Source organism: Rhizobium sp. LC145, assembly GCF_001005825.1.
In the GTDB taxonomy this organism is placed as follows: domain Bacteria; phylum Pseudomonadota; class Alphaproteobacteria; order Rhizobiales; family Rhizobiaceae; genus Neorhizobium.
Map to the genome: position 1 here is coordinate 55,901 of NZ_LBHV01000001.1, position 222,824 is coordinate 278,724.

Sequence of the window (222,824 nt, forward strand, 5' to 3'; positions counted from 1 at the left end):
TATCGCGGCCACTCCATGTCCGACCCGGCGAAGTATCGCTCCAAGGATGAAGTGCAGAAGATGCGCTCGGAAAACGATCCCATCGAGAAGGTCAAGAACCGCTTGATCGAAAACGGCTGGGCCAGCGAGGACGAGCTGAAGACGATCGACAAGGATATCCGCGACATCGTTTCGGACTCCGCCGATTTCGCACAGAACGATCCGGAGCCGGATGTATCCGAGCTCTATACCGACATTCTGCTTTGATCGCGGGGAGGGAACTATAATGCCGATCGATATTCTTATGCCCGCCCTTTCCCCGACCATGGAGGAAGGCACACTCAGCAAATGGCTGAAGAACGAGGGTGACAAGGTCACCTCCGGCGACGTGATCGCCGAAATCGAGACCGACAAGGCGACCATGGAAGTGGAAGCCGTGGACGAAGGCGTGATCGGCAAGCTGCTGGTTCCGGCCGGCACCGAGAACGTCAAGGTCAACACCAAGATCGCCGTTCTGCTCGCCGAGGGCGAGAGCGCCGACAGCATCGATGTCGCTGCCGAGGCTCCCAAGCCGGAGGCTCCCGCCGTTCCGCAGGAGGAAAAGCCGACCGAGACCGGCTCAGCCGCCGCTCCGGTGCCAGCTCAGCCGAAGGTCGAGACCGCCTCCGATCCGGATATCCCGGCCGGCACCGAGATGGTGACGATGACCGTGCGCGAAGCGTTGCGCGACGCCATGGCGGAAGAAATGCGCCGCGACGAAGACGTCTTCATCATGGGTGAGGAAGTCGCCGAATACCAGGGCGCCTACAAGATCACTCAAGGCCTGCTGCAGGAATTCGGCCCGCGCCGCGTCGTCGACACGCCGATCACCGAGCACGGCTTTGCCGGCGTCGGCGTTGGTGCGGCCATGGCCGGCCTGAAGCCGATCGTCGAATTCATGACCTTCAACTTCGCCATGCAGGCGATCGACCAGATCGTCAACTCCGCCGCCAAGACGCTCTACATGTCCGGCGGCCAGATGGGCGCTCCGATCGTGTTCCGCGGCCCGAACGGTGCTGCTGCCCGCGTCGGCGCCCAGCACAGCCAGGATTACGGCGCCTGGTACAGCCACATCCCCGGCCTCAAGGTCGTCCAGCCCTATACGGCGGCCGATGCGAAGGGTCTTCTGAAGGCTGCCATCCGCGATCCGAACCCGGTCATCTTCCTGGAAAACGAAATCCTCTACGGTCACTCCTTCGAGGTGCCGAAGCTCGATGATTTCGTGCTGCCGATCGGCAAGGCCCGTATCCACAAGCAGGGTAAGGACGCCACGGTTGTTTCCTGGGGCATCGGCATGACCTATGCCACCAAGGCGGTCGACGAGCTTTCCAAGGAAGGCATCGATGTCGAGCTGATCGATCTGCGCACCCTGCGTCCGATGGACCTGCCGACCGTCATCGAGTCGGTCAAGAAGACCGGCCGCCTCGTCACCGTCGAGGAAGGCTTCCCGCAGTCGTCGGTCGGCACCGAAATCGCCACCCGCGTCATGCAGCAGGCATTCGACTATCTCGATGCGCCGATCCTGACGATCGCCGGCAAGGACGTTCCGATGCCCTATGCCGCGAACCTCGAGAAGCTGGCGCTGCCGAATGTCGGCGAAGTCGTCCAGGCAGTCAAAACCGTCTGCTACAAGTAAGGGGAGGGTATCGCGATGCCCATAAACATCACCATGCCCGCCCTTTCGCCGACGATGGAGGAGGGCAATCTTTCCAAGTGGCTGGTCAAGGAAGGCGACAAGGTTGCCCCTGGCGACGTGATCGCCGAGATCGAGACCGACAAGGCGACCATGGAAGTGGAAGCCGTCGATGAGGGCACGGTCGCCAAGCTCGTCGTTCCGGCCGGCACGGAAGCGGTCAAGGTCAACGCCTTGATCGCCATCCTCGCTGCCGAGGGCGAGGATGTGAAGGCGGCGGCTGCCGGCGGCGGCGACGCCCCGAAGGCCGAAGCCAAGGCGGAAGCCGCGCCTGCTCCGAAGGCGGAAGCCGCACCGGCGGAAAAAACCTCTGAGACCCCGAAGACGCCGGTGACGGATGCCGCTCCGGCGCCGTCCACGCCTGCGCCGACCGCCGATGGCAAGCGCGTCTTCTCTTCGCCGCTCGCGCGCCGTCTGGCGAAGGAAGCCGGCCTGGAGCTTTCCGCCGTCACCGGCTCCGGCCCGCACGGCCGCGTCGTAAAGGCGGATGTCGAGAAGGCCGTCGCCTCCGGCACCGGCAAGGCTGCTCCGGCCGCCGCCCAGGCTGGCGCTCCGGCGCTTGCAAAGGGCCCGTCGGACGATGCCGTCCTCAAGCTCTTCGCGGAAGGCTCCTACGAGCTCCTGCCGCATGACGGCATGCGCAAGACGATCGCCTCACGCCTTACCGAGTCGAGCCAGACCGTTCCGTCCTACTTCATCTCGATGGATTGCGAGATCGACGCGCTTTTGAAGCTGCGCGCCGAGATCAACAAGTCCGCGCCGGTGAAGAAGACGGAGAAGGGCGAAGTTCCGGCCTTCAAGCTCTCGGTCAACGACTTCATCATCAAGGCGATGGCGCTCGCCCTTCGTGACGTCCCGATGGCGAACGCCTCCTGGACCTCGACCGCGCGCGTTCTGCACAAGCACGCGGATGTCGGCGTCGCCGTGGCGATCCCGGACGGGCTGATCACGCCGATCGTCCGCAAGGCCGAAGAGAAGGCGCTGTCGGTCATCTCCAACGAGGTGAAGGATCTTGCAAAGCGCGCCCGCGACAAGAAGCTGAAGCCGGAGGAATACCAGGGCGGCACGACGTCTGTGTCCAACCTCGGCATGTTCGGCGTCTCCAACTTCACCTCGATCATCAACCTGCCGCAGGCATCGATCGTCTCGATCGGCGCGGGCATCGAGAAGCCGGTCGTGAAGGACGGCGAGATCAAGGTGGGCACGGTGATGACGGCGACCTTCGCCTTCGACCACCGCGTCATCGACGGCGCGCTCGGCGCGGAACTCGCGTCCGCCTTCAAGCGCTACATCGAAAACCCGATGGCCATGCTGGTGTAGTCCAGCCTTTCCCTCCCCCTTGCGGGGAGGGTGTCCGCAAGGGAGGGGAATCCGAGGTGCGTCCATGAAAACCGTTCTCTGCTATGGCGATTCGCTAACCTGGGGCACGGATGCCGAGACCGGCGGCCGACATGCTTTCGAAGACCGCTGGCCGAGCGTGCTGCAGGCGGCACTCGGCCCTTCCGTCAATGTGATCGCCGAGGGGCTTGGCGGCCGTACCACCGCCTATGACGACCAGTTGGGCGATTGCGACCGCAACGGTGCGCGATTGCTGCCGACCGTGCTTCATACCCACGGCCCGCTCGAGCTCGTCGTCATCATGCTCGGCACCAATGACATGAAGCCGATCATCCATGGCACGGCCATAGGCGCGCGCCAGGGCGTGAAGAAGCTCGTCAGCCTCATCCGCTTTCACGATTGGGCGCGCGAATGCGAGCCGCCCGAGATCCTCGTCGTATCGCCGCCGCCGCTTTGCGAGACGGCGAACCCGTTGACCGGCGCCCTGTACAGGGGCGCCATCGAGCAGTCCCGGATGCTCGCCTCGCTCTATCGCGATCTCGCGGATGAATTGGGCTGCGGATTCTTCGATGCCGGATCGGTCGCGAGCGCCACGCCCGTCGATGGCGTGCATCTCGATGCGGAAAACACCCGCGCCATCGGGCGGGGCCTCGAGCCCATCGCCCGGATGATGCTGGGGCTTTAAACACGTTCCTGATGAGGCAGGCCGCGTGATCCGCTGGCCGCCCCCAAGGAAAGCACAAGGAAAAGGCAGGAAGAGAATGGCTCAATCCTACGACCTCATCGTCATCGGCTCCGGCCCCGGCGGTTATATCGCCGCCATCCGCGCCGCCCAGCTCGGGATGAAAGTCGCCGTCGTCGAGCGCGAGCATCTCGCCGGCATCTGCTCCAACTGGGGCTGCATCCCGACCAAGGCGCTGTTGCGTTCGGCCGAAATCTTCCACTATGCCCAGCATCCGGGCGATTACGGCGTGAAGATCGAGGGAACCGTGACGCCGGACCTGAAGGCGATCGTCGATCGCTCGCGCGGCATCGCGCATCGGATGAACAACGGCGTCGGCTTCCTCTTCAAGAAGAACAAGATCGACATCATCTGGGGCGAGGCGAAGATCACCAAGCCGGGTGAAGTCCTCGTTTCCAAACCCACCAAGAAGCTGGTCGAGCCGATGGGGCCGGTACCGAAGAACACGCTCGGCGAAGGCACGTACACCGCCAAGCACATCATCGTCGCCACCGGCGCGCGTCCGCGCGCGCTGCCCGGCATCGAGCCGGACGGCAAGCTGATCTGGACCTATTTCGAGGCAATGAAGCCGGAGGAAATGCCGAAGTCGCTGCTGGTCATGGGATCGGGCGCGATCGGCATCGAGTTCGCCTCCTTCTACCGCACGCTCGGAGTCGACGTGACCGTCGTCGAGGTCATGAAGACCGTCATGCCGGTGGAAGACGTGGAAATCTCTGCGCTTGCCAAGAAGCAGTTCGAGAAGCAGGGCATGAAGATCCATCTGGAGGCCAAGGTCACCAAGGTGGACAAGGCCGCCAACTCCATCACCGCGCATGTCGAGATGAAGGACGGCAAGGTCGAGAAGATCACCGCCGACCGGATGATCTCTGCCGTCGGCGTGCAGGCCAATATCGAAAACCTGGGGCTCGAGGCAGTCGGTGTGAAGACCGATCGCGGCTTCATCGTCATAGACGGCTACGGCAAGACCAACGTGCCCGGCATCTACGCGATCGGCGACGTCGCCGGTCCGCCGATGCTGGCCCACAAGGCCGAGCACGAGGCTGTCATCTGCGTGGAGAAGATCGCCGGCGTTCCGAACGTCCACCCGATGGACAAGCTGAAGATCCCCGGCTGCACCTATTGCCATCCGCAGGTCGCCTCCGTCGGCCTCACCGAAGCCAAGGCCAAGGAGCAGGGCCGCGATATCCGCGTCGGCCGCTTCCCCTTCGTCGGCAACGGCAAGGCGATCGCGCTCGGCGAGGATCAGGGCATGGTCAAGACGATCTTCGACAAGAAGACGGGCGAGCTCCTGGGCGCGCATATGGTCGGAGCGGAAGTCACCGAGCTCATCCAGGGCTTCGTGGTCGCCATGAACCTCGAGACGACCGAGGAAGAGCTGATGCACACGATCTTCCCGCATCCGACGATTTCCGAAACCATGAAGGAAAGCGTGCTCGACGCCTATGGCAGGGCATTGAACGTCTGATAATACCCTCGGGGCTCGCGCCATTGTTCCAGGCCGCGTGCCCCACCATATGAAGGGTTCCGAACGAACAGGAGAAGCGGATGGAAGGTGTTGGTTTGATTGCCACGGTGGTCATCGGCGGCATAGCGGGCTGGATTGCCGGCAAGCTGATGGATATACGTTTCGGCGTCTTCATGAACATCGTCATCGGCATTCTCGGCGCGCTGCTCGCCAATGCCATTTTCGATCGCTTCGGCATCCATGTCGCCAGCGGATGGCTGGGTTACCTGGTGCAGGGTTTCGTGGGTTCGTGCATTTTGCTATTTCTGGCCAAGATCGTCCGGCGTTGACGAATACCGCACGTAAGGCGGGTTGAAGGCAGGTTTTAATGGTCACCATTCTCGACAGGATCGGCACAGGCGAGGAAAAGCGCATCCGCCACCCGGAAAAGGCGCATCGCCCGGATACCGAGGTGCTGCGCAAGCCCGAGTGGATCCGCGTCAAGGCTCCGGTGTCCAAGGGCTATATGGAAACGCGCGATCTCGTGCGCTCCCATAAGCTCGTGACGGTCTGCGAGGAGGCGGGCTGCCCCAATATCGGCGAGTGCTGGGACAAGAAGCACGCCACCTTCATGATCATGGGCGAGATCTGCACCCGCGCCTGCGCCTTCTGCAACGTCGCGACCGGCAAGCCCAACGCGCTCGACATGGACGAGCCGGAAAACGTCGCCAAGGCCGTCAAGCAGATGGGCCTGTCGCACGTCGTCATCACCTCGGTCGACCGCGACGACCTGGATGACGGCGGCGCCGAGCATTTCGAGAAGGTGATCTTCGCGATCCGCGCCGCTTCGCCGACGACGACGATCGAAATCCTGACGCCGGACTTCCTGAAAAAGCCCGGTGCGCTGGAGCGTGTCGTCGCCGCCAAGCCGGACGTCTTCAACCATAATCTGGAGACCGTTCCGGGGAATTATCTGACTGTTCGCCCCGGCGCCCGCTATTTTCACTCCGTCCGCCTATTGCAGCGGGTGAAGGAGCTGGACCCGACGATGTTCACGAAGTCCGGCATCATGGTGGGCTTGGGCGAAGAGCGCAACGAAGTGCTGCAGCTCATGGACGACCTCAGGACCGCCGACGTCGATTTCCTGACGATCGGCCAATATCTCCAGCCGACCCGCAAGCATCACAAGGTGGAAGCGTTCGTAACGCCGGAGGAATTCAAGTCCTACGAGACGGTGGCCTACACCAAGGGCTTCCTGATGGTCTCCTCCAGCCCGCTCACCCGTTCGTCGCACCACGCCGGCGACGACTTTGCCCGGTTGAGGGCCGCGCGGGAAAAGAAGCTGCTCGCAGCCGCGGAATAGAGCGAAGCTCCCCCAAACTTCCCGATGCCGTAGCGCCGCCGATCCTCACTCGGCGGCCTGCGGCTTCTCTTTCTTGTCCTGCTTGTCTTGGCCGCGCTTTCTATCGCGCAGCGTGAAGCGGTTGCCGCGCGCTTCGGCCTTGGCCATCTCTATCAGATAGGCCAGCATCGGCATCTGGTTCATGTCTGCGAGCTGCTTTGCTGATTCGAGCAGCTTTATCATCTGGGAGAAGTCGTCCATCGGTCTTGTCTTTCGGATGCTTTGGTATGCTGGCTGCAACGCCCCTCATGTCTTGACTGCGCTCGAGGATCATAGCAAACGGTTTGCTCTTCACCGTCTTCTGATTGAATCCCGGCAGACTTATGGTTCGTTATATAATCGATCGCGGCGAAGCTGTAAGCCTTCTTGGAAGGTCGAGCCGCATACTTGTGATCGGTTGCTCCGGAAGCGGCAAGAGCACTTTTTCGCACAAGCTCGCGGGCCTGCTCTCGCTTCCCTACATTTCCATGGACCGCGAAATCTTCTGGCTGCCGGGCTGGCAAGTGCGGCCGCGGGCCGAAGCGATGGAGTTGATCCGCAAGGCGGTGGCCGAGGATCGCTGGATCATGGACGGCACGAGCCCCGGTTCTTTGCCGCTCCGCCTGCCGCGCGCCGAACTGGTGATCTGGATGCGCCCGCCGCGCCTCGTCTCCCTCTTCGGGGTGATCTTCCGCTGGGTTCGCTATTGGCGGAAGACGCGGCCGGAGATGGCGGAAGGCTGTCCCGAAAAGATCGACCGGGAATTCCTGCGTTACGTCTGGAATTTCGAGAAGACCGAGGTGCCCGAGATCGAGGAGATGCTGGAGCTCCACGGTCGCCATCTTTGCGTGCATGTGGTGAAATCCTACCGTCACGCCGATAGATTACTGGAGCTGCTCGTCCGCAGGACCTGATTCGGAGCCGGGATATGGATGAAACGCCGCGATCCGCCGTCGATTATGCCAGTGATGAGACAGCCGCCGTGCTGATCCGGCGGGCGAACCGCATCCTGGTGGTCGGTTCTTCGGGCGGCGGCAAATCGACGCTCTCCCGGAAGATCGCCGCTCGATTCGATCTCCCCTATGTTTCGATGGACCGCGAGTTTTTCTGGCTGCCGGGATGGGTTGCGCGTGATCGCGCCGAGCAGAGGAGCATGATTGCCGCCCGCGTGACTGAGGATCGCTGGATCATGGACGGCAGCAATCCTTCCAGTTTCGATATCCGGCTGCCGCGAACCGATATCGTCATCTGGGTGAGGTTGCCCCGGCTGCTTTGCCTTTGGGGGATTTTCAGCAGGAGCATTCGCACCTTTGGGCGCACACGGCCTGACATGGCTCCCGGCTGCCCGGAGAAACTGCCCGACCGCGAGTTCGTCAGCTACGTCTGGAACTTCGAGGAGCGACATGCGCCGATCTTCATTCGAAACTTCGAGCGATACGGGCGAGGCGTCCCGGTTCTGGTGTTGAAATCGCGCCGCCAGATGCGCCATCTGCTTGATCTTCTCGATAGGGAAGCTTAACTCCCGTCTATGCCCAAGTTCGAAGTCCACCGCCACGTCAAGCAGCATACGCCGGAGCAGATGTACGCTCTGGTCGCCGATATCGAGAGATATCCGGAATTCCTGCCGCTCTGCGAGGCGCTCACGGTCCGTTCCCGCAAGGAGCGGGACGAGAAGACGCTGCTCGTCGCGGATATGACGGTCGGCTACAAGGCGATCCGGGAAACCTTCACCACCCAGGTCCTGCTCAACCCAGCCGAGCGGATCATTGATGTCAAATATATCGAAGGACCGTTCAAATACCTCGACAACCGCTGGCGCTTCGAGCCGGTGGCGGACGGCTGCAAGGTGCATTTCTTCATCGATTACGAGTTCAAGAGCATGATCCTCGGCGCGCTGATGGGCTCGATGTTCGACCGCGCCTTCCGCATGTTCGCCGAAGCCTTCGAGACGAGGGCGGACAAGATCTACGCCTGATCCCTTATCTTCCGGCAGCTTCAACCAGCATGTCCAGCGCCGTTCTCACGGTCGCGAGCCGCACCTGGTCGCGGCCGATATCGCCGTAACGCATCTGGCGGTGGATGAGCTTTCCCGCTCGAGTTTTTGCGGCGAGGTGGACGAGGCCGACCGGCTTTTCCGCCGATCCGCCGCCGGGGCCGGCAATGCCGGTGACCGCAACCGCCACCGAAGCGCGCGACCGGTAAAGCGCTCCATGAACCATCTGCAGCGCGGTTTCCTTCGACACGGCTCCGAAAGCGGCAAGCGTGCCTTCTGTCACTCCGAGCATGTCGGTCTTGGCCTGGTTGGTGTAGGTCACGAAGCCGCGGTCGACCACGGCGGACGAGCCGGAAATCTCAGTCAAGGCGCCTGCGATCAGTCCGCCGGTGCAGGATTCCGCTGTGGTGATCATCAGTTTGCGTGCCGAAAAATCGGCGATGATGCGCCCCGCCTGTTCCTCGATATCGGCGGGAAAGAGGCTCACCGGCTCTCTCCGCGGTAGACGACCGTCGCAGTCGCAATCGCGGCGATGCCTTCGCGGCGGCCGACGAAGCCGATCTTTTCGTTGGTCGTCGCCTTGACCGAGCAGCGGTCGAGCGAGATGCCGAGGATCGCGGCGAGGTTTTCACGCATGGCCTGCCTGTGCGGGCCGATCTTGGGCGCTTCGGCGATCAGCGAAACATCTGCGTTCATGATCGTTCCGCCGTGCTCGCGCACGATCTTCGCCGCATGTTCCAGGAAGATCTTTGAAGGCGCGCCCTTCCACTGCATGTCGGAGGGAGGGAAGTGGTCGCCGATATCGCCGGCGCCGCAGGTGGCGAGCAGCGCGTCGGTCAGTGCATGCAGCGCGACATCCGCATCGGAGTGCCCCTTGAGCGTCTGGTCGTGCGGAATGAACACGCCGCAGAGCGTCACGCCGTCGCCGGGCTCCAGTTGATGCACGTCGTAGCCGTTGCCGGTGCGCACATCTGGAAGCGCCCGGCGGGAAAGCTTTTCGTCAGCCAAATCGATGTCCCGTTTGAGGGTGAGCTTGATGTTGTCGGGCGAGCCCTCCACCATCCGGACCGCAAGTCCCGCCCATTCGGCGATGGAGGCGTCGTCGGTGAAATCGCCGCGCCGCAGGGCTGCAGCCTTCTCGTGAGCCGCCCGAATCGATGCCAGGTGAAAGCCCTGAGGCGTCTGCGCCGAATAGAGCCCGGCGCGCGGCACGGTCTCATGCACGAGGCCCTCGGCGCTGCCGCGCTTGAGGGTATCGGTCACCGGCATGAGCGGCAGCGCGCCGTCCTCTCCGGCCGCGAGCGCATCCGCCACCCGGTCGAGCAGCGCATGGTCGCAGAAGGGGCGGGCGGCATCATGAATCATCACATGGGTGGCATCGGTGCCGGAAAGCACCCGCAAACCTTCGAAGACGGAACGCTGGCGCGTATCGCCGCCGGCAGTGGTGACGACGCGCTCGACATTCGCTATCCCCGCGGTCGCGGCGGCGAACAGTCCGTCGTCGTCGGGATGGGTGACGACGACCACCGGCCCACTCCGTGGCCAGGAAAGGAAGCATTCGAGCGTGCGGGCGATCACCGGCCGGCCGCCGATCGGACGATACTGCTTCGGCCCTTCTTCGGGCGCACCGGCCCGCTCGCCGCGGCCGGCCGCGACGATAACGATGCCGATTGTCATGGATTTGTCGCTCACGCGGCTTAACCCGTTCTCGTCCTCAGGGAATTGACAGGCGAGAACTATAGACTCAAAAGGCCGTTTTCCAGCAGGGCGCACAAAAATATCGCAATCAGGGAATTGCTCTTGGCAAACGCCTGCAAGCTGAATAAAAATAGTGCAGAAATTCTATGTGCCCGAAAGATCATCATTTGCTTTTTCAAGATCTCGCCAAGCCTTTCCGGATTGGACCGGTCGCCATCCGCAACCGTGTCGTGCTGGCCCCGATGTCCGGCGTCACCGATCTGCCCTTCAGACAGCTTGCCTGGCGCTTCGGGGCAGGGCTCGTCGTGACCGAGATGGTCGCGAGCCGCGAGCTCGTACTGAACCGCGGCGAATCCTGGGCGCGGCTGAAAAATGCCGGTATGACGCCGCACATGGTGCAGCTCGCCGGACGCGAGGCGCAATGGATGGCCGAGGCCGCCAGGATCGCCGTCGATAACGGTGCCGATATCGTCGATATCAACATGGGGTGCCCGGCGAAGAAGGTGACGGGCGGCTATTCCGGCTCCGCGCTGATGCGCGATCCCGACCATGCGCTTTCGTTGATCGAAGCGACGGTGAAGGCCGTGAACGTGCCGGTGACGCTCAAGATGCGGCTCGGCTGGGACGAAAACTCCATCAACGCGCCGGAGATCGCGCGGCGCGCCGAGGAGGCGGGTATCCAGCTCGTCACCATTCACGGCCGCACCCGCATGCAGTTCTATGAAGGCCGCGCTGACTGGGATGCCATCCGCCTCGTCCGCGATGCGGTTTCCATTCCGCTTGTCGCCAATGGGGACGTGGAAACGCCGGCGGATGCCGAGGATATTCTGAGGCGCTCCGGCGCAGATGCGGTCATGGTCGGGCGCGGCGCGCAGGGCCGGCCCTGGCATGTCGGCGTCCTTGCCGGCCACCTGGGCCCGGACCGTGAAGGGATTGCCGCGCTCGCTGCGGAACATTACGAAATGATGCTCGAATTCTACGGCCGCGAAGCCGGCCTTCGCCATGCGCGCAAACATCTCGGCTGGTATCTGGACCGCTTCGCTCCGGACCTGCCGGTCGATGAGAAAGCGGCGATCATGGTGTCGAAAGAGCCCGCCGAGGTGACCCGGCGCATGGTCTCGGCGCTGAGCCAGACGGCTGATCTTGCCCGCAGGGAGGCCGCATGACGAAGTCGTCCGTCCAGGCGGACGGCCTTGCCATGGCCGTCCTCAATTCCGTGCAGAATCCGGTCATTCTGGTGGATGCCGCGGGCCGGGTCGCTTTCGCCAACTGGGAGGCGGAGGCCTTTTTCGGCGCCAGCGCCCCGCATCTGGCCAAGCAGAAGATTTCCACCTTCATTCCCTTCGGCAGCCCGCTTCTGGCGCTGATCGACCAGGTGCGCGAGCGCAAGGCGCCGGTCAACGAATATCGCGTCGATCTGTCATCGCCACGGCTTGGCCAGGAAAAACTGGTCGATCTCTACGTCGCGCCGGTCGTCAGCGAACCCGGATCGGTCGTGGTGGTCTTCCAGGAGCGCTCGATGGCCGACAAGATCGACCGGCAGCTCACCCATCGCGCCGCCGCGCGTTCGGTCACGGGGCTGGCTTCGATGCTGGCGCACGAGATCAAGAACCCGCTTTCGGGCATTCGCGGCGCCGCGCAACTGCTGGAAACCTCGGTGGCCGACGAGGACCGTGCGCTGACGCGGCTCATCTGCGACGAGACCGACCGCATCGTCTCGCTGGTGGACCGGATGGAGGTGTTTTCCGACGAGCGCCCGGTGGATCGGGTGCCGCTCAACATCCATTCCGTGCTCGATCACGTGAAGGCGGTCGCCAAGGCGGGCTTTGCGCGCGACATCAAGATTTCCGAGCTTTACGATCCGTCGTTGCCGCCGGTCTACGCCAACCGGGACCAGCTCGTGCAGGTATTCCTGAACCTCATCAAGAATGCCGCGGAAGCGGTCGGGGATCAGCAGGACGGCGAAATCATGCTGACGACGGCTTACAGGCCGGGCATCCGCCTTTCGGTTGCGGGTACGCGCGAAAAGATTTCCCTGCCGCTCGAATTCTGCGTCATCGACAACGGACCGGGCGTCCCGCCAGACCTGTTGCCGCATTTGTTCGATCCCTTCATCACCACCAAGACCAACGGTTCCGGCCTCGGGCTCGCGCTCGTGGCCAAGATCATCGGCGGGCATGGCGGCATTGTCGAATGCGACAGCCAGGCCCGCCGCACCATCTTCCGCGTTCTGATGCCCATGCATAGGGAAGACAGCCTCGAAGGCCGACCCCTGAACACCACAGGAACTGCTATATGACTGCCACGATCCTTGTCGCCGACGACGACGCGGCCATCCGCACCGTACTGAACCAGGCGCTGACCCGCGCCGGCTATGACGTGCGGATCACGTCCAATGCCGCCACCCTCTGGCGGTGGATTTCCGCGGGCGAGGGCGATCTGGTGGTGACCGATGTGGTGATGCCGGACGAGAACGCCTTCGATCTCTTGCCGCGCATCAAGAAGTCGCGGCCGGAATTGCCGGTTCTGGTCATGAGCGCGCAGAACACCTTCATGACCGCCATCAAGGCATCGGAGAAGGGGGCTTACGACTATCTCCCGAAGCCTTTCGATCTGACGGAGCTGATCGCCATCATCGGGCGGGCGCTCGCTGAGCCGAAGCGCAAGCCGGCGCGGCTGGATGACGAGATGCAGGACGGCATGCCGCTCGTCGGCCGTTCCGCCGCCATGCAGGAAATCTACCGCGTGCTGGCGCGCCTCATGCAGACCGACCTGACGCTGATGATCACCGGTGAATCGGGCACCGGCAAGGAACTCGTCGCCCGCGCCCTGCACGATTACGGCAAGCGCCGGAACGGGCCGTTCGTCGCCATCAACATGGCGGCAATTCCGCGTGACCTCATCGAATCGGAACTCTTCGGTCACGAGAAGGGCGCCTTCACCGGCGCGCAGAACCGTTCGACCGGCCGTTTCGAGCAGGCCGAGGGCGGCACGCTCTTCCTCGACGAAATCGGCGACATGCCGATGGATGCCCAGACGCGCCTTCTTCGCGTCCTGCAGCAGGGCGAATACACGACCGTCGGCGGACGCACGCCGATCCGCACCGATGTGCGCATCGTCGCCGCCACCAACAAGGACCTGAAGCAGCTCATAAATCAGGGTCTGTTCCGCGAAGACCTCTATTACCGGCTGAACGTCGTGCCGCTGCGGCTGCCGCCGCTTCGCGACCGTGCCGAGGACATTGGCGATCTCGTCCGCCACTTCATCCAGATGGGTGAGAAGGAAGGCCTGGATCCCAAGCGTTTCGATATCGAGGCGCTCGACCTGATGAAGTCCTATGCCTGGCCCGGCAATGTCCGCGAACTCGAAAACCTCGTGCGCCGCCTCATGGCGCTCTATCCCCAGGATGTGATCGGCCGCGAGATCATCGAGGCGGAATTGCGTGCGGACGTGCCGGACAGCCCGATCGACAAGATGGGCGCCCGCTCGGGCTCGCTCACCATCGCCCAGGCGGTGGAGGAAAACATGCGGACCTATTTCGCGGGCTTCGGCGATAACCTGCCGCCTCCGGGCCTCTACGACCGCGTGCTGACGGAAATGGAATACCCGCTGATTCTCGCGGCGCTCACCGCAACCCGCGGTAACCAGATCAAGGCGGCCGATCTCCTCGGCCTCAATCGCAATACGTTGAGGAAAAAGATCCGCGAACTCGGCGTATCGGTCTACCGCAGCTCCCGCGCGAGCTGAGCTCCGCTTGACACCTGCTCGGAATTCGTTGCATTTTCGCCACAATGCGTTGCTTAAAGGTCACGCATGGCGGACTTGGAATTTCCGGTGGCGGCAGACCGGCGACTTCCTCGAACGGCGTTCGTTTCACCCGATGAAATGATTCCGCGAGGAACGGGGAGATCGGAGTTTATTCAATGACGCAGCGTGCGACCGCGCCGATGGCTGACGAGGAGCCGTCAGGGGCCGTACAGGACCGGAGAGCCTCCTTCGCTCTGCCGGGGCTTCTGCTTGGCGGCGGCGCGCTCATCTGCGCGATGCTCACGCTCTTCGTGCTGCTCGGGCTCACCCCGATCGCGCCCACCACGAATGTGGTGATCGCTTCCGCCGTCCTCAATTCCTTCTTCATCCTGGGGCTGATGTACCTGATCGGCCGCGAGGTCTCGCGTCTCGTGAAGGCACGGGCCAAGGGGCGGGCGGCCGCACGCCTTCACGTGCGCATCGTCGTCCTGTTCTCCATCGTCGCCATCACGCCGGCCGTGCTGGTCGCGATCTTCGCGAGCCTTACGCTCAATGTCGGTCTCGACCGCTGGTTTTCGCTGCGAACCCAGGCGATCGTCCGCTCGTCGCTGGATGTGGCGCGCGCCTACCAGCTCGAGAATGCGAGCTACCTTCAGGGGCAGACAGCCTCCATGGGCAACGACCTGGAACGCAACAGGGCGATGTTCTATCTCGACCGTACCGGCTTCATCGAGCTGATGACCCGCCAGGCGCGCGGGCGCGGAATGCTCGGGGCCTTCCTCGTGCGTGACGACGGGCAGGCGGTCGCGCAGGCCGATATCAAGACGGAGCGGCCGCTTCCGGCGATCCCTCAGGATGCGCTGCAAAGTGCCGCCAAGGGCCAGCCGACGCTCATCCCGCCCGGCGTCACCAATCTCGTCGGCGCGGTCATCAAGCTCGACGGAATTTCCGGCACGCTTCTTTATACGATCCGGGCCGTCGATCCGAAGGTGATGTCGGCGATGCGGCTCATGGAGGAGAACACGGTCGAGTACCAGGCCATGCAGGCCGGCCGGACCTCGCTGCAGCTCGCCTTCGCGGTGCTCTATCTCGGTTTTGCGCTGATCGTGCTTCTTGCCGCGATCTGGGCCGCCATCGCGGTCGCCGACCGGATCGTCCGGCCGATCCGCCTGCTGATCAGCGCGGCCGACAGCGTGGCGACCGGCAATCTGGACGTGGTGGTGCCGGTGCGCGCCGCCGATGGCGACGTCGGGAACCTCTCGCGCACCTTCAACAAGATGATTTCGGAAATCCGCGGCCAGCACGACGAAATCCTCGAGGCCAAGGACGAGGTGGACGATCGCCGCCGCTTCATCGAGGCGGTGCTTTCGGGCGTGACCGCCGCCGTGATCGGCGTGGAGGACGATCGCCGTATCACCATCGCCAACCCTTCGGCGGAGGAATTCCTCGGCCTGCCGGCCGATAAGCTGGTGGGCGAGCGGTTGCAGGACGTCGCGCCCGAGATCGACCAGGTCCTGACGGAAGCGGCGGCGCGCGCCCGCGGCGAATTCAGCAAGCAGGTGAATTTGATGCGCGGCGGCAAGGAGCGGACGCTTTCCGTGCAGGTGACGCGCGAGGAGCAGCGCTCGCCGAACGATTCCTACGTCATCACCCTCGACGACATCACCGATCTCGTCATCGCCCAGCGCTCCACCGCCTGGGCGGACGTGGCGCGCCGCATCGCGCACGAGATCAAGAACCCGCTGACGCCGATCCAGCTTTCCGCCGAACGTCTGAAGCGGCGCTACGGCAAGCAGATCGACGAGAGCGACCGTGCCGTCTTCGACCAGTGCACCGATACGATCGTGCGTCAGGTGGGCGATATCGGCCGCATGGTCGATGAATTTTCCTCCTTTGCCCGCATGCCCAAGCCCGCCAAGGAGGAGGCCGACCTCAGGGATATCCTGCGGGACGCGGTCTTCCTGAGGGAGATGGGAACCACCCATATCGACTTCTTCAAGGATCTCGGCGAGGAGCCGCTGATCGGCATGTTCGATGCACGCATGCTCGGCCAGGCTTTCGGCAATCTGGTGAAGAACGCGGTAGAGGCGATCGAGGCGGTTCCCAGCGATCAGGAGCGCGACGGGCGCAAGGTGCTCGCGCGCGCCCGCTTCGATCACAACCGCGATCTTTTCGTGGTCGATGTCGTCGACAACGGCAGCGGCCTTCCGACCGAGAACCGGCACCGGATCCTGGAACCCTATATGACCATGCGCGAGAAGGGCACGGGCCTCGGGCTCGCGATCGTCAAGAAGATCATCGAGGAACATGGCGGGCAGCTCGAACTGCACGATGCGCCCGCCGATTTCGATCATGGCCGCGGGGCCATGATCAGGGTGCTGCTGCCGCATGTCGCGCATGCGGCCGCGCCCGGAACCGACAATAACAAGGAAGTGGCATATGGCGTCTGATATTCTGGTCGTGGATGACGAGGCGGATATCCGCGAGATCGTTTCCGGCATTCTGTCCGACGAAGGGCACGAAACGCGCACCGCCTACGACAGCGACAGCGCGCTTGCCGCCATTTCGGACCGTGCGCCGCGGCTCGTATTCCTGGATATCTGGATGCAGGGCTCCAAGCTCGACGGTCTGGCCTTGCTGGACGAGATCAAGAGCCGCCATCCGGAAATGCCGGTGGTGATGATCTCCGGTCACGGCAATATCGAGACCGCCGTTTCGGCGATCAAGCGCGGCGCCTTCGATTTCATCGAGAAGCCGTTCAAGGCGGACCGGCTGATCCTGATCGCCGAGCGGGCGCTGGAAAATTCCAAGCTCAAGCGCGAGGTCAGCGAGCTCAAGAAGCGCGCCGGCGATGCGGCGGAGCTCGTCGGCACGTCGGTCGCCGTCTCGCAGCTTCGCCAGACGATCGACAAGGTTGCGCCCACCAACAGCCGCATCATGATTTTCGGGCCGTCCGGAGCCGGCAAGGAGCTCGTCGCCCGGATGATCCACAAGAAGTCTTCCCGCGCAGGCGGTCCCTTCGTGGCGCTGAATGCTGCCACCATCACCCCGGACCGGATGGAGGTCGCGCTGTTCGGCACGGAAGGCGCTCCCGGCCAGCCGCGCAAGATCGGCGCGCTGGAGGAGGCCCATCGCGGCATTCTCTATCTCGACGAAGTGGGCGAAATGCCGCGCGAGACCCAGAACAAGATCCTGCGGGTGCTGGTCGACCAGCAGTTCGAGCGTGTCGGCGGTTCCAAGCGCGTGAAGGTGGACGTGCGCATCATCTCGTCGACCGCCTACAATCTGGAGAGCCTGATCGCCGAGGGCTCCTTCCGCGAGGACCTCTATCATCGGCTCGCTGTGGTGCCGGTCAAGGTGCCGGCGCTCGCCGAGCGGCGGGAGGACATTCCCTTCCTCATCGACATGTTCATGCGCCAGATTTCCGAGCAGGCGGGCATCCGTCCGCGCAAGATCGGCGAGGATGCGCTTGCCGTTCTGCAGGCGCATGACTGGCCGGGCAATATCCGCCAGCTGCGCAACAATATCGAGCGGCTGATGATTCTCGCCCGCTCGGATGGTCCCGATACCGCCATTTCCGCCGACATGCTGCCCACCGATCTCGGCGACATGCTGCCCAAGGTTTCCGCCAAGGGGGATTATCACATCATGACGCTGCCGCTTCGCGAGGCGCGCGAGATGTTCGAGCGCGATTATCTCATCGCCCAGATCAACCGGTTCGGCGGCAATATCTCCCGCACGGCCGAATTCGTCGGCATGGAGCGCTCCGCGCTGCATCGCAAACTGAAATCGCTTGGCGTATAAGGGCCCGTATCCTTGAGTCCTCCGGGCGGCGTCATCCGATGAAAGTCCAGTCATGAAAGTCATAATTTGCGGAGCGGGGCAGGTGGGCTACGGCATCGCCGAGCGCCTGTCGCAGGAGGACAACGACGTTTCGGTGATCGACACCGAGGCTTCGCTGATCAACGTGATCACCGAGACGCTGGATGTGCGCGGCTATGTGGGCCATGGCGCGCATCCGGACGTGCTTGCCAAGGCGGGCGCGGAAGACGCCGACATGATCATCGCGGTCACGCTGCACGACGAAGTCAATATCGTCGCCTGCGAGGTGGCGCATGCGCTTTTCAGCGTGCCGACCAAGATCGCCCGCATTCGCGCGCAGAACTATCTGCAGCCGGAATATGCCGATCTCTTCAGCCGCCAGAACATGGCGATCGACGTCACGATCTCGCCGGAGATCGAGGTCGGCAAGATGGTGCTCAGGCGCATCTCCTTTCCGGGTGCCACCGATGTCGTGCGGTTCGCGGACGACCGTATCTCGATGGTGGCGATCGAATGCATGGAGGATTGCCCGGTCGTCAACACGCCGCTCCAGCAGCTTTCGCAGCTCTTTCCGGATCTGATGGCGACCGTGGTGGGCATCTATCGCAACGGCCGCGTGCTCATCCCCCGCTCCGCCGATCAGCTCCAGGTGGGCGATCTTGCCTATGTGATCGCCCAGCGAGAGCATGTGCGGCGCACGCTCGGCCTCTTCGGGCATGAGGAGCAGGAGGCCGGCCGCATCATCATCGCCGGCGGCGGCAATATCGGCTATTACGTCGCCCGCACGATCGAGGAGCACCAGCCGCGCACGCGCATCAAGATCATTGAGAGCAATCGTGAGCGCGCGCTTGCGATCTCGGAGCAGTTGCGCAACACGATCGTGCTGCACGGTTCGGCCCTCGACCAGCATATCCTCGCCCAGGCGGATATTCAGGAAGCCGACCTGATGGTGACGCTGACCAACAGCGACCAGATCAACATCCTCTCGGCGGTCATGGCCAAGGCCAATGGCTGCAAGTCGAACTTGGTGCTGATCAACAGTTCCTCCCTCAACAAGGTGACGGATTCGCTCGGCATAGACGCGCAGATCAATCCGCGCGCCGTCACGATCTCGCGCGTTCTCCAGCATGTCCGCAAGGGGCGCATCCGCTCCGTCTATTCGGTGCAGCAGGGCACGGGCGAGGTGATAGAGGCCGAGGCGCTGGAAACCTCTCCGCTCGTCGGAAGGCCGTTCCGCGAACTCGATCTGCCCGACGGCATCCGCATCGGCGCGATCTACCGGGGCGGCGAGGTGCTCCGCCCGAGCGGCGATACGAAGATCAAATCGCGCGACCGGGTCGTCCTCTTCGCCGTTCCCGAGGCCGTTCGCGATGTCGAGCAGCTGTTTCGCGTTTCCATCCAATATTTCTGACAGATTTCGAGCAAGGAAAGTCCATGTCGAGGATTGCGTATGTCAACGGCCGGTATGTGCAGCATTCGGAAGCTGCCGTGCATGTGGAGGATCGCGGTTTCCAGTTCGCCGATGGCGTCTACGAGGTCTGCGAGGTCCGCAACGGCTTCATCGTCGACCTGACGCGGCATCTCGATCGCCTCGACCGCTCCCTGCGCGAACTGCGCATGGCGTCGCCCATGGGCCGTGCGGCGCTCACCTTCGTCCTCCGCGAGGTTCTGAGGCGCAACCGGGTGAGGAACGGCATCTTCTATCTGCAGGTAACCCGCGGGGTTGCGCGGCGCGACCATTATTTCCCCGCCGAGACGACCCCGCCGACGCTGACGATCACCGCCAAGAGCACCGATCCTTCGGTCGCCGCCCGCAAATATGCGACCGGCATCAAGGTCATCACGGTTCCGGAGAACCGCTGGGATCGGGTCGACATCAAGACCGTCGGCTTGCTGCCGAACGTGCTCGCCAAGCAGCAGGCGAAGGATGCCGGCGCGCAGGACGCCATCTTTATCGATGCCGCGGGCATCGTGATGGAGGGCGCTTCCTCCAATGTCTGGATCGTCGATGCCGATGGCGTTCTGGTCACAAGGCCGGCCGAACACGGCATTCTCAAGGGAATCACCCGCACCACGGCCATGGACGTGGCCGATAAGCTCGGGCTGCGATATGTCGAGCGGGAGTTCTCCGTCGAGGAGATGATGTCGGCGCGCGAAGTGTTCTTCACCTCCGCGACGGGCATTTGCGTTCCCATCGTCGAAGTGGATGGCAGACCCATCGCGAACGGCCATCCGGGGGGCGTTTCCCAGGGCATCCGCGACGCCTTTTTCGAAGTTGCGGAGAAGACAGCGATTTGATAACCAAGGCATCCGGGGGGAAGGGGAAGCACGAGGCATTCCCACCCGTCTCTAAAAGCGTGATCACTCCCGGTCCTCGTCGGCCGGCAAAAAAGAAAGAAGCGGCGCTATGGCGGAACGTTCTCAGAACCTGCAGGATTTATTTCTCAATACAGTTCGCAAGCAGAAGATCTCTCTCACGATTTTCCTGATCAACGGCGTAAAGCTGACCGGTGTCGTAACCTCTTTCGACAATTTCTGTGTCCTTCTTCGCCGTGACGGCCATTCTCAGCTGGTGTATAAGCATGCGATTTCGACCATCATGCCGGGCCAGCCCCTGCAGATGTTCGAAACCGAAGAGAACGCGGCTTAAGGACAGGTAGAGATAGTCATTCGCGATACCTCGAACGATTCGATGATCCCGGAGACCAAGCGTCACCGGGACGACATGCGTGCGGCCGTCGTCGTGCCTGTCCTGAAACAGGGCAAGCCGCGGGCCGGGCAGGGGGATGCCATGCCCGCTCCCCAGCGCTCCAACGAGGCGCGTCTGGAAGAGGCGGTTGGGCTTGCCAAGGCGATCGATCTGACGATCACCGAGGGCATGATCGTGTCGGTCGGCCAGCCGCGTCCGGCAACCCTCATCGGCACCGGCAAGATCGAAGAGATCAAGGCGCTGCTCGACGAGCATGATGCCGGTCTCGTCATCGTCGATCATCCGCTGACGCCGGTGCAGCAGCGCAATCTCGAAAAGGAATGGAACGCCAAGGTCATCGACCGGACGGGCCTCATCCTCGAAATCTTCGGCCGCCGGGCTTCCACCAAGGAAGGCACGCTGCAGGTCGATCTCGCCCATCTCAACTACCAGAAGGGCCGGCTCGTGCGGAGCTGGACTCACCTCGAACGCCAGCGCGGCGGCGCGGGCTTCATGGGCGGCCCCGGCGAAACACAGATCGAGGCCGACCGCCGGCTCCTGCAGGACCGAATCGTTCGCCTCGAGCGCGAGCTGGAGCAGGTCGTTCGCACCCGCCAGCTCCATCGCGCCAAGCGCCGCAAGGTGCCGCACCCGATCGTGGCGCTGGTGGGCTACACGAACGCCGGAAAATCGACTCTCTTCAACCGCATCACCGGCGCGGGGGTGCTTGCCGAGGACATGCTCTTCGCTACGCTCGACCCGACGCTGCGCCGCATGAAGCTGCCGCATGGGCGGACCGTCATCCTGTCCGATACGGTCGGCTTCATCTCGGACCTGCCGACGCATCTCGTCGCCGCCTTCCGCGCGACGCTCGAAGAGGTGCTGGAGGCGGACCTCATCCTGCATGTGCGCGATATGTCCGATCCGGACAATGCCGCCCAGGCGGGCGACGTGCTTCGCATTCTCGCCGATCTCGGCATCGGCGAAAAGGAAGGAGCCGAGCGCATCATCGAGGTGTGGAACAAGGTCGACAAGCTCGATCCCGAAACCCACGAGGCGATCACGGAAAAGGCCGGTGCCCGAGAGAACGTGATGGCGGTTTCCGCCATTTCGGGCGAGGGCATCGACGCGTTGATGCAGGAGATCGCCAGGCGGCTTTCGGGCGTGCTGACCGAGACCACGATCACCATTCCGGCGGACAAGCTTTCCCTGGTTTCCTGGATCTACAGCGACGCCGTGGTGGACGATCGCCAGGATAACGAGGACGGTTCGGTGACGCTCGACGTCCGGCTGACCGAGCGCCAGGCCGCGGAACTGGAGCGCCGGCTCGGCAACGGCCCCAAACCCGCCAAGGAAGACTGGGAGCGCTAGGACTTCCGTCCGCGCCGCGGCTGGCATCAATGGCCGGAGCCGTCTGCCGTGCCGCGTCATGATATTGCCGGTTTTTTGCAGTGCAAAATGAAGCGTTGACGACGGCCGGGAATTTTGCAGTATCGTTGCGGGGCCGGCAATTATGGTATTCGCATGGTACAAAATCAGCCGCGTGAAGAAACCGGAACGCATCTTGCCTATCTGGATGGCTGGCGCGGTATAGCGGTACTCTTCGTAATATTAGGCCATTTCTGGCTGGACGAATTCAAGCCTGGTATTAGTACATTCGGCGTCGATCTGTTCTTCGTTTTATCGGGGCGATTGATGTCGGAAATACTGTTCGTGAAGCGAGCAGAATTGCCTACTTTCTTCTTCAGGCGTTTTTCGCGAATTTACCCGGCTCTCCTTGCGTTTGTAGTCATCACCACGCTTTTCTTTCAGGGTACGGAGTTGTCGCACGGTCCCGTGGCGGCGCTGCTTGCTTTGACGTTCACGATCAACTACGCGATGATCTATACCCATACGGTGGCATTGTTTGATCACCTATGGTCGCTCTGCGTCGAGGAGCATGCCTATATTCTCCTGGCGGGAATCGCGTTTCTACACCGCCGCTGGTTGTTTCCGGTCGGCGCCCTGGTGGTCGCGCTCGGCGCTGCGGCAATGCTGAACGGCATCGTCCGGACGGAACTCGGCGCGAGTGTCCTCTACACCCATTGGCGCAGCGACGTGTCGGTCGCGGGCATATTCATGGCCGGCGGCCTTTGGCTGATTCTCCGCGGGCGCCGAAGCCCGTGGTGGCTGTCCCCGGCGGCGCTGCTGGTCGCGGTGGTGGCGAAGATGCTGCCCGATCACACCCTCTCGTTCGGCCTGTCGACATCCATGCTTGCGCTTTCGATCACCACGATCGACAGCGCCGCGCCGGTTTTCAAGAAGTTCCTGTCGACCAGGGTGCTCACCTATGCGGGGCTGTGGTCGTATTCGCTCTATCTCTGGCAGCAGCCGTTCTACAAGCTTTACCGGGCCGACACGGCTCCGACGCTTCTGCTGCTCCTGGCTGGCGTCCTGGCCGCATTGACGAGTTTCTACCTTGTCGAGAAACCCACAAGAAGGGCGCTCAACCGCTTCTTCGAGAACCATCTGCAGAGGCGCATCACCGGAGAGCGGACGGTATAGGTTGCTGTCCTTGCCGCGAGCCCATAAACGCGCACGGCTGAGATGGGTGGACAAACGACACTCGGCTTTGAGGGAACAATTACCAGAAGCTGCCGTTACGGGACGAAGCCGGGCTCCGCAAAATAGCCGCTGACGGAGGTGCGCATGCCGACCCTTCCCTATGCAATTGTCGAAGCCCCGTCTACGCTGGGCTTGGCGACGGACGGTGTGGAGCGCTTGTCCGGCCAGCTCCTGGATCTCGGTCTTGCGGAGCGTATCCATGCGCGCCGCGCCGAGCGACTGGCGGTGCCTCCGAAGGACCCTAAGCCCGATCCCGAGACCGGCGTCCTGAATGCCGGGGCAATTGCGGCGTGGTCGCCCAAGCTCGCCGACGCCGTGGAAGCGGTGCTTGACGCTCGCGAGTTTCCGGTGGTGCTGGGCGGCGATTGCACGATCCTGCTGGGCTCGATGCTCGCGTTTCGACGGCGCGGCCGCCACGGCCTGTTCTTCATCGACGGCAACGCCGATTTCTTCCAGCCCGAGGCGGAACCCAATGGCGAGGGTGCCTCGATGGACCTCGCCTTCGTGACCGGCCACGGCCCGTCGCTCTTGACCGACATCGAAGGCCGCGCTCCTCTGGTCCGCCCCGAAGACGCCGTCGCGTTCGCGTATCGCGATCACAAGGATCAGGAGGAGTACGGAAGCCAGCCGCTCCCCGAAGAGCTCAAGGCGCTCGACCTTCTCGCCGTGCGCGCGATGGGCATCGAGGCCGCCGCGCGCGAAGCGGTCGACCACCTGACGCGTGAGGAGCTGGACGGCTTCTTCATCCATCTCGACGCAGACTGCCTCGACGACGCCATCATGCCGGCTGTCGATTTCCGCGTGCCGGGCGGGTTGTCGTGGGACGAGCTCAGGGCCGCGCTTCGGGTTGCCCTGGCGAGCGGCAAGGCAGTCGGCATCGAGATCACTATCTACAATCCGCGCCTTGATGAGGACGGCAGCGCCGGGCGCGGCCTGGCCGATCTACTCGCCGCAGCGCTCGGAACTGCAGCGCGCTGAACACGGCGAACTAGTAGAGCAGCGGGATCAGCCGGTATCGCACCTTCTCGCAATAGGCTGCGTATCCCGCCAGATTCAGGCGCAGGTGTTTCTCCTCGTCCAGCAGCCGGGCCACCAGTCCGCCGACGATGAAAAGCACCGGCAGCAGTCCCCAGTACGATCCGAGAGCAAGCGGCGTGCCGGCGAAGAGGAGTAGTGCTGCGCTGTACATCGGGTGCCGCACGATGCCGTAGAGGCCGTCGGAAACGACGGTCTGCCCGGCCTGCACGCCAACGGTCGCCGCCGCATAGGAATTCTGCCGGAAGACGATCAGGCAGCCGATGAAACCTAGCGCCGTGAAGATATTGCCGAGGATGACGATCGCCGTCGGCACCGACGACCAGGAAAACCGGTAGTCCAGGCAGGACACCAGGTAGAGCGCTATCATGACGACGCTGTTGAAGGCCTGAATGCGTTTCTGCGCCGGTTCGGTTTCCGCCGTCGGCCCCGATCTCATCCGCCTTGCGGCCAGCGCGGGATCGTAGGTCACCACATACCAGCCGGTGACAGCGATCCAGAACGTGAAGTTTGCGAGATAGAGCCAGCCTTGCCAATAGTTCAGCGTTCCGGCCGTGACGAATATCAGGATGGCGAGAAAGACGATGAAAAGCACTGTCGCCCGCGCCGTGCGGGCGCCCAGCCGAGCGCTATCTTCCTGCATGCCATTCTCCCGATCCGGATCGATCAAAAATAGATATCGTCGGGTTCCGGCAAGGCAAGCGCCAGCGGGAATGCTCAGCCGATCTGCCGCTCGATCGCCTTGGCCGCCTGCCAGAGCTCTTCCATGCGCTCCAGCGTGGCGGCCTCCAATGTCTCATTCGATTGTTGAAGAGACGTTTCTATATAGTTGAAACGCCGCCGGAACTTCGTATTCGTGCTGCGGAGAGCTTCTTCCGGATCGGCCTTCACATGCCGGCCGATATTGACGAGTGCGAAGATGAGATCGCCGAGTTCGTCGGCCACCTTGTCCTGGCTGCCGCTGTGCAGCGCCTCGCGAAGTTCGCCGATCTCCTCCTCGATCTTGTCGAGAATGGGTTCCGCCTCCGACCAGTCGAACCCCACCTTGGCGGCCCGTTGCTGGAGCTTCACCGCCTCGGTCAGCGCCGGCTGGCTGCGGTGGACGCTGCCGAGAAAGCCCGCATTGAAATCCTCCGTCACCCTCGGGCTTGACCCGAGGGCACGCTTGGCCCGCCTTTCGGCGCGCTCGCGCTTTTCCTCGGCCTTCACCGCATCCCACTGCACCTTCACCGCGTCCGGGGTCGCGGCATCCGAAACCGCGAAGACATGCGGATGCCGGCGGATCATCTTCCTGGTGATCGCCTCGACGACGTTTCCGAAGGAAAACTCTCCCGCCTCCTCGGCCATGCGGGCGTGGAACACGACCTGCAGCAGAAGATCGCCCAATTCCTCGCAGAGATCGTCCATGTCGTTGCGCTCGATCGCGTCGGCGACCTCATAGGCTTCCTCGATCGTATAGGGCTTGATCGTCGAGAAATTCTGCTCGAGATCCCAGGGGCAGCCGGTGCCCGGCGTGCGGAGCGCCGCCATGATCTCGATCAGCCGCGAAATATCCTTGGATGCTTCCATGATCGTGTCCTGATCTCAGGCGAGAGGGATTTTGTTATCGTCCTTGCCGGACTGATAAATGCCGGAAAGTCCGTCATAGGCCGCTCTGATGCGCGCCACCTGCGTCTTCAGCTCCGTGCGCCGCGGCTCGCTTTCGGCCTCGACGAGGTAGGCAAGCGCATAAGAATGCCAGAACGCGTTCGTGCGCCGATAGCCGCCGGGCTCCAGGCCGAAGACTTCCTTTAATATCTTGAGGTCGTGGGGGATCGCGAAGGCATCGCGCGAATCCTCATGGCTGAAGAAATAGTAGAAATTGTCGAAACCGGCCCAGGTGATCGCCGACATGCACATCGTGCAGGGCTCGTGGGTCGAAAGGAAGATCAGATCCTTGGTCGGGATGCCGGGAGTCGTTTCGTGGAACCGCTTGAGGGCATGGACTTCGCCGTGCCAGAGCGGGTTTTCGAGTTCGTTGTTGGTCTCGGCGATCACCAGCGAAAGGTCGGATTTCTTAAGGATCGCGGCGCCGAAAACCTTGTTGCCGGCGGCGACGCCCCGATGGGTCAAAGGCAGGATATCGTGCTCGATCACGTCGAGCAGGCGGGCGGCAATCGTCATCGATGTTCAGCTTCCGGATTGTGCGTTGCAGTCTAGGCGGACGAGGTTGATGGCGGAAGGCGAAAATTGCGATTCCCCCATAAACCCCGGTGGAAAGGGCCAGATTTCCGCCATGCGGTGGCTTTTACTCCAGATCGCGCGCTTGCGAGAAGGAAAATGCTGTAGGTGCAATCTCTTGGCATATCCGTTTCTTCATCTTGCAGCCGTCTTCAGGGTAGGGTGCGCGCATGGATCAGGATGTCCGCATGTTCAACAAATCCGAGCGCCTTTCGGTCTTTCCCGCCTTCTTCCGCGTCAGCGGCAAGAGGGTTTCCGTGTTCGGGAATGGCGACGAAGCCTTTGCGAAGGTCCGGCTTCTGTTGAACACGGATGCGAAGATCGTCGCCTATGCATCTGATCCGGAAGCGGATTATGCCGTTTTCCTGTCAGGGCAGGGTATCGAGATCGTCGCGGCCGAATTCTCTCCCGAACAGGTGGAAAATGCCGCTCTCGTGTTCGCCGCGACCGGCGATGCGGCCCTCGATCGCGACATCGTTCTTGCCGCCCGGGCGAGGAAAATTCCCGCAAATGCCGTCGACCAGCCGGAATTTTGCGATTTCTACACGCCGGCACTGGTGAACCGTGCGCCGGTGGCGGTCGCCATCGGCACCGAGGGTGCCGGACCGGTTCTCGCGCAGATGATCCGCGCCCGCATCGATCAGATGCTGTCGCCCTCTCTCGGCCGGCTTGCAGGCCTTGCCGCCGAATATCGCGACGCAGCCGAGCGGCTGGTGCCGCGTGGCGTCTCGCGCCGCATCTTCTGGCGCCGCTTCTTCTCCGGCGATGTCGCAGGCGCAGTGGATGCGAACGATCTGGCCGGTGCTCGCCGCTCGGCCAATGCGCTGCTTTCGGGTTCCGGCCGCGCCGAAGGCCATGTCTGGCTGGTGGGCGCGGGTCCTGGCGCGGAAGACCTGCTGACGCTGCGCGCCCAGCGCGTTTTGATGGAGGCCGATGCGATCGTCTATGACGCGCTCGTGCCGCAGGCGATCGTCGATATGGGCCGCCGCGACGCGGAACGCCTTTCCGTCGGCAAGCGCAAGAACTGCCATTCGAAGTCCCAGGATGAGATCAACCGGCTGCTGGTCGAGCTTGGCCGCCAGGGCAAGCGCGTCGTTCGCCTGAAATCCGGCGATCCGCTGGTTTATGGCCGCGCCGGCGAGGAAATGGCGGCTTTGCGCGAGGCGGGCGTCACCTACGAGATCGTGCCGGGCATTACTTCGGCCTTCGCCGCCGCCGCCGATTTCGACCTGCCGCTGACGCTGCGCGGTGTCGCTTCGTCGTTGATCTTCACCACCGGCCATGACCTTGCCGGCGACGTCCTGCCGGATTGGGCGAGCCTTGCCGTTTCCGGCGCGACGATTGCCGTCTATATGGGGCGCACGGTCGCCGCCTCCGTCGCCGAGCGGCTGATGGGAGCCGGGCTTGCGCCTGAAACGACCGTTGCGGTGGTCGAGAATGCCAGCCGCGCCGACCGGCGGCTTTTCCATGGCGTTCTGCGGGAGCTGCCCGATCTCGAGGCGCGGGAGGATCTCTCCGGCCCGGTAATGGTGATTATCGGCGAGGCTGTCGCCGGTGCGAATTTCGAGAAGTCCGAGCCGCTTTCGGCATTCAAGGCCGAACATGCGAAGGCTCGCGAGGAAGTGGGAATGAGAGGATGACCGACAAGGTTCTGACCGCCAACCGCCTGTCCGACGGCATCGCCGTCTGGCTCGATGCGAACGGCCAGTGGACGGAGAAGCTGCAGGACGCACTGATTGCGCGCCATCCGGAGGCCATCGCCTCCCTGGAAGCGATCGGCAAGCGCGATTTCGCCGCCAATCGCGTCGTGGATGTGAACGTCATCGAGGTGCAGGAAGCCGGCGGGCAGATCTGGCCGCTTCGCCTGCGCGAGCGCATTCGGGCCCAGGGCCCGACCATGGAATATGCCGCCGGCTTCCGCCCCGCCGATCCGGCATTCATCGCAGTCTGAGGAAATCATGTACCGTTACGACGAATTCGACCACGCTTTTGTAACGAGCCGCGTGGAGCAGTTCCGCGATCAGGTGGCGCGCCGCCTTTCCGGCGAGCTGGAGGAAGATGCCTTCAAGCCTCTGCGCCTGATGAACGGGGTCTATCTTCAACTGCACGCCTATATGCTGCGCGTCGCGATACCCTATGGCACGCTGAACGCGAAGCAGATGCGGATGCTGGCGCATATCGCGCGCAAATACGACCGCGGCTATGGCCATTTCACCACCCGCCAGAACATCCAGTACAATTGGCCGAAGCTTTCCGATACGCCGGATATCCTGGCCGAGCTTGCGACCGTCGAGATGCACGCACTGCAGACATCCGGCAACTGCATTCGCAACGTCACCGCCGACCATTTCGCCGGTGCTGCGGCCGATGAGGTCGCCGATCCGCGTCCCTATGCGGAAATCCTGCGCCAGTGGTCCTCCGTCCACCCGGAATTTTCCTTCCTGCCGCGCAAGTTCAAGATCGCCGTCACCGGTGCGGAGCGCGACCGCGCCGCGATCCAGGTGCATGACATCGGCCTGCATCTGAAGAAGAACGAGGCCGGCGAACTCGGTTTTGCCGTCTATGTGGGCGGCGGGCAGGGGCGTACGCCGCTTGTTGCCAAGAAGATCCGCGATTTTCTGCCGGAAGAGGATCTGCTTTCCTACATCACCGCCATCATGCGCGTGTACAATCTTTATGGCCGGCGCGACAACAAGTACAAGGCGCGCATCAAGATCCTCGTGCACGAGACCGGCGTCGAAGAGCTGACCCGCCAGGTCGAGGAGGAATTCGTCCATCTGCAGGGCACCGAACTCAAGCTGCCGGAAGCCGATGTCCAGGCGATCGGCGCCTATTTCGCGCCTCCGGCGCTGGCCGATCGCGCCGAAGGCTGGGCGCAGCTCGCCGGCTGGAAGAAGACCGACGAGGCTTTTGCCCGCTGGGTGAGCCAGAACGTGCAGCCGCACAAGCATCCCGACTACGGCATGGTGACGATTTCGCTCAAGCCCATCGGCGGCATTCCGGGCGATGCCACGCATGAGCAGATGGATGCGATCGCCGATATCGCCGAGGAATATGCTTTCGACGAAATCCGCATCAGCCACGAGCAGAACGTCATCCTGCCGCATGTGGCGCTTGCCGATCTCGAGCCGGTCTATCGCGCGCTGGTGGCGCAGGGGCTGGCGACCGCCAATGCCGGGCTCATCACCGATATCATCGCCTGTCCTGGGCTCGACTACTGCGCGCTGGCGAACGCCCGTTCGATCCCCGTCGCGCAGGAAATCTCCACCCGCTTCGGTTCGCCGGAGCGGCAGGCAGAGATCGGCGAGCTGAAGATCAAGATTTCCGGCTGCATCAATGCCTGCGGCCACCATCATGTCGGCCATATCGGCCTCTTGGGTGTCGAGAAGAAGGGGGCCGAGCTCTACCAGATCACGCTCGGCGGTTCCGGCGACGAGAATACCTCGATCGGCGAGATCATCGGCCGCGGCTTCGAGCCCGAGCGGGTGACGGACGCGATCGAGACCATCGTCGACACCTATCTCAGCCTTCGCCTCTCGAAGGATGAGATCTTTCTCGATGCCTATCGCCGCGTCGGGCCGCAGCCTTTCAAGGACGCGCTCTATGGCGATGCCAAGGCGGAGGCGGCATGATGACGAAGATATGGAGAGAAACCGGCTTCGTCGAAAACGATCCCTGGGTGATCGAAACCGAGGAGCTGAAGGCGACGGAAGAGCAGAAAGTGCTGCTGCCGCTCGATGAGCTGATCGCCAGGGCAGAGGAAAGCAACGATGTCGGGCTCGGCGTGCTGGTCAAGCCCGCCGACGACGTGCGCAAGCTCGAACCCTATCTCTATCGCCTCGAGATCGTCGCGGTGGCCTTCCCCGCCTTCAACGACGGCCGGGCGTTCAGCCATGCCTCGCTGCTGCGCGAGCGGCTCGGCTATCGCAACGAGCTTCGCGCGGTCGGTGATGTGCTGATTGACCAGATCCCGCTGATGCTGCGGGTGGGGATAGACAGCTTCGCCGTGAAGAACGAAACCGCGCTGAAGCGGCTGGAAGAGGGCCGCCTGCCGGGGATCGCCGTCCACTATCAGCCTACGGCGCGGCCAGCCGAAGGCCAGCAGGCCTATAGCTGGCGGCGAAAGGCCGCGGCTGCCGGTTAAACTGGGCTGGCCTCTTCAAAAACCGGAGAATGAGGCACATATTTTGCGCGAGGCGGCGACAAAGGCATTGTGATGCCTTCAAAAGCGGCCTCGCATGGTATAATTCGCTTGTCGCGAACCCAAAAAGACCAAGACGGACCAGGCATGAACGCTCCAGCAAAGAATGAAGATTTCGTAGCGGCGAAGATCCCGGACGGCGTCTATGCCGAGACGGTGCTTGACGTCGAGCATTACACCGAGCACCTGTTCCGCTTCCGGATGACCCGACCCGACGCATTCCGCTTCCGTTCGGGCGAGTTCGCGATGATCGGCCTGATGGTCGGCGAAAAGCCGATCTACCGCGCCTATTCGGTGGCAAGCCCCGCCTGGGACGAGGAGCTGGAATTCTTCTCGATCAAGGTGCCGGACGGGCCGCTGACCTCGCATCTCCAGAAGATCAAGGCGGGCGACACGGTTCTGATGCGCAAGAAGCCGACCGGCACGCTGGTGCTCGATGCGCTGACCCCCGGCAAGCGTCTCTACATGTTTTCGACCGGCACCGGGATCGCGCCGTTTGCAAGCCTCATCCGCGATCCGGAAACCTACGAAAAATTCGACGAGGTGATCCTCACCCATACCTGCCGCGAAGTGGCGGAGCTGAAATACGGCTTCGACCTGATGGAAGAGATCCGGAACCACGAGTTCCTGTCCGAAATCGTCGGCGACAAGCTCAAGCATTATCCGACCGTGACCCGCGAGGATTATCCCTTCCAGGGCCGCATCACGGACCTGATCGAAAACGGCAAGCTCTTCACCGATCTCGGCGTTCCGCCGCTCGATCCGGCGATCGACCGCGGCATGATCTGCGGTTCTTCGGCCATGCTGAAGGACACCAAGGAACTGCTTGAAAAGGCCGGCCTTAACGAAGGCGCCAACAACAAGCCGGGCGAATTCGTCATCGAGCGGGCATTTGTGGGGTGAGGTCCGGTCGGCGTAGCCGACGAAACGATCCAGTGAATCGTTTCGAGGACCGAACGCCCTGAGCCAAAGCGAAGGGCCGGGGCAGCGACGGCGAAGCCCGAGCAATCGATCCAGTGACGTTTCGAAAGCGGTCCTGTAAACAGGATCAAAAGAGGGGCTTCGTTCGTGCCGGAAACAACCAGTCTGCTTGCTTTTGCTTTGATTGCACTGGGCATGGTGCTGACACCCGGCCCGAACATGGTCTATCTGATTTCAAGGTCCATTTGCCAGGGCCGCACAGCGGGGCTGATATCCCTGGGCGGCGTTGCCCTTGGCTTCGTTTTCTACATGATGTGCGCCGCATTCGGGATTACCGCGATCGTCATGGCTGTTCCCTATGCCTATGATGCGCTGCGGTTCGCAGGTGCGCTTTACCTGCTTTATCTGGCATGGCAGGCGGTGAAGCCGGGTGGGAGGTCTCCCTTTCAGGTGAGGGATCTGCCGAAAGACAGCCCCGGTAAGCTTTTCCTGATGGGATTTCTAACCAATCTGCTCAATCCCAAGATAGCGGTCATGTATCTCTCGTTGCTGCCGCAATTCATAAGCCCGGATCATGGCAGCGTGCTGACCCAATCGCTGGTCCTCGGTTTGACGCAGATCTCCATAAGCGTCATCGTCAACACGATGATCGCGATTGCGGCTGGAACGATTGCGGTCTTCCTCGCCAATCGCCCGACATGGCTCGTCATCCAACGATGGCTGATGGGGACGGTTTTGGCGGGCCTTGCCGTGCGAATGGCGACGGAAGCGCGTCGCTGACAAGTCGCAGGGGCGGGGACGTTCCCCGATAAGCCGTTCAATTATATCAGCGACTTAAAGAAATTTTTGCCTCCCTTCATCCCCGTTCTCCGAACCTGTGCCTACAATCTCCCCGTTCCGTCACGGATACACCGGGAGGCGTCCCGGCGAGGCGGAACCGGCGCGGGTCATGAGGGCAAGACGCAAAACCTCATGATCCGGGTTCGCGGAAAATGGTCTCCCTCCGGCGACACGGGGAGAGATGACGGGTTTCGGACCGGCCCATCATCTCTTGATGCCCGAAAAAGCGCGCCGGGCGTGCCTGTGCGGCACACATGGTGGCGACAGTGAATGGGTGGCGAGAGGGTTCGGCCTAAAAACGGCAAGTTCTTCGCCTTAATGTCCCTTGCGCGGCCACGGCAGAGAGATCGAAGTCGCGGGCATAAACCGCCGAACGGGGCGCTGAGAGGTGTCACCTAAACTAAAACTTACGAGGCAGCTTTCAGCTCCCCGTCCGATCCTAATCCAAACCACGACGGCATGCCGGGCGTGGCCAGGGCGTATGAGAAGGCGAAACGCCTCCTCCGTCATCCCTGTTCTCGGACTTGATCCGAGGATCAGTCACAGGGATCCAGCAGCGCCGCGTCCGCGGCGCGGAAGAGTCTTTTCACGCGAAGGACTTCGCGTGGCTGGATCCCGGCTCAGGGCCGGGATGACGAAGAGACCGTGGAGCCAAGGGAGGAATCCGCGCTTGGAAGGAGCAGTCCTGGAGAATGCGCTATTCGTTGATATCCGGCTCGACAAGCTTCGCCAGGTTTCGCAGCGATTCCTGCCAGCCGAGATAGCAGGCTTCGGCGGGAATGAGGTCGGGCACGCCGGCCTGCGTGATATCGATCTCGGTTCCGACCGAAACCTTCTTCAGGATGACGGTTACCTGCATTTCGCCCGGCAGGTTGGGATCGTCGAACCTGTCCGTATAGCGCACCCGCTCGCCCGGTACGAGTTCCAGGTATTCGCCACCGAACGAGTGGCTATTGCCGGTCGTGAAATTGCGGAAGGACATTTTGAACTTGCCGCCTTCCGTTCCCTCGAACTGGTGAACGGTGCAGGTGAAGCCGTTCGGCGGAAGCCATTTGGCAAGTGCGTCAGCCTCGATGAAGGCGCGATAGACCTTTTCCGGGCTGGTTGCGAGGACGCGATGCAGACGAATAGTGCTTGGCATGGTCGTGATCCTTCTGAATTGATGGAGCGTACGACACTAGGACGAACCGAAGTTCGCCGATCCGACAGGGCCGGAAAAAATTTCAGGTGCGCCCTAGCCGAAAAACCAGGAGATCCCGCCGCCGATGACGACGAAGACGACGATCAGGCCGACGATACGGCCGGTGCCGGCGATCGAATCCGTGTCGAAGAACTTGTTCCAGAGCGAACTACCGTTCGATTGCTCATCCATCGGGCCATCCTTTCTTTTTTATCTTCTGACGGTGCCGCACTCACCCTCCCCTTGAGGGGGAGGGTCGGCACGCAGTGCCGGGGTGGGGTGAACAGAACCGGACATCACCCCCACCCATTGCTACGCGATGACCTCCCCCCTCAAGGGGGAGGTGGGAGAAGGTTACTACTCGGCCGCCTCGGCGTAGCTTTCCATCGGCGGGCAGGTGCACACCAGGTTGCGGTCGCCGTAGACGTTGTCGACGCGGTTGACCGGCGACCAGTATTTGTCCACCCGGAAGGCGCCGGGCGGATAGCAGGCCTGCTCGCGGCTGTAGGGACGATCCCATTCGCCGACAAGGTCTTCCACCGTGTGGGGCGCGTTCTTGAGCGGGTTGTTCACCTTGTCCATCCGGCCTTCCTCGATGTCACGGGCTTCCTCGCGGATCGCCAGCATGGCATCGCAGAATCGGTCGAGTTCGGCCTTGGTCTCGCTCTCGGTCGGCTCGATCATCAGCGTGCCGGCCACCGGCCAGCTCATGGTGGGCGCATGGAAGCCGCAGTCGATCAGGCGCTTGGCCACATCGTCCACCGAGACGCCGGCCGATGCGTTGAGCGGGCGCGTGTCGATGATGCACTCATGCGCGACGCGGCCGGATTCGGACTTGTAGAGCACGTCATAGGCGCCCTTCAGCCGGGCGGCGATATAGTTGGCGTTAAGGATCGCCACCTTGGTCGCCTGCGTCAGCCCTTCGCCGCCCATCATCAGGCAGTAGGACCAGGAGATCGGCAGGATCGAGGGCGAGCCGAACGGAGCCGCCGAGACCGCGCCTTCACGGCCGTCCGCTTCCGGGTGACCCGGCAGATAGGGCGCCAGATGCGCCTTAACGCCGATCGGCCCCATGCCGGGACCGCCGCCGCCATGCGGAATGCAGAATGTCTTGTGGAGGTTCAGGTGGCTGACGTCGGAACCGATGTCGCCGGGGCGGGCAAGGCCGACCATGGCGTTCATGTTGGCGCCGTCGAGATAGACCTGACCGCCTTGGCTGTGGGTGATCTCGCAGATCTCCTTGACCGTTTCCTCGAACACTCCGTGCGTGGAGGGATAGGTGATCATGCAGCACGAGAGGTTTTCCGCATATTGCTCTGCTTTTGCTCGGAAATCCTCAAGATCGACATCGCCGTTCTCGCGCGCCTTGACCGGCACGACCTTCATGCCGACCATCTGCGCGGAGGCGGGGTTGGTGCCATGCGCGGAGGTGGGGATGAGGCAGACGTCGCGATGCGTGTCGCCGTTCGCGATGTGGAAATTGCGGATGGTGAGCAGGCCCGCATATTCCCCTTGCGCGCCGGAATTCGGCTGCATGGAGAAGGCGTCGTAGCCGGTGATCTGGCAGAGTTTTTGGGAAAGATCGTCGATCATCTCCCTGTAGCCGAGGGCCTGATCGGCGGGCACGAAGGGATGGATGTCGGAAAATTCCGGCCAGGTGATCGGCAGCATTTCCGCCGTCGCGTTCAGCTTCATGGTGCAGGAGCCGAGCGGGATCATCGCCCGGTCGAGCGCCAGATCGCGGTCCGAGAGCCGGCGGATATAGCGGGTCATCTCGCTTTCCGCGCGGTTCATATGGAAGATCGGGTGCGTCATGTATTCCGACTTGCGCAGAAGCGCGATCGGCAGGCGGTATTCCGGCTCGAAATCCGAGACCTTGAAATTGCCGCCGAAGGCACGCCAGACGGCTTCCAGCGTCGCGGGGCGGGTGCGCTCGTCGAGCGACATGCCGATTTTCGTATTCCCGACCTTGCGCAGGTTGACGCCTTCGGCGACGGCGGCGCGCAGGATGAGGCCCTGCATATGCCCCACCTCGACCGTGAGGGTGTCGAAGAACGTGTCGGGCTCGATGACATAGCCGAGCTTTTCGAGGCCCTTGGCCATCAGCACGGCCTTTTTGTGGACCTGCTGGGCGATTGCCTTCAACCCGTCGGGACCGTGGAAGACGCCGTACATGGAGGCCATAACGGCGAGCAACACCTGGGCGGTGCAGATGTTCGACGTCGCCTTTTCGCGGCGGATGTGCTGCTCGCGGGTCTGCAGCGACAGGCGGTAGGCGCGGTTGCCGCGGGCATCGACCGACACGCCGACAAGCCGGCCGGGCATGGCGCGCTTGTGCGCATCCTTGACCGCCATATAGGCCGCGTGCGGGCCGCCGTAACCGACCGGCACTCCGAAGCGCTGCGAGGAGCCGATGGCGATGTCGGCGCCCATCTCGCCTGGGGATTTGAGCAGCGTCAGCGCCAGCGGGTCGGCAGCGACGGCTGCGACCGCGCCAGTCTGGTGCAGGCGGGCGATCAGGCCCGAGAAATCATGCACATGGCCGTGGGTGCCGGGATACTGGAAGATCGCGCCGAAGACGTCGACCGGGTCGAGGTCGGTCATCGGGTCGCCGACGATCACGGTCCAGCCGAGCGGGGCGGCGCGCGTCTCGATCAGCGCGATGGTCTGCGGATGGCAGGCGCTATCCACGAAGAAGGCGGTCGCCTTCGACTTCGCCTGGCGCTGGCAGAGCGCCATGGCTTCGGCGGCCGCGGTCGCCTCGTCCAGCAGCGAGGCATTGGCGACGTCGAGGCCCGTCAGGTCACAGATCATCGTCTGGAAATTGAGGAGAGCTTCGAGCCGGCCTTGCGAAATTTCCGGCTGATAGGGCGTATAGGCCGTGTACCAGGCGGGGTTTTCCAGGATGTTGCGCTGGATGACCGGCGGCGTGATGGTGCCGTAATAGCCTTGGCCGATCAGCGAGACGAGCGCCTGGTTCTTGTTGGCGGTCTCGCGCAGCTTGTCGAGCGCTTCCCGCTCGGTGAGCGCCGCACCCCAGGTGAGCGGCACCTGCTGGCGGATCGAGGAGGGCACAGTGGCATCGATGAGCGCATCGAGCGAGGGATAGCCGATCACCTTCAGCATCTCGGCCATTTCGGACGGCGAGGGGCCGATATGCCGCCGATTGGCGAAATCGTACGGCTGGTAATCGGTGAAGTGGAAATCGGTGCTATCGGTCATCCGATCAGTTCCTTGTAGGCGGATTCATCAAGCAAAGCATCGGCATCGCTGACGTTCTTCAGCTTGAGCTTGAAGAACCAGGCAGCACCCTGCGGGTCCGAATTGACAAGCGACGGATCGTCGACGATCGCCTGATTGATCTCGGTGACTTCGCCATCCAGCGGACAATAGACGTCGGAAGCAGCCTTCACGCTCTCGACGGTCGCGGCATTGCCGTCCTTGGTAAGCTCCGCGCCCACTTCCGGCAGCTCCACGAAGACGAGGTCGCCGAGCTGTTCGGCGGCGTGGCTCGTGATGCCGACGGTGGCGATATCGCCCTCGAGCTTCAGCCATTCGTGTTCGGCGGTGAATTTCAGCATGGTTCTCTCTCCGGAGCTTTTTTCAGCGTTTGTAGGTTGGGGTAATGAAGGGAAGAGCCGCGACGGCGACAGGCAGATATCTGCCGCGCACCTCGGCGAAAACCTGGGTGCCGGCTTCAGCGAAATCGGTCGGCACGTAGCCCATGGCGACCGGGCCTTCGACCGAGGGGCCGAATGTGCCGGACGTGACTTCGCCGATCTCCCGGCGGCCTTCCGCATCGGCGTAAAGCTTGGCATGCGACCGGACCGGTGCCTTGCCCTCGGGCTTCAGCCCTACACGGCGGCGCGAGGTGCCGTTCGTGAGTTCATCCAGAATACGGCCCGCTCCCGGGAAACCGCCGGAGCGAGCACCGCCGTTGCGGCGGGCCTTCTGGATCGCCCATTCGAGCGCAGCTTCGATCGGAGAGGTATCGGTGTCGATATCGTTGCCATAGAGACAAAGGCCGGCCTCGAGGCGCAGCGAGTCACGCGCGCCGAGCCCGATCGGCATGCAGTGCGGGTCTTCGAGCAGAGCCTTGGCGATCTGTTCGGCGCTTTCGGCGGGAACTGAGATCTCGAAACCGTCTTCTCCGGAATATCCGGAGCGGGAGATGATGCAGGGAACATCGTGAAGGCTGGCGTCGCAGACATCCATGAATTTCATGTCGGTGACATCCGGCCAGAATTCGGCGAGCACTGCTTCTGCGCGCGGTCCCTGGAGGGCAAGAAGCGCGCGATCCTCGAGCGGCGTCACGTCGCAGCCGGAAAGATGCGCCTTCATGTGCGCAATATCGGCTTCCTTGCAAGCGGCGTTGACGACGACGAGCAGATGGTCGCCGCGATTGGTAATCATCAGATCGTCGAGAATGCCGCCGTTCTCATCGGTGAAGAAACCGTAGCGCTGACGGCCTTCCTTGAGGCCGAGGATATCGACCGGAACGAGGCTTTCGAGGGCGAGCGCGGCATCCTCATAGGCGCCGGATCTCGCTTTGACGATCACCTGACCCATGTGGGAGACGTCGAACAGGCCGGAGGCGGCGCGGGTTTGAAGGTGCTCCTTCAGCACGCCTGCCGGATATTGCACCGGCATGTCATAGCCTGCGAACGGCACCATTTTCGCACCGAGCGAAACATGCAGCGCGTGCAGCGGCGTTTTCTTGAGAGCGGTATGATCGCTGGTCTTGTCGTCCAAGGGACGCCTCCAGGTTTGGCGCCCAATATCGAACGGCGCGCCGGCTCAGTTTCAGGCGCGGTGAAGCGCCGGTTTCGAGCCCCCTCTGTCCTTTTCGCCTGAGATTGTTATCCCTTCGGCGAGCCTTCCTTGCGGAGGCTTCTCTCCAGAGTCCTGTCGGTTGCCTGCTGGTCCTTTTGCCTGAGAGTTTCCGGGGCGGTTGCTCCTTCGGCACCGCATCGAAGCGGCTTCTCCCAGCGGGCTGGCCGTCATTATCGGCGAGGGTATCCGCTTGGCAAGAGCCAAATGTCGCTGTCAGCAAGATTTTCGTCGCGTCACTTCAATGCATGGGAAGAGAGGACGCGACAATTCATCTTTTGCTCTTGCCCCGGAACTGCGATATCGGAGCATGGTCAAACAGGTGAGGGCATGACGGGTGGAATGAAGACAGCGGCGAAGCTTTTGCGCATCCTCTGCGCAGCGGTGCTGCTGTCGCTCGGATTTGCCCATCAGCCGGTCATCGCCGCCGCGCCGCTTGCTTCCTTTGACGAGGCCGATCGGCTGCCGGACGGCACTTTCGCGGAAATCTGCACCGAAGGCGGCCACGACAAGCTTCCGGCGGCAAGGCCTGTCTGCGAGGTCTGCCTGCTCACCGGCTCGATCATCTTGCCGCAGCCGAGCGACGAAGCCTGGCTTACGAGGAGCCAGGCGTTCCTTTTCAGCCCGCTGACGGGCGAGGCGCAGGTCCTTGGGCGAAGGCCGCTGCTGCGGCCGAAATCCCGCGCGCCACCGCCGGCAGCCTGATCGCTTTTACCCGAATGCATCAAATCATTCCCGGATCGATGGCCGAGATGCGCCATTGCCGGAAAAGGACATCCGATGAAGACCATCAACATGATCGCCCTGACGGGCATTTTCGCCGCCGCCGGCATTGCCGAGGCTCAGGCGCACGCAACCTTCACCCAGTCATCCGCGACCGAGGAAAGCTATGTCGTAGCGGCGCTGCAGGTGCCGCACGGCTGCGACGGCAAGGCGACGACCGAGGTGCAGATCAAGCTGCCGGAAGGTTTCGTTCTCGCCAAGCCGCAGCCGAAGCCCGGCTGGGAACTGGAGATCATCTCCGGCGACTACGCGAAGGCCTATGACGACCATGGTGACAAGGTGACGTCCGGTCCGGTGGAAATCCGCTGGAAGAACGGCGACCTGCCGGATGCCTACTACGATACCTTCGTCGTTCGCGGCAAAATCTCGGGCGTTGCGGTCGGCACCGCGCTTGCCTTCCCGACGGTTCAGCTCTGCGGAACGGATGGCCGGGTCGCATGGGATGAGGTTGCCGCAGCAGGGATCAATCCGCATTCGCTGAAAAGCCCGGCGCCGGTGATCGAAGTCGCGGCAAAGGCGGAAGAGGGGCACGGCGAACATGCCGGCCACGGAGATCACGCCGCGGCTCCCCCGGCTCATGGGGAGGCGGTGAAAATCGGAAACCTCGAAGTGACGGGCGCCTTCACCAAGGCGATGCTGCCCGGCCAGCCGGTCGGCGGCGGCTATTTCACCGTGAAGAACAACGGAGGCGAGGATGACGTGCTGGTCTCCGCATCCTCTTCCATCGCTGGCGCCGTCGAGCTGCACGAGATGGAAATGCAGGGGCAGGTGATGAAGATGCGCAAGCTGGAAACGGGCATTCCCGTTCCGGCCGGCAAGACGGTGGAGCTCACCCCTGGCGGCCTGCACTTGATGTTCATGAAGGTGAAGGAGCCGTTCAAGCAGGGCGCGAGCGTGCCGGTGACGCTGACATTCGAAAAGGCCGGCAGCGTCGACCTCGTGTTGCCGGTGGAAGCGGCCGGACCCGGCGGGCACCAGCATAACTGATCGGAACAGGGCCGCTCGATCGCGGCCCTTTTCATATTCAGCCCAAGAGCGTGTTGTTTAACGCAACAGCTTGAGGCTGCCGGTCAGCGACTTCACCCATTTCGCCGGACCGGCGATGCCGAGGCCGTCTATGGTTTCCTGCGTCAGGTCGCGATCCGGGAACGCGGCCTCGTATTCCCTATAGTCGTGAAGCGAACGGGCGAAAGCCGGAAAGGCGACCACCGATTGCCGCTCGGCGTGGTCGATCGCCTTCAGCATGATCGAGCGGATCGTATCCGTATCGGCCTGGAGGATGGGAACGGGGCGGTTCGAGCTGATATCGATGGCGCGGCCATCGCGATCCGCCAGCTGCCGGGCGGCGAGAAGCGGCAGCTTCGCCCCGAGGCCGATGGAGACGGCGCCGACCGTGTTTGCGAGGAAGCCGAGGGAAAGGGCAGGGTTCACGATAATCGCGAGGCGGATGTCGTCGTTCATGGCAATCTGGATATCTTCCGTGAGGGTTGGACCGCGAAATTACAGCCGATCTCCGGGGCGATCCTGCCTTTTGATTTTCCCTTTGCCTCAATTTTGGTAGCTTCTACCGAAAATCACGGCACTTGAGGTGAAGAATTGTGGAAAATGAGCTTGAGCCGGTAGACCTGCGAATCCTCGAAGCCCTGCAGGAGGACGGCCGCCTGACCAACCAGGCGCTTTCGGAAAGGGTCGGCCTTTCGACCTCGCCGAGCTGGAGACGGGTGCGCCAGCTTGAGGAAAACGGCGTGATACAGGGCTATCGCGCCGTGCTCGACCGGCGCGCGGTAGGGCTCGGCGTGCTGGCCTTCATCCGCGTGAAGATCGACAGCCACAGCGCCGAGGAGGCAGAATCCTTCGCGGCGGAGGTCATCGGTCTGGAAGAGGTGGTGGCCTGCTACAGTATCGCGGGGGACGCGGATTTCCTGCTGCAGGTAGTGGCGCCCGACCTCGACCACTATGCGGATTTCGCGATGTCGACGCTGCGTCGGCTTCCGCGCATCAAGGAAATGCAGACGACCTTCGTTCTCAAGGAGATCAAGCGGTTCGACGGGCTGCCGCTTCGTTTCGCCGGCGAGCGATAGCGGGGTTCAGAAATCCAGCTCGCGATAGGCGGCTTCGGCCTGGCGCAATGTCGTCTGCTGCTGCGGCTGGCGGCCGGAACTCAGGACGTCGATGGAGACAGCGGCCGGAGGAACGAGGCCGGGGGCTGCGGGGTCGCTGACGTTTTCGGCCCGGCGTATGTTGCGATCGGCATCGGCCTTGGTGTCGGCAACCTGATCCTTCACCGACACGCGCCGGGCATGCCGCAGCGTTTCCGCCGCATAGGCAGCCGTATTGGCCGAAACACTCACCACCAGCGTCATAGTAACCCTCTCTCCATTCGGGAGAAGGTAAGCCGCCGCGGTTTGTTCACCGCTTAACCGAAAAGCCGGCATTTTACCGATTTCACCTTTTTTCTTTTTGGCTTACATGGGTTCCATGAACCACATTCTGCTCGTTGCCCTCGGCGGGGCCATCGGTTCCGTCTGCCGCTATCTCGTCGGCCTCTGGACGCTCCGGCACCTGGGAGCGGCATTTCCGTGGGGGACGCTCGCCGTCAATGTGATCGGCTCCTTCATGATCGGCCTCCTGGCGGAAATCATCGTGCGCAGGTTCAGTGCCTCGCCGGAAATGCGGCTTCTGCTGATCACCGGTTTCCTCGGCGGGTTCACGACGTTTTCGGCCTTCTCGCTGGACATTGTGGCGCTCTTCGAGCGGGGCGCGATGCTGGTCGGTGCGGCCTATATCGGCGCGAGCATCGTCGTTTCGCTGGGCGCCGTCTTCGCCGGACTGGCGCTCGGGCGGGTAATGTTCTAAGGACCCACGAACCTTTTAAATAACGAAAGAGCTTTGATGTCAGGCATCGAGCATATCCGCGTCGGGGCGGACGAGGGAGGCATGCGCCTGGACCGCTGGTTCAAGGTGCATTATCCCGGCCTCGGCTTCGGCGCATTGCAGAAATTGCTGCGGTCCGGCCAGGTGCGTGTCGACGGCGGCCGCGTGAAGAGCGATGCCCGCGTGCAGCCCGGACAGATGGTACGCATTCCGCCGATGGACGTGGATGCCAAGAAGGCCGGACCGATCGCAGGCAAGGACCTGAAGCACGCCGGCGACTATGAGCTGTTGCAGCGCATGGTGCTGCACGAGGACGACAAGGTGATCGTTCTCAACAAGCCGGCCGGGCTTGCCGTTCAGGGCGGCTCGGGCGTGACGCGTCATATCGACCAGATGCTCGACGCCTGGATAAGCCCGAAGGGCGAGAAGCCGCGCCTCGTCCACCGGCTCGACCGCGATACATCCGGCGTGCTGGTGATCGCCCGCACGCGCGGCGCGGCGCAGAAGCTGACGGCCGCCTTCCGCGAGCGCGACACCAAGAAGACCTATTGGTCGCTGGTGAAGGGCGTGCCGCGCAAGCACGAGGACAAGATTTCCACCTGGTTGGTGAAGGAACAGACGCCGGACGGCGACCGCATGCGCATCGCCAAGCATGGCGAAGACGGCGCCGATCACGCGGTGTCCTACTATCGCGTACTGGAGACGGCGGCGCAGACGCTCGCCTGGCTGGAAATGGAACCCTATACAGGGCGTACCCACCAGCTTCGCGTCCATGCGCTGCATATCGGTCATCCGATCATCGGCGATCCGAAATATTTCGACGACGACCACAACTGGCCCTTCCCGGGGGGCATCCAGAAGCGGCTGCACCTTCATGCCCGCCACATCGACATTCCGCATCCGAATGGCGGGCGGCTGAGGGTCACGGCGCCGCTGCCGCCGCATATGGTTCAGAGCTGGAACCTTTTGGGGTTCGACATGGAAAACGGTTTGAGAGACGACGACCGATGAAATTGGTGCTTTTCGATTGCGACGGCACGCTGGTCGACAGCGCCGGGCTGATCCATGAAACCATGCGCCGCACCTTTGCGCAGTTCGGCAAACCCGAGCCGAAGGTTGAAACCACGAAGGCGATCATCGGGCTCACCCTCGACATTGCGATCGCCCGTATGCAGGGCAAGGAGCATGTCGACGACGAAGCGGTCGAGATGACGGCCTATTACAAATCGCTGTTCTCCGTCGTGCGGCAGGACCTCGATTTTCGCGAGCCCTTGTTTCCCGGCATCCGCGAGGTCATCGATGCGATCGGCCCGCGCGAGGACCTGCTGATCGGCGCGGTTACCGGCAAATCGCGGCGCGGGCTGAATCTCATCATGGAGACCCACGGCTTCGACAAATATTTCGTGGTGGGCCGGACGGCGGACGACTGCCCCTCCAAGCCGCACCCCGCAATGGTGACGGAATGCTGCGACGAGACCGGCATGAAGCCGGCCGATACTCTTGTCATCGGCGACGCGATCTACGATATGCAGATGGCGAAGGCTGCGGGCGCGACCGCGATCGGCGTGGCCTGGGGCTATGCCTCGGTCGAGGAATTGAGGCAGGCCGGCGCCGACGCGATCGTCCATCATCCGAGCGAGCTGCTGAGCCATATCGGCCTGGAATATTCTCATGCGTGACATCTTTCCCGATCCTTCCGAGGTGCTGAGCCATGCCGACCCGACGCGGCGGGCGCAGATCCAGATGCAGAAGCCGTTGCCGAAACGCTTCTACAAGGACGTGACGGTGGTGGAAGGCGAGGAGGGCCATGCGGTCCATCTCGACGGACGCGCCGTCAAGACCCCGGCAAAGAAGCCGCTTGCGGTGCCGACCGCGGCGCTCGGCGAACTGCTGCGCGAAGAGTGGGCGGCTCAAGCCGACGTGATCGACCCCGCCACCATGCCGGTGACGCGGCTCGTCAATACGGCGATCGATGGCGTGGCGGCCGACCCCCAAGCCGTTTTCGAGGACATTCTGCGCTTCTCCGCAAGCGATATGCTCTGCTACCGGGCCGAAGGGCCGGAGAACCTCGTCGCCCGGCAGAGCGAGCAATGGGACCCGATCATCGACTGGGCGGCGAACGAGCGCGGCGCGCGCTTCATCCTGATCGAGGGCATCATGCCGCAGGAGCAGCCGAAAGAGGCGATCGCTGCCCTGGCGGTGACGCTCGGGAAATACGATACGCCGATCGAACTTGCCAGCCTGCACACGGTGACGACGCTCACGGGGTCCGCTCTGCTTGCGCTTGCCTTTGCCGAGGGCCGCATCACGGCCGAAGAGGCCTGGACCCTCGCGCATCTCGACGAGGACTGGACCAACGAGCACTGGGGCATCGATGCGGAAGCCGAGCATCGCCGCGCCAAGCGGCACGAGGAGATGCAGGCGGCGGTGAAGGTGTTCGCCGCGCTGAAAGCTGCCGCTTAATTCTTCTCTAACCCCGATCTGGGAACATTCGGAAAAGCCGTTTCTGCGGATTTCCGATGTACCGTCGTCTATTTCGTCATTTTCTCGTCCTGTCCTGCGTTCTGCCGCTGATGTCGTTCCGGATGGAACAGGCGGGCATGCCGCCGGAAAACCTGCTCTATGACGTGCGCAGCGCGATCGTGACGGCGCAGGCGGATGTCTCCCGCCAACTGGTGGCGGAAACCGACCGGCTGGTGGACCAGGCGATCCACGCGACCGTGAGGCAGGTTTCGCTGCCGCGCGCCATCCTGGCCGTCCGGATCGACCGAACCGCCTATGTGCCGCTCGTCATCGGAGGCCGGCACGAGGCGAGGGTGAGGGTGGAGGCGATCGCGGTCGGCAATGGAGAACCGATTGCCGACGGCGGTTTCAAGGTATCCGCCTTCGCGCTCGACCGGGCGAATGGCGACGAGATTCTGGCGGAAAGGATTGCGCGGCGCATCGCGGCGGAATTCCGGCTGAGGGAGCAGGGACGAACGACGCTCGCGACGGCTCTGTTTCCGTGAGGACTATCCCAATCGCTCCGCGTGCCAGCGGAGATGGTCGTCCATGAAAGTCGAGATGAAATAGTAGGAGTGGTCGTAGCGCTCGTGCATTCTGAGCGTCAGGCGGATATCCGTTCCCTTGACCGCGTCTTCGAACAGCCAGGGACGCAGGCCGGTTTCGAGAAATCCGTCGGCCTTGCCCTGATCGATCAGGAATTCCGGGAAGCGGGCGCCGTCCTCGACGAGCGCGCAAGCATCGTATTGCCGCCATGTGGCCTTATCCGGCCCCAGATATTTTTCGAAGGCGGGCGCCGACCAGTCGGCGGTGGAGGGCTGAACGATCGGCGCGAAGGCGGAGCAGCTCTTGAAGCGCTCGGGATTTTTCAGCGCGACGGTCATGGCGCCATGACCGCCCATGGAGTGGCCGAAGATGCCTTGTCGCTCCATGTCGATGCGGAAATGCTGACTGACGAGCGCCGGTAGCTCTTCCGCGACGTAAGCGTACATCCGGTAGTTTTCCGCCCAGGGCTTTTCCGTGGCGTCGAGATAGAATCCGGCGCCCTTGCCCATCTGCCAATTGGTGAGTTCGTCGGGCACGTCGTTGCCGCGCGGGCTGGTATCCGGGCAGACGATGATGAGGCCGAGTTCGGCCGCTAGCCGGCGATACTCGCCTTTTTCCATGACATTGGCATGGGTGCAGGTGAGGCCCGAGAGATACCACAGAACCGGGCAGGGCTCGTTGATTGCCTTGGGCGGCACGAAGACGGCAAAGGTCATCTCGCAATTGCAGGCTTCGGAATCATGCGCGAACACGCCCTGCATTCCGCCGAAGGCGGTGGTTTGCGAAATTATCTTCATCGGAAGTTCCCTTGCATATCAGCCCGCCAGCGCGACGACGGCGTTGACCGAGGCGGCGACGAGCACGGTGTTGAAGAAGAAGGATACGACCGCATGCACCAGGTTGATACGGCGCATGGCGGTGGTCGTGATCACGACATCGGAAGTCTGGGCGGTCATTCCGATGACGAAGGCGAAATAGAGGAATTCCCAGCCGCTGGGATCGGCTGTTCTGGGAAAGGTCAGGCCGCCGCGCTTGCCCTTACCCCCGCGCTCAGCCTCGACGGCCGGTTCCGGGCGCCAATAGAGATGGGCGTAGTGCATCGCGAACATGATGTGGATGGTGAGCCAGCCGAGCGCCACCGAAACGAAGGCGATCACGATCTCGACAGGGCCGGCGGGGAGTTGGCGATTGAGGACGCTGAAAAGGGAAATGATGGCAGCGACGACCGCCAGAAGGGTGACGGCGAGGATGACGGGGGCGGGCTCGTCATCACGCTCGGCGCGCCGCCTGAGGAGTGCCGGCGTGAGCCGGGGAATGCGCTCCGCCATCAGCCCGAGATAGATCAGGAAGAAGACGACCACCGTCACGCCGGGAGCGAGCCTCGGCGCGTAGAAAAGCAGAAAGGGCAGGCAGACGAGCGCAACGACGGTGCCGGCATAGAAAGGGCCGTGCCGCTGATGCCTCAATCTTTGCCACAGCGAGGTCATCGTCGAGACTCCTCAGGCGCCCGATTTGGCGCGACGGCAAAGCCTGTCCAGGGTTTCGAGAAATTTGGACCGGTCGCGGGCGGTGAAGGCGGCATTGTAGCCCTTGCTCTCGCCGGTCTCGCGCAGATGCGCGCCGAGATCCCGCATGGCGGAGGCCATCCCGATATTCGTGTCGTCAAAAACACGGCCGCTGGGACCCGTGACGAGCGCGCCCTTGGCGACGCAGCGGACCGCCAGAGGCACATCCGCCGTGACGACGACATCGCCTGTGTCCGCACGCTCGGCAATCCAGTCATCGGCGGCGTCGAAGCCGGCGGAAACGATGACATTGTGTACCATCGGATCGCGGGAGGGTCGCAGGCCGGAATTGGCGACGAACGTCACTTCAAGACCATGACGTTCGGCCACTTTCAGGATTTCCGGCTTGACCGGGCAGGCATCGGCATCGACATAGATCATTCCACTATCCTTCAGGCGCGCATCACTTCAATGCCGCGTATGACACATGCCAGGCATGTTCAAGGCGATCGCGGCTCTAGAGATTATGTCGCAAGCATGAAGGGAGGGGAAATCACTCAGGCGAGGGCCACCGTCTGGTCGTCGGTCGTCGCGCCGGGAGCGTTGGCTTTGATGGATTCGATGGCGGAGACGGCGGAAGACTTGGCCGAATAGCCCTCGGACGAGAACATGATCTGGCCGTTCGGAGCCTTAAAGCGGAAACGGAACTCGCCGGCCTTATCCTTGTAGATTTCGAACTTGTACATCTGGGATGCCCCCGTTTGTTGGAACAATGGGATGATAGATGCGCTCGCCGGAATTGCAAGCACCGCGCAAAACCCCGCCAGAGAGCGGGTTTTCGCGCGATCCGGAGCGTCGGTGGACCACTCCGGACGGCGAATCACAAGAACCTCAGTAAACCACGACGCTTCGGATGCTTTCGCCAGAATGCATCAGCTCGAAGCCCTTGTTGATGTCCTCGAGCGGCATGGTGTGGGTGATCATCGGATCGATCTCGATCTTGCCCTCCATGTACCAGTCGACGATCTTCGGCACGTCGGTGCGGCCGCGCGCGCCGCCGAAGGCCGTACCCATCCAGGTACGTCCGGTGACGAGCTGGAAAGGACGCGTGGAGATTTCCTGGCCGGCGCCGGCAACGCCGATGACGACCGACTTGCCCCAGCCGCGATGCGAGCTTTCAAGCGCCTGGCGCATGACCTTGGTGTTTCCGGTGCAGTCGAACGTGTAGTCGGCGCCGCCGATCTGGTCCGCGCCGCGCTTCGTCATGTTGACGAGATAGGGCACGATGTCGTCGCCGACTTCCTTCGGGTTGACGAAGTGCGTCATGCCGAAGCGCTCGCCCCAGGCCTTCTTGTCGTTGTTCAGATCGACGCCGATGATCATGTCGGCGCCGGCAAGGCGAAGGCCCTGGATGACGTTCAAACCGATGCCGCCCAGTCCGAAGACGATGGCCGTCGCGCCGATTTCTACCTTGGCGGTGTTGATGACCGCACCGATGCCGGTGGTGACGCCGCAGCCGATATAGCAGACCTTGTCGAAGGGTGCGTCCGGGTTGATCTTGGCAACCGCGATCTCCGGCAGAACCGTGTAGTTGGCGAAGGTCGAACAGCCCATGTAATGGTGGATCTTGTCCTTGCCGATCGAGAAGCGCGAGGTGCCGTCCGGCATCAGGCCCTGGCCCTGGGTGGAGCGGATGGCGGTGCACAGATTGGTCTTGCGCGACAGACAGGAGGGGCATTCCCGGCATTCCGGCGTATAGAGTGGAATGACATGATCGCCCTTCTTCACCGAGGTGACGCCCGGACCGACATCGACGACGATGCCGGCGCCCTCATGGCCGAGGATCGCGGGAAAGAGGCCTTCCGGATCGGCGCCCGAAAGCGTGAAATCATCCGTATGGCAGAGGCCGGTCGCCTTCACCTCGATCAGCACCTCGCCGGCCTTCGGGCCTTCGAGCTTGACGGTCATGACTTCGAGCGGTTTTCCTGCCTGAACGGCGACGGCGGCGCGGACATCCATGGTCTATCTACCTCATCTTTCGAATCCGGGGCGGACTTTGACATGGGGAGGCGGCGCGCCTCAAGCCGGAACCGACGATCAGGTGTCGCAAAACGACAGGCGCTGCGGTGAAATCGGCAAGTTGGACCGTGGAAACGAGCGCGATTAAAGCGGGACTACGGTCCGCATCAGGCGATTGCCGGCTCTTTTGTTTTCAGACGCTCTCGCCAGATGATGAAGAGGCCGGAGGCGACGATGATGGCGATGCCGATCCATTTCGACAGGGTCGGGAAATCGCCGAACAACGCGTAGCCGAGCACGGTGGCGGAGATGATCTCGAAATACTGGAAGGGCGCCAGCAGCGAGAGGGGCGCCAGGCGAAAGGCGCGCACGACCAGCAGATGCATGTAGCCGGATATCGAGCCGAGCAGGACCAGCAGGAAGAGACCGAGCGCGGAGGCGGGGAGGGACGGCTCGAATTCCGCGCCGCCGAGGCTGTGGCCCAATCCAAGGCCTGCCGCCATGAACAGCGTTCCGCCGATGCCGGCCATGATCTGCATGGTGAGCGGCGAATCGGCCTCGCCGATGGCGCGGTTGAGGAAGAGATAGAGCGTATAGAGGAAGGCGCAGGCGACCGGCAGCAGCGCCGTCCAGCCGAAGATCGCATAGCTCGGCTGGATGACGATCATCGCTCCGCCGAAGCCGACTATGATGGCGAGCCAGCGGCGCCAGCCCACCTTGTCGCCGAGGAAGAGCGCCGACATCATGGTGAGCATGAAGGGCTCGACGAAATAGATCGCGAAGACATCCGCAAGCGGCATGTATTTGACCGCCGCGAAGAACATCAGGCTCGCGGATGCGTGAAGCGCGCCGCGCAGCAGGTTCATCCAGGGACGCCGGGCGCGGAAGATCGATGCGCCGACGAAGAACATCAGCGGCAGCATGCAGACGAGCTGGAAGAAGAAGCGGTAGAAGGTGACCTGGCCCGGCGACATGCCCTCGAAGGTCGCCATGTACTTGGCGATGGCATCCATGAGCGGCAGGACGGCCATGCAGGTGGCCATGATGGCCATGCCCTTCAGGGGATTTTCAAGGGTAGGGGCGGGTTGCATATGGCGCGCTTTCCGGGAACGCGCCTTTCAAATCACAGCCGCCGGCCATCTTCAAGCGGAAGCATTCTCGATGACGCTCTCGCCGAAAACTTCCTCGAATGCCTCGCGCAGCCGCATGTCGACATCCGCCATCATCACCGGCAGGCCGAGATCGACCAGGCTCGTCACACCATAGGCACTGATGCCGCAGGGCACGATGCCGGAGAAATGCGAAAGATCCGGGTCCACATTGAGGGAGAGGCCGTGGAAGCTCACCCAGCGGCGAAGCCGGATGCCGAGCGCCGCGATCTTGTCCTCCGCCATGGAACCATCGGGTAGAAGGGGCTTCTCCGGCCGTCGCACCCAGACGCCGACGCGGTCCTCGCGGCGCTCGCCGCGGACATTCATCATGTCGAGGGTGCGAATCACGAGCTCTTCCAGCGCAGCCACATAGGCGCGGACATCCTGGCGGCGGCGTTTCAGGTCCAGCATCACATAGGCGACCCGCTGGCCGGGGCCGTGATAGGTGTATTCGCCGCCGCGCCCGGTGGCAAAGACCGGGAATCGGTCGGGCTCTATGAGGTCGGTGGCGTCGGCGCTGGTGCCGGCGGTATAGAGCGGCGGGTGCTCGAGAAGCCAGACGAGTTCGTCCGCCTTGCCGTCGGCGATGGCGGCCACTTCCCGCTCCATTTCGGCGACCGCCTGCTCATAAGGAACGAGTCCTTCGGAAATGCGCCAGCGCACCGGCGGAGAACCGGGGGCGGGGTGCATGGAAATCTGAAGATCGGTGCGCGTCAGCATGGGATTTCTTCTGGCAAAAACGAAGGATGGCGGCAAGAGGCGCGGTGAAAGCCCTGTTCCATATAGGTATTCCACAGTCCGATTTTTATCCTTCAAAAATGTGTCATGGCGCACTTGTGCACCCGGAATCCTTTTGCTACATGCTCGCTCGCCGACGCAAATCGGCACCTACCACGATGCGGTCGTGGCGGAATTGGTAGACGCGCAGCGTTGAGGTCGCTGTGGGGCAACCCGTGGAAGTTCGAGTCTTCTCGACCGCACCAAAAACAAGAACCCGCTTCGGCGGGTTTTTTGTTGCCCGCTTTTCAAGACCTTTCGGGAAAACGAAAAGGCGACCGATACGTGCCCGTATCGATCGCCTCGAGGGTTGCTGATTTTCACGTCGTTTCAGAAGCCGGTCGCGTGCGGCAGCCAGGTGGAGAGTGCCGGGATGAAGGTTATCGCCAGCAGGATGACCAGATAGGCCAGCAGGAACGGCGTCATCTCCCGCGTGATCTCGCTGACCCTGATCTTCACCACGGATGATACCACGAAGAGGAGCGCGCCGACCGGCGGGGTGATGAGCCCGACCGTCAGGTTGAGGATGACGATCATCGCGAACTGGATCGGATCGATTCCGAGCTGGAAGGAGATCGGGGCCAGGATTGGCACGAGAATCATCACGCCCGGCAGCGGGTCCATGAACATGCCGAAGATCAACAGCAGCAGGTTGACCGCCAGCAGGAAGGCGATCGGGCTCAAATTCCAGCCGATGATGACATCCGCCAGGAATTGCGGCACGCCCTCGATGATGAGCACCCAGGCGAAGGCGCGCGCGGATGCGAGGATCAGCAGGATGCCGACGGTGACCATGGCCGAGCGGAAGATGATCTCCGGCAGGTCCTTCACCTTCAGCGAGCGATAGATGAACATGCCGCAGAAGAGCGCGTAGAAAACTGCGATGACCGAGGCTTCCGTGGGCGTGAACCAGCCCATGCGGATGCCGCCGACGACGATGACGATGAGCGCCATGGCGGGGACGGCGTAGAGCGTGTTCAAGACCATTTCCCGCGCCGTCGGGCGGATATCCATGGAGCGGTAGTCGCGCTTGCGGGAGATGTAGAAATTCACCGCGCACATGGCGAGCGAGATGAGGAGGCCCGGCACGACGCCGGCGATGAAGAGCGAGCCGACCGATACGCGGCTGTCCTGCAGGGCGTAGATGATCATGGTGATGGAGGGCGGGATGATCGGGTCCACCACCGCGACGGCGGCAGCGAGCGCCGAGGCATAGCGCTTCTCGTAGCCGCTCTTCTCCATCATGCGGATGGTCATGGCGCCGGGGCCCGCGGCTGCGGCGAGCGCCGAGCCGGAAATGCCGGCAAAGAGCGTGGTCGAGATGATGCTGGCATAGCCGAGGCCGCCGCGGGCGCGGCCGACGAACTGCGCGGCAAGCCGCAGCAGGTGATGCGTCAGCGCGCCGCCGGTCATCAGCTCGGCGGCGAGGATGAAGAAGGGCACGGCGAGCAGCGGAAAGCTGTCGACGCCGGTGAACATCTCCTTGATCACGACGATCTGCGGATAATTGCTGCCGAGGATGACGGCAAGCCAGGTGGAGATCGCCAGCGTGAAGGCGACCGGAACGCCGAGCGCCAAGAGAATGAAGAAGGAGACGAAGAGAATGATGATCATGGACGAAAACTTCGAAAGGCGGCGACCGGCGCCGCGCTGCAATTTGCCGTGAAGCCTATGCGGCGACCGGCGGAGTGTCGCTGTCGCCCTGCAAGCCGCTCATGCCGCCTGCCAGATAGGTTCTGAGCACGAAGAGGAAATGGACGATCAGCAGCCCGAACCCGATCGGCATGGCGAGATAGATGTAGCCGAAGGGAATGCGCGTGGAGGGCGTCGTCTGGAACATGGTGCGCTCCACATAGGTCTTGCCGACCCAGATCATCATCACGAAGAAGGCGAGCATGATGGCGGCCACGACGAGGCGGAGCAGCCGGGCCTTCCTGTCGCCGAGGGCCGCCTGCAGATTGTCGATGGCGACGAGCCCGCCATGCCTCAGCGTGATGCCGGCGCCGATGAAGGTGAGCCAGATCATGAGATGGCGCGAGACCTCATCCGACCAGGTGATGGAGTGGTTGGTGAGATAACGCAGGATGACGTTGAGGAAGACGAGGATCGCCATCGCGCTCAGGATGGCGATGAGCGCCCATCGATTTGCCTCGACGAAAATGCGTTCGATCTTCTGCATGTCAAATTCCCCCGAGCGCGGCAGCGCCGAAAACGGAAAGCACCCCGCAACGCTGCGGGGTGCCTGAACCGCTCTAAATCGGATTACTTGGTCGCGACGATCGAGTCGACCAGGTCCTTGCCGTAGGTTTCGTAATAGCCGTCATAGGCGGCCTGGATGGCCTTCTGGAACTCGGCCTTCTGAGCGTCGCTGAGCTCGTTCACCTGCATGCCGTTCTGCTTCGCGGTCGCGATGCCGTTCTTCTCCGACTGGTCCACGAAGGCGCGCATGGCTTCCTTGCCCTTGGTGGCGCCATCGGTGAAGAGCTTCTTGTCCTCGTCCGAAAGGCTATCCCAGAAGGTCGGGGAAACGATCAGCATGGCCGGCGAATAGACGTGACCGGAAACCGTGAGGTACTTCTGGACTTCCCAGAGCTTCGCCGAAACGATGACCGAAAGCGGGTTTTCCTGGCCGTCGATGGCGCCCTGCTGCAGGGCGGGGATGACTTCCGGCCAGGACATGGGCGTGGGTGCGGCGCCCGCCGTCTCGAAGGCGGCGATATGAACCGGGTTTTCCATGGTCCGGATCTTGAGGCCCGCGAGGTCTTCCGGCTTTTCGATCGGCTGGCGATTGTTGGTGATGTGGCGGAAGCCCTGCTCGCCCCAGGCAAGCGCGATCAACTGCCGATCCTGGAACTTCGCCAGGATTTCCTGGCCGACCGGGCCGTCGAGCACTGTGCGGGCATGGGTGAGATCGCGGAACAGGAAGGGGATGTCGGTGACGCCGATTTCCGGAACGAAGTTCGAAAGCGCGCCGGAGGAGACAACGACCGCCTGCACGCCGGTTCCGAGCTGCAGGCCTTCGATGACTTCACGCTCGCCGCCTTGGGCGGAGGAGGGGAAATGGGTGAACTTGAACCGGCCACCGCTGGTTTCCGTCACATATTTGTCCCAGGCATCGGCGGCCGCGCCATAGTGGGAATCGCGGGCAAGAGCGTAGGCGATCTTGACCTCGGTGGATTGGGCGAATGCGCCGCCCGTCCAGGCGGTTGCGGCGACGACACCTGCGATAGCCAGGCGACCGAAGAGCGAATTCATAATATATGTACCTCCCTGAAGCGCAGACCTTGATCGGAATGCTTATTGAATTTCGGGTGCCTCTCCATCCGCGAAAATTCAAATCCGGTCAAGTTCCGGCAAGCTTATGATAAGAAGGTGCCGCTTTTTATTGGATTATGTCGCGGCCGAGCCCCGCTTTATGCGGATCATGAGGAAGAAATGAGCGAGATCAAGATCAAGACGCGACCGGTCGGAGCCACGGCGACGCTGGGGCGCACGGGCCGCCCGCAGGTGACGACGGAGACCGGCGGTTCGCTGGAAATCGTCACCGGCGCGAGTGATCCGGGTTTCAACCCGCTCGACCTTCTCTATTCCTCGCTTGCGGGATGCCTGGTGCTGAGCGCCCGGATCGCGGCGAGCCGGCTCGGCATCCTCAACCGCTTCGACGAGGCGCGGGCGCATGTGACGGGAGAAAAGGCGGGCGAGGAGCCCTCGCGCGTAGCGCGCTTCGCCGCTCATATGGAGATCAAGGGCGATTTCACCGAATTGGAAAAGCAGGAGATCGCCCACATGGCGGAGGATATCTGCACCGTCAGCAATACGCTGCGCGGATCGCCTGAGATCACGCTGCAGGTGGGCTGACGAGCGAGGTCAGTCCTCATCTGGAATATGGCTGTCGATGCCGGCAAGCCGCAGATTGTTGACGACGCGGCGGACACCGGCGATGCCCTGGATGTGCCGGCCGATCCTGCGGGAGGTCTCGGCCTCGTCCACCACGCCTTCGAGGGTTACGACGCCCTTTTCCACATGCACGTCGATGGAGGCCATGTCGATCACGCCGAGATTGTCGATCGCATCACTGACACGCTCCTCGAGGTCGTCGGACTCTTCGAGGCCTTCGGTGCCGGGAAAAATACTATCGGCCTGACGTTCCTCCAGCCCATCGAAATCGGCCTCGTCCACGCGATAGCCGCGGTTGCGCTCCCTGTCGAAATTGGCGGAAGGCTGGCCGTAAGGAGCATTGTCGACCGGGCGCTTGCCGGCGCCGGCGGCATCGTCATAGGGCCATCCCTCGTCGATGTTCCGGTCGTCGTAATCGCGAAAATCCTCTTCGCGGGAGATATCGTCAGCGTTTTTCTTGGCCGGCATAACTGCCTCCTGTCATTTCCAATCCTGGGTCAGACGCAAGCGTCGAACTCGGACCGAACCCGGGGCCGGCGCACTCGCTCGCGCGCCGGCTTTCATCGAGATCAATGGCTTGTCGCGGATGGATCGCCATCCTTCCTGCCTGTCAATTTCAGATGGCTTTCGACGTCATGCACTCCATCCACGGCTTCCGCGCACAACACCGCCTTGCGGGCTGAAAACACGGTATCAACAGAACCTTCGAGTATGACCTTGGTTCCCTCGGCACGCGGGCGGATTTCGGAGGCGTCGACGTCGGGCAGGCTCGCCAGCCGCGCGGCGACGTCGTCCTCGAGCTGGGCCTCGGTCTTGTCTGTGGTCGCAGTCATGATCGTAGCTCCTCCTGGTCGAGACAGGAGAACGAGCGACGGCGCGTTTGGTTCTACCGGCTCTTTTCCCATTTGCGGACGAGCCGGTCGCGCTTGAGCCTGGAAAGCCGCTTCAGCCAGAATATCCCGTCGAGCTGATCGATCTCGTGCTGCATGCAGATGGCGTGAAAGCCTTCAAGCTCTTCCTCATGCCGTACTCCATCCATATCCTGATAGCGGAGGCGGACTTTTCGCGGGCGCTCGATCTCGTCGGTCGCTCCGGGCATGGAGACGCTGCCTTCGACATGCCGCATGGTTTCGCTCGAGACGGCGAGGATTTCCGGGTTGACGTAGAAGAGCGGGCCTTGTTCGCGCGAGAGTTCGAGGACCACGAGCCGGACATGTTCGCCGACATGGGCGGCGGTGATGCCGACGCCGGGAGCTGCCCGCATGGTCTCCAAAAGATCGAAGGCGAGCGTGCGCAGCCGCTCGTCGAAGCTCCGCACCGGTTCACAGCGGACAGAGAGGCCGGGATCGGGATATCTGAGGATGGTCAAAAGGGCCATGAAAGCTTCCGTGGAAGGATGTCGTGCACTCAGATAAGGCCGAAATTTCCATTGCTCAACCTTCTCCGGGAGGCGGGGGTGGACCGGCGGAAGCAATTGGTCTAGCAGGGGAAGTGCTCGGGACGGGCAGAGTTCCCCGGCAAAGCGCTATCCGGTTGTTGACAATGAGCTTTCCGCCGCCATCCTCCTGGCGTCGGGCAAAGCAGGCGAGGGCGGCAGATGAGCAATATCGGCGAAGACGACCGCGTCCGCGTCCATGCCGGGGAGGCCGGCGAGGACATCTATGCCGAGGACGGCTCGATCCGCAGCGATTTCCTCGCCATGGTCGGCGCGGCGATCGCCGATCGCGACGTTCTTTTTCTGCGCCAGCACGTGGCCCGACTGCATGAATCGGAGCTCGGCGATCTGCTGGAGGCGATCCAGCCGGATCAGCGCCTCGCACTCGTCAGACTGCTCGGAGACGACTTCGACCTTACCGCGCTCACCGAGGTGGACGAGGCGATCCGCCTCGAAATCGTCGAGCAGATGCCGAACGCGCAGATCGCGGCCGCGATCGGCGATCTCGATTCGGACGACGCCGTCTATATTCTGGAAGACCTCGATCACGAGGACCGGGAGGAGATCCTAGCGCAACTGCCCTTCACCGAACGGGTGCGGTTGCGCCGGGCGCTCGATTATCCTGAGCAATCCGCCGGCCGGCGCATGCGCTCGGAATTCGTCGCCGTGCCGCCGTTCTGGACTGTCGGCCAGACGATCGACTACACGCGCGAGGACGCGGACCTGCCGGAAAGCTTCACGGAAATCTTCGTGATCGATCCGACCTTCAAGCTGCTCGGAGTGGTCGATCTCGACCGGATTCTCCGTACCAAGCGGCAGGTGCGCATCGAAAGCATCATGCGCGAGACGAACCATCCGATCCCGGCCGAAATGGACCAAGAAGAGGCAGCGCAACTCTTCGAGCAATACGACCTTCTCTCCGCGGCGGTGGTGGACGACAACGGCCGCCTGGTCGGCGTGCTCACCATCGACGACGTGGTGGACGTGATCCAGGAGGAGGCCGAAGAGGACATCATGCGCCTCGGCGGCGTAGGCGACGAGGAGCTTTCCGACACGGTCACCGAAATCTCGCGCTCGCGCGTGCCGTGGCTGCTCATCAATCTGGTGACAGCCTTCATCTCCGCCTCGGTCATCTCGCTTTTCGAAGCGACGATCGAAGAGGTGGTGGCGCTTGCTATCCTGATGCCGATCGTCGCCGGCATGGGCGGCAATGCCGGCTCGCAGACGATGACAGTGACGGTGCGGGCGCTTGCGACCCGCAATCTCGACATCCACAACGCCTGGCGCGTGGCCCGCCGCGAGGCGGGCGTGGGGCTGATCAACGGGGTGGTGATCGGCTGCCTGGTCGGCCTGGTGGCCGGGTTCTGGTTCCAGGATGTGCATATCGGCGGGCTGATCGCGACGGCGATGCTCATCAACATGTTCGCCGCCGCCATGGCCGGGATAATGATCCCGCTGCTTCTCGACCGCGCCGGTGCCGACCCCGCCGTCTCATCGGCGGTCTTCGTGACGGCGATCACCGATACGACGGGTTTCTTCTCGTTCCTCGGGCTGGCGACCTGGTGGTTCCTTTCGACTTAGAGCGGTCGGTAAGCCGCAAATTGACTGTTACGTAAAAGTCAATTAATTTGGCGGTTTAAGCAGGGAACGATCGTGGACAAATATTACAGCATTACGGAACTGACGCGGGAATTTGGGGTATCGACCCGCACGCTGCGCTTCTACGAGGACGAAGGGCTGATCCATCCGGAGCGCCGCGGCCGGACGCGTCTTTTCCGTGCCGCTGATCGCCGGTTGATCCAGGAGATCCTGCGTGGCCGCCGTATCGGCTTCACGATCGCCGAGATCCGCGAGATCATCCAGGTCTACAAGGAGCCGCCGGGCGAAATGGGCCAACTCAAGCTCCTGATGAAGCGCGTCGACGAGAAGCGCGACGAACTTCGCCAGAAGCGCAAGGATATCGAGGATACCCTTGCCGAACTCGACCATGTCGAGGAAGCCTGCCTGACGCGGCTCGCCGAGATCGGCGTCGGCACCTGACCTTCCGCTTATTCCCTTATCTTATCGGGCCTGGGTAGCGCATTCCTGGGCGATGGTCAGTACCCGCTCATCGGTGTTCGGATCGATCGTGCCCGTCTGGACAGGCTGCATGAGCGATTGCTCGATCAGCCGGTCTGCGGTGCAGCCGCAGAAACGCTGGCAGAGGCCGGCGTCGTTCGTCTGGCCGAGGCAGCCCGCCTCGCAGCTTCGCACGTAGCTCTGCCGTGGATCGGGCGCCGCCGCCGGGTGAACCATCGAAAAGAGATAAACGAGGGCGATCAGCACCGGCTGATGCACCAGATAGATGATGAGGCTGTGACGCCCGGCCTTCGAGAGCAGGTTCGATTGCGTCTGGAAGGCCGCAAGACGGGGCAGCCAGTTTCCCGATCGGGCGAAACGCGCCACGGCAATGCCGGCGAGCAGCGCCGCAACCCATGGAAAGAGCGGCACGTAATCGTTCGAGCGCGGCGGTGTTTCGGCAAATCCCAGCCAGCTCAGATATCGCGGATCGAGGGCGGCTGATTTCATCAGGCCCGGCATGTAGTTGTCGGCGACCATGGCCGCGACGATCAGCACCACCGCCGCGGCGGTGACGGCCGGAGGAAGCCTCAGGAAGGCGAGGCCGACCAGGCTGGACACTGCGATATTGTGCAGGATGCCGAAATATATCCATTCGTCCGGCACGACGAAAAGCGTCGCGACGCTGATGGCGAGCGCCGCGCCCGCAACGATCGCAAAGCGCTTCCAGAAGGATTGCCAGCGGATTTGCGGAAAATGCGCCAGCACGAGGCTGACGCCGGCCAGAAAGAGGAAGGAGCTGGCAATCGTCCGCGCATAGAGGCGCCAAAGCCCCTGGGTTGCCGTTCCGGGTTCCAGATAGCCGAAAAATTCCAGGTCCCAGGTGAAATGGTAGGAGGCCATGGCGACCAGCGCCAGGCCACGAAGCGTATCGATCAACCTGATGCGGGGAAGGGTGCCGGGCGTGTTGTGGCTCTCAGCAAGGGTCACGGAAGCTCTTCCTCATCTGGTTCAGGCTTTTTCATCGCGATCGAGAAGCGCCAGCCGGGCATCCGAAAAGAACTGGCGGCGGGTGAGCACGAAGATCACGAAAGCGGTCGTCGCCATGAAAACATAGGGGCCGGCGAACCAGCCGAGATAGCCGATCGACAGGAAGATCGTCCGGAGCCCCGAGTTGAAATGCCCGGCCGCGATGATGTTCATGCGGATCACCTGATCGGCGGCACGCTCGGCGGCGATGCGATCGGCATGGGTTTCATGCGTCATCGGCAATGCGCCGAACAGGATGGTGCAGTAGTTGAACAGCCGATAGGACCAGCCGAACTTGAAGAAGGCGTAGCCGAACATCATGGCGAGGCCGCCAACCTTGAGTTCGAAGGCCGTGCGCCCGCCATAGGGAACGAAGGCAAGCTCGCGGAAGACCGCCTCCACCTGTTCGGTTGCCCCGAGCAGGGCGAAGCAGCCGCCGAGCGCGAAGATGGACGTCGAGGCGAAGAAGGCGGTGCCGTTCTGAAGACCCGCCAGGATCTGAGTGTCGATCATCTTCAGGTCGCGCTTGAGCGAATTGTAGATCCAAGCGCGGCGACGTTCGGTCATGGCGCGATTGAGGCTCGCACGCGGAAGAAAGCGCGCGCCGCCACCGGCCGTGAACCAGGAATAGGCGCTCCAGAGGAGTGCGAAAAAGGCTAGAGCGGTGTAATCTGCAGTCGTCATGACGTGAGTCGTCGTCCTCGGCTGTAGGCCCAAGCTATGCTTCACTTCGCCGAGACCGGCAAGTCCTCAGTGCCGTTAACCACTGGGATGAAATTGCGGCGGTGGAAGACGGTGGCAGGAGGAGGAAAATGCCCGGATTTTCGGGATTGTTATGCGTGGGGTGCGCATCTGATCTGTGTAATCGCCGTGTTTCCGCCGCTTTTCGCAGTTGCGAGACGAGCGGCGCTTTAATATAGGGTTAGCCATTGCGGCCGTTCGACGGCCGCAGCGCTATTCGCAATACGACTGGAGTGATCATGGAAGACACCGCTCAGAAATCCTGCTGGGGCGTTACTTTGAAAGCGCTCGCGGGATTTGCCGGGGTTCTGGCGCTCGCCTACCTTTTCGGCACGATCTGATTTGTGATCCGATTTTCGTTTTCATGAGAACGGCGTGGTATTCGTACCGCGCCGTTCTTATTTTATGGACATGAGTATGTCGCTCTGATGAAACCGGATGTCGGGCGATTGCCACGGTATCCGCGCCATGTGGCGTAGCCTTCATCATCGCTATCCGGGAGCTGTTGCTTCATGTTTCTGTCCGTATTCGACGTTTTCAAGATCGGCATCGGCCCTTCGAGCTCCCATACAATGGGACCGATGTCGGCCGCGAACCGCTTTCTGGCGCTGATCCTTACGGACGACTGGCCGCGGCCGGCCGGTGCGCAGGTGGCCGCGATCAAAGCCAGCCTGCACGGCTCGCTCGCCTATACGGGCATAGGCCACGGAACGGGCAGGGCGGTGATCCTGGGCCTGATGGGCGAGGAACCGCATAGTGTCGATCCCGACCGGATGGACGAGATCATTGCCGAGGTGGAGCGGACCGGACGCGTGACGCCGCCTGGCCATCCGCCTTACGAATTCCAGCCGAAGACCGACCTGATCTTCGACAAGAAGCAGCCGCTTCCGGGGCACGCCAACGGAATGAGCTTTTCGGCCTATGACCGGAACGGCCGGCTCCTGCTCAAGCGCATCTATTATTCCATCGGCGGCGGTTTCGTGGTGACCGATACGGAACTGGAGGCGCTGCGAAATTCCAAGAAGGCTTCGAGCGACGCGCGCGTTCCCTATCCTTTCTCGACCGCCAGTCAGATGCTCGACATGGCCCAGCGTTCGGGCCTGACGATCGCCCAGATGAAGCGGGCCAACGAGGAGACCCGCATGAGTTCGAGCGAACTCGACGGCGGGCTCGACGGCATTTGGGAGGCAATGAACGGCTGCATCGAGCGCGGGCTGAAGGTCGACGGCATCATGCCCGGCGGTTTGAAGGTGAAGCGGCGGGCGAGGGCGATCCACGACAAGCTGAAGGAGGAGTGGCGCAGCAACCGGCTGAACCCGGTTCTCGCCAACGATTGGCTGAGCGTCTATGCCATGGCGGTCAACGAGGAGAATGCCAGCGGCGGACGCGTGGTCACCGCGCCGACCAACGGGGCGGCGGGCGTCATTCCGGCCACGGCCCGCTATTTCCTGCATTTCCATGAGGATGCGACGGCGGAGGATATCCGCAATTTCCTGCTGACGGCAGCGGCCGTCGGCGGCATCATCAAGCACAATGCCTCGATTTCAGGCGCCGAGGTCGGCTGCCAGGGCGAGGTTGGATCGGCGGCCGCCATGGCCGCGGCGGGGCTCGCAGCCGTCATGGGCGGCTCCCCGGAGCAGATCGAGAACGCCGCGGAAATCGCGCTCGAACATCATCTCGGCATGACCTGCGACCCGATCGCCGGGCTCGTGCAGGTGCCCTGCATCGAGCGGAACGCGCTCGGCGCGGTCAAGGCGGTAACGGCCGCCTCGCTCGCCATCAAGGGCGACGGAACGCATTTCGTGCCGCTCGACGCCTGTATCGAGACCATGCGCCAGACCGGCAACGACATGAGCGAGAAGTACAAGGAGACTTCGACCGGCGGGCTTGCCGTCAATGTCGTCGAATGTTGACGCTACCCCTGAAAGGCTCTGGTCGTGTGGAGCATCTCGATGAGAGGCTTGACCTGAAAGCCGGATAGGTTTTGAACCGAGCCATGGCTCTTCATCTGATCAAACTCTGCGTCGGGGCGGACTCGCTCCAGGATCTCCGGGACTGGGTTGCGGAAAAATCGATGCGCGCCATGGCGGCGGGGCTCGAACCGCACAGCATTCATACCACGCGCATGGTGCCGAAACGGATGGAGGAATTGCTTGGCGGCGGTTCGCTCTACTGGGTCATCAAGGGACAGGTGCTGGCGCGGCAGAACCTTCTCGACATTCGCACCTTTACCGGCGGCGACGGCATCCAACGCTGCGAACTGATCCTCGGGCCGGAGGTCATCGAGACCGCGCCCCAGCCCCGAAGGCCGTTCCAGGGCTGGCGTTACCTGAAAGACGAGGAAGCGCCGCGCGATCTCGGAAAATTGGGGGAAGGCGTGGCCGCTCTTCCCGAAGAGCTTCGGCGCGAACTCGCCGAACTCGGACTTCTCTAAAGGGAGGGGCTTCCGCTCTTCCTGGAACTTACCCGGTTCAGCGGAGCTTCAGCCGAACCGGCGACCGGCCGGACCTGAACGAAACATGCAGATGAATTGTCGCGTCCGGCTGTGACTGACGCCAGGCGCGGGCGCCATGGCCGAGAAGAAGGGCCACCAGATCGCGGGTCTTTTCGCGCGGCCGGTTTAGGCCAAGCCCTGCGAGCCGCATCGCGGCTTCGTGGAGCGGGTGAAGGGCAGCGCCCCTCGCGCGGCTCTTCAACTGGATCAGATCGCCATCGAAACTTGCGCTGTTCTCATTCGTACCCATCAGGAAACCTCGTTACACCATACTTCTTCGAGATTTCAGCGCGCCGGCGGGCCGGCGCAGCCATTGTCGAGGCTGGGAGCCAATCGCTATCACTGCAGCGATGCCCAGCAGTTGACGCCCTTCTTCTTCAGGGCATTGCAGGTACTGACCGCCGTCTTCTGGTCATCGAAGCCGCCGAAGCGAGCGCGATAGAGCTGAGAGCCGTTGCTGTTGACGGCGACCGTGAAGGGCTTGGCGGAACGCAGTGCCTTTCCGCCCTTGTCCTGCGCGGACTGCAGAAGATTTTTAGCCGCCTTCTCACTCTCGGAGACGCCGACCTGGATCACCCAGCCGGTGACATCGACTTGCGGAATGCGGCTTCCGGTCGAAGCGGTGATGACTTCATCGACGGAGGATTCGTCACCCTCGGCCGAAGCCTCTTCCGGCATGTATTCCGGGGCGGGAGCCGGGGTCGGAACGGCGGCGGCGCCGGCCATCGCGACGTTGATGGCTTCGTTGATGACCCGTTTCTGGGCAGGTTCCGAAGCATAGGCGGTCGCGGCGGGCTGCTCGCTGTAACGGGTCTGCGGAACGGGGCCGCTGTTCGGCAGGTCGAGCGCAGCCATGCGGCGGGCCGGGGAGACGGGCTCCGGCGCGGCCTGGGCGATCAGAGCGCCGCTGCCGCCGCGGGAAGCCTTGGGCAGGTAGCCGGCGACGAGCTTGCGCATCTGGGCGTCGCGGGCGGCGCTGGAGCGTCCGCCGAGAACGACTGCAACGATCAGCCGGCCGTCGACCTTTACCGAGGTGGCGAGGTTGCTGCCGGCGGCGCGGGTATAGCCGGTCTTGATGCCATCGACGCCTTCAACATTGCCGAGAAGGCGATTGTGGTTACCGATCGTCTGCTTGCCGAACTGGAAGCTGCGCGTGGAGAAATAGCCGTAATACTGCGGGAAGTGCTGGCGAAGCGCCATTCCGAGCCGGGCCTGATCGCGCGCTGTCGTCATCTGTGCCGTATTGGGCAGGCCGTGGGCGTTGCGATAGGTGGTGCGCGTCATGCCGAGCGCGCGAGCCTTGTTGTTCATCAACTGCGCGAAACGGCCCTCGGAACCGCCGAGATATTCGCCGAGCGCGGTAGCGATGTCATTGGCGGAGCGGGTGACGAGCGCCTTGATGGCCTGCTCGACCGTCACGGAGCCTCCGGCGCGAACGCCGAGCTTGGACGGCGGTTCGGCGGCGGCCTTGGCGGAGACGGGAACCTTGGAGTCGAGGCTGATGCGACCGGCTTCCAGTGCCTCGAACGTGAGGTAGAGGGTCATCATCTTGGTGAGCGACGCCGGATAGCGCAGGCCATCGGGATCCTCGCCGTAAAGCACCTTTCCGGTGTTGGCGTCCACGACTATGCCCGCATATTTCGGGGCTGCCTCCGCTGTGCCGGCAAATATCGACAATGCCAGAACCAGCGTAAGAAAATAGCCAATGAACCGGTCCGGAACTCTTGCGCCATCCTTTGGAAAGGAGGCGGTGAACATCTTATTCGACACTGCCGCACTCATCGTTTTGTATTGTTTGCATCGTCCGGACGCTCCCCAGTCGCGGCCGCTTGGGCCAATCTAGGAGAACAGCGTTACCAAGAGGTTTATGATGAATGGCAGGTTTCCGGATTATGCTGAGTTTTAGTTAATTTCGCCCATTCGTCCCGTCTGGCCCGTCAACCAGCCGCGTTTCGACAAAAGCGGTAATCGCGGCATCAATGTGGTCCCAGTCGTTCAAAATCGCGCTGGAGAAGCGATAAAGCACGGTAAGATCGCTTCCGAGATGGATGTCGCGCTGGCAATCGCCGCTGGTCGGTGCCTGTCCTTCGGCGGGGAGCAGGCAGCGGACCACGTAATCGGGCCTGCCCGGACGCGGCGCCGTGAAGATCACTTCGTCGCCGTAGCCGCTATCGGTACGCAGGCGGTGCATCGTCAGCCCGTGGGCGGTCTGTTGCGGTTCTTCCTTGGCGAAAAGCTGCGAGTAAATGGGAACGAGCCGGCCGGACATGTCCGCTGACATGGTGCTCTGCGACAGCTGCAGGAAAATCAGCGAGCCGGGTCGTGTAAGATCATCAAAATGCAGGCGTTTTTCGCCGCTGTAACCCTCCAGTTCGGGCCAGGTGAGGTAGAGGTCGACGCGCTCGGCCGCGCCGCCATGGCGTTGATCGCGGAAGCGGATGGTGTTGGCGGAAAGGCGCAGATCGTCCTGGCCGATGCGGATCAGGAAGGTCTCGGTGCTGTCAGTATGACCGGCAAGCGCCATGCGCTGCCCATACCATCGGCCGGCAAGGCTGATGCCCGCCGTCAGGACCGCGAGCGCGGCGACGATTGCGGTCAGCCGATACAGGAAGCGGTTGGAAATCAGCGGGGCTTCGTCTTCGGCGGCCGAGCCGGAGCCTGCCATGGATGCCTCCAGTTCGAAGGGGCTTCAATGGCGGCAGCTTTGCTTGGTTATGGTTAACGACGGGTAAATGGGCGGCGCCCAGCCATGGGCGCTGACGTGTCAATCCGGGAAGGATGTGTCAAGGGAAGTTGATACTGGGCAGGTACAGTTCGACCTGTTCGCGCGTTCTCTGGTCGAGAGGCTCGATATGCTCGACCCAGAATTTCTCCGCCTCGGGCGGGTCTTCTTCCCATTTGCGGATCGTGATGACGTTGTCGTCGGCCTTCAATTTGCGGCGGCCGCCGAGCCGCAGGTATTCCTCCGCCAGTTTTCGTGTCTCGGTCATTTCGTTCATGGCTCGCCTCCTGCCGCGTCCCGTCATTCCAACGCGAGCGGCGTCACAAAGTTTCAGACTGGCGCAATCGCGGGCATTGACAGAGAACGCCTGCAAAGGAATTATCGCTCAGATGTCAGACCAATTTGAGTGACCATGACCAGGATCGTCATCGCTCCGCTTCCTCCGATGGACCGCGCCCGCCAGGTGGCCGATGCGCTTGCCGAATATGTGGAGGGCGCGGACCTGAAGGCCGGCGACAGGCTGCCGGCGGAGCGCGAATTGATGACGGCGCTGGGTGTCGGGCGTTCCACGATCCGCGAGGTCATGAGGCATTTTCAGGCGCTCGGGGTCATCGAGGCCCGCAAGGGAAGCGGCACTTATCTGTTGAGGCCGATTTCCAGGCGCACGGTGCATATGCCGCTCTCGCTCGAAACCGCGAATCTCCGCGATGCGCTTCTGCTAACTCTGCAGGTGAGGCGAGGGCTCGAATGCGAAGCGAGCATGGTGGCTGCCCGCATGCGCAGCGAGGCGGATCTGACGGTCATCGAGGCGCGGCTCGAGGATATGGAGCGGGCGCATCACGCCCACGGCGCCGCGGGGCCGGAAGACCTCGCATTCCATCTCGCGGTCTATGACGCGACCCACAATCCCCTGTTCCGGCAATTGCTGGAGCAGATGCGGGAAACCTTCGAGCGCTTCTGGAGCCACCCGTTCGAGCGGTTCGATTTCGCCCGACGCTCCTTTCCCTTTCACCGCACGCTTTTCAACGCGATCGTCGCGCAGGACCCGGAAGCCGCGCGGACCGAGACACTGAACATCCTCGAAATCGTCGAGGAAGATATCAAGGAAATGTCCAGATGACTGACGGTTCCGCACCGTTCGACCTCGCTTCGCTCATCGTCGCTCATGACGAGGGCAATGCTTATGATGCCGTCGTTCCGCCAATCGCCCAGACCTCGCTTTTCACCTTCAAGGATTACGACGACATGCTTTCCTCCTACCGGGGAGAGAAGGTGCGGCCGATCTATACGCGCGGCCTCAACCCGACGGTGCGCATGTTCGAGGAAATGCTGGCGAAGCTCGAAGGGGCGGAAGACGCGCTCGGCTTTGCGAGCGGCATGGCGGCGATCTCCTCCGCCGTTCTGAGCTTCGTGGAGCCGGGCGACCGGATCGTGGCGGTCAAGCACGTTTACCCCGATGCGTTCCGGCTGTTCGGCACGATTCTCAAGCGCATGAAGATCGAGGTGACCTATGTCGACGGGCGCGACGAGGAGGCCGTCGCCAAGGCGCTGCCGGGCGCGAAGGTCTTCTACATGGAAAGCCCGACGAGCTGGGTCATGGAAGCGCATGACGTCGGGGCGCTCGCAGGGCTGGCGAGAAAGCATGGCGTGGTGTCGATGATCGACAACAGCTGGGCAAGCCCGTTCTTCCAGCGGCCGATCACGCTCGGCGTCGATCTCGTCATCCATTCCGCCTCGAAATATCTCGGCGGCCACAGCGATGTCGTCGCCGGTGTCGTGGCCGGCTCGAAGGAGATGATCGGCCAGCTGAAATCGGAAGCCTATCCCTATCTCGGCGGCAAGCTTTCGCCCTTCGATGCCTGGCTGCTCATTCGCGGCCTGCGCACGCTGCCGCTGCGCATGAAGGCGCATGAGGCCGCGGGGCTCACCATAGCACGCCGGTTGCAGGAGCTGGATGTGGTGGAACAGGTCTGCCATCCGGGCCTCGCAAACCGGCTGCCGGCGGGGCTCAACGGGACGTCCGGTCTGTTTTCCTTCGTCTTCCGGGAGGGCGTCGATATCCGCCCCTTCGCCGACCACCTCAAGCTTTTCAAGCTCGGCGTGAGCTGGGGCGGCCACGAGAGCCTGATCGTGCCGGGGGAGGTGGTGCTTCAGCAGAAGGCGCAGCCCAATTCCGCGCATGCCTTCGGCATCAGTCCGCGGTCCGTACGCCTCCATGTGGGTCTCGAGGGAACCGAGGTCCTGTGGAGCGATATCGAGGAGGCGATCGCCGCCGCCTCATAGGCATCAGCATCAATAACAACTGGGAGAACGACAATGAAAACACTGATAGCAACGGCATTTCTGACCACTCTCATGGCCGGCAGCGTGCTTGCCGACACGACGCTGAAGCTGGTGGAGGTCATCACCAGCCCGGAGCGGACGGAGACCCTGAAATCGATCGTCGGCAAGTTCGAGACCGAAAATCCCGGCACGAAAGTGGAGATCATCTCGCTTCCCTGGAACGAGGCGTTCCAGAAGTTCGCGACCATGGTTTCCGCCGGCGACACGCCTGACGTAATGGAAATGCCCGATACCTGGCTGTCGCTCTATGCCAATAACGGCATGCTGGAGAGCCTCGAACCCTATCTGGAGAAGTGGGAGCACACGAAGGAACTGACGCCGCGGGCGCTGGAACTCGGCCGCGATGTCAAGGACACCGCCTATATGCTGCCCTATGGCTTCTATCTGCGCGCGATGTTCTACAACAAGAAGCTTCTGGCGGAGGCAGGCGTCGCGGCGCCGCCGAAGACCATGGACGAATTCACGAAGGCATCGGAAGCGATATCGAAGCTGCCCGGCAAATACGGCTACTGCATGCGCGGCGGTCCCGGCGGCCTCAACGGCTGGATGATCTTTGCTGCCTCCATGGCCGGCGACAACAAGTATTTCACCGAGGACGGCACCTCCACGATGAGCAGCGAAGGCTGGGCTAAGGGCATCGAGTGGATGGTGGACCTTTATAGACAAGGCTACGCGCCGAAGGACAGCGTCAACTGGGGATTCAACGAGGTCGTCGCCGGCTTCTATTCTGGCACTTGCGCCTTCCTGGATCAGGACCCGGATGCGCTGATCGCCGTTGCCGAGCGCATGAACAAGGACGATTTCGGCGTCGTGCCGCTGCCCAAGGGACCTGACGGCAAGTCCTTCCCGACCATTGGCTATGCCGGCTGGTCGATGTTCTCGACCAGCGAGAATAAGGATCTCTCCTGGAAGCTGATCGCGACGTTGGAAGGCAAGGAAGGCAATATCGAGTGGAACAAGAAGATCGGCGCTCTGCCGGCCTATACTTCCGCCGAGCAGGACCCGTTCTATGCCGGAGATCAGTTCAAGGGCTGGTTCGAGGAGCTTGCCGATCCGAACACCGTGCCGACGGTAATGCCGACCTATCTCGAGGAGTTCGCCTTCTTCAAGGATTCGCTCGCCATCAAGAGTTCGCAGCAGGCGCTTCTGGGCGATATTACGCCGAAAGAGCTCGCCGACCAATGGGCCGACTACCTGACGAAGGCGCAGCAGAAGTTTTTGGCGAAGAAGTAGCGACGGGGGCTCTTCCAGCTTTTGCCGTCGCGCGTCTGCCCCTCACCCTAACCCTCTCCCTCTCCCCGTAACGACGGGGAGAGGGGACTTGCTACGCTTGACGTCGGCAAGGAGCGGATGAGGGGCGGCGCTTCGATCGGCCGAAAATTCATGCAACATGATGGAAATCGCATCCAGATGCCCCCTGCCGACACGTTCGATATGCGCCGCGACCGCCGGCCCTGGCTGCGCCGCCTCGCCGATGCTTCGGAGCCCTATCTCTACAGCGCGCCTTCGCTGATCCTCATCATCGGGGTCATGCTGGTGCCGCTGGTCGTGGGTGTTTCCTACGCCTTCCGCGACATCCAGCTTCTCAACCCGTTTTCCGGCGGCTTCGTGGGGCTTGAGCATTTCCGCGAGCTTTCCAGGGACACGGCCTTCTACGGCGCCCTGAGGAACACGCTTTGGTGGACGGGCGCTTCGGTTTTCCTGCAATTCATCTTCGGGCTGATCCTCGCGCTTCTGCTCGACAAGCCGTTCTGGGGCCGGGGGCTCGTTCAGGCGCTCGTCTTTCTTCCCTGGGCGGTGCCCTCGTTCCTGGCGGGGCTGAACTGGGCCTGGCTCTTCAATCCGGTGATCGGTCCTCTGCCGCACTGGTTCTTCGGCCTCGGGCTGATATCAGAACCGGGCAACCTGCTGTCCGACCCGCAATATGCCATGTGGGGGCCGATCATCGCCAATGTCTGGTGGGGCATTCCCTTCTTCGCGATTACCCTTCTGGCGGCGCTGCAGGCCATTCCCCGCGATCTCTACGAGGCCGCATCGATCGACGGCGCCAACTGGTTCCAGCGCTTCCTTTCGATCACGCTGCCGTTCCTTGCGCCGACGATCGCCATCACCATTCTCTTGCGGACCGTGTGGATATCCAACTTCGCGGACCTGATCGTCGTCATGACCGGCGGCGGGCCGGCAGACCGCACCCAGATCGTCGCGAGCTACATCTTCACCCAGGCGTTCCGGGCGCTCGATTTCGGCTATGCGTCCGCCATCGCGCTGGTGCTGCTCGTGCTGCTGCTCGCCTATTCGATGCTGATCATCCTGCTGCGGCAGACGCTGTTGAACAAGGATTGAGACCATGAAGCGATCCGTCCTCCCGACCATCGCGCATAGGCTGGCGATCCTCTGCTACATCGCCTTCGCGCTCTTCCCGCTCTTCTGGCTTCTCAAGGTTTCGGTGACGCCGAACGATCTGCTCTATTCGGAGGGCGTGCGGCTCTGGCCCACGCGCACCACCTTTGAACATTACGCGTTCGTCCTGCGGCACAGCGCCTTCCCGACCTTCTTCAAGAACAGCCTGATCGTTTCCGCCTCCACGGCGATCGCCGTGACGATCTGCGCCTCGCTTTCGGGATACGCGCTCTCGCGCTTCAGTTTCCGGGCGAAATACTGGATCGTCGCGCTGATGCTGCTGACGCAGATGTTCCCGCTGGTCATGCTGGTCGCGCCGATCTTCAAGATCCTCTCGCCGCTGGGGCTGACCAACAGCCTGACGGGTCTCATCGTCGTCTATACCGCCTTCAACGTGCCCTTCGCGACCTTCCTCATGCAATCCTTCTTCGACGGCATTCCGAAGGATCTGGAAGAGGCGGCGATGATCGACGGAGCGACCAAGTTCACGGCGTTCAGGCAGATCATTCTGCCGCTGACATTGCCAGGGATCGCTGCGACACTCGGTTTCGTGTTCACGGCCGCCTGGAGCGAACTCCTCTTCGCTCTGATGCTCATCAACGGCAACGATGCGGCGACTTTCCCGGTCGGCCTTCTCACTTTCGTCTCGAAGTTCTCCGTCGATTTCGGGCAGATGATGGCGGCCGGCATATTGGCGCTCATTCCGGCGGCGCTCTTTTTCCTTCTCATTCAGCGGTATCTCGTCCAGGGCCTCACGGCCGGTGCGGTCAAGGGGTAGTCACATGGCGTCCATTCAGATCGAGAATCTTGAAAAGTCCTACGGCCACGTCTCCGTGCTGCATGGCATCGACCTCGATATCCGCGACGGCGAGTTCATCGTGCTGGTGGGGCCGTCGGGCTGCGGGAAATCCACCCTGCTGAGGATGATCGCCGGCCTGGAGAATGTCAGCGCCGGAGAGATCCGCATCGCCGGCGGCCGGGTCAACGAGCTGCATCCGAAGGACCGGGATATCGCGATGGTGTTCCAGTCCTACGCGCTCTATCCGCATATGAGCGTCGCCGGCAACATGAGCTACAGCCTGCGTTTGCGGAAGGCGGCGAAGGAGAAGATCGAGCAGGCGGTCGGGGGAGCTGCCGCCAAGCTGGGACTGGAACCGCTTCTGGAGCGTCGGCCGAAGGCGCTATCGGGAGGGCAGCGCCAGCGTGTCGCGATGGGACGCGCGATCGTGCGCCAGCCCAAGGCCTTCCTGTTCGACGAGCCGCTCTCCAATCTCGATGCCCGGCTGCGCGAGCAGATGCGGGCGGAAATCAAGAAAATGCACGCCGATCTGAAGGCGACCTCGATCTACGTGACCCACGACCAGATCGAGGCCATGACGTTGGCGGACCGGATCGTCGCCATGCATGGCGGGATCGTGCAACAAGTCGGGAGCCCGCTCGAACTCTACGACAGGCCGGCCAATCTCTTCGTTGCCGGCTTCATCGGCTCGCCGGGAATGAACTTCCTCGATGTGTCCCATGCGGACGGGGCGGTGACGCTGAAGGACGGAACGCGCATTCCGCTCGAGGCTTCCTTGAAGGCGGAGAGCGAGGCGGGCCTGACGCTCGGCATCCGCCCGGAGCATGTCGCGATCTCGACCGACGGCGCCGGCATGGAAGCCCATGTGGAGCTGGTGGAGCCGACCGGGTTCGGCATCATCCTGCATCTTTCCCTGCATGGACTGCCGTTCAAGGTCTTCACCCTCGACCGCGAGGCGATGCAGGCCGGGCCGGAGGTTTTCGTCAGGTTCCCGCCGCAGCATCTGCATCTGTTCGGCGCTGACGGAAACCGTATCGGGTGATCCTCAGCCCTAGATGATTACTGCCCGACGCTGCCGACGGCGGTTGCGCGGCCATCCTGGAGCTTGACCCAACGGGCCGGATCATTCGAGGCCTGGCGCTTCAGATAGGTGTATTCGGTATCCGACCAGAGCAGAACCTTGTTGCGCATGTTGTCGAGCACGTAATCGCCGCGGTCGGTGCGGACGGTCAGCACCGCATGCCCTTCGCCGTTCGGCTGAAGCACGACGGTGATCAGCAGGTCGGACGGATCGAAGCCCTTCTTGATGAGCATCTTGCGCTTGAGCAGGACGAAATCCTCGCAATCGCCGACGGTGCGCGGATAGGCCCAGCGTTCCTCGACGCCATAGATTTCCTGGTCGGTCATCGGCTGGATCGAAGTGTTGACGGTATAGTTGATGTCGAGCAGCGCGCGCCACTTCTCTTCGGTCAGCCGCATCGGGCCGGCATCCTCATAGCTGGTGTCGCATTCGCTCGTGTAGGTCTGGCAGAACTCGTAATGACCGATCGGCGGGCTGGCTTCGCCGATGACGCGCATCGTGCCGACCGGCGCCGCGAAGGACGAAGATGCGCTTACGAAAGCGATGAGAGCGGCAACAAATCCGAGCTTCAGTGCCTTGCGATCGGTCATTTTCTTGTCTCCCCGTTCATGGGAAGACAATCGCAGGCAGGGTTTGAGCGAGCGCAAAATATAGTAGTAGAATCAAATCCTTATTTGAATCGAAGTTTCATAAAATTTGAATCGATCGGGTTGCGAACTGGAAAGGAATTCAAAATGGGCCCGGATGGCAGTCGGCAATTGGTGACACTGATCCGGCACGAGTGCCCTCGCTATCGCTTTGTATTCACGGGATTTTCTTCTGCTTTCGTGAGATGCGCTCGCGCGGCGGCGGCTCGTTGCGAACGCAACGGCAAGGGCGTGGGAGACCTCGAAATGGGGGCTTCATGCGGCCGCAAACCGGTTTCGGGAGAGGAAAAACCCCGAAAAAAAGTTTCGAAAAGGCACAAAAAATTTTGCTGGAGCCGTTTCGGGACAGTCAGACAGCAGTTCGACTGCCTCTAATGGAGACAGTCTATCGTCGAGCAATAGGGGGAAAAGGGGGCGCCGCGATCAGGCGGCGATCGTTCCTCAGAGGAACTGGGTGAGGGATTCGCGCGGCTGGATCGAATTGAACTCGACCGCCACGCCTTCCAGGAAATGGCGCACCACACGGCCGCGCATATTGCCGAGCTGGACCGGGGTGCCGATCGCCGGGCGGATGTCGATGTCGATCGCCGCGCCGGAAAGCGAAAGGTCCATGATGCGGCAGGAATAGCGGCGGCCGTCATCCAGCAGAAGTTCGGCCCGGCTGTTGCGGGGCGTCAGGCGATCGTGGCGGCGATCCTCAGGCAGGCCGAGCTCATGCTTGTTGGCGATCCAAGTGAGCTGGGCAGCGAGCTTCTCGCGCTTGCGCTCCGTCGCCGTGATCGACATGACGAAGCCGTTGCCCGACAGGCTCAGCACGCTGCCTTCCAGCCGGCCGATGTGATCGAGATAGGCGATCACCCGTTCGTTGACGGCGGGCCGCGCTTCGCAGGCGAAGGCGACGTCTCCCGGCGACATATCGATAACGCTGCAGGGAAATTCCTCATGATTGGAAAGCATCAACCGGCCGGCAATGTTTACGACCACCCGCTGGAACGCCCGCTGGTTCGGCATGTGGTGCGAGGGAGCGTTCTGGGCCGGCTGAAACGAATACATTCGAGAAGACTTTTCCATTCGCAACTATAACAAACTTCATACCGCGGCGCGGTTAACAGAAGGTTTTGCGGACGTGTTTCAAGTCGTTCCGTTGTCGAGCAGGCGTGTTGAAAGAAAACGCAGGAGCGCTCGGGCAGGCCCCGGATCATCGGTTGAGGATGACGCGGGCTCCCGATCTGCTTCGAGAAAATTCCAACCCTGAAGCGAGAGTCCTGAAAGCGGGCGCGTGACGGGAGGAGCAGGCGAGGCCTGCGGCAGGAACGAGCCCAACAGGCGGTCGGCCGTTTCGCCGGAACGGAGCGGCAGCAACAGGACCTCGAACCCGATTGCAGTCTCGCCGTTTCGTGTCCGGCCATCGAGGATCGCGGGCTGCTCAAGGCGCATGACATCGCGTGCGATCTCGGCCGGATCGGGGTCCCCATCCCACAAGCCGGAAAAGGCAGCGCCGCGGAGTTCGCGGCCGAAGATTTCGCAAATGCGCGTTCCGGCAAGACGGAACTCCGGCGCGCCTTCGGCACCAGGCGTCAGGATGAACAGATAGGGCAGAAGGCGGCGCAGTGCCGTGGGATCGATCTCGCTCCTCAGGGGAGCAGAACGATCGCCCTTGATGCGGAGCCAGTAATCGTAAACCTTCCGGGTTGCCTCATTGCGCATGCTTCTGCCTGTCTCGTTTCGAACCAGATCGCGGGGCGAACCGTGTCCTTTGCCGCTCGCGGAGCGAAATCCATGCCATCTGCGGCATGTGATGGTTAACCGGCGATTGCCGATGCCGGAACATACCCCGCTTCCGGAGATTTCGGCGGGCGCCGGATAGCGCCGCCGGCGCTTCCCTTTCGTCGGTGGGTCCTATATGGCTGGCGAAGTTGACGAGAAAGGGACGGAATGAGCGACAGGCCGGACATGGCCGAGGAGCCGCATGAGGAGCATGCTCCCGAGCGCGAATCGGTTCCGATATTCAACCTGCCGCGCAGCCTTGTGGTGACGATAGCGGTGCTTGCGGCGCTCTATGTCATCGAAGCCTTTTTCCTCAGCGAGGACGCCCGCACCTTTTTGCTGTTCCAGCTGGCTTTCACGCCGCTTCGCTACGTCTATCCGCTGGCCGAACAGGGGTTCCAGTGGCTCTGGACGCCGGTGACCTATTCGCTGCTGCACGGTGGCGTCGAGCACCTGGTTTTCAACGTGCTGTGGCTGACGGCCTTCGGGGCGCCCGTGGTGCGCCGCATCGGGACCTTGCGCTACATTCTCTTCTGGATGTTTTCAGCCGCCGCCGCGGCCTTCTTCCACGCCATGCTGCATTGGGGCGACCAGACGCTGCTGATCGGCGCGTCTGGCGTGGTCTCGGCGCTGATGGGCGCTGCCTGCCGCTTCGCTTTTCCAGAACGCGGCGGCTATGACCGCACCCATGGTCATCTCTATCCGCGCCAATCGATTCTCGGTGCCTTCCGCAACCGAACCGTCGTCTTCTTCACGGGGATCTGGTTCCTCGGCAATATTCTGATCGCGGCAGGGCTGCCGCTCGTGGGCGGGGACATGGGCGAGATTGCCTGGGATGCCCATATCGGCGGCTTTCTCTTCGGTTTTCTTCTCTTCGCGTTCTTCGATCCACTTCCGCAAGGCCGCCTTCCGATCACGGAACCTTGATCTCCTTCATGGAGCGATCTAGATTCCACAAAGGCGAGCGCGCTTCCTGAGGAGTGGAAACGGCTCTACCTGCAGATGCGCTAGGAGGGAACCATGTCGATTACCGTCAAGAACATGCTCGATGCCAAGGGCCGAAACGTGGTTACCGTGGGGCCGGACAAGACGCTGCAGGAGGTCGCGGAAATCCTGAACCAGAACCGCATCGGTGCGGTGGTCGTTGTCGGATCCTCGGGAAACATCACCGGCATCTTCACCGAACGCGACCTTGTCCGGGCAATCGCCGGCAAGGGGCCGACCGTGCTGCAGCAGCCCGTCAAATCGGCGATGACGGCTACCGTTCTGCGCTGTCGGGAGGATTTTACCGTCAATCAGCTCATGGAGATGATGACCGGCAAGCGCTTCCGGCATGTGCCGGTGGAAGACGGCGGCAAGCTGGTCGGCATCATTTCGATCGGCGACGTGGTGAAGTCGCGCATTCAGGAAATCGAATTCGAGGCCGAGCAGATCAAGGCCTATATCGCGGGCTAATCCACTAGCGCGCGAACACTTCCTGCATACGCTGGAGCGCGGCGATCTGCGTCATCGTTTCGGCGTAGCCGCGGTCGATCGCCTCGCCGGCGCGATGGAACTCCGAAAGCCCGACGTCGGCAAGGCGCGGATGCAGCGCCAGATCCGGCGGATCGCCGGCAAGACGCGCACGCGAAATCCGTTCCTGGATGATGTTGAAGGCCTGCACCATCACGCCGGTCATTCCCACCCGGGATTCGTCCCTGTCCCTGCGGCCGTTATCAAGCGGCTGGACGCTGGCGCTATGCTTGACTACCGCCGAGCGGCCGAAGATTTCGTAGTTGAGATTGACGCCGACCACGAGCGGCTGCTCGTAGGCGCGGCAGACCGAACTCGGCACCGGATTGACGAGCGCGCCATCGACGAGCGTGCGGTTGTTACAGCGAACGGGTTCGAATATGCCGGGAAGGGCGTAGGAAGCGCGTAGCGCCGTAATCAGGTTGCCGCTGGTGATCCAGACTTCGTGGCCGCTATTCAGTTCGGTCGCGACCGCCACGAACGGACGGTCGAGGTCCTCTATCGAAATGCCTTCCAGATGTTCCTGCATGCGCTTGGTGAGCCGCATGCCGCCGAGCAGCCCGCCACCGCCGAAGGTGAGATCGAGCAGGCCGGCGATGCGTCGCATGGTGAGCGAGCGGGCGAAGGCCTCGAGTTCGTCCAGCTTACCGGCGAGATAGCAGCCGCCGACGAGCGCGCCGATCGAAGTGCCGGCGATCATGCCGACCTCGATGCCGGCCTCGTCCAGCGCCCGCAGGACGCCGATATGCGCCCAGCCGCGCGCCGCGCCGCCACCGAGCGCCAAGGCGAGCTTGGCTTTTCTGGGTGCTTGCTGAGCAGGGGGAGGGGTGGCTTCCAGAATCGGGGTTCCGCTCGTATCGGCTGCGGCCGCGCGCGGATCTTGGCGATTCCAACTCCAGTTCAGCATAGACTATACCACCCTTGAGGCTGAACGATCCCAGCCTCCCGATTAATCCATCGAGAGGTTTCGAAATCGTTTAACGTGCGCCGGCGTGGCAGAAAACGAGGCAGTTGTTAATTGGTTCCCCCGCCGCCATAGACGCTCTCCGGATCAAAATGGCGCTGATCGTCGGTGATTTCAAGCGTGGCGCGGCCATCCTTTTCCTGCACGACACGGTAGAAACAGGAGCGCCGACCGGTGTGGCAGGTTGCATCGTGCCCGGCGACCGAGACCTTCAGCCAGACGGCATCCTGGTCGCAATCGGTCCTGATCTCGTGGACGGTCTGGAGGTTTCCAGAGGATTCCCCCTTCTTCCAGATCTTTCGGCGCGAGCGGCTGTAATAATGGGCAATGCCGGTCTCGATGGTGAGCGCGAGCGCTTCCGCGTTCATATGCGCGACCATCAGAAGTTCGCCATCGCCTGCGTCCGTCACGACGGCGGTCACCAGCCCGCCAGCATCGAAGAGGGGCGTGAAGGGGCCAGCGGCCTCGCGCTCGGCCTTGTCGGCCGAGGGCTGTTCAAAGGTGAGCGGCATCTAAAAAATCCTGGATCAACGGCCCCGAATGAGGCTCAGGAAACGGGCCTGGTCGGCTGCATTTCCCTTGAACTCACCGGTGAAGGTGGTGGTCAGCGTATCCGAGCCCTGCTTTTCGACGCCGCGCATTTCCATGCACATATGCTTGGCTTCGAGCATCACGGCGACGCCGCGCGGCTTCAATACGTCCTGAATGACGTTGGCGATCTGCGCCGTCATGTTTTCCTGGGTTTGCAGGCGACGGGCGAAGATATCCACCACGCGGGCGATCTTCGAAAGACCGAGGACACGCCCGTTCGGCAGATAGGCGACATGCGCCTTGCCGATGATCGGCAGCATGTGGTGTTCGCAATGGGAGTGGAAGGGGATATCCCGCACCAGAACGATATCGTCGTAGCCGGAAACCTCTTCGAACGTGCGGCCCAGCACCTCTTCCGGCGACTGCTCGTATCCGCCGAACAGTTCCATATAGGCAGTGGCGACGCGCTTCGGCGTATCCAGCAGCCCCTCGCGCATCGGGTCGTCACCAGCCCAGCGGAGCAATACGCGCACCGCTTCTTCCGCCTCCTGCTGGGTCGGGCGGGCCTGGGTCTGGCTCGAGGCCGGGAAGTTCTTCACAATTGCATCCATTTAATGTCTCCTGATGCGGTTCAAGGCCGCACCCGAATGGCTCGTGACCTGAGGGCGGAATTTCACGCCGGAGGTCCACTCTTTAACGATCCGGCTGCTATCTGATCTCTGGCGGCCGGTTTTACAAGGCATCCTATCCCGATTTCGTGAGGAAAACGGCCAAAACATCCTTTCTTGATGATCGGGATGCGACATCACATATAATAGAACGAGCTTGCTAATCCTAGCCCGCGGGCGTTGACGCTTTGTTCGACGCGCGGCGCAGGACCCTAAGGCTTTTCCAACGGGCACGGAATATGGACGACATATACAACAGCAAGATCCTCGAATTCGCCGGCAACATCACCCGTTCGGGAACGCTGCCGGATGCGGATGCCGTTTCGGAAAAGCACTCCAAGCTCTGCGGCTCCAAGGTGCGTATCTACCTGAATATGCGTGACGGCACGGTGACGGACTTCGCCCACGAAGTGCGAGCCTGCGCGCTCGGGCAGGCTTCCTCCTCCATCATGGCCCGTCAGGTGATCGGCGCCACGGCCGACGAGCTTCGCAAGGCGCGGCAAGACATGCTCGCCATGCTGAAGGAAGACGGCGAAGGCCCCGAAGGACGCTTCGAGGACATGCGCTATCTGAGGCCAGTGAAGGACTACAAGGCCCGCCACGCCTCGACGATGCTGACCTTCGATGCGGTGGTCGACGCAATCGACCAGATCGAGGCGAAAGCCCGCGCCGAAGCCGTGTAAGCCAATGTGCGGCGCCTCCGAGCACAATCATACCGGAACTGCACACTCTCGAAACTGGGCAGGCCCCTTTCGGAAAACGCCGGGCCGCCTCTTCGGGACGGGGCTGATCCGGTTCTACCAGCTCACGTTGTCGGGTTTCATCGGCAATTCCTGCCGGCATATCCCGACCTGTTCCGAATACGGCTACGAAGCGATCGCCCGGCACGGGCTATGGTCGGGCGGATGGCTGACGCTATTCCGCGTCGCGCGATGCGGACCGGGCGGTACGTCCGGCCTCGATCCGGTTCCGGAAGCTCTCGCCACGCATCAGCGCTGGTGGACGCCGTGGCGCTACTGGCGCGTTTCGAGCAGGAAGGGTTGAAGCATGACCGTTCCGATGGAGTACAGGCAGGCCTCGCGTGATTTCGATGCTTTCCTGATCGAGGCCAGGGATGGCGCCATGCTTCAGACGACCAATCAAACCTATACGATGATCGACGCCGTGTTCACGACTTTCCGTAGCCGGCTTTCGATCCGCGATGCGCTTGCCTTCGCCGATGTGCTGCCGCCGGTGCTCCGGGCACTCTTCGTTTCCAACTGGGATGTCGATCAGCCCTTGCGGCCATTCGAGGACCGGGCGACCCTGACAAGGGAGGTGAAGGCGTTTCGCGGCGATCACAATGTCTCGCCGGACGATTCCATCGCCGTCGTCGCGTCGGTCCTTCGACGGCATGTGGGCGAAGTCGCTTTCGATCGGGCTCTGGCAAAACTGCCGGCGGAAGCCGCAACCTTCTGGCGGACGTGAAGCGATGATCTACGTGGCGCTGCTCCACAGCATCGTGCTTGGCGGTGGCAAGCGGGTGATCATGGCCGAGCTTCGCGCCATGGCGGAGGGGCTCGGTTTTCGGAACTGCCGCACATTGGTATCGACCGGCAATCTGGTCTTCGAGGCGGAGGACTCTCCGGCCGGTGATATCGAACGGGTGTTGGAGGAGGCGTTCGAACAGCGCTTCGGCAAGCATGTCGGCATTATCGTGCGATCCGGCGCCGATTGGTTGAAGCTCGCGGCGAAAAACCCATTCCTGAGCGGGAACGGTGCGGATGTCTGCCTCCGGGTAATGCGGGCGCCGCTCGACGGGAATGCTGTCGGATTGCTGGAGAAATACCGGGATCGGGAGAAGATCGCGATCATCGATGGTGATCTCTGGATCGATTTCGGCGGCAAGCCGAGCGAGAGCCGGCTTCTTTCCGTCATGACCACGAAAAGGCTTGGCATCGGGACGGTTCGCAACGCCAATACGGTCAATGGCATTGCCGAAATGCTGCGGTAGATGGCCGTTCGCCTTTACTAGAGCGCGAAAAATCTTTATCAGCCACGCCTGCGCCGCCGGAAGGCGAAAGCGCATTCGTTCCAACACCACCCGCATTCGTTGGCGGGACTGGACAGGAGAAATACATGTCCCAATCCGTTTCCCTTACATTTCCCGATGGCTCGGTCCGCGCGTTCGACGCGGGAACGACCGGCCGTGACGTCGCTGAATCCATTTCCAAGTCGCTTGCCAAGAAGGCGGTCGCCGTTGCGATCGACGGCACGCTGCGCGATCTTGCCGATCCGATCATCGACGGCCGTATCGAAATCATCACCCGTGCCGATCCGCGCGCGCTGGAACTGATCCGCCACGACGCCGCGCATGTGATGGCCGAGGCCGTGCAGGAACTATGGCCCTCGACCCAGGTTACCATCGGCCCGGTGATCGAGAACGGATTCTATTACGATTTCGCCCGCGATACGCCCTTCACGCCGGAAGATCTGCCGAAGATCGAGGCGAAGATGAAGGAGATCATCGCGCGCAACCAGCCGTTCACCAAGGAAGTCTGGCCGCGCAACAAGGCCCGGCAGGTCTTCAAGGACAAGGGCGAGACCTACAAGGTCGAGCTGGTCGATGCGATTCCCGAGGACCAGGACGTCAAGATCTACTATCAGGGCGACTGGTTCGACCTCTGCCGCGGGCCGCACATGGCCTCCACGGGGCAGGTCGGCACCGCCTTCAAGCTGATGAAGGTGGCCGGTGCCTATTGGCGCGGCGACTCGAACAATCCCATGCTGACGCGCATCTACGGCACGGCCTGGGCCACGCAGGAAGAACTCGACCAGTACTTGCACGTGCTGGCGGAGGCGGAAAAGCGCGATCACCGCAAGCTCGGCCGGGAAATGGATCTCTACCATTTCCAGGAAGAGGGGCCGGGCGTCGTCTTCTGGCACGGCAAGGGCTGGCGGATGTTCCAGACGCTGGTTTCCTATATGCGCCGCCGGCTTGCCGGCACCTATGAGGAAGTCAACGCGCCGCAGGTGCTGGATACGTCGCTTTGGGAGACCTCCGGTCACTGGGGCTGGTACCAGGAGAACATGTTCGCGGTGAAATCGGCCTATGCGCTGACCAATCCGGACGATCCGGACGCGGACGACCGCGTCTTCGCCCTGAAGCCTATGAACTGCCCGGGCCATGTCCAGATCTTCAAGCATGGTCTCAAGTCTTACCGAGAACTGCCTATCCGTCTTGCGGAATTCGGTCTCGTGCATCGTTATGAGCCCTCGGGCGCCCTGCATGGCCTCATGCGCGTTCGCGGCTTCACGCAGGACGACGCGCATGTCTTCTGCACGGACGAGCAGATGGCCGCCGAATGCCTCAGGATCAACGAGCTGATCCTTTCGGTCTACAAGGATTTCGGCTTCGAGGAGATCACCATCAAGCTCTCCACGCGGCCGGAAAAACGTGTCGGTTCGGACGAACTCTGGGATCGCGCCGAAAGCGTGATGACGGACGTGCTGAACACCATTCAGCGGCAGTCGAACGATATCAAGACCGGCATTCTGCCGGGCGAGGGCGCATTCTACGGCCCGAAGTTCGAATATACGCTGAAGGATGCGCTCGGTCGCGAATGGCAGTGCGGCACGACGCAGGTGGATTTCAACCTGCCGGAACGCTTCGGCGCCTTCTATATCGATCATAACTCGGAGAAGCAGCAGCCGGTGATGATCCACCGCGCTATCTGCGGTTCGATGGAGCGCTTCCTCGGCATCCTGATCGAGAACTATGCGGGCCACATGCCGCTCTGGATCGCGCCGGTTCAGGCTGTCGTCGCCACGATCACCTCGGATGCGGACGACTACGGCCGTGAGGTGGCGGAAGCCCTTCGCGAGGCGGGAATGATCATCGAGACCGATTTCCGCAACGAGAAGATCAACTACAAGATCCGCGAGCACTCGGTCAGCAAGGTGCCGGTCATCATCGTCTGCGGCAGACAGGAGGCCGAGCAGCGTTCGGTCAACATCCGCCGCCTCGGCTCCCAGGCGCAGACTTCTATGAAGCTGGACGATGCGATCGCATCGCTGGCGGAGGAGGCGACCCCTCCGGATCTTCGCCGCCGCGCCGAAGCGCGCAAGGCGGCCGCTGCCTGATCGATAACCGGCGGCATCTGTAACGCAGGTGCCGTCGCCCAAAATGATGCTGAAATGAAAAAAGCGCCTGTTTCGGGCGCTTTTTTTTCGGCGTCCCAAACCGGGACCGTTATTCCTGGGATACCTGCTGACCGTCCTTGACGCCCGCCAATTGCGGATCGTAGCGCATCAGCACCTCGATATCCTTGTTCTCGCCGGATTTTACCGTGAATTCGCGCTGGTAGATCTTGTCCTTGTTGCGGGCGACGGCGGTATATTCGCCCTCCGCAAGCACCATTGTGGAGAAGGCGCTGACGCTTTCGCTGACCACGTCGCCCGAGCCCGTAAGGACGGACCAGGCCGTATCCGCGATCGCCTCGCCGCCGGGCTGCGAGACGAGCTTCAATGTGATTTCCGCCGCCTTATGCTGCAGCACCGCCTGGGTGAGCTTGCCGGCCTCCACTTGGATATCGGCGCGCACGACGGCGTTGATGTCGCCATATTCGGACACCACGTGATAGGTGCCGGCGTTGAGCCGGACGATCGTATTCGGCTTCACGTCGGCCATGACGAGGCCGCGCTCGCCATCTTCCCGCACTTCCGACGAATAGACCGAAAAGCTGAGCTTGTTCGAGGGTATGGGCGCATCGGAACCCGCCACCGCATTCAGCACGAAGCCGCCCGCATCGAGGACGAGAACCTGCTTTTCCATATCGCCTTCGGCCGGTACGGCGAGCTTCTTCGTGACGCCCGCCCGCCCGAAGGCGACGTTGACGAAATAATTGCCGGGTAGGAGTTGGAAATCGGCCGAGCCGCCTTCGGAACTCGCAACCAGGGGAAGCTTGCCGTCTTCGCCCGGAATGGGGCTGAAGACGCGCCAGGAAAGCCCTTCCTGCATGGCCGCGCCATCCGATGTGAGCCTTGCTTCCATCGTCACATCGCGCGAAGTCATGGCGTTCGGGTTGCCGGGCGTTGCGGAGAAGGCGTTGAGTTTCGGCATTTTCGCAGTGCTGTCGAGTTGCTTGAAACTCTTGAAGGCATCCTGGGCAAGACCGCCGAACGCCGGACCGAGCACGAGTGCACTCGCGAGAACCCAGCGTACCGCGATGGAAATGCCCGTCATATTTCTGTACCGATTGACTCTTGAATACCGAATGCGCCACTTGAAGACCAATGACAAGGCAATTTCAAGACCTTCCCACCGCATAAGCCTCCATGGACGCTCCTCAGATGCAAAATGACGTAAAACTGATCGATTACCTGCGCCAGCGCCATTCCACGCCTGTTGCCCAAATCAAGGACCCCGGCCCCTCGGGCGTTCAGATCGAAGCGATTCTTTCCCTGGCGTCACGCGTGCCCGATCATGGAAAGCTGGCGCCCTGGCGCTTCATCGTCTATCGGCGCGCTATCCGGGAGGAGTTCGGAGCGGAGTTCCTGCGTCTGGCTCTTGAGAATGACCCGGATCTTGGCGAAGCCGCCAGGGAGGCCGAGCGCACCCGCTTCCTGCGTGCGCCTGTCGTCATCGGCGTCGTCAGCAAGGCGGCTCCGCACGTGAAGATCCCGGAATGGGAGCAGGTCCTCTCCGCCGGCGCAGTATGCCTCAACATGCTGATGGCGGCCGAGGCGCATGGCTATGTCGCCAACTGGCGCACGGAATGGATCGCCTACGATGCCCGCGCGCTCGAACTCCTGGGCGTCGCTCCGGACGAGAAGGTGGCGGGCTTCATTCATATCGGCTCCAGCGATTTTCCGGTGCCGGATCGCCCGCGTCCCGAACTCTCCCAGATCGTCACCTATGCGGGCGAGGGCGGAGCCTGATGTTCTACACCACGGATACCAATGCCCACGGCCTCAAGCACGATCCGCTGAAGGCGATCGTCGCGCCGCGGCCGATAGGCTGGATCGGCACGAAGGGCAGGGACGGCTCCTTCAACCTCTCTCCCTATTCCTTCTTCAACCTCGTCTCCGAGCGACCGCGGCTGGTGATGTTCTCTTCCAGCGGCCGCAAGCACAGCTTGAAGAATGCGGAAGAGACCGGAGTTTTCACCGCGAGCCTCGCAAGCCGGCATCTGGCGGAGCAGATGAATGCCTCGTCGGCGGCAGTGGAATATGGCGTCAACGAGTTCGATCTGACCAAGCTGACGCCGAAAATGGGGGAGGTCGTGGATGCCCCCTATGTCGCGGACGCCTATGCGGTGCTCGAATGCAAGGTCACGGAGATCATCCAGCCGAAGACGATCGACGGTGGGCATGCCGATTCCCACATGGTGTTTGGCCAGATCCTCGGAATCCACATTCACGACGAGGTCATCCGCGACGGCCGGCTCGACATGGGCCTCATACGGCCGGTCGCGCGCATGGGCTATCTCGATTTTTCCGATGGCGGCGCGGAGGTGTTCGAGATGGTCCGTCCTTCGGTTCCCTAACGGTTAACGGGTATGGTGAACCAATAATAAACCATTTGCCGATAGCGTTAACCGCAGCCGGTCGGGTTCGACATGGCTCCGGTATCCGAGGCTGATGGTGATCGTACAGGCATTTTTTCGCTGGACTGCAACGGCAAGGGCAAGCGAGAGGGCGAAAGCCGCCGGTGCGCTCGGCCGGGCCTATCTCAGCGCCACGCTCGGTCGCGAAGAACAGCGCGCAGCAGCACTTGCGATGACCTATTTGCTCGACGACCCTTCGCCGCACGTGCGCCTTGCGCTTGCCGAGGCGCTGGCGGGCTCGCCGGAGGCACCGCGCGCCATCATTCTCGCTCTTGCCGAAGATCAGCCGGAAATCTCCTGCACCGTCATCGCCTGCTCTCCGGTGATCACCGAAGCCGATCTCATCGATCTCGCAGGCCGCGGCGACGGGTTGATCCGAGGGTTCATCGCGGCCCGTCCGCAGCTTTCACGGGGTGCGGCGGCTGCCATCGTGGAGATCGGCGAAGAGAATGATGTGACAATCCTCCTGGAGAACGAAAGCGCGGCGATCGGCCGCCAGTCGCTGAGGCGGATTGCCGAACGCTTCGGCCATAGCGCCGATATCCGGAGCCTGCTGCTGGACAGGGAATACCTGCCGGCCGATGCCCGGCACCTGCTGGTCCACCACGTCACCACCGCCTTGACGGGCTCGGACCTAGTGCGCGCCACAATGGCCGCCGCGAGGATCGAGCATGTGAGCCGCGAAGCGGGTAACGCGGCGGCGGTGGTGATTGCCGGGGGCGTTCCGCATGAGGAAATTCCCGACTTCGTGGAGCATCTGCGGGGCGCCGGCCTCCTGACCCCGGCCTTCCTGATCCATGCGCTCTGCGCCGGAAAGGTCGATTTCTTCGCCGGGGCCGTGGCTAATCTTTCAGGCCTCGAAGACCGGCGGGTGCGCGCCATCCTCGCGACCGGCCGGATGCACGCGGTGAGGGCGCTTCTCGAATCGGCGGGATTGGACCGGGATATCGCCCTCGTTTTCGTGGAGGCGATCCTTCTGCGGCGGCGGGGAGAAGTCGCGGAAACGCCGGGAAGCATTTCGGCGCTGCTGTTGGAGAGATTTCAACGGCCGGGAATGCCGGCATCCCCCGTTTCGGAGCTTCTCGACATGGTGGAGAAGCTGCAGAGGGCCGAGATGCGATCGACCGCCCGTTCCTATGCGGACGATGCTTGCCTGGCCGCTTGAGAATTCACAGCCAAGTTAATGTTTTAACGCGTTTTTAGGTGGCTCTTCTATCGCTCGAACTTGCGGGCTACCCAGGAATAGCTGCCCTCGATCAGCCGCACAGGCTTGTGCATCAGCGTGCGCACGCCTTCCGTGGTGGGAAGAACATTGCGAACGCGCTGGATGGCGCGAACAGCAAGGCTGTTTTCGCCTTGCGGGGTTACCTTGACCGGCTCTTCCGGCGTTTTCGCCGGGCCGGGAAGCGCCGTGGCGATTTCGGTATCCTCGGGTTTCTGGCAAACCGCGATGATGACCGGATAGGGGGCGTTGGCGTAGGTGACGAGATGTTTTTCCGCGACCGAGTCGCAAAGCTCGATCGTCGGCCATTTCTGCTCGGCGGTCGCGATGTAATGGCAGTCGACCCCGGTGTCGTCGCAGCCCAGAATGGTCATCACGATGATGGCGGCGTTCATGTTCGTCCTCGATTCTCTCACGCTCTTTGTGGAGACGAATCGTGACCCGAGAAAGGCGCCTTTCCGGATGGCTGCTCTTCATGTAACGCTGGGCTCAATCCGTTACAGCCAAGGGCATGCAATGACCGTCACGATCGACATCGAACCGCCTCGCCAACCCGAAATATTGCGGTTGCTGGAACTCTCGGACGCCTATGCCGCCTCGCTCTATCCGGCGGAGAGCAATCATCTGGTGGATGTGTCGACGCTGGAGAAAGACACGGTTTCGTTCCTGGTCGCGCGGAAGGACGGCTCGATCGTCGGGTGCTGCGCGCTGGTGGAGGCGGCGGACGGCACGGCGGAGATCAAGCGGATGTTCGTGGACCCGGAAGCGCGCGGGCTGAAGATCGGCAAGCTGCTGATGGATGCGCTCATCGAGCGCGGCAGGGAGCTTTCGCTTTCGGCGATCCGGCTGGAGACGGGCATCCACCAGCCGGAGGCGATCGGCCTCTATCGCCGCTACGGCTTCGTGGAAATCGAGCCCTTCGGAGCTTATAAGCCCGATCCGCTCAGCCTCTTCATGGAGAGGAGACTTTCCTGATAACCGGCACATCTGCCGGAGGAGGGGGAGGCGTTTCGGAGCCCGTGGCAAGATCGGCTCCCTCTATCTCGCCGGTATCGGCAAGCTTTATCTCGCGTATCCATTCGCGCCAGATGGAGACGATGAGCGCCATCAGGACCGGGCCGATGAAAAGGCCGAGGAAGCCCATGGTCTTCACGCCGCCGACCAGGCCGAAGAAGGTCGGCAGGAAGGGCAGCTTGATCGGGCCGCCCACAAGCCTCGGGCGCACCGTCTTATCGACGATGAAAAGCTCCACCGTGCCCCAGATGAAAAGCGCCACGCCGGCGAAATAGGAGCCGCTTGCGACGAGATAGATCGACACCAGCGTGAAGGAAAGCGGCGCGCCGCCGGGAATGAGCGCCATGATGCCGGTCAGCACGCCGAGGGTGACGGGCGAGGGGACGCCGGCGATCCAGTAGGCGATGCCGAGCACGATGCCTTCGCCGATGGCGATCAGGGTCATGCCCGTGACGGTGGAGCTGATGGTGGCCGGTACGACGCGGGACATGCGTTCCCAGCGGTTCGGCAGGATGCGCTCGCCGAGAAGATCGATCTGACGCGTGAAGGCCGCGCCGTCGCGATAGACGAAGAAAAGCGCGATCAGCATGAAGAGCAGGCTGAGCAGCAGATGGAATGCACCACCGCCCGCCGCCACCACGGCACGGTAGATATTGCCGATATTGGCGCCGCTGACGAGCTGTATCAGTTCTCCGAATGCGCCGGGAGTACCGATATAGTGGCGCCATTGCTCGCCGAGCCATGCGCCTGCCCAGGGAAGCCCGAGCATCCATTCCGGCGGCGGCGCGCCGACGCGGTTGGCCTCCACCGCCCAGCCGATCCATTCGCGGAGTTCGCCGATAGCATAGGAGACCGCGATCCCGATCGGTACGATCAGGAAGGTCAGGATGAAGAGGATGGCCAGCGACGCGCCAATCGTCGTGTTGCCGCCTATGCGGCGCAGTAGCTCACGATAGAGCGGCCAGCTCGCGAAGCCGATGACGAGGGCTGCCAGAACCGGCACGACGAAGCCGTGGAAGAAATAGATGCCGGCGATGACGACCAGCACAAGGAGCCAGCGCGCCGCCGAGATCGGCGGAATGAGGGCGATCCTGCTCGGGGCCACCGGCCCGAGCCAGCGAGGCCCTTTCGGCTGCTTGTTATCGTCAACTACGCTCACGGTTCGTTCCTGCTCCCTGTGACCGCCGGCATGTGGGCTGCCGAGGTCAATCGTACAAGTGTAGCCCCAATGGGTTTAAAATGAAGCTTACTTATAGGGCGTAGCCGGTAGATGCGATAGAAATATGAACAAAAGCGGACCGGACACTTTCGCGCACCCGGTCCGACGCGGCTTGCACTTTTCCAAGCCGGTCAAATATCGAGATTTTCCGCAAAGGCGGCGCGCTCCTGAATGAAGCGGAAACGGGCATCGGCCTTCGTGCCCATGAGATTGTCGACCGCCTCGCGGGTGCCTTCGAAATCCACGTCGTCGATCTCGACGCGCAGCAGCGTGCGCTTTTCGGGATCCATGGTGGTTTCCTTCAACTGCGAGGCCATCATCTCGCCGAGACCCTTGAAACGGCCGATCTCGACCTTCTTGCCTTTGAAGACGGTTTCCATCAGCTCGGTGCGGTGGGCATCGTCGCGGGCATAGACGGTCTTGCCGCCCTGGCGCAGGACATAGAGCGGCGGCACGGCCAGGTAGAGGTGGTTGCCGCGGATCAGCTCCGGCATCTCCTGATAGAAGAAGGTGATGAGCAGCGAGGCGATATGGGCGCCGTCGACGTCGGCGTCGGTCATGATGATGACGCGCTCGTAGCGGAGATCCTCCTCGCGGTATTTCGAGCGCGTGCCGCAGCCGAGCGCCTGAATGAGATCGGCGATCTGCTGATTGGCGGACAGCTTTTCGCGGCTGGCACTGCCGACGTTGAGGATCTTGCCGCGCAGCGGCAGGATGGCCTGATTGGCGCGGTTGCGGCCCTGCTTGGCCGAGCCGCCTGCCGAGTCACCCTCGACGATGAAGAGTTCTGCACCCTCCGCCGTGTTCTGCGAGCAATCGGCAAGCTTGCCGGGAAGGCGCAGCTTGCGCACCGCGCTCTTGCGGTTGACTTCCTTTTCCTTGCGCCGGCGCAGGCGCTCTTCGGCGCGCTCGATGACCCAGTCGAGCAGCTTGGCCGCTTCACCCGGATTGCCGGCGAGATAATGGTCGAAGGGATCGCGAAGCGCGTTCTCGACGATGCGCTGCGCCTCGACGGTTGCGAGCTTGTCCTTGGTCTGGCCGACGAATTCCGGCTCGCGGATGAAGACGGAGAGCATGCCGACGGCCGAGATCATCACGTCGTCGGTGGTGATTTCCCTGGCGCGCTTGTTCTGCGTCAGCTCGGCATAGTTCTTCAGGCCTTTTGTGAGCGCGATGCGAAGCCCTGCCTCGTGCGTGCCGCCTTCCGGTGTGGGAATCGTGTTGCAGTAGGAATGGAGTTGCGGGTCGCCGCCATACCAGGTGATCGCCCATTCCAGCGCGCCGTGGCCGCCGGTCTTCTCCGTCCGGCCGGCGAAGATTTCGCGCGTGACGGTGAATTCCTTGCCGAGCGTCGCGGAAAGATAATCCTTCAGGCCGCCGGGGAAGTGGAAGACAGCCTTTTCCGGAATTTCTCCGCCAGCGGGCACGACGCCGGGATCGCAGCTCCAGCGGATTTCGACGCCGCCGAAGAGATAGGCCTTGGAGCGGGCCATGCGGAAAATGCGGCCGGCATCGAATTTCGCATGATCGCCGAAAATCTGCGGATCGGGATGGAAGCGCACCTTCGTGCCGCGGCGGTTCTGCACGTCGCCGAGATGCTCCAGGCCGCCCTGAGGCGCCCCACGGGAGAAGCGCTGACGGTAGAGCTTGCGGTTGCGGGCGACCTCGACTTCCAGGAAATCGGAAAGCGCGTTGACCACCGAGACGCCGACACCGTGCAGGCCGCCGGAGGTCTCGTAGGCCTTGCCGTCGAACTTGCCGCCGGCATGCAGCTTGGTCATGATGACTTCGAGGGTGGACTTGCCCGGCACCTGCGGATGGTTTTCGACGGGAATGCCGCGGCCGTTGTCCGTGACGGTCAGGAAGCCTTCGGCGTCGAGATGCACTTCGATGAAATCGGCATGACCGGCGACCGCTTCGTCCATCGAATTGTCGATGACTTCCGCGAACAGGTGGTGCAGCGCCTTCTCGTCCGTGCCGCCGATATACATGCCGGGACGCATGCGGACAGGCTCGAGACCTTCGAGCACGCGGATAGAGGAAGCGCCGTAATCGTCACCGGTGCCTACCGGGGCAGGGCGCGGCGAAACGGGCTCCGGCGCGCGCGCCGAAGGTGCCGGCTCGAGGTCAACGGGCTTTGCAGCGGCTACGGGAAGTTCCGCAAAAAGGTCGTTATTGTCATCCATCGGCTGCGTCGATACTACCTGTCGGGGTGCGGAGGAAGAGGCCATACCCATCTCATGCTGTTTCGAATCACCTGCGATTGTGCCAGAAACCCGGCTTTTTCGCGATGCCGCAGGGAAACGGTTTTCCGTGACCAATGCGGCCGTGCATCGGTAATGGCAAGCAGCCAAGCCTCGAACAAGCGGTGAGAAGGCGCCATGTCCACAGTTCATTTCATCCGCGGCGCGATTTTCGCTGGCTTTGCGATATTGGCGGCAAGTCCCGCCGGTGCGCAGCAAGGGCCGATCAAGCCATTCAAGGACGAACTCTTCTCGCGCCAGACCGTTCTGGAAAGCAGGGACGGCGGCGCATACGAGGTGATCGACTACCAGGAAATGCGCGATATCAACGGGCGCGACCAGGTGCCGGAGCGCCGGGTGAAAAGCGCCTATGTCTCGACCGCGGTGAGACGCCAGCAGCAGGACAAGACGCTCGATCTCGGCGGCCGGCGTATCGATGTCACCAGGGTGGGACAGGAGAAGGGCGCTGCCTTCACGGTGATCTTCATCCATGGGCGGGGCGGCGACCGGCGTCTCGGTGTCAACGACTATTCCTTCGGCGGCAATTTCAACCGGCTGAAGAACCTGACCGCCGGCAATGGCGGCACCTATTATTCACCGAGCGTCACCTCCTTCGACGACAAGGGTATCAAGGATATCGCGGCGCTTGTCCGCTATTCCTTCGAGCAATCTGGCGGGCGGCCGGTGATCCTTGCCTGCGCGTCGATGGGCGGCATGATCTGCTCCGGCATCAGCCGTGATGCGGGGGCGGCGCGCCATCTTGCGGGAATGGTGCTGCTCGGCGGTCCTCCGGATGGCGACTACTCGGCCACTCCGGCCGCAAAGCTCCGCCTGCCGGTCTATTTCGCCCATGGCAGCGCCGACAGCGTCTATCCGGCCAAGCAGCAGGAGGCGATCTTCGGGCGGCTCCAGGCGGGCGGCTATCCCGCTCGCTTCACCCTTTTCGAAACCGGCACTCACGGCACGCCCATCCGGATGACGGACTGGCGAAAAGTGCTCAACTTCCTGCTGACGGCACGCTAGGAGGCCGAAAAATCTCCATTCATGGCGGAATCTGCCTCCCTTTGCGGACGTCCTGTCATTTTTCATGGATTTTCCGGGAGACCTGTCTAAAACCTTCCGGGAAGTTTTGGATCGGCCGTTCCCGGCGGCCGCTGGAAGGGGATATCTCGATCGATGACGCCTGATGTGCGCCCGCTGGTGGCGGGAAACTGGAAGATGAACGGCACGCGTGCCTCACTGGATCAGATCAAGGCAATTGCCGAGGGCGTTTCGAGGAGTGGGCTTCCCGACAAGATAGACGCGCTGATCTGCCCGCCGGCGACGCTGCTTTACGTCTCCACCGCGCTTGCGACCGACAGTCCGCTGATGATCGGCGCGCAGGATTGCCACCAGGAGGTTTCCGGTGCGCATACGGGCGATGTTTCGGCGGAAATGATCGCCGATTGCTTCGGAACCCATGTGATCGTCGGGCATTCCGAGCGCCGCAGCGATCACGCCGAGACGGATCATCTCATCTGCGCCAAGGCGAAGGCCGCCCATGCCGCAGAGCTTACCGCCATCATATGCATCGGAGAAACCGCGGGAGAGCGGGACGCCGGCCAGACCCTCGATATCCTGAAGCGCCAGCTCGCCGGGTCCGTTCCGGACGAAGCGACGGCGGAGAACACCGTGATCGCCTACGAGCCGGTATGGGCGATCGGCACCGGCGTCACGCCGACCGCGGCGGATGTGGAGAAGGCGCATGCCTTCATGCGCGCCGAACTCGTGAAGCGTTTCGGCGGCGAGGGGAAGAAGATGCGCATCCTCTATGGCGGCTCGGTAAAGCCGGGCAACGCCGGAGAATTGATGGGCATTGCCAATGTCGACGGCGCGCTGATCGGCGGCGCGAGCTTGAAAGCCTCGGATTTCCTCGCCATCTACGCTGCCTATGAGGGGCTTACAGTGTAATCCTTCGAAAACGTCCGGAAGGGCTTGGAATGCGCGCCGGCCTCATGTAAAGAGCCGCCAACCTCTTATTGTTGCCTCCTTCGGGGAGGCATGGATTGTATCATGCAGACCGTTCTTATCGTCATCCATCTCATGATCGTGCTTGCGCTCGTCGGCGTCGTGCTGATCCAGCGCTCGGAAGGCGGCGGGCTCGGCGTCGGCGGCGGCTCCGGCTTCATGTCGGCCCGCGGCACGGCCAATGCGCTGACCCGCACCACCGCCATCCTCGCGACGCTTTTCTTCATCACGTCGCTGACGCTCGGCATTCTGGCGCGGTACGAATCCCGGCCGACCGATATTCTCGACCGGATTCCGGCAACGCAGGGCTCCGGCAACGGCATCCTCGATTCGCTCGGCCCGGCACCGACGCAGCAGACGCCCGCACCGGCCGGCAATGGCGTACCCTCCGATTCCGGCGCGGCCGCTCCGGCTCCTGCCGCACCGAACGCGGCGGCGCCCGCAGCGCCCGCCAACGGTGCCGCACCGGCAGAGCCCGCTCCCGCGGCTCCGACGGGTGTACCGACCGGCCAGTAAGGCTGGGGTCAAAGCTTCAATCTCCGGCAGGCCAAAAGCCTGCCGGTTTTCTTTTGTGAAGATTCCACAACCGTTTTTCGTCAAACGGACGATTTGGGCTGGCGGAATCACTAATGAAAAGGTATCCGATGACTCCCATGGCGCGATATGTATTCATCACTGGCGGCGTGGTTTCCTCCCTCGGAAAAGGAATTGCGGCCGCGGCTCTCGGAGCGTTGTTGCAGGCCCGTGGTTATCGGGTGCGGCTTCGCAAGCTCGACCCCTATCTGAACGTGGACCCGGGCACCATGAGCCCGACCCAGCACGGCGAGGTCTTCGTTACCGACGACGGTGCGGAAACCGACCTCGATCTCGGTCATTACGAACGCTTCACCGGCCGTTCGGCCACCAAGACCGACAACATCACCACTGGCCGCATCTACAAGAACATCATCGACAAGGAACGCCGCGGCGACTATCTCGGCGCGACCGTGCAGGTGATCCCGCACGTCACCAACGAGATCAAGGACTTCGTCACCGAGGGCAATGAGGACTACGATTTCGTGATCTGCGAAATCGGCGGCACGGTGGGCGATATCGAGGCCATGCCTTTCCTCGAAGCGATCCGCCAGCTCGGAAACGATCTGCCGCGCGGCAGCGCCGTCTATCTTCATCTGACGCTGATGCCCTATATTCCGGCTGCGGGTGAGCTCAAGACAAAGCCGACCCAGCATTCGGTCAAGGAACTGCAGGCGCTCGGCATCGCGCCGGACATCCTGCTTGTGCGCGCCGACCGGGAAATTCCGGAAGCCGAGCGCCGCAAGCTCTCGCTTTTCTGCAACGTGCGTCCTTCCGCCGTCATCCAGGCGCTCGACGTCGCCAATATCTACGACGTGCCCATGGCCTACCACAAGGAAGGGCTGGATTCGGAAGTGCTGGCGGCCTTCGGCATCGAGCCGGCGCCCAAGCCGCGCCTCGATCCCTGGGAAGAGGTCTGCAACCGTATCCACACGCCGGAAGGCGAGGTGACAATCGCCATCGTCGGCAAATATACCGGCCTCAAGGATGCCTATAAGTCGCTGATCGAGGCGCTGCATCACGGCGGCATCGCCAACCACGTCAAGGTCAAGCTCGAGTGGATCGAGTCGGAGGTCTTCGAGAAGGAGGACCCGGCGCCTTACCTGGAAAAGGTCCACGGCATTCTCGTGCCGGGCGGCTTCGGCGAGCGCGGCGCGCAGGGCAAGATCAACGCGGCGCGCTTCGCCCGCGAGCGGAACGTGCCCTATTTCGGCATCTGCTTCGGCATGCAAATGGCGGTGCTGGAAGCGGCCCGCAATCTTGCCGGCATCGAACAGGCATCCTCGACGGAATTCGGCAAGACCCCGGAACCGGTCGTCGGCCTGATGACGGAATGGGTGAAGGGCAACGAGCTGGAGAAGCGCTCGGCCTCCGGCGATCTCGGCGGCACGATGCGTCTCGGCGCCTATAAGGCGGCGCTGAAGAAGGACACCAAGATCGCCGACATCTACGGTTCGACCGATATTTCCGAGCGCCATCGCCACCGCTACGAGGTGAACATCGACTACATGCAGCGTCTGGAGAGCTGCGGTCTGGTCTTCTCGGGCATGTCGCCGGACGGCCTCCTGCCGGAGACGATCGAGTATCCGGACCATCCGTGGTTCATCGGCGTGCAGTATCATCCGGAACTGAAGAGCCGCCCGCTCGATCCGCATCCGCTCTTTGCAAGCTTTATCGAAGCGGCGCTGGAGCAGAGCCGCCTCGTCTAAGACATTAAAAAACCCGGCCAAGGCCGGGTTTTTCTTTCAAGCAGCCGCCTGCGGCAAGGGGCCGACATAGACGGACCGGGGCCGGATCAGCCTGCCTTCGAGCGCCTGTTCGCGGGCATGGGCGATCCAGCCGACCGTACGGCCGATGGCGAACACGCCGGTAAAGGCCTCGCGCGGAAAGCCGAGTGCCTCCAGGAGCAGAGCCGTGTAGAACTCCACGTTGACGTCGAGCGGCCGGTCCGGCTTTCTCTCCTTGAGGGTCGCAAGCGCCGCCTGTTCGACGGCTTCTGCGAGCCGAATGCGGTCCCGATCGACCTGGCCGGTGGCAACGAGCGGCTTCAACGCATCCTTCAACGCATCGGCACGCGGATCGCGCACACGGTAGATGCGATGGCCGAAACCCATCAATCGCTCGCCGCGATCGAGTGCCTCGCCAAGCCAGGTCTCGGCATGTGCTTCGCTGCCCACGTCATCCAGCATATCGAGGACCGGGCCCGGCGCGCCGCCGTGCAGCGGACCCTTGAGCGCGCTGACGGCCGCGAGAACCGAGGACGTGAGGCCCGCCTTGGTGGAGGCGATCACGCGGGAGGCGAAGGTCGAGGCATTGAGCCCATGGTCGGAGATCGTCACCAGATAGGCATCGAGCGCCGCCACCTGTTCCTTGCTCGGCAGCGCGCCGTTCAGCATAGCGAGGATATCGGCCGACTGCGACAACGACGGGTTTGGCGCGATCGGGGTTTCACCCTTCCGGAGCCGCAGCACGGCGGGCAGGAACACGGCCGGCGCCGCCAGGAGACGCAATGCGGTCTCGAAATCCTCGCCATCGGCGAGCCGGGCAGTCAGCGCGCGCATGGCATCCACCGGCGGCAGCTTTTCCAGCATGGCGTCCATGGCCTGGACATTCGCGAAGACCTCGGCGCGGGCCCGGCCGAGCTGCACCTTCAGCTCCGAGACAGAGATCGGGCGATCGAAAAAGCCGTCCAGCAGCAGCGCGGCCGTGTCCTCATAGGTCGCGTGCGTCACGAGATGATCGAGCGATACGCCGCGGATGATCAGGCGGCCCGCTTCGCCATCCACGTCCGAGAGCCGAGTTTCGGCGGCAATGACGTCTTCAAGTCCGTTGTTCATGGTGTTTCTCCTTTACGGAAGGGATGATCGAACCTACAAGCATTGACGTCAATCTTGATGTAAATGATCAATATGAATACGCTCTGGATCACCGCCGAAGAGGCACTTGCGCTGCTGCGAACCAAACCGCAGACGCTCTATGCCAATGTCAGCCGAGGGCGCATCCGCGCCAAACCCGATCCGGCGGAGCCGCGCCGCAGCCTCTATCTGGTCGATGACGTGAAGCGGCTGGCGGAACGCCATGCGGGGCGACGAAAATCATCGGCCGTTGCCGCTGAGGCGATTCGCTGGGGCGATCCGGTTCTGCCGACGACGATTTCCTCCATTGCCAACGAGCGGCTTTCCTATCGCGGCAAGAACGCCGTCGAACTTTCGGCGCATGCAAGCCTCGAGGAGGTGGCGGCTCTTCTCTGGGAGGCGGCGGAGGTGCGCGTGGAAGCGGGCATGGCGGAAGGGGAAGCCTCACGCATGGAAGCCGCCTTCGGCAGGCTCGCGGCACGCGTGATGACCGATCTGCCGGCGCTCAGGCGCAAACCCTTCGTCCTGCGGGCGGAGGCGGCAGATGTATTGTCGAGCGTTGCCGCCGCACTTGCGCCCTGGCCGGAACCTCTGCCTCTGCATGAACGACTGGCGTATGGCTGGCAGAGGCCCGAGGCGGCCGAGCCGATCCGCAAGGCGCTTGTGCTCTTAGCCGAGCACGAACTCAACGTCTCTGCCTTCGCAGCCCGCGTGACGGCTTCCTCGGGAGCTGCCCTTTCGGCTGCAACGCTTTCGGGCCTTGCGACGCTCACGGGGCCGCGGCATGGCGGCGCCTGGATCAGCGTGACGGTGCTGATGGAAAAGGCCGCTTCCGTCGGCGTTCGGGAGGCAATACGCGGGACGCTTTCTTCCGAGGGTGTCGTCAGAGCCTTCGGTCACCGGCTCTATCCGCACGGCGATCCGCGCGCCAAGGCGTTGATGGCGAGTTTCGAGGCGCCGCCGCTTTACGCGGCGCTGGCGGAAGCCGGAGAAGAACTGCTGGGCGAGCCGGTCAACATCGATTTCGCGCTGGCGACGCTCGCCGATACGTTCAAGCTTCCGGATGATGCACCGCTCGTCATCTTCGCGCTTGCGCGTACAGTCGGATGGCTTGCGCATGCGATAGAGCAGGTGGAGAGCGGTCAGATGATACGGCCGCGGGCCCGCTATGCCAGCCCTGTCGCCGAGGAAGGACTATAAGCGCGTCCCGCAGACCGGATCAGGGCCGTATCAACAAGATAGGGCAGGGCGATCCGGCCGGCAGTTCCGGGGCATGCGGAGGGCGGATGATGAGCGCATCGGAATGGGCGAAGATCTTCATCATCGATGAATCCTGCTTTCGGAAGGGCTCGACCATGAGGTTGCCGTCACGATCGCTCGTGAGCCTGGAGCGCAGATAATCCTGCCGCTGGTCGTTGGCCGAAAGTGCGGCGGCGGTGATGGCCTGGGCCTCGCGCCGGCGTTTCGGCAGACGGGCAAGTTTTCGAAGCAGCGGCTCGAGGAAGAGTATTCCGGTGACGAGGCTCGCGACCGGATTGCCGGGAAGGCCAAGCACCTGCATTTCCCCGAGCCTGCCGACCATCAGCGGCTTGCCGGGGCGCATGGCGATGCGCCAGAAATCCAGCGCCATGCCGGCATCCTTCAACGTTGCCTGCACGAGATCGTGGTCGCCGACGGAAGCCCCGCCGAGCGTGACCAGCGCATCGACCCCAGCGGCGCGCGCCTGCCGGATCGCCTCGGCAATCGCCTCCTGCCGGTCCGGCACGATGCCGAGATCGAGCACCTCGCCGCCGTTGTCGCGCACCAGGGCCGCAATGCCGAAGGTGTTGGAGGCGATGATCTGCGCCTCGCCGGGCTCGCCTCCGGGCTGGATCAGCTCGTCGCCGGTGGCAAGAAGCGCGATCCTGGGACGGCGGAAGACGGGAAGGCTCGCATGGTTCATGGCGGCGGCAACCGTCAGATGCGAGAAGTCGAGGAGCGTGCCTGCCGGCAGAACGGTTTCGCCTTCGGTGAAATCCTGACCGCGGGGGCGGACATGGCGTCCCTTGACGACTTGGATCTTCGCGCGGATGCGGTCTCCGTCGAGCTTTTCGGCATCCTCCTGGATGAGGATGGAATCGGCGCCTTCCGGCACCGGCGCGCCGGTGAAGATGCGCACGGCCTCTCCCTTGCCGACGCTGCCAGCAAAGGTGTGACCCGCGGCGGCGGTGCCGATGACGGTCAGTTCAGCGCCGGGATGCGGAGCATCCTCTGACCGGAGCGCATAGCCGTCCATGGCGGAGGCATCGAAAGGCGGCTGGGTAAGGCGGGCGAGCACGTCTTCGGCAAGCACGCGGCCGTTCGCCTCGGAAAGCGGCACTAGCTCGGTTCCGGTAATGGGTCCGGCATTATCGAGCAAGCGGTTCCTTGCTTCCGAAACAGGCACCAGCGCCATGGCTCAATCCTCCTCGCGGCGATAGCTGCCCGACTTTCCGCCGGTCTTTTCCAGGAGGCGGATACCGCCGATCTCCATGCCTTTGTCGGCGGCCTTGGCCATGTCATAGATCGTAAGGCAAGCCACCGAAACGGCGGTCAGCGCCTCCATCTCGACGCCGGTCTTGCCGGTGAGTTTGGCGGTCGCGGTCACCCGCAGGCCCGGCAAGGTCTCGTCCTCCGTGATTTCCACCGACACTTTGGTCAGCATCAGCGGATGGCAGAGGGGAATGAGATCGGAGGTCTTCTTGGCGGCCATGATGCCGGCAAGACGCGCCGTGCCGATCACATCGCCCTTCTTCGCATTGCCCTCCCGGATGAGCTTCAGCGTGTCCGGCTGCATACGCACATATCCCTCGGCGGTCGCCGAGCGGCTGGTCTCGGCCTTGTCGCCGACATCGACCATATGCGCCTCGCCGGAAGCGCCGATATGGGTGAGGCGTGGCGCTTGCGCCATCACTCGGCCGCCACGTTCGCCGCTTCGCCGGTCAGAAGCGTGCGTGTCGCGGCAGCGACGTCTTCCTTGCGCATCAGGCTTTCCCCGACGAGGAAGGTGGTGATGCTGGATTTTTCGAGGCGACGGCAATCGTCATGGGTGAAGATGCCGCTTTCGCCGACCAGGAGGCGGTCAGACGGAACCATGGCGGCGAGCTTCTCGCTGGTTTCGAGGCTGACTTCGAAAGTGCGCAGATTGCGGTTGTTGATGCCGATCAGCGGCGAGGAGAGCTTCAAAGCCCGTTCCATCTCTTCCGCATCGTGGACCTCGACAAGCACATCCATGCCGAGTTCGAAAGCCTCGTCCTGCAATTCCTTCGCCTCGTCGTCTGTCAGCGAAGCCATGATGAGCAGGATGCAATCCGCACCCCAGGCGCGGGCTTCATGCACCTGGTAGGTGTCGAACATGAAATCCTTGCGAAGCGCGGGCAGCGAGCACGCATTTCGGGCCGCCGTCAGGAATTCCGGCGCGCCCTGGAAACTCGGCGCATCGGTGAGCACCGAAAGGCAGGCAGCGCCGCCAGCCTCATAGGCAACGGCAAGCGCAGGCGGATCGAAATCCGGGCGGATCAGGCCCTTGGAGGGGCTCGCCTTCTTGATCTCGGCGATCAGCCCGAAGATGCTAGCCTGCTGCCTGGCCTTCAATGCCTCGTAGAAGCCGCGCACAGGCGTCTGATCGGCGGCGCGCGCCTTGAGCTCGGCCAGAGGCACGCGCGATTTCGCCGCTGCGATTTCCTCGCGCTTGTAGGTCTCGATCTTTTTCAGGATATCGGTCATGACGGTCTCAATCCTCGTCATTGGAGACGGCGACCAAACGGTCGAGTGCGGCCGCGGCGTTGCCGCCGTCGAGCGACTGCGTGGCGAGCCTCATGCCGTCCATGATCGTCTCCGCCTTGCCTGCAACGATCAGCGCGGCTGCGGCGTTGCAGAGCGAAATATCGCGATAGGCATTTTTCGCACCGGAAAGCACCTTGCGCAAGGCGGCCGCGTTGGCAACGCCATCGCCACCCTTCAGGTCGGCAAGGGTGGCGGGAGCGACGCCGAAATCGGCGGGCGTCAGGTCGAAGCTGCGGATCTTGCCGTCTTCGAGCGCGACGACATTGGTGGTGCCGGTGGTGGTGATCTCGTCCATGCCGTCGCCATAGACGACCCAGATCGTCTCGGAACCCAGATCGCGGAGCACTTCGGCGATCGGCTGCAGCCAGCGGGGGGAGAAGACGCCGAGAAGCTGGCGTTTCGCACCGGCCGGATTGGAGAGCGGGCCGAGGATGTTGAAGATCGTGCGGGTGCCGAGTTCGACGCGGCTCGGGCCGACATGGCGCATGGCCGAGTGGTGCTGCGAGGCGAACATGAAACCTATCCCGGCTTCGCGGATGCAGCGGGCGATGCGGGCGGGGCCGATTTCAAGATTGACGCCGAGGGCCGAAAGCGCGTCGGCTGCGCCGGATTTCGAGCTCAGCGCCCGGTTGCCGTGTTTTGCGACCGGGACGCCGCAGCCGGCGACGATCAGCGAGGCGAGGGTGGAGATGTTATAGGTTCCCGTGCCGTCGCCCCCGGTGCCGACGATATCGACGGCCTCGGGGGAAGCCTCGACCGCCAGCATCTTGGACCGCATGGTGGCGACCGCGCCGGCGATCTCGTCGACGGTTTCTCCGCGCACCCGGAGCGCCATCAGGAAACCACCGATCTGCGAGGGTGTCGCTTCACCCGACATGAGGATGTCGAAGGCCTCGCGAGCCTCCTCTCGGGTGAGGCTTTCGCCGTTGGCGACCTTGGCGATGAGGGGCTTCAATTCCGGCATCCGTTCCGCCCCTTACCGGATCATCTGGGTCGCCTGGTCGGCGGCAGCCTGGTTGATCGTTACGCCATAGTCGCTCTGAAGGCGGTTGACCATCTGGTCCAGCATGTCGTCGCCGGCGGATTCGGCGATCCGGTCGAGTTGCGGGTCGCTGGAAAGCGCGTCGGTCGGCGCCTGCTCGCTGCTGGTCACCGTCAGGAGAAGACGGCTTTCGCCATCGGCCGCAAGCGCCGTACCGGTCGCGCCGACCGGTCCCGAAAAGGCTGCGGCGATCGCTTCGTTGCCGAAGATCGCATCTTCGGCATTGCGGCGCACACCTTGCTTCGTCTCGACGGAAAGGCCGAGTTCGCCGGCGATCGCGGCAAGCGTTTCGCCCTTGTCCAGCCGGCCCTTGAGTTCGTTGGCGCGTGCCGTCAGTGCCTGGCGCTGCTGTTCAGCGGTCCAATCCGCGACGACGCGTTCGCGCACCTCGGAAAGGGTACGGTCGCGCTCGGGGATGACTTCGCGAACCTCGAACCACAGATAGCCGTCGTTGCCGAAGTTGACCGGCAGGGCGTCTGCGCCCGGTTCGGTGCGGAAGACGTCCTGCAGGAGATTGGCAACGGCGGGAAGGCCTTCGATCTTCTCACCCTGGTCGCCATTGCCGGAGGCGTCGGCCGTTACCGTGGCGGCCTTCAGATTGAGTTCCTTCGCCGCTTCCTCGAGTGTCGAACCGGCGGCCCGAAGTTCTTCGAAACGGTCATGGGCATTGGCCACTTCCTGCGAGGCGGCGGCGATCGCCAATTGCTGGCGAACCTCTTCCTTCACCTCGTCGAAGCTCTTGGTCGTTTCCGGCCGGATGTTAGTGACACGCAGGATAACTGAACCGAAAGCGCCCTGGACGGCCGGGGTGGTGCCACCCTCGGTGTTCACCGCGAAGGCCGCGTCGGCGATCGACTGGTCCGGCATCTTCTCCTTGCTGAACTCGCCGAGCATCACGTCGGCGGAGGTCTTGCCCTGATCGGCTACGAGTTGGTCGAAGGTGGCGGTGCCGTCCTTGAGCTGGGTGGCGGCGGCATCGGCCATTTCCTTGTTCGGGAATATGAGCTGCTCGATGGTGCGCGCGCCGTGCGTGGTGAAGCTGTCCTTGCGGCGCTCGTATTCGGCGCGCACCTCGTCGTCGGAAATGGAAGACGGGACGGCAATATCGGCCGGCTGCAGCGTCACGTAGGTGAAGGTGCGGAATTCCGGCGCGCGATAGCGGTTCTTGGCACCTTCGAACCAGGCGTTCAGCACGTCGTCGGCCGGAGCCTTGACCGGATCGATATTGGCGTTGGAGAGCAGGACATATTCGACGGTGCGGCTTTCGTCACGATACTGCTTCAACGCGTCGACAAGCACCTGCGGCGGCTTGAAGCCGTCCGACACCGCCTCGACGATCTGGCTGCGCACGGCGACCTTGCTGCGCTCGGTGATGTAGTCGTCTTCCCTGAGGCCGGCATTGCGCAGCCGCGTGGTGAAGAGATTGCGGTCGAACTGGCCGTTCGTGGCATGGAAGGCGGGGTCTTCGGCAATCAGCGTCGCGAGACGATCGTGCGACATGCCGAGGTTCATGTCGTCGGCGAGCTGGTCGAGCGCGGCGCCTGCCGCAAGCTGCGCGAACACCTGGCTTTCGAGGCCGAAGGCGCGTGCCTGCTCGGGCGTGAGCTGGGTGCCGAACTGGCGGCTGAGGCCGGCAATCTGGCGCTGGTAGGCGAGGGCGAATTCCTGCATGGAAATCTCCTGATCGCCCACCGACAGAACGGTGTTTGAGCCGTTCGTCAACATCGACGTTGAAACGCCCCATATGCCGAAGGAGAGGACCAGCAGCAGAAGCAGCGCCTTCGCAACCCAGGATCGGGCCGCGTTTCTGAGGGAATCAAGCATCGATCAACATACCTTGCACAACAAATCAGCCGCTCCACAGGCGGTTTGAAGGAATGTCTCTAGAACAATCCGGGGCGGAATTGAAGGCGTGGTGGAGGAAAACTAAAAGTGAAGCTCAGCCGCGTCGGGCGGCCCGCGGCCGAGCCGTTTCGGGAGCGGCGCCGAGGCGGTCGGCGAGAGAGGCGGCATCGGCCGGTGCGCGCACCTTGGCGTCGTTGTCGAAATAGACGTAAACATCGCGTCCGCCGGCACGGGGAGGAGAGGCGGGCATGACGCGCTCGGCTTCCTTCGGATCTCGCCCCTTGACCCAGCCGCGGATCAGATGTGCCCAGTTGTCGAGCGCCTTGTCGTCATAGCCGCTGACATAGAGCTGCTCCGATCCATGCAGGCGGCAGTAGACGAAATCGGCCGTCAAATCCATCAGCAGCGGCCATTCGACGGTATCCGCCACCACGAGACCGGCGCGGTAATGCCGCAGCAGTCCCATGAATTCCTCCGAGCGGAAGCTGTCGTTGCGGATCTCCAGCGCATGGCGAAGCGGGCGCTTTTCATCGGTCTCGACATAGGCGCGGTCGTCGAGCCGCGAATCGTGCTTCCTGGCGAGCGCGGCCGCCTTTTCGGTATCGGCCGGCAGCAGTTTCAGAAAAGTCTCGAAACGCTCCCGGTCGAACTTCATTCGCGGCGGAAACTGCCAGAGGATAGGTCCGAGCTTCCTGCCGAGCCGCAGCGGACCCGAGGCGAAGAAATTGGCAAGCGGCGTCTCGATCTCCTTCAGGCGCCGCATATGGGTGATGTAGCGCGATCCCTTGACGGCAAAGACGAAATCCTCGGGCGTCGCGTCATACCAGGCGGCGAAGCTCTTCGGGCGCTGCAGGCCATAAAAGGTGCCGTTGATCTCGATCGAGCGGAAATGCTCCGCCGCATAGGAAAGCTCCTGCTTCTGCGGCAGGCCTTCCGGATAGAACACGCCACGCCAGGGCTTGTAGGTCCAGCCGGATATGCCGATGCGGATTTCGCCGGTCTTCTTCATCGCGCCACCTCGTGTTCCGCCGATATCCGAACGTCACGAAGTGGCCAGAGTTCCGACGGCGGCTATTTGGTGAAGATGAAGAAGGCGCCGAGCGCGATAAAGGCAAAGCCGACGATCTGTTTCCAGTGGACGGGCTCGCCAAGATAGAAGACCGAAAACAGCACGAAGACGGAAAGGGTAATGACTTCCTGGATGGTCTTGAGCTGCGCTGCGTTGAAATACCCATAGCCGATGCGGTTGGCGGGTACCTGGAAGCAGTATTCGAAAAAGGCGATTCCCCAGCTCACGAGGACCACCGCATAGAGCGCCTCGGTCTTGAACTTGAGGTGGCCGTACCAGGCGAATGTCATGAATATGTTTGAAAGCAGCAGCAAGCCGATGGTCAGGAAGGGAACGCCGGTGGTGGGCATGGGGGAATCCGTGAAAGGCGGGAGGAATTGCGTATCGCAACCATGTTCCTGCAGCAAATACAAGCGGCGGATTTGGGGCGCGGAAGGTGATCAATGACGGGAACTCGTCCGAGGTGAGCCCACATGCCGGGAATGGACCGCCTTGCAACGGGAGCGGAGAGGGCAGGCTGTGCAAACCGGATTGTGCAGGTGGCAGATCTTCTGGCCGTGAACCTTGATCATGATGTGCAGGTTCATGAAGTCCTCGGCGGTCCAATCCTCCATGGCTGCCACCACTATTTCGGTTGCCGCCCAGGCGGTGCTTTTGGGACCGATAATGCCGAAACGCTCGAACACCCTCAGGACATGCGTATCCGCCACGAAGAGCTCGGCATTCAGATTACTGAAGTTCAATGTTGCAGCCGCAACCTTCGGCCCGACACCATCGAGGGACTCGAGCCATGCCATCGCGTGGTTTCTTGAAAACCTCTCCAGGAAGGAAAGGTCGAAATCCGGATGTTCCGCCGCAATCGCCCGGAGAGCCTTCTGAAGGTGGCCCGCCTTGTCGCCGGCGAACCGGACTTCGCAGATCAGGTCATGAATATCCTCGACCGAAGCGGCCAGGAGATCCAGCAATTTCGGGTAGACGGTCGTAAGCTGGTCGAAAGCCTGCTGCGAAACCGGATCGCGCGTCCTGCTGCTGATGAGGGATTTCACCAATTGACCGGCAGGTGAGAGTGGCGGCAGAAGCCGCACGAAATTGAGGATCGGCAGGAGCTGCGCGCGAATCCACCCGATATCCTGCCTTATGCCGAAATCCAGAGCGGTCTGCATTCCTCATTTAAGAACAAATGAGGAACAAAATCAAGCGCCGCCGTGCTCAGTGCACCGTATTGTAGATTTCGTCTTCCATGATTCGGAACGCTTCATGGAGCGATTCGACCAGAATATCGGTCAGCTCATCGGCGCCGCGCTCCTCTAAAAGCAGCGCAATCGTGGCATCCGGGATATCCGTGTTCAGATCAACTTCGTTCGACATGTCATTCGTCCTCGTCCTCGCCGTATCACATCACGGCCGATAAGGCGACATACGAACCGGTGCTTGCGCCGAGCTTGAGACCTGACGGCTCCGAATGCTGGCCGAACCAGCCAGGGGGCAAGGGCAGGGCATCCCGCCGCACGCGGGACGCCCTTTCCGCGCGAAGGATTATTGCGAAGGAGCGGGCGTTGTCGGCGCCGGCTGTGTCGTTGCCGGAGGCGTTGCGGGGGATTCTCCGGTCGGCTGGTTTGTACCCGGTATCAGGAAGAGCACTGCGAGGATGATAACGACGACGACCACGATGCCGATGATCATGTTTCTGTTGTTCATGGGCTTCCTCCATTTCAGCGGTGATCCTGGATTGCAGGACGGTCACCTTTGCGATGTGGAGCCATGCAAGGGTTTTTCAAGCCGGTGCGGGCCTGGGAAATGTCGAAGGTAGAGAATGCCATCCGCCGGACGGCCTTCCAAACTAGCGCTGAGAGATAGCACGAGAGCGTAACTGCGCCTGGAACCTTCGGCAGCCGGTTCACGTTGTGCGGACCGGAAACAGAAGGAGAATCACATGCTGAAATGGGCTCTCATCTTTCTGGTGATTTCGCTGATCTCGGGCTTCCTGGGCTTCTCCGGAGTTTCGGCCGCAACCGCGACGATCGCCAAGATCCTGTTCTTCATCTTCCTGATCGGTTTCGTCATTTTCCTGGTCCTCGCCCTGATGGCCGGAAGCCTGGCGTTCTGAAGTAAAGCCTGAGGTTTTCGATGGAAGCCACTGTTCCGGCGTGTCCGGTGGCTTTCGGTTCCTTGTCGGTGGCGGCAGCCTCGGCTATCCGGCGGGCGGCATACGCCGGAACCGTTCCACCGCTTCGTCTAGCTGCACCCACGTATGTTTCGATTGCTCGAATACCGACATGACAGGTGGCGTGAAGGCCGGATCGGCAAGTGAACCGACCGCCACCCCGATTATGAAAGGCGAGGCATCGGGCTTCCAGTAGACGGTCGAGCCGCAAGCCGGGCAGAAATGCATCCGGACCTTGCGACCGCTCTCGGCATTACGAATGAATTCCGTGGATGCTCCCGAAATCTCGACACTTGTCTATCGAATAGAATGCGTTGGCGCTGAACGGCGCACCTGTTCTTCGCTGGCAAGCGAAACAGTGACACACCGCGGTCAATCGTGGCGGCTCGTTCAGCGTCAATCTAAGAGCGCCGCAGGCGCATTGGGCATTGGCCATGGAAACTCCTCCCGCTTGTAGGGTGAGATACGTGGATTTCGAATGAGGGCTGAAGTGCAAGCCGAACCGCAAATTCAGTGCGGCGGGCAATGCGGAGGGGCGGGGACCTGAAACATTTCAGGCTCGCGGTAGTGTCAATATAGACCGGGAAATCTCGAAATCCAGGGGGAACAATGCGGGCGGGAAGCGGCGGTTTGGGCGCAGTCGTCGGTTGGTCAAACCTGAGCCAACAATATTTCGGCCAGAGCCTCAGGATTCAGCCGTGCTACATTATGCCCACAGTCGAGGGCCAACGTCGACCACTCCGGCTCGTTGCTTAGGCGCTGATAAAGGTCAAGGAACGGACTTCCTTCCCATCCATGGGCGCCGACGAAGGTCTTGCGCGGCACTTCAAGCCAACGTCCGCTGAGATTGATGGATTGGAGAAACGTCCCGATCGGATGGGGCCGGCACCGCGGATCAAGATTGGGAGGCGGCGCGCAGTTCAGTCCGTCAGCCTTTGTGCCCGCGACGAACATATCCCGGAAACGAGGCGTCGTCAGTGACCAGACGGAGTCGCCGGATTCAGGCACATAGGCGTCTACATAGACCAATGCTCGGATTCGCGATGGCTCGGCGTCGGCCGCGCCGCTCACGACCATCCCGCCGTAGGACTGTCCAACGAGGACGAGGTCGCCGCGATGCGACCTCACAACATCAACGACCTCGCCTATGTGAGTTTCAAGATTGGCCGTCGGGGCGGGAGCATCGCCGAGCCCCGAGAGAGTGATCGGCAAGGCCTTGTGCCCGTGCGCAGTGAGTATATCTGCTACCTTCTGGTAGACCCAGCCGCCCTGCCAGCCTCCGGGAATCAGGATGAAAGTGGCCATATTATTCACCCCTGACTTCGGGGTTTGCCGAGCTTCGGCACGTCTTTGGCCGAAATCAAGGTCGCTGTGCCCGGCTGACTGCGCTGGTTGAAGTCGTATGACCGTGCTGAGTGCCTGTAAAGGGTCGAATCTCGGTGCGGCGGAACTTGCATTGGCCGAGGCTGTTAGATTCCTTCAGTGAGTGCTCTCCACTGGAGGTTTGCCATGCTTATCGAGCATCAGAGCAAGCGGCCGGACATAGATCCCTCCGCCTACGTGGCCCCGACAGCCGTGATCTGCGGCGATGTGACGATCGGTCCACGCACGCATGTCGCGTTCGGTGCGGTCATTGAGGCGCATGGCGCGCCGGTGCGGATTGGTGCCCAGTGCGTGATCCGCGAGAACCTCAATATCCGGAGCACCAGCCGGAACGCCGTCGAGATCGGCGACTATGTCCTGATTGGCCCGCACTCTTCGCTCAAAGGCTGCCTCGTTGAAGACGAGTGCTTTCTGGCGACGGGCGTTAGAATCTATCAAGGCGCGGTCGTTGGCCGGCGCACAGAGGTTCGCATCGATGGTGTGGTCCATGTGCGCAGCGTCCTGCCGCCGAATTCGCTTGTACCTATCAAATGGGTTGCAGTCGGCGATCCCGCCAAGCTGTTCCCGCCCGACAAGCACAAGGACGTCGACGCGATCCTCGCCAGGATGAACTTTGCAGATCAAGTCTACGGGCTGGAGCGCCGGTCCGGCAGTGGAGTCGACATGGACATGAAAGAACTCACCCGACGTGTCACCAGCGAGCTCACCGACCATCGCGACGATCGGGAGCTGTAGCGGTGCAGCCGCCACAATAATCGTGCACGAAAGGCGCGGCCATGCCTGAGCTCCGGTACGTCGAAGTGAACGGCGTCCGCATTGCTTATGACGATTTCGGCGAAGGTCCAGCCCGACGCGGGTCATCTGCCTCCCCTTGAGAACCCTGCGGCGGTCATTTCCAGGCTTCGTGTCTTTCTCGATGGGCTCAGGTGCAACACCCCGGGTCAACTCGCATTCGCCCAAAGCAGAGAGAGTAGAGCAAGGCTTTAGAGACTGTCATGGAGAACAAAAAATCGCTCGATGCGGCGGACACGGCCACTCTAGAAAACGCTGCGCAGCTCGCGTTGACGGCCTTCTGTTGGTGGCGCGCCGATCTCCCGCGCGAAATTTGCGAGGACTATTGGCGCGACGTGCACGGGATCATGTTTGCCCGCGCTCCGGGCCTGTGGCAGTACCGACAGCTTCGCCTTGCACCCAATCGTCCCGATCTTGGATTGTCGGTCGAGGGCATCTCGATCAACGCGCCGGCCGCCGCGCAGCCTCAGGGCATGCCGCACGCGCTCTTCCTGTCCGAGGCACACCTCAAGGCGTTCGCAAGCAGCCCGCTCCCAAAGGAGTACATTCCGAACGATGCAAAGAACTTCATCGGCCGTATCGGCGCCTTGCCGTCACCCGGCGGCCGCACGCTCGTTGACCGTATCAATGATCCGGCCATGCAGGGCGCTCCCTTGGCGCCGACCTTCGTCCTCTGCTTCGTTCCGAGGGCGGGAGCCCCGTCGGTCGAAATCATCCATCGCTACCTAGCCGAGCAGGTCGCACGCTCGTGGAGCGGGCATCCTGGCGTGCTGCGTTTGCGCGTCGAGCCACTTCCCCCTTACGAGCAGTCGGCAATGGCCTCGCCCAGCGTGCCGCATCAATGGCCTACCGGCGAGACTTACCTCGGCTGGATGGAACTGGCGGTGAGCCGCGAAGGCATAGTCGGCGATCTTTTAGCGGGCGCAACCGGACTGGCCGAACACGTCGGGATCGTCCACGCCTATCCGGTCCGGGAGATCTACACGATCATTTCGGCGGGACGGCCGACGGACGTCGGCCTGCGCGGCTATGCGGCGGCGCGGACGATCATCGCCGCGGGCGCCGACAATCAGCGCAGCGAGTCCCTCCTGGAGATACTTTTCGGTGATGCTATTCGTGGACGGGATCAGCCCATGTGACGAATCTAAAACGTCAAGTTCACCACTGGTGCCCGTGCGGTAATCGGCGATGATTTGATAGGGATCTCGCGGAATATCGCCCAATCGGCGGCGATTGGGGTGCCCAGAGGCGGGTTGAAATGGCGGATGGGGTGGGATTCGAACCCACGGTAGGCTCTCACCTACGCCGGTTTTCAAGACCGGTGCCTTAAACCGCTCGGCCACCCATCCGCATGAGTCTTTTCAACTGGTTCTTCCAAGTGGCTGAGATGCTTAGAAATCCGTCACCGGATATCTCATTATTCGGCGTTTCCGGCCGATTTGCCACCCATTCACTCAGGGGCTGGCTTTTAAGCAGCTTTGATCGCAGCGTCAACTTGCTCTGCGGTGTTCGCGTATCCCGGTGATTGCCATCCGCGGGATCCGGTTGGTGCGAGAATGGTGGAGGTGATGGAAGCGGAGCCGGGTAGGGCCGTCACTCGCCGCGCCGTCGCACACACGCCTCCGGATATGTTCGCATATATCCGGAGGGCGGTTCTTTTGCGCGGCCTTCGTTCGATGTGCGTTACGCGATAATGTAGACGATCTTGTGGGTCGAAGGCTCGACGATGACGATCCTACCGTCCGGAAGGACGAAATAGACGTAGTTTCGGTAGGCCGGCACCAGTTCGATGATGCGAGGCGGCAGCGGGTGCAGCGTCACGGTTTCGGGGATGGCAACCCCAACGTCGATATCGAAATCCACCGATACCGGCTCGGTATCACTCTCCACAATGACGTTGCGTATCTCGGTCTTCTGCTCCGTGGTAATTTCCACGCTTCCGCTTGTATCGGTAGAAGTGGAGCCGGAGCTGGTCTGCCCCGATTGGGATGAAGATCCGGTCGTGCCTTGCTGGCTGTCCCGCGTCGAGTCTGTCGAAGGTTGCTGGCCGGTCGTGCCGGTCGAACCCGCACCCGAACCGGAGCCGGAGGTCGAACCACCGCCGCTGCCCGTCGTCGATCCAGGTTGCTGCTGGTCCTGGGTGGATTGAGTGTTGTCGCTCCCACCGGACTGGGGCATGCCTGTCTGGGGCGTTGTGGACTGGGGCGTAGTGGATTGATCCTGTGCGCTGCCGCCCGTTTGACCCTGCGGCTGCGGTGCGGCTGGAGCGTCCTGCGATGTCCCGCTCTGTCCCTGTCTCGGAAGAACCGTCGTTCCCGTGCCGCCTTGTTGGCCACCGGAAGACGCGCCCTGCGCCAAGGCCGGAGGGGTTGAAAGCGCCGAGCCGGCAAGCAGCAGAGCGGCAAAGGCAGTGTTCGCGATTTTCATTTCATTTCTCCTCGATGTTTCCAAAACGTTCGCGACTTGCCAGCCGCAAACCTGAGTTTGGAACATTGCCTGCCGATTACTGTTCCCGCCCGGGCACCTTGTGACGGGCTTCTGGGACCTATGCTTTTTGCTGTTGAGACCTTGGTCGCAAGCGCGGCATGCGAAGGTCCCTGGCGGGAGAATATCTGCCCTCAAGATCGCCAGGAGACTGAGTGGAGTTGGAGTTTTTACGCAGCTCTCAGGTGTCTGGCTGCAATATTTGGTTAACCATAATCCATTGAATTCTAATTATATCTGTGGATTTTAATCGCATTTTTGCCACGTTCCGAGCAAAAGTCAGGCTTGCTGTCCCGCGCGTGACGAACACTGTCGCCTGTTGAGACAATGGTGCGGGAAAGCGGTTCCTGCAGCGGAAATTGATCGCCAGGTCTGTCGCTTTCACGGGGCGGGTGCGGCAGGGTGGCAAGAAAATGGACGGGGTTCGGGTTTGAGTGGCGGCAAGCTTTCGCTCGCAGCGAGATGGCTGGGAATATCGATGATCTGCGTCGGGATGGCTTCCTGTGCCACCACCGAGGCGCCGAAGAAGAAATCCCGCAGCAAGGAATATTTTTCCGAGAAGGAATACGGCGTCAAGGCGAGCCCTCGGGTCGTTTCCGATGGCAAGCCGGTGCCGAAAGGCGGCGGCCGCTTCATGGTCGGTAAACCCTATCAGGTAAAGGGAAAGACCTATGTCCCGCAGGAAGACGCGAACTATAACAAGAGCGGGCTCGCTTCCTGGTACGGTTCGGCGTTCCACGGTCGCCTGACTGCAAACGGCGAAGTCTATGACAGCTCGCATCTGTCGGCCGCGCATCCGACCTTTCCCCTGCCGAGCTATGCGCGGGTGACCAATCTGGAAAACGGCACGTCCGTCGTCGTCCGCGTCAACGATCGCGGCCCCTATCATCCCGGCCGGATCATCGACGTTTCCGACAAGACCGCAGAACTGCTGGACATGAAACGCACCGGCACCGCCAAGGTGAACGTGCAATATGTGGGGCGCGCCCGGATGGACGGCCGCGATATGCCGTTCCTGATGGCTTCCTATATCCGCAAGGGCGACCGCTTCCCGTCGGTCAATCCGGAAGGCCAGATCGCATCAGGCGTCATGGTCGCTTCCAACGCTCCGCTCGGCGATCAGTTGCAGAGCTACGGATCGGCGGTTCCCACGCCGATCGCAATGAACGGGTCGACGCCCAGCGGACCGGCGCCTGCCTCCGCTCCGGCTTCCGCCCATGCGTTCCAGGCTTTCGAGCAATTCGCGTCCCTGCCGGAACTCGGCCCCATGCCGGTCCAGCGGCCGCTCGAGCACATCCTGCAGCTTCCTTCCGGCAGCGCGGCTTCCGCCTATATCGCCGAGCCGGTCCGGACCGTGGACATCGCTTTCGATGCGGTGACGGTCCGCAATGACGGCCTGACGGAACAGTCCATTCTCTCCCATGCCGCCCGGCAGAAGGCGCATAATCCCCGACGTTGAACGAAGGGCGACGGTTGCCGGTTCCGGTGACCGCTGTTACCGATAGAACGAACGTTGACGGATGACCATGCGATACCGGCTGCTTTGCCTTTGCCTGACGATGATCCTGCAGGCGCTTTGCCTGACGGTCGTTGCGCGCGCCCAGGAAGCGCCGGCGCTTGCCTTTCCGACGAAGGCCAAGCAGGTCTACATGGTGGAAGCCAAGACCGGCACCGTGCTTCTCGCCTCCAACGAGAACCAGTCCTTTGCGGCGGCCTCGCTTGCCAAGCTGATGACCATGGAGGTCGTTTTCGACGCCCTCAAGCGGGGAGATGTCACGCCCGATACGCTGTTTCCGGTCAGCGAACATGCCTGGCGCAGCGGTGGCGCGCCCTCCGGCACCACCACGATGTTCGCGGCGCTCAAATCGCAGATACGCGTCGACGATCTGATCAAGGGCGTCATCGTCCAGAACGCCAATGACGGCTGCATCATCCTGGCGGAAGGGCTCTCGGGCTCGGAAGGCGAATTTGCCGCGCGCATGACGGCGCGGGCGAAAGATCTCGGCCTTTCGCGGTCGGTTTTCGGCAATTCGACGGGCCTGCCGGGTGCAGAGAGCAGGACGACCGCGCGCGATCTCGTGGAACTCGCCCGCCATACCTATCGCAACCACCCGGAATTCTACCCGATCTACTCGCAGCCTGATTTCGAATGGAACAAGATCTTCCAGCGCAACAAGAACCCGCTCCTGTCGCTGAACATGGGCATAGACGGGCTGGGGGCGGGGTTTGCGGAAGGATCGGGCTTTGCCTTCGTCGCCTCGGCTGAACGCGACGGTACGCGGCTTTTCCTCGCGATGGGTGGGCTTGCAAGCGACAAGGAACGCCTCGATGAGGCGAGGCGGGTGCTGGAATGGGGGCTCTCCTCGTTCGAGACCAAAGTGCTCTTCAAGCGTGGCGAGGTCGTCGGCCAGGCGAGCGTTTACGGCGGCTCCGCGCGCCATGTCGATCTTGTCGCGACGGAGCCGGTCGACATCTATCTGGCAACCAAGAACCCGGAGCGGCTGACGGGGCGGATCGTCTATCGCTGGCCGCTGCGCGCACCCGTGGCGGAAGGGCAGGAGGTGGGGACCCTTCGGATATTCTCCGGCGACAAGCTGGTGCGGGAGGTGCCGCTCGTGACTGCCTCGACAGTGGCGACGGGAAGCCTCGCCTCACGCGCGACGGATGCGCTCCTGGAGCTGATGTTCTTCTGGCTTTGAAAAGGTTTCCGTTTCGCATGTGCGGCAACATGCGTTAAACAGAGCCAATATTCGAATGAGGAAGCGTGGAAGAGCGTGTCGAGGCAATCCGGATTGTTCGTGACTTTCGAAGGCGGGGAGGGGGCCGGTAAATCCACCCAGATTCGCCGGTTGGCCGATTCGTTGCGCCGACGCGGTCACGACGTGCTGGTGACCCGTGAGCCGGGCGGTTCGCCGGGTGCCGAAGCGGTGCGCCATGTCCTGCTTTCGGGTGCCGCGGAAGAATTCGGCGTGCGCATGGAAGCGATCCTCTTTGCCGCCGCCCGCAACGATCATGTGGAGGAAGTGATCCGTCCGGCGCTCGAAAGCGGCGCAGTCGTGCTTTGCGACCGCTTCATGGATTCCTCGCGGGTCTACCAGGGCGTTACCGGCAATCTGGAGGCAGAGTTCATCGAAACGCTGCAGCGGATCGCAGTCAACGGCGTGGTGCCGGACTGCACGGTGATCCTCGACCTGCCGGCGGAAAAGGGGCTTGGCCGCGCGCGCAAGCGGGGCGCCGACAATGCGCCCGACCGGTTCGAGCGCGAGGAAATCGAAACCCACGAGAAGCGCCGGGAAGCCTATCTGGAGATCGCCGCGGCGGAGCCCGAGCGCTGCCACGTGGTGGATGCGGACCGGGCCGAGGACGAGATCGCCGGCGAGATATTCGCAATCGTCGAGCCGCTCGCGCGCGAACTGAGCTTCGGGCACCCGAATACGGAAACGGTCGGATGAGCGAAGAGAACCCCCATGTGCTCGACGGCGCGATGCCGCCGGCGCGCAATCCGAACCTGTTCGGGCACAAGGCGGCCGAGGATTTCCTGGCTCGCAGCTATCGTTCCGGCAAGGGCCATCACGCCATCCTGATCGAGGGGCCGGAAGGCATCGGCAAGGCGACGCTTGCATTTCGTTTCGCCAATCACGTTCTTTCCCATCCGGACCCTGCGACGGCGCCGGAACAGCTCGCCGCACCGGACCTTGGTTCATCCGTCAGCCGGCAGATCGCCTCCGGCGCCTCGCATAATCTTCTGCACCTGGCGCGGCCGGTCGACGAGAAGACCGGCAAGGCGAAGACCGCGATCACCGTGGACGAGGTGCGGCGCGCGGGGCACTTCTTTTCGCAGACCTCTGGCACGGGCAATTGGCGGATCGTCATCATCGACCCCGCCGACGATCTCAACCGCAATGCCGCCAACGCCATCCTGAAAATACTCGAGGAACCGCCGCGCCGCGCGCTCTTTCTGGTGCTCTCGCATGCGCCCGGCAAGCTGCTGCCCACCATTCGTTCCCGTTGCCAGCCGCTGAAGCTGTCACCGCTCGGAGACGATGACCTTATGCGGGCGCTAGGCGCGCTGGGGCTCCGTCTCGACGGCGGAAAGACGGAAGAAACGATCCGCGCCATGTCGAAGGGCAGCGTCGCCCGCGCATTGAAGCTCATGAACTATGGCGGAGCCGATATCATCGCCGCCTTCGACGAGGTGATGGTCGCCGACGGGCCGGCCGCGCGCAAGAACATGCACAGGCTGGCGGACGTGCTGTCGGCCAAGGACAGCGACGTGATCTTCGGCTTCTTCCTGGAGCATCTCGGCGACCATCTGATGGAAAGGGCGCGGCAGGCGGCGTTGAGCGGCAATCTGCAGGGGGCGGAACGGCAGGCAAAGCTCGTCAGCGACATCACCGAACAGATCACGGTGGCGCAGGCCTATAATCTCGACCGCAAGCAGACCATCCTTTCCATCCTGGAGGCGGCCAGGGCATAGCCGACGAGGGCAGGGGACGGAACAAGGCGCGGAACTTTGGGTTTCGTTCCCGCCAAACATGCGCTAAGAGCGGCATGAATTTCCTTCCATGTGCCCGAGTGCCGTCCATGCCGAACAAGACGCCCTTTTATATCACCACCGCGATTTCCTATCCCAACGGCAAGCCGCATATCGGCCACGCCTACGAATTGATCGCGACGGATGCCATGGCGCGCTTCCAGCGCCTCGATGGGCGGGACGTCTTCTTCCTGACCGGTACGGACGAGCACGGCCAGAAGATGCAGCAGACGGCCCGCGCCGAGGGTATCGCGCCTGAGGCGCTGGCCGAGCGCAATTCCAACGAATTCCTGGCCATGGGCAAGCTTCTGAACTCGTCGAACGACGATTTCATCCGCACCACTGAGCCGCGCCACCACGAGGCCTCGAAGGATATCTGGAACCGGATGGCCGATGCCGGCGACATCTACAAGGATACCTATGCCGGCTGGTATTCGGTGCGTGACGAAGCCTATTATGCTGAGGACGAGACCGAGGTTCGCGCGGACGGCGTTCGCTACGGACCCCAGGGCACGCCGGTCGAATGGGTGGAGGAATCCAGCTATTTCTTCAAGCTTTCGGCCTATGGCGAGAAGCTTCTCGAATTTTATGAGAAAAACCCGGATTTCATCGGTCCGGCCGAGCGCCGCAACGAGGTGGTCTCCTTCGTGAAATCCGGGCTCAGGGATCTCTCGGTGTCACGCACGACCTTCGATTGGGGCATCAAGGTTCCGAACGATCCGGCTCACGTGATGTATGTCTGGGTGGACGCACTCACCAATTATCTTACCGCGACCGGCTATCTGGAGGACCCGAACGGTCCGCGCGCAAAATACTGGCCGGCGGACGTGCACATCATCGGCAAGGACATCATCCGCTTCCATGCGATCTATTGGCCGGCCTTCCTGATGTCGGCGAAGCTGCCGCTGCCGAAGCGCGTCTACGCCCATGGCTTCGTGCTGAACAAGGGCGAGAAGATGTCGAAGTCGCTCGGCAACGTGGTCGATCCGTTCGAACTTCTCGAAAAGTTCGGGCTCGATTACGTGCGCTATTTCCTCTGCCGCGAGATTTCCTTCGGCCAGGACGGCAACTGCAACGATGAGCTGATCGCGACCCGCGTCAATGCCGATCTCGCGAACGGCATCGGCAATCTGGCGAGCCGCTCGCTCTCGATGATCGTCAAGAACTGCGACGGAAAAGTGCCCGAACCCGGTGAACTCACCGATGCCGATCGCGCCATGCTGGCTTCCGTGGATGCGCTTCTCGACATCTGCCGCGAGGAAATGGGCAAGCAGGCCATCCACAAGTCGCTCGCGGCAATCATTGCCGTCGTTTCTGAGACGGACCGGTATTTCGCCGGACAGGAGCCCTGGGCGCTGAAGAAGACCGATCCCGAGCGCATGGGCACCGTGCTCTACGTGACGGCCGAGGTGGTCCGCCAGATCGGAATTCTGCTTCAGCCGTTCATGCCGGATTCGTCCGCAAAGCTGCTGGACCTCGTGGCCGCGCCGGCCGACAGGCGCGATTTCGAGGCGCTCGGAGAGGCTGGCCGACTTGTTCCCGGTACGCCGCTGGAAGCGCCGAAGCCGGTTTTCCCACGCTATGTGGCGCCGGAAACGACCGGCGTGTGAGTTTGCTATGCTGATCGATACCCATTGCCACCTGGATTTTGCCGATTTCGCGGAAGAGCGCGACGCGATCATATCGCGCGCCCACGAAGCCGGCGTGCAGCAGATGGTGACCATCTGTACGCGGGTTCGCAAACTCGAGAACATTCTGGCGATTGCGGACAAGTATCCGTCGGTTTTTGCCTCCGTCGGCACGCATCCGAACAATGCGGGCGAAGAACTCGATATCCAGGCGGATGATCTCGTAAGGCTTGCGGAAAGCCACGAGAAGATCGTGGCGATCGGCGAAGCCGGCCTCGATTATTTCTATGACACGCAGACGCCGGCTGACCAGAAGATGGGTTTCCTGCGCCATATCGAAGCCGCACGGCAGACACAGCTTCCGCTCGTGATCCACAGCCGCAGCGCCGACGAGGACATGGCGGCAATCCTGACGGAAGAAAGCGGGAAGGGGGCTTTCCCCTTCATTTTGCACTGCTTTTCCTCCGGGGCCGACCTCGCCCGCACCGGCGTGGAACTCGGCGGCTATGTCTCGTTTTCCGGCATCCTGACCTTTCCGAAATCCGAGGAGCTTCGAGAAATCGCGAAAACCGTGCCGCTCGATCGGCTTCTGGTGGAAACGGACGCGCCGTATCTGGCCCCGAAACGCTGGCGCGGCAAGCGCAACGAGCCTTCCTATGTGGTCAATACGGCCGAAGTGCTCGCCGAATGCAAGGATGTGAGCTACGAGGAGATCGCGCGGGCTACCACGGACAATGCATTCCGCGTCTTCTCCAGGATGCCGAGGCTCTGACACGTGGCCTATCGCCGGCGCTTCACCATACTCGGTTGTTCGTCGTCTCCCGGCGTTCCGCGCATCAATGGCGATTGGGGTGCCTGCGATCCTGAAAACCCGCGCAACCGGCGGACGCGCGCCGCCTTCATGGTCGAGCAGATTGCGCCTGACGGCGGCCGTACGACGGTGGTGATCGACACGGGTCCGGATTTCCGCGAGCAGATGATCGCGGCGCGCGTCGAACGGATCGATGCGGTGCTCTATACTCACGCGCATGCGGACCATCTGCATGGCATCGATGACCTGCGCGGCTATTTCATCATGCAACGCCGGCGCATTCCGATCTATGCCGATGCGTTGACCATGGAGCGCATTCGCCAGGGCTTCGGCTATTGCCTGGAGACGCCGCCCGGCGGCAATTATCCGCCGATCGTCGAGCCGAGGCTGATCGAGAACATGGAAGAGCCGATCGTCATCGACGGTCCAGGCGGGCCGATCCGGCTCATGCCGTACATGCAGGTACATGGCGATATCCATTCTCTGGGCTTCCGGATCGGTGGCGTGGCTTATTCCAGCGACGTCAGCGACTTTCCGCCCGAGACGATTCCAAGGCTTGGCGGATTGGACATGCTCGTCATCGACGCTCTGCAGTATCATTACCATCCAAGCCATCTGTCGCTGGAACAGGCACTCGACTGGATCGCTCGGCTTGCGCCGAAGCAGGCGGTTCTCACACATATGCACACACCGCTGGATTACGAGACGGTCCGCACTGAGACGCCGCCGAATGTCGAACCCGCTTATGACGGGATGACGTTCGAGTTCGAGCGGGCCGAGGACGCGCTCTGACTTATATGAGCGGATTAGAGAACTTGCATAAGCCTTTTGCCGCTCTTGCATATCCAATAGTTCCATAATCTATCTTATGTGATTTTGGGATGTAGCCGGGCACATTTTATTTCCAACCGCGACCTGCCGGGCGAAAGCCCCTATTCGTCTGCCAGGACATGTATTGACACCAAGCGGTCGCCGGTGCTGCATCTTGCCGATGAGCACCGGCAGCTCCGCGGGCACAGACGGAAAGCGTGTCCTCGGCTAGCGAGCCAGTTTACTATCAGTTGCAATAATTTGTCCTGCTGTGCTCCAATGGGCTGGCGATCACACTAGCTCGGTACCATTCGCGCAATCGGAGGGATATAATGCTGAAATTCAAGATGAGATTTTTGTTGATCGCGATTGTGCCGCTGGCACTTGCCGGCTGCGTCAGTGCCAAAGATCAGCGCACATCGGATCAAGATAAATGCGCTTCATATGGTTACCGGCCGGGAACTAACGGCTTTGCTAATTGCATGATGTCCCGTGACGAGCAGCGCAGCGACGACCAGCAGCGCACAATGGAATCACTAGAACAGCAGGATCGAAGAGACCGAAGGCGCTTGCAAGATCTCGAGTCCACAGCCGGCGTTACTGGCGTTACTGGCGGCACTGATGTCATCGGCAACAGGCCTCAGTACGACAAAGATGGCAATCCCAACTTCGATACGCAAGGCAACTACCAAGGCTGCCACGGAATCGGCTGCCAAGTCGACAATCCCGACGATCAATAGCCTGATGACAAAAATCACGGCACAAACACAGCCAGCCCCGGCAAGGTGCCCTCTCCCGGCACCTGCCCCCTATTCGGCCGCCGTCCGCATTTCCTCGATTTCGATTTCGTAGGAATAGCCTTCCAGCATGGCATAGGCCTGCTCGATGGCCTTTATATCGGCTTCCGCCTTGATCATCGCCTCGCCGATCGTATCGCAGCGCGACCTCAGCATGCGGCCGAGCACGTCGGTTCCGGGCTTTCTGCCGATACGGTCGATATGATTGCGGATGCGCGCGCGGTGGCGCTCCATTTCGAGAATGTGAAACCGTGCCTGAACGATCTTGTCGGTGAGTTTTCGGCGCATGGCCGCGACCGGATCGAAACTTCCCGGCTCGCGCTCGTCGAGAATGACCTCGTTAACGAGCATTTCCAGCACCAGCACCCCTTGCAGATCCATGGGATCGGCGAGCGCCGGATCGTAGCCGGTATCGTCATAAACCTTGCGGCGTACGGGATCGTTGAGCAGTTCGTAAGATGTCGTGAGCTTGCCGAAGGCCTCCGCATCGCCGCCGGAATCGGGATGCGCCTTCTTCACCCGACGGCGATAGGCAAGCTTGATGGCTGCGGCATCAGCGTCGCGTGAAACACCAAGCGTTTCGTAAGGATCGATCACCGCTTCACCTGTCTCCGGGGAAATGAATCCAGCTTCGTCGCCGTCCTAACGGGTCCGGCTCCCGGTCTCAACCCCTTACGGAATCTTGTGGCCAATTAGCGGCAATGGCAAGGCTGCAATTCATCGGCGCGTAAATCCGAGCCACGGCCGGCGCCCTTCCGCCACGGGCGCCATGAGGAAGCTCAGCAGGATGAAGGGCAGCAGAACCAGGAAGCTGGCGATCAGGCCGACATGTTCCGCGATGAAGCCGAGCAGCGGCGGAACGCCGATCGTACCGAGCATCAAGGTAAGCGCAAGGGCCGCAAGGCTTTCGGATGCCTGACCCTTGCCGCGCTCGATCGCGGTGGAGACCGCCAGAGGAAATGCAAGTGCTACGCCACAGCCGATGAGGAAAAGCGCAAAGCCGCCGACAATCAGTCCCGGCGCGGAAACGAGCAGGATGACGCCCGCTCCCACCGAGACAGCCGAGGCGCGCAGGAGTGTCGCCGCGCCGAACTTCTCGCGCAGCATATCTCCGCTGAGCCGTGTCAGGCCCATACCGATCGTGAAGGTGGCGTAGAGCATTCCGGCGGCTACGGGACCGGCGCCCAGCACCTCGCGGATGAAGAATATGCCCCAGTCATAGACCGCGCCTTCGACGATGCAGAGGCCGAAGACCATGACGCAGATCAACAGGATCGTCCTGTCGGGAAGCACATAGACCGGCCTCCTGCGATCCGGCTGGATCACCGGCGCCACCTCCCGGGGCATCATCCGCAAGGCGATGAGGCAGGAGAGGATCACAAAGGCAGCGGCCATCGCCTGGTGGAAGAAGGGCGTCACTCCCCTGCCCGCCAGGAAGCCGGAAACCAGCGAGCCTGCAAGCAGGCCGATCGACCAGAAACCGTGGCTGCGCGAGAGAATCTTCCTGCCGGTGCGGTGCTCGATGCCGGTGGCGATCATATTGGCGGCGACATCGAAAATGGTTCGAAAGAAGCCGAAGAGGAAAAAACAGAGCAGGAAACCGCTGAACGGAACGATGGTAAGCAATGGCGTGAGCAGAGCCGTAATCGACAAGGTTGCGACCGCCGTCAGACGGGGCGTCAGCCGGTCGGTCACGCGGCCGGCGATGGGCAGCGCCAGGAAGGTTCCCAGGGGAGCGCTGAGCAAGGTGAATCCCAGGATCGCCTTGTCGACGCCGAGCGAAAGCTGGATGGCCGGCAAGCGCGTGAACAGGGAAACGAAGAGGATGGCATTGCAGAAATAGAGCAGCGCGGAAGGCGCGAGCGTAGACATGAAGGAATCCGGCGAATCGCAATTTGCGCCATTCGTCGCATTCGCCATGCGCGGCCACAAGATTTCATTGCGAAAGGCTGCGTTGTTCAGCACGCAGGCTTTCCATGATAGGCTTCCCGCGTCACGCTTGGAGAACGCCTATGTCGGTTCGCTTCGCCTCCGCTTTCGTGTTTCTTATTCTCCTTTCCGCCCCGCCCTCGAGAGCCCAAGATCCGGTTCTGGAAGCCCAGGCCGTCATCTCGGAACAAATCGCCGCGCTGATGGCGGATGATGCGGAAAAGGCTTATTCCCACGCCTCTCCCGGTATCCGCAGCCTCTACCCCGACAAGGAACGGTTTCTCGACATGGTCCGCAAGAGCTACGAGCCGGTCTATCAGGCCGGCAGCTACGCCTTCGGCCGTTCCAAGCTCGTGGGCGGTGGCGAGATGGTGCTGCAGGAAGTCCTGATTACCGATCCGAAAGGCAAGGACTGGACCGCCATCTACGAGCTTCGGCTGATGGATGACGGCAGCTACAAGGTCAACGGCGTGCGGATGCTTCCAAACAGCACCAGCACCGGCATCTGAAGGCAGAGCCGGCGAGCGAGATCAGACGTCTCCCCTCGCCCAGACCTCCTGCGTTTCGGCATAGAAGTCGGCGAAGCGCCCCTCGGCGATCGCCTTGCGGATGCCTTTCATCAGATCCTGGTAGTAGGAAAGATTGTTCCAGGACAGCAGCATGCCGCCGAGCGCTTCGTCGGAGCGGACGAGGTGATGCAGGTAGGCGCGGGAATAATCGCGCGCCGCCGGGCAGCTCGACTCCTCATCCAGAGGACGCAGGTCTTCGGCATGCTTGGCGTTGCGGATGTTGATGCGGCCACGGCGGGTGAAGGCCAGGCCATGCCGTCCGGAGCGGGTGGGCATCACGCAATCGAACATATCGATCCCGCGCGCCACCGATTTCAGAATGTCATCGGGCGTGCCGACGCCCATCAGATAGCGCGGCTTTTCGCTCGGCAGAACCGGAAGCGTCGTTTCCAGCATCTGCAGCATCACTTCCTGCGGCTCGCCGACCGCAAGGCCGCCAACCGCATAGCCCTTGAGATCGAGTTCCTTCAGGCCCTCGGCGGAGCGAATGCGCAGGTTGGGCTGATCGCCGCCCTGGACGATACCGAACATGGCCTTCCCGGGCTGGTTGCCGAAGGCGACCTTGCAACGCTCCGCCCAGCGAAGCGACAGTTCCATGGCCCGCTCGATCTCCTTCGGCTCAGCCGGCAGCGCCACGCATTCGTCGAGCTGCATCTGGATATCGGAGCCGAGCAGTCCCTGTATCTCGATGGAGCGCTCCGGAGACATGTGGTGCAGGCTGCCGTCCACATGGCTCTTGAAGGTGACGCCCTTCTCGTCGAGCTTGCGCAAGCCGGCCAGCGACATGACCTGGAAGCCGCCGCTATCGGTGAGGATAGGATGCGGCCAGCGGATGAGCTCATGCAATCCGCCGAGGCGGGCCACCCGTTCGGCGCCCGGCCGGAGCATCAGGTGGTAGGTATTGCCGAGAATGATATCGGCGCCGGTCTCACGCACCTGGTCGAGATACATGGCCTTGACCGTGCCGACCGTGCCGACCGGCATGAAGGCCGGCGTGCGGATCGTGCCGCGCGGCATCGAAACTTCACCAAGCCGGGCGCCGCCATCGGTGGCCTTGAGGGTGAACTGAAAGTTCTCGGTCATTTGTCTTTCCGGAAAAGCAGGCTCGCGTCTCCATAGGAGTAGAAGCGGTAGCCTGTCGAGATCGCATGGGCATAGGCCGAGCGCATGGTCTCGAGCCCTGAAAAGGCCGAGACCAGCATGAACAGCGTCGATCGTGGCAGATGGAAGTTGGTCATCAGCATGTCGACCGCCTTGAAGCGATAGCCCGGCGTGATGAATATGCCGGTTGCTCCACTCCAGGGCGCTATCACGCCGTCATCGGTGGCGGCGCTTTCGACGAGACGAAGCGAGGTCGTGCCGACGCAGACGATCCGGCCGCCTCTTGCCTTGACGGCATTCAGCCGCGCAGCGGTATCGGCACTAACGTAGCCGATCTCCTGATGCATCTTGTGATCGGCGGTATCGTCGGCCTTGACCGGCAGGAAGGTCCCGGCCCCCACATGCAAGGTGACGAAGTGCCGTTCGATGCCGGCTGCATCGAGGGCGGCGAAGAGTTGCGGCGTGAAGTGCAGGCCGGCCGTCGGAGCTGCGACCGCGCCTTCCTCGCGGGCGTAGATGGTCTGGTAATCCTGCCGATCCTTGTCGTCTTCGGCCCGCTTGGCGGCGATATAAGGCGGCAGGGGAATGTGTCCCACCGCCATGATGGCCTCGTCCAGCATCGGGCCTGAGAGATCGAAGCGCAGAGTGACTTCGCCGCCCTCGCCCTTCTCTTCCACGGTGGCGGCGAGCGAGCCGATCATGCAGGCATTACCGCCGTGACCGAACTCTATCCGATCGCCTACCTTGATGCGCTTGCCGGGCTTGGCGAATGCCTTCCAGGCATCCGGCGCGGTGCGCATGTGAAGGGTGGCGGAGACCTGCTGACCGCCCGCTCCTTCCCTGTGGCGAATGCCTTCGAGCTGAGCCGGGATGACCTTGGTATCGTTGAAGACCAGCGCATCGCCCGGTTTCAGGAAGCTCGGCAGTTCCGAAACGCGGTGATCGGCGAGCTCGGGCTCATCGCCCGGCCGTACGACGAGCAGCCGGGCGCTGTCGCGCGGGCTTGCGGGCCTCAGCGCAATGCTTTCTTCGGGCAGATCGAAATCGAACAGATCGACGCGCATGTGTCAGTTTCCGAACAAGCAAAGCCCGCTCCGACGACGACCGGCGGAGCGGGCTTTCATTGAATGACGATCAGACGTCGGCGGCAACCCGCATGGAGACGATCGAGTCCGGGTCGCTGACCGGCTCGCCCTTCTTGATCGTGTCGACGACGTCCATGCCCTCGATGACCTGGCCCCAGACGGAATATTGCTTGTTCAGCCAGGGTGCATCGGTAAAGCAGATGAAGAACTGGCTGTTTGCCGAGTTCGGGTTCTGCGAACGCGCCATCGAGCAGGTGCCGCGCACGTGCGGCGTTGCCGAGAACTCGGCCTTCAGGTCCGGCTTCGCCGAGCCGCCCATGCCGGCGCGAGCCGGGTTAAAGCTCTCGCCGCCCTTCTTGCCGTACTGAACGTCGCCGGTCTGCGCCATGAAATCGGAAATGACGCGGTGGAAGACGACGCCGTCATAGGCCTTCTCGCGGGAAAGTTCCTTGATGCGGGCGACATGCTCCGGCGCCACCTGCGGCAGAAGCTGAATGACAACCTTGCCCTTGGTGGTTTCCAGGATGACAGTGTTTTCCGGATCCTTGATCTCGGCCATGGCCTTCTCCTTTATGTTTGGCGCATAGGCGATGCGCTTGGAACTTACTTGCCGACGGTGACCTTGATCATCCGGTCGGGGTCGGAAACCTCTCCGTTGCCGCCCTCGCCGCGCTTGATCTTGTCGACGTTCTCCATGCCCGAAACCACCTTGCCGATGACGGTGTACTGGCCGTTCAGGAACGAGCCTTCGTCGAACATGATGAAGAACTGCGAGTTGGCGGAATTCGGGTCCTGGCTGCGTGCCATGCCGACGGTGCCGCGCTCGAAGGGAACCTTGGAGAATTCAGCCGGAAGGTCCGGCAGGTCGGAGCCGCCGGTGCCGGCGCGCGAGGCATTGAAGCCATCCTCCATATCGCCGAACTGGACGTCACCTGTCTGGGCCATGAAGCCCTGGATGACGCGGTGGAATGCGACATTGTCATATTCGCCCTTGGCGGCCAGAGCCTTGACCTGCGCAACATGCTTCGGCGCGACTTCCGGCATGAGCTGAACGACCACCGGGCCATCCTTGAGCTGGATGGTCAGGAAATCGTCCTCGGCGGCGAGCGCCGGCATGACGAAGGAAGCCAGGGCAAAGGCGCCGGCAATGGCGAGACGAAGCAGTTTCATGCGGAACTCCGATGAGTGAAGGACGGATCAGCGTTTCAGCTTGGCATTCAGGGCGTTCAGGACCGCGGCCGGCACGAAAGCGCTGACATCGCCGCCCATGGCGGCGATCTGCCGGACCAATGTGGCCGTAATGGGCCGGGACGCGGTGCCTGCAGGCAGAAAGACGGTCTGAATATCCGGGGCCATCTGACGGTTCATTCCGGCCATCTGCATTTCATAATCGAGGTCGGTGCCGTCACGCAGGCCACGCACCAGAAGGCTCGCGCCGTGGGCGCGCGCGGCATCCACCACGAGTTTATCGAACGAGACGACCGAAATGTCCTTCGCCTTCTGCGGCAGGACTTCCGTCAGTGAGGCAAGGATCAGTTCCGCCCTCTCCTCGAAGCTGAACATCGGCGCCTTGCCGGGATGAATGCCTATTCCGACGATGACCGTGTCCGCGACGTTCAACGCCTGCACCAGCACATCGAGATGCCCATGGGTCATCGGATCGAAAGACCCGGGATAGAAAGCAGTCGTCATATGCAAGTCCAGGCTGGGTCAGCGATGAATTCCTGGGCCTTTTGTCACGGATGTTCCGGCACTGCAAGCATGAACGGCGGATGAATGGCGCGTTCAAGGGCGTTTCAGACCCGATATGTTTTCATGACCCCATAGCGAGCAACAAGACTCGCGATCACAGGAGAGAAAGATGCTGGCCGTTCTGGTGGCGATCGCCGTGGTTCTGTCGTTTGCCCTCGAGGCCGCACTTTCCCTTCTCGCCGAAGTCGAGGCCCTGGGCGATTCGAATCATGAACGCCAGATGAACGGGCCATTCAAAGACGCTTCAGCGCGGATGGGTTAATTCTCTCTCAAAATGCGGTGGAACCTGTGCGTGCACCCGCGCGTTCAGGCAAACGAGAAGGACAACGGAGATGCTCGCGAAAAGGAAAACGATCGCGCTCGACAAGATCACGATGATCAATGTGGTTTGGACGGCAATGATCGCAGCCATGCTGACAGCAACGGTGACCCTTTATCAAGACAATTCCGGGCAGGCAGACCTGAACTATCCGCAGCTGACCGGCCGTTACAACGACACGAATTATTATAACGGCGGATAACGCAAACAAGAAAGGATAGCCATGTTCGTGACACTGACTGTACTTGCAGGTTTGATCAGCATCATGTTCGTGGCATCCGTGGCCTCCACCATTGGAGCACTTCGTCGCGAAAACGAAGACATGAAGGATTTTGCCCGGCGTCACACCACGTTCTGAGGCATTCGAGTAGTGGAACTGCCTACGAGACTCTCCCGTCGCGTCGCAGTTCAAACAAAAGCCGGAGGATGAAAATCCTCCGGCTTTTTATGTTCACGAGACTTGAGGAGTAAGGCGCGACTATTCCGTCGCGCCTTCGCCGGTATCGCCGTTCTCCGGTGCGGCAGCGCCGAGATCGCCGGTCTCGGCATCGATCTCTTCCGGCAGGCCATTGCCGTTTTCCTCGTCGCCTTCCGGTTCGCTGATGCGCTCGACCGAAACCACCTTTTCGTCCTTGGCGGTCGAGAAGATCGTCACGCCCTTGGTGGCGCGGCTCGCGATGCGAATGCCGCCAACCGGCACGCGGATCAGGACGCCGCCATCGGACACCAGCATGATCTGGTCGTTGTCCTCGACGGGGAAGGCTGCGACGAGTTCGCCGATTTCCGCCGTCTTCGACGTATCCGTCGCGCGGATGCCCTTGCCGCCGCGGCCGGATGTACGGAAATCGTAGGAGGACGAGCGCTTGCCGAAGCCCTTTTCCGAAACCGTCAGCACGAATTGCTCGCGTACCTTCAGCTCTTCGTAGCGTTCGTCGGAAAGCTGTCCCTCCTCGGTGACTTCCTCGCCGACGAGAGCGATATCCTCTTCATCTACGCCTGCCGCGCGGCGCTCGGCAGCCGAGCGCTTGAGGTAGGCCGCACGCTCCCAAGGCTCCGCATCGACGTGGCCGACGATCGTCATGGAGATGATGCGGTCGCCGTCTCCCAGCGAGATGCCGCGAACGCCGATCGAATTACGGCCGGCGAAGACACGGACATCGTCCACCGAGAAGCGGATGCACTGGCCGAGTGCCGTCGTCAGCAGCACGTCGTCGCGATCGGTGCAGGTTTCGACGGAAAGGATCTCGTCTCCCTCATCGAGCTTCATGGCAATCTTGCCGTTGCGGTTCACCTGCACGAAGTCCGACAGCTTGTTGCGGCGAACCGTGCCGCGCGTCGTCGAGAACATCACGTCGAGGTTATCCCAGCTCGCCTCGTCCTCGGGCAGCGGCATGATCGTGGTTATGCGTTCGCCGGGCTCCAGCGGCAGCATGTTAATCAGCGCCTTGCCGCGGGACTGCGGGGTGCCGATCGGCAGGCGCCAGACCTTCTCCTTATAAACGATGCCGCGCGACGAGAAGAACAGCACCGGCGTATGGGTGTTCGCCACGAAGAGGCGCGTGACGAAATCCTCGTCGCGGGTGGCCATGCCGGAACGGCCCTTGCCGCCGCGGCGCTGCGCCCGATAGGTGCCGAGCGGCACGCGCTTGATATAGCCGAGATGCGAGACGGTAACGACCATGTCTTCGCGGGCGATGAGGTCCTCATCGTCCATGTCGAGGCCGGCATCGAGGATCTGCGTGCGGCGTGGCGTACCGAATTCGTCGCGAACAACGGCGAGTTCGTCCTTGACGATCGACTGGATGCGCAGGCGCGAAGACAGGATATCGAGATAGTCGCTGATTTCCGCGCCGATCTTGTTCAGCTCGTCCGCGATTTCGTCGCGGCCAAGGGCCGTGAGGCGGGCAAGACGCAGTTCGAGGATGGCGCGGGCCTGCTCTTCGGAAAGATTGTAGGTCGCGTCCTCGTTGATCTTGTGCCGCGGATCGTCGATCAGACGGATCAGCGCCTCGACGTCATGCGCCGGCCAGCGGCGGGTCATCAGCTGCTCTCGCGCCGTCTGCGGATCGGGCGCACGGCGAATGAGGGCGATGACTTCGTCGATGTTTGCAACGGCAATGGCGAGACCGACCAAGACGTGGGCGCGCTCGCGCGCCTTGCGCAGAAGATACTTCGTACGCCGGCTAACCACTTCCTCGCGGAACGAGACGAAGGCGCGCAGCATGTCGAGCAGCGTCAGCTGTTCCGGCTTGCCACCGTTCAGCGCCACCATGTTGCAGCCGAAGGAGGTCTGCAGCGGCGTGTAACGATAAAGCTGGTTGAGGATGACATCGGCATTGGCATCGCGCTTCAGCTCGATGACCACGCGATAGCCTTCGCGGTCGGACTCGTCGCGCAGGTCGGAAATACCCTCGATGCGCTTTTCCTTGACCAGTTCGGCCATCTTTTCGATCATCGTCGCCTTGTTCACCTGATAGGGAACTTCGGTGATGATGATCTGCTCGCGGTCACCGCGCATCGGCTCGACGGTGGCGACGCCACGCATCATCACCGAGCCGCGGCCGGTCTCGTAAGCCGATCGAATGCCGTGGCGGCCGAGAATCATCGCGCCGGTCGGGAAATCCGGACCAGGAATGATTTCCATCATTTCGGGCAGTTCGATTGCCGGATTGTCGATCAAGGCAATGCAGCCGTTGATGACCTCGACGAGATTGTGCGGCGGAATGTTGGTGGCCATGCCGACGGCGATGCCGCCCGCGCCGTTGACCAGCAGGTTCGGGAATTTTGCCGGAACCACGACAGGCTCCGACAACGTGCCGTCGTAGTTGTCGCGAAAATCGACCGTTTCCTTGTCGAGATCGTCGAGAAGCGAATGCGCCGCCTTCTCCAGCCGGCATTCCGTGTAGCGTTCGGCAGCCGGTGGGTCTCCGTCGATCGAGCCGAAATTGCCCTGGCCGTCGATCAGCGGCAGGCGGAGCGACCAGTCCTGCGCCATGCGGGCAAGCGCATCGTAAATCGCCGTATTGCCGTGGGGATGGTATTTACCCATCACATCCCCGGTAACGCGGGCGCATTTGACGTATTTCTTGTTCCAGTCGATGCCGAGTTCCGACATGCCGTAGAGGATGCGCCGGTGGACCGGCTTCAATCCATCACGGACATCGGGAAGCGCGCGGCTCACGATCACGCTCATCGCGTAATCGAGATAGGACCGCTGCATCTCTTCCATAATGGAAATGGGCTCGATGCCGGGGGGCAGCTTTCCGCCGCCGGGTGTGCTTTGCTCAGTCAAATCGGATCAGATCTCTGTTCGGAATCAGTTGCTTTGTCTATATCGGAAAGCGCTGCGAAGCGCCAATTTCCGGCAGGGTTTTGAACAGCTTTTGCGGCCTTTGCGAGGCGGTGGGACAGCGTGCGGAGCGCCTTCGACAGGAAAGCGTTACGGCAGGCTTTGCCTTCCCTGCCCGTCTGTCCTAACAATCTTCGCCATCACCCGCAAGGACTGCCGGCCGGAGGTTATATGGCGACGCCCGACATGCTGATCAACGCCCTGACGACCATGCTGGTCACGCTCGACCCGCCCGGTCTGGCACCGGTTTTCCTGGGGCTTACCGTGGGCATGACGGCGCTTCAGCGGCGGCAGGTCGCTTTCCGGGGTTCGCTGATCGGATTCGGCCTTCTGGCCGCTTTCGCGATATTCGGATCGGGGATACTCGGGCTGCTTGGGATTTCCATCGGCGCATTCCGCATCGCAGGCGGGCTGCTGCTCTTCTGGATATCCTTCGAAATGGTCTTCGAGAAACGCCAGGAGCGCAAGGAGAAGACCTCGCAGGCCGCGATAACCATCGACCACATCCACAATATCGCGGTCTTCCCGCTAGCCATTCCGCTTATCGCCGGGCCGGGAGCCATTTCCGCGACGGTACTTCTGGCCGGCACCTTTACCGGCGCCCTGGACCGGGTCCTGCTGATCGCGGTCATCGCGCTGATCATGCTGCTGGTCTATGCGACCTTGCTCATCGCGGAACGGCTGGATCGCTTTCTCGGCGTCACGGGGCGGGCGATCCTCACACGGCTGCTCGGCGTGATCCTCGCCGCCCTTTCCGTCCAGTTCGTGGTCGACGGGGTGCGCTCGGCCTTCAATCTTTGATTTTTTGACGCATCGGAGACTGTCGTTTTTCGAAGGGATGCGCTAAAGAGCCACCGCCTCAATCATCCCCCATCGAAATCGAAAGCTCGGATAAATGAGACGCTTGCTGCGGCGGTTCCTGCCGGAAGCCATCCTCATCAGCCAGAAGGAGCGGATACGCTCCGCGATCGGCGCACTGACAGGGATCCTGATTACCGGCCTGATCGGCGGGCTAGTCTTCAAGTCGGACCCGATGCTGCCGGCACTGATCGCACCGATGGGTGCGTCCGCCGTGCTGCTCTTTGCCGTGCCTTCGAGCCCGCTTGCCCAGCCATGGTCGGTGCTCGGCGGCAACATGCTCGCCGCAACGATCGGGGTCACGGTCGCGCTGCTCGTGCAGGATCCGCTGCTGGCGTCGGCACTGGCGATCGGCGTGGCGATCGCGGCGATGATGGCGTTGCGCTGCCTTCATCCGCCCGCCGGGGCGATCGCGCTGACCGCCGTGCTCGGCGGCCCGGCCATTCACGAGCTCGGTTATGGTTTCGTCATCTGGCCGGTCGCCGGCAATTCGCTGGCTATGGTTCTGCTGGCACTCGCTTTCAACAATCTTACCGGCCGCGCCTATCCGCATGCAATGAAGCCGCAGCAGACCGATCACGGCACGTCCGACCCGGCGCCGATCGAACGCATCGGCTTCCGCTCGGAGGATCTGGACGAGGTGCTGAAGGAATATGACCAGGTTCTCGACATCGACCGTGACGATCTCGAAACCATTCTCAGAAGGACGGAGCTGCGCTCCTACCGCAGGCGGGCCAGCGATCTGGTCTGCGCGAGCATCATGTCACGCGACGTGATCGCGGTAGCGCCGGACAACTCGCTGAAGGAAGCGCGAGATCTCATGCGGGCCCATCACATCAAGGCCCTGCCCGTCACCAACGACAGCGCCGAAGTCGTGGGCATCGTGACCCAGACCGATTTCCTCGACAAGACGAATTGGGTGAAGGGCCGGGCCACGATAGGCTTTGCCCAGAGGCTGCGCTTTGCCCTCAAGGGCGCGACCGCGCCGAACGATACCGTGAAGGATATCATGACGAGCCCGGTGACGACGGTCGGCCCCGACACGCCGGTTTCCGAGGCTATCGTGATCTTCGCGGAAGCGGGGCTGCATTACCTGCCGGTCACGCGGCAGAACGGCAAGCTCGTCGGCATCATCTCGCAATTCGACCTGCTCGTCGCCATGTTGGCCGACAAGGCCGAGACTGCCACCGGCCCGCTTTCCGCTCAAACAGAGCCGAAGGCTGAAAAATCAGCCATGCTGGTGGAAGCCTGACGCCCTCGTCTGCTCGTCTTCAAGCGCTGGAAATAAGAACGCCTCCCGCTCGCTGACGAACGGGAGGCGTGGAATGCTTTGGCTGCCGATCGGCAGGCCTGATCAAAACGGGATATCGTCGTCCAGATCGCGCGAGAAATTACCGCCGGACGATGCGCCGCGGCTCTGGCTGCCGCCGGCGGGGCGACGATCATAGTCATCCCCACCAGAGCCGCCGCCGAAATCACCTCCGCCGAAATCGCTGCCGCCCTTGTTGCCGCCGCCGAAGCCGCCACGATCGCCACCGCCCTCGCCGCGACCGTCCAGCATGGTCAGCGTCGAGTTGAACCCCTGCAGGACCACTTCGGTCGAGTAACGATCGTTACCGGTCTGGTCCTGCCACTTGCGGGTCTGGAGCTGCCCTTCGATGTAGAGCTTGGCGCCCTTCTTCACATACTGCTCGACGACCTTGCAGAGGCCTTCGTTGAAGACGACAACCGTATGCCATTCGGTCTTCTCGCGCCGCTCTCCGGAATTGCGGTCGCGCCAGCTTTCCGAAGTGGCAATGCGGAGGTTTGCAATGGGCCGGCCGTCCTGGGTCCGGCGGATCTCCGGATCGGCTCCCACATTCCCGACCAGGATGACCTTGTTTACGCTACCAGCCATAACTCTCACCTTGTCCGCCGCAACGAAAGCGGCCTTGAAATCCAATGCGGCACTTTAACCTATCGGCCCTTTCGATGGGGCCATGGCAAAGTTTAATCCACAAGCAAATTTGTTCTTTATTTGTTCTAGTTAATCCATATAGTGCTGTCAACCGACTCGGGAACGGCCCCTGCATAGCCGCAGTTTCGTCTCGACAGGCGCTGATCAATCACTACATAAGGACCTTCGATCCTCCCCGAAGAGCATGAAGATGAGCGAACTGAAGACCATATCCATCCGCGGCGCGCGCGAGCACAATTTGAAGGGCATAGATCTCGATCTGCCGCGCAATTCGCTGATCGTCATGACCGGCCTTTCCGGCTCCGGCAAGTCGTCGCTGGCATTCGACACCATCTATGCCGAGGGACAGCGGCGCTATGTCGAGAGCCTTTCAGCTTATGCGCGGCAGTTCCTCGAAATGATGCAGAAGCCGGACGTCGATCAGATCGACGGGCTTTCGCCGGCAATCTCGATCGAGCAGAAGACGACTTCGCGAAACCCGCGCTCCACGGTGGGCACCGTTACCGAAATCTACGACTATATGCGCCTGCTCTTCGCGCGCGTAGGTGTTCCATATTCACCGGCGACGGGCCTGCCGATCGAAAGCCAGACCGTCAGCCAGATGGTCGACCGCATCCTCGCCTTCGAGGAGGGAACGCGTCTTTATATATTGGCGCCGATGATCCGTGGCCGCAAGGGCGAGTACAAGAAGGAACTCGCCGACCTCATGAAGAAGGGGTTTCAGCGCGTAAAGGTCGACGGCCAGTTCTACGAGATCGCCGACGTGCCGGCGCTCGACAAGAAGTACAAGCACGACATCGACGTGGTGGTGGACCGCCTGGTCGTGCGGTCCGATATCGGCGCGCGCCTGGCAGACAGCCTCGAAACCTCGCTGAAGCTCGCGGATGGGCTGGCGGTCGCCGAATTCGCCGACAAGCCCCTGCCCGCCGAGGAGACGGCCGCCGGCGGATCCGCCAACAAGTCCCTCAACGAGACCCATGAGCGCGTACTCTTCTCGGAGAAGTTCGCCTGCCCAGTCTCAGGCTTCACCATTCCGGAAATCGAGCCGCGGCTCTTCTCCTTCAACAATCCGTTCGGAGCGTGTCCGACCTGCGCCGGCCTCGGCTCGCAGCAGAAGGTGGATGCCGCCCTGATCGTGCCCGAGCCCGCGCGCACGCTGCGCGACGGCGCGATCGCGCCTTGGGCGAAATCGACGTCTCCTTACTACAACCAGACGCTCGAAGCGCTCGGCAAGGCGTTCGATTTCAAGCTCTCCAGCCGCTGGAACGAACTTTCCGAGGCGGCGCAGAACGCCATTCTCAACGGGACCGAGGAAAAGATCGAGTTCCACTATGCCGACGGCGCGCGCTCCTACAAGACGGTGAAGACCTTCGAAGGCATCGTTCCCAACCTCGAGCGACGCTGGAAGGAGACCGATTCGGCCTGGGCGCGCGAGGAGATCGAGCGCTACATGTCGGCAGCCCCCTGCCCGGCCTGCGCCGGCTATCGTTTGAAGCCGGAAGCGCTGGCGGTGAAGATCAACAAGCTGCATATCGGCGAAGTCACCAACATGTCGATCAAGCTGGCGCGCGATTGGTTCGAGGTTCTGCCCGAGGCGCTGAACGCCAAGCAGAACGAAATCGCGGTGCGCATCCTCAAGGAAATCCGCGAGCGGCTGCGATTCCTCAACGACGTGGGACTGGATTATCTCAGCCTGTCCCGGAATTCCGGCACGCTTTCGGGCGGTGAAAGTCAGCGCATCCGCCTTGCCTCACAGATCGGCTCCGGCCTGACGGGCGTGCTTTACGTGCTCGACGAACCTTCGATCGGCCTTCATCAGCGCGATAACGCGCGCCTTCTCGATACGCTGAAACACCTGCGCGACATCGGCAATACCGTGATCGTGGTGGAGCATGACGAAGACGCGATCCTGACGGCCGATTACGTGGTCGATATTGGCCCGGCCGCCGGCATCCATGGCGGCGAGGTGGTGGCGCAAGGCGCGCCTTCCGACATCATGGCCAACTCGAAGTCGCTCACCGGAAAATATCTTGCCGGCGAACTCGGCGTTCCGGTTCCGGCCGAGCGCCGCAAACCGAAGAAGGGCAAGGAGATCAAGGTCGTCGGCGCCAGGGGCAACAACCTCAAGAATGTCACGGCTTCCGTTCCGCTTGGCGTATTCACCGCGGTAACCGGCGTTTCGGGCGGCGGGAAGTCGACCTTCCTCATCGAAACGCTCTACAAAGCCGCTGCCCGACGCGTCATGGGCGCGCGCGAAATCCCAGCCGAGCACGACCGGATCGACGGATTCGAGTTCATCGACAAGGTGATCGATATCGATCAGTCGCCGATCGGCCGCACGCCGCGCTCCAACCCGGCGACCTATACGGGGGCGTTTACGCCGATCCGCGACTGGTTCGCTGGCCTGCCGGAGGCGAAGGCCCGCGGCTATGCGCCGGGCCGCTTCTCCTTCAACGTCAAGGGCGGGCGCTGCGAGGCCTGCCAGGGCGACGGCGTCATCAAGATCGAGATGCACTTCCTGCCGGACGTCTACGTCACCTGCGACGTCTGCCACGGCAAGCGCTACAATCGCGAGACGCTCGACGTGCATTTCAAGGGCAAGTCGATCGCCGATGTGCTGGACATGACGGTCGAGGAAGGCGTCGAATTCTTCTCGGCGGTGCCCGCCGTGCGCGACAAGCTGCAGGCGCTCTTCGATGTCGGCCTCGGCTATATCAAGGTCGGTCAGCAGGCCAATACGCTTTCGGGTGGCGAGGCGCAGCGCGTCAAGCTAGCCAAGGAACTGTCGAAGCGCTCGACCGGACGCACGCTCTACATTCTGGACGAACCGACGACGGGACTGCATTTCCATGACGTCGCCAAGCTTCTGGAAATGCTGCAGGAACTGGTGAACCAGGGCAACTCCGTGGTGGTGATCGAGCACAATCTCGAAGTCATCAAGACGGCCGACTGGATCATCGACATCGGCCCGGAAGGCGGAACCGGCGGCGGCGAAATCGTCGCGTCGGGTACGCCAGAGCAGGTCGTCCAGGAAAGGCGCTCCTATACCGGCCATTTCCTGAAGGAGCTTCTGGATCGGCGTCCGGCGAAGAAGGTGGAAGCGGCGGAATAGATCGCCATTTCAGGGAGGAATTGATGACGAAATCCGGCACGATCCGCACGGGCATTGGAGGCTGGACCTTCGAGCCGTGGGAAGGCACGTTCTATCCCGACAAGCTGCCGAAGAAGAAGCAGCTCGAATATGCCGCGAGCAAGCTGAAGGTCATCGAGGTCAACGGCACCTATTACGGCTCGCAGAAGCCGGAAACTTTCGCCAAATGGGCGTCCGAAGTGCCGGACGGGTTCATATTCTCGCTGAAGGCGAGCCGCTTCACCACCAACCGCAAGGTTCTGGCCGAGGCCGGGGAATCGATCGAGAAGTTTCTCGGTCAGGGGCTGACGGAGCTTGGAGATCATCTCGGTCCCCTGCTCTGGCAGTTCGCACCGACGAAGAAGTTCGAGCCGGAGGATTTCGAAGCCTTCCTGAAGCTTTTGCCGAACAAGCTGGATGGATTGAAGCTGACGCATGTAGTCGAGGTCCGGCACGACAGTTTCAAGGTGCCGGAGTTCGTCGCCCTGCTTGAGAAATACAACATCGCGCCCGTCTGCGCCGAGCATTTCGACTATCCGATGATTGCGGACGTGACCGCCGATTTCGTCTATGCGCGCCTGCAGAAGGGCTCGGACGACATCAAGACCTGCTATTCGGAAAAGGACTTGAAGGCCTGGGCGAAACGGCTGCAGACCTGGGCCGAGGGCGGCGTGCCGGACGATCTGCCGCTGATCGACGAGAAGCGCGAGGTCAAGAAACAGCCGCGTGACGTCTTCGCCTTCTTCATCCACGAAGGCAAAGTGAACGCGCCTTATGGCGCCATGGCGATGACAGAGATGCTGGAGCGTTAAAAGCTAGAGGGCTAAACTGCCGACATGGGTTATGAGGTCTTCGGCTGTCATTCCCCTGCCCGCCTGCTTGGCGGCTTCGCCGTGCTGGTAGACCGCGGCCGCTGCAGCTTCGAAGGCCGGCATGCCCTGCGCAAGCAATGCGCCGATCATGCCTGCCAGCACATCCCCCGAGCCGGCTGTCGCAAGCCAGGGCGGCGCATTGGTGTTGATGGCGGCGCGCCCGTCCGGGGCGGCGATCACCGTATCGGCTCCCTTGTAGACGATGGCGGCATGAGCGCGCCCGGCTGCTTTAATCGCCTTTTCCACCTTGCTGAGGTTCTCGTCGTCCGCCAGGTCCGGGAAAAGTCTCGCGAATTCTCCTTCGTGCGGCGTAAGCACGAGGCGGGTCTCGCCTGCTGCAAAGGCCTCGAAGAGCAGAGCGGGATCGTCCTTGAAGGAGGTGATGCCGTCGGCATCGAGCACGAGCGGCCGATCCTTGAGCGCGAGGACGAATTGGCGGCCCTTTTCTCCAACACCGAAACCGGGGCCGAGCACGAAGGCGGACAACTTGGCCGAATTCAGCCAATCGTTCAGATCGTCGACTGTTTCCACCTCGTGCAGCATGACCGCCGTCAGCGAAGCCGCGTTCACCGCCATGGCATCCCGCGGCGAAGCCACGGTGACCAACCCTGCCCCGTTCCGAAGACCTGCGGCCGCGGAAAGGCGGGCCGCGCCCGTCCTGCTCCCCTCGCCGGAGAAGACCGCGAGATGCCCGCGGCGGTATTTGTGCGCATTCGGGCCGGGTTGCGGCAGATGCTCCCGCCAGAGTTCCGGCCGGTTCTCGCTGATCTTTCCGGCGATGCTTTTCAGGATACGTTTCGGAATTCCGATATCGAAAACCTCGATGTCACCGCAAAGTGACCGTCCAGGCATCAGCAGATGTCCCGGCTTCCGCGACATGAAGGTGACGGTGAGTTCGGCTTGAAACGCCGCACCCAGCGGCTTGCCGCGCCGTCCGCAAAGGCCGGAGGGCAGATCCACGGCAACGACAGGAAGGCCGGTGGCCTCCACCTTGCGGATCACCTGAATCACGTCTTCCGTCAAGGCGCGGGCCAGCCCCGCCCCGAAGAGAGCATCGATGACCACATCGTTCGCCTCGGGCTCGTAAGCCTTCAGTAGCGCGCCCGCGACAGGACAAAGATCGAAGGCGCGGCGCGCATCACCTTTCAATTTCGCCGGATCGGAAAGATGGAAAACCGCGACCGTGGCGCCAGCCTCCAGAAGCGCCCTGGCGGCGACATAGCCATCGCCGCCATTGTTACCGGGACCGCAAAGCACGACGAAACGATGCGCCTGGGGAAACCGCTTCAGCGCTGCCGCAGCCACCGCCTGGCCGGCCCGCTCCATCAGGCCGAAGGATAGGATGCCGGAACGGGCGGCCTCGGCATCTGCCGCGGCCATTTCTTCGGGCGTGAGAAGCATGGTTTCGGTGCCGGAGGTCATGGTCCCCATTGAAAGGAATCGTGCACAGAAAACAAGCCGTCAATTAGAATCGCAATCGCCTATATACTAGGCATTTGATTGATAATTAATCACTTGTGTGACTTGAAAGCTGATCATCTCACATGTGGAAAATCGATGAAATTTTTCCGAAATGAACTCTTCATCGTCGCATTTTGCGGAATTCCTGGTCGGTTTTACCCTGAAACCAGGCCATTCGACACGTTCGCACCTGCAAAATGCGAGTTTTCTGCAAATTCGGCTTTCCAGACTGGCACGATATCTGCATTAAGTAGGCCAAGCGGGTCATGTCCCGCTTCAAGGGAGAAGCGGAGAGATATTTTCTCATGAAAAAGATCGAAGCGATCATCAAGCCTTTCAAGCTGGATGAAGTGAAGGAAGCCCTGCAGGAGGTCGGTCTTCAGGGCATCACCGTAACCGAAGCGAAGGGCTTCGGGCGGCAGAAGGGGCATACCGAGCTCTATCGCGGCGCCGAATACGTCGTCGATTTCCTGCCGAAGGTGAAAGTCGAAGTCGTGCTGGCGGACGAGAATGCGGAAGCGGTCATCGAGGCCATCCGCAATGCCGCCCAGACCGGCCGCATCGGCGACGGAAAGATTTTCGTCTCCAATGTGGAGGAGGTCATCCGCATCCGCACCGGCGAAACCGGCATCGACGCCATCTGATCGACACCTTTAATCGACTGGCCGCTCGGGTCAGGGTTCAACTCGTCATCTTGCAATCGAGGAAACGTTAAATGACGACCGCAAGCGAAATCATGAAACAGATCAAGGAAAACGACGTGAAGTTCGTGGACCTGCGCTTCACCGATCCCCGGGGAAAGCTGCAGCACGTCACCATGGACATTTCCGCCGTTGACGAAGACATGTTCGCCGATGGCGTCATGTTCGACGGCTCCTCGATCGCCGGCTGGAAGGCAATCAACGAGTCCGACATGGTGCTGATGCCCGACCCGGCAACGGTCCACATGGACCCCTTCTTCGCCCAGTCGACCATGGTCATCTTCTGCGACATCCTCGATCCGATCTCCGGCGAGGCTTACAACCGCGATCCGCGTGGCACGGCCAAGAAGGCCGAAGCCTATCTGAAGGCGTCGGGCATCGGCGATACGGTCTTCGTGGGTCCCGAGCCGGAATTCTTCGTCTTCGACGACGTCAAGTACAAGGCCGACCCCTACAACACCGGCTTCAAGCTCGATTCTTCCGAGCTGCCGTCGAACGACGACACGGATTACGAGACCGGCAACCTCGGCCACCGCCCGCGTGTCAAGGGCGGCTACTTCCCGGTTCCGCCGGTCGACAGCCTGCAGGACATGCGCTCCGAAATGCTGACCGTGCTCACCGAAATGGGCGTCGTCGTCGAAAAGCACCACCACGAAGTGGCCTCGGCCCAGCATGAGCTCGGCGTCAAGTTCGACACCCTGGTGCGCAACGCCGACAAGATGCAGATCTACAAATACGTCGTGCATCAGGTCGCGAATGCCTATGGCAAGACCGCAACCTTCATGCCGAAGCCGGTCTTCGGCGACAACGGCTCCGGCATGCACGTTCACCAGTCGATCTGGAAGGATGGCAAGCCGACCTTCGCCGGTGACGAATATGCGGGTCTTTCCGAGAGCTGCCTCTATTACATCGGCGGCATCATCAAGCATGCCAAGGCCATCAACGCCTTCACCAACCCGACGACGAACTCCTATAAGCGCCTCGTTCCGGGTTACGAAGCGCCGGTGCTGCTCGCCTATTCGGCCCGCAACCGCTCGGCTTCGTGCCGCATTCCGTTCGGCTCCTCGCCGAAGGCAAAGCGTGTCGAAGTCCGCTTCCCGGACCCGGCGCAGAACCCCTATCTCGGCTTTGCTGCCATGCTGATGGCCGGCCTCGACGGCATCAAGAACAAGATCCATCCCGGCAAGGCCATGGACAAGGATCTCTACGACCTCCCCCCGAAGGAGCTCAAGAAGATCCCAACGGTTTGCGGCTCTCTTCGCGAAGCTCTGGAAAGCCTCGACAAGGACCGCAAGTTCCTGACCGCCGGCGGAGTCTTCGATGACGACCAGATCGACGCCTATATCGAACTCAAGATGACCGAGGTCATGCGCTTCGAAATGACGCCGCACCCGGTCGAGTTCGACATGTACTATTCGGCGTAACGGCCGGATTCGCTTGACTTCAACGACAAAACGGCGGGCTTTGGCCCGCCGTTTTCCTTTTTATGCATCTCTTCCGCGCGGCAAACAGGCGAGCCCCTCGCCTGTTCCGCTCCTGGCTGAACGCGCCGAACTACCGGTAGTCGCGGCAGAACGAAGGTCCGCCAGTTCCCAATATCCTGCAGGACCTCTTGATTTCCGAGGTGATGAGTTCGCACGAGTTCTGCACATTGCAGGGCGGCCGCGTTGCCGTCGTGACGGCCATGCACTTGCGGACCATCTCGGCAGCGACTTTCCGGCCCGCGACGGATTCGCAGCTCGCAGATGCCCCGTCACTCCCGGCGTCGGCAAGCCAATCCAATTGCTGCGAGAGGTCTTTTGCTCTTTCTCGCGTGAGAGCTCTTTGACAATCGGAAGCCGAGGTCATGCTGGGAAAATTCGCCTGTCGATAACGGCATTCCGCATCGCGATACCGCTCCCACGCCCGCTGGGCTTCAAGCAGTTGGCGCTTGCCGCTTTCCTGTAGGCCGGAAGCAATCCTCGACTTCATGACGTCGACGTCCTTGATGGTTTGGGCAGTCGAAATCGATGCACTCGATATCAGAAGAAGGGCGATGGTAGCTAAGCGTTTCATGATCCGTCACCGGTTGTTTGAACTGGTTCGGAATGTAGCCGATTTTCGCCACCTTGCGGCAGGAGATGGTCCCAAACCGGAGGCATTCTCACAGGTCTGAAAGGGAAGGCTATGCCCCTGATCTTCCGAGAGGCAGAACGACCTTCAATCGCCCGAGAGCATATGGAACGATATTTGCTTCGTCGCATTGCAACTCTTGATGCGGAATGAATTCATTCCCACATCAGGATGCGAAAGGACATCGCACCATGAAACAACGCCACGCAAAATTCAGGATCGGAGAAGTGGTTCGCCACAAGGTGTTTCCGTTCCGGGGCGTCGTGTTCGACGTGGACCCGGAATACTCCAACACCGAGGAATGGTGGAATGCCATCCCCGCGGAGATCCGCCCCAACAAGGACCAGCCCTTCTATCATCTGCTGGCCGAAAATGACGAGACGGAATATGTCGCCTATGTCTCGGAACAGAACCTCGAGCACGACGAGAGCGACACACCGCTGAGAAATCCGCAAGTTGCTCAGATCTTCGACCGCGGTCCGTCCGGGCAGTTGAAGCCGAAGGTGATTCTGGCGCACTGACTTCCGATAGATATTCGAGAATCGAAGGCGCCGGGCCTCCCACCGGCGCCTTTTTGATTCCGGAATCAAAAAGCCCGGCGCGAGGCCGGGCTTTTGAAACTTCAAGAACTTGAGAGCTTAGTTGCCCTGCTTTGCAGCGTTCTGGGCGTCTTCCAGCTTCTTGCGGGCTTCTTCGGCCTTGCGCTGCATTCCCTCTTCGAGATTGCGCTGGCTTTCGGCGAGCTGCGCCTGCGGCATGGCCGGACCGTCGAAGGCGCCGGTGAAGCCCTGCAGCGAAATGCGGATCGGGTTCGGCGCACGGCGGAAGTTGATCGAGGTGAAGGTCACTTCGCCGCCCTTCTTGAGGCTTGCGATCATGGGATCGGTGAGCGGCACTTCGGCGGTGCACTTGTCGGGCAGGCAGACGGCATAGTCGAGCTTCTGGCCCTTGCCGCCGTCGATCTGCATGACGATGCCCGGCGGGATGAGGCGCGCGGTGGGCACCGAAACCTGCAGGATCTTGCGGTTCACCTTGCCTTCCACTGTGATCAGGCCTACGGCGGTGATGAGCTGGCCGTTCTGTGCGAGAAGCACGTTCTGCACGACACAGAGATCGCTATCGTCCTGCTTGGTGCAGGTCTTGAACCAGCCGAGCGGCGGGGCGCCCGGAGCGCCGGCAGCCGGGGCCTGTGCGGCGGCCGTGATGGGCAGCGCGCTCGCGCCGATCGAAAGAGCGAGAGCGGACATCGCCGTCCGCATAACCTTGGTTGCCTTGAGCTTCATAACGAAATCCGTCTCCTGAAATCCGTTCGGGGCGACGTCCGCCGCCTCCCTCGGGGTGTCCTATTGCCTTTCACCTGTCGGTCAAATGAGGCAATTGAATGACCCGCCGTCCGGCCACCCTGTTACATCGCAGCCGCTCCGATATCCAGCCCTCATCACGTATTTTTTGGCGATTACCAGGGCTTTCAGGCCCATCTTTCCACCTAGTCGCGGTTGGTCACCCCATCTCGATCAGGTATTTTGCAGCGAATCAGAGACTATTTCCATTGTAGGATGGACCATGCGCCGCATCGTTCCGCTCATCGCCGCACTTGCCCTTGCCGGACAGGCTTTCAGCCAACCTCTGCACGGGATCGCCATGCATGGTGAGCCGGCGCTCCCCGCCGACTACAAGTATTTCGACTATGTCGATCCGAACGTGAAGAAGGGCGGACGCGTGCGGTACGGCGTCGTCGGCACTTTCGACAGCCTCAACCCGTTCAACCTGAAGAGTATACGCACGACCGCTCGCGGCATCTGGGACAATATCTTCGGCAATCTCATCTACGAACCGCTGATGCAGCGCTCCGGCGACGAACCCTTTTCGCTTTACGGCTTGCTTGCCGAAACGGTGGAGTGGGACGAGGAGCGCAGTTTCATCCAGTTCAACCTCAACCCCAAGGCAAGGTGGTCGGACGGGCTGCCGGTAACGCCGGAAGACGTGATCTTCACTTTCGAGGTGCTGCGGGACAGAGGCAGGATTCCCTTCTCCAACCGTCTCGACACCGTCGAGAAGATGGAGAAGGTCGGCGAGCGCAGCATACGCTTCACCTTCAACGAGAAGGCGGACCGCGAAATCCCACTGATCATTGCCTATGCGACGCCGATTCTGCCGAAACATGCGATCGATCCGGCCACCTTCGAGCAGTCCACGCTCAAATTCCCCGTCGGTTCAGGCCCTTACAAGGTGAAGTCGGTGGCACCCGGCGAGCGGATCGTCTACGAGCGCAATCCCGATTATTGGGGCAAGGATGTTCCGTCCAAGGTGGGTCTCGACAACTACGACGAAATCACCGTCGAATATTTCCTGCAGGAGAACACCCTGTTCGAGGCCTTCAAGAAGGGTGTGCTCGATATCTACCTGGATGGCAGCCCGACGCATTGGGCGCGCGCCTACGACTTCCCGGCGGTCCATAGCGGCGCGGCCGTGAAGGACACGTTCAAGCCGGATCTGCCGACGGGCATGCTCGGCTTCGCCTTCAATACGCGCCGGCCGGTCTTTGCCGACCGCAATGTCCGGGCGGGCCTTTCGCTGGCCTTCGATTTCGAATGGGCGAACAGAAACCTTTTCGAGAACTCCTATACCCGTACCGAAAGCTTCTGGCAGAATTCCAGCCTCTCCTCCTTGGGGAAGCCGGCGAGCGAGCGCGAGCTTGCGATCCTTGGGCCCATCAAGGACCGGATCGAACCGGACGTGCTCGACGGCACCTATCGCCTGCCGAAGACGGACGGCACCGGCGCGGACCGCAAGGTGTTGCGCAAGGCCGTGGACCTCCTGGAGGCCGGCGGATACACGATCAGGAACGGCCGTATGTCGGACGCCTCGGGAAGGCCGCTTGCCTTCGAGGTGATGACCCAAAACCAGGACCAGGAGAAGCTGGCGATCGCCTATCAGCGGACCCTGCGCATGATCGGCGTGGAGATGATAATCCGCACCGTGGACGATGCGCAGTATCAGGCGCGTTCGGGCAATTTCGACTATGACATGATCCTGAAATCCTACCCCTCCTCCTTGTCTCCGGGTATTGAACAGGTCGGCCGCTGGGGCTCGGCCTCGCGTGATCGGCAGGGCAGCTTCAATTTCGCCGGCACCGCCGATCCCGATCTGGACAAGCTCATCGAAGCCATGCTCGGCGCACGCAGCAAGGAGGATTTCGAGGCGGCGGTCCGAGCCTATGACAGGATGCTGATTTCCGGCCACTATCTCGTGCCACTCTACCATGTGGCGGAACAATGGGTGGCGCGCCGCAGCCATATCGGCTATCCGGAAAAGGTGCCGCTCTACGGCTACCAGCTTCCCGCCTGGTTCGACAAGCGGGCCCAATGATCTAGAGCAAAGGACGCCCAAGAGCGGCTTTCCGAAGAAAGGATGCGCCCATGGAACGGGTAACCATCGACGTCGTTTCGGACGTCGTCTGCCCCTGGTGTTATCTCGGCAAGGCGCGGCTGGAGCTGGCGATCGCCGAAGTACAGGACGAGGTTGGCGTCGACGTCAACTGGCGCCCCTATCGCCTCAATCCCGATTATCCGCCGGAAGGCGTGGACCAGCAGCAGGCCCTGATCGCCAAGCTCGGCGGCGCGGAAGCCGTGGAGCGTGCGCACGCCATGCTGAGCAAGCTCGGCGAAGAGGTCGGCATCCGTTACGATTTCGACGCGATCAAGATCGGCCCCAATACGCTGGACGCCCACCGTCTCCTGCATTGGGCGCTGGTGGAAGACCGCGAGGTGCAGGACCGGGTGGCGACCGCTCTTTTCAAGGCGAATTTCGAGGAAGGCAGGAATGTCGGCGATCAAACCGTTCTGCTCGACATTGCCGAGGAATGCGGCCTGGAACGGAAAGTCATCGAGAGCCTGCTCGCTAGCGATGCCGACAAGGATACGGTTCTCGGCGAGATAGAGGCGGCCCAGAAGATGGGCGTCAACGGCGTGCCCTTCTTCATTCTCGACGGTCAGTATGCGGTCAGCGGTGCGCAGACGCCGGAAGTCCTCGTCAATGCGCTCCGGGAGATCGCACAGATGAAGGCCGAAGCCCGTAAAGGCATGATCTGACCGGAGGTTCATGTGAATACGGACCACACGACGAAGGGCGTGCTCCTCGCCTTCGCCTCCTTTGCTGCGTTTGCCTTCAGCGATGCGGCCGTCAAGATGATCGAAGGCGCATTGCCGCCTTATGAAACGGCGTTCCTGGGAGCCATTTTCGGCCTTGCCGGCTTGCCGTTCCTGCTGAAAGCCGGCGACCGATGGACGGATATCTTCCGGACGACGAACCGGCCGCTCTGGCTTCTCCGATTCGTCGCCAACAGCCTCGGCGTGCTCGGCAGCGTCATCGCGTTTACGCATCTCTCGATGGCGGAAGCCTTCGCGCTGATCTTCCTGCTGCCCTCCTTCGTCACCATCATGTCGGTGATCTTCCTGAAGGAGAGTGTGGGAATCCGGCGGTGGAGCGCTGTCCTCATCGGCTTTGCGGGCGTACTGATCGTCCTTCGTCCAGGCTTTCGGGAGCTTTCAATCGGGCATCTCGGCGCGATCTTCGGCGGCCTTTCCGGTGCGATCTCGATCGTCATCTTCCGGGCGATCGGCCCTTCGGAGAAGAACATATCGCTCTATGGCGCGGGCGTGCTGGGCGTGCTCTTCATCTGCGGCCTGCTGATGATCCCCGATTTCAGGGTGCCGGTCGCAACCGAATGGGTGATGCTGGCAGGCTATGGCCTGCTTGCGGCGCTGGCGACCGTGCTCTTGATGTATGCCGCCAATCATGCGCCGGCGGCGGTGATCGGCCCCACCCAATACAGTCAGATGCTATGGGCCGTGCTCTTCGGCTATCTCATCTTCGGGGACACGATCGACCTGCCGATGCTGATCGGCATCGTGCTCATCATCGGGTCGGGGCTTCTGACGCTTGCCCGTGAAAAGGCGCGAAACGTTCCGCTGCCGCGGTCCGTCGCGACCGATCCGCAGGCATCGGTCGTCACCAAGCCGGAAATCGAAGCCGATCGCTGATCAGCTCTCTTTGGCGAGCTCGGCGAATTGGGTCATCACCTGGGCGGCGGCGGTGAGCCGCTTTTCCGGTGACGGCAGGTCGCGCGTCAGGAACACGCTCTGATCCGGCCGGATCTTCGCGAGCGTGCCCTGCCTGGCGATATAGCCGACGAGCGCTGCCGGATTGGGGAACTGCTTGTCGCGGAAGGAAACGACGATCCCTTTCGGGCCGGCATCGAGCTTCTCGACATTCGCCTTGCGGCAGAGCGACTTGATGTAGACGACCTTCAGGAGGTTCTGCACCTCGACCGGCATGGGGCCGAACCGGTCCACCATCTCCGCGCCGAAGCCGTCTATCTCCGGAAGCTCCGTCACTTCGCCCAGACGGCGGTAGAGGCCCATGCGCAGATGCAGGTCCGGCACGTAAGTGTCCGGGATCATCACCGTGATGCCGACCGAAATTTGCGGCGACCAGCCGGTATCGACGATTTCATCCTCGCCCTTCACCTCGGCGACGGCCTCCTCCAGCATCTGCTGGTAGAGTTCGAAACCGACTTCCTTGATATGACCGGACTGCTCCTCGCCCAGCAGGTTGCCGGCCCCGCGGATATCGAGATCGTGGCTTGCGAGCTGGAATCCGGCGCCCAGGGTGTCGAGCGACTGCAGCACCTTGAGGCGGCGCTCGGCGGTCGTTGTCAGCGGCTTGTTGACGGGCAGCGTGAAGAGAGCGAAGGCGCGCACCTTGGAACGGCCGACGCGGCCGCGAAGCTGATAGAGCTGCGCCAGACCGAACATGTCTGCGCGATGGACGATCAGCGTGTTGGCCGTCGGCACGTCGAGCCCGGATTCGACGATCGTCGTCGAAAGCAGAACATCGTATTTGCCGTCATAGAAGGCGTTCATGATGTCTTCCAGCTCGCCCGCCGGCATCTGGCCATGGGCGATGGCGACTTTCAGCTCCGGCACGTCCGATTGCAGGAAGGCTTGTATTTCCGGAAGATCGGCAAGACGCGGGCAGACATAGAAACTCTGGCCGCCGCGATAATGCTCGCGCATCAGCGTCTCGCGGATCACCAGCGGATCGAACGGCGAGATGAAGGTGCGCACTGCCATGCGGTCGACCGGCGGCGTGGTGATCAGCGACAGCTCGCGCACGCCCGTCATGGCAAGCTGCAGGGTGCGCGGGATCGGGGTCGCCGAAAGCGTCAGAACGTGAACGTCGCTCTTCAGCTCCTTCAGCCGCTCCTTGTGCTTGACACCGAAATGCTGTTCCTCATCGATGATGAGAAGGCTCAGGTTCGCGAACTTGATGCCTGATCCGAGCAGCGCATGGGTGCCGACAACAATGTCCACCTTGCCCTCGGCAAGGTCCTTCTTCGTCTGGGCAAGCTCCTTTGCGGGAACGAGGCGCGAGGCTCGGGCGATGGTAATCGGCAGGCCGCGGAAACGATCCCTGAACGTCTTGTAATGCTGACGGGCAAGCAGCGTCGTCGGCACGACCACCGCGACTTGCGCTCCGTTCATCGCCGCGAAGAAGGCAGCGCGCAGCGCCACTTCCGTCTTGCCGAAGCCGACGTCGCCGCAGACGAGGCGATCCATCGGACGACCGGCGCCGAGATCCTCACGGACCGAATCGATGGCGTTCGCCTGGTCGTCCGTTTCGTCATAGGGGAAGCGCGCGGCGAATTCGTCATAGAGCCCTTCGGGCGTCGTCAGAACCGGCGCGCGGCGGGTAATGCGCGCTGCCGCGATGCGGATGAGGGCATCCGCCATGTCGAGCAGACGCTTCTTGAGCTTGGCCTTGCGCGCCTGCCAGGCGCCGCCTCCGAGCCTGTCGAGCTGCGCTTCGGCCGCATCCGAACCGTAACGTGAGAGCAGGTCGATGTTTTCGACGGGCAGGAAAAGCTTTGCCTGATCGGCATAATGAAGTTCGAGGCAGGCGCGGGGGGCGCCGGCGGCCTCGATGGTGACGAGGCCGACGAAGCGGCCGATGCCATGCTCGGCATGGACCACGAGCGAGCCTTCATCGAGACCCGCCACCTCGGTCAGGAAATCAGCGCCACGCTTGCGGCGCTTGCCGCGGCGGACCATACGGTCGCCGAGAATGTCCTGTTCGCCGATGATAGCGATCCGGTCGGTCTCGAAACCCGCCTCGAGACTCAGGATGGCGGAAGCCGCCTCCCCTTTATCCAACTTGTCGAGATCGGCGAGTTTTTCGATCGGCCTGACACGCTGAAGCCCACGCTCCTCCAGCACCTGCATCAACCGGTCGAGTGAGCCTGCCGACCAGCCGGTAATCAGCACCTTGACGCCTTCGGCGCGCTTATCGGCGATGTGCTTGACCACCAGGTCGAAGACATTGATGCGTTCGCCGCGATCCTTGTCCTCGGCCTGCGCCTTTGCCCAGCGCGGACCCGCATGGGCATCGAGCGTCACCACCGGGCGACCCTCGGCATCGATCTCGTTGAACGGGGTCAGCCGCAGCGCGTCGCACGCGTCGAGCGCGGCGGAAAAAGCCTTGCCGTCGAGATAGAGCTGTCCGGGTGATACCGGCTTGTAGGGCGTGGCCTGTGCGGCCGCTCCCTTGCCCTGCGTGCCGCTGTCGCGCCGGGCGTCGTAATAATCGAGCACCAGCTTGGAGCGCTCGTTCGCCGCCTCGCGCGCCGTGTGATCCGTGACGATGCGGAAGCCCTTGAGGTAGTCGAAAGCGGTTTCCAGCCGCTCATAGAAAAGCGGCAGCCAATGTTCCATGCCGGCATAGCGCCGGCCTTCCGAGACGGCCTGATACAGCGCATCGTCGCGGGTCGCCGCGCCGAAGAGCGACAGATAGTTCTTGCGGAAACGGCTGATCGTATCGGGCGTCAGCGTCACCTCGCTCATGGGATTGAGGTCGAGGGAGCGGGCCTGTCCGGTCGTGCGCTGGCTTGCCGGGTCGAAGGAACGGATCGATTCCAGCGTGTCGCCGAAGAAATCGAGGCGCACCGGTTCTTCCGTGCCGGGCACGAAGACATCGAGGATGCCGCCGCGCACCGCGAATTCACCGACTTCCCGCACAGTGGAGACGCGCTCGAAGCCGTTACGCTCCAGGCGTGCGGCGAGGTCGTCCATGCGGATCTGGTTACCGGGCTTCGCCGAGAAGGCGAGGCTTTCGATCACCTCGGAAGGCGCGATCTTCTGCAGCATGGCATTGACCGTGACGAGCACGATTGCCGGATGCGGCTTTCTGGCGTGCGCGATAAGGCCGGAAAGCGCTGAAAGTCTCCGGGCGGAGACATCCGCGCTCGGCGAGACCCGGTCATAGGGAAGACAGTCCCAGGCCGGCAGCGTCAGGACCGGGATATCCGGCGCCACGAAGGACAGCATCTGTTCGAGATCGGGCATGCTCTGCCCGTCTGACATCACATAGGCGACGGACTGGCCGGCGCGCGCGAGTTCCGCCAGCAGGAGCGGCTCCATGCCGGGCGGCACATTGCCGACCGTCAGCGAGCTTCCGACCGTCGCTATCCGTGCTGCATCGAAACCTGGGATCATCGGGATGGAATTCATGGGGTCTGCTTGAGCCTCGCTTCCAACGAGGCCCTGGTCACCGGATCGAAATCCGGCTTGTAGGCGGCGACACGCTCGTAAAGCGGCGTCTGCAGGTGGTTCGGCAAAGGCCTGGCGCCGGTGATCCAGGCATGCAGATCGTGATCGTCCTCGCTCATGATCGCCTCGAATTCATCGAGCTCCGCATCCGAGAGGGTGCCGATCTCGGCCTCGGCGAAACTGCCGAAGACGAGGTCCATTTCCCGGATGCCGCGATGCCAGCAACGATAGAGGATGCGCCGGCGGCGAGGATCGAGATCGGCGCTCGTGCGCGCAAGTCCAGTCATGTCCGTATCCTTTGTTGCGGTTCATATAGGATGCTTTTCCGCCCCCGTCACCTTGCCAAATCGCCAAAATCCATCGCATTTTGCTGCCATGCGCCCCGCAGTCCTTGACCCACTATTCTCTTCCGTCGCGTCGCTTGCGGGCGTCGGTCCCAAGCTTGCCGAATTGATCGCGCGTGTTACCGGCCGCGAAGACGCGGACGACTGCCGGGTCATCGACCTGCTTTTCCACGCCCCCTATTCCCTCATCGACCGGCGCAATCGCCCCGGCATCGCGCTGGCACCCCAGGGGGCCATCGTCACGATCGAGGGCCGTGTCGACCGGCATCAGCCGCCGCCGCGCGGCAAGCCGAACGTCCCCTATCGCGTCTTCCTGCATGACGAGACCGGCGAGTTGGCGTTGACGTTCTTCCGGGCCAAGGGCGATTGGCTGCAGAAATCGCTGCCGCTCGATGAAACGGTGATGGTCAGCGGCAAGGTCGACTGGTTCAACGGCCGGCCTTCCATGGTCCATCCGGACTTCATCGTGAAAGCGTCCGAGGCGGAAAGCCTGCCGCTGATCGAGCCTGTCTATCCGCTGACCGCCGGCCTTTCGCCGAAAGTGCTGCGAAAGGCGATCGACGGCGCAATCGCGCGACTTCCGGCCTTGCCGGAGTGGATCGACGAAGCCCTTTTCCAGCGCCAGGGATTCCTGTCCGCCGGCGACAGCTTTCGCCGATTGCATGATCCGCGCGACGAGGCGGATATCGACCCGCAGTCCCCTGCCCGGCGCAGGCTCGCCTATGACGAGTTTCTAGCCGGCCAGGTATCGCTCTCCCTCGTGCGCCAGCGGCTGCGCCGGGTTCCCGGAGAGCCGATCAGGGTCAAGGGCGATCTTGCCGCGAAGATCATCGCTGATCTGCCCTTTTCGCTGACGCCAAGTCAGAAGAGCGCCGTCGAAGACATATTGAAGGACATGGCGGGCGACACCCGCATGCTGCGCCTGCTGCAGGGCGATGTCGGCGCGGGAAAAACACTGGTCGCGCTGCTTTCCATGGCGGCAGCGGTCGAGGCCGGCGGACAGGCCGTGTTGATGGCGCCGACTGAAATCCTGGCCAGGCAACATTTCCAGACGATTTCCAAACTGGCCGGGGCGGCCGGCATCAATGTCGAAGTTCTGACCGGCCGTACCAAGGGCCGCGAGCGCGATGCGATTGCGGAAAGGATCGCCTCCGGCGAGGCGCAGATCGTCATCGGTACTCACGCGCTTTTCCAGGATGCGATCAATTATCACAATCTTCTTCTGGCCGTGGTGGACGAACAGCATCGCTTCGGGGTGCATCAGCGTCTTCGGCTGACTGCGAAAGGCATTTCACCGCATATGCTGGTGATGACCGCAACCCCCATTCCCCGTACGCTGGTGCTTGCCGCCTTCGGCGACATGGATGTTTCGAAGCTCACCGAAAAACCGGCCGGCCGCAAGCCGATCCAGACGGTGACGATACCGACCGAACGCATCGGCGAGATCGTTTCACGGCTGCGAGCCGCCATCGCCGAGGGAAAGAAGGCCTATTGGATATGCCCTCTCGTCGAGGAGTCGGACGTTTCCGAACTGATGTCAGTCGAAGAGCGGCATGCGGTTCTCGCCAAGGAGCTCGGCCGCGACGTCGGCCTCGTTCATGGGCGCATGTCCGGGCCCGAAAAGGACGCGGTGATGACCGCCTTCAAGAGCGGCGAAATCCGGCTGCTGGTGGCGACGACCGTGGTAGAAGTGGGCGTCGACGTGCCCGATGCGACAATCATGGTCATCGAACATGCCGAGCGGTTCGGGCTTGCCCAGCTTCACCAGCTTCGCGGCCGTGTCGGGCGCGGAGACGAGGCCTCGACCTGTATCCTGCTCTACAAGGGGCCGCTCAGCGAAACCGGAAAGGCTCGTCTTTCCATCCTGCGCGATAGCGAGGACGGCTTCCTGATCGCCGAGGAGGACTTGCGTCTTCGCGGCGAAGGCGAACTCCTCGGCACCCGCCAGTCCGGCACGCCGGGCTTCAGGATCGCCAGTCTGGAAGCACATGCAGACCTGCTCGAGATCGCCCGCAAGGATGCCGCCTATCTTCTGGAGCGCGATCCGGAACTCACGAGCGACCGCGGCCAGAACATGCGCGTGCTCCTCTACCTTCATCGACGCGACGAGGCGATCCGGTTCCTGCGGGCGGGATGAATGTAGCTCCCCGACGATCAGGAGCCGGAAGGTTCCGGCGGGCTTGGAATTACCGCGGTGGGCGCGGCCTTCCTAGGCTTGTATTCCGGAGCGATCAGGCCGCCTGAGATCAGGAGCTTCGCCCCTTCCTCCGGCGTCATGTCGAGCATGATGATCTTGCTTTTCGGCACAAACATCAGGAAGCCGGCAGTCGGAACCGGCGTCGGTGCCAGGAACACGGCCATCATTTCCTCGCCTTGCGCGTTGAGACGCGCGGCTACCTCACCCTGCGCGTTGCCGGCTATGAAAACCAGCGCCCAGGTGCCGGGGCTCGGAAATTCGATCAGACCGACCTTCTTGAAAGAGGTCGACTGCTCCTTCAGCACGGTCTCGAAGATCTGCTTCAAGCTCTTGTAGATCGTCCGGACGAGCGGCATCCGGTGCAGCAGGGATTCGCCGAAATTGACGATCGAGCGGCCGATCAGGTTCTTGCCGAGAAAACCGATGATGGTGATGAACACCACCGCGATCAGCAGGCCCGTGCCGGGAATAGTGATGTTGAAATAATATTGGGGGTCGTAGCGCTGCGGAATATAGGGCGTGACCCAGCTGTCGGCCCAGTCGATCAGCGCGAAAGTCAGCCATACAGTGATGGCAAGCGGCGCGCAGATGATGAGACCTGCCAGGAAATTATTCCGGATGCGCCCGGCCAGCGAAATTCTTTCCGGACTGTCGTTCATCCGCGTTCCGTCATGTCATGCTGTGTCGCCGTAAAAGGCCTTGTGATAGGTGACAATGCCGGATGCCATCGACCCATGCAAGGCCAGCGCCATGAAATAGTCAGGCGGGAAATCGGGCAGCACAAGCTCGTCGTTCCGGTTGAAACCGAAGCGGCCGTAATAGGCCGGATCGCCGGCCACCACGCAACCCTTAGCACCGATTGCGCGAAGCTCATCCAGGCCTTTCCGGATCAATGCGCTGCCGATCCCCTCGCCTTGCCGTTGCGGGTGAACGGAAACCGGACCCAGGCCATACCAGTCCGCCGCGCCATCGGATATCTGCACACGGGAAAAAGCGGCATGACCGAGGATTTTCCCCTCTTCCTCCGCTACCACGGAGAAAGCCAGGGCACCGGCTTTGCGCAACCGATCGACGATCAACGGCTCGCTGCCGTCGCTGTGCGGATGGCCGGCGAAAGCCAGTTCCGTCACCGAATGAATCGCGGCCTCGTCGCCCGGATTTTCCGGCCGGATGATCATTCCACCGTCACCGATTTGGCGAGGTTGCGCGGCTGGTCGACATCGGTCCCCATGAAGACGGCCGTGTGATAGGCAAGCAACTGGATGGGCAGCGAGAAGATCATCGGAGCGATGATCTCGTCGACGTTCGGCAGCGTGATGGTCGCCATGGTCGGCAGCTTGGAGGCGGCTGCGCCCTTCTCGTCGGTAATGAAGATGATCCTGCCGCCGCGCGCGGCCACTTCCTGCATGTTCGAGACTGTCTTTTCGAAGAAGCGGTCATGCGGGGCGATGACGATGACCGGCATGTTCTCGTCGATGAGCGCGATCGGCCCGTGCTTCAGCTCGCCCGCGGCATAGCCTTCGGCATGAATATAGGAGATTTCCTTGAGCTTCAGAGCACCCTCGAGCGCCAGCGGATAGCTGGTGCCGCGGCCGAGATAGAGCACATCCTTGAAGCGGGAGAGATCGCGCGAGAGAGATTCTATCTGAGGCTGAACCTCGTTCAGTACCCGGCTCATGATGCGTGGCATCTCGGCGAGATGGCGAACCATTGCCGTTTCCTGCTCTGCCGATACGGTTCCGCGCGCACGGCCGGCGCCGATCGCGAGTGCGGCCAGAACGGCGAGCTGGCAGGTGAAGGCCTTGGTGGAAGCGACGCCGATTTCCGGTCCGGCCAGGATCGGGAAGATCGCATCGGATTCGCGGGCGATCGTGGATTCCCTGACATTCACGATCGCGCCGATCTTCAGCCCTTCCTGCTTGCAGTAGCGCAATGAGGCAAGCGTGTCGGCGGTCTCGCCGGACTGCGAGATGAAGAGCGCTGCCTGGGAGGGTGAAAGCGGCAATTCGCGATAGCGGAATTCCGAGGCGACATCGATCTCGACCGGCAGACGCGCATAGCGCTCGAACCAGTATTTGCCGATGAGGCCGGAAAGATAGGCCGTGCCGCAGGCGGAGATCGCAAGGCCGGAGACCTTGCCGAAATCGATCTCGGTCTCGTTCCTCTTCACCGTGTTTGCGGCAAAATCGATATAGTGGCTCAATGCGTGCGAGATGATCTCCGGCTGCTCATAGATTTCCTTCTCCATGAAGTGCCGGTGGTTGCCCTTGTCCACCATGAAGGCAGATGCCTGAGAAATCTGGCTGCGCCGCTGCACTGGTCTGCCGGAGTAATCGACGATCTCGACGCCTTTTGCTGTCATGATGGCGCAGTCGCCGTCGACCAGGTAAGTGATCTCGTTGGTGAAGGGAGAGAGCGCGATCGCATCCGAGCCCAGGAACATCTCGCCCTGGCCATGTCCGATTGCGAGCGGCGGCCCGAAACGGGCGGCCATGATCGTACCCGGATCATCCTCGAACATCACCACCAGCGCATAGGCGCCGGCGACGCGATTCAGCATGGCAAGCATCGCAGCGCGGCGGTCCAGGCCCTGACGCAGGTATTTGGCCAGGAGATGAGCGACCACTTCCGTATCGGTCTGGCTCTCGAAAACCGCGCCTTCGGAAAGAAGTTCATCCTTCAGTTCGGAGAAGTTCTCGATGATGCCGTTGTGGACGACGGCGACACCCCCCACGAAATGCGGATGGGCATTGGTCTCGTTCGGCACGCCATGGGTGGCCCAGCGGGTATGGGCAATGCCGATCACGCCCGGCAGCGGCTCGGCATCAAGCCTTTTCTCCAGATTGAAGAGCTTTCCTTCGGCGCGGCGCCGGTCCATCCTGCCGCCGTGGATCGTCGCGACGCCGGCGGAATCATAACCGCGATATTCGAGCCGCCGCAGCGCATCGACGAGCCGCCCCGCCACCGCTTCCCTTCCGACGATCCCGACAATCCCGCACATGAACAATCTCTCCGTTTGGTTGAACCGGGCGAATTCCTAGCGGATTGCCCGCTTTGCGCAATCTGCCTGCCGGTCACTTTCGATATCTGAAAGTAACGCGAACGCTTTAACGCCACCTTTCAGTCTAAGCCTCACCGCCCGGTGACATCACACCAGGGAACCACCGGCGCTTCCATGCGGTTAGTATCAACGTAACGCAACCGGTCGAGGGCCATGACCAACCAGGACAACGACCCCATCGTTCAGCCGAGCGATCCGCCGGCCGAAAAAGCTGTGAAAAGACAGGCAGGCCGCGGTCTGGTGCTGTTCATCATCGGTGTCGGCGTCGCGGCGTTCGTGCTTTATCTGACGATCATCCTCTACGCCGCAATTACGGGTTAGCCTTTCGCCTTCTTCGCGGCCTTGAAGGCAAGCGCCCGCTCGCGAATGACCTTCGCACGCTCCGGCTTCACCTCCTGCCTTGCTCGACCTAGTGCCAGGGCGTCGGCGGGGACATCGGCGGTGATGACGCTGCCGGAGGCTACATAGGCTCCGTCACCGATGGAGATCGGCGCGACGAGGGCGGAATTCGAGCCGATGAAGGCATTCGCGCCAATGCGGGTCACATGCTTGTTCACACCATCGTAGTTGCAGGTGATGGTACCGGCACCGATGTTCGAGTGCGCGCCCACAAAGGCGTCGCCGATATAGGTCAGGTGGTTGACCTTGGCGCCTTCGCCGATCTCGGCCTTCTTCACCTCGCAGAAATTGCCGACCTTGGAGCCGGCGGCAAGATGCGCACCGGGACGCAGCCGCGCGAACGGCCCGACAGTAGCGCCGGCGCTCACATGCGCGCCTTCCAGATGCGAGAAGGCATGAACGACAGCGCCACCCTCGACCGTGACGCCCGGCCCGAAGACCACATTCGGCTCGATCACCGCGTCCTGGCCGATCTCCGTGTCATAGGCAAGGAAAACGGTTTCCGGTGCGATCATCGTCACGCCCGAGAGCATCAGTTCATAACGGCGGCGCTCCTGCCAGAGCTTTTCGATCTGGGCGAGTTCGGCGCGGTTGTTGCAGCCGGTCAGTTCGGCCTCCGGCGCATCCACCGCGACGACCCTGCCGCCGGCCGCGCGGGCGATCTCGACGAGATCGGTCAGATAATATTCGCCCTTGGCGTTGTCGTTGCCGATCTTTTCCAGAAGCGCGAGCGCCTTGCGGCCATTAATCGCCATCAGCCCACTATTGCACCAGGTGACCTTGCGCTCTTCCTCGGTCGCGTCCTTCTCCTCGCGGATCGCAACGAGTTCGCCATTTTCGACCAGCAGGCGGCCATAGCCGGTCGGCTTGTCGGTATGAAAGCCGATCACCACCACGTCCGCCCCCTCGGCGAGCTTCTGCCGTGCCGCCAGAAAGGGTCCCGACGTAATCAGAGGCACGTCGCCATAGGCGACGAGGACGTCGTCATAGCCGCGAGCGATCGCATCCTTCGCCGCCAGTACCGCATGGCCCGTTCCGAGGCGTTCGGTCTGCAGGAAGGCCTCCACCGTGACGTCTTCGACGGCGCCGGCCTTCGCAACGGCATCCGCATCGCGCCCGACCACCAGCGCCGCATCCGTCATGCCCGCGGAGGCCACCGCCGCCATCACATGCGCGATCATCGGCCGGCTGGCAATCGGGTGCAGCACTTTCGACATGGAGGATTTCATGCGGGTGCTGTCGCCGGCGGCGAGGATCACGGCAAGGCAGGAGCGGCTCATCAGGAATCTCCGATTCAATCCATTTCGCGGGCTTTTAGCAGCAAGACGGTTGAAGGGCGATAAACAGCTTGTATCCCCAAGAAACAAAAAGGGCGCCCGAAGGCGCCCTTCACTCACCCCTCGAAGGAGGGGTGAGCCAAGTATTACTGCGGAAGCTTGTCGTCCACGCCTTCGACGTAGAAGTTCATGCCGAGCAGCACGCCGTCCTCCGGCTTCTCGCCGGCCGCGAGCCAGGGCGAACCGTCCTGCTTGTTGATCGGGCCGGTGAAGGGGTGCAGCTCGCCCGACTTGATCTTGGCTTCGGTCTCCTCCGCCATCGCCTTCACGTCATCCGGCATGTTGGTATAGGGCGCCATGGTGAGAATGCCGTCCTTGAGACCATCCCAGATCTGCTCGGATTTCCAGGTGCCGTCGAGGAGCGCGTTGGTGCGCTTGATGTAATAGGCGCCCCAGGTATCGACGATCGCGGTGAGCTGCGTCTTCGGGCCGGCGGCGATCATGTCGGATGCCTGACCGAAGGCGAGAATGCCACGCTCGGCCGCAACCTGCATCGGTGCCGTCGTGTCGGTGTGCTGGGTCAGGATATCGACGCCCTGGTCGATCAGAGCCTTGGCGGCATCGGCTTCCTTGCCGGGATCGAACCAGGTGTTGGCCCAGACGACCTTCAGCTTGAAATCGGGGTTGATGGACTTCGCGCCGAGTTCGAAGGCATTGATGCCCATCACCACTTCCGGGATCGGGAAGGATGCGATGTAGCCGGCAAGGCCCTTCTTCGACATCTTTGCGGCGATCTGGCCCTGGATATAGCGGCCTTCATAGAAGCGGGAATTATAGGTCGCGACATTCGGCGCGGCCTTGAAGCCGGTGGCGTGCTCGAACTTTATGTCCGGGAATTTTTCAGCGACCTTGATCGTCGCGTCCATGAAGCCGAACGAGGTCGTGAAGATCAGCGCGCAACCGGAACGGGCCATGCGCTCGATCGCGCGCTCCGCATCCGGGCCTTCCGGCACGCTTTCCAGGAACGGCGTCTCGATCTTCTCGCCGAGCGCCTTCTGAAGCTCCTGACGGCCGATGTCATGAGCCTGCGTCCAGCCGCCATCCGTCTTCGAACCGACGTAGATGAAGCAGACCTTGGTCTTGTCCTGGGCGGACGCGCCGGTCGCAAGCCCACCCAACAGGGCTGCCGAGGCGGCAAGGGCGATAATCAGTTTCTTCATTTCTAACCTCTATTGGCGTGAAGACGGGTTGTTTCTACCGCGGTTACCGGTCGGGAACGAATGGTTTCCCGAGCGAAGCCGGCGTATTGATGAGCGTCGTGCGGCGATTATGCGAGATGATGATCAGCACGACAATAGTAGCCGCATAAGGAAGTGCGGAGAGAAGCTGGGTGGGCACGCCGATGCCGAAAGCCTGTGCGTGCAACTGCCCGATCGTCACCGTGCCGAAGAGATAGCCGCCCGCCAGAACCCTCCACGGCCTCCAGGAGGCGAACACGACGAGCGCGAGCGCGATCCAGCCGCGGCCGGCGGACATGTTCTCCACCCATTGCGGCGTGTAGACGAGCGAAAGCTGCGCGCCCGCCAGGCCCGCACAGGCGCCCCCGAACATGACGGCCAGATAGCGCATGCGGATGACATGGATGCCGAGCGCATGGGCGGAACCGTGATTGTCGCCGATTGCGCGCAGCTTCAAGCCTGCGCGGCTGCGGAACAGGAACCAGTGGATACCGATGATCAGGGCAATCGAGAGATAGAAGATCAGATCCTGACTGAAGAGCACCTTTCCGAGGAACGGGATTTCCGAGAGGAGCGGAATTACGATCGGCTGCAGCTTGATGCCGGGCTGGCCGACGAAGCTCTCGCCGATCTGTCCGGAAAGCCCGAGCCCCAGGATGGTGAGCGCAAGACCCGTCGCGACCTGGTTGGCGACGAGCGTCAGCGTCAGAAAACCGAAAAGCAGGGAAAACAGCGCCCCGCCGGCAATGCCGGCGAGAATACCGATATAGGGCGAGCCGGTGTACCGGGTGGCGGCGAAGGCGAAAACGGCGCCCATGATCATCATCCCCTCGACGCCGAGGTTCAGGACGCCGGAACGCTCCGCCACCAGCTCGCCGAGCGCGGCGACGACCAGGGGGGTGGATGCGGTGATGACCGTCAGGAGGATCGCTTCGAACATGTCAGCCCCTCGCCTCCGCCGGCTTGGCTCCAGCGAATATCAGCCTGATGCGATAGTGGATGAGCGTATCGCAGGAGAGCACAAAGAAGAGCAGCAATCCCTGGAAGACGCGCGCCACCTTGTCGGAAATGCCGATGGATAGCTGCGCCGCCTCGCCTCCGAGATAGGTGAGCGCCAGCACCAGGCCGGCGGCGATGATGCCGAGCGGGTTCAGGCGGCCGAGAAAGGCGACGATGATGGCGGTGAAACCGTAGCCCGGCGAGATGATCGGCTGCAGATGGCCTATCGAACCGGAGACTTCCGAAATCCCGGCCAGGCCGGCGAGCGCGCCCGACAGCAGCATGGAAAACCAGACCATCCGCCTGGCCGAGAAGCCGGCGAAACGCCCTGCCCGCTCCGACTGGCCGAGCACCGAGACCTCGAAGCCCTTCAGCATGAAGCGCATCATGAACCAGACGGCAATCGCCGCGACGATCGCGAAAATAAATGCCCAATGCGCCCGGCCGGAGGCAAGGATTTCCGGAAGCACCGCCTCGGTGACGAAGGCCTTGGTCTGCGGGAAGTTGTAGCCTTGCGGATCGCGCCAAGGCCCGCGCGTCAGCCAATCCAGATAGAGCTGGGCGATATAGACGAGCATCAGGCTCGTCAGAATTTCATTTGTGTTGAAGCGCGTCTTGAGAAGGGCCGGAATGCCGGCGTAGAGAGCGCCGCCGATCATGCCCATGACGAGCATCAGCGGAAGGATCATCGGCGAATGCCATTCGGGGTTCATGACCGGCAGGATCGAGCCGGCAATGGCGCCCATGGTGAACTGGCCCTCGGCGCCGATATTCCAGTTGTTCGAGCGAAAGCAGACCGAAAGGCCGACCGCGATGAGGATCAGCGGTGCAGCCTTGATCGCGAGTTCATGCAGCGACCAGACTTCCAGCAGCGACTCTACGAAGAAGCTGTAGAGCGCATCGATCGGGTCCTTGCCGAGCAGGCTGAACATGATCGCCCCGAACACCAGCGTCAACGCAAGCGCGAGCAGCGGCGAGAGGATCGAAAACAGGCCGGAGATGCGGGGGCGTTTCTCGAGCTCAATGCGCATCGGCGGCCTCCGGCATCGAATGACTTTCATGAATGCCGCCCATCATGAGGCCGATGCGCTCCAGCGTCAGTGCCCCGGCCGCATGAGGCTTGGACAGCCTGCCTTCGGAGATGACGGCGATACTGGTCGCCACCTCGAAAATCTCATCGAGATCCTGGCTGATGACGACGACGGCGGAACCCGCCTTGGCGAGATCGATCAGGGCCTGACGGATATGACTTGCGGCACCGGCATCCACGCCCCAGGTCGGCTGGTTGACCACCAGAACCGCAGGCTGACGGTCGAGCTCGCGTCCGACGATGAATTTCTGCAGATTGCCGCCGGAAAGCGAGCCGGCCTGCGGGTCCTCGCCGCTTTTGCGAACATCCATGGCCTGACAGATGCGCCGTGTGGCGGAGCGGACAGCATCGTGACGGATGACCGACATGCCGCCGCCCGTCAGGAAAGCCCGTTTGTCCGACTGGCTGCGGGCAAGCAGCAGATTGTCGGAAAGCGGCATCGCGGCGACCGCCGCATGGCCATGCCGTTCCTCCGGCACGAAGCCCGCGCCCAGCAATCTGCGACCGTTGATGCCGAGCCGTCCGACCGGCTTGCCCCGTAGCCGGATCGCATTGTCGTCCGCCACCGGATATTCGCCGGAAAGCGCATCGAAAAGCTCGCCCTGGCCGTTTCCGGCGACGCCCGCAATCGCCAGGATCTCGCCGGCGCGAACCTTCATGGAGATGTTCTTCAGCGATACGGCGAAAGGCGTCCGCGCAGCGACGGAAAGACTATCCATCTCGATCTGCACGTCGCCCAGCTTCGCCGTCTCGTCGCGATGCACCTCCGCCACGTCGGAGCCGACCATCATGCGGGCTAGCGAGGCCGGCGTCTCCTTCTTCGGATCGCAGGCTCCCCTTACCTTGCCGTGGCGCAGGACGGTGGCGCGGTCGCAGATGCGGCGCACCTCCTCCAGCCTGTGGCTGATATAGAGGACCGAGCGCCCCTCATCCTTGAGCTTGAACAGCGTTTCGAACAACCTGTCGGCTTCCTGCGGCGTCAGCACCGAAGTCGGCTCGTCCAAGATGATGAGGCTCGGATTCTGTAGAAGCGCCCGCACGATCTCGATGCGCTGGCGCTCTCCGACGGAAAGGTCGGCCACATGCGCCTTTGGATCGAGCGGCAGGCCGTAAGCCTTGGAAAGGGAGGCCGCCTCGTCGGAAATCCTCGAAAGCGATATCTTTGGATCGAGCGACAGCGCGATATTTTCGGCGACTGTCAGCGCCTCGAATAGTGAGAAATGTTGGAACACCATGCCGATGCCGCGGCGGCGCGCCTCGCCCGGGGAACGGATCGTGACGGGGGCGCCGTTCCAGAGGATCTGGCCGGCTGTCGGCTCGAGCACGCCGAACAGCATCTTCACGAGAGTGGATTTGCCGGCGCCGTTTTCCCCGAGCAGAGCGTGAATTTCACCGGCCGCAACATCCAGTTCTATCGCGTCGCAAGCGGCAAAATTGCCGAAAAGCTTGGTCAATCCCCGCACCGATAAGAGCGGAACTGCCGCCGGACCTTCGGATACAGTCACTGAACCCCCTCGTTCGCTTCGTTCCCGCCTTCTTCGAGGCTTTGGTCGATACGAAGCGCATTGTTTTGAACGCCGCCCGGCCCTTCAATCCGGACGTTTCATTGATAACGTTTTTGTTGCTACGCACAACTCTAAAGAAAGACTTCCCGGAGAAACGTTCGATTATCCACCGAGCTTGGGGAAGAGCTGCAGCACCGCGCCGATGCAGTAGAGGTAGATACCCGTCACGACGACGCCGAGAACCAGCCAGGACGGCGAGTCGAAGTGCAGAAGCAGCGAATAGCCGCCCATGGCGCACCACAGGAGAAAGATGCCGAGGTTCAATATTCTCAACCGCTTGACCCGAACCGGGTGCAGGAAATTGATCGGCAGGAAGGTGAGCACGACGGATATGGAAACCACGACCATTGCCGTGACCGCGCTCGCCTGGATCACGAAGAGGGTGAAGACAACCATGTTCCAGACGACCGGAAAGCCGGAAAAGAAGTATTCGTCCGTCTTCATGCCCGTGTCGGCGTAGTAGATCGCGCTCGACACCACGATCATCCCGGCCGCGACGAATGACCAGGGCTCGCCGATCATGCCGCTCTGATAGAGCGCGAAGGCCGGCAGCAGCACATAGGTGACGTAGTCGATGATGTTGTCGAGCGTATCGCCGGACCAGTTCGGCAGAACCTCCTTGACCCGCACCTTGCGGGCGATCGGTCCGTCGATCCCATCGACGAGCAGCGCCAGTCCCAGCCACCAGAACATGTCCACGAAACGCCGCTCGGCCGCAGCAACCACGCCGAGGAAAGCGAGGAACGACCCCGACGCGGTCAGCAGATGGACGCTGAAGGCCCGAATTTCGGCATAGGGCACATTCCGGTAATTGAAGATTCGTCTGATCACGCGTCAGCCCCGCCTTTCCTCGATTGTTCGAGGTATGCGGCCAATCAGGGCGCTTTGCAACGGTCAGCACCCGCAACGTTCGGTTCCACCACAGCAAATTGGCGGTTTTTCCACGGCGTGCCGACTTGTCCCATGGATATGGCGGGCGTCAGGCTCTAGATAGCGGTCAAGCGAATCCCCATCGCGTAGGTCGCGCGAAGGGTCGAACGGGATGAAGGATATGCAGGATTTCGAGATCACGGTCGTGGGCGGAGGACTTGCCGGTTTGATAGCTGCGCTGGCGCTCGCCCGCGGCGGACGCAAGGTCGCCTTGATCGCGCCGGCTGCGGAAAAAGCCGACGAACGCACCACCGCGCTGATGGACCAGTCGATCCGTCTGCTCGAACGGCTCGGCCTCTGGGACAGAATAGCGCCGCTCGCCGCCCCCCTCTCCGTCATGCAGATCATCGACGCCACGAACCGTCTATTGCGCGCGCCGACGGCTCAGTTCCGCGCCGCCGACGTCGAGCTCTACGCCTTCGGCTACAACATCCCCAACCGTGTCCTCCTGGAGACGCTCCAGGCAGGGGTAGCCGCGGAGGCGAACACCCCCCGCCTCGACGAAAGCGTCGTCGTGCTCGACCATTCCCCCGAGCGCGTGACGCTGACGCTTGCCGGCGGCGAGACGATTGCAGCCGCATTCGTGATCGGAGCGGATGGGCGCAATTCCAAAGTCAGGGAAAGCGCCGGGATTGGCGCACGCCGCTGGTCCTATCGCCAGTCCGCTGTCGTGCTGAACTTCTCCCACACGCTGCCGCACGGTAATGTCTCGACGGAATTTCACACCGAGACCGGTCCTTTCACGCAAGTGCCGCTTCCGGGCCTGCGCTCCAGTCTCGTCTGGGTCGTGAAGCCGGAGGAAGCCGAGCGGCTGATGGCTTTGCCGATCGAGGAGTTGTCCCGGGAGGTCGAGGCTCGCATGCAGTCGATGCTCGGCAAGGTTACCGTGGAACCCGGTGCCCAGACCTGGCCGCTATCGAGCCTGATGGCCGACCGTTTCGGCAAGGACCGCATCGCGCTGGTCGGCGAGGCCGCGCACGCCTTTCCGCCGATCGGTGCGCAGGGCCTCAATCTTTCGCTGCGCGACGTGATCACGCTTTCGGAACTGCTTACCGCCGCCGCGGATCGGCCGATCCCCGCCGATGCGGGCAACCGTTTCAACCGCCGCCGCCGGGCGGACATCATGAGCCGCACATTCGGCGTGGATCTCCTCAACCGGTCGCTGCTCAGCGATTTCTTGCCCACGCAGATGGTGCGCGCCGCCGGCCTTCACATCCTCAACAGCGCGCCGCCCTTCCGCAATCTCTTGATGCGCGAGGGGCTCGAACCCGGCGGGGGCTTTCGAGCCATCTTCGAAACTTTACGGAAAGAGGTCCGGCGGTAAGAAACCGCTGGTGATCAGATAAAGCAGGACGGGTAGCGTCAGGACCGAAAGCGCCGTCGTGATCAGCACGGTCGCCGAGGCCCGCTCCTGCCATACGCCATATTGCTGGCTGATGACGAAGACATTGGTGGCCGTGGGCAGACCCGCGAGCAGCACGGCCGAATAGACCCATACAGGATCGAAATCTCCTGCCGCCGACAGGACCACATAGACGGTGGTAGGCAGGAGAACGAGTTTCACGAGCGAAAGATAACCGATCTCCACCGGCACCCGCTTCAAGGGCCGAAGAGCCAGCGTGACGCCCATGGCAAAGAGCGCGCATGGCGCGGCGGCCTGAGCGAGATAATCCACCAGCCGCTGGAATGCGAGCGGCGGCTCGAGGCCGGAAGCCGCCACGAGAAAACCCAGCGCCGTGGAAAGAATGAACGGGTGAAGCGCCACTTTCCGCACCACCTCGAAGCCCACCTGCGCGGGTGGACGCTTGTCGCCGCCGGCAACCGCCATCATCGCCGGGGCGACGATGAAGTGCATGGCGTTCTCGAAGCAGACGATCAGCGCGACCGGAACGGCCGCCCCCTCTCCGAAGGCGAGCAGCGCCAGCCCCGGGCCCATATAGCCGATATTGCCATAGGCGCCGGCAAAGGCCTGGATGGTGGAATCACCGAAGGAATTGCGCCGCAACCAGGCAATCAGGAATAGGGCGGCATAGACGAGATAGGTCGCCGCGATATCCGTGGCGATGAAATCGATCCGCGCCAGGTCCTCGATCGGGGTTCGCGAGACAAGCTTGAAGAACAGCGCCGGCAGGGCCGCATAGATGATGAACGTGTTCATCCAGCCGAGCGCCTCGGCAGGCTGCCTGGTGATCCTGGCTGCGAGATAGCCGATGAGGATCAGCCCGAAGAAGGGCAGCAGGAGGGCTATGATAGCGGCCATCGGTTCCTTCCGTGAGGATCACGGGGTGTGTTCGGAAGAACTTCCGTTAGCCGATTTGCATCAGGATTGGAAAGGTCTGCTGGAACCAGATCGCGACGGAACTGACGAAACCGAAGATGAAAGCGAGACCGGTCAATATCAGGAAGACACCCATGATCTTTTCCACCGTTCCGAGATGGTGGCGGAAACGGGTGAGGAAACGCATGAACGCACCGGAAAAACCCGCGGCGATCCAGAACGGTACCGCGAGGCCGAGGGAATAGATGGCGAGCAGCGTCGCCCCCTCGCCCACCGTGTCGCGGGAGGCCGCCACGCCGAGGATCGCTCCGAGCACCGGGCCGATGCAGGGCGTCCAGCCGAAAGCGAAGGCAAGCCCCATGAGATAGGCGCCGGACAGGCTCGCCGGCCTGCCCGAACCCTGGAACCGCGCCTCGCGGGCCAGAAGACCGATTCGGAAGACCCCGAGGAAATTGAGGCCCATGATGATGATGATGACGCCGCCGATCTTCGACAAGAGATCGAGATGCTGGCGCAGGAGCACACCGATGGAAGACGCGCCGGCCCCGAGCGCGACGAAGACGGTGGCAAATCCGAGCGTGAAGAAAAGCGCCGAAGTCAGCACCGCGCGGCGTGTGGTGGCAGCAGCGACCTGCGTTTGACCGCCACGGAACTGATCGACCGAGATGCCCGCCATATAGCAGAGATAAGGCGGCACGAGCGGCAGAACGCAGGGAGAAAGGAAGGACAGTGCGCCTGCCAGAAGCGCACTCAGCAGGGATATTTCGGCAATCGACACGTCTTGCTCCGAACGGCGAACCTTCAAGGCTCCGATGCCCGCCCTCCTAAACAACGTAAGCGGCGAATGCCAATCACCTTTTCGCGCGAGCGGGCAAAAGCGGCAAGAAGCCGCATTTTTGCTGTTTTTCCGGGTTGACCGCAAAGGGCCGTCTGCATATGTTCCGCGCACTTTCGGGGACGCGCCAAGGCGCACCCAGCGTGAGAGCGTAGCTCAGTTGGTAGAGCAACTGACTTTTAATCAGTAGGTCCAGGGTTCGAATCCCTGCGCTCTCACCATTTTTCCGAACTTTATTTCCGCGCCGAAACGGTTGTGCAACTGCAACGTCCTTATCCACCAGGCGTCGACGGATTGATGGGAGGCGTCGATGGTCCGGCCGGAGCCGGCTCGTTCGGGTCCGGAGGCGATGTCGTGGTCGATTGACGGGTCGAATCGCGTCCCTCGTCGCCGACTTGCGCCCATATCACCACCCCCGCGAGCGCAATCAGGATGACGGCTATCCAGGCGCCCCACCTGGAGCGGCGGCGGAGCTCCGGTCCCGCATCGCTATCGTATCTGGTCCGATCCGGATCGTGGCTCACATTCATCTCCTATCTGGCACCTCCTATCTCAGGCACCTCCCATCTGGGGCGAACCGTTCAAGGGATCGCATGTTCCGAGGGAACCTCGAAGCGCCGGCGCGGTTCTTCGGTCATGGACGAGCGAGAAAAGCAATTGAAGGACACCGATCGGACGGCCGGCTTCAACATGATGAAGTTCGTCGCGATCATTTTCGTGATCGCACTGGCGATCGCCGCGATCTGGTTTTTCGTTCTGACGCCGGCCGATCCCAATGCCGTATCGGGCTGACAAGGTTAGAGACATGTTTGAAGGAAACATTCCGCTCATAGCCATGGCGGGAGTTGTCGTTTTGCTTTGCGGGGCCATCGGCTATTGGACCCTGCGTTCAAGGGACAAATGACACCCAATCTCTGGAACAGGAACCCCGGAGCACTCCGCCGCGTTTTGGATCGCAAGGGAGTATTCGTCATGGGCACGAAGAACGGATTTCTCACCCTGGCTATCGCCTTCGCCGCAGGTTTCGTCATTGCGCTCGCCTTGTTGCGGGCTCCGGGACCCGTCACGACCGAGAAGACGGATCGGCTTGCAGGCTCCTCCGTCGAAACGGCGTTCCTGCCGGAGCGATTCGGCGTACCGCCGCGCAATCCGTGAAGACCGAGCGAGCGTTACACCTGAACAAGGTAGGTTGAGGACGCATATATTTTGGTGAAATGGCACGTCAAACGGCAAAGAGATGCCAGGAGAAGCTCGAATGGATGGGCTAGGAGCCCATTCGAGAGTTTCGACGCCGCAGGTCGAAGCCGTTTGCGTGTCCGAAGGATGTGGGCGCTCCGGCGATCTACTTCGTTGAAAAGCCTCGCCGATGCCAAACATCGGCTGCGTTTTTCGCCTCGTATCTCATCCGGATCGCCTCACACCATTTCGTCAAAATATATGGGCCCTCAACCTAAGCTCCGGAACGCCAAGCGCCCGCAGAGCCTCGAGCAGCCTGGCGGCGACTTCTTCGTTTCCTTCCTGCACGGCAAGTTCGTAGGCCGCCATGCAGCGCCATGCCAGTTCGCGCGGAACCGACGGCGCTACCGGCAAGGGGCATAATACGCCGGCGTAATGAGCGGGCTCCCCCATCTGGTTGCGAAAGCAACGCCCGAAGGCCAGGACGTTCATCACCGAACCGTCGCGATGCACCGTCCGAAACTCCTCGCGATAAGGTTCGCCGGTTATCACCGCCTCGCGAATCGCATGCGCCACCCGCTTGCGATCATCCTCGTGCATTCGATCCATGAACATCCCGAGCGGCAGGCCATGCGCGGCTTCCCGCTCGTCCAGGTCGAAGTAGCGGGCGACCGCGCTATCGCAATAGACCGCATCGATGGACAGATCCCAGGTAAAGATACCGGGCTCTTCATAGGCGTGCCCGTTCACAGGACCGTCTCGGTCGTTTCCGGCTTCAGATGCCATCCTCTTCTCCGACTCGGGCTTCAACGGGCGGAAGTCTAAGTCAGTAGATTACAGTCTCAAGTGGTGCTCAATCAGCAAATAGAAGGGTGGAGATACGGAAGATGACGTAGGTTCCGCCCCCCTCGTCTGCGCTTCTCCATCGCAACGAAGGCTACGCACCGGGTCGCCGCATTACCGATTATTCACTAGGTTCCCGCCGTTCCTCATGGCATTGAAAACCGCATGCAGCCGCCGGTAGAAGATCGAATCCTATGCCTTCCCTTGGCTTCGGTGCGCCTGCGCTTATTTAGATCGGGTCTCAACGAGGGTCATAGACGTGAACGTGCAGAAGAATATCGATGCGGCCGGCAAAGCGGACAAGAGCGCGGACCTTGCCGCGGTTCTTGCGGCTTCTGGCAATCGCCGCTCGCGTTCGCGTCTCGGTCTCTGGCTCATTCTTCTGGCGCTCGTCGCGGGCGGCGGCGCGGCGGCCTATTTCTTCTTCGGCGGCAGCGGGCCGCGCTATGACTACACCACCCAGCCGGTGAACCGCGGCGACCTCTCCGTCATCGTGACGGCTACCGGATCGGTGCAGCCGACGGACCAGATCGATATTTCCAGCGAACTTTCCGGCACCGTGCGCAAGGTCAACGTCAGCTATAACAGCGACGTAAAGGCTGGCGACGTGCTGGCCGAGCTCGACACCAACAAGCAGGAGGCCGACGTCCAGAGCGCGCGGGCCCAGCTCGCCTCCGCAAAGGCGAACGTGCTGAAGGCCGAAGCCGAGGCCGCATCGGCAAAGACCACGTTCGACCGCCTTTCGGGCCTCGTCAGCAACCGGGTTTCCACCCAGCAGGAATTGGATGCCGCGCGTTTCGCTCATGACGCGGCGCTCGCGACGAAGGCGGTCAACGAGGCGTCGGTTCTCTCCGCCGAAGCGAACCTTCGCCTTGCGGAAGTGAACCTCTCCAAGCTCAAGATCATCTCGCCGATTGATGGAATCGTGTTGACCCGCGATGTCGAACCCGGCCAGACGGTCGCCTCCTCCCTCAACGCGCCCGTGCTTTTCACCATCGCGGGCGATCTGCGCCAGATGGAACTGCAGGTGGCGGTCGACGAGGCCGATGTCGGCCAGGTGCGGGAGGGCCAGAAGGCGACGTTTTCGGTCGATGCCTATCCCGAGCGCAGTTTCCCCGCCTCCATAGAGGCCGTGCGCTTCGCTTCGGAGACCGTTTCCAACGTGGTCACCTACAAGGGGATACTCACCGTCGACAATGCCGATCTCCTGCTGCGACCTGGAATGACGGCGACCGCCGATATCGTGGTCGAGGAGGTTTCGGACGCCTTGCTCATTCCGAATGCGGCGCTGCGCTTTTCCCCGCCCGCGGCGAACGCCCGCGGTCGCGGCAATTTCCTGACGCGGCTGTTTTCGCCGCCGCGCCGCGGCAGCCGGGGAGCCGGTGCGGAGGGAACAGCGGGCAACGGCCGCGCCGTATGGGTGCTGCGCAACGGCGCGCCGCAGCACGTGGCGGTCGAGGCCGGCGCGACGGACGGACAGTTCACGGTTTTGCGCTCGGGCGAATTGAAGGAGGGCGATCTCCTGATAACCGATGCGGCCATCCGCGCGAGCTAAAGGAAAGGCGATGACCGAAGCTCCCCTCATCGAATTCAGGCAGGTCTCGAAATTCTACGGCCATGGCGAGGCGACCATCCGCGCGCTCGACCGGATCGACCTGTCGATCGCCCGCGGGGAGTTCGTCGCCATCATGGGACCGTCGGGCTCGGGAAAGTCGACGGCGATGAACATCATCGGCGGGCTCGATATCCCCTCCTCCGGCGAATATCTCTTCCAGGGCATCCCGACGACCAGTTTCGACCGGTCGCAGCTGACGCTGCTTCGCCGGCACATGCTGGGCTTCGTCTTCCAGGGCTTCAACCTGCTCGCGCGCACCTCGGCCGTCGAAAACGTCGAATTGCCGCTCGTCTATCGCGGCATGGATGCGCGCGAACGGCGCGAGCGGGCGCTTGTCGCGCTTGCCCAGGTGGGCTTAAGAGGCCGTGAGGGCCACACGACGCAGGAACTTTCCGGCGGCCAGCAGCAGCGCGTCGCGATCGCCCGCGCCATCGTCACCGATCCGGCAGTCCTGCTGGCCGACGAGCCCACCGGCAATCTCGATACCAAAACCAGCACCGAGATCATGGAGCTCATCACCAGCCTCAACCGCGATCGCGGCATCACCGTCATCATGGTCACCCATGAGGAGGACATCGCCGCCTATGGCAAGCGGCTGCTGCGCTTCGTCGACGGGCATCTCTCGTCCGACCAGTTGCAGGCGAAGGAGGCCGACCATGTTCTTTGAGACGGCCAAGCTCGCCTGGCGTGCGATCAGCCGCAACATGCTGCGCTCCTTCCTGACCGTGCTCGGCGTCGTGATCGGCGTGGCCGCGGTCATTGCCATGGTGACCGTCGGCAACGGCACGACGGCCAAGGTGCAGCAGGAGCTTTCGCGCCTTGGCACGAACACGCTCTTCGTCCGTCCCGGCCAATGGGGACCGGGGCGCGCGAGCACGGAAGCCAAGCGTTTCACCGACAAGGACATAGTGGCGATCCGCAACCAGGTGAACGGATTGCGGGCCGTCGCGCCCGTCAATCGCGGAACGGCAACGGCGATCGCCGGCGGACGCAATCATTCCACGAGCGTGATCGGCACCAATAACGATTATCTGATTGCCCAGGACTGGGAGATCGGGCTCGGCCGCAATTTCCTCGCCGCAGAGGAGCGCGGTCAGGCCGCCTGCGTCATAGGCGAAACCGTACGGCGGGAGCTTTTCGGCACCGCCAACCCCGTCGGCCAGAACATCCGCGTCAGCAATATCGCCTGCCCGGTCATCGGCGTGCTCGCCGTCAAGGGCCAGTCCGGCATGGGCGACGACCAGGACGACACGATCATCATGCCGCTCAAGCTGCATCAGCGGCGGATCGGTGGCACGACGACGATTTCCAGCATCATCCTCTCCGCGCAGGACGGCGTCTCCACCGCCAAGGTCCAGTCGGATGTCGAGAGCCTGCTGCGGGAGCGGCGGCGCATCGCCATCGGCCGCGAGGACGATTTCTCGGTCAACGACATGACCCAGATGGCCGCTGCGATGACGGGTACCACGGTCCTGCTCACCGGTCTTCTCGGCGCTGTCGCGGCCGTCAGCCTGCTCGTCGGCGGCATCGGCATCATGAACATCATGCTGGTTTCGGTGACCGAACGAACCCGCGAGATCGGCATAAGACTGGCGATCGGCGCGCTGGAAAACCAGGTGCTGACCCAATTCCTCGTGGAGGCGGTCATGCTGTCGATCTTCGGCGGCGTGACCGGAATCATTGCCGGGCTGGCGCTCGCCTACGGCGTCGTCAGCTTCCTCGGCGTGCCTTTCGTGGCGAGCCCCACGATCATCCTGCTCGCCTTCGCCTTTTCCGCGGCGATCGGCATGATCTTCGGCTATTTCCCGGCACGCCGGGCGGCGCAGCTCAACCCGATCGAGGCGTTGCGTCACGAGTGATTGAATCAAAAGACGGCAGCTGTCCGTCATGCTCGTCCTCGGGTTTAAACCCGAGGACGCCAGAGCATCCGTCCACGTTGCTTTTGTTGAGATGGCTTAGATCCTCGGCACAAGGCCGAGGACGACGGAAGTACCGGCGGTTAAACGCGTGCTTCCGCTTCGCGCTGCTTTGCAAGCGCGGCAAGATCGGCCGGCTTGAGTTCGACGGACTCGCCGCAGCCGCATGCCGAGGTCTGATTCGGATTGGTAAAGGTGAAGCCCGACCGCATCTTGGTGACTTCGAAATCCATCTGCGTGCCGAGAAGGTAGAGCACGGCGGATGGCTCGATCCAGACCTTCGCGCCGTCGCGCTCGATCAGGTCGTCCTTGGCATTCGGCTCGGTGACGAGGTCGATGGTATATTCCATGCCGGCGCAGCCGCCCTTCTTGATCCCGACGCGGATGCCCTTGGCGTCCGATCCGGAATTCTGAACGATCTGCTTGACGCGCGTCGCGGCAGTATCGGTCATCGTCATCACTGCAAAGCCCATGGGCCCATTCTCCTTCCACAGCCGGGTTCAAGGTCCGGTGTTTCCGATTCAATTTAATGCCGGCGCCTTAACCGATCAATATCAGCTTCCGCATGATCTTGTCCGAAAAGTCTGCAACTTTTCGGGATCATGCTAGTACCAACCGAGGGCGACCTGGGCTTCTTCCGACATGCGCTCGGGCGTCCACGGCGGATCGAAGGTCATTTCCACCTCGACGCCGGACACGCCTTCGACGGCGCCCACCGCATTCTCGACCCAACCCGGCATCTCGCCGGCGACCGGGCAGCCGGGAGCCGTCAGCGTCATGACGATCTTGACCATGCGGTCGTCTTCGATATCGATCTTGTAGATGAGGCCGAGTTCGAAGATGTCCGCCGGAATTTCCGGGTCGTAGACGGTCTTCAGCGCCGCGATGATGTCGTCGCTGAGACGCGCCACTTCATCGGCAGGAATGGCGGATTGGATAATTCCCTCGCGGGCATCCCACTTCAGTTCGGTGTCATCGACTGCCATGGCAAAATTCCTCAGGCAAAGAAGTTTCGCGCATAGTCGAGCGCGTCGGCCAGCGCATCCACTTCGGCGCGGGTATTGTACATGCCGAAGGATGCCCGGCATGTGGAGGTGACGCCGAAGCGTTTCAAGAGCGGCTGGGCACAATGGGTTCCGGCGCGGACCGCGATACCCTTGCGATCGATCACCATCGAGACGTCATGCGCATGGATGCCGGCGAGTTCGAAGGCGAAGATGCCGCCCTTGTCCGGCGCGTTTCCGAATATCCGCACCGAGTTGATGGCCCGCAGCCGCTCGGTCGCATAGGCGGTCAGATCGGCCTCGTGACGGGCGATCGCAGCCCGTCCGACTTTCTCCATATAATCCAGCGCATAGCCGAGCCCGATCGCCTGCACGATCGGCGGCGTGCCGGCCTCGAAACGATGCGGCGGATCGTTGTAGGTGACGTTGTCCTCGCTCACCTCGATGATCATCTCGCCGCCGCCCTGGAACGGCCGCATCTCCTTCAACCGGTCCATCTTGCCGTAGAGCACGCCGATGCCGGACGGCCCGTAGAGCTTGTGGCCGGTCATCACGTACCAGTCGCAGTCGATATCACGGACATCGACCGGCATGTGGACCGCGCCCTGGCTGCCATCGACCAATACCGGGATGCCGCGCTCATGAGCGATGCGGCAGACTTCCTTGACCGGCACGATCGTGCCGAGCGCGTTGGACATGTGGGTGATGGCGACGAGCTTGGTCTTTTCCGTGAGGCTCTTTTCGAAATCCTCGATGTGGAACGCACCGTCCTCGTCGACCGGTACCCAAACGAGTTTGGCGCCTTGCCGCTCGCGGATGAAATGCCAGGGCACGATATTGGAGTGATGTTCCATGATCGTCACGACGATTTCGTCGCCCTCGCCGATATTCGGCATTCCCCAGCCATGGGCGACCGTGTTGATCGCCTCGGTGGAGGATTTCGTGAAGACGATTTCGTCCACGGAGCTCGCGTTCAGGAAGCGGCGCACCTTCTCGCGCGCGCCTTCATAGGCCTCGGTCGCGGCATTCGAAAGGAAATGCAGGCCACGATGCACGTTGGCATATTCATTCGAATAGGCGTTGGCGATCGCGTCGATGACGACCTGCGGCTTTTGGGCCGAGGCACCGTTATCAAGGTAGACCAGCGGCTTGCCATAAACCTCGCGCGACAGGATCGGAAAATCCCGCCGGATCGCTTCGACGTCATAGGTGGCCGGCGTAATCTGGTCCATTGCAGACCCTTTCGGTTGTCGCTCTCGAACAGTGGTTTGACAGAGGTGCCGCTCCACCGCTTTCCGTCATCCTCGGCCTTGTGCCGAGGATCTACTCAGGTTGCCACCTGATCGACGGCAGTAGATGCTCGGGACATCCTCGGGTTAAACCCGAGGACGAGCATTGCGGAGGAGATGTTGTCCCCTCCGTCAGCCGCCTCAGACATGCCTTTCAAGCCAATGCGAGATGACGCCTTCGAGCGCCTCGACCAGCTTTTCTTCCTCGAGTTCCTCGATGATTTCGGCAACGAAAGCGTTGACGAGCATGGCGCGCGCCTTCGCTTCCGGAACCCCGCGCGCCATCATGTAGTAGAGATGGTTGCGGTCGATGTCGGTGACGGTCGCGCCATGGCCGCAGATCACATCGTCGGCGAAGATCTCGAGTTCCGGTTTGGCGGAAAACTCGCCTTCGTCGGACAACAGCAACGTGTTGCAAGCCATCTTGGCGTCGGTCTTCTGGGCATCGGGAGCGACCCGGATCATGCCCTGGAACGCCCCACGGGCGCGATCGAAGACGACGTTGCGGAAGGTTTCCGTCGACGTCGTGTGCGGCACGTTGTGGCCGAGAACCAGCGTCACGTCCGTATGGGTTTCAGCGCCCAGCAGGTTGACGCCGCGCAGCGTCAGGTCGGCACCCTCGCCTTCGACATCGATGCGCAGTTCCTGCCGCACCAGCTTGCCGCCGACATTGACGACGAAGAGCCGCAGCTTGGCCTCAGAGCCGAGCTTGACGCGCACCTGGCCGAGATGAGTATCGGAAGCACCCTGCTCCTGCAGGATAATCCAGGTGATCTCGGCACCGTCTTCAAGCGTAAGTTCGCTCACGGAAGAGACGAATGCACCCTCTTCCTCCACCGAGCGGTGCCGCTCGATCACGGTCGCCTTCGAGCCGGCGCCGAAAATTGCGGGAAAGCGGGTGTGGATCTGGCCCGCGCCATGCAGCACCTGCAGTTCCAACGGCTCTTCAAGTTCCGTTCCGGCCGGGATAGCAATGGCGAAACCGTCGCGCACGAAGCTGCCATTGATCCGGCCGATCGCGTCGTCCTTGTCGAGCGCCGTCAGTCCGGCAGCAGCGGTGCCTTCGGCGAGCGCATCCTTGAAGGTCGTGACTTCGATGCCATCGACGGCGGCCTTGGCGTCCGCGTCGCCCTGGCGCACGGAAAGCACCTTCGATCCCTCCACGAGGGCGGCAATCTTTTCGATTACCGGCGCCTGCTCGCCTGCCGGGATTGCCCGCAACAGCGTCTTCAGATCCGTGTAGTGCCAGGATTCGATACGGCGGGTCGGCAGACCGGCCTTTCTCAAATCGTCCAGCAGCCGGTCGCGCGCGCCGATCACGGCGCCATTGCCGGGCAATTCGCCGACCTGTGCGGTATAGGCTTCCACGAGCGCCGTTTCGGCGGCCGTCAGCCGGTTTGTCGTCTGAATGTTCATGGACGGCTCCCTTCCGCGATCAGGCGGCTTCCCCGATGATATCGGAGTAACCCTTGGCTTCGAGTTCGAGCGCGAGTTCCTTGTCGCCCGAACGGATCACCTGGCCCTTGTAGAGCACGTGGACGGTATCCGGCACGATGTAGTCGAGCAGGCGCTGGTAATGGGTGATGACGATGACGGCGCGATCCGGCGATTTCAGCGCGTTCACACCGTCGGCGACGACCTTGAGTGCGTCGATGTCGAGGCCGGAATCGGTCTCATCCAGGATGCAGAGCTGCGGCTCGAGCAGAGCCATCTGCAGTATTTCGGCGCGCTTCTTTTCACCGCCGGAGAAACCGACGTTCAGAGGGCGCTTCAACATGTCCATGTCGATCTTCAGTTCGCCGGCAGCTTCCTTGACGCGGCGGATGAAGTCAGGGGTCGTCAGTTCCGGCTCGCCGCGCGCCTTGCGCTGCTCGTTCATCGCGACCTTGAGGAACTGCATGGTCGCCACGCCGGGAATTTCGACCGGATACTGGAAGGCCAGGAAGATGCCCTTAGAGGCGCGTTCGGCCGGGTCGAGATCCAGGATGCTTTCGCCGTTATAGAGGATGTCACCCTCGGTGACTTCATAATCCTCGCGGCCGGAGAGAATGTAGGACAGCGTCGATTTGCCGGAGCCGTTCGGACCCATGATGGCGGCGATCTCGCCGGCCTTCACGGTCAGGTTCAGGCCGCGGATGATCTCGGTGCCGTCTTCGGCGATGCGGGCGTGCAGGTTCTTGATCTCAAGCATTTTATCTTCCTATTCATAGAGCGGTTCAAGGGCCGCCCGATAGACCTTAGGACAACGTGGTCCGTTCGATTTCCGTCATCCTCGGGCTTGTCCCGAGGATCTAAGCCGTCAGCTGTAGTTGCTCCACTGTTCCGTATTCGGATGGGGGCGGTAGGCATTTTCAATCTCGTCGATCCGCTCGTAGAGATCGTCCCATGTGGGATTCAAACCTTCTATGAGCTTGATCTTCCATTCACGCAGATAACGCTTCAACGACTTCTCTCGCTGTATTGCCAAGACGATATTTGGATGGCGTTCAAACCAGACCAGATTTTTCGCCTTGTATCTCTGCGTAAACCCTTCCTGAACTGCGTTGCGGTGATCCGATACGCGGTCCCGCAAATCACTCGTGACGCCGGTGTAGATCACTCCTCGCGGTTTGTCGGACATAATGTAGACGAAGCCACTCATCCCCTATCCCGCGAATGTAGATCCTCGGGACAAGCCCGAGGATGACGGATTCCTCAGCCGGTTAACCAACCGAACCTTCAAGTGAAATCCCGATCAGCTTCTGGGCTTCGACCGCGAATTCCATCGGCAGTTCCTGGATGACTTCCTTGACGAAGCCGTTGACGATGAGCGCGATGGCTTCCTCTTCCGGAATGCCGCGCTGCATGACGTAGAACTTCTGGTCCTCGGAAATCTTCGAGGTCGTCGCCTCGTGCTCCACCTGGCCGGATGAATTCTTCACGTCGATATACGGCACGGTATGGGCGCCGCACTTGTCGCCGATCAGCAGCGAGTCGCAGTTGGTGAAGTTGCGGGCATTCTCGGCCTTGCGGTGGATCGAGACCTGGCCGCGATAGGTATTCTGCGACTTGCCGGCGGAAATGCCCTTGGAAATGATGCGGCTCGACGTGTTCTTGCCGAGATGGATCATCTTCGTTCCCGAGTCGATCTGCTGATGGCCGTTCGAAACGGCGATCGAATAGAACTCGCCGCGCGAATTGTCGCCACGCAGGATGCAGCTCGGATATTTCCAGGTGATCGCCGAACCGGTCTCCACCTGCGTCCAGGAGATCTTGGAGTTCTTGCCGCGGCAATCGCCACGCTTGGTGACGAAGTTGTAGATGCCGCCCTTGCCCTGGGCATCGCCCGGGAACCAGTTCTGCACGGTCGAATACTTGATCTCGGCATCATCGAGAGCGACGAGCTCAACCACGGCCGCATGAAGCTGGTTTTCGTCGCGCTGTGGCGCGGTGCAGCCTTCCAGATAGGAGACGTAGGCGCCCTCTTCGGCGATGATCAGCGTGCGCTCGAACTGGCCGGTGTTCTTCTCGTTGATGCGGAAGTACGTGGAAAGCTCCATCGGGCAACGTACGCCCTTCGGCACGAAGACGAAGGAACCGTCGGTGAAGACCGCCGAGTTCAGCGTCGCATAGAAGTTGTCGGAGGTCGGAACGACCGAGCCGAGATACTTCTTCACGAGTTCCGGATGCTCGCGGATCGCCTCCGAGATCGACATGAAGATCACGCCGGCCTTCTTCAGCTCTTCCTTGAAGGTGGTGACGACAGAAACGGAATCGAAGACCGCATCGACGGCCACCTTCGACTTCTGCACGCCGGCCAGAATTTCCTGCTCGCGCAGCGGAATCCCGAGCTTCTCGTAGGTCTTGAGAAGCTCCGGATCGACCTCGTCGAGCGAGACCGGGCCGGTCACGTTCTTGGGCGCGGCATAGTAGTAGAGATCGTTGAAATCGATCTTCGGATATTCGACGCGCGCCCAGGTCGGCTCTTCCAAGGTCAACCAGCGGCGATAGGCTTCGAGGCGCCATTCCAGCATCCATTCCGGTTCCTGCTTCTTGGCGGAAATGAAACGGATGATCTCTTCCGAAAGACCCTTCGGCGCCTTGTCCACCTCGATGACGGTTTCGAAGCCGTATTTGTACTGATCGATATCGATCCCTCGAACCTGATCGATCGTTTCCTGGACAGCAGGCATACTCAATCTCCAAAATCTTGCCGGCTCAAATTCCGGCAAATCGGTCGTTGTCTCGGGGAGGTAAAAGTTCCACCCCTATGTAGGGGCCAGAAGGCGGTTTTCACACCTTTTGGCAAGCGGAAATTTGTGCTTCCGCGAATTTGGCGGCGGTCACGCCGCCTCGCCGGCCGGCTTGCGCCGACCTGCTATCTTGGCGAACGCTGCCAGCGCCCACGCGATGTCCTCTTCAGTCGTCGCGGAACCGAGAGACATTCTCAGGGCGCCGAGCTTCGGATCATGTCCCATGGCCGTGAGCACATGGCTTTCCCCGACCTTTCCGGAAGAGCAGGCGGAGCCCGCCGACAAGGCAATTCCTTCCAGATCGAAGGCTATCTGACCGGTTTCCGACTTGAGACCCGGCAGAGTGAAGAAGACCGTATTGGCCACTCGCGCCACATCCGAACCATGGATCAGCACATCGCCGGCGGCCTCCCGCATGCCCGCTTCCAACCGGTCGCGCAAGGCGGCGATCTCGGCATTCCGTTCGACAAGCCCATCGAAAGCGGTTTCCGCCGCCGCACCGAAGCCGACGATGGCATGGAAATTCTCGGTTCCGGAACGATGGCCCTTTTCCTGCCCGCCGCCACGGATCAAAGGCGCCGGCATCAGCACTTCACCGCGGGAAACGAGCGCACCGACGCCCTTAGGGCCGCCGATCTTGTGCGACGATAGGATCAGGAAATCCGCGTCCAATGCCACAATGTCGAGAGGAATGCGTCCGGCAGCCTGGACGGCATCCACGACCATCAGCCCGCCATGGGCATGCGCCAGCCGCGCAGCTTCCGCCACGGGCTGGATGATGCCGGTCTCGTTATTGACGAGCATGACGGCCACCATGGGCAGGCCTTCGGATCGATCATGTGCGGCAAGCAGCCGTTCGAGCGCGGCAATATCCACGATACCTGCCGGCGTCACCGGCACCTCGGTCACCTGAACGGATGCGAAGCGGCCGCCCTCGCGAATCGCCGGATGCTCGATCGCCGAAACGTAAAGCCGGCTGAAGACGAGCGGGGAGCGCCCCATGCGATAATCCGGAACGAGGGCATGGTTTGCCGCTTCGGTCGCGCCGCTGGTGAAGATCACGTGCGCGGGTTCCGCGCCGGCAAGTGCGGCCACCTGTCGCCGCGCCTTGTCAATGGCAGCGCGCGCCGCGCGCCCCTCGCCATGCACCGAAGAAGCATTTCCCGGCAGCTTCAGCGCATCGATCATGGCGGCGCGCGCGGCTTCCCCGAGGGGAGCCGTCGCATTCCAGTCCAGATATATGCGTGGCTGTGCCATTGCCTGATCCGGTTCCGTATCTAAATAGCCATCGAATTTCACAGAAGCAGCCCATCGGACCGCATTTTCCTTGAAATTTCCGTCAGGCTTAGCTTATGAGACGTCCGAACGGCGCTACTCGGCGCCAGTTTCGAATGGTTCTAAACTGTTTTAGAAAAGCTGACTGGCTTCGTCAAGTCAAACTCGATGTGATGATCAGTTCCGAACCACCACGCTGACCGGAGTACCGATGCCCGAAGTGATTTTCAACGGCCCCGCGGGCCGCCTGGAAGGCCGTTATCAGCCCTCCAAGGAAAAAAGCGCGCCGATCGCGATCATCCTGCACCCGCATCCGCAGTTCGGCGGGACGATGAACAACCAGATCGTCTATCAGCTTTTCTACATGTTCCAGAAACGCGGCTTCACGACGCTTCGGTTCAATTTCCGGAGCATCGGGCGGAGCCAGGGCGAGTTCGATCACGGCGCCGGCGAGCTTTCCGATGCCGCTTCCGCGCTCGACTGGGTGCAGAGCCTGCATCCGGATTCGAAGAGCTGCTGGGTGGCGGGCTATTCCTTCGGCGCCTGGATCGGCATGCAGCTTCTCATGCGTCGTCCGGAGATCGAGGGTTTCATCTCGGTCGCGCCGCAGCCGAACATCTACGATTTCTCTTTCCTGGCACCCTGCCCTTCGTCCGGTCTCATCATCAATGGTGATTCCGACAAGGTCGCGCCGGAGAAGGACGTCAACGTGCTGGTGGAAAAGCTGAAGACGCAAAAGGGCATCCTGATCACGCACCGCATGGTGCCGGGCGCCAACCACTTCTTCAATGGCCAGGTGGAAACACTGATGGGCGAGTGCGAGGATTATCTCGACCGCCGCCTGAATGGCGAGCTGGTGCCGGAGCCTGCGGCCAAGCGCATTCGCTGAACTGCGACGCCGCAGCAATGCGGCGACCGCTTCCTATTTCACTCTGGTGATATGCGGTTTGGCGGCCGCCAGCGACGAAACCTCGCGCGCCGCCTCCCGCACGCAGTTGCGCCCTGCCCGTTTTGCTTCGTAGAGCGCCACATCGGCGTCCCGCATCGCATCTGCCGTCCTTGCGCCCGGAACGAGTTCGGCCACGCCGAAGCTTGCCGTCACCGATAGAGAATTCGGCAGGCCGGCGATCTTCATCTCCTCCGTCCCGCTCCGCAGCGCGTGTGCGAACATGGCCGCCACCTCCATGCTCGTCCCCGGAAGGAATATGGCGAATTCCTCGCCCCCTATACGCCCCACCACGGATTTGACCGGCGCACTCAAGCGCAAGAGATCGCCGAAGGCGCGGATGACCTGGTCGCCAGCCTCATGGCCATGGGCATCGTTGATGCTCTTGAAGTGATCGAGATCGCAGAAGATGAAGGCATGGCTGCCATCCGGCGAGCGAGCAATGGTCGCCGAAACGCCGTTGTCGAAGCCTCGCCGGTTGGCAAGGCCGGAAAGCGGGTCTTGCTCCGAAATGCTGCGCTCGTCGGCCATGATACCCAGCACGAAGACCGAAAGCAGCATCAATCCCACGGCAACGATCAGGATCGCCGTCGAACTCTGGGAGACCAGCGCGTAGTTGGTGCCGATGTAATCCTTCGCCGTTTGCCCCGCGCCGACCACGACCGCAAGGCCCGCCTTGGCAAAGAAATGCAGGCCGGTCAGTAAAAGGAGCCCGCCCAGGGCCCGGTCAATCGGGAGACGATGTGTTGAAGTGAGAACGGCGACAGCGCTGGACAGAATGACCAGTGCGAACGGTGCCTGATAAAGAAAAGCCTGCAGCGGCGTCCCACGGGGAAGGTCGTAGATAAGAAGATCGACAACTATCCCGGCCGCAAAAAACGCTCCCGCAAACGCGAAATTGATGCGCGAGCCGTAAAGTTCCCCGATGCCGATGCGCAGCAGGATCATCCCGCCCAGCAGGGTCGCGAAGGCACCTATGGCCCAGACCTTCGTCGCATCGCCATAGGCCACCAGTAGCTCACACAGGGCCGAGAGGGATGCGATCGCAAACGCGGCGGCGATCCAAAGCGCGGCAATGCGGTAGCGCGTTCGCGTCGAGACCACGGCGAACGCCATCGCGAAACAGATGGCGATAAAGAGATTAACCACCAGGAAGAAAGCTGCGCCGTTCATTGTTCTTCAGATGCAGGAATTCTGCATGGCCCCCGTGCCGTCCATGCAACAATAGAACGCCGACAAGAAGAAAATGTTAAAATTCGATCCAACTGCGCCGGCAGCTTAGGGCCTAGCAAGCACGCCGCCTGTTACCGGCGCAGCAACACCGGTCGTTCCCGGAAAGGTCAGTGGCAGGTTCTTGAGCGACCGCACGGCAAGATAGGCCCAGGCCTCCGCCTCCATGGCATCGCCATCAAGCCCCGCCTCTTCCGCGGCAATCACCCGTGCATTCTGCTTCCCGGCAAGCGCCGCGAGATCTCCCATCAGCACCCGGTTCAGCCTTCCGCCTCCGCATATGATGTAAAGCGCCGGCCGTTCGGGCAAATGAGAGGCGGATTTGAGGATCGCGGCCGCCGCGACATAGGCAAGCGTGCGCGCGCCGTCGGCGAGTTCCGCTTCGCTGCCCTTCGGCGGCAGGAAATCGTTGCGATCGAGGGAGCGCCTTGTTTCGGCGGAAAAGAAGGGGTTCGAAAGATAGCGTTCCGCAAGCGCGGCAACGATGCCGCCCTCGGAAGCGATCATGCCGCCCTGATCATACGGTATGCCGGCATGCGCCTCCACCCATTGATCGATCAGCGTGTTGCCGGGGCCGCTGTCATAGGCGAGGATCGTGCCGTCGCGGCCGATGAAGGTAAGGTTGGAAATGCCGCCGATATTGACGAAGCAGACCGGCGCGTCCTCGGTGGCGAGCCCTTGCGCCAGGGCCGCGTGATAGGCCGGCACCAGCGGCGCCCCCTGCCCTCCATGCTCCATGTCCTTGGCTCGCATGTCATAGACGACGGGTATGCCGATCTCGTTGGCCAGCAGGTTTCCATCGCCGATCTGGACGGTCAGCGCCTCGTCCGGCCGATGCAGAACCGTCTGGCCGTGAAAGCCGATCACGTCGATGTCGGCCGCCTTCAGGCCATTCCTTTCGAGAAACAGCCGCACCGCCTCCGCATGACGCAACGTCAGCTCCCTCTCGGTCGCAGCAAGATCGCCCGGACGCTCCGTCCTCACCCGGATTTCCTTGGCCTGCTCGAGCGCGAGCTTCAAACGATCGCGGAATGAGGGATCATAGGGAACGCCGAGGAAAGCGCCGCGCTCCACCATGGCCTCGCCGTCGGTCGCAAGCAGCGCCACGTCGATGCCATCCATCGAGGTGCCGCTCATCAGGCCGATTGCTGTTTTCATTCCATTCATTGATCTCACCCAGAATCACTTTTGAAGTGATTATGCGAGAAAACAATGCTAGACGCCGCCTCGCAAAATCAAAAACAAGTCCTCCCAAGGATCGATCATGTCCAGGTTCAAATCCGATTTTCTCCGCACGCTCGACGAACGCGGCTTCATCCACCAGATCTCCGACGAGACTGGTCTCGACGAACTGTTCTCGAAGGAAACCGTGACGGCCTATATCGGCTTCGATCCGACCGCGCCGAGCCTGCATGCCGGCGGCCTGATTCAGATCATGATGCTCCATTGGCTGCAGCAGACCGGCCATCGCGCCATCTCGCTGATGGGCGGCGGCACCGGCATGGTCGGCGATCCCTCCTTCAAGGACGATGCCCGCCAGCTGATGACGATCGATACGATCGAAAGCAACATCGCCTCCATCAAGCGCGTGTTCTCCAATTACCTCACCTATGGTGAAGGTCCGAAGGATGCGCTGATGATCAACAACGGCGACTGGCTGCGCGACATCAACTATCTCGAATTCCTGCGCGATGTCGGCCGCCATTTCTCGGTCAACCGCATGCTGTCCTTCGACAGCGTGAAGACCCGGCTTGACCGCGAGCAATCGCTTTCCTTCCTGGAATTCAACTACATGATCCTCCAGGCCTACGATTTCGTCGAGCTGAACAAGCGCTATGACACGCGCCTGCAGATGGGCGGCTCGGACCAGTGGGGCAATATCGTCAACGGCATCGATCTCGGCCACCGCATGGGCACGCCGCAGCTTTACGCGCTGACCTCGCCGCTGCTGACCACCGCTTCGGGCGCCAAGATGGGCAAATCACTTTCCGGCGCGGTTTGGCTGAACCCGGACATGCTGTCGGCCTATGACTTCTGGCAATATTGGCGCAACACCGAGGATGCGGACGTTTCCCGCTTCCTGAAGCTCTACACGACGCTGCCGATGGACGAGATCGCCCGCCTCTCGGCTCTCGCCGGCTCGGAAATCAACGAGGTAAAGAAGATCCTTGCCACCGAGGTTACCGCCATGCTCCACGGCCGGACCGCGGCCGAGGAAGCAGCGGAGACGGCTCGAAAGACCTTCGAGGAAGGGGCGCTATCCGAAAACCTGCCTTCGGTCGAAATTCCGGGCGCGGAACTCGACGCCGGCATCGGTCTGCTCTCCCTCATGGTCAAGGCAGGGCTTGCTGCCTCGAACGGGGAAGCGCGCCGGCATGTCCAGGGCGGCGCGGTGCGCATCAACGATGAAGCCGTCACGGACGAGCGGAGGGTCGTCGGTTCGGGAGAGCTGACCGCCGATACAGTCATTAAGCTTTCGCTCGGCAAGAAGAAGCACTTCCTGATCCGCCCCGTCTGAGCGGATCGTGAATCTCATTGAAAAAGGCCGCTGTTGCGGCCTTTTTCTTTACTGGAACTCGAAGATCTGCCGGAAGACGCCCGGCGCGATCAGCGAAAGCGGATTGACTGTCAGCTTCGGCGTGTCGAAGGGACCTTCCAGCTTGAAGGTGATGCCGAGCAAACCGCGATCGGTGCCGTTGCCGAGAAAGATGCCGATCAGCGGCAGTTCGGCAAACAGCCGGTTCAGCCCGTAGGCCGGCATGAAGGTACCGGTCATACCCATATTGCCCCCGGCATCGCGCAACACGCCCTGGAAGGTCGCGCCGATCTGCTCGCCGCGCACGACGCCGTTGTCGACCGCGAGCGATCCGTTGCGGTAGACGAGCCGGGCGAAGCCGCGCTGGAACTTGGCGGAGCTGACGTCGATATCCCGCTTGACCGCCGAGTTGAGGCTGCGGCCATCCTTGCCCACCGGCGTGGACACCATGGATTGAAGCCGGGATTCATTGACCAGGGAGAAGCTGCGGACATCGATCGAGCCGCCCCAGGCGCCGCCCTGCTGCGCCCTCAGCCGCAGGTTCAGAAGACCGCCACGCATGTTGTTGTAAAGGTCCATGAAGCGGGCGACCGCGCCCGCGTCTCCGCTGGTGATCGAGATCGTGTTGCCGCGGCTCATCTCGCTCACCACTGCCTGGCCGCTGCCCGTCACACCGGAAAAATCGGCCGAGGAGACCTCACCGTCGCGAACGGAAAACAGAAGCGAGACGTTGGAAAGGCTTTCGTCGCCGAAACCGATCATCCGGTCGAGCTTGGCGCGAATGGTTGCCCTGCCGGCGTCGTCCTTGTTTCCTCCGTTGTCGGCCTTCAGCCGTGTGATGACAGGCCTGATGTCCGCCACCGCTCCCGAGATCGAGATGTCATAGGCCCCTTTTGCCCGCTTGACCGCAACGCTGTAATCATCGGCGGGCGAGAGCCGCACCCGAGAGAATTCCGCGGCCGTCAGTCCGTCGTCGACGAGCGTCAGATTTCCGCGAGCGCCGAAGCCGTCCCCCTTCAGGTCGAAATTGCGGACATCCGCGCGGCTACCCTCGCTCGAGAGCTCGAACTTCGCCGTGGCGCCGATGCCGCTGCCCTTTGTCCAGCCAAGCCACGGCACCGAAAGCGTCGCGCGCGTCAGATCGAGCGCCACCGCCTGCCTGTGCTCGTCGAGCCATGTCAGCTCGGCCGCGATCGTGCCCTCCACGATATCGGAAAGCCCAGGCGCCAAGCGCTCGCGTTGCTCGTCATTGAGCGTGGCCTTGATGACCCGCTCGCGTTGGACCTTGGATGCCGTCCCCACCGGCTCCACGAGCTTGATATCGGCCGGAACATCGTCGACCGTGCCCTTGACCGTAAGCCGCGCCGCCTCGGTATCGACATCGAATGTACCGGTGAGCCCGCCGAACCGTCGACCGGAAAGCTCCGGCAGAAGGTCGACGTCGTCAAGATTGAGATGGGCATTCCAGGTCGGCTTCGGCGGGTTCTGATTGGAAATCAGACCGAAACGCGCCTTGATATCCGCCTTGGCGCCCCCGGCGAAATCCTCCGGCTTGAACCCGGTCCCTTTCAGCGCGTTGATCGGCTGGAAATTTGCAAGTTCCGTCAGGGCGTCAGCCGAGCCCGATACCTTGACAGCGAGATCGGCCATCAGCGGCTTGGTGTAGGTCGAGGCAATGGCGAAGGTTCCGCCATCCACGGTCACCCCGCGTCCGGAAGGGAAATAGGACCTGGCGTTTGCGACGGAGACGTTCAATGCCTCGCCCTTCAGATCGAAATGCCCGGTTATGTCGCGCAGCGGGGGAATGTGGCCCGGCAGGTCCAATCGCGCGTCGGCAATATCGAAGCTGATCCGAAGCTCGTCCTCATCGAGCTCCAGCGGAATGCCCGGTCCATGCATCCGGCCGGCCGGAATGAAGACGGCGATCGAGCCGTTGGTGACGGTGCCGCCGAACATGTTTTCGGCGACCCAGGTACGCGGGTTCCTGGCCATCCAGAACGGCCATAGCTGCTTGACCCCCGTGACCTCCATGCTCGGGAGACGGGCGCCGAAGCTGATCTCAGGTGATTGTTCGCCGAAGCGGATCATCAGCGAGCCGGCCATGGTGCCGCGCGGGCTGGAAACCAGCATGTCGTCCACCTGCAGTTCGCGCGCCGCCGACAGATACCGCCCGCCGGCCTTCAGGTCGAACCGCGTCGGCTCCTCGGTGGAATTCTCGGCCGCCGCCACGCCGCCGCTGACGAGCAGATCGAGGCCGTATCCCGGCCGCGTCTCATTCGGATCGAGCCTGTTGAGGTCGACGACGGCTCCAGTGATCGGCAGGCTGGTCGGGCCGAAACGCGCCTGCGACTTCAATATCTCGATGGAATTCTTTGCGAAGTCGTAGGCGACATTAATCTCCGCGCCGGAGAATTCCTGCGCCACACCGTCGAAATAGAATTCGCCCGGCGACTGGCGCAATACCGCGGAGATGCGCGGCTCGGAATTTTCCCTGGCGCGGACGGCGGAGAGATCGAGATCCAGAGAGCCGGTCAGCCCCTCGCGTGGCGCTCCGTTCTCCATCCGCTGCAGCAGGAAGGGCGTCGCATCGAGGCCCGTCAGCTTTGCCGAAAGCGAGCTTGCCACGCCGTTGACGGCATTTGCCGTAGCGGTGAGCTGTGCCGGCCGGCCGTCCAGGCTCACCTCCCCTTTGACCTCGATCACGCTCTGCTCGCTGCGCGTCACCACCAGGCCATCGACGACCAGGGTGAGCGGCTTCTCGCCGGGCGCAGCGGGGAAGACCAGATCGATGCCCGAAATGGTCATCGAATCCGTACCGGTCCGTTCGATGAGGCCGTTCGCCTCGTCGAGGCGCTGGAAAGCCTGTTCGAGAATGGCGGGCATGGCATCGACCCGCACTTGCGACAAGGGGACCGGATCGCCGGAAGGCAGATGCGCCATGTCGATGCTGATGGCATCTGCCTCGATATGCTTGATGGAAACGCGCCCAGCGATCAGCGCGAGCGGATCGATCGCGATACGCATGGCGCCTGCGCGGCTGAAATGTTCGCCGCTCGCCTTCTCGACGATATCCACGTCTCGCGCCTCCAGCGCCAGACGCAGGCTCGAATCGAAACGGAGCACTGTCGAGCCGACGGTCGCCGCGTAGCGCGGGCCGATCGCATCGTTGAGGGCAGCTTGCGCGCGAGCAGAAAGGGTACTGTCCACCGCCCCACCTTCGATGGCGAAGATTGCGCTGCCGCAGGCAAGCAGCACCAGCAGCAGGAAAAGTGCCACTATCTTGCAGGTGCGCTTCACGCGGGAGCGCGGCGCCGGGCAATGGACGATGATGGGATCCTCGGTCTGCGCAGAGGGAAGTTCATGCAGCGGAACGATTTCATCCCGGCTGAAGCTGACCCTTTCTCCGCGAATTTCCGCCATATGTTCCTGAGAATCCGGTATACCCAATCGCGCCCAGAATCCGACTGATCTGGACGTTCGCGCGGCCACTATATATCGATTGCGGCGACAATCACTCAATATACTGGCGAAAGAAAGGAATTTGATGTCGGATTTGGCGATCGGCGATGTGGCCCCGGACTTCTCCCTGCCCCGCGACGGAGGCGGCACCGTTTCCTTAAGCGATTTTCGCGGCCGTCCGGTCGTACTCTACTTCTATCCGAAGGACGACACGACCGCCTGCACGGCCGAATCGATCGCCTTCACAACTCTCCTCCCGGAATTCGAGGCAGCAGGCGCGGCCGTGATCGGCATCTCCCCGGATTCCGTCGCCAGGCACGACAAATTCGCGAAAAAACATGGTCTTTCCGTCGTCCTCGGTTCGGACGAAGAGACGGCGGTCGCCAATCTCTACGGCGTCTGGAAGGAGAAAAGCATGTATGGGCGCACCTTCATGGGCATCGTGCGCACCACCTTCCTGATCGGTGCCGACGGGCGGATCGCCAAAATCTGGCCGAAGGTCAAGGTCGCCGGCCACGCCGAAGAGGTTCTGGCTGCCGCAAAGGCACTTTGAAGCGGAGTTTCATATGCCGGGGGAATTCTCGATCACCTCGCTGCGCGGCGGCGCGACCGCCGCAATCGCCTCGCCGGATCTCGATATCAAGACGCGGCTTGCCCAGGAGACTGCAACGCGCTGGTTCGAGCGCAGGCTTTCGTTGCGATCGCCACTCGATCCGCCGCTGCCCGATCGTCCCGGCCGGCCAGAAAAGCCCGAACTCGTTCCTCCCAAGGCCGTGGAGAAGCGCTCGCTTCACACCACGAACGGCCGCATCGCGCTCCTGCACGCGATCGCCCATATCGAACTCAATGCGGTCGATCTGGCGCTCGACATCGTCGCGCGGTTTGCGACCGAACCGGTGCCAAACTCCTTCTTCGACGGCTGGATGCAGGTCGCTTTCGAGGAGGCAAAACATTTCCGCATGGTTCGCGCGCGGCTTAACGACATGGGCGCCGACTATGGGGACATGCCCGCCCATGACGGGCTCTGGCAGGCGGCGCATTCCACCCGCAACGATCTCACGGCAAGGCTTGCCGTGGTGCCGCTCATCCTGGAGGCGCGCGGCCTCGACGTCACGCCATCGCTCCAGGCGAAGATGCGCGAGACCGGCGATCTCGAAAGTGCCGCGGTGCTCGACGTCATTTACAACGACGAAAAGGGCCATGTGGCGATCGGCGCGAAGTGGTTCCGGTTTCTCTGCGCCCGCGAGCGCAAGGACCCGGCGGCGACGTTCAAGGAGCTCGTGAGGTCCAATTTCCGAGGTTCGCTGAAGCCTCCCTTCAACGATCTCGCCCGCGCCGAGGCCGGTCTCACGCCCTCCTTCTATCGATCGCTCACCTCCACCAGCAACGCCTGAAGCCCGGCTGATGCTCGCCGCGCGCAGCTAAGGCTTTGTTAACCTTAAAATTGTGTAATTCCGGAACCGACAAACGGTCACTCACGAGTCGATTTTCCGGGAGAAGCAGGTGGCAAACCGAACCGAAAACCGTGTTTTTGGGAAGCGGAAGCATCAGCACGTCCTCATACTCGCCAGCGGCGAGAAGATCCGGCACATGACGGTTCGGCCGTGGATGGCGGCGCTGACCTTCTGCTTTCTCGGTACGATGTCGATCGGCTACCTTGCCGCCACTACCTATCTCGTCGTTCGCGACGACCTGATCGGCGCCACGATGGCCCGCCAGGCGCGCATGCAGTACGATTACGAGGATCGCATCGCAGCCTTGCGCGCCCAGCTCGACCGCCTCACCTCCCGCCAGCTTCTCGATCAGCAGGTGGTGGAGCGTAAGGTTGAGAAGCTCCTCGAGCAGCAGAATGCGCTTTTCTCCCGTCACGGCAAGCTCGGCTCGCTCCTCGAACGTGCGGAGGAACAGGGCCTGCAGATGCCCGAGATGGAGCAGCCGGCTACCGAAGAGACCAATGGGGAGGAGCCGGCCGGCAAACCCCGGCAAGCCGCGCTCAGCGGCGGAATCCAGGCGATCGAGAGCCTTCTGCGCGGCAAGGAGCCATCGAGCGCCGCTCCGATCGGCAATGCGCTTGCCTATGCGCCGCTCAGGGAAAACATGGCCGATCGCGCCGACCGGGTCTTTTCCCAGGTCACGCTTTCGCTGAAGGCAGTCGAAAAGGAACAATTCGCCAAGATCGCCAATCTCACGACGGATGCTTCCGAAACGGCCGCCGCCATGGCCGCCATCATGCGCCGCACGGGCGTCGAAGTCGAAACCTCGCCCCGATCGCCGGAAAAAGGTCTCGGCGGCCCGTTCGTCGAGCCGGTGACGAGCGCCGGCGCCTTCGACGCCTCGCTCAACGAACTGGATACCGCGCTCAGCAGGCTGGAAAACGTGCGCGAGACGGCGCGCGCGCTGCCCTTCGGCAATCCCGCTCCGGGTCGCAGCGTAACCAGCCGTTTCGGCAATCGCATCGACCCCTTTCTCGGGCGGCTTGCCCTTCATGCCGGTATCGATTTTCAAGCCGAGACCGGCGCCAGAGTGCTGAGCACCGGTGCCGGCGAAGTCATCGCGGCTGGCACCTCCGGCGGTTACGGAAACATGGTCGAGATCGACCATGGCCAGGGCATCACGACCCGTTATGGCCATATGTCCCGAGTTCTCGTGAAGACCGGCGACAGGGTCGCCGCAGGCGATGTGGTCGGCCTTGCCGGCTCGACCGGGCGCTCGACCGGACCGCACGTGCATTACGAGGTGAGGCGCGACGGCAATGCCGTCGATCCAGCCCGTTTTCTCAATGCCGGCATGAAACTCATTAGTTACCTGAATTGACCAAAAGCATTACTGTGAGGGCCGGAAATATAGCCGGCTCGCCTCCATCATCATTGCGTTCACCAATATAGCTGCCGATCCGCCGAGTTTCCTTGACTTTCAGGCATTTTGGGCCTATGTCGCCGCCAGTTGTCGCGCACGCCCCGTGCATCGACCATAAGTGTTCTTCACGAACCGAAACGGAAACAGAATTCCCTTTGACCACATTTGCTGATCTTGGCCTGAGCCAGAAAGTCCTATCTGCTGTCACCGACGCGGGCTACACGGTGCCAACACCGATCCAGGCCGGCGCGATTCCTCATGCCCTGCAGCGCCGCGATATCTGCGGCATCGCACAGACCGGCACGGGCAAGACAGCCTCCTTCGTGCTGCCCATGTTGACGCTGCTCGAAAAGGGCCGCGCCAGGGCGCGCATGCCGCGCACGCTGATCCTCGAGCCGACGCGTGAACTCGCCGCCCAGGTGGCGGAGAACTTCGAAAAGTACGGCAGGAACCACAAGCTAAACGTCGCTCTCCTGATCGGCGGCGTATCCTTCGACGAACAGGACCGCAAGCTGGAACGGGGCGCCGACGTCCTGATCTGCACGCCCGGCCGCCTCCTCGACCATTGCGAGCGCGGCAAGCTCCTGATGACCGGCGTCGAAATCCTCGTCATCGACGAAGCCGACCGTATGCTCGACATGGGCTTCATCCCGGACATCGAGCGGATCGCCAAGATGATCCCCTTCACCCGGCAGACGCTGTTCTTCTCGGCCACCATGCCGCCGGAAATCCAGAAGCTGGCCGACCGTTTTCTGCAGAATCCGGAACGGATCGAAGTGGCGAAACCCTCTTCGACCGCCAAGACGGTTACGCAGCGGCTTGTCGCCTCGCATACCAAGGATTACGAGAAGCGCGCCGTGCTGCGCGATCTCATCCGCGCGCAGGACGACCTCAAGAACGCGATCATCTTCTGCAATCGCAAGAAGGACGTCGCAGACCTCTTCCGCTCGCTCGAGCGGCATGGCTTCTCAGTCGGCGCGCTGCATGGGGACATGGACCAGCGCTCGCGCACGACCATGCTGGCCAACTTCAAGGACGGCAATATCCAGCTGCTCGTCGCCTCCGACGTCGCCGCGCGCGGCCTCGACATTCCCGACGTCAGCCACGTCTTCAACTTCGATGTTCCGATCCATGCGGAAGATTACGTCCACCGTATCGGCCGTACCGGCCGCGCGGGCCGCTCGGGCCGCTCCTTCACGATCGTTACCCGTACCGATTCCAAGTATGTCGATGCGATCCGGAAGCTGATTGGCGAAGAGATCGAGTGGCTGAACGGCGACCTTTCGGCATTGCCGCCGGCTGTGGAGAGCCGCGACGAGGGTCGTGGCCGCAAGGGCCGCGACCGTGATAAGGAACGCGGCCGCGGCAAGCGGGGTGATTCGGGTCAGAAGGCTGACGTGAAGAGCCAGGATAACCAGATTGACGCCGAAGAGGTATTGGTGGAAGCGAGAGTGGAAAACGTGAAACCGGAGCGCAAGGCCGACAACAGGAGGCCGCAGACCGGTAACCGCAACACGCGGCAGAACCCGGCCAACGACGATCATCGCGAGCGTCGCTCCCGCCATCATCGCGATCACGACGATGGCCCGACTCCGGTCGGCTTCGGCGACGACATCCCCGCCTTCATGCTGATTGCCGCCAACGCCAAGGCGTAACCCTGCCATGACGATCAGGCCGGGTATCGATTTCCCAGGAGTCGGCGCCGGGCTCGTCATTCTGCGTGATGACGGCAAGGTACTGCTCTATCGCCGGGTGAAGGCACCCGAGGCCGGCCACTGGAATATCGTCGGCGGCAAGGTGGATCACATGGAGCCTTCGGCCGAGGCCGCCCGTCGGGAAGCCGAGGAAGAAACCGGCCTTGCAATCGGCAAGCTGGATTTTCTTTGCGCTACCGAGGAGATCATCGGCCCAGATCGCCAGCACTGGATTTCGATGATCTACGTGACCCGCGATTTTCGGGGGGAACCCAGCCTCACGGAACCCGACAAGCTTTCCGAAATGGGCTGGTTCGATCCGAGAAACCCGCCGCAACCGCTCTCGGTCTTCTCCTCCAAAGCTTTCGAGCATCTTCAGAGCCAAATGGCCTGAAGATACTCTAACTCTTCGGTTGCGCTCGCATAGCGGCCTCGTAGGCCAGTCGCACCCATTTCGCCATGATGTCCGGATCGTCGAACGCATCCTCCGGTATCGACCAGTAGGGCATCGCCACCGGCGTCTTCTTCTTGTTCTCGTAGACCCATTGGCGGGCACCGGCCTCTTCGAATTCCGGGGCGCTCACCTCGTCCGCCTTGAGCAGCATTTCATCCCGCAATTCGATCCCGACGATCAGACCCTGGTGATAGATGCCCTTGCCGCCGAACATTCGGCGGATCGAAACCGGGCCCAGCCCTTCGAACATCTCCTCAATCGTAGCATTGTCCACGCGCTTATCCCTTGAGAACACCGCCGGCGGCGGTCACGGCTTCCGGCGTATCCACATCGAGATGCGCCGCCGGCCCTATGTCAACATCAAGGATCGGCAATCCAGAGCTTTCGATCAGTGCCCGCGCGCCGACATCGCCCTGAAGCTTCATCACGGCATCATAGGTCTCGCGCGGCAGGATGATCGGGTTGCCGCGCTTGCCGTCCGATACGGAGCGCACGATCACGCCGCCGCCGGCTTCCTTGAAGGCCGAAACAAGCATGTCCACATGGCCAGCCGTAATACCCGGCATATCCGCCAGCATGACCAGCACGCCGTCGCAGGGCTTCAGGGCCTGGGCGGAGAAACCGGCACTCAGAGAACTTGCCATGCCGGAGGCATAGTCCGGGTTGAAGACCACGGCCAGATCAAGGCCCGCAAGGCTTTCCTCGATTTCCTCGCGGCGATGGCCGATAACGGCCACGACCGGATCAAGCTGGCTTTCGGCCAGCATGGCGGCCGTGCGGCGCACGAGCGGTACGCCCTCGAACTCGGCAAGCAGCTTGTGCGGTCCCTCCTTGCCCATCCGCCGGGCCTGGCCGGCGGCCAGCAGAAGCCCGCCGACGGAAAGGTCGTGCGGCTTGCGCGCCTTCGCATCGCGCGGCTGCGGTCTTGAAGGGATTTCCATCAGCAGCCCTCCGACCCCCATGCCCTGAATATCGAATGCAGTGGGTTCCTCGCCGACCAGCAGCCGGTTCAGCACCCAATCGAAGCCGTTCTCCTTCGGCGAGCGTGCGCAGCCCGGCGCGCCGACCACCGGTATTTCGCCTATCCGGCCGAGCACCAGCAGGTTGCCGGGATCGACAGGCATTCCGACATGTTCGACCACGCCGCCCGCGCCTCTGACCGCGGCGGGAATGACATCGTCGAAATCGGCCACGGCCGAGGCTCCGAAGACGATGATCATCGCCTGCTCGTCATTCCGATCGCGGACGACCTGCCGAAGCGTTTCGGCAAGCGGTTCCGTTGCATGCGGCACCCTTCTCTCATTGATGAGCCGGCTACCAGAAATCGAAAGCCGTTGCTCCAGCAGCCGCGCGGTGCGATCCATCACGGACGCCTTCAGCGAAGGCAGTTCCGTCGCCACCAATGTCACCGTACGGGGACGATAGGGCTTCACCTCGAAGGCTGTCGACCTCGACAGGAGATCGGCAACGGCTCGCACCTTCTCCCGCGGCGCGGCCAGGGGAATGATCTTCACGGTCGCGACCATATCGCCGGTTCGCACCGGCACGTGATCGGCAAGGCAAGCCAGCGTGATCGCCGGATCGATCCGGTTCAACTCGTCCACGACAGCCTTGTCCGCCACGAAGATGCCGTCGATCCTTGCATAGACATTCACCCGGCCCATCGAGGCTTCGGAGAAGCTCAGGTTGTCGGGAGCGATCGCTTCCATGATCGTCCGGGCAGCTTCGTCTTCCAGCAGATCATCCGGCCCTATCCTCAGCGCGACAACGCTGGTGATGCCCTCCCCGGCCAATGTCTCTATGTCGCCCGCCGTCAGCACATGCCCCTTGGAGAGCCGCCCGCTCGGCAAGCGGATGCTGTGAGCCAGCACAGCCCCTTCCGCATTTCGAAGCTCGAAGGTTCCGAACGGCATTCCGGTCACTCCCCGCTGACGAGGCCGCTGACGAGATCGCGGCGGCGGAAGGCCTGGACGATCTGCGCAAGCGTGGCGAGTGCGATTTCAGCCGGGCTGGACGCGCCGATGTCGAGGCCGATTGGCGCGGCGATCCGGCCAATCTCCTCATCCGAGCGGCCCATCTCCCTCAGCCGCTCGACCCGCTTTGCATGGGTCTTGCGGCTGCCGAGCGCGCCGACGTAAAAGCAGCCGACCCTAAGCGCCTCGGAGATCGCGAAATCGTCGATCTTCGGGTCATGGGTAACGGCGGCGAGCGCGGTATAGGCGTCGAGTGGCCGCTGCCTCAGCACGTCCTCTGGCCAATCGGCGATGAGGTCGACCCCTTCGAAGCGCTCTTCCGTGGCGAAGGCCGTGCGCGGATCGATAATGGTCAGATCATAGCCGGCAACCGGAGCCATGCGCGCCAGAGCCTGGCTGATATGCACGGCGCCGATTACCACGATGCGGGGCGGCGGCAGATGCACGTTCAGAAAATAGGGCCGGCCGTCGGCCTCCACGGTCGAGGATTTGCCCGTTCGAAGGGCCGCTGCGACAGCCTCGCCCAGCAGCCCATCGACCCTGTCTCCCTCCAGGATCACGCGTCCGCCGCCATCCTCCAGATCGGTCGCAAGAATAGCCGCTCGGCGCGCCTGCCGAGCGGCGTTCAGCGCCTTCAACGCCTGCACATCCATCAGCCGAGCCTTTCGAGATAGACCTTGATCCTGCCGCCGCAGGAGAGGCCGACGCGCCAGGCGGTCTCGTCGGCCACGCCGAACTCCAGCATTTTCGGCGTTCCGGATGCGATGACATCAAGCGCCTCGGCAATCACGGCGCCTTCGACACAGCCACCGGAGACGGAGCCCTCGAAATTGCCCTCGCCATCGATGACAAGGTGGCTGCCGGCCTGCCTGGGGGCGGAACCCCAGGTTTCGATGACGGTGGCAACGGCAACGTCGCGTCCGGCATTCTTCCAGGTTTCGGCGGTGACCAGAGGATCAAGCGTATCGAGGTCGGTCATGCGGTCCTCCTTGCCTTGTCGAGAAAACGCCTTGGATCGGCAGCCTTTACATGTTGATCCGAAAGCGCCGCCGCAAGGTCCGCCAGCGATTGAAGATTGTGGACGGCGCGAAACTCGTCCACATGCGGCAGTATGGCCCGCACGCCGCGGGCTCGCGCCTCAAAACCGTCGAAACGCAGCAGCGGGTTGAGCCAGATCAGACGACGGCACGAGCGGTGCAGCCGGTCGATCTCGGCTTCCAACTGCTCCACGCCTTCGCGCTCCAGCCCGTCCGTGATGAGCAGCACGACCGCGCCCTGCCCCAACACCCGGCGCGACCAAAGGCGATTGAATTCAGCCAGCGTCGCCCCAATCCGCGTTCCGCCGGACCAATCACGCACCGCCGCCGCGCAGGCTGCCAGCGCCTCGTCAGGATCACGCCGGCGCATCTGGCGGGTGACATTGGTCAGCCGCGTGCCGAACAGGAAGGTGTGCACGCGGGCGCGTTTCTCGGTCACGGCATGCAGGAAATGCAGGAAGATGCGGGTGTACTGGCTCATGGAGCCGGAAATATCGGCCAGTACCACCAGCGGCGGCGGCGCCGGCTTCCGCTCCCGGAAACGCGGAAGGATGAGGTCTCCGCCGCTTCGCATCGCCTGTCGCATGGTAGCTCGCGCATCGATCTTTCGCGAACGCGTCGATGACCGGAAGCGGCGGGTCGCGACCTCATCGAGCGGCAGCGCAAGCCGCGCAAGCTCCCGGCGCGCGGAGGCAAGTTCGTCAGCCGTCATCTGAGCGAAATCCCGCTGTTTCAGCACTTCCGAACCGGATGTCGTGAAGCGTGCGTCGACCTCGATTTCGGGCGGCATCTTGCGGTCTGTCGTCTCGGGCCGCTCCGCCACCAGCGCATTGGCGACGCGGGCGCTGCCGGCGCGCTGCTTCTCCTGCTCGCTGCCGGTCGCTTTCGGAGACATCATGGCGATCATCTTGCCGACGAGGTCGCGCGAACGCCAGAAGAGCCGGAAGGCTTCGTCGAAGACCGCCTGATCCTCGTGCCGCTTCACGAAAACGGCAGAAAGAGCGGCGTGAAACTCCTCGCGGGAACCGATGCCGATCGCATCGACCGCCTCGATCGCGTCGGCGGCGGCTGCGGGACCCGTCTTAAGCCCAGCCCGGCGCAACACGCGAGAAAAATAGACGAGATTGTCCGAGAGCCGTCCCTCACCGGCAGGGACTGGCGGAATGATGATTCCGTCTTCGGACCCGTTTTCGCCCATGGCTCAACCTGCTGCTGAAAGATCGGCCTTCACCTCGGAAAGCACGCGAGCGCCCTCGCCGCCCTGGATGCGCGCAATATCGTCCTGATATTTCAGGAGGGTGCCCAGCGTATCCGCGATGGTTTCCGGATCGAGCGCGATGCGGTCGAGCTCGGTGAGCGCCGTCGCCCAGTCTATCGTCTCGGCAACGCCCGGATTCTTGAAGAGGTCGAGCGTTCTCAGCTTCTGCACATAGGCAACGATCTGCCGCGACAGGATCTCGCCGCATTGCGGCGCCTTGCGCCGGACGATCTCAAGCTCCTGCTCCGCATCCGGATAATCCACCCAATGATAGAGGCAGCGCCGTTTCAGCGCGTCATGTATTTCGCGCGTCCGGTTGGTGGTGATGACGACGATCGGCGGTTCGGAAGCCTTGATCGTCCCGAATTCGGGGATCGTCACCTGAAAATCGGAAAGCACTTCCAGCAGAAAGGCTTCGAAGGCCTCGTCGGTGCGGTCGAGCTCGTCGATCAGGAAGACCGGAGCCGGCTCGCCGGCTTGCCCGAGTGCTTGCAGCACCGGCCGGCGGATGAGATGGCGCTCGGAAAAGAGGTCGGTCTCGAGCTTCTTGCGGTCCTTGATGCCGACGGCTTCGGAAAGGCGGATATCCAGCATCTGCGCCGGGTAGTTCCACTCATAGACGGCCGAGGAAATATCCAGCCCCTCGTAGCACTGCAGGCGGATCAGCGGCCGCTGCAATGCCTTTGCCAACGTCTTTGCGATCTCCGTCTTGCCAACCCCCGCCTCGCCTTCGAGGAAAAGCGGCCGCTTCATCCTGAGCGCGAGAAAAACCACCGTCGCGAGCGCCCTGCCTGCAAGATAGTCCTCGCGGCTTAGGAGCGCGACGGTTTCCTCGATCGAGGCGGGTAGCTGCGGCATGTGTTCTCCCCTTTTGGGAGCAAGTCTACAGAGTGCGGAAATCCCGGTCCAGATAGATGAGCGACGGGCTGTGCGGACCGAAATGCAGCCCGACCACTTCTCCGAACATGACGAAATGGGTCGAGACCGGCTTGATGTCGATAAGCCGGCAATCGAAGGAGACGACCGCATCGGAAAGAACCGGCGCGCCGGTTACGAGCTTTCGCCATTCGCCCATCGCGAATCGCTCATCCACGGCCACCCCGCTCAGGCCCGCGAAGGCGGTCGCCAACGCCTGATGATGGGCCGCCAAGGAATTCAGGGCGAAGACGCCGCTCTTCTCGAAAATCGCATTGTTCTCGTTGCTGCCGTTGAGGCACACGAGCACTGTCGGCGGGTTGTCGGAAACCGAGCAGGCTGCGGTCACGGTAACGCCGCGCCTGACGCCTTCATGTTCCGTGGCCACCACCTGCACATGGCCGGCATATCGCGCCATGGCATTGCGATAAAGAGCGGGCGTGAGGAGCTGCTGGTCCGTCAAAAAATTCTCCGTGGGACCGGGAAGTCCCTCAATGTTACGCCGGATATCATGACGCCGATAGACCATTTCCACGGCGGCATCCATGCTTTTGATTTCCGGCGCTACTCCCTATAGCCGATTCTCTTTGACGCAGGCGATCAGCACGCTAAAACGCGGTTAAGCAAGGGCTTAGGAAATCATGACGTTGAGACGCATCGCCACCGCCCTCGTCCTGGCATCGGCATTTGCCCACAATGCGGCATCCGCTGCTGTCATCGGCGTGGTGGCGCCGAAAAGCGGGCCTTACGCCCTTCTCGGCACTCAGGTCCTGGAAGGCGCGCGTGCGGCAGCGGCGACCGGCGGCGACCGGCTCGTCGAGATCGACGAAACCTGCGAGGCGGGAACGGGCGGCGCGCTCGCCGATCAACTGATGGCCGCCAAGGTCGAAATTGCCATCGGCTTCCTCTGCGTCGAGACGCTGACCGAGGCGCTGCCGGTGCTGAAGAACGCGGGCATTCCCGCCGTCAGCATCTCCGTTCGCTCGAAAATCCTGATGGAAGACGCGATGCGTGGCGGCTGGCCTTTCTTCCGCATGGCGCCGGTCGAAGGCGACGAGGCGGAAAAGCTTTCCGAAATCATCCTTTCGGATTGGAAAGCCCACCCGGTCGCCGTGATCGAGGACGGCACGATCTACGGCCGGGAGCTCGCGAGCGCCGTACGTCAAAAGCTGGAAGCCGGTGGGATCGCCCCGGTCTTTACCGATACGTTTCGCCCGGGCCAGGAACAGCAGATCGCCCTGGTGCGCCGGCTTGCAAGGGCGGGCGCGACGCATGTCATGATCGGCGGCGATCGAAACGACATAGCGATCATCGCGCGCGACGCGGCGGCGGAGAATATCCCGCTGACCATCCTCGGCGGCGATACGCTGAGGGCGGCCGATCGTCCCGTTCCGCTGCGTGAAGGCGTCCTCGCGGCCGCGCTTCCCGATTACGCCGCCATGCCCGAAGCGGCACAGGCGGTTGCAGCCCTTGCGGCCCGGAACATAACTCCCGAGGGCTATATGCTGCCTTCCTATGCCGCGGTGGAACTCGCCCGCCAGGCGCTTGCCCGCGCCGCCGAGGAGAACAATCCGCTGACGGAAATCCTCGCCGATGCGACTTTCCCGACCGTGATCGGCGCGATCGACTTCGATGACGGGCACGAGCTCGCCGCCAACCCGCTTCAGCTTCAGGAATGGCGGGGGACCGCATTTGTGCCTGCCCGTCCCGCGACCGAGTGACGTATCCGACGATTGTTCCTCCGCCGAAGCGGTGATAGAGCAAGCGCGAGACAGCCGGAGACCTGCCAATGACGCTTCCCATCCGCATTGCCCCTTCAATTCTCGCCGCCGATTTTTCCAGGCTCGGCCAGGAAGTGCGCGATGTCGTGGAAGCGGGCGCCGATTGGGTTCACCTCGACGTCATGGACGGGCATTTCGTGCCCAACATCTCCTTCGGTCCGGATGTCATCAAGTCGCTGCGGCCCTACACGAAAGCCTTTTTCGACTGCCACCTGATGATCTCTCCGGCAGATCCCTATCTCGAGGCCTTCGCGAAGGCGGGCTGCGACGGCATAACCGTGCATGCGGAAGCCGGCCCGCACCTGCATCGCTCGCTGCAGACCATCCGCACGCTCGGAAAGAAGGTCGGCGTGACGCTCAACCCCGCCACACCGCTTTCCGTGCTGGAAAACGTGCTGGATGACGTGGACCTCATCCTCATCATGAGCGTCAATCCGGGTTTCGGCGGCCAGAAATTCATCCCGGCTATGGTGGAGAAGATCCGCGCCGCCAAGGCTCTCATCGGTGCCCGCCCGATCGAGCTGGAAGTCGATGGCGGCATCACCGCCGAGACGATTGGCGCCGCGACCGCTGCCGGTGCCAATGTCTTCGTCGCCGGCTCGGCCGTCTACAAGGGCGACGGCATCGAATCTTATAGGGCCAATATCGCCGGCCTGAAGGGTGCAGCGGAGCAAGGGCGCAAATGAGAGCAGCATTGCGATTATCGGTTCTGGCCATTGCGGCGGCATTCCTTGCCGGCTCCGCAACGGCTGCAGATATCGCCAGCTTCCGCCCTATCGGCTTTTCTCCGGATGGGCGCGTCTTCGCCTTCGAAGAGTTCGGCATCCAGGATGGATCGGGCTTTCCCTATTCGAACATCTACGTTCTGGATCTGGAAAAGGACGGCTATCTGCAGGGCACGCCCTACCGGGTTCGCCTCGACGACGAGAAGGCCACCCTCGCCGAAGCGCGCCGCCAGGCCCGCGATAAGGCAGAGGGGCTCATCGCCAGCCACGAGTTGGCCGATAATCCCGGCGAAATCCTCGCCTTCAATCCAGTTACAGAGGTCGACGCCGATCCCCACCGGCTTCGTTACCGCGACTATGCCGTCGTTCCGCCCGTCGGCGAGCCGGATACGCTGACCCTTGAGGAAATTCCGCAAGAACCGGACGATCGCTGCTCCGGCATGGTCGAGAAAATGGCGGCCTTCCGGTTGCGGATCACCGAGGAAGACGGCAAGCCCGCCGACCAGTTGATCCACGAGGACCAGAGGGTTCCGGCCTCCCGCGGCTGTGCGACGGGTTATCGCCTGGCTGGCGTCATGGGCGGCACGGCGATGGACCGTTCGCCCTTCAAAGTCGCGCTCGTCATGGTTCTCAGCCTCGGTTTTGAAGGCTCCGACGGCCGCTGGATCGCCGTCCCGATCAAGGCCGCGCCATAGTTTCCGCCATATCCGCCGTGCTGAACATTGAGCTTTGACCGGTTTCTTGCTACAGCGGCCCCGACGAAGCGTAGGAAGACAAAGCCCATGATCCCCCGTTATTCGCGGCCCGAGATGGTCGCTATCTGGTCCCCCGAAACAAAGTTCCGTATCTGGTTCGAAATCGAGGCTCATGCCTGCGATGCCCTGGCAGCGATCGGCGTGATCCCGAAATCGGCTGCCGAGACCATCTGGGAAAAGGGCGGCAAGGCCGAATTCGACGTCGCCCGCATCGACGAGATCGAAGCGGTCACCAAGCACGATGTCATCGCTTTCCTCACCCATCTCGCCGAGTTCGTCGGCCCCGATAGCCGTTTCGTGCATCAGGGCATGACCTCTTCCGACGTGCTGGACACCTGTTTCAACGTGCAGCTCGTGCGCGCCACGGACCTTCTGCTGGCCGACATGGACAAGTTGCTGGAGGCTTTGAAGCGCCGCGCCATCGAGCACAAGGACACCGTCACCATCGGCCGCAGCCACGGCATCCACGCCGAGCCGACGACGTTCGGCGTCAAGCTCGCTCAGGCCTATGCGGAGTTCGACCGCAACAAGACCCGGCTTCTGGCGGCCCGCGAAGAAATCGCAACCTGCGCGATTTCCGGTGCGGTCGGCACCTTCGCCAATATCGATCCCCGCGTCGAGGAGCACGTCGCGGCTGCGATGGGGCTGAAGTCAGAGCCCGTCTCGACGCAGGTCATCCCGCGCGATCGCCATGCCATGTATTTCGCGACCCTCGGCGTCATCGCGTCTTCGATAGAGCGGCTGGCGACTGAAATCCGCCATCTGCAGCGCACCGAGGTGTTGGAGGCCGAGGAATATTTCTCGCCGGGCCAGAAGGGCTCGTCGGCCATGCCGCACAAGCGCAACCCGGTTCTCACCGAAAACCTCACCGGGCTCGCCCGCATGGTGCGTTCCTATGCCATGCCGGCGATGGAGAACGTGGCGCTCTGGCACGAGCGGGACATCTCCCACTCCTCCGTCGAGCGCATGATCGGCCCGGACGCCACGGTGACGCTGGACTTCGCGCTTGCGCGCCTGACCAGCGTGATCGACAAACTGCTGGTCTATCCGGAGAATATGATGAACAATATGAACAAGTTCCGCGGGCTTGTTCATTCACAACGTGTACTTCTCGCCCTTACCCAGGCGGGCGTTTCGCGCGAGGACGCCTATCGCCTCGTCCAGCGCAATGCCATGAAGGTCTGGGAACAGGGCAAGGACTTCCTCGAGGAGCTGCTCGCCGATGCCGAAGTGCGTGCGGCGCTTTCCGAAGAGGAAATCCGCGAGAAGTTCGACCTCGGCTACCATACCAAGCATGTCGATACGATCTTCAAGCGCGTCTTCGGCTGAGCCCCATAACCGCTGAAATTGCCTGCCGCCGGCTCATGCCGGCGGCATTTTCGTTTCCGGCCGTCAGCCCGGCTGGCGCATTTCGCCCTCGGCGGGCACGATGATCTTGCGATACAGGTGCCAGGTCGCGTGGCCGAGAACCGGCATGATGACGGCAAGCCCTGCAAAGATCGGGATCGTGCCGATTGCCAGCAGCACGGCGACGATCAGCCCCCAAAGCGCCACCGGCACCGGATTGGCGAACGTGGCCCGCACGCTCGCATCCACGGCGGCTGCGGCACCCACATCCCGATCGAGCAGGAGCGGGAATGCGACGACGGTCGTTGCGAGCACCACCACCGCAAAGAGGAAGCCGGCAAGATTGCCCCAGAGGATCACTCCCCTTCCCTCCGGCGTCGTCAGCACCTGCGACAGGAAGGATGAGACAGAGGTGGGCACCGCTTCGCCGAAATAGGCTGTATAGATCGCCTGGGCCGTGAGAAGCCAGACAACGAACAGCGCAAGCAGCAAGAGCGCTACCGCGACGATCGACGGCAGCGCCGGTGATCTCTGCACATCCAGCGCGTGGCGCCAGGAGGTATCCATGCCCCGTTCCCGGCGGCGGCTGATCTCATAGAGGCCGATGGCCGCGATCGGCCCCAGCAAGGCGAAGCCCGACATTAGCGGATAGATCAGGGGCAAGAGATTGGCTCCGGAACTCCACAACGTGAGCACCACGCCGGCAATCGGATACATCAGACACAGGAAAACATAATGCGACGGCTTTTCGCGGAAATCGTCCCATCCAAGCCGCAGGGCGTCCACGATATCGCCTATGCCTATCCTGCGAACAGCCGGGCGCACGAAACTGTTGTCCGCGCCGGCCATGACATGAAATGCCGTCATGACATAGTCTCCTCCTTAGCAGCCGGCGGTGGAGAAGGCTCGGCAAGGCAGATTGCCGAGATGCTCAATGCTACCGGCATGCGATGATCCTAGCGGATTTTGAGAAATCTGGAGCCTTTTTGCTTGACTTCAATAGGTGTCGATCTCACATCGGCGCCATCATGAAAGTATCCGAAGCAGAAATCCTGATCATTCCGGGTTACACCAATTCCGGGCCGGGACACTGGCAGACGCGCTGGGAGACGAAGCTTTCGACGGCGCGCCGCGTGGAGCAGGCCGAATGGTCGAAGCCGGTGCGGGAAGACTGGGTGGCGCGCGTTGCCGAAGAGGTGAATGCCGCGGTCAAGCCGGTGGTGCTGGTCGCCCACTCGCTGGGCATACCCTCCGCGGTCCACGCGATCCCGCTATTTCGCAAGAAGGTGGCCGGCGCCTTTTTCGTCGCCCCGCCGGAACTCGACAATCCCGAGATCCGGCCGAAGCATCTGATGACCTTTGGTCCCTATCCGCGCGATCCCCTGCCCTTTCCGTCATTGATGATCGCAAGCCGCAACGATCCATTCGGCTCCTATGAACATGCGGACGAAATCGCCAACGCCTGGGGTTCGCTCATCATCGATGCGGGCGAAACGGGCCATATCAACGCGGAAAGCGGCCACGGCCCCTGGCCGGAAGGTACGATGGTTTTCGCGCAGTTCCTCAGCCAGCTGAAGCCCTGACGGAAACTGCCTGACGCCGCAACGCAGTAGAGAACAGCAAAAAGCCGCGCCCGATGAGCGCGGCTTTTTGCTTGAGTGATGTCAGGTTTACTGCTCGAGCTGGGCCACGGCCTCGGCGAGGAACTGGTACATTTTCGTACGGATGTCCTCGTCCGAAATCGAAACGCTCGCGGCGTCGAAATCCTTGCGCAGCTTGCGGAAAACGTCTTCCTCGCCGGCTTCCTCGAAATCGGCGGCGACGACTTCCCTGGCATAGGCTTCCGTATCGCTCTTCCCAAGAAGGTCCGCGGCCCAGAGGCCAACCAGCTTGTTGCGACGGGCTAGCGCCTTGAACTTCAGTTCCTGGTCATGCGCGAACTTGTTTTCGAAGCCTTTTTCGCGATCGTTGAACGTCGTGGCCATGCGGATCTCCCAAACGATTGGTCGCTTTGACCCATAATCAAACCGGCACCGAAGCGCAATGCGCTTTGTCGACCGGAACGGCGATGTCCCGCGATCAAGCAATCATGCAGCCCCTCGGCGCATGTCTTCCGCATTGATGATGCCGGATTGTCATAAAACTGTCGCAAAACTCGCCAGGGATTGTTGTCCCCGCTCGGCCGAGGAGTTCGAAGCGCGGAATAGCCGGGATCAGGAGGGCTGGATGCATAATTCGAGATCGATCACACTTGGCGGTTCCCGCATAGATATCAAAGTCGTGTCGTTCGTCACGATGATCGTCCTTGTCATAACGGCTTTGGTCGTGGCCGCCGACACGTGGTGGGGAATCGACCACCATGATCTGATGCGGGACCCGAATGCGATCGCAAATCATCCACGCTATTTCGGCATAATCTCCAATCTCGGCGTCGTTCTATGGATCGCGAGCGCCGCGGTAGCGCTTCAGGCCTATGCCTCGCTGGGCTTGAAGCGACGGGGAGAGTTCAGCGGATTGCTCTTTTCCGGCGGGATTTTCGCGACGTTGATGGGGCTCGACGATCTTTTCATGCTTCACGAGTCGATTTCCGTCACGGGTTTGGCCGAGCCGCTTATCCTGCTTCCGCATGCGCTGTTCTTGGCGGTGTGCTGCTATTACGCCTGGCTTATGCGAACCGAAACGCCGTGGCTGGTGTTTGGTGCGGCCGTCATGTCCTTTGGCCTGTCCCTGCTCTTCGATCTCTATCCCTCATACTTTCCGGGACTGATGCTCCTCGAGGAGGGCTTTAAGCTGTATGGAATCCTCCTGTTTTCAACCTATATGTTCCTCGTCGGCCACGCCGCGTTGAGGCGCTAGCCGGGCCGGCAACTGGATCGGGAAGACGGACAAGCACCTTTTTCTTGTTCATAGCCGCCGTTTTTCTTCCACGACGGCACCGTCACCGGAACAAGGTTTCGAGAATCCGTGTAATCTCAGAACAAATGTTCGTGGTGAAGGCACCGGCCCAATGCGGCTGCTGACAAGGTTAAGAGGTCTGCATTGTGAAATGCGTTCTTTTCCGATAAGGGACCGCTTCAACGATCTTCCACTGCGTCCGCATTACGGATGCCAACAACGAGACAAAAAATCATGAACCGTCGCCGCCGTATCTACGAAGGCAAGGCCAAGATCCTTTATGAAGGCCCGGAACCGGGCACGCTGATTCAGTTCTTCAAGGATGACGCCACCGCATTCAACAAGAAGAAGCATGATGTCATCGACGGCAAGGGCGTTCTGAACAACCGCATCTCGGAATACCTCTTCACGCATCTGAACAAGATCGGCATTCCGACGCACTTCATCCGCCGGCTGAACATGCGCGAGCAGCTGATCAAGGAAGTGGAGATGATCCCGCTCGAGATCGTGGTGCGCAACGTCGCCGCGGGCTCGCTGTCGACCCGCCTCGGCATCGAGGAAGGCATGGTTCTGCCGCGCTCGATCATCGAATTCTACTACAAGTCGGATTCGCTCGCCGATCCCATGGTTTCGGAAGAGCACATCACCGCCTTCGGCTGGGCCAATCCGGCCGAGCTCGACGACATCATGGCGCTCGCGATCCGCGTCAACGACTTCCTTTCCGGCCTCTTCCTGGGCGTCGGCATCCAGCTCGTCGATTTCAAGATCGAATGCGGCCGCCTCTACGAAGGCGACATGATGCGCATCATCCTGGCCGACGAGATTTCGCCGGACAGCTGCCGTCTGTGGGATATCGAGACCAAGGAAAAGATGGACAAGGACCGTTTCCGCCGGGATTTGGGCGGTCTTGTCGAAGCCTATTCCGAAGTCGCCCGCCGGCTCGGCATCATTAATGAAAACGAACCGATCCGCGGCACCGGCCCGGTTCTCGTCAAGTAATCATCGGGGGTAGATCAGTGATCAAGGCACGCGTGACCGTCACGCTCAAGAATGGCGTTCTCGACCCGCAGGGCAAGGCCATCGAAGGCGCTCTCGGCAGCCTCGGCTTTTCCGGCCTCGGCCATGTGCGGCAGGGCAAGGTCTTCGATATCGAAGTGAATGGCGCCGACAAGGCGAAGGCCGAGGCCGACCTCAAGGAAATGTGCGAGAAGCTTCTGGCAAACACGGTCATCGAGAATTATACTATAACTCTCGACTGAAGGTTGTGGAGCATGTGATGGCTGAGATCACGAACGACTTGGTGTATGAGCTGATGAAGCGCATGCATTCCGAACTGGGTAATCTGCGGGAGGACCAGAGGGGCCTTCGGCAGGACGTTATCAGCCTTCGCAATCACATGCATGTCATGCAGGGCGACATGAACAACTTGCACACGACGATGGCGCAAGTTCTCGTCCGTCTCGATCGTATCGAAAACCGCCTCGAATTGCGCGAACTCGCCGAGGCACAGGCAAGGTTTGAACCGCACCCATGAAATCCGCAGTCGTCCAGCTTCCCGGCCTCAATCGCGACCGCGACATGATCGCCGCGCTTACCAAGATTTCCGGTCAGGCGCCGATCACGGTCTGGCAGACAGAAACCGAAATCCCGGATGTAGACCTGATCGTCATTCCCGGCGGCTTCTCCTATGGCGATTATCTGCGCTGCGGCGCAATCGCCGCCCGCATGCCGGTCATGCAGGCCATCAAGGAAAAGGCCGACCAGGGCGTAAAGGTGCTCGGCGTCTGCAACGGCTTCCAGATCCTGGTCGAAGCGGGAATGTTGCCGGGCGCACTGATGCGCAATACGTCCCTCAGGTTCGTCTGCAAGGAAGTGAAGCTGGAAGTGGTCAACGCCGAGACGGATTTCACCCGCGCCTATGAAAAGGGCCAGGTCATCCGCTGCCCGGTCGCGCATCACGACGGCAATTATTTCGTCGATGCGGACACCCTCGCCTCCATGGAAGACGCAGGGCAGATCGTTTTCCGTTATACCGACGGCACCAATCCGAACGGCTCGCTTAGCGATATCGCGGGCGTCATCAATGCTCGCGGCAACGTGCTCGGCATGATGCCGCATCCGGAAAACCTGATCGAAGCGGCCCATGGCGGCAATGACGGGCGCGGCATCTTCGCCTCAGCCCTCGATGTGATCGCAGCTTAACCTTCCCCTCACCATACCGTTGTAGAACGGCGCGCGCGCCGCTTTCAGGATATCCCGATGCCGTTCTACACCCGCAGCCTCACGCTCGTTTTCCTCGCCGCCGCCGGCACTATGCTGACAGCTTGTCAGGCGGACAGGAAACCGGCCCCCTCCCCGAACAATGCCGCCTTGCCCATGATGGAGCGCGTCGCGCTTGCGGCGAATGCCTGCTGGTTCAAATCGGGAGATACCGCCTTCAAGCCCTATCGGCTGGCGCCGGAGCTCAATTCCTTCTCGGGCCGTCCGCGCATTCTCGCCGTACCGCGCAATAGCCCGGAATCGCGGCCGGTTCTCGTCGTCCAGGCGGAGGGCAATCCCGCGAAGCTCGATGCCTTCGGTCCGATAATGGCCGGCGAAACCGGCGAACGGATCAAGCGCGACGTATTGCGCTGGGCGGGTGGCGGCAAAGGCTGCTGAGAAACCCACCTCGGCCCATTCCACCTAAATCCCGCATCCGTTGAACATCCGTCCGGCCACAGCTTAAACGATGGATAGACGCGGGACGCTACCCGCTTTACCAATCACTGAGGATCGCAAAGCGATTCGGTGAGGTGGACGCATGCTGATGAAATCCGAATGCCTTCATGTTCTCCTTTCGGCCGGTCTGGCCGCAACGCTCTGCTCCACTACGATCACTCCCGCAAATGCCCAGGAACCGATATTCGACGAAGCCCGCTTCGGCGTGCTCGCCTCCGTCGACAACGGACATCACGAAGATGGGGTATTCGCGACGGGCATGATCTTCTTCGATCCCTGGGGCCATGATGCTGCGCAAGGCATCGACAAGCTCCTGCGTCCGCGAATCCATCTGGGCGGAAGCCTGAGCACGGCGGGCGAAACCAGCCAGGTCTATGCCGGCTTTTCCTGGACCGCCGATCTCACCGATCGGCTGTTTCTCGAAGTGGGTGTCGGCGGGGCGGTTCACGACGGCGACCTCGACTATGACGGCGGATCAGGCCCGGCGCTCGGCTGCCGCCTGCTTTTCCACGAATATGCGGCCGCCGGCTTCAGGCTCACCGACAACTGGCGGCTTACCGCCCAGATCGAGCACTCCTCCCATGCGGAGCTCTGCAACGGCCCGAACGACGGCCTGAGCCGCGCCGGCGTCATGCTGGGCTACAAGTTCTAAAGCCCATGACCCAGCGGAAGCAACGGCTATCCGCCGCCGCCTCGTACTGCACGGGCGGACGATAAGAAAAGACCCGATGCGCAGGTTGGGATGCGGCATCGGGCCCTGCTTCCAATAGTGCTGGAAGAAGATGTTTCAGAACAGGAAGCGCGATTTGGCCGCTTCACGATGCGCCTCGACGCGGGTTAATCCGATATCCCGCAATTGGCCCTCATCCATATCCAGCAAAGCCACTCGGCCTTTGCGGCGGATGCTCCAGTTCCGATAGATGTCGATAATGCCAAGCAGGCCCTGGCGTGGTGCCGGCAAAGGCGACGGAGCCAAAAGATCACCGCTTGCCCGCAATTGCGACTCTCGAGCAAAGTTGTCTGGGTAAATTGTATCGATTGTCGCAAGATATTCGTTTAACCTGCGCATACCGCACCTGCCATACAAGTCATTAGTGGTGCAATTCTTTTACATTGACTCAATTAAGGGTACAATGTAGAGAATTGTCACCATGACAAGTTGGCTTCCAAACATCAAAGAGGGCAAAAGCCCGCTCTATATTCGCGTGGCGGATCAGATCGAGGACGCGATCATGGCCGGCAACCTGCCGGCCGGCGCGAAACTGCCACCGCAAAGAAATCTGGCCTACGATATAGGTGTGACGATCGGCACGATCAGTCGCGCCTACTCCCTCTTGCATGAGCGGGGTCTCGTCAGCGGAGAAGTCGGACGCGGCACCTATGTTCGCCCGCGACCGGAAATTGCATCGCAGGATGCCAATGATCCGGCAACAGCCAGTTTCGCGGGCACCCGCCCCTTCCACCCTCCACCGGGCAAGATCCGGTTCGACAGCACCGCAGCACCGGATGTCGGGCAAAATCAGATAATCGCCGGCATCATCAACGACATCATGCGAGACCACCCCCGGGAGATAGCAAGCTACACGCGGAGCTTTCCCGACCATTGGTCCGAAGCGGGGGCGCGCTGGCTTTCCTATGGCAACTGGACACCCGCAATCGACTCGGTCGTGCCCACCCTTGGTGCCCACGCCGGCATCATGGCCATTATCTCGTCGCTCACCAGTCCGGGCGACAGGATCGTTTTCGAGCATATGACCTATTCGCAGATCAGCCGTGCGGCCGGGCTGATCGGGCGACGGAGTTCGCTCGTGGACGCGGACGATTTCGGCGTTCTGCCCGAGGATTTTGAGCGAGTCTGTGTCCAGCTGCACCCCAAGATTGCCTTCTTCATGTCCTCAGCCCAGAACCCGACACTCGCGACCCTGCCCCTCGATCGCCGCAGGGCGATCGCCGATATCGCGCACAGGCACAATGTCTGGCTGATCGAGGACAATCTCTACGGCGCGATGGACAAGAAGGACATTCCTCTCATCGCTGAGCTGGCGCCGGACAGGACTTTCGTCATTGACGGATTGTCGAAATCCGTTGCGGCCGGCACTCGCGGCGGCTGGGTCGCCTGTCCGCCGCATTTTGCTCAGCGCGTCCGCATCGCCCACAAGATGTTAACAGGCGGACTGCCTTTCATGCTTGCGGAACTCTGCTCTCGCCTCGTCCTTTCCGGAGAGGCGGAACGCATATGGGATCGATGCCGTATTGAGATCAATGCCCGAGAGGAACTTGCAAGGGAAATCCTCGCCGGCCACGATTTCAATTCCAATCCGGACATTCCCTTCCTTTGGCTTAAGCTGCCGGAACCCTGGCTTTCCGCGACATTCAAGAACGCGGTCCTGGCCGACGGGGTGCTCATCGACGATGAAGACGAATTCAGGGCCGGACGATCGGGGAAGATCACGCATCGCGTCCGCATCGGGTTCTCCTCACCTCATACACGCCAAGATGTGGCAGCCGGGCTGAAGGTCGTTCGACGCCTGCTGGAAAACGGATCGGCGGGCTACGACAGCCTGGCTTGAGGCTAGTCGGCAGGTCGGTTCAGGCTCGGCCCGATCGCCTTCATCCCCGCAATCAAAGCTCTGCGGAAAGCGGAGGTTTTCCGCTATTTTCCTGTCGCGTGCAGCAAACACATGCGCTAAAGAGGCGCAACGCTTCGGAACGGCCAGCCATCCTAGGAACACTGATGACGATCCCCAATTCGATCCAGATAACTCCCGAACTCGTCGCTTCGCATGGCCTGAAGCCGGACGAGTATCAGCGCATCCTGGACCTGATCGGCCGTGAACCGACCTTTACCGAACTCGGCATCTTTTCAGCGATGTGGAACGAGCACTGCTCGTACAAATCCTCCAAGAAATGGCTGCGGACGCTACCGACCATGGGGCCCCGCGTCATCCAGGGGCCCGGCGAAAATGCCGGCGTCGTGGATATCGACGATGGCGACTGCGTGGTCTTCAAGATGGAGAGCCACAACCATCCCTCCTATATCGAGCCCTATCAGGGAGCCGCGACCGGCGTCGGCGGCATCCTGCGCGACGTCTTTACCATGGGTGCCCGGCCGATCGCCGCGATGAACGCGCTGCGCTTCGGCGCGCCTGACCATCCGAAGACCAAGCATCTCGTCTCCGGCGTCGTCGCAGGCGTCGGCGGTTACGGAAACTCCTTCGGCGTACCGACCGTCGGCGGCGAAGTGGAGTTCGACGAGCGCTACAACGGCAACATCCTCGTCAACGCGTTTGCGGCCGGCCTCGCCCGGAGCGATGCGATCTTCTACTCCAAGGCCGAGGGCGTGGGCCTGCCGGTGGTCTATCTCGGCGCCAAGACCGGCCGCGACGGCGTCGGCGGAGCCACGATGGCGTCCGCCGAATTCGACGAGTCGATCGAGGAAAAGCGTCCGACCGTTCAGGTCGGCGACCCCTTCACCGAAAAGTGCCTGCTGGAAGCCTGCCTGGAACTCATGCAGACGGGCGCGGTCATCGCGATCCAGGACATGGGTGCTGCCGGCCTCACCTGTTCGGCAGTGGAAATGGGCGCCAAGGGCGATCTCGGCATCGAGCTCGATCTCGATAAGGTGCCGGTGCGCGAGGAGCGCATGAGCGCCTATGAAATGATGCTCTCCGAGAGCCAGGAGCGGATGCTCATGGTTCTGAAACCGGAGAAGGAAAAGGAGGCCGAGGCGATCTTCCACAAGTGGGGGCTCGACTTCGCGATCGTCGGCAAGACGACGGACGACCTGCGCTTCCGCATCCTGCATCAGGGCGAGGAAGTGGCGAACCTTCCGATCAAGGAGCTTGGCGACGAGGCGCCCGAATACGACCGGCCGTGGGTTCAGTCGAACGGCCCGGCATCCCTGCCCGCCTCCCAGGTCGCAGCGCCTGCGGACTACAACGAGGCTCTTCTGAAGCTCGTCGGCTCTCCGAACCAGGCGAGCCGACGCTGGGTGTATGAGCAATACGACACGCTGATCCAGGGCAATTCGCTGCAGCTCCCCGGTGGCGACGCCGGCGTCGTGCGCGTCGACAATCATCCCTCCAAGGCTCTCGCCTTCTCCTCCGACGTGACGCCCCGCTATGTGGAAGCCGATCCTTTCGAAGGCGGCAAGCAGGCGGTCGCCGAATGCTGGCGCAACATCACCGCAACCGGCGCCGAGCCGCTCGCGGCCACCGATAACCTGAACTTCGGCAATCCGGAAAAGCCGGAAATCATGGGTCAGCTCGTCGGCGCCATCAAGGGCATCGGCGAAGCCTGCAAGGCGCTCGATTTCCCGATCGTCTCCGGCAACGTCTCGCTCTACAACGAGACCAATGGCGTGGCGATCCTGCCCACGCCGACGATCGCCGGCGTCGGGCTTTTGCCCGACTGGTCGAAAATGGCGAAGATCGGGTCGGCAAACGAGGGTGACAAGCTGATCCTCATCGGCGTCGACGGCAGCCATCTGGGCTCAACCGTCTACCTCCGCGACATCCTCGGCCAGACGGACGGCCCGCCGCCGGAAGTCGATCTCGCAGCCGAGCGCCACCACGGCGACTTCGTGCGCTCGCTGATCCGCAACGGCCAGGTCACCGCCTGCCACGACATTTCCTCGGGCGGCCTTGCCATCACGCTTGCGGAGATGGCAATGGCATCCGGCAAGGGCATGACCGTCAGCCTCAAGGACCAGAAGGGCGCCCCGCATGCCCTGCTCTTCGGCGAAGACCAAGCCCGCTATGTGATCGCCGTTCCGGCCGATCTCGCCAATTTCGTGGAAGCGAATGCGGAAGCGGCAGCAGTTCCCTTCCGCCGCTTGGGCACCGTGGGTGGAGAAACGTTCGCGGTGGACGATCTCGTCAGCCTTGCCGTCGTCGATCTCGCCAATGCACATGAAAGCTGGTTCCCCGGCTTCATGGCCTGATCCGCAGCGGGAGGCGCAGGCTTTTCTTGCGCCTCACCTCCGGAAGGCGGATAATATTCCCTGTCGATAGAGCGGCGATCCCGCTTTGACCGCCGGCCTTCTTTGAGGCACTCTCGACTCGATTGAACTCCGCTTTTGAGTCTGCGGAGGAGGAAAGGACGACAAAAACATGCCCATGAGCCCAGGCGACATCGAAGACATGATCAAGGCCGGCATACCGGGCGCCCGTGTCACCATACGGGACCTCGCCGGCGACGGCGATCACTATGCCGCCGAAGTTGTCGCCGAAGCGTTCCGGGGCAAGAGCCGCGTGCAGCAGCACCAGATGGTCTACGACGCGCTCAAGGGCAACATGGGCGGCGTGCTGCATGCGCTGGCGCTGCAGACCTCCGCTCCCGCCGACTGAGCCCCACTGAACCCCATGGCCGATCTCATCAAGGAACTGGTCACCGGCGTCGTTGAAAACGTCATGCGGGAGCTTCTGAAGAAGTCTCACGGCCGCACGACGACCAAGCGAAAGAAGCGCAAGGCGCAAGCCGCTGGTGGCCGTCCCTCCCGCGCGAAGACCGAGAAGACCAAAACCGTCGTCTGCAAGCAGGTGAGCCGGCGCCGCAGCGCGGCTTCCCGAAGCCGCCAGCGCGCCCGCTGATCATTCCATCAGGGATTTTGATGACTTCCCCGCTGGAAATTCCCGCGGCGCGTGTTATCTAAAAGGCGAACAGCGATCCGGACCTTGAACCCGGATAGACAAGGATTTGACATGAGCGCGATTCACGATTTCATCGACAACGAAGTAAAGACGAACGACGTGGTTGTCTTCATGAAAGGCACACCGCAGTTTCCGCAGTGCGGTTTTTCTGGCCAGGTCGTCCAGATTCTCGATTATCTGGGTCTCGACTACAAGGGCGTGAACGTGCTCGCTGACGCTGAAATCCGCCAGGGTATCAAGGACTATTCCAACTGGCCGACCATTCCGCAGCTCTATGTGAAGGGCGAATTCATCGGCGGATGCGATATTGTCCGCGAGATGTTCCAGTCCGGTGAGCTGCAGAGCCATCTTCAAGAGCAGGGCATCAGCGTCCGCGGCGCCGCCTGATCCCCCGTCCCCGCTCCGCGGGGGCCTTTCATAACCTTTTCTTTCGAGGCGCCGTGCAAGCGGCGCCTTTCAACGTCTTTGGGAATATCGCTGTGACAAATCCTTCACAAACCGCTTCCGTTCGCCTCAGCGGCATGGGCAAAGTCGAGTTCATCGCCATGATGGCCATGCTGATGGCGCTCAACGCATTGGCGATCGACATCATGCTGCCGGGTCTTCAGGAAATCGGCGCCGCGCTCGGCGTGGAAAACGAGAACCACCGGCAATATGTGGTTTCCGCCTATCTTCTGGGCTTCGGTGTCGCCCAGCTCGTCTATGGGCCGATCTCCGACCGCTTCGGACGTCGTAGCCCAATGATCATCGGACTGGTGATCTACATCCTCTCCTCGCTCGCGGTCGTGGCGGTCCCCTCCTTTGCCGGCCTGCTCGCACTGCGCTTCATCCAGGGCGTCGGCTCGGCGGCGACGCGGGTCATAACCGTGTCCATCGTCCGCGACATTTATGGTGGCCGCGCCATGGCCGAGGTGATGTCGCTGATCATGATGGTCTTCATGGTGGTGCCGGTCATCGCGCCGGGCACCGGCCAGCTCATCCTGCTGTTCGGCGATTGGCACCTGATCTTCGTCTTCATGGCCGTCGCGGCGCTCGCTGTGGTCATCTGGATGCACATGCGCCTGCCGGAAACCCTGCATGCCGAGGATGTGCGGCCGTTCACCATCTCCTCCGTGCTCGACGGCTTCCGCATCGTGCTCACCAACCGGGTAGCGCTCTGTTACACCATTTCAAGCACCTTCATCTTCGGTGCGCTGTTCGGCTTCATCAATTCCGCGCAGCAGGTCTATGTCGGCATCTATCAGCTCGGCGTCTGGTTTCCGGTCGCCTTCGCGGCGGTGGCGGTCTTCATGGCCTTCTCGTCCTTCATCAACTCGCAGCTTGTCGGGCGCTTCGGCATGCGTCGCCTCTCGCACGGCTCGCTGCTCGGCTTCATCGCGATCACCTTCTTGTGGCTGATGGTGCAGATCTTCGGGCCGCAGCCCATGCCCTTCCCGCTTTTCCTGGCCTTCTTCGCGCTTGCCATGTTCCAGTTCGGCTGGATCGGGTCGAACTTCAATTCGCTCGCCATGGAGCCGCTGGGCCATGTTGCCGGAACGGCTTCCTCCGTGCTCGGCTTCATGGGAACGATTGGCGGCGGCATCATCGGCGCGATGATCGGGCAGGCATTCAACGGCACCGCGCTGCCGATGGTCGCCGGCTTCTTCACGGTTTCGGTGATCGGTCTGATCTTTGTGCTGATCGGCGAAAAGGGAAAGCTGTTCCAGCCGCATAACCCGCCGGTCTGACATTTTCGGAGGGCGGCGGCACGGCCAAGCGCCCCGCCCCCCGATTATTCAGAGTGTGAAGACCTCACGCCGCAGCGTCTCCCAGCTTTGGGAATCGGTCGAAAGCAAAAGGCCACCGCTTGTATGCCGCGGCAGATAGCGCGATCCGTCGAAACGCGCCACATGAGCCCCGGCCTCGACCGCAATCAGCGCTCCGGCCAGATGATCCCACGGCATCAGCTTGTTATACATGAGGTAATGCGCGTAACCGCTTGCAAAGGCACGATATTCATGGGCCGCACAGCGATAGGACATCACATAGCGCACCTTGGCGAGATTACCGAGGATTTCCGCACGACGTTCCGCCGGCAAGAAACCCGTGGACGCCATTCCGACCATCTGTGAAAGCGGCGCGGGCGGAGAGACGCGAAGCTGTTGTGAGGAGCCATCCGGGCGCCGCAGGAAGGCGCCCGCCCCCTTCTCGGCCATGACCCAGTCGTCGCCCATCGGATCGTAGATGATGCCGGCCACGGTTTCGCCCTTCCAGACGACCGAGGCCATGACGCCGAAGGCGGGAATGCCCGAGGCAAAATTGAAAGTGCCGTCGATCGGATCGACCACCACCGCGAAATCGGCATCCGGCAGCCTGCCGAGCAAAGCGGGGTCCGCCGCGACCGTTTCTTCGCCGACGAAAAGGGCATTCGGCACCAGAGCTTCGATTTCCCGCCGAAGCATCCGTTCCGCGGCCTCGTCCCCTTCGGTCACAAGGTCCGTCGCCTCGCTCTTGGAGCGGATATCGCCGCTGCCGAGCCGGCGAAAGCGTGGCAGGATCTCGGCCTTGGCGGCCTGGCGCAGCAGATCGGCAAGCCGGGCGACATCGAGCGGCAAAGTCATTCTGAAATCCTTGGAGCGGCGGCAAGGCCGGCAAAATCGAAGAGTTTCGGATCGAGAAGATGAGACGGGTTCGCATGCGCCAGCGCCCGAAGCATCGTGTCCTTCCGGCCCGGCATACGCATCTCGATATCGGCAAGCATGGCCTTCATGGCGTTGCGCTGCAGGCCATCCTGCGAGCCGCAGAGATCGCAGGGAATAATGGGAAAGCGCATGGCGGCGGCGAATTTCGCAAGATCGTCCTCGGCGCAATAGGCGAGCGGCCGCAGCACCATCAGATCCCCTTCATCGTTCAGAAGCTTCGGCGGCATGGCCGCAAGCCGCCCGCCATGAAAGAAGTTCATGAAGAAGGTCTCGAGAATATCCTCCCGGTGATGGCCGAGCACCAGGGCATCACAGCCTTCCTCGCGCGCTATGCGGTAGAGATTGCCGCGCCTGAGCCGCGAACAGAGCGAGCAATAGGTCGCGCCCTGCGGAACCTTCTCCTTCACCACCGAATATGTATCGCGGTATTCGATCCGGTGCTTCACACCGATCGAGGCCAGGTAATCGGGAAGCACGTGCTTCGGAAAATTCGGCTGGCCCTGGTCGAGATTGCAGGCGATCAGTTCCACCGGCAGCAGGCCGCGCCATTGCAGGTCCAGCAGGATAGCGAGAAGCGAATAGGAATCCTTGCCGCCCGAAAGGCCGACCAGCCAGCGCTTCTGCTCCTTCAGCATGCCGAAATCGTCGAAAGCCTGGCGCACCTGCCGCAAGAGCCGCTTGCGCAGCTTGTTAAACGAGACGGAACTCGGCGCATCCGCGAAAAGGGCCGGAACGAGGCCGTTGCCAGCCTCTTCATCCAGTTCATCGGCGATTGCCGTCACTATCCCCATTCGCTTCTCCTGAAAGGCCGCGAAAATCCGGCCCGCTCATGGTGATGCGTGCCGCCCGAGAGCGGCCGCTTCCATTCCGGCATCAGGCCCCGAGAGCGGCAGCCACGGCCGCGATGGCCTCCTGCGACTTCGAGCCATCCGGGCCGCCTGCCTGCGCCATATCCGGCCGGCCGCCGCCGCCCTTGCCGCCAAGAGCAGCAGACGCCACACGCACGAGCTCCACGGCGCTGAAACGCTCCGTCAGGTCCGGCGTGACGGCGACAACCGCGCTCGCCTTGCCATCGGCGGAAACGCCGACCAGTGTCACGACGCCCGAACCGAGGCTCGCCTTGCCTTCGTCCGCCAGTCCCTTGAGGTCTTTCGCATCGATCCCTTCGAGGGACTTGCCGAGGAACTTGATGCCGCCGATTTCCCGAACGTCATCGCCGGCGCCAGCCTGCCCGCCGCCCATGGCGAGCCGGCGCTTGGCATCGGCAAGCTCCCGTTCCAGCTTGCGCCGCTCCTCGATCAGTGCTTCGACGCGCGGCAGGACTTCCGCCGGCTGCACCTTGAGGGCGCCGGCAAGCGACTTCACGCGCTCGTCCTGCTCAGCGAGATAGGTCCGGGCCGCGTCGCCCGTGAGCGCCTCGATGCGGCGCACGCCCGCGCCGACCGCGCTTTCGGAAAGAACGCGCACGAGACCGATATCACCGGTGGCGTTCACATGCGTGCCGCCGCAGAGTTCCAGCGAATAGGTCTTGCCTGCCTTGGAACCCTCGAGCCCCTTGCCCATCGAGACGACGCGCACCTCATCGCCATATTTTTCGCCGAACAGCGCCATCGCGCCTTCAGCGATCGCATCGTCGACGCTCATCAGGCGCGTGGCAACCGAAGAGTTCTGCAGGATGATGGCGTTTGCCATGTCTTCTACCTTCTGCAGCTCCTCCGCCGTCATCGGCTTCGGATGTGAGATGTCGAAGCGAAGCCGCTCCGGCGCCACGAGCGACCCCTTCTGCGCCACATGTCCGCCCAGCACCTCGCGCAGCGCTTCATGCAGCAGATGGGTGGCGGAATGGTTGGCACGCAGGCGCGAGCGGCGCTCATGATCGACCGCGAGCAGAACCGCATCGCCGATCGTCAGCGTGCCGTCCGAGACGGTAGCCGTGTGAACGAAGAGCCCCTCGCCCTTCTTCTGGGTATCCGACACGGTCAGGCGCGCATGATCCGTCGAAATTGCGCCGGTATCGCCGACTTGGCCACCGGACTCCCCATAGAACGGCGTCTGGTTGACGACGACCTGAACCTGATCGCCGGCAGACGCGCTGTCGATGACCTTGCCGTCCCTGACGATCGCCTGCACCACGCCTTCGGCGGCTTCGGTGTCGTAACCCAGGAATTCCGTGGCGCCGTGCTTTTCCTTCAGCTCAAACCAAACGGTTTCGGTCGCCTTGTCGCCGGAGCCTGCCCAGCTTGCACGGGCCTCCGCCTTCTGGCGCTCCATGGCGTCGGTGAAACCGGCAATATCGACGCCGATCTCGCGGGCACGCAGGGCGTCCTGGGTCAGGTCGAGCGGGAAACCATAGGTGTCGTAAAGCTTGAAGGCGGTCTCACCGTCCAGCATGTCGCCCTTGCCGAGCGTGTTGGTCGCATCGGACAACAGCGAGAGGCCGCGCTCCAGCGTCTTGCGGAAACGGGTCTCCTCCAGTTTCAAGGTTTCCGAAATCAGGGCTTCCGCACGCATGAGCTCCGGATAGGCGCGGCCCATTTCCTGCACGAGAACCGGCAGAAGCTTCCAGAGCAGCGGCTCGCGCGCGCCGAGAAGTTCGGCATGACGCATGGCGCGGCGCATGATCCGGCGCAGCACATAGCCGCGGCCCTCGTTCGACGGCAGGACGCCATCAGCGATCAGGAAGGCGGAAGAGCGCAGGTGATCGGCGATCACGCGGTGGCTGGCCCGGCGTTCGCCCTCGGCCTTCACGCCGGTCGCTTCCACCGAAGCGGAGATCAGCGCCTTGAAGAGGTCGATATCGTAATTGTCGTGCACGCCCTGCAGAACGGCTGCGACACGCTCAAGGCCCATGCCCGTATCGATCGACGGGCGCGGCAGATCGATGCGCTCTTCCTTCGTCAGCTGCTCGTACTGCATGAAGACGAGGTTCCAGATCTCGATGAACCGGTCGCCATCCTCTTCCGGCGATCCCGGAGGGCCGCCCCAGATATGATCGCCGTGATCGTAGAAGATCTCCGAGCAGGGGCCGCAGGGCCCGGTATCGCCCATGGCCCAGAAGTTGTCGCTGGTCGGGATGCGGATGATCTTCTCGTCCGGCAGTCCGCCGATCTTCTTCCAGAGGTTAAATGCCTCGTCGTCCGTATGATAGACCGTAACCAGAAGGCGATTGCGATCGAGGCCGAATTCCTTGGTGATCAGGTTCCAGGCAAGCTCGATGGCGCGCTCCTTGAAATAATCCCCGAAGGAGAAATTTCCGAGCATCTCGAAGAAGGTATGATGGCGCGCGGTATAGCCGACATTGTCGAGGTCGTTGTGCTTGCCGCCGGCGCGCACGCATTTCTGGGCTGTCGCCGCCGTGGAATAGGGCCGGGTCTCAAGACCGGTAAAGACGTTCTTGAACTGCACCATGCCCGCATTGGTGAACATCAGCGTCGGATCGTTGCGCGGCACCAACGGACTGGAGGACACGACCTCGTGTCCGTTCTTCCGGAAATAGTCGAGGAAGGTCGACCGGATGTCATTCACGCCGCTCATGCTAAGCCCTTTATTCCGCTGACTGCGGTTCAATCGCCGAAAAACCACTGGCTTTTATCGTTCGCACCCACCGCTGTCCAGACGAACGCAAACCGGCCGCTCATCTTTCACAGATGGCGGCCGGCGAACGAGCCCAGCTATTGATGTAATTTCTCACATCTCCGCGGCATTATCCCCGTCATCGCTATCGGGACCACCGTTCTCCAGGAAGCGATCGGCAATCAGGCCGGCATTCTGACGCAGCGCCATCTCGATCTCGCGCGCCAGTTCCGGATTGTCGCGCAGGAAGAGCTTGGCGTTTTCGCGGCCCTGCCCGAGGCGCTGGCTGTTATAGGAGAACCAGGCGCCGGATTTTTCGACGATGCCGGCCTTGACGCCGAGATCAACCAGCTCGCCGGTCTTGGAAACGCCTTCGCCATACATGATGTCGAATTCGACCTGCTTGAAGGGCGGGGCCATCTTGTTCTTCACGACCTTGACGCGGGTCTGATTGCCGACGACCTCTTCGCGCTCCTTGACCGAGCCGATGCGACGGATGTCGAGACGGACGGAAGCATAGAACTTCAGCGCGTTGCCGCCGGTGGTGGTTTCCGGAGAGCCGAACATCACGCCGATCTTCATGCGGATCTGGTTGATGAAGATGACCATGGTATTCGATTTGGAGATCGAAGCCGTGAGCTTGCGCAGCGCCTGGCTCATCAGGCGGGCCTGAAGGCCCGGCAGGCTGTCGCCCATCTCGCCCTCGATTTCGGCCCGCGGCGTCAGTGCCGCAACCGAATCCACCACCAGAACGTCGATCGCGCCGGAGCGCACCAGCGTATCGGTGATCTCGAGCGCCTGCTCGCCCGTGTCCGGCTGGGAGATCAGGAGGTTCTCCAGATCGACCCCGAGCTTGCGGGCATAGACCGGATCGAGCGCATGTTCGGCGTCCACGAAGGCGCAGATGCCGCCCTTCTTTTGCGCCTCGGCAATGGTCTGCAGGGCCAGCGTCGTCTTGCCCGAGCTTTCCGGACCGTAAATCTCGATAATACGTCCCTTCGGGAGACCGCCCACGCCGAGTGCGATGTCGAGGCTCAGCGAACCGGTGGATATCGTTTCGATCTCCACGACCTTCTCGTTCGCACCGAGCTTCATGATCGACCCCTTGCCGAAGGATCGTTCGATCTGCGACAGTGCCGCTTCCAGCGCCTTGCTCTTATCCACCGATTTGTCCTCTACGAGCCGCAAAGAATTTTGTGCCATCCGATCCACCTTTAGGTTATTGAAGCCGCGCAGGCAATGAAGCAGCCGATGTGAATTTCGTACATGTTTTGTTCCAGTTTAGCAAGCACCCCTCAACGAATTGAGAAAAAAAGGTTATCCGGCCTGCGTTCTCCGCTTGTTCCCGCCGAGCGGGATACGCATTCTGAGGCGGTGACGATCAAGTCCAACAACCTGAAATCGCAGCGAATCAAACCTTCCGCGGGAATTGGAAAATGAAGAAGATTCTGGTCCTCGGCGGAGCCCATATCGATCGGCGCGGAAGGCTTTCGGGCGAGACGACGATGGGCGCCAGCAATCCCGGCCACTGGATCGAGGACACCGGCGGTGGCGGTTTCAATGCGGCGCGCAATCTCGCGCGCCTCGGCCATGCGGTGCAGATGGTGGCGCCGCGCGGCGGCGATGACGCAGGAAAGCGCGTCGCGGCAGCCGCCCGCGAAGCGGGCGTCGAAGACTGCCCTTTCGTCTTCCTCGACCGACCGACGCCCAGCTACACGGCGATCCTGGCTAATGACGGCAATCTCGTCGTCGCCCTTGCCGATATGGAACTCTACCGTTTCTTCACGCCCCGACGCCTGCGCATCCGGGCGCTCCGCGAGCGATTCGCCGCCGCCGATTTCGTATTATGCGACGCCAATTTGCCGGCCGATACGCTGGAGGCGATCGCCACACACGCTCATGAGAACGGCAAGCCGATTGCGGCAATCGGCGTTTCCCCGGCCAAGGTCGCGAGGCTCGCCGGCTGCCTGCACCGCATCGATTTCCTCTTCATGAACGCCGCGGAGGCCGAAGCCCTTGCGGGCGAACGGCCGGAAAGCCCGGAGGGATGGCCGGAACTTCTGCGTGCCATGGGATTGAAGGGCGGCGTGGTCACGCAAGGCGGCAGCCAGGCGGTTGCATTTTCACAGGCCGAAACAGTGCTTCTCGCCCCTCCCCCCGCGATGATCGTCGACGTCACCGGGGCCGGAGATGCACTGGCGGCGGGCTTCATCCATGCGTTGCTGGAAGGGAAAAGCCTCTCGCAAGCCCTCCGTTCGGGAACCGCTGGCGCGCTGATCGCGCTTCGTTCACCCCGATCTGTGCCGGACGACCTTTCGCAAAGAACGCTCGATCATGAGCTGCTCCGTCTTTCAGAACCCCAACCGGCCTGAAATCACTTCTGCTCGTCGAGCATTTCCCGAACAGCCACAGCAAGCTGCTTCAGCGAGAACGGTTTCGGCAGGAAGCCGAACTTGGCATCCGCCGGCAGATTGCGCGCGAAGGCATCTTCGGCATAGCCGGAAACGAAGATGAACTTCATATCCGGATAGGATTTGCGCAGCTCCGCAAGCAGGGTCGGACCGTCCATTTCGGGCATGACCACGTCGGAGACGACAATATCGACCTTGCCATCCAGTTCCTGCATGATCTCCAGCGCTTCCGTCCCGGAGCCCGCTTCATGGACCGTGTAGCCGCGGGTCTCGAGCATCCGCTTGCCGCCGCGGCGCACGGCCTCCTCGTCCTCGACAAGCAGCACGACCGCGGAGTTTCCGGTCAGATCGACGCTCTCGCTGCTCGCGGCGGCGGCCTTCGACGCGGCTCCGGCCTTTTCGCCTTCCGCCGCATTGCCAGCTGCATCCTGCTCCCGGGGCGCCTGCTCCTCCGGAACGTGCCGCGGCAGGAAGATGCGGAAGCTCGTACCCTTGCCGAGGTCCGATTGCGGATAGATGTAGCCGCCGGATTGCTTGACGATGCCATAGACCATGGAGAGGCCAAGGCCCGTGCCCTTGCCTACTTCCTTGGTGGTGAAGAAGGGCTCGAAAATCTTGTCCATGATTTCCGGCGGGATGCCCGTGCCGCTATCCGACACTTCGATCATCACGAAATCCTCGGCCGGCAGATCCGCCTGATGGAGGCTTGCGGCCTCTTCAGCCGGAACGTTGCGCGTCTTGACGAGGATCGTGCCGCCTTGCGGCATTGCATCACGGGCGTTGACGCAAAGGTTGATCAGCACCTGCTCGAACTGCGAAAGGTCGGTGCGGACCGGCCACAGGTCGCGGCCGTAATCCACTTCGAGCTTCACATTGGTGCCGGAGATCAGCCGATCGACCAGCATGCGCAGATCGCCCACCACATCCGTGAGGTTCAATACGGCGGGCCGCATGGTCTGCTTGCGGGAGAAGGCAAGCAACTGGCGCACGAGGACGGCGGCGCGGTTGGCGTTGCGCTTGATTTCCATGAGATCGGCGAAGCTCGCGTCGGATGGGCGCGCCTGCAAAAGCAGATGGTCGGAAGAGAGCAGGATCGCCGTCAGCACGTTGTTGAAATCGTGCGCGATGCCGCCTGCAAGCGTGCCAACCGCATTCATCTTCTGCGTCTGCGCCATCTGGGTTTCGAGCGCCTTCTGCTCGGTGGTCTCGAAGGCATAGACGATGGCCACCTCTTCCGGCGCCTCGTCGCCCGCGTCGATCACGGCGTTGACGTAGAAACGGACGTAGCGGTTCTCCTCGCCCGGATAGCGGGAGTCGATCGGAGGAATGTCGCCCTGCCCGTCCTTGGCGGCGGCAAGCGCCTGCAGGAGCTGCGGCCGCGTATTCTCATGGACGATGGCATCCAGCATGGCGCCGGTCTCGACGTCGTCGCGGGACACCACGCCGGCGAAAAGTTTCAGGAAGGGCGCATTGATGCGCAGGATCTTGCCTTCGCCATCGACGGAGGCGATCGCCATCGGCGTGTTGTTGAAGAAGCGCGTGAAGCGCATGGCGGATGCCGATTGGTCCCCCTCGCCGCCTTTCGGGCGGGCAAGCACGATGGTTCGGCTTTCTCCCGGCGCGCCGTCGCGCATGGAGCTCACGCTATGCACGAGCCTGACCGGCAGGCTCTGGCCGTTGGTGCGGCGTAGGTCGAGATCCAGTGTTTCGGTACGCTTGAGGCCGGGGGCGGCCTGCACGGACTGGATGAGTGCCATGCCCTCGCCGGCCACCAGATCGGCCATGCTGATCGAGCCCGGCGTGAACTTGGTGAGATCGATGCCGAGCCATTCGGCAAGCGTCGCGTTCAGGTAGAATATCTCGCCCTTCCTGCCGGCCGAGAAGAAGCCTGCCGGAGCATGGTCGAGATAGTCTATGGCGTTCTGCAACTCGCGGAAGAAGCGCTCCTGCTCGTCGCGCTCGGGCGTGATATCGGTGATCTGCCAGATGTCGAGCTGGTTCTTGCGCTTGTCTTCGGGAGCGAGCAGCCGGGCCTTCAGCC

General features: G+C 62.1%; 228 protein-coding genes, 3 tRNA genes, 1 pseudogene and 1 riboswitch (2 of these 233 running past the window's edge). Of the genes and pseudogenes, 123 read left to right on the forward strand and 109 right to left on the reverse strand.

The window, feature by feature from the left end:
• The 7 genes from pdhA to lipA all read left to right on the forward strand — a co-directional run.
• Positions 1-246, forward strand: the 3' end of a protein-coding gene (gene pdhA, locus YH62_RS00290) for a pyruvate dehydrogenase (acetyl-transferring) E1 component subunit alpha (protein ID WP_046792174.1). The gene continues 825 nt to the left of window position 1, outside the view; 246 of the gene's 1,071 nt are visible here — the last part of the coding sequence; its start codon lies off the left edge, out of view; the stop codon is at positions 244-246.
• Between the two features lie 19 nt (positions 247-265).
• Positions 266-1,654, forward strand: a complete 1,389-nt coding sequence (locus YH62_RS00295; protein WP_046792175.1) for a pyruvate dehydrogenase complex E1 component subunit beta — start codon at positions 266-268, stop codon at positions 1,652-1,654.
• A 15-nt stretch (positions 1,655-1,669) separates the two neighbouring features.
• The gene (locus tag YH62_RS00300; protein ID WP_046792176.1) at positions 1,670-3,031 is read left to right on the forward strand and encodes a pyruvate dehydrogenase complex dihydrolipoamide acetyltransferase; all 1,362 of its coding nucleotides are present in this window, start codon (positions 1,670-1,672) and stop codon (positions 3,029-3,031) included.
• Between the two features lie 64 nt (positions 3,032-3,095).
• Positions 3,096-3,734 (forward strand): SGNH/GDSL hydrolase family protein, encoded by a 639-nt coding sequence (locus YH62_RS00305; protein WP_046792177.1) that lies wholly within the window; start codon positions 3,096-3,098, stop codon positions 3,732-3,734.
• 76 nt (positions 3,735-3,810) lie between these two features.
• A complete protein-coding gene (lpdA, locus tag YH62_RS00310) occupies positions 3,811-5,256 on the forward strand; it encodes a dihydrolipoyl dehydrogenase (RefSeq protein WP_046792178.1) in 1,446 nt (481 codons plus the stop codon).
• 80 nt (positions 5,257-5,336) lie between these two features.
• The gene (locus YH62_RS00315; protein WP_046792179.1) at positions 5,337-5,585 is read left to right on the forward strand and encodes a GlsB/YeaQ/YmgE family stress response membrane protein; all 249 of its coding nucleotides are present in this window, start codon (positions 5,337-5,339) and stop codon (positions 5,583-5,585) included.
• A 38-nt stretch (positions 5,586-5,623) separates the two neighbouring features.
• Positions 5,624-6,598 (forward strand): lipoyl synthase, encoded by a 975-nt coding sequence (gene lipA / locus YH62_RS00320; RefSeq protein WP_046792180.1) that lies wholly within the window; start codon positions 5,624-5,626, stop codon positions 6,596-6,598.
• A gap of 45 nt (positions 6,599-6,643) precedes the next feature.
• Here the strand turns inward: lipA and YH62_RS00325 are convergent, their stop codons facing one another.
• Positions 6,644-6,838 (reverse strand): hypothetical protein, encoded by a 195-nt coding sequence (locus YH62_RS00325; protein WP_046792181.1) that lies wholly within the window; start codon positions 6,836-6,838, stop codon positions 6,644-6,646.
• 122 nt (positions 6,839-6,960) lie between these two features.
• Here YH62_RS00325 and YH62_RS00330 point away from each other — a divergent pair, with 122 nt between their 5' ends.
• Genes YH62_RS00330 through YH62_RS00340 form a run of 3 tightly spaced genes read left to right on the forward strand, consistent with a single transcriptional unit; the run spans position 6,961 to position 8,591 of the window.
• A complete protein-coding gene (locus YH62_RS00330; RefSeq protein WP_046792182.1) occupies positions 6,961-7,530 on the forward strand; it encodes an ATPase AAA in 570 nt (189 codons plus the stop codon).
• A 14-nt stretch (positions 7,531-7,544) separates the two neighbouring features.
• The gene (locus YH62_RS00335; RefSeq protein WP_046792183.1) at positions 7,545-8,135 is read left to right on the forward strand and encodes an ATPase AAA; all 591 of its coding nucleotides are present in this window, start codon (positions 7,545-7,547) and stop codon (positions 8,133-8,135) included.
• A gap of 9 nt (positions 8,136-8,144) precedes the next feature.
• Complete coding sequence (locus YH62_RS00340) at positions 8,145-8,591, forward strand: type II toxin-antitoxin system RatA family toxin (protein WP_046792184.1); 447 nt, start codon at positions 8,145-8,147, stop codon at positions 8,589-8,591.
• Between the two features lie 4 nt (positions 8,592-8,595).
• Here the strand turns inward: YH62_RS00340 and YH62_RS00345 are convergent, their stop codons facing one another.
• Both YH62_RS00345 and YH62_RS00350 read right to left on the reverse strand, forming a co-directional pair.
• Positions 8,596-9,096 (reverse strand): CinA family protein, encoded by a 501-nt coding sequence (locus tag YH62_RS00345; protein ID WP_046792185.1) that lies wholly within the window; start codon positions 9,094-9,096, stop codon positions 8,596-8,598.
• Positions 9,093-10,286, reverse strand: a complete 1,194-nt coding sequence (locus tag YH62_RS00350) for a bifunctional 2-C-methyl-D-erythritol 4-phosphate cytidylyltransferase/2-C-methyl-D-erythritol 2,4-cyclodiphosphate synthase (RefSeq protein WP_082118197.1) — start codon at positions 10,284-10,286, stop codon at positions 9,093-9,095. The genes YH62_RS00345 and YH62_RS00350 overlap by 4 nt, the downstream gene beginning before the upstream one ends.
• A gap of 167 nt (positions 10,287-10,453) precedes the next feature.
• Between YH62_RS00350 and dusB the strand changes: the two genes are divergently transcribed.
• The 11 genes from dusB to YH62_RS00405 all read left to right on the forward strand — a co-directional run bounded on the left by dusB (position 10,454) and on the right by YH62_RS00405 (position 24,147).
• Positions 10,454-11,473, forward strand: a complete 1,020-nt coding sequence (gene dusB, locus YH62_RS00355; RefSeq protein ID WP_046792186.1) for a tRNA dihydrouridine synthase DusB — start codon at positions 10,454-10,456, stop codon at positions 11,471-11,473.
• Positions 11,470-12,606, forward strand: coding sequence for a nitrogen regulation protein NR(II) (locus tag YH62_RS00360; protein ID WP_046792187.1), 1,137 nt, complete (start codon positions 11,470-11,472; stop codon positions 12,604-12,606). The genes dusB and YH62_RS00360 overlap by 4 nt, the downstream gene beginning before the upstream one ends.
• Positions 12,603-14,054, forward strand: coding sequence for a nitrogen regulation protein NR(I) (gene ntrC, locus YH62_RS00365; RefSeq protein ID WP_046792188.1), 1,452 nt, complete (start codon positions 12,603-12,605; stop codon positions 14,052-14,054). Before YH62_RS00360 ends, ntrC begins: the two co-directional genes overlap by 4 nt.
• A 176-nt stretch (positions 14,055-14,230) precedes the next feature.
• Positions 14,231-16,504, forward strand: coding sequence for a PAS domain-containing sensor histidine kinase (locus tag YH62_RS00370; RefSeq protein ID WP_046792189.1), 2,274 nt, complete (start codon positions 14,231-14,233; stop codon positions 16,502-16,504).
• Positions 16,494-17,858, forward strand: a complete 1,365-nt coding sequence (locus YH62_RS00375; protein ID WP_046792190.1) for a sigma-54 dependent transcriptional regulator — start codon at positions 16,494-16,496, stop codon at positions 17,856-17,858. Before YH62_RS00370 ends, YH62_RS00375 begins: the two co-directional genes overlap by 11 nt.
• A 52-nt stretch (positions 17,859-17,910) precedes the next feature.
• Complete coding sequence (gene trkA / locus YH62_RS00380) at positions 17,911-19,287, forward strand: Trk system potassium transporter TrkA (protein WP_046792191.1); 1,377 nt, start codon at positions 17,911-17,913, stop codon at positions 19,285-19,287.
• A gap of 23 nt (positions 19,288-19,310) precedes the next feature.
• Positions 19,311-20,174 (forward strand): D-amino-acid transaminase, encoded by an 864-nt coding sequence (locus YH62_RS00385; RefSeq protein WP_046792192.1) that lies wholly within the window; start codon positions 19,311-19,313, stop codon positions 20,172-20,174.
• A 109-nt stretch (positions 20,175-20,283) separates the two neighbouring features.
• Entirely contained in the window at positions 20,284-20,526 is a 243-nt protein-coding gene (gene hfq, locus YH62_RS00390) for an RNA chaperone Hfq (RefSeq protein ID WP_046792193.1), read from the forward strand.
• Positions 20,527-20,601: 75 nt separating this feature from the next.
• A complete protein-coding gene (gene hflX, locus YH62_RS00395; RefSeq protein WP_046792956.1) occupies positions 20,602-21,936 on the forward strand; it encodes a GTPase HflX in 1,335 nt (444 codons plus the stop codon).
• A gap of 153 nt (positions 21,937-22,089) precedes the next feature.
• The gene (locus YH62_RS00400) at positions 22,090-23,109 is read left to right on the forward strand and encodes an acyltransferase (protein WP_046792194.1); all 1,020 of its coding nucleotides are present in this window, start codon (positions 22,090-22,092) and stop codon (positions 23,107-23,109) included.
• A gap of 144 nt (positions 23,110-23,253) precedes the next feature.
• Complete coding sequence (locus YH62_RS00405) at positions 23,254-24,147, forward strand: arginase family protein (RefSeq protein WP_046792195.1); 894 nt, start codon at positions 23,254-23,256, stop codon at positions 24,145-24,147.
• A gap of 10 nt (positions 24,148-24,157) precedes the next feature.
• Here YH62_RS00405 and YH62_RS00410 read toward each other — a convergent pair whose 3' ends face one another.
• The 3 genes from YH62_RS00410 to YH62_RS00420 all read right to left on the reverse strand — a co-directional run bounded on the left by YH62_RS00410 (position 24,158) and on the right by YH62_RS00420 (position 26,367).
• On the reverse strand, positions 24,158-24,847 hold the full coding sequence (locus YH62_RS00410; protein ID WP_052760309.1) for an isoprenylcysteine carboxylmethyltransferase family protein: 690 nt from the start codon (positions 24,845-24,847) through the stop codon (positions 24,158-24,160).
• A gap of 74 nt (positions 24,848-24,921) precedes the next feature.
• The gene (gene mazG / locus YH62_RS00415) at positions 24,922-25,773 is read right to left on the reverse strand and encodes a nucleoside triphosphate pyrophosphohydrolase (protein WP_046792196.1); all 852 of its coding nucleotides are present in this window, start codon (positions 25,771-25,773) and stop codon (positions 24,922-24,924) included.
• Between the two features lie 15 nt (positions 25,774-25,788).
• A complete protein-coding gene (locus tag YH62_RS00420) occupies positions 25,789-26,367 on the reverse strand; it encodes a nucleoside deaminase (protein ID WP_046792197.1) in 579 nt (192 codons plus the stop codon).
• 245 nt (positions 26,368-26,612) lie between these two features.
• On the opposite strand from YH62_RS00420, the gene cysG reads away from it, so the two are divergent.
• From cysG to YH62_RS00450, 6 genes are all read left to right on the forward strand, one after another.
• Entirely contained in the window at positions 26,613-28,064 is a 1,452-nt protein-coding gene (gene cysG, locus YH62_RS00425) for a siroheme synthase CysG (RefSeq protein ID WP_046792198.1), read from the forward strand.
• Positions 28,061-28,375: a DUF2849 domain-containing protein gene (locus YH62_RS00430; protein ID WP_046792199.1), complete on the forward strand. Its 315-nt coding sequence runs from the start codon at positions 28,061-28,063 to the stop codon at positions 28,373-28,375. The genes cysG and YH62_RS00430 overlap by 4 nt, the downstream gene beginning before the upstream one ends.
• Positions 28,376-28,382: 7 nt before the next feature.
• The gene (locus YH62_RS00435; RefSeq protein ID WP_046792200.1) at positions 28,383-30,056 is read left to right on the forward strand and encodes a nitrite/sulfite reductase; all 1,674 of its coding nucleotides are present in this window, start codon (positions 28,383-28,385) and stop codon (positions 30,054-30,056) included.
• Complete coding sequence (locus YH62_RS00440; RefSeq protein WP_046792958.1) at positions 30,056-30,568, forward strand: DUF934 domain-containing protein; 513 nt, start codon at positions 30,056-30,058, stop codon at positions 30,566-30,568. Before YH62_RS00435 ends, YH62_RS00440 begins: the two co-directional genes overlap by 1 nt.
• Before the next feature lie 144 nt (positions 30,569-30,712).
• Positions 30,713-31,528 (forward strand): ferredoxin--NADP reductase, encoded by an 816-nt coding sequence (locus tag YH62_RS00445; RefSeq protein WP_046792201.1) that lies wholly within the window; start codon positions 30,713-30,715, stop codon positions 31,526-31,528.
• A gap of 165 nt (positions 31,529-31,693) precedes the next feature.
• Complete coding sequence (locus YH62_RS00450; protein WP_046792202.1) at positions 31,694-32,326, forward strand: LysE family translocator; 633 nt, start codon at positions 31,694-31,696, stop codon at positions 32,324-32,326.
• Positions 32,327-33,083: 757 nt separating this feature from the next.
• On the opposite strand, the gene YH62_RS00455 is transcribed toward YH62_RS00450, so the two are convergent.
• From YH62_RS00455 to gcvT, 5 genes are all read right to left on the reverse strand, one after another.
• Positions 33,084-33,527, reverse strand: coding sequence for an SRPBCC family protein (locus YH62_RS00455; RefSeq protein ID WP_046792203.1), 444 nt, complete (start codon positions 33,525-33,527; stop codon positions 33,084-33,086).
• Positions 33,528-33,620: 93 nt separating this feature from the next.
• A complete protein-coding gene (locus YH62_RS29920) occupies positions 33,621-33,758 on the reverse strand; it encodes a hypothetical protein (RefSeq protein WP_156176904.1) in 138 nt (45 codons plus the stop codon).
• 165 nt (positions 33,759-33,923) lie between these two features.
• Positions 33,924-36,788, reverse strand: coding sequence for an aminomethyl-transferring glycine dehydrogenase (gene gcvP / locus YH62_RS00460; RefSeq protein ID WP_046792204.1), 2,865 nt, complete (start codon positions 36,786-36,788; stop codon positions 33,924-33,926).
• Positions 36,785-37,147, reverse strand: a complete 363-nt coding sequence (gene gcvH, locus YH62_RS00465) for a glycine cleavage system protein GcvH (protein WP_046792205.1) — start codon at positions 37,145-37,147, stop codon at positions 36,785-36,787. The genes gcvP and gcvH overlap by 4 nt, the downstream gene beginning before the upstream one ends.
• A 22-nt stretch (positions 37,148-37,169) precedes the next feature.
• The gene (gene gcvT / locus YH62_RS00470) at positions 37,170-38,318 is read right to left on the reverse strand and encodes a glycine cleavage system aminomethyltransferase GcvT (RefSeq protein WP_046792206.1); all 1,149 of its coding nucleotides are present in this window, start codon (positions 38,316-38,318) and stop codon (positions 37,170-37,172) included.
• 158 nt (positions 38,319-38,476) lie between these two features.
• Positions 38,477-38,564: riboswitch (glycine riboswitch) on the reverse strand.
• A gap of 162 nt (positions 38,565-38,726) precedes the next feature.
• On the opposite strand from gcvT, the gene YH62_RS00475 reads away from it, so the two are divergent.
• Both YH62_RS00475 and YH62_RS00480 read left to right on the forward strand, forming a co-directional pair.
• Entirely contained in the window at positions 38,727-39,101 is a 375-nt protein-coding gene (locus YH62_RS00475; protein WP_137326759.1) for a hypothetical protein, read from the forward strand.
• A gap of 75 nt (positions 39,102-39,176) precedes the next feature.
• Positions 39,177-40,166: a copper chaperone PCu(A)C gene (locus tag YH62_RS00480; protein ID WP_046792208.1), complete on the forward strand. Its 990-nt coding sequence runs from the start codon at positions 39,177-39,179 to the stop codon at positions 40,164-40,166.
• Positions 40,167-40,223: 57 nt separating this feature from the next.
• On the opposite strand, the gene YH62_RS00485 is transcribed toward YH62_RS00480, so the two are convergent.
• Positions 40,224-40,640 carry a DUF2000 domain-containing protein gene (locus YH62_RS00485; protein WP_046792209.1) on the reverse strand — a complete coding sequence of 139 codons (417 nt, stop codon included), beginning with the start codon at positions 40,638-40,640 and terminating at the stop codon, positions 40,224-40,226.
• Positions 40,641-40,777: 137 nt separating this feature from the next.
• On the opposite strand from YH62_RS00485, the gene YH62_RS00490 reads away from it, so the two are divergent.
• On the forward strand, positions 40,778-41,260 hold the full coding sequence (locus YH62_RS00490; protein ID WP_137326758.1) for an Lrp/AsnC family transcriptional regulator: 483 nt from the start codon (positions 40,778-40,780) through the stop codon (positions 41,258-41,260).
• Between the two features lie 6 nt (positions 41,261-41,266).
• Here the strand turns inward: YH62_RS00490 and YH62_RS00495 are convergent, their stop codons facing one another.
• Positions 41,267-41,542, reverse strand: coding sequence for a hypothetical protein (locus tag YH62_RS00495; protein ID WP_046792211.1), 276 nt, complete (start codon positions 41,540-41,542; stop codon positions 41,267-41,269).
• A gap of 115 nt (positions 41,543-41,657) precedes the next feature.
• On the opposite strand from YH62_RS00495, the gene crcB reads away from it, so the two are divergent.
• Genes crcB through YH62_RS00520 form a run of 5 tightly spaced genes read left to right on the forward strand, consistent with a single transcriptional unit; the run spans position 41,658 to position 45,061 of the window.
• Entirely contained in the window at positions 41,658-42,035 is a 378-nt protein-coding gene (gene crcB / locus YH62_RS00500) for a fluoride efflux transporter CrcB (protein WP_046792959.1), read from the forward strand.
• A 36-nt stretch (positions 42,036-42,071) separates the two neighbouring features.
• Entirely contained in the window at positions 42,072-43,064 is a 993-nt protein-coding gene (locus YH62_RS00505) for an RluA family pseudouridine synthase (protein ID WP_046792212.1), read from the forward strand.
• Positions 43,061-43,732 carry an HAD family hydrolase gene (locus YH62_RS00510; RefSeq protein WP_046792213.1) on the forward strand — a complete coding sequence of 224 codons (672 nt, stop codon included), beginning with the start codon at positions 43,061-43,063 and terminating at the stop codon, positions 43,730-43,732. Before YH62_RS00505 ends, YH62_RS00510 begins: the two co-directional genes overlap by 4 nt.
• Positions 43,725-44,516, forward strand: coding sequence for an ATP12 family chaperone protein (locus tag YH62_RS00515; protein WP_046792214.1), 792 nt, complete (start codon positions 43,725-43,727; stop codon positions 44,514-44,516). Before YH62_RS00510 ends, YH62_RS00515 begins: the two co-directional genes overlap by 8 nt.
• 56 nt (positions 44,517-44,572) lie before the next feature.
• Positions 44,573-45,061, forward strand: coding sequence for a hypothetical protein (locus YH62_RS00520; protein ID WP_046792215.1), 489 nt, complete (start codon positions 44,573-44,575; stop codon positions 45,059-45,061).
• Positions 45,062-45,064: 3 nt separating this feature from the next.
• Here the strand turns inward: YH62_RS00520 and fghA are convergent, their stop codons facing one another.
• The 7 genes from fghA to lipB form a co-directional block, all read right to left on the reverse strand.
• Entirely contained in the window at positions 45,065-45,898 is an 834-nt protein-coding gene (gene fghA / locus YH62_RS00525) for an S-formylglutathione hydrolase (RefSeq protein WP_046792216.1), read from the reverse strand.
• 18 nt (positions 45,899-45,916) lie between these two features.
• Positions 45,917-46,588 carry a DUF1345 domain-containing protein gene (locus tag YH62_RS00530; RefSeq protein WP_046792217.1) on the reverse strand — a complete coding sequence of 224 codons (672 nt, stop codon included), beginning with the start codon at positions 46,586-46,588 and terminating at the stop codon, positions 45,917-45,919.
• Between the two features lie 12 nt (positions 46,589-46,600).
• On the reverse strand, positions 46,601-47,047 hold the full coding sequence (locus tag YH62_RS00535) for a YaiI/YqxD family protein (RefSeq protein ID WP_046792218.1): 447 nt from the start codon (positions 47,045-47,047) through the stop codon (positions 46,601-46,603).
• A 116-nt stretch (positions 47,048-47,163) separates the two neighbouring features.
• Positions 47,164-47,352: a YegP family protein gene (locus tag YH62_RS00540; RefSeq protein WP_046792219.1), complete on the reverse strand. Its 189-nt coding sequence runs from the start codon at positions 47,350-47,352 to the stop codon at positions 47,164-47,166.
• A gap of 145 nt (positions 47,353-47,497) precedes the next feature.
• Positions 47,498-48,625: an S-(hydroxymethyl)glutathione dehydrogenase/class III alcohol dehydrogenase gene (locus YH62_RS00545; RefSeq protein ID WP_046792220.1), complete on the reverse strand. Its 1,128-nt coding sequence runs from the start codon at positions 48,623-48,625 to the stop codon at positions 47,498-47,500.
• Positions 48,626-48,792: 167 nt separating this feature from the next.
• Complete coding sequence (locus YH62_RS00550) at positions 48,793-49,716, reverse strand: DMT family transporter (RefSeq protein ID WP_046792221.1); 924 nt, start codon at positions 49,714-49,716, stop codon at positions 48,793-48,795.
• 51 nt (positions 49,717-49,767) lie between these two features.
• On the reverse strand, positions 49,768-50,496 hold the full coding sequence (gene lipB, locus YH62_RS00555; RefSeq protein WP_046792222.1) for a lipoyl(octanoyl) transferase LipB: 729 nt from the start codon (positions 50,494-50,496) through the stop codon (positions 49,768-49,770).
• Positions 50,497-50,674: 178 nt separating this feature from the next.
• Between lipB and YH62_RS00560 the strand changes: the two genes are divergently transcribed.
• Positions 50,675-50,759, forward strand: a tRNA-Leu gene (locus YH62_RS00560).
• A gap of 124 nt (positions 50,760-50,883) precedes the next feature.
• On the opposite strand, the gene YH62_RS00565 is transcribed toward YH62_RS00560, so the two are convergent.
• The 3 genes from YH62_RS00565 to YH62_RS00575 all read right to left on the reverse strand — a co-directional run bounded on the left by YH62_RS00565 (position 50,884) and on the right by YH62_RS00575 (position 53,808).
• Positions 50,884-52,167: a TRAP transporter large permease gene (locus YH62_RS00565; RefSeq protein ID WP_046792960.1), complete on the reverse strand. Its 1,284-nt coding sequence runs from the start codon at positions 52,165-52,167 to the stop codon at positions 50,884-50,886.
• A gap of 55 nt (positions 52,168-52,222) precedes the next feature.
• Positions 52,223-52,732, reverse strand: coding sequence for a TRAP transporter small permease (locus YH62_RS00570; RefSeq protein WP_046792223.1), 510 nt, complete (start codon positions 52,730-52,732; stop codon positions 52,223-52,225).
• Between the two features lie 83 nt (positions 52,733-52,815).
• A complete protein-coding gene (locus tag YH62_RS00575) occupies positions 52,816-53,808 on the reverse strand; it encodes a TRAP transporter substrate-binding protein (protein WP_052760310.1) in 993 nt (330 codons plus the stop codon).
• Positions 53,809-53,988: 180 nt separating this feature from the next.
• Between YH62_RS00575 and YH62_RS00580 the strand changes: the two genes are divergently transcribed.
• Positions 53,989-54,411, forward strand: a complete 423-nt coding sequence (locus YH62_RS00580; protein ID WP_046792962.1) for an OsmC family protein — start codon at positions 53,989-53,991, stop codon at positions 54,409-54,411.
• A gap of 9 nt (positions 54,412-54,420) precedes the next feature.
• On the opposite strand, the gene YH62_RS00585 is transcribed toward YH62_RS00580, so the two are convergent.
• The 3 genes from YH62_RS00585 to YH62_RS00595 form a co-directional block, all read right to left on the reverse strand.
• Positions 54,421-54,918, reverse strand: coding sequence for a BON domain-containing protein (locus YH62_RS00585; protein ID WP_046792224.1), 498 nt, complete (start codon positions 54,916-54,918; stop codon positions 54,421-54,423).
• 101 nt (positions 54,919-55,019) lie between these two features.
• Entirely contained in the window at positions 55,020-55,283 is a 264-nt protein-coding gene (locus tag YH62_RS00590; RefSeq protein WP_052760311.1) for a BON domain-containing protein, read from the reverse strand.
• 53 nt (positions 55,284-55,336) lie between these two features.
• Entirely contained in the window at positions 55,337-55,828 is a 492-nt protein-coding gene (locus YH62_RS00595) for a peptide deformylase (protein ID WP_046792225.1), read from the reverse strand.
• A 219-nt stretch (positions 55,829-56,047) separates the two neighbouring features.
• Here YH62_RS00595 and mgtE point away from each other — a divergent pair, with 219 nt between their 5' ends.
• Both mgtE and YH62_RS00605 read left to right on the forward strand, forming a co-directional pair.
• The gene (gene mgtE / locus YH62_RS00600) at positions 56,048-57,466 is read left to right on the forward strand and encodes a magnesium transporter (RefSeq protein WP_046792226.1); all 1,419 of its coding nucleotides are present in this window, start codon (positions 56,048-56,050) and stop codon (positions 57,464-57,466) included.
• A 72-nt stretch (positions 57,467-57,538) separates the two neighbouring features.
• A complete protein-coding gene (locus YH62_RS00605) occupies positions 57,539-57,925 on the forward strand; it encodes a MerR family DNA-binding transcriptional regulator (protein ID WP_046792227.1) in 387 nt (128 codons plus the stop codon).
• A 21-nt stretch (positions 57,926-57,946) separates the two neighbouring features.
• Here YH62_RS00605 and YH62_RS00610 read toward each other — a convergent pair whose 3' ends face one another.
• Complete coding sequence (locus YH62_RS00610; RefSeq protein WP_046792228.1) at positions 57,947-58,933, reverse strand: DUF1624 domain-containing protein; 987 nt, start codon at positions 58,931-58,933, stop codon at positions 57,947-57,949.
• 21 nt (positions 58,934-58,954) lie between these two features.
• Complete coding sequence (locus YH62_RS00615; RefSeq protein ID WP_046792229.1) at positions 58,955-59,656, reverse strand: DUF599 family protein; 702 nt, start codon at positions 59,654-59,656, stop codon at positions 58,955-58,957.
• Between the two features lie 569 nt (positions 59,657-60,225).
• Here YH62_RS00615 and YH62_RS00620 point away from each other — a divergent pair.
• Both YH62_RS00620 and YH62_RS00625 read left to right on the forward strand, forming a co-directional pair.
• Positions 60,226-61,626, forward strand: a complete 1,401-nt coding sequence (locus tag YH62_RS00620; protein WP_046792230.1) for an L-serine ammonia-lyase — start codon at positions 60,226-60,228, stop codon at positions 61,624-61,626.
• Between the two features lie 83 nt (positions 61,627-61,709).
• Entirely contained in the window at positions 61,710-62,147 is a 438-nt protein-coding gene (locus YH62_RS00625) for a DUF1489 family protein (protein WP_046792231.1), read from the forward strand.
• A 37-nt stretch (positions 62,148-62,184) separates the two neighbouring features.
• On the opposite strand, the gene YH62_RS00630 is transcribed toward YH62_RS00625, so the two are convergent.
• The 4 genes from YH62_RS00630 to YH62_RS00645 form a co-directional block, all read right to left on the reverse strand.
• A complete protein-coding gene (locus tag YH62_RS00630; RefSeq protein WP_046792232.1) occupies positions 62,185-62,457 on the reverse strand; it encodes a hypothetical protein in 273 nt (90 codons plus the stop codon).
• 89 nt (positions 62,458-62,546) lie between these two features.
• Positions 62,547-63,965 carry a D-alanyl-D-alanine carboxypeptidase gene (locus YH62_RS00635; protein ID WP_082118199.1) on the reverse strand — a complete coding sequence of 473 codons (1,419 nt, stop codon included), beginning with the start codon at positions 63,963-63,965 and terminating at the stop codon, positions 62,547-62,549.
• Positions 63,966-64,113: 148 nt separating this feature from the next.
• Positions 64,114-64,872 carry a hypothetical protein gene (locus YH62_RS00640; RefSeq protein ID WP_046792233.1) on the reverse strand — a complete coding sequence of 253 codons (759 nt, stop codon included), beginning with the start codon at positions 64,870-64,872 and terminating at the stop codon, positions 64,114-64,116.
• Between the two features lie 118 nt (positions 64,873-64,990).
• Positions 64,991-65,206, reverse strand: coding sequence for a hypothetical protein (locus YH62_RS00645; RefSeq protein ID WP_052760312.1), 216 nt, complete (start codon positions 65,204-65,206; stop codon positions 64,991-64,993).
• Positions 65,207-65,341: 135 nt separating this feature from the next.
• On the opposite strand from YH62_RS00645, the gene YH62_RS00650 reads away from it, so the two are divergent.
• The 6 genes from YH62_RS00650 to ugpC all read left to right on the forward strand — a co-directional run bounded on the left by YH62_RS00650 (position 65,342) and on the right by ugpC (position 71,513).
• The gene (locus tag YH62_RS00650) at positions 65,342-66,049 is read left to right on the forward strand and encodes a FadR/GntR family transcriptional regulator (RefSeq protein ID WP_046792235.1); all 708 of its coding nucleotides are present in this window, start codon (positions 65,342-65,344) and stop codon (positions 66,047-66,049) included.
• Positions 66,046-67,212, forward strand: a complete 1,167-nt coding sequence (locus tag YH62_RS00655; protein WP_046792236.1) for a PLP-dependent transferase — start codon at positions 66,046-66,048, stop codon at positions 67,210-67,212. The genes YH62_RS00650 and YH62_RS00655 overlap by 4 nt, the downstream gene beginning before the upstream one ends.
• 33 nt (positions 67,213-67,245) lie before the next feature.
• A complete protein-coding gene (locus YH62_RS00660) occupies positions 67,246-68,505 on the forward strand; it encodes a sugar ABC transporter substrate-binding protein (RefSeq protein ID WP_046792237.1) in 1,260 nt (419 codons plus the stop codon).
• Positions 68,506-68,682: 177 nt separating this feature from the next.
• The gene (locus YH62_RS00665; RefSeq protein WP_046792965.1) at positions 68,683-69,615 is read left to right on the forward strand and encodes a sugar ABC transporter permease; all 933 of its coding nucleotides are present in this window, start codon (positions 68,683-68,685) and stop codon (positions 69,613-69,615) included.
• A 4-nt stretch (positions 69,616-69,619) separates the two neighbouring features.
• Positions 69,620-70,450, forward strand: a complete 831-nt coding sequence (locus tag YH62_RS00670) for a carbohydrate ABC transporter permease (protein ID WP_046792238.1) — start codon at positions 69,620-69,622, stop codon at positions 70,448-70,450.
• Between the two features lie 4 nt (positions 70,451-70,454).
• Positions 70,455-71,513: a sn-glycerol-3-phosphate ABC transporter ATP-binding protein UgpC gene (gene ugpC / locus YH62_RS00675; RefSeq protein WP_046792239.1), complete on the forward strand. Its 1,059-nt coding sequence runs from the start codon at positions 70,455-70,457 to the stop codon at positions 71,511-71,513.
• Positions 71,514-71,530: 17 nt separating this feature from the next.
• On the opposite strand, the gene YH62_RS00680 is transcribed toward ugpC, so the two are convergent.
• The 3 genes from YH62_RS00680 to YH62_RS00690 all read right to left on the reverse strand — a co-directional run bounded on the left by YH62_RS00680 (position 71,531) and on the right by YH62_RS00690 (position 73,906).
• Complete coding sequence (locus YH62_RS00680; RefSeq protein ID WP_046792240.1) at positions 71,531-72,142, reverse strand: transglutaminase-like cysteine peptidase; 612 nt, start codon at positions 72,140-72,142, stop codon at positions 71,531-71,533.
• 498 nt (positions 72,143-72,640) lie between these two features.
• Positions 72,641-73,252: a PilZ domain-containing protein gene (locus tag YH62_RS00685; RefSeq protein WP_046792241.1), complete on the reverse strand. Its 612-nt coding sequence runs from the start codon at positions 73,250-73,252 to the stop codon at positions 72,641-72,643.
• A 78-nt stretch (positions 73,253-73,330) separates the two neighbouring features.
• Entirely contained in the window at positions 73,331-73,906 is a 576-nt protein-coding gene (locus YH62_RS00690; protein ID WP_052760313.1) for a PAS domain-containing protein, read from the reverse strand.
• Between the two features lie 228 nt (positions 73,907-74,134).
• On the opposite strand from YH62_RS00690, the gene YH62_RS00695 reads away from it, so the two are divergent.
• Together YH62_RS00695 and YH62_RS00700 are read left to right on the forward strand one after the other, a co-directional pair.
• Positions 74,135-74,893 (forward strand): rhomboid family intramembrane serine protease, encoded by a 759-nt coding sequence (locus YH62_RS00695; RefSeq protein ID WP_052760314.1) that lies wholly within the window; start codon positions 74,135-74,137, stop codon positions 74,891-74,893.
• A 93-nt stretch (positions 74,894-74,986) separates the two neighbouring features.
• Positions 74,987-75,421: a CBS domain-containing protein gene (locus tag YH62_RS00700; protein WP_046792242.1), complete on the forward strand. Its 435-nt coding sequence runs from the start codon at positions 74,987-74,989 to the stop codon at positions 75,419-75,421.
• Positions 75,422-75,425: 4 nt separating this feature from the next.
• Here the strand turns inward: YH62_RS00700 and YH62_RS00705 are convergent, their stop codons facing one another.
• The 3 genes from YH62_RS00705 to folE form a co-directional block, all read right to left on the reverse strand.
• The gene (locus tag YH62_RS00705) at positions 75,426-76,385 is read right to left on the reverse strand and encodes a patatin-like phospholipase family protein (protein ID WP_046792243.1); all 960 of its coding nucleotides are present in this window, start codon (positions 76,383-76,385) and stop codon (positions 75,426-75,428) included.
• Positions 76,386-76,492: 107 nt separating this feature from the next.
• Positions 76,493-76,954: a phosphoribosyl-AMP cyclohydrolase gene (hisI, locus tag YH62_RS00710; protein ID WP_046792244.1), complete on the reverse strand. Its 462-nt coding sequence runs from the start codon at positions 76,952-76,954 to the stop codon at positions 76,493-76,495.
• 15 nt (positions 76,955-76,969) lie between these two features.
• Positions 76,970-77,584, reverse strand: coding sequence for a GTP cyclohydrolase I FolE (gene folE / locus YH62_RS00715; protein WP_046792245.1), 615 nt, complete (start codon positions 77,582-77,584; stop codon positions 76,970-76,972).
• Between the two features lie 296 nt (positions 77,585-77,880).
• Here folE and YH62_RS00720 point away from each other — a divergent pair, with 296 nt between their 5' ends.
• The 5 genes from YH62_RS00720 to thrS all read left to right on the forward strand — a co-directional run bounded on the left by YH62_RS00720 (position 77,881) and on the right by thrS (position 81,763).
• On the forward strand, positions 77,881-78,324 hold the full coding sequence (locus YH62_RS00720; RefSeq protein ID WP_046792246.1) for an iron-sulfur cluster assembly scaffold protein: 444 nt from the start codon (positions 77,881-77,883) through the stop codon (positions 78,322-78,324).
• Between the two features lie 4 nt (positions 78,325-78,328).
• Entirely contained in the window at positions 78,329-78,685 is a 357-nt protein-coding gene (yidD, locus tag YH62_RS00725; protein WP_046792247.1) for a membrane protein insertion efficiency factor YidD, read from the forward strand.
• A gap of 3 nt (positions 78,686-78,688) precedes the next feature.
• Positions 78,689-79,108: a DUF2267 domain-containing protein gene (locus YH62_RS00730; protein WP_046792248.1), complete on the forward strand. Its 420-nt coding sequence runs from the start codon at positions 78,689-78,691 to the stop codon at positions 79,106-79,108.
• Between the two features lie 4 nt (positions 79,109-79,112).
• Positions 79,113-79,634: a DUF1697 domain-containing protein gene (locus YH62_RS00735; RefSeq protein WP_046792249.1), complete on the forward strand. Its 522-nt coding sequence runs from the start codon at positions 79,113-79,115 to the stop codon at positions 79,632-79,634.
• 125 nt (positions 79,635-79,759) lie between these two features.
• Entirely contained in the window at positions 79,760-81,763 is a 2,004-nt protein-coding gene (gene thrS / locus YH62_RS00740) for a threonine--tRNA ligase (RefSeq protein WP_046792250.1), read from the forward strand.
• Positions 81,764-81,872: 109 nt separating this feature from the next.
• Here the strand turns inward: thrS and YH62_RS00745 are convergent, their stop codons facing one another.
• The gene (locus YH62_RS00745; RefSeq protein WP_046792251.1) at positions 81,873-82,865 is read right to left on the reverse strand and encodes a hypothetical protein; all 993 of its coding nucleotides are present in this window, start codon (positions 82,863-82,865) and stop codon (positions 81,873-81,875) included.
• A 107-nt stretch (positions 82,866-82,972) separates the two neighbouring features.
• Here YH62_RS00745 and YH62_RS00750 point away from each other — a divergent pair, with 107 nt between their 5' ends.
• The 3 genes from YH62_RS00750 to YH62_RS00760 all read left to right on the forward strand — a co-directional run bounded on the left by YH62_RS00750 (position 82,973) and on the right by YH62_RS00760 (position 85,393).
• Positions 82,973-83,560 (forward strand): nitroreductase, encoded by a 588-nt coding sequence (locus tag YH62_RS00750; protein ID WP_046792968.1) that lies wholly within the window; start codon positions 82,973-82,975, stop codon positions 83,558-83,560.
• A complete protein-coding gene (locus YH62_RS00755) occupies positions 83,560-84,168 on the forward strand; it encodes a flavin reductase family protein (protein WP_046792252.1) in 609 nt (202 codons plus the stop codon). The genes YH62_RS00750 and YH62_RS00755 overlap by 1 nt, the downstream gene beginning before the upstream one ends.
• Before the next feature lie 94 nt (positions 84,169-84,262).
• Positions 84,263-85,393: a DUF2336 domain-containing protein gene (locus tag YH62_RS00760; protein ID WP_046792253.1), complete on the forward strand. Its 1,131-nt coding sequence runs from the start codon at positions 84,263-84,265 to the stop codon at positions 85,391-85,393.
• Positions 85,394-85,440: 47 nt separating this feature from the next.
• On the opposite strand, the gene YH62_RS00765 is transcribed toward YH62_RS00760, so the two are convergent.
• The gene (locus YH62_RS00765) at positions 85,441-85,845 is read right to left on the reverse strand and encodes a hypothetical protein (RefSeq protein WP_046792254.1); all 405 of its coding nucleotides are present in this window, start codon (positions 85,843-85,845) and stop codon (positions 85,441-85,443) included.
• A gap of 121 nt (positions 85,846-85,966) precedes the next feature.
• Here YH62_RS00765 and YH62_RS00770 point away from each other — a divergent pair, with 121 nt between their 5' ends.
• Positions 85,967-86,425 (forward strand): GNAT family N-acetyltransferase, encoded by a 459-nt coding sequence (locus YH62_RS00770; RefSeq protein WP_046792969.1) that lies wholly within the window; start codon positions 85,967-85,969, stop codon positions 86,423-86,425.
• Here YH62_RS00770 and YH62_RS00775 read toward each other — a convergent pair.
• Entirely contained in the window at positions 86,403-87,569 is a 1,167-nt protein-coding gene (locus tag YH62_RS00775) for an AI-2E family transporter (protein WP_245282039.1), read from the reverse strand. The two genes, YH62_RS00770 and YH62_RS00775, sit on opposite strands and share 23 nt — an antisense overlap.
• 245 nt (positions 87,570-87,814) lie before the next feature.
• Positions 87,815-89,869 (reverse strand): DNA topoisomerase IV subunit B, encoded by a 2,055-nt coding sequence (gene parE, locus YH62_RS00780; RefSeq protein ID WP_046792970.1) that lies wholly within the window; start codon positions 89,867-89,869, stop codon positions 87,815-87,817.
• A 195-nt stretch (positions 89,870-90,064) separates the two neighbouring features.
• On the opposite strand from parE, the gene YH62_RS00785 reads away from it, so the two are divergent.
• From YH62_RS00785 to YH62_RS00800, 4 genes are all read left to right on the forward strand, one after another.
• Positions 90,065-90,949 carry an alpha/beta fold hydrolase gene (locus YH62_RS00785; protein WP_046792256.1) on the forward strand — a complete coding sequence of 295 codons (885 nt, stop codon included), beginning with the start codon at positions 90,065-90,067 and terminating at the stop codon, positions 90,947-90,949.
• Between the two features lie 153 nt (positions 90,950-91,102).
• The gene (gene tpiA, locus YH62_RS00790) at positions 91,103-91,876 is read left to right on the forward strand and encodes a triose-phosphate isomerase (protein ID WP_046792257.1); all 774 of its coding nucleotides are present in this window, start codon (positions 91,103-91,105) and stop codon (positions 91,874-91,876) included.
• A 102-nt stretch (positions 91,877-91,978) separates the two neighbouring features.
• The gene (secG, locus tag YH62_RS00795) at positions 91,979-92,449 is read left to right on the forward strand and encodes a preprotein translocase subunit SecG (protein ID WP_082118200.1); all 471 of its coding nucleotides are present in this window, start codon (positions 91,979-91,981) and stop codon (positions 92,447-92,449) included.
• A gap of 128 nt (positions 92,450-92,577) precedes the next feature.
• Entirely contained in the window at positions 92,578-94,215 is a 1,638-nt protein-coding gene (locus tag YH62_RS00800; protein WP_082118201.1) for a CTP synthase, read from the forward strand.
• A 36-nt stretch (positions 94,216-94,251) separates the two neighbouring features.
• On the opposite strand, the gene YH62_RS00805 is transcribed toward YH62_RS00800, so the two are convergent.
• Positions 94,252-95,343 (reverse strand): citrate synthase/methylcitrate synthase, encoded by a 1,092-nt coding sequence (locus tag YH62_RS00805; protein ID WP_046792260.1) that lies wholly within the window; start codon positions 95,341-95,343, stop codon positions 94,252-94,254.
• Positions 95,344-95,406: 63 nt separating this feature from the next.
• Here YH62_RS00805 and YH62_RS00810 point away from each other — a divergent pair, with 63 nt between their 5' ends.
• The gene (locus YH62_RS00810) at positions 95,407-96,561 is read left to right on the forward strand and encodes a citrate synthase (RefSeq protein ID WP_245282023.1); all 1,155 of its coding nucleotides are present in this window, start codon (positions 95,407-95,409) and stop codon (positions 96,559-96,561) included.
• Positions 96,562-96,580: 19 nt separating this feature from the next.
• Here the strand turns inward: YH62_RS00810 and glp are convergent, their stop codons facing one another.
• From glp to YH62_RS30405, 10 genes are all read right to left on the reverse strand, one after another.
• The gene (gene glp, locus YH62_RS00815; protein ID WP_046792261.1) at positions 96,581-97,795 is read right to left on the reverse strand and encodes a gephyrin-like molybdotransferase Glp; all 1,215 of its coding nucleotides are present in this window, start codon (positions 97,793-97,795) and stop codon (positions 96,581-96,583) included.
• A 3-nt stretch (positions 97,796-97,798) separates the two neighbouring features.
• Entirely contained in the window at positions 97,799-98,290 is a 492-nt protein-coding gene (moaC, locus tag YH62_RS00820; protein WP_046792262.1) for a cyclic pyranopterin monophosphate synthase MoaC, read from the reverse strand.
• Complete coding sequence (gene trpC, locus YH62_RS00825; protein WP_046792263.1) at positions 98,290-99,105, reverse strand: indole-3-glycerol phosphate synthase TrpC; 816 nt, start codon at positions 99,103-99,105, stop codon at positions 98,290-98,292. The genes moaC and trpC overlap by 1 nt, the downstream gene beginning before the upstream one ends.
• A 7-nt stretch (positions 99,106-99,112) precedes the next feature.
• Positions 99,113-100,129: an anthranilate phosphoribosyltransferase gene (trpD, locus tag YH62_RS00830; RefSeq protein WP_046792264.1), complete on the reverse strand. Its 1,017-nt coding sequence runs from the start codon at positions 100,127-100,129 to the stop codon at positions 99,113-99,115.
• A gap of 12 nt (positions 100,130-100,141) precedes the next feature.
• Positions 100,142-102,031, reverse strand: a complete 1,890-nt coding sequence (locus YH62_RS00835; protein ID WP_046792265.1) for a peptidylprolyl isomerase — start codon at positions 102,029-102,031, stop codon at positions 100,142-100,144.
• A gap of 115 nt (positions 102,032-102,146) precedes the next feature.
• Positions 102,147-103,061, reverse strand: coding sequence for a DUF72 domain-containing protein (locus YH62_RS00840; RefSeq protein WP_046792266.1), 915 nt, complete (start codon positions 103,059-103,061; stop codon positions 102,147-102,149).
• 62 nt (positions 103,062-103,123) lie between these two features.
• Positions 103,124-103,471 (reverse strand): DMT family protein, encoded by a 348-nt coding sequence (locus YH62_RS00845; protein WP_046792267.1) that lies wholly within the window; start codon positions 103,469-103,471, stop codon positions 103,124-103,126.
• Positions 103,472-103,561: 90 nt separating this feature from the next.
• Positions 103,562-104,284: a hypothetical protein gene (locus YH62_RS00850; RefSeq protein WP_046792268.1), complete on the reverse strand. Its 723-nt coding sequence runs from the start codon at positions 104,282-104,284 to the stop codon at positions 103,562-103,564.
• A gap of 46 nt (positions 104,285-104,330) precedes the next feature.
• Positions 104,331-104,489, reverse strand: coding sequence for a hypothetical protein (locus tag YH62_RS30400; protein WP_170986349.1), 159 nt, complete (start codon positions 104,487-104,489; stop codon positions 104,331-104,333).
• A gap of 168 nt (positions 104,490-104,657) precedes the next feature.
• Entirely contained in the window at positions 104,658-104,819 is a 162-nt protein-coding gene (locus YH62_RS30405; RefSeq protein ID WP_170986348.1) for a hypothetical protein, read from the reverse strand.
• A 235-nt stretch (positions 104,820-105,054) separates the two neighbouring features.
• Between YH62_RS30405 and YH62_RS29270 the strand changes: the two genes are divergently transcribed.
• A complete protein-coding gene (locus YH62_RS29270; protein WP_046792269.1) occupies positions 105,055-105,228 on the forward strand; it encodes a DUF1328 domain-containing protein in 174 nt (57 codons plus the stop codon).
• 84 nt (positions 105,229-105,312) lie between these two features.
• Here the strand turns inward: YH62_RS29270 and YH62_RS00860 are convergent.
• Both YH62_RS00860 and YH62_RS00865 read right to left on the reverse strand, forming a co-directional pair.
• A pseudogene (locus tag YH62_RS00860) lies at positions 105,313-105,721 on the reverse strand (GFA family protein).
• A gap of 215 nt (positions 105,722-105,936) precedes the next feature.
• Positions 105,937-106,590 carry an alpha/beta hydrolase gene (locus tag YH62_RS00865; RefSeq protein ID WP_046792270.1) on the reverse strand — a complete coding sequence of 218 codons (654 nt, stop codon included), beginning with the start codon at positions 106,588-106,590 and terminating at the stop codon, positions 105,937-105,939.
• A gap of 204 nt (positions 106,591-106,794) precedes the next feature.
• On the opposite strand from YH62_RS00865, the gene YH62_RS00870 reads away from it, so the two are divergent.
• Positions 106,795-107,403, forward strand: a complete 609-nt coding sequence (locus tag YH62_RS00870; protein ID WP_046792271.1) for a hypothetical protein — start codon at positions 106,795-106,797, stop codon at positions 107,401-107,403.
• Positions 107,404-107,663: 260 nt separating this feature from the next.
• Positions 107,664-108,599, forward strand: coding sequence for a hypothetical protein (locus YH62_RS29925; RefSeq protein WP_046792272.1), 936 nt, complete (start codon positions 107,664-107,666; stop codon positions 108,597-108,599).
• 120 nt (positions 108,600-108,719) lie between these two features.
• Here YH62_RS29925 and YH62_RS00880 read toward each other — a convergent pair.
• Together YH62_RS00880 and YH62_RS29280 are read right to left on the reverse strand one after the other, a co-directional pair.
• Positions 108,720-108,809, reverse strand: a tRNA-Ser gene (locus tag YH62_RS00880).
• A gap of 334 nt (positions 108,810-109,143) precedes the next feature.
• Positions 109,144-109,887: a DUF1236 domain-containing protein gene (locus YH62_RS29280; RefSeq protein ID WP_137326811.1), complete on the reverse strand. Its 744-nt coding sequence runs from the start codon at positions 109,885-109,887 to the stop codon at positions 109,144-109,146.
• Positions 109,888-110,422: 535 nt separating this feature from the next.
• Between YH62_RS29280 and YH62_RS00890 the strand changes: the two genes are divergently transcribed.
• From YH62_RS00890 to YH62_RS00925, 8 genes are all read left to right on the forward strand, one after another.
• On the forward strand, positions 110,423-111,403 hold the full coding sequence (locus tag YH62_RS00890; RefSeq protein WP_046792273.1) for a septal ring lytic transglycosylase RlpA family protein: 981 nt from the start codon (positions 110,423-110,425) through the stop codon (positions 111,401-111,403).
• Positions 111,404-111,470: 67 nt separating this feature from the next.
• Positions 111,471-112,643, forward strand: coding sequence for a D-alanyl-D-alanine carboxypeptidase family protein (locus tag YH62_RS00895; RefSeq protein ID WP_082118231.1), 1,173 nt, complete (start codon positions 111,471-111,473; stop codon positions 112,641-112,643).
• Positions 112,644-112,718: 75 nt separating this feature from the next.
• On the forward strand, positions 112,719-113,396 hold the full coding sequence (gene tmk, locus YH62_RS00900) for a dTMP kinase (RefSeq protein WP_046792275.1): 678 nt from the start codon (positions 112,719-112,721) through the stop codon (positions 113,394-113,396).
• Positions 113,393-114,421: a DNA polymerase III subunit delta' gene (locus tag YH62_RS00905; protein WP_046792276.1), complete on the forward strand. Its 1,029-nt coding sequence runs from the start codon at positions 113,393-113,395 to the stop codon at positions 114,419-114,421. The genes tmk and YH62_RS00905 overlap by 4 nt, the downstream gene beginning before the upstream one ends.
• Before the next feature lie 107 nt (positions 114,422-114,528).
• Positions 114,529-116,088, forward strand: coding sequence for a methionine--tRNA ligase (gene metG / locus YH62_RS00910; RefSeq protein ID WP_046792277.1), 1,560 nt, complete (start codon positions 114,529-114,531; stop codon positions 116,086-116,088).
• Positions 116,089-116,095: 7 nt separating this feature from the next.
• Positions 116,096-116,878: a TatD family hydrolase gene (locus YH62_RS00915; protein WP_046792278.1), complete on the forward strand. Its 783-nt coding sequence runs from the start codon at positions 116,096-116,098 to the stop codon at positions 116,876-116,878.
• Positions 116,879-116,881: 3 nt separating this feature from the next.
• The gene (locus YH62_RS00920; RefSeq protein ID WP_046792279.1) at positions 116,882-117,709 is read left to right on the forward strand and encodes an MBL fold metallo-hydrolase; all 828 of its coding nucleotides are present in this window, start codon (positions 116,882-116,884) and stop codon (positions 117,707-117,709) included.
• A gap of 350 nt (positions 117,710-118,059) precedes the next feature.
• Complete coding sequence (locus YH62_RS00925) at positions 118,060-118,467, forward strand: hypothetical protein (RefSeq protein ID WP_046792280.1); 408 nt, start codon at positions 118,060-118,062, stop codon at positions 118,465-118,467.
• Positions 118,468-118,536: 69 nt separating this feature from the next.
• Here the strand turns inward: YH62_RS00925 and YH62_RS00930 are convergent, their stop codons facing one another.
• Together YH62_RS00930 and YH62_RS00935 are read right to left on the reverse strand one after the other, a co-directional pair.
• The gene (locus YH62_RS00930; RefSeq protein ID WP_046792281.1) at positions 118,537-119,121 is read right to left on the reverse strand and encodes a DnaJ domain-containing protein; all 585 of its coding nucleotides are present in this window, start codon (positions 119,119-119,121) and stop codon (positions 118,537-118,539) included.
• A 120-nt stretch (positions 119,122-119,241) separates the two neighbouring features.
• Positions 119,242-120,396: an MFS transporter gene (locus tag YH62_RS00935; protein WP_170986294.1), complete on the reverse strand. Its 1,155-nt coding sequence runs from the start codon at positions 120,394-120,396 to the stop codon at positions 119,242-119,244.
• Between the two features lie 140 nt (positions 120,397-120,536).
• On the opposite strand from YH62_RS00935, the gene YH62_RS00940 reads away from it, so the two are divergent.
• Positions 120,537-120,962, forward strand: a complete 426-nt coding sequence (locus YH62_RS00940) for a DUF4864 domain-containing protein (RefSeq protein ID WP_046792283.1) — start codon at positions 120,537-120,539, stop codon at positions 120,960-120,962.
• Positions 120,963-120,983: 21 nt separating this feature from the next.
• Here YH62_RS00940 and tgt read toward each other — a convergent pair whose 3' ends face one another.
• From tgt to coaD, 5 genes are all read right to left on the reverse strand, one after another.
• A complete protein-coding gene (gene tgt, locus YH62_RS00945) occupies positions 120,984-122,105 on the reverse strand; it encodes a tRNA guanosine(34) transglycosylase Tgt (protein WP_046792284.1) in 1,122 nt (373 codons plus the stop codon).
• Positions 122,102-123,187: a tRNA preQ1(34) S-adenosylmethionine ribosyltransferase-isomerase QueA gene (gene queA / locus YH62_RS00950; protein WP_046792285.1), complete on the reverse strand. Its 1,086-nt coding sequence runs from the start codon at positions 123,185-123,187 to the stop codon at positions 122,102-122,104. The genes tgt and queA overlap by 4 nt, the downstream gene beginning before the upstream one ends.
• A 70-nt stretch (positions 123,188-123,257) precedes the next feature.
• Positions 123,258-123,767 (reverse strand): peptidylprolyl isomerase, encoded by a 510-nt coding sequence (locus tag YH62_RS00955; protein WP_046792286.1) that lies wholly within the window; start codon positions 123,765-123,767, stop codon positions 123,258-123,260.
• A 44-nt stretch (positions 123,768-123,811) separates the two neighbouring features.
• On the reverse strand, positions 123,812-124,378 hold the full coding sequence (locus YH62_RS00960) for a peptidylprolyl isomerase (protein ID WP_046792287.1): 567 nt from the start codon (positions 124,376-124,378) through the stop codon (positions 123,812-123,814).
• Positions 124,379-124,405: 27 nt separating this feature from the next.
• Positions 124,406-124,900: a pantetheine-phosphate adenylyltransferase gene (gene coaD, locus YH62_RS00965; protein WP_046792288.1), complete on the reverse strand. Its 495-nt coding sequence runs from the start codon at positions 124,898-124,900 to the stop codon at positions 124,406-124,408.
• Between the two features lie 169 nt (positions 124,901-125,069).
• Here coaD and YH62_RS29930 point away from each other — a divergent pair, with 169 nt between their 5' ends.
• The 3 genes from YH62_RS29930 (at position 125,070) to YH62_RS30975 (ending at position 125,637) form a co-directional block, all read left to right on the forward strand.
• A complete protein-coding gene (locus YH62_RS29930) occupies positions 125,070-125,222 on the forward strand; it encodes a hypothetical protein (RefSeq protein WP_156176906.1) in 153 nt (50 codons plus the stop codon).
• 70 nt (positions 125,223-125,292) lie between these two features.
• Entirely contained in the window at positions 125,293-125,481 is a 189-nt protein-coding gene (locus YH62_RS00970; protein ID WP_046792289.1) for a hypothetical protein, read from the forward strand.
• Positions 125,482-125,502: 21 nt separating this feature from the next.
• The gene (locus tag YH62_RS30975) at positions 125,503-125,637 is read left to right on the forward strand and encodes a hypothetical protein (protein WP_280950033.1); all 135 of its coding nucleotides are present in this window, start codon (positions 125,503-125,505) and stop codon (positions 125,635-125,637) included.
• Positions 125,638-125,757: 120 nt separating this feature from the next.
• Here YH62_RS30975 and gyrA read toward each other — a convergent pair whose 3' ends face one another.
• Entirely contained in the window at positions 125,758-128,571 is a 2,814-nt protein-coding gene (gene gyrA / locus YH62_RS00975; RefSeq protein ID WP_046792290.1) for a DNA gyrase subunit A, read from the reverse strand.
• A gap of 228 nt (positions 128,572-128,799) precedes the next feature.
• Between gyrA and YH62_RS00980 the strand changes: the two genes are divergently transcribed.
• Both YH62_RS00980 and YH62_RS00985 read left to right on the forward strand, forming a co-directional pair.
• On the forward strand, positions 128,800-129,429 hold the full coding sequence (locus YH62_RS00980; RefSeq protein WP_046792291.1) for a MarC family protein: 630 nt from the start codon (positions 128,800-128,802) through the stop codon (positions 129,427-129,429).
• 94 nt (positions 129,430-129,523) lie between these two features.
• Positions 129,524-130,738: an HPP family protein gene (locus YH62_RS00985; protein ID WP_046792292.1), complete on the forward strand. Its 1,215-nt coding sequence runs from the start codon at positions 129,524-129,526 to the stop codon at positions 130,736-130,738.
• Positions 130,739-130,840: 102 nt separating this feature from the next.
• Here YH62_RS00985 and YH62_RS00990 read toward each other — a convergent pair whose 3' ends face one another.
• Positions 130,841-131,383: a single-stranded DNA-binding protein gene (locus YH62_RS00990; protein WP_046792973.1), complete on the reverse strand. Its 543-nt coding sequence runs from the start codon at positions 131,381-131,383 to the stop codon at positions 130,841-130,843.
• Positions 131,384-131,633: 250 nt separating this feature from the next.
• Between YH62_RS00990 and uvrA the strand changes: the two genes are divergently transcribed.
• Both uvrA and YH62_RS01000 read left to right on the forward strand, forming a co-directional pair.
• Positions 131,634-134,555, forward strand: coding sequence for an excinuclease ABC subunit UvrA (gene uvrA, locus YH62_RS00995; RefSeq protein WP_046792974.1), 2,922 nt, complete (start codon positions 131,634-131,636; stop codon positions 134,553-134,555).
• A 23-nt stretch (positions 134,556-134,578) separates the two neighbouring features.
• Positions 134,579-135,385, forward strand: a complete 807-nt coding sequence (locus YH62_RS01000) for a DUF72 domain-containing protein (protein ID WP_046792293.1) — start codon at positions 134,579-134,581, stop codon at positions 135,383-135,385.
• Positions 135,386-135,388: 3 nt separating this feature from the next.
• Here YH62_RS01000 and YH62_RS01005 read toward each other — a convergent pair whose 3' ends face one another.
• Positions 135,389-136,867 (reverse strand): NAD(P)H-hydrate dehydratase, encoded by a 1,479-nt coding sequence (locus YH62_RS01005; protein ID WP_046792975.1) that lies wholly within the window; start codon positions 136,865-136,867, stop codon positions 135,389-135,391.
• A gap of 344 nt (positions 136,868-137,211) precedes the next feature.
• Between YH62_RS01005 and YH62_RS01010 the strand changes: the two genes are divergently transcribed.
• The 3 genes from YH62_RS01010 (at position 137,212) to hspQ (ending at position 140,240) form a co-directional block, all read left to right on the forward strand.
• Positions 137,212-137,550, forward strand: a complete 339-nt coding sequence (locus YH62_RS01010) for a P-II family nitrogen regulator (protein WP_011975544.1) — start codon at positions 137,212-137,214, stop codon at positions 137,548-137,550.
• Positions 137,551-137,621: 71 nt separating this feature from the next.
• Positions 137,622-139,031, forward strand: a complete 1,410-nt coding sequence (gene glnA, locus YH62_RS01015) for a type I glutamate--ammonia ligase (RefSeq protein WP_046792294.1) — start codon at positions 137,622-137,624, stop codon at positions 139,029-139,031.
• Positions 139,032-139,910: 879 nt separating this feature from the next.
• Positions 139,911-140,240: a heat shock protein HspQ gene (gene hspQ / locus YH62_RS01025; protein ID WP_046792296.1), complete on the forward strand. Its 330-nt coding sequence runs from the start codon at positions 139,911-139,913 to the stop codon at positions 140,238-140,240.
• Positions 140,241-140,357: 117 nt separating this feature from the next.
• Here hspQ and YH62_RS01030 read toward each other — a convergent pair whose 3' ends face one another.
• A complete protein-coding gene (locus YH62_RS01030) occupies positions 140,358-141,002 on the reverse strand; it encodes an invasion associated locus B family protein (RefSeq protein ID WP_046792297.1) in 645 nt (214 codons plus the stop codon).
• 280 nt (positions 141,003-141,282) lie between these two features.
• Here YH62_RS01030 and YH62_RS01035 point away from each other — a divergent pair, with 280 nt between their 5' ends.
• The 3 genes from YH62_RS01035 to YH62_RS01045 are packed head-to-tail and all read left to right on the forward strand — an operon-like array spanning position 141,283 to position 144,761.
• Positions 141,283-143,088 (forward strand): extracellular solute-binding protein, encoded by a 1,806-nt coding sequence (locus YH62_RS01035; protein ID WP_046792298.1) that lies wholly within the window; start codon positions 141,283-141,285, stop codon positions 143,086-143,088.
• 50 nt (positions 143,089-143,138) lie between these two features.
• Positions 143,139-143,810 (forward strand): DsbA family oxidoreductase, encoded by a 672-nt coding sequence (locus tag YH62_RS01040; RefSeq protein WP_046792299.1) that lies wholly within the window; start codon positions 143,139-143,141, stop codon positions 143,808-143,810.
• 12 nt (positions 143,811-143,822) lie between these two features.
• Positions 143,823-144,761, forward strand: coding sequence for a DMT family transporter (locus YH62_RS01045; RefSeq protein WP_046792300.1), 939 nt, complete (start codon positions 143,823-143,825; stop codon positions 144,759-144,761).
• Here the strand turns inward: YH62_RS01045 and mfd are convergent, their stop codons facing one another.
• Together mfd and YH62_RS01055 are read right to left on the reverse strand one after the other, a co-directional pair.
• On the reverse strand, positions 144,762-148,271 hold the full coding sequence (gene mfd / locus YH62_RS01050; protein WP_046792976.1) for a transcription-repair coupling factor: 3,510 nt from the start codon (positions 148,269-148,271) through the stop codon (positions 144,762-144,764).
• A gap of 11 nt (positions 148,272-148,282) precedes the next feature.
• Positions 148,283-148,612 carry a succinate dehydrogenase assembly factor 2 gene (locus tag YH62_RS01055; RefSeq protein ID WP_046792301.1) on the reverse strand — a complete coding sequence of 110 codons (330 nt, stop codon included), beginning with the start codon at positions 148,610-148,612 and terminating at the stop codon, positions 148,283-148,285.
• 88 nt (positions 148,613-148,700) lie between these two features.
• On the opposite strand from YH62_RS01055, the gene recG reads away from it, so the two are divergent.
• Entirely contained in the window at positions 148,701-150,806 is a 2,106-nt protein-coding gene (gene recG / locus YH62_RS01060) for an ATP-dependent DNA helicase RecG (RefSeq protein ID WP_046792977.1), read from the forward strand.
• Between the two features lie 17 nt (positions 150,807-150,823).
• Here the strand turns inward: recG and YH62_RS01065 are convergent, their stop codons facing one another.
• From YH62_RS01065 to glmS, 3 genes are read right to left on the reverse strand one after another with little or no spacing between them, the layout of a single operon-like run.
• Positions 150,824-151,525 (reverse strand): DUF502 domain-containing protein, encoded by a 702-nt coding sequence (locus YH62_RS01065; RefSeq protein ID WP_046792302.1) that lies wholly within the window; start codon positions 151,523-151,525, stop codon positions 150,824-150,826.
• A gap of 15 nt (positions 151,526-151,540) precedes the next feature.
• Positions 151,541-152,044, reverse strand: a complete 504-nt coding sequence (locus YH62_RS01070; protein WP_046792303.1) for an N-acetyltransferase — start codon at positions 152,042-152,044, stop codon at positions 151,541-151,543.
• Positions 152,041-153,867: a glutamine--fructose-6-phosphate transaminase (isomerizing) gene (gene glmS, locus YH62_RS01075; protein WP_046792304.1), complete on the reverse strand. Its 1,827-nt coding sequence runs from the start codon at positions 153,865-153,867 to the stop codon at positions 152,041-152,043. The genes YH62_RS01070 and glmS overlap by 4 nt, the downstream gene beginning before the upstream one ends.
• A 213-nt stretch (positions 153,868-154,080) precedes the next feature.
• On the opposite strand from glmS, the gene YH62_RS29935 reads away from it, so the two are divergent.
• Positions 154,081-154,248: a hypothetical protein gene (locus tag YH62_RS29935; protein WP_156176908.1), complete on the forward strand. Its 168-nt coding sequence runs from the start codon at positions 154,081-154,083 to the stop codon at positions 154,246-154,248.
• Here the strand turns inward: YH62_RS29935 and glmU are convergent.
• The 6 genes from glmU to pcsA form a co-directional block, all read right to left on the reverse strand.
• Positions 154,245-155,606 (reverse strand): bifunctional UDP-N-acetylglucosamine diphosphorylase/glucosamine-1-phosphate N-acetyltransferase GlmU, encoded by a 1,362-nt coding sequence (gene glmU / locus YH62_RS01080; RefSeq protein ID WP_046792305.1) that lies wholly within the window; start codon positions 155,604-155,606, stop codon positions 154,245-154,247. The genes YH62_RS29935 and glmU overlap by 4 nt on opposite strands.
• A gap of 143 nt (positions 155,607-155,749) precedes the next feature.
• Positions 155,750-156,823, reverse strand: a complete 1,074-nt coding sequence (locus YH62_RS01085) for a BMP family ABC transporter substrate-binding protein (protein WP_046792306.1) — start codon at positions 156,821-156,823, stop codon at positions 155,750-155,752.
• Between the two features lie 43 nt (positions 156,824-156,866).
• A complete protein-coding gene (locus tag YH62_RS01090) occupies positions 156,867-157,781 on the reverse strand; it encodes an ABC transporter permease (protein ID WP_046792307.1) in 915 nt (304 codons plus the stop codon).
• Between the two features lies 1 nt (position 157,782).
• The gene (locus YH62_RS01095; RefSeq protein ID WP_046792308.1) at positions 157,783-158,871 is read right to left on the reverse strand and encodes an ABC transporter permease; all 1,089 of its coding nucleotides are present in this window, start codon (positions 158,869-158,871) and stop codon (positions 157,783-157,785) included.
• The gene (locus YH62_RS01100; RefSeq protein WP_046792309.1) at positions 158,861-160,435 is read right to left on the reverse strand and encodes an ABC transporter ATP-binding protein; all 1,575 of its coding nucleotides are present in this window, start codon (positions 160,433-160,435) and stop codon (positions 158,861-158,863) included. Before YH62_RS01100 ends, YH62_RS01095 begins: the two co-directional genes overlap by 11 nt.
• Before the next feature lie 162 nt (positions 160,436-160,597).
• Entirely contained in the window at positions 160,598-161,326 is a 729-nt protein-coding gene (pcsA, locus tag YH62_RS01105; RefSeq protein ID WP_170986293.1) for a phosphatidylcholine synthase, read from the reverse strand.
• A 220-nt stretch (positions 161,327-161,546) separates the two neighbouring features.
• On the opposite strand from pcsA, the gene YH62_RS01110 reads away from it, so the two are divergent.
• Complete coding sequence (locus tag YH62_RS01110; RefSeq protein ID WP_046792979.1) at positions 161,547-162,749, forward strand: UbiH/UbiF family hydroxylase; 1,203 nt, start codon at positions 161,547-161,549, stop codon at positions 162,747-162,749.
• Here the strand turns inward: YH62_RS01110 and YH62_RS01115 are convergent.
• Together YH62_RS01115 and YH62_RS01120 are read right to left on the reverse strand one after the other, a co-directional pair.
• Positions 162,726-163,685 (reverse strand): AEC family transporter, encoded by a 960-nt coding sequence (locus YH62_RS01115; RefSeq protein ID WP_046792310.1) that lies wholly within the window; start codon positions 163,683-163,685, stop codon positions 162,726-162,728. The two genes, YH62_RS01110 and YH62_RS01115, sit on opposite strands and share 24 nt — an antisense overlap.
• A gap of 46 nt (positions 163,686-163,731) precedes the next feature.
• Positions 163,732-164,481, reverse strand: coding sequence for a cytochrome c biogenesis CcdA family protein (locus tag YH62_RS01120; protein WP_046792980.1), 750 nt, complete (start codon positions 164,479-164,481; stop codon positions 163,732-163,734).
• Positions 164,482-164,683: 202 nt separating this feature from the next.
• On the opposite strand from YH62_RS01120, the gene YH62_RS01125 reads away from it, so the two are divergent.
• Positions 164,684-164,759: transfer RNA gene (locus YH62_RS01125), tRNA-Lys, on the forward strand.
• 51 nt (positions 164,760-164,810) lie between these two features.
• Here the strand turns inward: YH62_RS01125 and YH62_RS29285 are convergent.
• The gene (locus YH62_RS29285) at positions 164,811-165,062 is read right to left on the reverse strand and encodes a hypothetical protein (RefSeq protein ID WP_137326616.1); all 252 of its coding nucleotides are present in this window, start codon (positions 165,060-165,062) and stop codon (positions 164,811-164,813) included.
• A 112-nt stretch (positions 165,063-165,174) separates the two neighbouring features.
• Here YH62_RS29285 and YH62_RS29940 point away from each other — a divergent pair, with 112 nt between their 5' ends.
• Positions 165,175-165,330, forward strand: a complete 156-nt coding sequence (locus tag YH62_RS29940) for a hypothetical protein (RefSeq protein ID WP_156176910.1) — start codon at positions 165,175-165,177, stop codon at positions 165,328-165,330.
• A 180-nt stretch (positions 165,331-165,510) separates the two neighbouring features.
• Positions 165,511-165,693 carry a hypothetical protein gene (locus YH62_RS01130; protein WP_046792311.1) on the forward strand — a complete coding sequence of 61 codons (183 nt, stop codon included), beginning with the start codon at positions 165,511-165,513 and terminating at the stop codon, positions 165,691-165,693.
• Positions 165,694-165,966: 273 nt separating this feature from the next.
• Here YH62_RS01130 and YH62_RS01135 read toward each other — a convergent pair whose 3' ends face one another.
• Positions 165,967-166,500 (reverse strand): PAS domain-containing protein, encoded by a 534-nt coding sequence (locus tag YH62_RS01135; protein WP_052760317.1) that lies wholly within the window; start codon positions 166,498-166,500, stop codon positions 165,967-165,969.
• A gap of 322 nt (positions 166,501-166,822) precedes the next feature.
• Between YH62_RS01135 and YH62_RS01140 the strand changes: the two genes are divergently transcribed.
• The 3 genes from YH62_RS01140 to YH62_RS01150 are packed head-to-tail and all read left to right on the forward strand — an operon-like array spanning position 166,823 to position 170,031.
• Positions 166,823-168,112, forward strand: coding sequence for an efflux RND transporter periplasmic adaptor subunit (locus YH62_RS01140; protein WP_046792982.1), 1,290 nt, complete (start codon positions 166,823-166,825; stop codon positions 168,110-168,112).
• A gap of 10 nt (positions 168,113-168,122) precedes the next feature.
• Positions 168,123-168,839 carry an ABC transporter ATP-binding protein gene (locus YH62_RS01145; protein WP_046792312.1) on the forward strand — a complete coding sequence of 239 codons (717 nt, stop codon included), beginning with the start codon at positions 168,123-168,125 and terminating at the stop codon, positions 168,837-168,839.
• The gene (locus tag YH62_RS01150; RefSeq protein ID WP_046792313.1) at positions 168,829-170,031 is read left to right on the forward strand and encodes an ABC transporter permease; all 1,203 of its coding nucleotides are present in this window, start codon (positions 168,829-168,831) and stop codon (positions 170,029-170,031) included. The genes YH62_RS01145 and YH62_RS01150 overlap by 11 nt, the downstream gene beginning before the upstream one ends.
• A 140-nt stretch (positions 170,032-170,171) precedes the next feature.
• On the opposite strand, the gene sufA is transcribed toward YH62_RS01150, so the two are convergent.
• The 8 genes from sufA to YH62_RS01190 form a co-directional block, all read right to left on the reverse strand.
• Positions 170,172-170,561 carry a Fe-S cluster assembly scaffold SufA gene (gene sufA, locus YH62_RS01155; RefSeq protein WP_046792314.1) on the reverse strand — a complete coding sequence of 130 codons (390 nt, stop codon included), beginning with the start codon at positions 170,559-170,561 and terminating at the stop codon, positions 170,172-170,174.
• Positions 170,562-170,693: 132 nt separating this feature from the next.
• The gene (locus tag YH62_RS01160; protein ID WP_046792315.1) at positions 170,694-171,074 is read right to left on the reverse strand and encodes an SUF system Fe-S cluster assembly protein; all 381 of its coding nucleotides are present in this window, start codon (positions 171,072-171,074) and stop codon (positions 170,694-170,696) included.
• A gap of 11 nt (positions 171,075-171,085) precedes the next feature.
• Positions 171,086-172,324 (reverse strand): cysteine desulfurase, encoded by a 1,239-nt coding sequence (locus YH62_RS01165; RefSeq protein ID WP_046792316.1) that lies wholly within the window; start codon positions 172,322-172,324, stop codon positions 171,086-171,088.
• Positions 172,325-172,522: 198 nt separating this feature from the next.
• The gene (sufD, locus tag YH62_RS01170; RefSeq protein ID WP_046792317.1) at positions 172,523-173,797 is read right to left on the reverse strand and encodes a Fe-S cluster assembly protein SufD; all 1,275 of its coding nucleotides are present in this window, start codon (positions 173,795-173,797) and stop codon (positions 172,523-172,525) included.
• 19 nt (positions 173,798-173,816) lie between these two features.
• Positions 173,817-174,572, reverse strand: a complete 756-nt coding sequence (gene sufC, locus YH62_RS01175; RefSeq protein ID WP_046792318.1) for a Fe-S cluster assembly ATPase SufC — start codon at positions 174,570-174,572, stop codon at positions 173,817-173,819.
• 108 nt (positions 174,573-174,680) lie between these two features.
• Positions 174,681-175,022, reverse strand: a complete 342-nt coding sequence (locus tag YH62_RS01180) for a GIY-YIG nuclease family protein (RefSeq protein ID WP_046792319.1) — start codon at positions 175,020-175,022, stop codon at positions 174,681-174,683.
• A gap of 61 nt (positions 175,023-175,083) precedes the next feature.
• Positions 175,084-176,553 (reverse strand): Fe-S cluster assembly protein SufB, encoded by a 1,470-nt coding sequence (gene sufB / locus YH62_RS01185; protein WP_046792320.1) that lies wholly within the window; start codon positions 176,551-176,553, stop codon positions 175,084-175,086.
• A 150-nt stretch (positions 176,554-176,703) separates the two neighbouring features.
• Positions 176,704-177,870, reverse strand: coding sequence for a cysteine desulfurase family protein (locus YH62_RS01190; RefSeq protein WP_046792983.1), 1,167 nt, complete (start codon positions 177,868-177,870; stop codon positions 176,704-176,706).
• A 229-nt stretch (positions 177,871-178,099) separates the two neighbouring features.
• Between YH62_RS01190 and YH62_RS01195 the strand changes: the two genes are divergently transcribed.
• Positions 178,100-178,777: an alpha/beta hydrolase gene (locus tag YH62_RS01195; protein ID WP_046792321.1), complete on the forward strand. Its 678-nt coding sequence runs from the start codon at positions 178,100-178,102 to the stop codon at positions 178,775-178,777.
• A gap of 33 nt (positions 178,778-178,810) precedes the next feature.
• On the opposite strand, the gene YH62_RS01200 is transcribed toward YH62_RS01195, so the two are convergent.
• Both YH62_RS01200 and YH62_RS01205 read right to left on the reverse strand, forming a co-directional pair.
• On the reverse strand, positions 178,811-180,007 hold the full coding sequence (locus YH62_RS01200; protein WP_046792322.1) for a GGDEF domain-containing protein: 1,197 nt from the start codon (positions 180,005-180,007) through the stop codon (positions 178,811-178,813).
• A 105-nt stretch (positions 180,008-180,112) separates the two neighbouring features.
• Positions 180,113-181,231 carry an anhydro-N-acetylmuramic acid kinase gene (locus tag YH62_RS01205; protein WP_046792323.1) on the reverse strand — a complete coding sequence of 373 codons (1,119 nt, stop codon included), beginning with the start codon at positions 181,229-181,231 and terminating at the stop codon, positions 180,113-180,115.
• A 97-nt stretch (positions 181,232-181,328) separates the two neighbouring features.
• Here YH62_RS01205 and tyrS point away from each other — a divergent pair, with 97 nt between their 5' ends.
• A complete protein-coding gene (gene tyrS / locus YH62_RS01210; RefSeq protein ID WP_046792324.1) occupies positions 181,329-182,582 on the forward strand; it encodes a tyrosine--tRNA ligase in 1,254 nt (417 codons plus the stop codon).
• A 48-nt stretch (positions 182,583-182,630) separates the two neighbouring features.
• On the opposite strand, the gene YH62_RS01215 is transcribed toward tyrS, so the two are convergent.
• Positions 182,631-186,020: a DUF3971 domain-containing protein gene (locus YH62_RS01215; protein ID WP_046792325.1), complete on the reverse strand. Its 3,390-nt coding sequence runs from the start codon at positions 186,018-186,020 to the stop codon at positions 182,631-182,633.
• A gap of 124 nt (positions 186,021-186,144) precedes the next feature.
• Between YH62_RS01215 and YH62_RS01220 the strand changes: the two genes are divergently transcribed.
• From YH62_RS01220 to YH62_RS01240, 5 genes are all read left to right on the forward strand, one after another.
• Positions 186,145-186,612, forward strand: coding sequence for a peroxiredoxin (locus YH62_RS01220; RefSeq protein WP_046792326.1), 468 nt, complete (start codon positions 186,145-186,147; stop codon positions 186,610-186,612).
• A gap of 13 nt (positions 186,613-186,625) precedes the next feature.
• Complete coding sequence (locus tag YH62_RS01225) at positions 186,626-187,453, forward strand: ferritin-like domain-containing protein (protein ID WP_046792327.1); 828 nt, start codon at positions 186,626-186,628, stop codon at positions 187,451-187,453.
• 109 nt (positions 187,454-187,562) lie between these two features.
• Complete coding sequence (locus YH62_RS01230) at positions 187,563-188,873, forward strand: peptidoglycan DD-metalloendopeptidase family protein (protein ID WP_046792328.1); 1,311 nt, start codon at positions 187,563-187,565, stop codon at positions 188,871-188,873.
• 197 nt (positions 188,874-189,070) lie between these two features.
• Entirely contained in the window at positions 189,071-190,570 is a 1,500-nt protein-coding gene (locus YH62_RS01235; protein ID WP_046792329.1) for a DEAD/DEAH box helicase, read from the forward strand.
• 7 nt (positions 190,571-190,577) lie between these two features.
• Positions 190,578-191,003 carry an NUDIX domain-containing protein gene (locus YH62_RS01240; RefSeq protein ID WP_046792330.1) on the forward strand — a complete coding sequence of 142 codons (426 nt, stop codon included), beginning with the start codon at positions 190,578-190,580 and terminating at the stop codon, positions 191,001-191,003.
• Between the two features lie 7 nt (positions 191,004-191,010).
• Here the strand turns inward: YH62_RS01240 and YH62_RS01245 are convergent, their stop codons facing one another.
• Genes YH62_RS01245 through YH62_RS01275 form a run of 7 tightly spaced genes read right to left on the reverse strand, consistent with a single transcriptional unit; the run spans position 191,011 to position 196,793 of the window.
• On the reverse strand, positions 191,011-191,337 hold the full coding sequence (locus tag YH62_RS01245) for a TfoX/Sxy family protein (RefSeq protein WP_046792331.1): 327 nt from the start codon (positions 191,335-191,337) through the stop codon (positions 191,011-191,013).
• Between the two features lie 4 nt (positions 191,338-191,341).
• Positions 191,342-192,976, reverse strand: a complete 1,635-nt coding sequence (locus tag YH62_RS01250) for a molybdopterin-binding/glycosyltransferase family 2 protein (protein WP_046792332.1) — start codon at positions 192,974-192,976, stop codon at positions 191,342-191,344.
• Positions 192,977-192,981: 5 nt separating this feature from the next.
• Complete coding sequence (locus YH62_RS01255; RefSeq protein ID WP_046792333.1) at positions 192,982-193,689, reverse strand: XdhC family protein; 708 nt, start codon at positions 193,687-193,689, stop codon at positions 192,982-192,984.
• Positions 193,689-194,015, reverse strand: a complete 327-nt coding sequence (locus tag YH62_RS01260; RefSeq protein WP_046792334.1) for an XdhC family protein — start codon at positions 194,013-194,015, stop codon at positions 193,689-193,691. Before YH62_RS01260 ends, YH62_RS01255 begins: the two co-directional genes overlap by 1 nt.
• Positions 194,012-195,271 (reverse strand): VWA domain-containing protein, encoded by a 1,260-nt coding sequence (locus YH62_RS01265; RefSeq protein WP_046792335.1) that lies wholly within the window; start codon positions 195,269-195,271, stop codon positions 194,012-194,014. The genes YH62_RS01260 and YH62_RS01265 overlap by 4 nt, the downstream gene beginning before the upstream one ends.
• A 3-nt stretch (positions 195,272-195,274) precedes the next feature.
• Positions 195,275-196,189, reverse strand: a complete 915-nt coding sequence (locus YH62_RS01270; protein ID WP_046792336.1) for a MoxR family ATPase — start codon at positions 196,187-196,189, stop codon at positions 195,275-195,277.
• Positions 196,190-196,214: 25 nt separating this feature from the next.
• On the reverse strand, positions 196,215-196,793 hold the full coding sequence (locus YH62_RS01275) for a flavin reductase (RefSeq protein WP_348625745.1): 579 nt from the start codon (positions 196,791-196,793) through the stop codon (positions 196,215-196,217).
• Between the two features lie 91 nt (positions 196,794-196,884).
• Between YH62_RS01275 and YH62_RS01280 the strand changes: the two genes are divergently transcribed.
• The 4 genes from YH62_RS01280 to purB all read left to right on the forward strand — a co-directional run bounded on the left by YH62_RS01280 (position 196,885) and on the right by purB (position 200,836).
• Complete coding sequence (locus YH62_RS01280; protein ID WP_046792337.1) at positions 196,885-197,967, forward strand: ABC transporter substrate-binding protein; 1,083 nt, start codon at positions 196,885-196,887, stop codon at positions 197,965-197,967.
• Positions 197,968-198,035: 68 nt separating this feature from the next.
• Complete coding sequence (rpe, locus tag YH62_RS01285; protein WP_046792338.1) at positions 198,036-198,713, forward strand: ribulose-phosphate 3-epimerase; 678 nt, start codon at positions 198,036-198,038, stop codon at positions 198,711-198,713.
• Entirely contained in the window at positions 198,710-199,447 is a 738-nt protein-coding gene (locus YH62_RS01290; protein ID WP_046792339.1) for a DUF2259 domain-containing protein, read from the forward strand. The genes rpe and YH62_RS01290 overlap by 4 nt, the downstream gene beginning before the upstream one ends.
• A gap of 87 nt (positions 199,448-199,534) precedes the next feature.
• Positions 199,535-200,836, forward strand: coding sequence for an adenylosuccinate lyase (gene purB, locus YH62_RS01295; RefSeq protein WP_046792340.1), 1,302 nt, complete (start codon positions 199,535-199,537; stop codon positions 200,834-200,836).
• Positions 200,837-200,899: 63 nt separating this feature from the next.
• On the opposite strand, the gene YH62_RS01300 is transcribed toward purB, so the two are convergent.
• On the reverse strand, positions 200,900-201,721 hold the full coding sequence (locus YH62_RS01300) for a DUF2189 domain-containing protein (RefSeq protein ID WP_046792341.1): 822 nt from the start codon (positions 201,719-201,721) through the stop codon (positions 200,900-200,902).
• A 161-nt stretch (positions 201,722-201,882) separates the two neighbouring features.
• Between YH62_RS01300 and YH62_RS01305 the strand changes: the two genes are divergently transcribed.
• On the forward strand, positions 201,883-202,437 hold the full coding sequence (locus tag YH62_RS01305) for an alpha/beta hydrolase (protein ID WP_046792342.1): 555 nt from the start codon (positions 201,883-201,885) through the stop codon (positions 202,435-202,437).
• Between the two features lie 87 nt (positions 202,438-202,524).
• Here the strand turns inward: YH62_RS01305 and YH62_RS01310 are convergent, their stop codons facing one another.
• The gene (locus YH62_RS01310) at positions 202,525-202,839 is read right to left on the reverse strand and encodes a DUF1476 domain-containing protein (protein WP_046792343.1); all 315 of its coding nucleotides are present in this window, start codon (positions 202,837-202,839) and stop codon (positions 202,525-202,527) included.
• Positions 202,840-203,080: 241 nt separating this feature from the next.
• Between YH62_RS01310 and YH62_RS01315 the strand changes: the two genes are divergently transcribed.
• The 7 genes from YH62_RS01315 to YH62_RS01345 all read left to right on the forward strand — a co-directional run bounded on the left by YH62_RS01315 (position 203,081) and on the right by YH62_RS01345 (position 207,119).
• The gene (locus YH62_RS01315; RefSeq protein ID WP_052760318.1) at positions 203,081-203,710 is read left to right on the forward strand and encodes a hypothetical protein; all 630 of its coding nucleotides are present in this window, start codon (positions 203,081-203,083) and stop codon (positions 203,708-203,710) included.
• 273 nt (positions 203,711-203,983) lie between these two features.
• The gene (gene purC, locus YH62_RS01320) at positions 203,984-204,748 is read left to right on the forward strand and encodes a phosphoribosylaminoimidazolesuccinocarboxamide synthase (protein WP_046792344.1); all 765 of its coding nucleotides are present in this window, start codon (positions 203,984-203,986) and stop codon (positions 204,746-204,748) included.
• A gap of 17 nt (positions 204,749-204,765) precedes the next feature.
• Positions 204,766-205,008 carry a phosphoribosylformylglycinamidine synthase subunit PurS gene (gene purS / locus YH62_RS01325; RefSeq protein WP_046792345.1) on the forward strand — a complete coding sequence of 81 codons (243 nt, stop codon included), beginning with the start codon at positions 204,766-204,768 and terminating at the stop codon, positions 205,006-205,008.
• A 17-nt stretch (positions 205,009-205,025) separates the two neighbouring features.
• Positions 205,026-205,283 (forward strand): hypothetical protein, encoded by a 258-nt coding sequence (locus tag YH62_RS01330; protein ID WP_046792346.1) that lies wholly within the window; start codon positions 205,026-205,028, stop codon positions 205,281-205,283.
• Positions 205,280-205,951, forward strand: coding sequence for a phosphoribosylformylglycinamidine synthase subunit PurQ (gene purQ, locus YH62_RS01335; RefSeq protein WP_046792347.1), 672 nt, complete (start codon positions 205,280-205,282; stop codon positions 205,949-205,951). Before YH62_RS01330 ends, purQ begins: the two co-directional genes overlap by 4 nt.
• Before the next feature lie 57 nt (positions 205,952-206,008).
• On the forward strand, positions 206,009-206,407 hold the full coding sequence (locus tag YH62_RS01340; RefSeq protein ID WP_046792348.1) for a hypothetical protein: 399 nt from the start codon (positions 206,009-206,011) through the stop codon (positions 206,405-206,407).
• 142 nt (positions 206,408-206,549) lie between these two features.
• On the forward strand, positions 206,550-207,119 hold the full coding sequence (locus YH62_RS01345) for an acyloxyacyl hydrolase (RefSeq protein ID WP_137326614.1): 570 nt from the start codon (positions 206,550-206,552) through the stop codon (positions 207,117-207,119).
• Between the two features lie 135 nt (positions 207,120-207,254).
• On the opposite strand, the gene YH62_RS01350 is transcribed toward YH62_RS01345, so the two are convergent.
• Positions 207,255-207,536 carry a DUF1127 domain-containing protein gene (locus YH62_RS01350; RefSeq protein ID WP_046792349.1) on the reverse strand — a complete coding sequence of 94 codons (282 nt, stop codon included), beginning with the start codon at positions 207,534-207,536 and terminating at the stop codon, positions 207,255-207,257.
• 82 nt (positions 207,537-207,618) lie between these two features.
• On the opposite strand from YH62_RS01350, the gene YH62_RS01355 reads away from it, so the two are divergent.
• From YH62_RS01355 to YH62_RS01380, 6 genes are all read left to right on the forward strand, one after another.
• The gene (locus YH62_RS01355; protein ID WP_046792350.1) at positions 207,619-209,037 is read left to right on the forward strand and encodes a PLP-dependent aminotransferase family protein; all 1,419 of its coding nucleotides are present in this window, start codon (positions 207,619-207,621) and stop codon (positions 209,035-209,037) included.
• A gap of 164 nt (positions 209,038-209,201) precedes the next feature.
• On the forward strand, positions 209,202-211,409 hold the full coding sequence (gene purL, locus YH62_RS01360; RefSeq protein WP_046792351.1) for a phosphoribosylformylglycinamidine synthase subunit PurL: 2,208 nt from the start codon (positions 209,202-209,204) through the stop codon (positions 211,407-211,409).
• Between the two features lie 169 nt (positions 211,410-211,578).
• Positions 211,579-211,815 carry a BolA family transcriptional regulator gene (locus YH62_RS01365; RefSeq protein WP_046792352.1) on the forward strand — a complete coding sequence of 79 codons (237 nt, stop codon included), beginning with the start codon at positions 211,579-211,581 and terminating at the stop codon, positions 211,813-211,815.
• Between the two features lie 15 nt (positions 211,816-211,830).
• Positions 211,831-212,058, forward strand: coding sequence for a hypothetical protein (locus YH62_RS01370; RefSeq protein ID WP_046792353.1), 228 nt, complete (start codon positions 211,831-211,833; stop codon positions 212,056-212,058).
• Between the two features lie 111 nt (positions 212,059-212,169).
• A complete protein-coding gene (gene grxD / locus YH62_RS01375) occupies positions 212,170-212,505 on the forward strand; it encodes a Grx4 family monothiol glutaredoxin (RefSeq protein WP_046792354.1) in 336 nt (111 codons plus the stop codon).
• A gap of 134 nt (positions 212,506-212,639) precedes the next feature.
• Complete coding sequence (locus YH62_RS01380; RefSeq protein ID WP_046792987.1) at positions 212,640-213,845, forward strand: multidrug effflux MFS transporter; 1,206 nt, start codon at positions 212,640-212,642, stop codon at positions 213,843-213,845.
• Positions 213,846-213,893: 48 nt separating this feature from the next.
• Here YH62_RS01380 and YH62_RS01385 read toward each other — a convergent pair whose 3' ends face one another.
• The 4 genes from YH62_RS01385 to recA all read right to left on the reverse strand — a co-directional run bounded on the left by YH62_RS01385 (position 213,894) and on the right by recA (position 219,575).
• Positions 213,894-214,718, reverse strand: a complete 825-nt coding sequence (locus YH62_RS01385) for an inositol monophosphatase family protein (protein WP_046792355.1) — start codon at positions 214,716-214,718, stop codon at positions 213,894-213,896.
• A complete protein-coding gene (ttcA, locus tag YH62_RS01390) occupies positions 214,715-215,590 on the reverse strand; it encodes a tRNA 2-thiocytidine(32) synthetase TtcA (protein WP_046792356.1) in 876 nt (291 codons plus the stop codon). Before ttcA ends, YH62_RS01385 begins: the two co-directional genes overlap by 4 nt.
• An 82-nt stretch (positions 215,591-215,672) precedes the next feature.
• Positions 215,673-218,333, reverse strand: coding sequence for an alanine--tRNA ligase (gene alaS, locus YH62_RS01395; protein WP_046792357.1), 2,661 nt, complete (start codon positions 218,331-218,333; stop codon positions 215,673-215,675).
• A 153-nt stretch (positions 218,334-218,486) separates the two neighbouring features.
• Positions 218,487-219,575 (reverse strand): recombinase RecA, encoded by a 1,089-nt coding sequence (gene recA, locus YH62_RS01400; protein ID WP_046792358.1) that lies wholly within the window; start codon positions 219,573-219,575, stop codon positions 218,487-218,489.
• Positions 219,576-219,808: 233 nt separating this feature from the next.
• Between recA and YH62_RS01405 the strand changes: the two genes are divergently transcribed.
• On the forward strand, positions 219,809-220,744 hold the full coding sequence (locus YH62_RS01405; protein ID WP_046792359.1) for a carbohydrate kinase family protein: 936 nt from the start codon (positions 219,809-219,811) through the stop codon (positions 220,742-220,744).
• A gap of 2 nt (positions 220,745-220,746) precedes the next feature.
• Here the strand turns inward: YH62_RS01405 and YH62_RS01410 are convergent, their stop codons facing one another.
• Positions 220,747-222,824 carry the 3' portion of a PAS domain-containing sensor histidine kinase gene (locus YH62_RS01410; protein WP_046792360.1) on the reverse strand. 541 nt of this gene lie beyond the right edge of the window, so the window shows 2,078 of its 2,619 coding nt (coding positions 542-2,619); its start codon lies off the right edge, out of view; it ends in the stop codon at positions 220,747-220,749.

What these genes read in the sequence shown, in the direction of transcription:
- YH62_RS00295 (WP_046792175.1), top strand. Translation starts at nt 266, where the DNA reads ATGCCGATCGATATTCTTATGCCCGCCCTTTCCCCGACCATGGAGGAA.
- YH62_RS00300 (WP_046792176.1), top strand. Translation starts at nt 1,670, where the DNA reads ATGCCCATAAACATCACCATGCCCGCCCTTTCGCCGACGATGGAGGAG.
- YH62_RS00305 (WP_046792177.1), top strand. Translation starts at nt 3,096, where the DNA reads ATGAAAACCGTTCTCTGCTATGGCGATTCGCTAACCTGGGGCACGGAT.
- lpdA (WP_046792178.1), top strand. Translation starts at nt 3,811, where the DNA reads ATGGCTCAATCCTACGACCTCATCGTCATCGGCTCCGGCCCCGGCGGT.
- YH62_RS00315 (WP_046792179.1), top strand. Translation starts at nt 5,337, where the DNA reads ATGGAAGGTGTTGGTTTGATTGCCACGGTGGTCATCGGCGGCATAGCG.
- lipA (WP_046792180.1), top strand. Translation starts at nt 5,624, where the DNA reads ATGGTCACCATTCTCGACAGGATCGGCACAGGCGAGGAAAAGCGCATC.
- YH62_RS00325 (WP_046792181.1), bottom strand. Translation starts at nt 6,838, where the DNA reads ATGGACGACTTCTCCCAGATGATAAAGCTGCTCGAATCAGCAAAGCAG.
- YH62_RS00330 (WP_046792182.1), top strand. Translation starts at nt 6,961, where the DNA reads ATGGTTCGTTATATAATCGATCGCGGCGAAGCTGTAAGCCTTCTTGGA.
- YH62_RS00335 (WP_046792183.1), top strand. Translation starts at nt 7,545, where the DNA reads ATGGATGAAACGCCGCGATCCGCCGTCGATTATGCCAGTGATGAGACA.
- YH62_RS00340 (WP_046792184.1), top strand. Translation starts at nt 8,145, where the DNA reads ATGCCCAAGTTCGAAGTCCACCGCCACGTCAAGCAGCATACGCCGGAG.
- YH62_RS00350 (WP_082118197.1), bottom strand. Translation starts at nt 10,286, where the DNA reads ATGACAATCGGCATCGTTATCGTCGCGGCCGGCCGCGGCGAGCGGGCC.
- dusB (WP_046792186.1), top strand. Translation starts at nt 10,454, where the DNA reads ATGTGCCCGAAAGATCATCATTTGCTTTTTCAAGATCTCGCCAAGCCT.
- YH62_RS00360 (WP_046792187.1), top strand. Translation starts at nt 11,470, where the DNA reads ATGACGAAGTCGTCCGTCCAGGCGGACGGCCTTGCCATGGCCGTCCTC.
- ntrC (WP_046792188.1), top strand. Translation starts at nt 12,603, where the DNA reads ATGACTGCCACGATCCTTGTCGCCGACGACGACGCGGCCATCCGCACC.
- YH62_RS00370 (WP_046792189.1), top strand. Translation starts at nt 14,231, where the DNA reads ATGACGCAGCGTGCGACCGCGCCGATGGCTGACGAGGAGCCGTCAGGG.
- YH62_RS00375 (WP_046792190.1), top strand. Translation starts at nt 16,494, where the DNA reads ATGGCGTCTGATATTCTGGTCGTGGATGACGAGGCGGATATCCGCGAG.
- trkA (WP_046792191.1), top strand. Translation starts at nt 17,911, where the DNA reads ATGAAAGTCATAATTTGCGGAGCGGGGCAGGTGGGCTACGGCATCGCC.
- YH62_RS00385 (WP_046792192.1), top strand. Translation starts at nt 19,311, where the DNA reads ATGTCGAGGATTGCGTATGTCAACGGCCGGTATGTGCAGCATTCGGAA.
- hfq (WP_046792193.1), top strand. Translation starts at nt 20,284, where the DNA reads ATGGCGGAACGTTCTCAGAACCTGCAGGATTTATTTCTCAATACAGTT.
- hflX (WP_046792956.1), top strand. Translation starts at nt 20,602, where the DNA reads ATGCGTGCGGCCGTCGTCGTGCCTGTCCTGAAACAGGGCAAGCCGCGG.
- YH62_RS00400 (WP_046792194.1), top strand. Translation starts at nt 22,090, where the DNA reads ATGGTACAAAATCAGCCGCGTGAAGAAACCGGAACGCATCTTGCCTAT.
- YH62_RS00405 (WP_046792195.1), top strand. Translation starts at nt 23,254, where the DNA reads ATGCCGACCCTTCCCTATGCAATTGTCGAAGCCCCGTCTACGCTGGGC.
- YH62_RS00410 (WP_052760309.1), bottom strand. Translation starts at nt 24,847, where the DNA reads ATGCAGGAAGATAGCGCTCGGCTGGGCGCCCGCACGGCGCGGGCGACA.
- mazG (WP_046792196.1), bottom strand. Translation starts at nt 25,773, where the DNA reads ATGGAAGCATCCAAGGATATTTCGCGGCTGATCGAGATCATGGCGGCG.
- YH62_RS00420 (WP_046792197.1), bottom strand. Translation starts at nt 26,367, where the DNA reads ATGACGATTGCCGCCCGCCTGCTCGACGTGATCGAGCACGATATCCTG.
- cysG (WP_046792198.1), top strand. Translation starts at nt 26,613, where the DNA reads ATGTTCAACAAATCCGAGCGCCTTTCGGTCTTTCCCGCCTTCTTCCGC.
- YH62_RS00430 (WP_046792199.1), top strand. Translation starts at nt 28,061, where the DNA reads ATGACCGACAAGGTTCTGACCGCCAACCGCCTGTCCGACGGCATCGCC.
- YH62_RS00435 (WP_046792200.1), top strand. Translation starts at nt 28,383, where the DNA reads ATGTACCGTTACGACGAATTCGACCACGCTTTTGTAACGAGCCGCGTG.
- YH62_RS00440 (WP_046792958.1), top strand. Translation starts at nt 30,056, where the DNA reads ATGACGAAGATATGGAGAGAAACCGGCTTCGTCGAAAACGATCCCTGG.
- YH62_RS00445 (WP_046792201.1), top strand. Translation starts at nt 30,713, where the DNA reads ATGAACGCTCCAGCAAAGAATGAAGATTTCGTAGCGGCGAAGATCCCG.
- YH62_RS00455 (WP_046792203.1), bottom strand. Translation starts at nt 33,527, where the DNA reads ATGCCAAGCACTATTCGTCTGCATCGCGTCCTCGCAACCAGCCCGGAA.
- YH62_RS29920 (WP_156176904.1), bottom strand. Translation starts at nt 33,758, where the DNA reads ATGGATGAGCAATCGAACGGTAGTTCGCTCTGGAACAAGTTCTTCGAC.
- gcvP (WP_046792204.1), bottom strand. Translation starts at nt 36,788, where the DNA reads ATGACCGATAGCACCGATTTCCACTTCACCGATTACCAGCCGTACGAT.
- gcvH (WP_046792205.1), bottom strand. Translation starts at nt 37,147, where the DNA reads ATGCTGAAATTCACCGCCGAACACGAATGGCTGAAGCTCGAGGGCGAT.
- YH62_RS00475 (WP_137326759.1), top strand. Translation starts at nt 38,727, where the DNA reads ATGACGGGTGGAATGAAGACAGCGGCGAAGCTTTTGCGCATCCTCTGC.
- YH62_RS00480 (WP_046792208.1), top strand. Translation starts at nt 39,177, where the DNA reads ATGAAGACCATCAACATGATCGCCCTGACGGGCATTTTCGCCGCCGCC.
- YH62_RS00485 (WP_046792209.1), bottom strand. Translation starts at nt 40,640, where the DNA reads ATGAACGACGACATCCGCCTCGCGATTATCGTGAACCCTGCCCTTTCC.
- YH62_RS00495 (WP_046792211.1), bottom strand. Translation starts at nt 41,542, where the DNA reads ATGACGCTGGTGGTGAGTGTTTCGGCCAATACGGCTGCCTATGCGGCG.
- crcB (WP_046792959.1), top strand. Translation starts at nt 41,658, where the DNA reads ATGAACCACATTCTGCTCGTTGCCCTCGGCGGGGCCATCGGTTCCGTC.
- YH62_RS00505 (WP_046792212.1), top strand. Translation starts at nt 42,072, where the DNA reads ATGTCAGGCATCGAGCATATCCGCGTCGGGGCGGACGAGGGAGGCATG.
- YH62_RS00510 (WP_046792213.1), top strand. Translation starts at nt 43,061, where the DNA reads ATGAAATTGGTGCTTTTCGATTGCGACGGCACGCTGGTCGACAGCGCC.
- YH62_RS00515 (WP_046792214.1), top strand. Translation starts at nt 43,725, where the DNA reads ATGCGTGACATCTTTCCCGATCCTTCCGAGGTGCTGAGCCATGCCGAC.
- YH62_RS00520 (WP_046792215.1), top strand. Translation starts at nt 44,573, where the DNA reads ATGTACCGTCGTCTATTTCGTCATTTTCTCGTCCTGTCCTGCGTTCTG.
- fghA (WP_046792216.1), bottom strand. Translation starts at nt 45,898, where the DNA reads ATGAAGATAATTTCGCAAACCACCGCCTTCGGCGGAATGCAGGGCGTG.
- YH62_RS00530 (WP_046792217.1), bottom strand. Translation starts at nt 46,588, where the DNA reads ATGACCTCGCTGTGGCAAAGATTGAGGCATCAGCGGCACGGCCCTTTC.
- YH62_RS00535 (WP_046792218.1), bottom strand. Translation starts at nt 47,047, where the DNA reads ATGATCTATGTCGATGCCGATGCCTGCCCGGTCAAGCCGGAAATCCTG.
- YH62_RS00540 (WP_046792219.1), bottom strand. Translation starts at nt 47,352, where the DNA reads ATGTACAAGTTCGAAATCTACAAGGATAAGGCCGGCGAGTTCCGTTTC.
- YH62_RS00545 (WP_046792220.1), bottom strand. Translation starts at nt 48,625, where the DNA reads ATGGATGTCCGCGCCGCCGTCGCCGTTCAGGCAGGAAAACCGCTCGAA.
- YH62_RS00550 (WP_046792221.1), bottom strand. Translation starts at nt 49,716, where the DNA reads ATGCAACCCGCCCCTACCCTTGAAAATCCCCTGAAGGGCATGGCCATC.
- lipB (WP_046792222.1), bottom strand. Translation starts at nt 50,496, where the DNA reads ATGCTGACGCGCACCGATCTTCAGATTTCCATGCACCCCGCCCCCGGT.
- YH62_RS00565 (WP_046792960.1), bottom strand. Translation starts at nt 52,167, where the DNA reads ATGATCATCATTCTCTTCGTCTCCTTCTTCATTCTCTTGGCGCTCGGC.
- YH62_RS00570 (WP_046792223.1), bottom strand. Translation starts at nt 52,732, where the DNA reads ATGCAGAAGATCGAACGCATTTTCGTCGAGGCAAATCGATGGGCGCTC.
- YH62_RS00575 (WP_052760310.1), bottom strand. Translation starts at nt 53,808, where the DNA reads ATGAATTCGCTCTTCGGTCGCCTGGCTATCGCAGGTGTCGTCGCCGCA.
- YH62_RS00580 (WP_046792962.1), top strand. Translation starts at nt 53,989, where the DNA reads ATGAGCGAGATCAAGATCAAGACGCGACCGGTCGGAGCCACGGCGACG.
- YH62_RS00585 (WP_046792224.1), bottom strand. Translation starts at nt 54,918, where the DNA reads ATGCCGGCCAAGAAAAACGCTGACGATATCTCCCGCGAAGAGGATTTT.
- YH62_RS00590 (WP_052760311.1), bottom strand. Translation starts at nt 55,283, where the DNA reads ATGACTGCGACCACAGACAAGACCGAGGCCCAGCTCGAGGACGACGTC.
- YH62_RS00595 (WP_046792225.1), bottom strand. Translation starts at nt 55,828, where the DNA reads ATGGCCCTTTTGACCATCCTCAGATATCCCGATCCCGGCCTCTCTGTC.
- mgtE (WP_046792226.1), top strand. Translation starts at nt 56,048, where the DNA reads ATGAGCAATATCGGCGAAGACGACCGCGTCCGCGTCCATGCCGGGGAG.
- YH62_RS00615 (WP_046792229.1), bottom strand. Translation starts at nt 59,656, where the DNA reads ATGACGACTGCAGATTACACCGCTCTAGCCTTTTTCGCACTCCTCTGG.
- YH62_RS00620 (WP_046792230.1), top strand. Translation starts at nt 60,226, where the DNA reads ATGTTTCTGTCCGTATTCGACGTTTTCAAGATCGGCATCGGCCCTTCG.
- YH62_RS00625 (WP_046792231.1), top strand. Translation starts at nt 61,710, where the DNA reads ATGGCTCTTCATCTGATCAAACTCTGCGTCGGGGCGGACTCGCTCCAG.
- YH62_RS00630 (WP_046792232.1), bottom strand. Translation starts at nt 62,457, where the DNA reads ATGGGTACGAATGAGAACAGCGCAAGTTTCGATGGCGATCTGATCCAG.
- YH62_RS00635 (WP_082118199.1), bottom strand. Translation starts at nt 63,965, where the DNA reads ATGTTCACCGCCTCCTTTCCAAAGGATGGCGCAAGAGTTCCGGACCGG.
- YH62_RS00640 (WP_046792233.1), bottom strand. Translation starts at nt 64,872, where the DNA reads ATGGCAGGCTCCGGCTCGGCCGCCGAAGACGAAGCCCCGCTGATTTCC.
- YH62_RS00645 (WP_052760312.1), bottom strand. Translation starts at nt 65,206, where the DNA reads ATGAACGAAATGACCGAGACACGAAAACTGGCGGAGGAATACCTGCGG.
- YH62_RS00650 (WP_046792235.1), top strand. Translation starts at nt 65,342, where the DNA reads ATGACCAGGATCGTCATCGCTCCGCTTCCTCCGATGGACCGCGCCCGC.
- YH62_RS00655 (WP_046792236.1), top strand. Translation starts at nt 66,046, where the DNA reads ATGACTGACGGTTCCGCACCGTTCGACCTCGCTTCGCTCATCGTCGCT.
- YH62_RS00660 (WP_046792237.1), top strand. Translation starts at nt 67,246, where the DNA reads ATGAAAACACTGATAGCAACGGCATTTCTGACCACTCTCATGGCCGGC.
- YH62_RS00665 (WP_046792965.1), top strand. Translation starts at nt 68,683, where the DNA reads ATGCCCCCTGCCGACACGTTCGATATGCGCCGCGACCGCCGGCCCTGG.
- YH62_RS00670 (WP_046792238.1), top strand. Translation starts at nt 69,620, where the DNA reads ATGAAGCGATCCGTCCTCCCGACCATCGCGCATAGGCTGGCGATCCTC.
- ugpC (WP_046792239.1), top strand. Translation starts at nt 70,455, where the DNA reads ATGGCGTCCATTCAGATCGAGAATCTTGAAAAGTCCTACGGCCACGTC.
- YH62_RS00680 (WP_046792240.1), bottom strand. Translation starts at nt 72,142, where the DNA reads ATGACCGATCGCAAGGCACTGAAGCTCGGATTTGTTGCCGCTCTCATC.
- YH62_RS00685 (WP_046792241.1), bottom strand. Translation starts at nt 73,252, where the DNA reads ATGTATTCGTTTCAGCCGGCCCAGAACGCTCCCTCGCACCACATGCCG.
- YH62_RS00690 (WP_052760313.1), bottom strand. Translation starts at nt 73,906, where the DNA reads ATGCGCAATGAGGCAACCCGGAAGGTTTACGATTACTGGCTCCGCATC.
- YH62_RS00695 (WP_052760314.1), top strand. Translation starts at nt 74,135, where the DNA reads ATGAGCGACAGGCCGGACATGGCCGAGGAGCCGCATGAGGAGCATGCT.
- YH62_RS00700 (WP_046792242.1), top strand. Translation starts at nt 74,987, where the DNA reads ATGTCGATTACCGTCAAGAACATGCTCGATGCCAAGGGCCGAAACGTG.
- YH62_RS00705 (WP_046792243.1), bottom strand. Translation starts at nt 76,385, where the DNA reads ATGCTGAACTGGAGTTGGAATCGCCAAGATCCGCGCGCGGCCGCAGCC.
- hisI (WP_046792244.1), bottom strand. Translation starts at nt 76,954, where the DNA reads ATGCCGCTCACCTTTGAACAGCCCTCGGCCGACAAGGCCGAGCGCGAG.
- folE (WP_046792245.1), bottom strand. Translation starts at nt 77,584, where the DNA reads ATGGATGCAATTGTGAAGAACTTCCCGGCCTCGAGCCAGACCCAGGCC.
- YH62_RS00720 (WP_046792246.1), top strand. Translation starts at nt 77,881, where the DNA reads ATGGACGACATATACAACAGCAAGATCCTCGAATTCGCCGGCAACATC.
- yidD (WP_046792247.1), top strand. Translation starts at nt 78,329, where the DNA reads ATGTGCGGCGCCTCCGAGCACAATCATACCGGAACTGCACACTCTCGA.
- YH62_RS00730 (WP_046792248.1), top strand. Translation starts at nt 78,689, where the DNA reads ATGACCGTTCCGATGGAGTACAGGCAGGCCTCGCGTGATTTCGATGCT.
- YH62_RS00735 (WP_046792249.1), top strand. Translation starts at nt 79,113, where the DNA reads ATGATCTACGTGGCGCTGCTCCACAGCATCGTGCTTGGCGGTGGCAAG.
- thrS (WP_046792250.1), top strand. Translation starts at nt 79,760, where the DNA reads ATGTCCCAATCCGTTTCCCTTACATTTCCCGATGGCTCGGTCCGCGCG.
- YH62_RS00745 (WP_046792251.1), bottom strand. Translation starts at nt 82,865, where the DNA reads ATGACGGGCATTTCCATCGCGGTACGCTGGGTTCTCGCGAGTGCACTC.
- YH62_RS00750 (WP_046792968.1), top strand. Translation starts at nt 82,973, where the DNA reads ATGCAAAATGACGTAAAACTGATCGATTACCTGCGCCAGCGCCATTCC.
- YH62_RS00755 (WP_046792252.1), top strand. Translation starts at nt 83,560, where the DNA reads ATGTTCTACACCACGGATACCAATGCCCACGGCCTCAAGCACGATCCG.
- YH62_RS00760 (WP_046792253.1), top strand. Translation starts at nt 84,263, where the DNA reads ATGGTGATCGTACAGGCATTTTTTCGCTGGACTGCAACGGCAAGGGCA.
- YH62_RS00765 (WP_046792254.1), bottom strand. Translation starts at nt 85,845, where the DNA reads ATGAACGCCGCCATCATCGTGATGACCATTCTGGGCTGCGACGACACC.
- YH62_RS00770 (WP_046792969.1), top strand. Translation starts at nt 85,967, where the DNA reads ATGACCGTCACGATCGACATCGAACCGCCTCGCCAACCCGAAATATTG.
- parE (WP_046792970.1), bottom strand. Translation starts at nt 89,869, where the DNA reads ATGGATGACAATAACGACCTTTTTGCGGAACTTCCCGTAGCCGCTGCA.
- YH62_RS00785 (WP_046792256.1), top strand. Translation starts at nt 90,065, where the DNA reads ATGTCCACAGTTCATTTCATCCGCGGCGCGATTTTCGCTGGCTTTGCG.
- tpiA (WP_046792257.1), top strand. Translation starts at nt 91,103, where the DNA reads ATGACGCCTGATGTGCGCCCGCTGGTGGCGGGAAACTGGAAGATGAAC.
- secG (WP_082118200.1), top strand. Translation starts at nt 91,979, where the DNA reads ATGCAGACCGTTCTTATCGTCATCCATCTCATGATCGTGCTTGCGCTC.
- YH62_RS00800 (WP_082118201.1), top strand. Translation starts at nt 92,578, where the DNA reads ATGACTCCCATGGCGCGATATGTATTCATCACTGGCGGCGTGGTTTCC.
- YH62_RS00805 (WP_046792260.1), bottom strand. Translation starts at nt 95,343, where the DNA reads ATGAACAACGGACTTGAAGACGTCATTGCCGCCGAAACTCGGCTCTCG.
- YH62_RS00810 (WP_245282023.1), top strand. Translation starts at nt 95,407, where the DNA reads ATGATCAATATGAATACGCTCTGGATCACCGCCGAAGAGGCACTTGCG.
- glp (WP_046792261.1), bottom strand. Translation starts at nt 97,795, where the DNA reads ATGGCGCTGGTGCCTGTTTCGGAAGCAAGGAACCGCTTGCTCGATAAT.
- moaC (WP_046792262.1), bottom strand. Translation starts at nt 98,290, where the DNA reads ATGGCGCAAGCGCCACGCCTCACCCATATCGGCGCTTCCGGCGAGGCG.
- trpC (WP_046792263.1), bottom strand. Translation starts at nt 99,105, where the DNA reads ATGACCGATATCCTGAAAAAGATCGAGACCTACAAGCGCGAGGAAATC.
- trpD (WP_046792264.1), bottom strand. Translation starts at nt 100,129, where the DNA reads ATGCCGGAATTGAAGCCCCTCATCGCCAAGGTCGCCAACGGCGAAAGC.
- YH62_RS00835 (WP_046792265.1), bottom strand. Translation starts at nt 102,031, where the DNA reads ATGCTTGATTCCCTCAGAAACGCGGCCCGATCCTGGGTTGCGAAGGCG.
- YH62_RS00840 (WP_046792266.1), bottom strand. Translation starts at nt 103,061, where the DNA reads ATGAAGAAGACCGGCGAAATCCGCATCGGCATATCCGGCTGGACCTAC.
- YH62_RS00845 (WP_046792267.1), bottom strand. Translation starts at nt 103,471, where the DNA reads ATGCCCACCACCGGCGTTCCCTTCCTGACCATCGGCTTGCTGCTGCTT.
- YH62_RS00850 (WP_046792268.1), bottom strand. Translation starts at nt 104,284, where the DNA reads ATGCAGACCGCTCTGGATTTCGGCATAAGGCAGGATATCGGGTGGATT.
- YH62_RS30400 (WP_170986349.1), bottom strand. Translation starts at nt 104,489, where the DNA reads ATGTCGAACGAAGTTGATCTGAACACGGATATCCCGGATGCCACGATT.
- YH62_RS30405 (WP_170986348.1), bottom strand. Translation starts at nt 104,819, where the DNA reads ATGAACAACAGAAACATGATCATCGGCATCGTGGTCGTCGTCGTTATC.
- YH62_RS29270 (WP_046792269.1), top strand. Translation starts at nt 105,055, where the DNA reads ATGCTGAAATGGGCTCTCATCTTTCTGGTGATTTCGCTGATCTCGGGC.
- YH62_RS00865 (WP_046792270.1), bottom strand. Translation starts at nt 106,590, where the DNA reads ATGGCCACTTTCATCCTGATTCCCGGAGGCTGGCAGGGCGGCTGGGTC.
- YH62_RS00870 (WP_046792271.1), top strand. Translation starts at nt 106,795, where the DNA reads ATGCTTATCGAGCATCAGAGCAAGCGGCCGGACATAGATCCCTCCGCC.
- YH62_RS29925 (WP_046792272.1), top strand. Translation starts at nt 107,664, where the DNA reads ATGGAGAACAAAAAATCGCTCGATGCGGCGGACACGGCCACTCTAGAA.
- YH62_RS29280 (WP_137326811.1), bottom strand. Translation starts at nt 109,887, where the DNA reads ATGAAAATCGCGAACACTGCCTTTGCCGCTCTGCTGCTTGCCGGCTCG.
- YH62_RS00890 (WP_046792273.1), top strand. Translation starts at nt 110,423, where the DNA reads ATGATCTGCGTCGGGATGGCTTCCTGTGCCACCACCGAGGCGCCGAAG.
- YH62_RS00895 (WP_082118231.1), top strand. Translation starts at nt 111,471, where the DNA reads ATGCGATACCGGCTGCTTTGCCTTTGCCTGACGATGATCCTGCAGGCG.
- YH62_RS00905 (WP_046792276.1), top strand. Translation starts at nt 113,393, where the DNA reads ATGAGCGAAGAGAACCCCCATGTGCTCGACGGCGCGATGCCGCCGGCG.
- metG (WP_046792277.1), top strand. Translation starts at nt 114,529, where the DNA reads ATGCCGAACAAGACGCCCTTTTATATCACCACCGCGATTTCCTATCCC.
- YH62_RS00915 (WP_046792278.1), top strand. Translation starts at nt 116,096, where the DNA reads ATGCTGATCGATACCCATTGCCACCTGGATTTTGCCGATTTCGCGGAA.
- YH62_RS00925 (WP_046792280.1), top strand. Translation starts at nt 118,060, where the DNA reads ATGCTGAAATTCAAGATGAGATTTTTGTTGATCGCGATTGTGCCGCTG.
- YH62_RS00935 (WP_170986294.1), bottom strand. Translation starts at nt 120,396, where the DNA reads ATGTCTACGCTCGCGCCTTCCGCGCTGCTCTATTTCTGCAATGCCATC.
- YH62_RS00940 (WP_046792283.1), top strand. Translation starts at nt 120,537, where the DNA reads ATGTCGGTTCGCTTCGCCTCCGCTTTCGTGTTTCTTATTCTCCTTTCC.
- tgt (WP_046792284.1), bottom strand. Translation starts at nt 122,105, where the DNA reads ATGACCGAGAACTTTCAGTTCACCCTCAAGGCCACCGATGGCGGCGCC.
- queA (WP_046792285.1), bottom strand. Translation starts at nt 123,187, where the DNA reads ATGCGCGTCGATCTGTTCGATTTCGATCTGCCCGAAGAAAGCATTGCG.
- YH62_RS00955 (WP_046792286.1), bottom strand. Translation starts at nt 123,767, where the DNA reads ATGGCCGAGATCAAGGATCCGGAAAACACTGTCATCCTGGAAACCACC.
- YH62_RS00960 (WP_046792287.1), bottom strand. Translation starts at nt 124,378, where the DNA reads ATGAAACTGCTTCGTCTCGCCATTGCCGGCGCCTTTGCCCTGGCTTCC.
- coaD (WP_046792288.1), bottom strand. Translation starts at nt 124,900, where the DNA reads ATGACGACTGCTTTCTATCCCGGGTCTTTCGATCCGATGACCCATGGG.
- YH62_RS29930 (WP_156176906.1), top strand. Translation starts at nt 125,070, where the DNA reads ATGCTGGCCGTTCTGGTGGCGATCGCCGTGGTTCTGTCGTTTGCCCTC.
- YH62_RS00970 (WP_046792289.1), top strand. Translation starts at nt 125,293, where the DNA reads ATGCTCGCGAAAAGGAAAACGATCGCGCTCGACAAGATCACGATGATC.
- YH62_RS30975 (WP_280950033.1), top strand. Translation starts at nt 125,503, where the DNA reads ATGTTCGTGACACTGACTGTACTTGCAGGTTTGATCAGCATCATGTTC.
- YH62_RS00980 (WP_046792291.1), top strand. Translation starts at nt 128,800, where the DNA reads ATGGCGACGCCCGACATGCTGATCAACGCCCTGACGACCATGCTGGTC.
- YH62_RS00985 (WP_046792292.1), top strand. Translation starts at nt 129,524, where the DNA reads ATGAGACGCTTGCTGCGGCGGTTCCTGCCGGAAGCCATCCTCATCAGC.
- YH62_RS00990 (WP_046792973.1), bottom strand. Translation starts at nt 131,383, where the DNA reads ATGGCTGGTAGCGTAAACAAGGTCATCCTGGTCGGGAATGTGGGAGCC.
- uvrA (WP_046792974.1), top strand. Translation starts at nt 131,634, where the DNA reads ATGAGCGAACTGAAGACCATATCCATCCGCGGCGCGCGCGAGCACAAT.
- YH62_RS01000 (WP_046792293.1), top strand. Translation starts at nt 134,579, where the DNA reads ATGACGAAATCCGGCACGATCCGCACGGGCATTGGAGGCTGGACCTTC.
- YH62_RS01005 (WP_046792975.1), bottom strand. Translation starts at nt 136,867, where the DNA reads ATGACCTCCGGCACCGAAACCATGCTTCTCACGCCCGAAGAAATGGCC.
- YH62_RS01010 (WP_011975544.1), top strand. Translation starts at nt 137,212, where the DNA reads ATGAAAAAGATCGAAGCGATCATCAAGCCTTTCAAGCTGGATGAAGTG.
- glnA (WP_046792294.1), top strand. Translation starts at nt 137,622, where the DNA reads ATGACGACCGCAAGCGAAATCATGAAACAGATCAAGGAAAACGACGTG.
- hspQ (WP_046792296.1), top strand. Translation starts at nt 139,911, where the DNA reads ATGAAACAACGCCACGCAAAATTCAGGATCGGAGAAGTGGTTCGCCAC.
- YH62_RS01030 (WP_046792297.1), bottom strand. Translation starts at nt 141,002, where the DNA reads ATGAAGCTCAAGGCAACCAAGGTTATGCGGACGGCGATGTCCGCTCTC.
- YH62_RS01035 (WP_046792298.1), top strand. Translation starts at nt 141,283, where the DNA reads ATGCGCCGCATCGTTCCGCTCATCGCCGCACTTGCCCTTGCCGGACAG.
- YH62_RS01040 (WP_046792299.1), top strand. Translation starts at nt 143,139, where the DNA reads ATGGAACGGGTAACCATCGACGTCGTTTCGGACGTCGTCTGCCCCTGG.
- mfd (WP_046792976.1), bottom strand. Translation starts at nt 148,271, where the DNA reads ATGATCCCAGGTTTCGATGCAGCACGGATAGCGACGGTCGGAAGCTCG.
- YH62_RS01055 (WP_046792301.1), bottom strand. Translation starts at nt 148,612, where the DNA reads ATGACTGGACTTGCGCGCACGAGCGCCGATCTCGATCCTCGCCGCCGG.
- recG (WP_046792977.1), top strand. Translation starts at nt 148,701, where the DNA reads ATGCGCCCCGCAGTCCTTGACCCACTATTCTCTTCCGTCGCGTCGCTT.
- YH62_RS01065 (WP_046792302.1), bottom strand. Translation starts at nt 151,525, where the DNA reads ATGAACGACAGTCCGGAAAGAATTTCGCTGGCCGGGCGCATCCGGAAT.
- YH62_RS01070 (WP_046792303.1), bottom strand. Translation starts at nt 152,044, where the DNA reads ATGATCATCCGGCCGGAAAATCCGGGCGACGAGGCCGCGATTCATTCG.
- glmS (WP_046792304.1), bottom strand. Translation starts at nt 153,867, where the DNA reads ATGTGCGGGATTGTCGGGATCGTCGGAAGGGAAGCGGTGGCGGGGCGG.
- YH62_RS29935 (WP_156176908.1), top strand. Translation starts at nt 154,081, where the DNA reads ATGACCAACCAGGACAACGACCCCATCGTTCAGCCGAGCGATCCGCCG.
- glmU (WP_046792305.1), bottom strand. Translation starts at nt 155,606, where the DNA reads ATGAGCCGCTCCTGCCTTGCCGTGATCCTCGCCGCCGGCGACAGCACC.
- YH62_RS01085 (WP_046792306.1), bottom strand. Translation starts at nt 156,823, where the DNA reads ATGAAGAAACTGATTATCGCCCTTGCCGCCTCGGCAGCCCTGTTGGGT.
- YH62_RS01090 (WP_046792307.1), bottom strand. Translation starts at nt 157,781, where the DNA reads ATGTTCGAAGCGATCCTCCTGACGGTCATCACCGCATCCACCCCCCTG.
- YH62_RS01095 (WP_046792308.1), bottom strand. Translation starts at nt 158,871, where the DNA reads ATGCGCATTGAGCTCGAGAAACGCCCCCGCATCTCCGGCCTGTTTTCG.
- YH62_RS01110 (WP_046792979.1), top strand. Translation starts at nt 161,547, where the DNA reads ATGCAGGATTTCGAGATCACGGTCGTGGGCGGAGGACTTGCCGGTTTG.
- YH62_RS01115 (WP_046792310.1), bottom strand. Translation starts at nt 163,685, where the DNA reads ATGGCCGCTATCATAGCCCTCCTGCTGCCCTTCTTCGGGCTGATCCTC.
- YH62_RS29940 (WP_156176910.1), top strand. Translation starts at nt 165,175, where the DNA reads ATGGACGAGCGAGAAAAGCAATTGAAGGACACCGATCGGACGGCCGGC.
- YH62_RS01130 (WP_046792311.1), top strand. Translation starts at nt 165,511, where the DNA reads ATGGGCACGAAGAACGGATTTCTCACCCTGGCTATCGCCTTCGCCGCA.
- YH62_RS01135 (WP_052760317.1), bottom strand. Translation starts at nt 166,500, where the DNA reads ATGGCATCTGAAGCCGGAAACGACCGAGACGGTCCTGTGAACGGGCAC.
- YH62_RS01145 (WP_046792312.1), top strand. Translation starts at nt 168,123, where the DNA reads ATGACCGAAGCTCCCCTCATCGAATTCAGGCAGGTCTCGAAATTCTAC.
- YH62_RS01150 (WP_046792313.1), top strand. Translation starts at nt 168,829, where the DNA reads ATGTTCTTTGAGACGGCCAAGCTCGCCTGGCGTGCGATCAGCCGCAAC.
- sufA (WP_046792314.1), bottom strand. Translation starts at nt 170,561, where the DNA reads ATGGGCTTTGCAGTGATGACGATGACCGATACTGCCGCGACGCGCGTC.
- YH62_RS01160 (WP_046792315.1), bottom strand. Translation starts at nt 171,074, where the DNA reads ATGGCAGTCGATGACACCGAACTGAAGTGGGATGCCCGCGAGGGAATT.
- YH62_RS01165 (WP_046792316.1), bottom strand. Translation starts at nt 172,324, where the DNA reads ATGGACCAGATTACGCCGGCCACCTATGACGTCGAAGCGATCCGGCGG.
- sufD (WP_046792317.1), bottom strand. Translation starts at nt 173,797, where the DNA reads ATGAACATTCAGACGACAAACCGGCTGACGGCCGCCGAAACGGCGCTC.
- sufC (WP_046792318.1), bottom strand. Translation starts at nt 174,572, where the DNA reads ATGCTTGAGATCAAGAACCTGCACGCCCGCATCGCCGAAGACGGCACC.
- YH62_RS01180 (WP_046792319.1), bottom strand. Translation starts at nt 175,022, where the DNA reads ATGAGTGGCTTCGTCTACATTATGTCCGACAAACCGCGAGGAGTGATC.
- sufB (WP_046792320.1), bottom strand. Translation starts at nt 176,553, where the DNA reads ATGCCTGCTGTCCAGGAAACGATCGATCAGGTTCGAGGGATCGATATC.
- YH62_RS01190 (WP_046792983.1), bottom strand. Translation starts at nt 177,870, where the DNA reads ATGGCACAGCCACGCATATATCTGGACTGGAATGCGACGGCTCCCCTC.
- YH62_RS01195 (WP_046792321.1), top strand. Translation starts at nt 178,100, where the DNA reads ATGCCCGAAGTGATTTTCAACGGCCCCGCGGGCCGCCTGGAAGGCCGT.
- YH62_RS01200 (WP_046792322.1), bottom strand. Translation starts at nt 180,007, where the DNA reads ATGAACGGCGCAGCTTTCTTCCTGGTGGTTAATCTCTTTATCGCCATC.
- YH62_RS01205 (WP_046792323.1), bottom strand. Translation starts at nt 181,231, where the DNA reads ATGAATGGAATGAAAACAGCAATCGGCCTGATGAGCGGCACCTCGATG.
- tyrS (WP_046792324.1), top strand. Translation starts at nt 181,329, where the DNA reads ATGTCCAGGTTCAAATCCGATTTTCTCCGCACGCTCGACGAACGCGGC.
- YH62_RS01215 (WP_046792325.1), bottom strand. Translation starts at nt 186,020, where the DNA reads ATGGCGGAAATTCGCGGAGAAAGGGTCAGCTTCAGCCGGGATGAAATC.
- YH62_RS01220 (WP_046792326.1), top strand. Translation starts at nt 186,145, where the DNA reads ATGTCGGATTTGGCGATCGGCGATGTGGCCCCGGACTTCTCCCTGCCC.
- YH62_RS01225 (WP_046792327.1), top strand. Translation starts at nt 186,626, where the DNA reads ATGCCGGGGGAATTCTCGATCACCTCGCTGCGCGGCGGCGCGACCGCC.
- YH62_RS01240 (WP_046792330.1), top strand. Translation starts at nt 190,578, where the DNA reads ATGACGATCAGGCCGGGTATCGATTTCCCAGGAGTCGGCGCCGGGCTC.
- YH62_RS01250 (WP_046792332.1), bottom strand. Translation starts at nt 192,976, where the DNA reads ATGCCGTTCGGAACCTTCGAGCTTCGAAATGCGGAAGGGGCTGTGCTG.
- YH62_RS01255 (WP_046792333.1), bottom strand. Translation starts at nt 193,689, where the DNA reads ATGGATGTGCAGGCGTTGAAGGCGCTGAACGCCGCTCGGCAGGCGCGC.
- YH62_RS01260 (WP_046792334.1), bottom strand. Translation starts at nt 194,015, where the DNA reads ATGACCGACCTCGATACGCTTGATCCTCTGGTCACCGCCGAAACCTGG.
- YH62_RS01265 (WP_046792335.1), bottom strand. Translation starts at nt 195,271, where the DNA reads ATGGGCGAAAACGGGTCCGAAGACGGAATCATCATTCCGCCAGTCCCT.
- YH62_RS01270 (WP_046792336.1), bottom strand. Translation starts at nt 196,189, where the DNA reads ATGCCGCAGCTACCCGCCTCGATCGAGGAAACCGTCGCGCTCCTAAGC.
- YH62_RS01275 (WP_348625745.1), bottom strand. Translation starts at nt 196,793, where the DNA reads ATGGATGCCGCCGTGGAAATGGTCTATCGGCGTCATGATATCCGGCGT.
- rpe (WP_046792338.1), top strand. Translation starts at nt 198,036, where the DNA reads ATGACGCTTCCCATCCGCATTGCCCCTTCAATTCTCGCCGCCGATTTT.
- YH62_RS01290 (WP_046792339.1), top strand. Translation starts at nt 198,710, where the DNA reads ATGAGAGCAGCATTGCGATTATCGGTTCTGGCCATTGCGGCGGCATTC.
- purB (WP_046792340.1), top strand. Translation starts at nt 199,535, where the DNA reads ATGATCCCCCGTTATTCGCGGCCCGAGATGGTCGCTATCTGGTCCCCC.
- YH62_RS01300 (WP_046792341.1), bottom strand. Translation starts at nt 201,721, where the DNA reads ATGACGGCATTTCATGTCATGGCCGGCGCGGACAACAGTTTCGTGCGC.
- YH62_RS01305 (WP_046792342.1), top strand. Translation starts at nt 201,883, where the DNA reads ATGAAAGTATCCGAAGCAGAAATCCTGATCATTCCGGGTTACACCAAT.
- YH62_RS01310 (WP_046792343.1), bottom strand. Translation starts at nt 202,839, where the DNA reads ATGGCCACGACGTTCAACGATCGCGAAAAAGGCTTCGAAAACAAGTTC.
- YH62_RS01315 (WP_052760318.1), top strand. Translation starts at nt 203,081, where the DNA reads ATGCATAATTCGAGATCGATCACACTTGGCGGTTCCCGCATAGATATC.
- purC (WP_046792344.1), top strand. Translation starts at nt 203,984, where the DNA reads ATGAACCGTCGCCGCCGTATCTACGAAGGCAAGGCCAAGATCCTTTAT.
- YH62_RS01330 (WP_046792346.1), top strand. Translation starts at nt 205,026, where the DNA reads ATGGCTGAGATCACGAACGACTTGGTGTATGAGCTGATGAAGCGCATG.
- purQ (WP_046792347.1), top strand. Translation starts at nt 205,280, where the DNA reads ATGAAATCCGCAGTCGTCCAGCTTCCCGGCCTCAATCGCGACCGCGAC.
- YH62_RS01340 (WP_046792348.1), top strand. Translation starts at nt 206,009, where the DNA reads ATGCCGTTCTACACCCGCAGCCTCACGCTCGTTTTCCTCGCCGCCGCC.
- YH62_RS01345 (WP_137326614.1), top strand. Translation starts at nt 206,550, where the DNA reads ATGCTGATGAAATCCGAATGCCTTCATGTTCTCCTTTCGGCCGGTCTG.
- YH62_RS01350 (WP_046792349.1), bottom strand. Translation starts at nt 207,536, where the DNA reads ATGCGCAGGTTAAACGAATATCTTGCGACAATCGATACAATTTACCCA.
- YH62_RS01355 (WP_046792350.1), top strand. Translation starts at nt 207,619, where the DNA reads ATGACAAGTTGGCTTCCAAACATCAAAGAGGGCAAAAGCCCGCTCTAT.
- purL (WP_046792351.1), top strand. Translation starts at nt 209,202, where the DNA reads ATGACGATCCCCAATTCGATCCAGATAACTCCCGAACTCGTCGCTTCG.
- YH62_RS01365 (WP_046792352.1), top strand. Translation starts at nt 211,579, where the DNA reads ATGCCCATGAGCCCAGGCGACATCGAAGACATGATCAAGGCCGGCATA.
- YH62_RS01370 (WP_046792353.1), top strand. Translation starts at nt 211,831, where the DNA reads ATGGCCGATCTCATCAAGGAACTGGTCACCGGCGTCGTTGAAAACGTC.
- grxD (WP_046792354.1), top strand. Translation starts at nt 212,170, where the DNA reads ATGAGCGCGATTCACGATTTCATCGACAACGAAGTAAAGACGAACGAC.
- YH62_RS01380 (WP_046792987.1), top strand. Translation starts at nt 212,640, where the DNA reads ATGGGCAAAGTCGAGTTCATCGCCATGATGGCCATGCTGATGGCGCTC.
- YH62_RS01385 (WP_046792355.1), bottom strand. Translation starts at nt 214,718, where the DNA reads ATGACTTTGCCGCTCGATGTCGCCCGGCTTGCCGATCTGCTGCGCCAG.
- ttcA (WP_046792356.1), bottom strand. Translation starts at nt 215,590, where the DNA reads ATGGGGATAGTGACGGCAATCGCCGATGAACTGGATGAAGAGGCTGGC.
- alaS (WP_046792357.1), bottom strand. Translation starts at nt 218,333, where the DNA reads ATGAGCGGCGTGAATGACATCCGGTCGACCTTCCTCGACTATTTCCGG.
- recA (WP_046792358.1), bottom strand. Translation starts at nt 219,575, where the DNA reads ATGGCACAAAATTCTTTGCGGCTCGTAGAGGACAAATCGGTGGATAAG.
- YH62_RS01405 (WP_046792359.1), top strand. Translation starts at nt 219,809, where the DNA reads ATGAAGAAGATTCTGGTCCTCGGCGGAGCCCATATCGATCGGCGCGGA.